General features: G+C 41.3%; 211 protein-coding genes, 5 tRNA genes and 4 pseudogenes (2 of these 220 only partly in view). 134 read left to right on the top strand and 86 right to left on the bottom strand.

The genetic code is table 11. The features are described from left to right. From KVY11_RS02250 to pyrC, 8 genes are all read right to left on the bottom strand, one after another. Positions 1-785: the 5' portion of an alpha/beta hydrolase gene (locus tag KVY11_RS02250; protein WP_218287967.1), read on the bottom strand. Its footprint begins 121 nt before the window's first position; 785 of the gene's 906 nt are visible here — the first part of the coding sequence; it begins with the start codon at positions 783-785; the stop codon falls past the left edge of the window. 80 nt (positions 786-865) lie between these two features. Then, the gene (locus KVY11_RS02245; RefSeq protein ID WP_218287966.1) at positions 866-2,278 is read right to left on the bottom strand and encodes an amino acid permease; all 1,413 of its coding nucleotides are present in this window, start codon (positions 2,276-2,278) and stop codon (positions 866-868) included. A 109-nt stretch (positions 2,279-2,387) separates the two neighbouring features. Further along, positions 2,388-2,463 (bottom strand) — tRNA-Glu (locus KVY11_RS02240). Between the two features lie 174 nt (positions 2,464-2,637). Further along, a complete protein-coding gene (locus tag KVY11_RS02235; protein WP_218287965.1) occupies positions 2,638-4,068 on the bottom strand; it encodes an amino acid permease in 1,431 nt (476 codons plus the stop codon). A gap of 125 nt (positions 4,069-4,193) precedes the next feature. Next, a complete protein-coding gene (locus KVY11_RS02230) occupies positions 4,194-4,355 on the bottom strand; it encodes a hypothetical protein (protein WP_218287964.1) in 162 nt (53 codons plus the stop codon). 122 nt (positions 4,356-4,477) lie between these two features. Then, positions 4,478-4,553 (bottom strand) — tRNA-Glu (locus tag KVY11_RS02225). 20 nt (positions 4,554-4,573) lie between these two features. Then, positions 4,574-5,233: a ribonuclease T gene (rnt, locus tag KVY11_RS02220; protein ID WP_010326367.1), complete on the bottom strand. Its 660-nt coding sequence runs from the start codon at positions 5,231-5,233 to the stop codon at positions 4,574-4,576. Next, complete coding sequence (pyrC, locus tag KVY11_RS02215; protein WP_010326368.1) at positions 5,218-6,252, bottom strand: dihydroorotase; 1,035 nt, start codon at positions 6,250-6,252, stop codon at positions 5,218-5,220. The genes rnt and pyrC overlap by 16 nt, the downstream gene beginning before the upstream one ends. 151 nt (positions 6,253-6,403) lie before the next feature. Between pyrC and KVY11_RS02210 the strand changes: the two genes are divergently transcribed. Next, positions 6,404-7,666, top strand: coding sequence for a GGDEF domain-containing protein (locus KVY11_RS02210; protein ID WP_218287963.1), 1,263 nt, complete (start codon positions 6,404-6,406; stop codon positions 7,664-7,666). A 55-nt stretch (positions 7,667-7,721) separates the two neighbouring features. Here KVY11_RS02210 and argG read toward each other — a convergent pair whose 3' ends face one another. Beyond that, positions 7,722-9,065 (bottom strand): argininosuccinate synthase, encoded by a 1,344-nt coding sequence (argG, locus tag KVY11_RS02205; protein ID WP_004694013.1) that lies wholly within the window; start codon positions 9,063-9,065, stop codon positions 7,722-7,724. A 626-nt stretch (positions 9,066-9,691) separates the two neighbouring features. Here argG and lldP point away from each other — a divergent pair. The 14 genes and pseudogenes from lldP to KVY11_RS02135 all read left to right on the top strand — a co-directional run bounded on the left by lldP (position 9,692) and on the right by KVY11_RS02135 (position 28,667). Continuing rightward, complete coding sequence (gene lldP / locus KVY11_RS02200) at positions 9,692-11,359, top strand: L-lactate permease (protein WP_171054209.1); 1,668 nt, start codon at positions 9,692-9,694, stop codon at positions 11,357-11,359. A 32-nt stretch (positions 11,360-11,391) separates the two neighbouring features. Further along, positions 11,392-12,135: a transcriptional regulator LldR gene (lldR, locus tag KVY11_RS02195; protein WP_010326372.1), complete on the top strand. Its 744-nt coding sequence runs from the start codon at positions 11,392-11,394 to the stop codon at positions 12,133-12,135. A gap of 2 nt (positions 12,136-12,137) precedes the next feature. Continuing rightward, complete coding sequence (gene lldD / locus KVY11_RS02190; RefSeq protein WP_005399760.1) at positions 12,138-13,292, top strand: FMN-dependent L-lactate dehydrogenase LldD; 1,155 nt, start codon at positions 12,138-12,140, stop codon at positions 13,290-13,292. A 282-nt stretch (positions 13,293-13,574) separates the two neighbouring features. Then, positions 13,575-15,272, top strand: coding sequence for a D-lactate dehydrogenase (dld, locus tag KVY11_RS02185; RefSeq protein WP_218287962.1), 1,698 nt, complete (start codon positions 13,575-13,577; stop codon positions 15,270-15,272). Positions 15,273-15,461: 189 nt separating this feature from the next. Further along, on the top strand, positions 15,462-17,498 hold the full coding sequence (locus KVY11_RS02180) for an NADPH-dependent 2,4-dienoyl-CoA reductase (protein WP_218288203.1): 2,037 nt from the start codon (positions 15,462-15,464) through the stop codon (positions 17,496-17,498). An 87-nt stretch (positions 17,499-17,585) separates the two neighbouring features. After that, a tRNA-Ser gene (locus KVY11_RS02175) sits at positions 17,586-17,676 on the top strand. 435 nt (positions 17,677-18,111) lie between these two features. Beyond that, on the top strand, positions 18,112-19,038 hold the full coding sequence (locus KVY11_RS02170; RefSeq protein ID WP_218287961.1) for a LysR family transcriptional regulator: 927 nt from the start codon (positions 18,112-18,114) through the stop codon (positions 19,036-19,038). Positions 19,039-19,433: 395 nt separating this feature from the next. Further along, on the top strand, positions 19,434-20,189 hold the full coding sequence (locus KVY11_RS02165) for a TorF family putative porin (protein WP_218288202.1): 756 nt from the start codon (positions 19,434-19,436) through the stop codon (positions 20,187-20,189). Positions 20,190-20,789: 600 nt separating this feature from the next. Beyond that, on the top strand, positions 20,790-22,049 hold the full coding sequence (locus KVY11_RS02160) for a Zn-dependent hydrolase (protein ID WP_218287960.1): 1,260 nt from the start codon (positions 20,790-20,792) through the stop codon (positions 22,047-22,049). A gap of 78 nt (positions 22,050-22,127) precedes the next feature. Beyond that, positions 22,128-23,528 (top strand): aminotransferase, encoded by a 1,401-nt coding sequence (locus KVY11_RS02155; RefSeq protein ID WP_218287959.1) that lies wholly within the window; start codon positions 22,128-22,130, stop codon positions 23,526-23,528. Between the two features lie 191 nt (positions 23,529-23,719). Next, positions 23,720-25,135, top strand: coding sequence for an aldehyde dehydrogenase (locus KVY11_RS02150; RefSeq protein ID WP_218287958.1), 1,416 nt, complete (start codon positions 23,720-23,722; stop codon positions 25,133-25,135). A 115-nt stretch (positions 25,136-25,250) separates the two neighbouring features. Then, positions 25,251-26,579, top strand: coding sequence for an APC family permease (locus KVY11_RS02145; protein ID WP_218287957.1), 1,329 nt, complete (start codon positions 25,251-25,253; stop codon positions 26,577-26,579). A 72-nt stretch (positions 26,580-26,651) separates the two neighbouring features. Next, positions 26,652-27,755 (top strand): annotated as a pseudogene (gene aguA / locus KVY11_RS02140) (agmatine deiminase). Positions 27,756-28,199: 444 nt separating this feature from the next. After that, entirely contained in the window at positions 28,200-28,667 is a 468-nt protein-coding gene (locus KVY11_RS02135; RefSeq protein ID WP_218287956.1) for a surface-adhesin E family protein, read from the top strand. 18 nt (positions 28,668-28,685) lie between these two features. Here KVY11_RS02135 and KVY11_RS02130 read toward each other — a convergent pair whose 3' ends face one another. Next, positions 28,686-29,567 carry a LysR family transcriptional regulator gene (locus tag KVY11_RS02130; protein WP_087010719.1) on the bottom strand — a complete coding sequence of 294 codons (882 nt, stop codon included), beginning with the start codon at positions 29,565-29,567 and terminating at the stop codon, positions 28,686-28,688. A gap of 169 nt (positions 29,568-29,736) precedes the next feature. On the opposite strand from KVY11_RS02130, the gene KVY11_RS02125 reads away from it, so the two are divergent. The 10 genes from KVY11_RS02125 (at position 29,737) to KVY11_RS02080 (ending at position 40,193) form a co-directional block, all read left to right on the top strand. Continuing rightward, positions 29,737-31,254 (top strand): CoA-acylating methylmalonate-semialdehyde dehydrogenase, encoded by a 1,518-nt coding sequence (locus KVY11_RS02125; protein WP_218287955.1) that lies wholly within the window; start codon positions 29,737-29,739, stop codon positions 31,252-31,254. A gap of 11 nt (positions 31,255-31,265) precedes the next feature. Then, positions 31,266-32,156 (top strand): 3-hydroxyisobutyrate dehydrogenase, encoded by an 891-nt coding sequence (gene mmsB / locus KVY11_RS02120; protein ID WP_218287954.1) that lies wholly within the window; start codon positions 31,266-31,268, stop codon positions 32,154-32,156. Between the two features lie 85 nt (positions 32,157-32,241). Then, a complete protein-coding gene (locus KVY11_RS02115; RefSeq protein WP_218287953.1) occupies positions 32,242-33,897 on the top strand; it encodes an AMP-binding protein in 1,656 nt (551 codons plus the stop codon). Between the two features lie 126 nt (positions 33,898-34,023). Further along, positions 34,024-35,148: an acyl-CoA dehydrogenase family protein gene (locus KVY11_RS02110; RefSeq protein ID WP_218288201.1), complete on the top strand. Its 1,125-nt coding sequence runs from the start codon at positions 34,024-34,026 to the stop codon at positions 35,146-35,148. 93 nt (positions 35,149-35,241) lie between these two features. After that, positions 35,242-36,045, top strand: a complete 804-nt coding sequence (locus KVY11_RS02105) for an enoyl-CoA hydratase (protein ID WP_218287952.1) — start codon at positions 35,242-35,244, stop codon at positions 36,043-36,045. Between the two features lie 7 nt (positions 36,046-36,052). Then, entirely contained in the window at positions 36,053-37,117 is a 1,065-nt protein-coding gene (locus tag KVY11_RS02100) for an enoyl-CoA hydratase/isomerase family protein (RefSeq protein ID WP_256350612.1), read from the top strand. Positions 37,118-37,749: 632 nt separating this feature from the next. After that, a complete protein-coding gene (locus KVY11_RS02095) occupies positions 37,750-38,295 on the top strand; it encodes an ATP/GTP-binding protein (RefSeq protein WP_218287950.1) in 546 nt (181 codons plus the stop codon). A 9-nt stretch (positions 38,296-38,304) separates the two neighbouring features. Next, entirely contained in the window at positions 38,305-38,721 is a 417-nt protein-coding gene (locus KVY11_RS02090; protein WP_218287949.1) for a roadblock/LC7 domain-containing protein, read from the top strand. 83 nt (positions 38,722-38,804) lie between these two features. Beyond that, positions 38,805-39,797 carry a hypothetical protein gene (locus KVY11_RS02085; protein WP_256350547.1) on the top strand — a complete coding sequence of 331 codons (993 nt, stop codon included), beginning with the start codon at positions 38,805-38,807 and terminating at the stop codon, positions 39,795-39,797. Positions 39,798-39,836: 39 nt separating this feature from the next. After that, positions 39,837-40,193: a hypothetical protein gene (locus tag KVY11_RS02080; protein WP_087526884.1), complete on the top strand. Its 357-nt coding sequence runs from the start codon at positions 39,837-39,839 to the stop codon at positions 40,191-40,193. Positions 40,194-40,243: 50 nt separating this feature from the next. Here the strand turns inward: KVY11_RS02080 and KVY11_RS02075 are convergent, their stop codons facing one another. The 3 genes from KVY11_RS02075 to KVY11_RS02065 all read right to left on the bottom strand — a co-directional run bounded on the left by KVY11_RS02075 (position 40,244) and on the right by KVY11_RS02065 (position 43,291). Then, positions 40,244-41,116 carry a histone deacetylase gene (locus tag KVY11_RS02075; RefSeq protein WP_218287948.1) on the bottom strand — a complete coding sequence of 291 codons (873 nt, stop codon included), beginning with the start codon at positions 41,114-41,116 and terminating at the stop codon, positions 40,244-40,246. A 4-nt stretch (positions 41,117-41,120) separates the two neighbouring features. Then, the gene (locus tag KVY11_RS02070; RefSeq protein ID WP_218287947.1) at positions 41,121-42,083 is read right to left on the bottom strand and encodes a hypothetical protein; all 963 of its coding nucleotides are present in this window, start codon (positions 42,081-42,083) and stop codon (positions 41,121-41,123) included. A gap of 173 nt (positions 42,084-42,256) precedes the next feature. Next, on the bottom strand, positions 42,257-43,291 hold the full coding sequence (locus KVY11_RS02065; RefSeq protein ID WP_218287946.1) for an AraC family transcriptional regulator: 1,035 nt from the start codon (positions 43,289-43,291) through the stop codon (positions 42,257-42,259). Positions 43,292-43,405: 114 nt separating this feature from the next. Between KVY11_RS02065 and KVY11_RS02060 the strand changes: the two genes are divergently transcribed. The 6 genes and pseudogenes from KVY11_RS02060 to epmA all read left to right on the top strand — a co-directional run bounded on the left by KVY11_RS02060 (position 43,406) and on the right by epmA (position 50,638). Next, positions 43,406-44,617: an alkane 1-monooxygenase gene (locus KVY11_RS02060; RefSeq protein WP_218287945.1), complete on the top strand. Its 1,212-nt coding sequence runs from the start codon at positions 43,406-43,408 to the stop codon at positions 44,615-44,617. Between the two features lie 2 nt (positions 44,618-44,619). Next, positions 44,620-44,784 (top strand): annotated as a pseudogene (locus tag KVY11_RS02055) (rubredoxin). Positions 44,785-45,361: 577 nt separating this feature from the next. Beyond that, positions 45,362-46,996: an arylsulfatase gene (locus tag KVY11_RS02050; RefSeq protein ID WP_218287944.1), complete on the top strand. Its 1,635-nt coding sequence runs from the start codon at positions 45,362-45,364 to the stop codon at positions 46,994-46,996. A gap of 118 nt (positions 46,997-47,114) precedes the next feature. Then, positions 47,115-48,287, top strand: a complete 1,173-nt coding sequence (locus tag KVY11_RS02045) for an OmpP1/FadL family transporter (protein ID WP_218287943.1) — start codon at positions 47,115-47,117, stop codon at positions 48,285-48,287. A 303-nt stretch (positions 48,288-48,590) separates the two neighbouring features. After that, positions 48,591-49,658 carry a 4-phosphoerythronate dehydrogenase gene (locus tag KVY11_RS02040; RefSeq protein ID WP_218287942.1) on the top strand — a complete coding sequence of 356 codons (1,068 nt, stop codon included), beginning with the start codon at positions 48,591-48,593 and terminating at the stop codon, positions 49,656-49,658. Further along, positions 49,655-50,638 (top strand): EF-P lysine aminoacylase EpmA, encoded by a 984-nt coding sequence (gene epmA / locus KVY11_RS02035; protein WP_218287941.1) that lies wholly within the window; start codon positions 49,655-49,657, stop codon positions 50,636-50,638. The genes KVY11_RS02040 and epmA overlap by 4 nt, the downstream gene beginning before the upstream one ends. A gap of 52 nt (positions 50,639-50,690) precedes the next feature. On the opposite strand, the gene KVY11_RS02030 is transcribed toward epmA, so the two are convergent. The 6 genes from KVY11_RS02030 to ahcY form a co-directional block, all read right to left on the bottom strand. Then, positions 50,691-51,914 carry a multifunctional CCA addition/repair protein gene (locus KVY11_RS02030; protein ID WP_010326378.1) on the bottom strand — a complete coding sequence of 408 codons (1,224 nt, stop codon included), beginning with the start codon at positions 51,912-51,914 and terminating at the stop codon, positions 50,691-50,693. Between the two features lie 83 nt (positions 51,915-51,997). After that, entirely contained in the window at positions 51,998-54,277 is a 2,280-nt protein-coding gene (locus tag KVY11_RS02025) for an NADP-dependent malic enzyme (protein WP_168159180.1), read from the bottom strand. A gap of 140 nt (positions 54,278-54,417) precedes the next feature. Then, entirely contained in the window at positions 54,418-57,294 is a 2,877-nt protein-coding gene (locus KVY11_RS02020; protein WP_218287940.1) for an EAL domain-containing protein, read from the bottom strand. Positions 57,295-57,475: 181 nt separating this feature from the next. Next, the gene (locus KVY11_RS02015; protein WP_010326381.1) at positions 57,476-58,192 is read right to left on the bottom strand and encodes a 16S rRNA (uracil(1498)-N(3))-methyltransferase; all 717 of its coding nucleotides are present in this window, start codon (positions 58,190-58,192) and stop codon (positions 57,476-57,478) included. A gap of 40 nt (positions 58,193-58,232) precedes the next feature. After that, on the bottom strand, positions 58,233-59,069 hold the full coding sequence (gene metF, locus KVY11_RS02010) for a methylenetetrahydrofolate reductase [NAD(P)H] (protein WP_151835897.1): 837 nt from the start codon (positions 59,067-59,069) through the stop codon (positions 58,233-58,235). Positions 59,070-59,274: 205 nt separating this feature from the next. After that, positions 59,275-60,657, bottom strand: coding sequence for an adenosylhomocysteinase (ahcY, locus tag KVY11_RS02005; protein WP_130234983.1), 1,383 nt, complete (start codon positions 60,655-60,657; stop codon positions 59,275-59,277). Between the two features lie 221 nt (positions 60,658-60,878). Here ahcY and KVY11_RS02000 point away from each other — a divergent pair, with 221 nt between their 5' ends. Both KVY11_RS02000 and KVY11_RS01995 read left to right on the top strand, forming a co-directional pair. Next, the gene (locus KVY11_RS02000; RefSeq protein WP_218287939.1) at positions 60,879-61,412 is read left to right on the top strand and encodes a cysteine peptidase family C39 domain-containing protein; all 534 of its coding nucleotides are present in this window, start codon (positions 60,879-60,881) and stop codon (positions 61,410-61,412) included. 20 nt (positions 61,413-61,432) lie between these two features. Further along, complete coding sequence (locus KVY11_RS01995) at positions 61,433-62,383, top strand: DUF4424 family protein (RefSeq protein WP_218287938.1); 951 nt, start codon at positions 61,433-61,435, stop codon at positions 62,381-62,383. Positions 62,384-62,659: 276 nt separating this feature from the next. Here KVY11_RS01995 and KVY11_RS01990 read toward each other — a convergent pair whose 3' ends face one another. From KVY11_RS01990 to KVY11_RS01975, 4 genes are all read right to left on the bottom strand, one after another. Then, a complete protein-coding gene (locus tag KVY11_RS01990; protein ID WP_168159079.1) occupies positions 62,660-63,178 on the bottom strand; it encodes a tetratricopeptide repeat protein in 519 nt (172 codons plus the stop codon). 79 nt (positions 63,179-63,257) lie between these two features. Beyond that, positions 63,258-63,596 (bottom strand): DUF3325 domain-containing protein, encoded by a 339-nt coding sequence (locus tag KVY11_RS01985; protein ID WP_168159078.1) that lies wholly within the window; start codon positions 63,594-63,596, stop codon positions 63,258-63,260. Continuing rightward, on the bottom strand, positions 63,593-65,305 hold the full coding sequence (locus KVY11_RS01980) for a PepSY domain-containing protein (RefSeq protein ID WP_218287937.1): 1,713 nt from the start codon (positions 65,303-65,305) through the stop codon (positions 63,593-63,595). The genes KVY11_RS01985 and KVY11_RS01980 overlap by 4 nt, the downstream gene beginning before the upstream one ends. A gap of 7 nt (positions 65,306-65,312) precedes the next feature. After that, on the bottom strand, positions 65,313-65,663 hold the full coding sequence (locus KVY11_RS01975; RefSeq protein WP_218287936.1) for a hypothetical protein: 351 nt from the start codon (positions 65,661-65,663) through the stop codon (positions 65,313-65,315). Between the two features lie 273 nt (positions 65,664-65,936). On the opposite strand from KVY11_RS01975, the gene KVY11_RS01970 reads away from it, so the two are divergent. Beyond that, on the top strand, positions 65,937-66,197 hold the full coding sequence (locus KVY11_RS01970) for a hypothetical protein (protein ID WP_010326389.1): 261 nt from the start codon (positions 65,937-65,939) through the stop codon (positions 66,195-66,197). A 97-nt stretch (positions 66,198-66,294) separates the two neighbouring features. Here KVY11_RS01970 and KVY11_RS01965 read toward each other — a convergent pair whose 3' ends face one another. Continuing rightward, positions 66,295-68,769 carry an acyl-CoA dehydrogenase gene (locus KVY11_RS01965; RefSeq protein WP_218287935.1) on the bottom strand — a complete coding sequence of 825 codons (2,475 nt, stop codon included), beginning with the start codon at positions 68,767-68,769 and terminating at the stop codon, positions 66,295-66,297. A 291-nt stretch (positions 68,770-69,060) separates the two neighbouring features. Beyond that, on the bottom strand, positions 69,061-70,074 hold the full coding sequence (gene lipA, locus KVY11_RS01960) for a lipoyl synthase (RefSeq protein ID WP_004693928.1): 1,014 nt from the start codon (positions 70,072-70,074) through the stop codon (positions 69,061-69,063). A gap of 208 nt (positions 70,075-70,282) precedes the next feature. Between lipA and sthA the strand changes: the two genes are divergently transcribed. Continuing rightward, complete coding sequence (gene sthA, locus KVY11_RS01955; protein ID WP_004693926.1) at positions 70,283-71,698, top strand: Si-specific NAD(P)(+) transhydrogenase; 1,416 nt, start codon at positions 70,283-70,285, stop codon at positions 71,696-71,698. Between the two features lie 312 nt (positions 71,699-72,010). On the opposite strand, the gene KVY11_RS01950 is transcribed toward sthA, so the two are convergent. Beyond that, positions 72,011-72,151, bottom strand: a complete 141-nt coding sequence (locus KVY11_RS01950; protein WP_004693924.1) for a hypothetical protein — start codon at positions 72,149-72,151, stop codon at positions 72,011-72,013. 420 nt (positions 72,152-72,571) lie between these two features. Continuing rightward, positions 72,572-73,504 (bottom strand): hypothetical protein, encoded by a 933-nt coding sequence (locus KVY11_RS01945; protein ID WP_183175290.1) that lies wholly within the window; start codon positions 73,502-73,504, stop codon positions 72,572-72,574. Between the two features lie 265 nt (positions 73,505-73,769). On the opposite strand from KVY11_RS01945, the gene KVY11_RS01940 reads away from it, so the two are divergent. Together KVY11_RS01940 and KVY11_RS01935 are read left to right on the top strand one after the other, a co-directional pair. Next, positions 73,770-74,240, top strand: a complete 471-nt coding sequence (locus KVY11_RS01940) for a YaiI/YqxD family protein (RefSeq protein WP_004693920.1) — start codon at positions 73,770-73,772, stop codon at positions 74,238-74,240. Positions 74,241-74,253: 13 nt separating this feature from the next. Then, complete coding sequence (locus KVY11_RS01935; protein ID WP_183175291.1) at positions 74,254-75,165, top strand: DMT family transporter; 912 nt, start codon at positions 74,254-74,256, stop codon at positions 75,163-75,165. A 15-nt stretch (positions 75,166-75,180) separates the two neighbouring features. Here the strand turns inward: KVY11_RS01935 and KVY11_RS01930 are convergent, their stop codons facing one another. After that, positions 75,181-75,750: a PilZ domain-containing protein gene (locus KVY11_RS01930; RefSeq protein WP_176537472.1), complete on the bottom strand. Its 570-nt coding sequence runs from the start codon at positions 75,748-75,750 to the stop codon at positions 75,181-75,183. 24 nt (positions 75,751-75,774) lie between these two features. Here KVY11_RS01930 and KVY11_RS01925 point away from each other — a divergent pair, with 24 nt between their 5' ends. The 3 genes from KVY11_RS01925 to KVY11_RS01915 all read left to right on the top strand — a co-directional run bounded on the left by KVY11_RS01925 (position 75,775) and on the right by KVY11_RS01915 (position 80,260). After that, entirely contained in the window at positions 75,775-77,010 is a 1,236-nt protein-coding gene (locus tag KVY11_RS01925) for a lipoprotein-releasing ABC transporter permease subunit (RefSeq protein ID WP_004693914.1), read from the top strand. Then, positions 77,003-77,686, top strand: coding sequence for a lipoprotein-releasing ABC transporter ATP-binding protein LolD (gene lolD, locus KVY11_RS01920; RefSeq protein WP_218287934.1), 684 nt, complete (start codon positions 77,003-77,005; stop codon positions 77,684-77,686). Before KVY11_RS01925 ends, lolD begins: the two co-directional genes overlap by 8 nt. A 102-nt stretch (positions 77,687-77,788) precedes the next feature. After that, complete coding sequence (locus tag KVY11_RS01915) at positions 77,789-80,260, top strand: DNA internalization-related competence protein ComEC/Rec2 (RefSeq protein ID WP_218287933.1); 2,472 nt, start codon at positions 77,789-77,791, stop codon at positions 80,258-80,260. On the opposite strand, the gene KVY11_RS01910 is transcribed toward KVY11_RS01915, so the two are convergent. Next, entirely contained in the window at positions 80,160-81,149 is a 990-nt protein-coding gene (locus tag KVY11_RS01910; RefSeq protein WP_218287932.1) for a lysophospholipid acyltransferase family protein, read from the bottom strand. The genes KVY11_RS01915 and KVY11_RS01910 overlap by 101 nt on opposite strands. 127 nt (positions 81,150-81,276) lie before the next feature. Between KVY11_RS01910 and sppA the strand changes: the two genes are divergently transcribed. Next, positions 81,277-82,296, top strand: a complete 1,020-nt coding sequence (sppA, locus tag KVY11_RS01905) for a signal peptide peptidase SppA (protein WP_125273058.1) — start codon at positions 81,277-81,279, stop codon at positions 82,294-82,296. After that, entirely contained in the window at positions 82,293-83,093 is an 801-nt protein-coding gene (locus KVY11_RS01900; protein WP_218287931.1) for an alpha/beta fold hydrolase, read from the top strand. The genes sppA and KVY11_RS01900 overlap by 4 nt, the downstream gene beginning before the upstream one ends. A 52-nt stretch (positions 83,094-83,145) precedes the next feature. Here KVY11_RS01900 and purN read toward each other — a convergent pair whose 3' ends face one another. Next, positions 83,146-83,775: a phosphoribosylglycinamide formyltransferase gene (gene purN / locus KVY11_RS01895; protein ID WP_114837635.1), complete on the bottom strand. Its 630-nt coding sequence runs from the start codon at positions 83,773-83,775 to the stop codon at positions 83,146-83,148. A 5-nt stretch (positions 83,776-83,780) separates the two neighbouring features. Further along, on the bottom strand, positions 83,781-84,851 hold the full coding sequence (purM, locus tag KVY11_RS01890) for a phosphoribosylformylglycinamidine cyclo-ligase (RefSeq protein WP_058869323.1): 1,071 nt from the start codon (positions 84,849-84,851) through the stop codon (positions 83,781-83,783). 132 nt (positions 84,852-84,983) lie between these two features. Between purM and cxpE the strand changes: the two genes are divergently transcribed. The 4 genes from cxpE (at position 84,984) to KVY11_RS01870 (ending at position 91,289) form a co-directional block, all read left to right on the top strand. After that, positions 84,984-86,204: a chloramphenicol efflux transporter CxpE gene (cxpE, locus tag KVY11_RS01885; RefSeq protein ID WP_218287930.1), complete on the top strand. Its 1,221-nt coding sequence runs from the start codon at positions 84,984-84,986 to the stop codon at positions 86,202-86,204. A 15-nt stretch (positions 86,205-86,219) separates the two neighbouring features. Beyond that, entirely contained in the window at positions 86,220-86,924 is a 705-nt protein-coding gene (hda, locus tag KVY11_RS01880; RefSeq protein ID WP_058869325.1) for a DnaA regulatory inactivator Hda, read from the top strand. A 122-nt stretch (positions 86,925-87,046) separates the two neighbouring features. Then, complete coding sequence (gene rbtA, locus KVY11_RS01875) at positions 87,047-88,852, top strand: rhombotarget A (protein WP_218287929.1); 1,806 nt, start codon at positions 87,047-87,049, stop codon at positions 88,850-88,852. Positions 88,853-88,916: 64 nt separating this feature from the next. Then, positions 88,917-91,289, top strand: coding sequence for a CSLREA domain-containing protein (locus tag KVY11_RS01870; RefSeq protein ID WP_256350544.1), 2,373 nt, complete (start codon positions 88,917-88,919; stop codon positions 91,287-91,289). Positions 91,290-91,367: 78 nt separating this feature from the next. On the opposite strand, the gene KVY11_RS01865 is transcribed toward KVY11_RS01870, so the two are convergent. The 5 genes from KVY11_RS01865 to KVY11_RS01845 form a co-directional block, all read right to left on the bottom strand. Beyond that, positions 91,368-91,772, bottom strand: a complete 405-nt coding sequence (locus KVY11_RS01865) for a DUF3106 domain-containing protein (protein WP_058869328.1) — start codon at positions 91,770-91,772, stop codon at positions 91,368-91,370. Further along, on the bottom strand, positions 91,762-92,079 hold the full coding sequence (locus KVY11_RS01860; protein WP_010326405.1) for a hypothetical protein: 318 nt from the start codon (positions 92,077-92,079) through the stop codon (positions 91,762-91,764). Before KVY11_RS01860 ends, KVY11_RS01865 begins: the two co-directional genes overlap by 11 nt. After that, on the bottom strand, positions 92,076-92,690 hold the full coding sequence (locus tag KVY11_RS01855) for an RNA polymerase sigma factor (protein WP_010326406.1): 615 nt from the start codon (positions 92,688-92,690) through the stop codon (positions 92,076-92,078). Before KVY11_RS01855 ends, KVY11_RS01860 begins: the two co-directional genes overlap by 4 nt. Positions 92,691-92,842: 152 nt before the next feature. Beyond that, a complete protein-coding gene (locus KVY11_RS01850) occupies positions 92,843-93,628 on the bottom strand; it encodes an RNA methyltransferase (protein WP_218287927.1) in 786 nt (261 codons plus the stop codon). Positions 93,629-93,681: 53 nt separating this feature from the next. Continuing rightward, positions 93,682-94,656, bottom strand: a complete 975-nt coding sequence (locus KVY11_RS01845) for a class 1 fructose-bisphosphatase (RefSeq protein ID WP_058952079.1) — start codon at positions 94,654-94,656, stop codon at positions 93,682-93,684. Positions 94,657-94,837: 181 nt separating this feature from the next. On the opposite strand from KVY11_RS01845, the gene KVY11_RS01840 reads away from it, so the two are divergent. Then, positions 94,838-95,038 (top strand): NF038105 family protein, encoded by a 201-nt coding sequence (locus KVY11_RS01840; RefSeq protein ID WP_004980614.1) that lies wholly within the window; start codon positions 94,838-94,840, stop codon positions 95,036-95,038. A 59-nt stretch (positions 95,039-95,097) separates the two neighbouring features. On the opposite strand, the gene pal is transcribed toward KVY11_RS01840, so the two are convergent. The 6 genes from pal to ybgC form a co-directional block, all read right to left on the bottom strand. Continuing rightward, positions 95,098-95,667, bottom strand: coding sequence for a peptidoglycan-associated lipoprotein Pal (gene pal / locus KVY11_RS01835; RefSeq protein WP_168159064.1), 570 nt, complete (start codon positions 95,665-95,667; stop codon positions 95,098-95,100). 51 nt (positions 95,668-95,718) lie between these two features. Then, positions 95,719-97,002: a Tol-Pal system beta propeller repeat protein TolB gene (gene tolB / locus KVY11_RS01830; RefSeq protein WP_171522876.1), complete on the bottom strand. Its 1,284-nt coding sequence runs from the start codon at positions 97,000-97,002 to the stop codon at positions 95,719-95,721. Positions 97,003-97,362: 360 nt separating this feature from the next. Next, positions 97,363-98,622, bottom strand: a complete 1,260-nt coding sequence (gene tolA / locus KVY11_RS01825) for a cell envelope integrity protein TolA (protein WP_218287926.1) — start codon at positions 98,620-98,622, stop codon at positions 97,363-97,365. Between the two features lie 3 nt (positions 98,623-98,625). Beyond that, positions 98,626-99,078 carry a protein TolR gene (gene tolR, locus KVY11_RS01820; protein ID WP_004693872.1) on the bottom strand — a complete coding sequence of 151 codons (453 nt, stop codon included), beginning with the start codon at positions 99,076-99,078 and terminating at the stop codon, positions 98,626-98,628. Continuing rightward, a complete protein-coding gene (gene tolQ, locus KVY11_RS01815) occupies positions 99,078-99,776 on the bottom strand; it encodes a protein TolQ (RefSeq protein WP_004693871.1) in 699 nt (232 codons plus the stop codon). The genes tolR and tolQ overlap by 1 nt, the downstream gene beginning before the upstream one ends. Positions 99,777-99,802: 26 nt before the next feature. Beyond that, on the bottom strand, positions 99,803-100,210 hold the full coding sequence (ybgC, locus tag KVY11_RS01810) for a tol-pal system-associated acyl-CoA thioesterase (RefSeq protein WP_004693869.1): 408 nt from the start codon (positions 100,208-100,210) through the stop codon (positions 99,803-99,805). A gap of 221 nt (positions 100,211-100,431) precedes the next feature. Here ybgC and KVY11_RS01805 point away from each other — a divergent pair, with 221 nt between their 5' ends. Beyond that, positions 100,432-101,013, top strand: coding sequence for a hypothetical protein (locus tag KVY11_RS01805; RefSeq protein ID WP_218287925.1), 582 nt, complete (start codon positions 100,432-100,434; stop codon positions 101,011-101,013). 217 nt (positions 101,014-101,230) lie between these two features. Further along, positions 101,231-102,463 carry an acetamidase/formamidase family protein gene (locus tag KVY11_RS01800; protein WP_094148599.1) on the top strand — a complete coding sequence of 411 codons (1,233 nt, stop codon included), beginning with the start codon at positions 101,231-101,233 and terminating at the stop codon, positions 102,461-102,463. Positions 102,464-102,517: 54 nt separating this feature from the next. Here the strand turns inward: KVY11_RS01800 and ruvB are convergent, their stop codons facing one another. The 3 genes from ruvB to KVY11_RS01785 form a co-directional block, all read right to left on the bottom strand. Then, positions 102,518-103,528 carry a Holliday junction branch migration DNA helicase RuvB gene (gene ruvB, locus KVY11_RS01795; protein ID WP_005399718.1) on the bottom strand — a complete coding sequence of 337 codons (1,011 nt, stop codon included), beginning with the start codon at positions 103,526-103,528 and terminating at the stop codon, positions 102,518-102,520. A gap of 286 nt (positions 103,529-103,814) precedes the next feature. Continuing rightward, positions 103,815-104,417 carry a Holliday junction branch migration protein RuvA gene (gene ruvA / locus KVY11_RS01790; protein WP_218287924.1) on the bottom strand — a complete coding sequence of 201 codons (603 nt, stop codon included), beginning with the start codon at positions 104,415-104,417 and terminating at the stop codon, positions 103,815-103,817. Between the two features lie 126 nt (positions 104,418-104,543). Next, on the bottom strand, positions 104,544-105,884 hold the full coding sequence (locus KVY11_RS01785; protein WP_218287923.1) for a deoxyguanosinetriphosphate triphosphohydrolase: 1,341 nt from the start codon (positions 105,882-105,884) through the stop codon (positions 104,544-104,546). A 534-nt stretch (positions 105,885-106,418) separates the two neighbouring features. On the opposite strand from KVY11_RS01785, the gene KVY11_RS01780 reads away from it, so the two are divergent. The 3 genes from KVY11_RS01780 to KVY11_RS16560 all read left to right on the top strand — a co-directional run bounded on the left by KVY11_RS01780 (position 106,419) and on the right by KVY11_RS16560 (position 111,517). Further along, complete coding sequence (locus KVY11_RS01780; protein WP_183175303.1) at positions 106,419-107,144, top strand: hypothetical protein; 726 nt, start codon at positions 106,419-106,421, stop codon at positions 107,142-107,144. A gap of 185 nt (positions 107,145-107,329) precedes the next feature. Next, positions 107,330-111,166, top strand: coding sequence for a phosphoribosylformylglycinamidine synthase (purL, locus tag KVY11_RS01775; protein ID WP_218287922.1), 3,837 nt, complete (start codon positions 107,330-107,332; stop codon positions 111,164-111,166). Positions 111,167-111,388: 222 nt separating this feature from the next. Beyond that, positions 111,389-111,517 carry a KGW motif small protein gene (locus tag KVY11_RS16560; RefSeq protein WP_004693854.1) on the top strand — a complete coding sequence of 43 codons (129 nt, stop codon included), beginning with the start codon at positions 111,389-111,391 and terminating at the stop codon, positions 111,515-111,517. Between the two features lie 42 nt (positions 111,518-111,559). Here the strand turns inward: KVY11_RS16560 and KVY11_RS01770 are convergent, their stop codons facing one another. Next, positions 111,560-112,270 carry a hypothetical protein gene (locus KVY11_RS01770; RefSeq protein WP_218287921.1) on the bottom strand — a complete coding sequence of 237 codons (711 nt, stop codon included), beginning with the start codon at positions 112,268-112,270 and terminating at the stop codon, positions 111,560-111,562. 83 nt (positions 112,271-112,353) lie between these two features. Between KVY11_RS01770 and KVY11_RS01765 the strand changes: the two genes are divergently transcribed. Then, the gene (locus KVY11_RS01765; RefSeq protein WP_218287920.1) at positions 112,354-112,668 is read left to right on the top strand and encodes an NGG1p interacting factor NIF3; all 315 of its coding nucleotides are present in this window, start codon (positions 112,354-112,356) and stop codon (positions 112,666-112,668) included. 232 nt (positions 112,669-112,900) lie between these two features. Here KVY11_RS01765 and KVY11_RS01760 read toward each other — a convergent pair whose 3' ends face one another. Beyond that, the gene (locus KVY11_RS01760) at positions 112,901-113,656 is read right to left on the bottom strand and encodes a nitroreductase family protein (protein ID WP_205666834.1); all 756 of its coding nucleotides are present in this window, start codon (positions 113,654-113,656) and stop codon (positions 112,901-112,903) included. A 103-nt stretch (positions 113,657-113,759) separates the two neighbouring features. Then, a complete protein-coding gene (locus KVY11_RS01755) occupies positions 113,760-114,560 on the bottom strand; it encodes an enoyl-CoA hydratase-related protein (protein ID WP_004693847.1) in 801 nt (266 codons plus the stop codon). A 104-nt stretch (positions 114,561-114,664) separates the two neighbouring features. Here KVY11_RS01755 and KVY11_RS01750 point away from each other — a divergent pair, with 104 nt between their 5' ends. After that, entirely contained in the window at positions 114,665-115,234 is a 570-nt protein-coding gene (locus KVY11_RS01750) for a nicotinate-nicotinamide nucleotide adenylyltransferase (protein WP_218287919.1), read from the top strand. 43 nt (positions 115,235-115,277) lie between these two features. Further along, positions 115,278-115,874: pseudogene (locus KVY11_RS01745) on the top strand (YceI family protein). 38 nt (positions 115,875-115,912) lie between these two features. Here the strand turns inward: KVY11_RS01745 and KVY11_RS01740 are convergent. Then, positions 115,913-116,803, bottom strand: coding sequence for a LysR family transcriptional regulator ArgP (locus KVY11_RS01740; RefSeq protein ID WP_218287918.1), 891 nt, complete (start codon positions 116,801-116,803; stop codon positions 115,913-115,915). Between the two features lie 118 nt (positions 116,804-116,921). Between KVY11_RS01740 and KVY11_RS01735 the strand changes: the two genes are divergently transcribed. Then, the gene (locus KVY11_RS01735; RefSeq protein ID WP_218287917.1) at positions 116,922-117,521 is read left to right on the top strand and encodes a LysE/ArgO family amino acid transporter; all 600 of its coding nucleotides are present in this window, start codon (positions 116,922-116,924) and stop codon (positions 117,519-117,521) included. A 73-nt stretch (positions 117,522-117,594) separates the two neighbouring features. Here the strand turns inward: KVY11_RS01735 and KVY11_RS01730 are convergent, their stop codons facing one another. The 6 genes from KVY11_RS01730 to dapD form a co-directional block, all read right to left on the bottom strand. Then, the gene (locus KVY11_RS01730; protein WP_004693838.1) at positions 117,595-118,053 is read right to left on the bottom strand and encodes a peroxiredoxin; all 459 of its coding nucleotides are present in this window, start codon (positions 118,051-118,053) and stop codon (positions 117,595-117,597) included. Between the two features lie 9 nt (positions 118,054-118,062). Continuing rightward, on the bottom strand, positions 118,063-118,755 hold the full coding sequence (locus KVY11_RS01725) for a diphthine--ammonia ligase (RefSeq protein WP_218287916.1): 693 nt from the start codon (positions 118,753-118,755) through the stop codon (positions 118,063-118,065). A gap of 72 nt (positions 118,756-118,827) precedes the next feature. Beyond that, positions 118,828-119,235, bottom strand: a complete 408-nt coding sequence (locus KVY11_RS01720; protein ID WP_218287915.1) for a hypothetical protein — start codon at positions 119,233-119,235, stop codon at positions 118,828-118,830. A gap of 16 nt (positions 119,236-119,251) precedes the next feature. Continuing rightward, the gene (gene queC / locus KVY11_RS01715; protein WP_005399706.1) at positions 119,252-119,920 is read right to left on the bottom strand and encodes a 7-cyano-7-deazaguanine synthase QueC; all 669 of its coding nucleotides are present in this window, start codon (positions 119,918-119,920) and stop codon (positions 119,252-119,254) included. A 43-nt stretch (positions 119,921-119,963) separates the two neighbouring features. Beyond that, positions 119,964-120,674, bottom strand: a complete 711-nt coding sequence (gene queE, locus KVY11_RS01710) for a 7-carboxy-7-deazaguanine synthase QueE (RefSeq protein ID WP_004980577.1) — start codon at positions 120,672-120,674, stop codon at positions 119,964-119,966. Positions 120,675-120,769: 95 nt separating this feature from the next. Continuing rightward, a complete protein-coding gene (gene dapD, locus KVY11_RS01705; protein WP_004693827.1) occupies positions 120,770-121,591 on the bottom strand; it encodes a 2,3,4,5-tetrahydropyridine-2,6-dicarboxylate N-succinyltransferase in 822 nt (273 codons plus the stop codon). 302 nt (positions 121,592-121,893) lie between these two features. Here dapD and carO point away from each other — a divergent pair, with 302 nt between their 5' ends. Beyond that, the gene (gene carO, locus KVY11_RS01700; protein ID WP_168159051.1) at positions 121,894-122,643 is read left to right on the top strand and encodes an ornithine uptake porin CarO; all 750 of its coding nucleotides are present in this window, start codon (positions 121,894-121,896) and stop codon (positions 122,641-122,643) included. Between the two features lie 59 nt (positions 122,644-122,702). Here carO and KVY11_RS01695 read toward each other — a convergent pair whose 3' ends face one another. The 7 genes from KVY11_RS01695 to KVY11_RS01665 form a co-directional block, all read right to left on the bottom strand. Then, positions 122,703-123,911, bottom strand: a complete 1,209-nt coding sequence (locus KVY11_RS01695; protein WP_218287914.1) for an outer membrane protein transport protein — start codon at positions 123,909-123,911, stop codon at positions 122,703-122,705. A 119-nt stretch (positions 123,912-124,030) separates the two neighbouring features. Further along, entirely contained in the window at positions 124,031-124,954 is a 924-nt protein-coding gene (locus tag KVY11_RS01690; RefSeq protein WP_114837097.1) for a CysB family HTH-type transcriptional regulator, read from the bottom strand. A gap of 57 nt (positions 124,955-125,011) precedes the next feature. Next, the gene (locus KVY11_RS01685; RefSeq protein WP_004693820.1) at positions 125,012-126,073 is read right to left on the bottom strand and encodes a sulfate/molybdate ABC transporter ATP-binding protein; all 1,062 of its coding nucleotides are present in this window, start codon (positions 126,071-126,073) and stop codon (positions 125,012-125,014) included. 12 nt (positions 126,074-126,085) lie between these two features. Next, positions 126,086-126,967: a sulfate ABC transporter permease subunit CysW gene (gene cysW / locus KVY11_RS01680; protein WP_004980565.1), complete on the bottom strand. Its 882-nt coding sequence runs from the start codon at positions 126,965-126,967 to the stop codon at positions 126,086-126,088. Beyond that, complete coding sequence (cysT, locus tag KVY11_RS01675; RefSeq protein ID WP_004693816.1) at positions 126,964-127,797, bottom strand: sulfate ABC transporter permease subunit CysT; 834 nt, start codon at positions 127,795-127,797, stop codon at positions 126,964-126,966. The genes cysW and cysT overlap by 4 nt, the downstream gene beginning before the upstream one ends. A gap of 85 nt (positions 127,798-127,882) precedes the next feature. Continuing rightward, positions 127,883-128,488: an alpha/beta hydrolase gene (locus tag KVY11_RS01670; protein WP_218287913.1), complete on the bottom strand. Its 606-nt coding sequence runs from the start codon at positions 128,486-128,488 to the stop codon at positions 127,883-127,885. Between the two features lie 37 nt (positions 128,489-128,525). Further along, positions 128,526-129,536 carry a sulfate ABC transporter substrate-binding protein gene (locus tag KVY11_RS01665; protein WP_168159050.1) on the bottom strand — a complete coding sequence of 337 codons (1,011 nt, stop codon included), beginning with the start codon at positions 129,534-129,536 and terminating at the stop codon, positions 128,526-128,528. Between the two features lie 164 nt (positions 129,537-129,700). On the opposite strand from KVY11_RS01665, the gene pabC reads away from it, so the two are divergent. The 4 genes and pseudogenes from pabC (at position 129,701) to KVY11_RS01645 (ending at position 132,673) form a co-directional block, all read left to right on the top strand. Beyond that, positions 129,701-130,513: an aminodeoxychorismate lyase gene (gene pabC, locus KVY11_RS01660; RefSeq protein ID WP_218287912.1), complete on the top strand. Its 813-nt coding sequence runs from the start codon at positions 129,701-129,703 to the stop codon at positions 130,511-130,513. Positions 130,514-130,568: 55 nt separating this feature from the next. Continuing rightward, complete coding sequence (mltG, locus tag KVY11_RS01655) at positions 130,569-131,570, top strand: endolytic transglycosylase MltG (protein ID WP_371315922.1); 1,002 nt, start codon at positions 130,569-130,571, stop codon at positions 131,568-131,570. Beyond that, positions 131,571-132,169: pseudogene (gene tmk / locus KVY11_RS01650) on the top strand (dTMP kinase). It abuts the gene before it with no gap. Positions 132,170-132,256: 87 nt separating this feature from the next. Beyond that, positions 132,257-132,673, top strand: a complete 417-nt coding sequence (locus KVY11_RS01645) for a PaaI family thioesterase (protein WP_125280454.1) — start codon at positions 132,257-132,259, stop codon at positions 132,671-132,673. A 44-nt stretch (positions 132,674-132,717) separates the two neighbouring features. Here KVY11_RS01645 and nadB read toward each other — a convergent pair whose 3' ends face one another. Further along, complete coding sequence (gene nadB / locus KVY11_RS01640; protein WP_218287910.1) at positions 132,718-134,352, bottom strand: L-aspartate oxidase; 1,635 nt, start codon at positions 134,350-134,352, stop codon at positions 132,718-132,720. A 229-nt stretch (positions 134,353-134,581) separates the two neighbouring features. Between nadB and KVY11_RS01635 the strand changes: the two genes are divergently transcribed. From KVY11_RS01635 to KVY11_RS01585, 11 genes are all read left to right on the top strand, one after another. Then, positions 134,582-135,961: a Do family serine endopeptidase gene (locus tag KVY11_RS01635; RefSeq protein WP_218287909.1), complete on the top strand. Its 1,380-nt coding sequence runs from the start codon at positions 134,582-134,584 to the stop codon at positions 135,959-135,961. A 112-nt stretch (positions 135,962-136,073) separates the two neighbouring features. Then, on the top strand, positions 136,074-136,550 hold the full coding sequence (locus tag KVY11_RS01630; protein WP_218287908.1) for a thioesterase family protein: 477 nt from the start codon (positions 136,074-136,076) through the stop codon (positions 136,548-136,550). A gap of 145 nt (positions 136,551-136,695) precedes the next feature. Beyond that, positions 136,696-138,513, top strand: coding sequence for a translation elongation factor 4 (gene lepA, locus KVY11_RS01625; protein WP_218287907.1), 1,818 nt, complete (start codon positions 136,696-136,698; stop codon positions 138,511-138,513). Positions 138,514-138,533: 20 nt separating this feature from the next. After that, positions 138,534-139,361, top strand: a complete 828-nt coding sequence (gene lepB / locus KVY11_RS01620; protein WP_218287906.1) for a signal peptidase I — start codon at positions 138,534-138,536, stop codon at positions 139,359-139,361. A 21-nt stretch (positions 139,362-139,382) separates the two neighbouring features. Next, positions 139,383-139,757 carry a DUF4845 domain-containing protein gene (locus KVY11_RS01615; RefSeq protein WP_183176184.1) on the top strand — a complete coding sequence of 125 codons (375 nt, stop codon included), beginning with the start codon at positions 139,383-139,385 and terminating at the stop codon, positions 139,755-139,757. Then, positions 139,729-140,421 (top strand): ribonuclease III, encoded by a 693-nt coding sequence (gene rnc, locus KVY11_RS01610; RefSeq protein WP_183176185.1) that lies wholly within the window; start codon positions 139,729-139,731, stop codon positions 140,419-140,421. The genes KVY11_RS01615 and rnc overlap by 29 nt, the downstream gene beginning before the upstream one ends. A gap of 6 nt (positions 140,422-140,427) precedes the next feature. Next, the gene (era, locus tag KVY11_RS01605) at positions 140,428-141,456 is read left to right on the top strand and encodes a GTPase Era (protein WP_168159045.1); all 1,029 of its coding nucleotides are present in this window, start codon (positions 140,428-140,430) and stop codon (positions 141,454-141,456) included. Positions 141,457-141,491: 35 nt separating this feature from the next. After that, positions 141,492-141,689 (top strand): NF038104 family lipoprotein, encoded by a 198-nt coding sequence (locus KVY11_RS01600; protein ID WP_004693662.1) that lies wholly within the window; start codon positions 141,492-141,494, stop codon positions 141,687-141,689. 10 nt (positions 141,690-141,699) lie between these two features. Next, positions 141,700-142,410, top strand: coding sequence for a DNA repair protein RecO (gene recO / locus KVY11_RS01595; protein WP_004980401.1), 711 nt, complete (start codon positions 141,700-141,702; stop codon positions 142,408-142,410). A 13-nt stretch (positions 142,411-142,423) separates the two neighbouring features. Then, positions 142,424-143,149: a pyridoxine 5'-phosphate synthase gene (pdxJ, locus tag KVY11_RS01590; RefSeq protein ID WP_062032398.1), complete on the top strand. Its 726-nt coding sequence runs from the start codon at positions 142,424-142,426 to the stop codon at positions 143,147-143,149. A 24-nt stretch (positions 143,150-143,173) separates the two neighbouring features. After that, a complete protein-coding gene (locus tag KVY11_RS01585; RefSeq protein ID WP_062032402.1) occupies positions 143,174-143,827 on the top strand; it encodes a tRNA-(ms[2]io[6]A)-hydroxylase in 654 nt (217 codons plus the stop codon). Positions 143,828-144,238: 411 nt separating this feature from the next. On the opposite strand, the gene KVY11_RS01580 is transcribed toward KVY11_RS01585, so the two are convergent. Then, positions 144,239-144,400, bottom strand: a complete 162-nt coding sequence (locus tag KVY11_RS01580; RefSeq protein WP_216491007.1) for a hypothetical protein — start codon at positions 144,398-144,400, stop codon at positions 144,239-144,241. Positions 144,401-144,573: 173 nt separating this feature from the next. Beyond that, positions 144,574-144,649, bottom strand: a tRNA-Asn gene (locus tag KVY11_RS01575). Positions 144,650-144,901: 252 nt separating this feature from the next. On the opposite strand from KVY11_RS01575, the gene KVY11_RS01570 reads away from it, so the two are divergent. Beyond that, positions 144,902-145,360, top strand: coding sequence for a hypothetical protein (locus KVY11_RS01570; RefSeq protein WP_218287905.1), 459 nt, complete (start codon positions 144,902-144,904; stop codon positions 145,358-145,360). 69 nt (positions 145,361-145,429) lie between these two features. Here KVY11_RS01570 and KVY11_RS01565 read toward each other — a convergent pair whose 3' ends face one another. Next, positions 145,430-145,864 (bottom strand): PaaI family thioesterase, encoded by a 435-nt coding sequence (locus tag KVY11_RS01565; protein ID WP_218287904.1) that lies wholly within the window; start codon positions 145,862-145,864, stop codon positions 145,430-145,432. Between the two features lie 341 nt (positions 145,865-146,205). Here KVY11_RS01565 and KVY11_RS01560 point away from each other — a divergent pair, with 341 nt between their 5' ends. Together KVY11_RS01560 and KVY11_RS01555 are read left to right on the top strand one after the other, a co-directional pair. Further along, complete coding sequence (locus KVY11_RS01560; protein WP_148826274.1) at positions 146,206-146,625, top strand: GFA family protein; 420 nt, start codon at positions 146,206-146,208, stop codon at positions 146,623-146,625. A gap of 131 nt (positions 146,626-146,756) precedes the next feature. After that, a complete protein-coding gene (locus KVY11_RS01555; protein WP_218287903.1) occupies positions 146,757-147,626 on the top strand; it encodes a DMT family transporter in 870 nt (289 codons plus the stop codon). 102 nt (positions 147,627-147,728) lie between these two features. On the opposite strand, the gene KVY11_RS01550 is transcribed toward KVY11_RS01555, so the two are convergent. Then, positions 147,729-148,955: a pyridoxal phosphate-dependent aminotransferase gene (locus KVY11_RS01550; RefSeq protein WP_005399684.1), complete on the bottom strand. Its 1,227-nt coding sequence runs from the start codon at positions 148,953-148,955 to the stop codon at positions 147,729-147,731. A 217-nt stretch (positions 148,956-149,172) separates the two neighbouring features. Here KVY11_RS01550 and KVY11_RS01545 point away from each other — a divergent pair, with 217 nt between their 5' ends. Next, a complete protein-coding gene (locus tag KVY11_RS01545) occupies positions 149,173-149,352 on the top strand; it encodes a hypothetical protein (protein ID WP_004693646.1) in 180 nt (59 codons plus the stop codon). Positions 149,353-149,395: 43 nt separating this feature from the next. On the opposite strand, the gene KVY11_RS01540 is transcribed toward KVY11_RS01545, so the two are convergent. From KVY11_RS01540 to KVY11_RS01530, 3 genes are all read right to left on the bottom strand, one after another. Next, positions 149,396-150,862 (bottom strand): sensor domain-containing diguanylate cyclase, encoded by a 1,467-nt coding sequence (locus KVY11_RS01540; protein ID WP_218287902.1) that lies wholly within the window; start codon positions 150,860-150,862, stop codon positions 149,396-149,398. Between the two features lie 208 nt (positions 150,863-151,070). Beyond that, on the bottom strand, positions 151,071-151,778 hold the full coding sequence (locus KVY11_RS01535) for a hypothetical protein (RefSeq protein WP_195728892.1): 708 nt from the start codon (positions 151,776-151,778) through the stop codon (positions 151,071-151,073). A gap of 257 nt (positions 151,779-152,035) precedes the next feature. Beyond that, entirely contained in the window at positions 152,036-152,827 is a 792-nt protein-coding gene (locus KVY11_RS01530; protein ID WP_058869426.1) for a hypothetical protein, read from the bottom strand. Positions 152,828-153,002: 175 nt separating this feature from the next. On the opposite strand from KVY11_RS01530, the gene uvrB reads away from it, so the two are divergent. The 6 genes from uvrB to KVY11_RS01500 all read left to right on the top strand — a co-directional run bounded on the left by uvrB (position 153,003) and on the right by KVY11_RS01500 (position 160,272). Further along, a complete protein-coding gene (uvrB, locus tag KVY11_RS01525; RefSeq protein WP_218287901.1) occupies positions 153,003-155,024 on the top strand; it encodes an excinuclease ABC subunit UvrB in 2,022 nt (673 codons plus the stop codon). A gap of 103 nt (positions 155,025-155,127) precedes the next feature. After that, positions 155,128-155,712 carry a lipocalin family protein gene (locus tag KVY11_RS01520; protein ID WP_004693638.1) on the top strand — a complete coding sequence of 195 codons (585 nt, stop codon included), beginning with the start codon at positions 155,128-155,130 and terminating at the stop codon, positions 155,710-155,712. Between the two features lie 147 nt (positions 155,713-155,859). Continuing rightward, complete coding sequence (gene rarD / locus KVY11_RS01515) at positions 155,860-156,795, top strand: EamA family transporter RarD (protein WP_218287900.1); 936 nt, start codon at positions 155,860-155,862, stop codon at positions 156,793-156,795. 322 nt (positions 156,796-157,117) lie between these two features. Further along, positions 157,118-158,575 (top strand): glyceraldehyde-3-phosphate dehydrogenase, encoded by a 1,458-nt coding sequence (locus KVY11_RS01510; RefSeq protein WP_004980374.1) that lies wholly within the window; start codon positions 157,118-157,120, stop codon positions 158,573-158,575. A 289-nt stretch (positions 158,576-158,864) separates the two neighbouring features. Beyond that, the gene (locus KVY11_RS01505; protein WP_183175925.1) at positions 158,865-159,581 is read left to right on the top strand and encodes an MFS transporter; all 717 of its coding nucleotides are present in this window, start codon (positions 158,865-158,867) and stop codon (positions 159,579-159,581) included. Positions 159,582-159,591: 10 nt separating this feature from the next. Beyond that, positions 159,592-160,272: a hypothetical protein gene (locus KVY11_RS01500; protein WP_218287899.1), complete on the top strand. Its 681-nt coding sequence runs from the start codon at positions 159,592-159,594 to the stop codon at positions 160,270-160,272. 52 nt (positions 160,273-160,324) lie between these two features. Here the strand turns inward: KVY11_RS01500 and KVY11_RS01495 are convergent, their stop codons facing one another. Next, positions 160,325-161,176, bottom strand: a complete 852-nt coding sequence (locus KVY11_RS01495; protein ID WP_218287898.1) for an SDR family oxidoreductase — start codon at positions 161,174-161,176, stop codon at positions 160,325-160,327. A gap of 112 nt (positions 161,177-161,288) precedes the next feature. Here KVY11_RS01495 and KVY11_RS01490 point away from each other — a divergent pair, with 112 nt between their 5' ends. From KVY11_RS01490 to proB, 3 genes are all read left to right on the top strand, one after another. Then, complete coding sequence (locus KVY11_RS01490) at positions 161,289-161,669, top strand: helix-turn-helix domain-containing protein (protein ID WP_004980366.1); 381 nt, start codon at positions 161,289-161,291, stop codon at positions 161,667-161,669. Positions 161,670-162,071: 402 nt separating this feature from the next. Continuing rightward, a complete protein-coding gene (gene cgtA / locus KVY11_RS01485) occupies positions 162,072-163,286 on the top strand; it encodes an Obg family GTPase CgtA (RefSeq protein ID WP_168159028.1) in 1,215 nt (404 codons plus the stop codon). 26 nt (positions 163,287-163,312) lie between these two features. Continuing rightward, entirely contained in the window at positions 163,313-164,446 is a 1,134-nt protein-coding gene (gene proB, locus KVY11_RS01480) for a glutamate 5-kinase (protein WP_062034593.1), read from the top strand. A gap of 59 nt (positions 164,447-164,505) precedes the next feature. On the opposite strand, the gene KVY11_RS01475 is transcribed toward proB, so the two are convergent. From KVY11_RS01475 to KVY11_RS01465, 3 genes are all read right to left on the bottom strand, one after another. Next, positions 164,506-165,102, bottom strand: coding sequence for a phosphatase PAP2 family protein (locus KVY11_RS01475; protein WP_218287897.1), 597 nt, complete (start codon positions 165,100-165,102; stop codon positions 164,506-164,508). 128 nt (positions 165,103-165,230) lie between these two features. Further along, entirely contained in the window at positions 165,231-167,444 is a 2,214-nt protein-coding gene (locus KVY11_RS01470) for a TonB-dependent siderophore receptor (RefSeq protein WP_218287896.1), read from the bottom strand. A gap of 192 nt (positions 167,445-167,636) precedes the next feature. Continuing rightward, positions 167,637-168,338 carry an SIMPL domain-containing protein gene (locus KVY11_RS01465; RefSeq protein ID WP_004693610.1) on the bottom strand — a complete coding sequence of 234 codons (702 nt, stop codon included), beginning with the start codon at positions 168,336-168,338 and terminating at the stop codon, positions 167,637-167,639. A 474-nt stretch (positions 168,339-168,812) separates the two neighbouring features. On the opposite strand from KVY11_RS01465, the gene KVY11_RS01460 reads away from it, so the two are divergent. Together KVY11_RS01460 and KVY11_RS01455 are read left to right on the top strand one after the other, a co-directional pair. After that, positions 168,813-170,186: a diaminobutyrate--2-oxoglutarate transaminase gene (locus tag KVY11_RS01460; RefSeq protein WP_004693606.1), complete on the top strand. Its 1,374-nt coding sequence runs from the start codon at positions 168,813-168,815 to the stop codon at positions 170,184-170,186. A 2-nt stretch (positions 170,187-170,188) separates the two neighbouring features. Beyond that, positions 170,189-171,721: an aspartate aminotransferase family protein gene (locus KVY11_RS01455; RefSeq protein ID WP_125273101.1), complete on the top strand. Its 1,533-nt coding sequence runs from the start codon at positions 170,189-170,191 to the stop codon at positions 171,719-171,721. Between the two features lie 694 nt (positions 171,722-172,415). Here the strand turns inward: KVY11_RS01455 and KVY11_RS01450 are convergent. Continuing rightward, positions 172,416-173,357: a transporter gene (locus tag KVY11_RS01450; RefSeq protein WP_168159025.1), complete on the bottom strand. Its 942-nt coding sequence runs from the start codon at positions 173,355-173,357 to the stop codon at positions 172,416-172,418. 469 nt (positions 173,358-173,826) lie between these two features. On the opposite strand from KVY11_RS01450, the gene KVY11_RS01445 reads away from it, so the two are divergent. The 5 genes from KVY11_RS01445 to sohB all read left to right on the top strand — a co-directional run bounded on the left by KVY11_RS01445 (position 173,827) and on the right by sohB (position 179,905). Then, positions 173,827-174,852, top strand: coding sequence for a substrate-binding domain-containing protein (locus KVY11_RS01445; protein ID WP_004693599.1), 1,026 nt, complete (start codon positions 173,827-173,829; stop codon positions 174,850-174,852). A 104-nt stretch (positions 174,853-174,956) separates the two neighbouring features. Further along, a complete protein-coding gene (pstC, locus tag KVY11_RS01440) occupies positions 174,957-176,336 on the top strand; it encodes a phosphate ABC transporter permease subunit PstC (protein ID WP_218287895.1) in 1,380 nt (459 codons plus the stop codon). Further along, positions 176,336-177,724, top strand: a complete 1,389-nt coding sequence (pstA, locus tag KVY11_RS01435) for a phosphate ABC transporter permease PstA (RefSeq protein WP_218287894.1) — start codon at positions 176,336-176,338, stop codon at positions 177,722-177,724. The genes pstC and pstA overlap by 1 nt, the downstream gene beginning before the upstream one ends. A 13-nt stretch (positions 177,725-177,737) precedes the next feature. Next, positions 177,738-178,652, top strand: coding sequence for a phosphate ABC transporter ATP-binding protein PstB (gene pstB, locus KVY11_RS01430; protein WP_004693593.1), 915 nt, complete (start codon positions 177,738-177,740; stop codon positions 178,650-178,652). A gap of 281 nt (positions 178,653-178,933) precedes the next feature. Further along, complete coding sequence (sohB, locus tag KVY11_RS01425; protein WP_371315920.1) at positions 178,934-179,905, top strand: protease SohB; 972 nt, start codon at positions 178,934-178,936, stop codon at positions 179,903-179,905. 78 nt (positions 179,906-179,983) lie between these two features. On the opposite strand, the gene KVY11_RS01420 is transcribed toward sohB, so the two are convergent. Next, on the bottom strand, positions 179,984-181,195 hold the full coding sequence (locus KVY11_RS01420; RefSeq protein ID WP_218287892.1) for an aspartate aminotransferase family protein: 1,212 nt from the start codon (positions 181,193-181,195) through the stop codon (positions 179,984-179,986). Between the two features lie 162 nt (positions 181,196-181,357). On the opposite strand from KVY11_RS01420, the gene grxD reads away from it, so the two are divergent. Then, a complete protein-coding gene (gene grxD / locus KVY11_RS01415) occupies positions 181,358-181,699 on the top strand; it encodes a Grx4 family monothiol glutaredoxin (RefSeq protein WP_004693588.1) in 342 nt (113 codons plus the stop codon). Positions 181,700-181,753: 54 nt separating this feature from the next. On the opposite strand, the gene KVY11_RS01410 is transcribed toward grxD, so the two are convergent. Further along, positions 181,754-184,387 (bottom strand): ATP-binding protein, encoded by a 2,634-nt coding sequence (locus tag KVY11_RS01410; protein ID WP_218287891.1) that lies wholly within the window; start codon positions 184,385-184,387, stop codon positions 181,754-181,756. A 181-nt stretch (positions 184,388-184,568) separates the two neighbouring features. Between KVY11_RS01410 and KVY11_RS01405 the strand changes: the two genes are divergently transcribed. From KVY11_RS01405 to rpmE, 4 genes are all read left to right on the top strand, one after another. Further along, the gene (locus tag KVY11_RS01405) at positions 184,569-186,710 is read left to right on the top strand and encodes an MFS transporter (protein WP_218287890.1); all 2,142 of its coding nucleotides are present in this window, start codon (positions 184,569-184,571) and stop codon (positions 186,708-186,710) included. 123 nt (positions 186,711-186,833) lie between these two features. Then, the gene (gloA, locus tag KVY11_RS01400) at positions 186,834-187,235 is read left to right on the top strand and encodes a lactoylglutathione lyase (protein ID WP_058869446.1); all 402 of its coding nucleotides are present in this window, start codon (positions 186,834-186,836) and stop codon (positions 187,233-187,235) included. 167 nt (positions 187,236-187,402) lie between these two features. Continuing rightward, positions 187,403-188,383 (top strand): bile acid:sodium symporter family protein, encoded by a 981-nt coding sequence (locus tag KVY11_RS01395; RefSeq protein WP_004693581.1) that lies wholly within the window; start codon positions 187,403-187,405, stop codon positions 188,381-188,383. A gap of 197 nt (positions 188,384-188,580) precedes the next feature. Further along, on the top strand, positions 188,581-188,808 hold the full coding sequence (rpmE, locus tag KVY11_RS01390) for a 50S ribosomal protein L31 (RefSeq protein ID WP_004693579.1): 228 nt from the start codon (positions 188,581-188,583) through the stop codon (positions 188,806-188,808). A 146-nt stretch (positions 188,809-188,954) separates the two neighbouring features. Here the strand turns inward: rpmE and KVY11_RS01385 are convergent, their stop codons facing one another. Genes KVY11_RS01385 through epmB form a run of 3 tightly spaced genes read right to left on the bottom strand, consistent with a single transcriptional unit; the run spans position 188,955 to position 193,842 of the window. Further along, positions 188,955-191,081 carry an EAL domain-containing protein gene (locus KVY11_RS01385; RefSeq protein ID WP_218287889.1) on the bottom strand — a complete coding sequence of 709 codons (2,127 nt, stop codon included), beginning with the start codon at positions 191,079-191,081 and terminating at the stop codon, positions 188,955-188,957. After that, positions 191,063-192,808 (bottom strand): GTPase, encoded by a 1,746-nt coding sequence (locus KVY11_RS01380; RefSeq protein ID WP_218288199.1) that lies wholly within the window; start codon positions 192,806-192,808, stop codon positions 191,063-191,065. Before KVY11_RS01380 ends, KVY11_RS01385 begins: the two co-directional genes overlap by 19 nt. Before the next feature lie 17 nt (positions 192,809-192,825). After that, a complete protein-coding gene (epmB, locus tag KVY11_RS01375; protein ID WP_218287888.1) occupies positions 192,826-193,842 on the bottom strand; it encodes an EF-P beta-lysylation protein EpmB in 1,017 nt (338 codons plus the stop codon). A 309-nt stretch (positions 193,843-194,151) separates the two neighbouring features. Between epmB and efp the strand changes: the two genes are divergently transcribed. From efp to KVY11_RS01330, 9 genes are all read left to right on the top strand, one after another. Next, positions 194,152-194,721, top strand: a complete 570-nt coding sequence (efp, locus tag KVY11_RS01370; protein ID WP_004693574.1) for an elongation factor P — start codon at positions 194,152-194,154, stop codon at positions 194,719-194,721. Between the two features lie 168 nt (positions 194,722-194,889). Next, positions 194,890-196,992, top strand: coding sequence for a carbon starvation CstA family protein (locus KVY11_RS01365; protein WP_218287887.1), 2,103 nt, complete (start codon positions 194,890-194,892; stop codon positions 196,990-196,992). Between the two features lie 10 nt (positions 196,993-197,002). Next, positions 197,003-197,305: a YbdD/YjiX family protein gene (locus KVY11_RS01360; protein WP_004693572.1), complete on the top strand. Its 303-nt coding sequence runs from the start codon at positions 197,003-197,005 to the stop codon at positions 197,303-197,305. 240 nt (positions 197,306-197,545) lie between these two features. Continuing rightward, positions 197,546-198,565, top strand: a complete 1,020-nt coding sequence (locus KVY11_RS01355; RefSeq protein ID WP_218287886.1) for a 2-dehydropantoate 2-reductase — start codon at positions 197,546-197,548, stop codon at positions 198,563-198,565. A gap of 120 nt (positions 198,566-198,685) precedes the next feature. Next, positions 198,686-199,642, top strand: coding sequence for a MoxR family ATPase (locus tag KVY11_RS01350; RefSeq protein WP_218287885.1), 957 nt, complete (start codon positions 198,686-198,688; stop codon positions 199,640-199,642). Between the two features lie 16 nt (positions 199,643-199,658). Beyond that, positions 199,659-200,558: a DUF58 domain-containing protein gene (locus KVY11_RS01345; protein ID WP_218287884.1), complete on the top strand. Its 900-nt coding sequence runs from the start codon at positions 199,659-199,661 to the stop codon at positions 200,556-200,558. A 10-nt stretch (positions 200,559-200,568) separates the two neighbouring features. Then, entirely contained in the window at positions 200,569-202,560 is a 1,992-nt protein-coding gene (locus KVY11_RS01340) for a DUF3488 and transglutaminase-like domain-containing protein (protein WP_218287882.1), read from the top strand. A 43-nt stretch (positions 202,561-202,603) separates the two neighbouring features. Further along, positions 202,604-202,680, top strand: a tRNA-Val gene (locus tag KVY11_RS01335). Positions 202,681-202,824: 144 nt separating this feature from the next. Further along, the gene (locus KVY11_RS01330) at positions 202,825-203,865 is read left to right on the top strand and encodes a site-specific integrase (protein WP_086209607.1); all 1,041 of its coding nucleotides are present in this window, start codon (positions 202,825-202,827) and stop codon (positions 203,863-203,865) included. Positions 203,866-203,877: 12 nt separating this feature from the next. Here the strand turns inward: KVY11_RS01330 and KVY11_RS01325 are convergent, their stop codons facing one another. The 6 genes from KVY11_RS01325 to KVY11_RS01300 all read right to left on the bottom strand — a co-directional run bounded on the left by KVY11_RS01325 (position 203,878) and on the right by KVY11_RS01300 (position 206,655). Next, on the bottom strand, positions 203,878-204,159 hold the full coding sequence (locus KVY11_RS01325; RefSeq protein ID WP_218287873.1) for a DNA-binding protein: 282 nt from the start codon (positions 204,157-204,159) through the stop codon (positions 203,878-203,880). Positions 204,160-204,286: 127 nt separating this feature from the next. Beyond that, positions 204,287-204,727 (bottom strand): hypothetical protein, encoded by a 441-nt coding sequence (locus tag KVY11_RS01320; protein WP_218287871.1) that lies wholly within the window; start codon positions 204,725-204,727, stop codon positions 204,287-204,289. Beyond that, positions 204,711-204,917, bottom strand: a complete 207-nt coding sequence (locus KVY11_RS01315) for a hypothetical protein (RefSeq protein ID WP_218287869.1) — start codon at positions 204,915-204,917, stop codon at positions 204,711-204,713. Before KVY11_RS01315 ends, KVY11_RS01320 begins: the two co-directional genes overlap by 17 nt. Before the next feature lie 168 nt (positions 204,918-205,085). Beyond that, positions 205,086-205,532, bottom strand: a complete 447-nt coding sequence (locus tag KVY11_RS01310) for a hypothetical protein (RefSeq protein WP_218287867.1) — start codon at positions 205,530-205,532, stop codon at positions 205,086-205,088. Continuing rightward, positions 205,529-205,849, bottom strand: coding sequence for a hypothetical protein (locus KVY11_RS01305; RefSeq protein WP_218287865.1), 321 nt, complete (start codon positions 205,847-205,849; stop codon positions 205,529-205,531). The genes KVY11_RS01310 and KVY11_RS01305 overlap by 4 nt, the downstream gene beginning before the upstream one ends. A 152-nt stretch (positions 205,850-206,001) precedes the next feature. After that, positions 206,002-206,655 carry a LexA family transcriptional regulator gene (locus KVY11_RS01300; RefSeq protein WP_178904450.1) on the bottom strand — a complete coding sequence of 218 codons (654 nt, stop codon included), beginning with the start codon at positions 206,653-206,655 and terminating at the stop codon, positions 206,002-206,004. 96 nt (positions 206,656-206,751) lie between these two features. Between KVY11_RS01300 and KVY11_RS01295 the strand changes: the two genes are divergently transcribed. The 28 genes from KVY11_RS01295 to KVY11_RS01160 all read left to right on the top strand — a co-directional run. Beyond that, complete coding sequence (locus KVY11_RS01295) at positions 206,752-206,952, top strand: Cro/CI family transcriptional regulator (RefSeq protein WP_094148300.1); 201 nt, start codon at positions 206,752-206,754, stop codon at positions 206,950-206,952. A gap of 29 nt (positions 206,953-206,981) precedes the next feature. Continuing rightward, positions 206,982-207,479, top strand: coding sequence for a phage regulatory CII family protein (locus KVY11_RS01290; RefSeq protein WP_218287863.1), 498 nt, complete (start codon positions 206,982-206,984; stop codon positions 207,477-207,479). Next, complete coding sequence (locus KVY11_RS01285) at positions 207,479-208,447, top strand: primase-helicase zinc-binding domain-containing protein (RefSeq protein WP_218287861.1); 969 nt, start codon at positions 207,479-207,481, stop codon at positions 208,445-208,447. Before KVY11_RS01290 ends, KVY11_RS01285 begins: the two co-directional genes overlap by 1 nt. Beyond that, positions 208,444-210,210 (top strand): DUF5906 domain-containing protein, encoded by a 1,767-nt coding sequence (locus KVY11_RS01280; RefSeq protein ID WP_218287850.1) that lies wholly within the window; start codon positions 208,444-208,446, stop codon positions 210,208-210,210. Before KVY11_RS01285 ends, KVY11_RS01280 begins: the two co-directional genes overlap by 4 nt. Before the next feature lie 347 nt (positions 210,211-210,557). Further along, positions 210,558-211,028 carry a hypothetical protein gene (locus tag KVY11_RS01275; RefSeq protein WP_218287849.1) on the top strand — a complete coding sequence of 157 codons (471 nt, stop codon included), beginning with the start codon at positions 210,558-210,560 and terminating at the stop codon, positions 211,026-211,028. A gap of 165 nt (positions 211,029-211,193) precedes the next feature. Further along, positions 211,194-211,373, top strand: a complete 180-nt coding sequence (locus KVY11_RS01270; RefSeq protein WP_218287847.1) for a hypothetical protein — start codon at positions 211,194-211,196, stop codon at positions 211,371-211,373. Positions 211,374-211,386: 13 nt separating this feature from the next. Further along, positions 211,387-211,935 (top strand): HNH endonuclease, encoded by a 549-nt coding sequence (locus tag KVY11_RS01265; protein WP_371315908.1) that lies wholly within the window; start codon positions 211,387-211,389, stop codon positions 211,933-211,935. Continuing rightward, entirely contained in the window at positions 211,932-212,195 is a 264-nt protein-coding gene (locus KVY11_RS01260) for a phosphohistidine phosphatase (RefSeq protein ID WP_218287843.1), read from the top strand. Before KVY11_RS01265 ends, KVY11_RS01260 begins: the two co-directional genes overlap by 4 nt. Before the next feature lie 94 nt (positions 212,196-212,289). After that, positions 212,290-212,811, top strand: coding sequence for a P27 family phage terminase small subunit (locus tag KVY11_RS01255; protein WP_218287841.1), 522 nt, complete (start codon positions 212,290-212,292; stop codon positions 212,809-212,811). A gap of 14 nt (positions 212,812-212,825) precedes the next feature. Further along, positions 212,826-214,664, top strand: a complete 1,839-nt coding sequence (locus KVY11_RS01250) for a terminase large subunit (RefSeq protein ID WP_218287839.1) — start codon at positions 212,826-212,828, stop codon at positions 214,662-214,664. 74 nt (positions 214,665-214,738) lie between these two features. Beyond that, positions 214,739-215,929, top strand: a complete 1,191-nt coding sequence (locus tag KVY11_RS01245; RefSeq protein WP_256350528.1) for a phage portal protein — start codon at positions 214,739-214,741, stop codon at positions 215,927-215,929. Continuing rightward, positions 215,904-216,629: an HK97 family phage prohead protease gene (locus KVY11_RS01240; RefSeq protein WP_218287828.1), complete on the top strand. Its 726-nt coding sequence runs from the start codon at positions 215,904-215,906 to the stop codon at positions 216,627-216,629. The genes KVY11_RS01245 and KVY11_RS01240 overlap by 26 nt, the downstream gene beginning before the upstream one ends. A gap of 68 nt (positions 216,630-216,697) precedes the next feature. Beyond that, positions 216,698-218,212, top strand: coding sequence for a phage major capsid protein (locus KVY11_RS01235; RefSeq protein WP_218287826.1), 1,515 nt, complete (start codon positions 216,698-216,700; stop codon positions 218,210-218,212). A gap of 74 nt (positions 218,213-218,286) precedes the next feature. Next, positions 218,287-218,583 carry a head-tail connector protein gene (locus tag KVY11_RS01230; protein WP_218287825.1) on the top strand — a complete coding sequence of 99 codons (297 nt, stop codon included), beginning with the start codon at positions 218,287-218,289 and terminating at the stop codon, positions 218,581-218,583. 1 nt (position 218,584) lies between these two features. Continuing rightward, the gene (locus tag KVY11_RS01225; RefSeq protein WP_218287823.1) at positions 218,585-218,791 is read left to right on the top strand and encodes a hypothetical protein; all 207 of its coding nucleotides are present in this window, start codon (positions 218,585-218,587) and stop codon (positions 218,789-218,791) included. Between the two features lie 2 nt (positions 218,792-218,793). Next, complete coding sequence (locus KVY11_RS01220; protein WP_218287821.1) at positions 218,794-219,153, top strand: head-tail adaptor protein; 360 nt, start codon at positions 218,794-218,796, stop codon at positions 219,151-219,153. Further along, positions 219,135-219,623, top strand: coding sequence for an HK97-gp10 family putative phage morphogenesis protein (locus tag KVY11_RS01215; RefSeq protein WP_218287820.1), 489 nt, complete (start codon positions 219,135-219,137; stop codon positions 219,621-219,623). The genes KVY11_RS01220 and KVY11_RS01215 overlap by 19 nt, the downstream gene beginning before the upstream one ends. After that, positions 219,623-219,991, top strand: coding sequence for a DUF3168 domain-containing protein (locus tag KVY11_RS01210; RefSeq protein WP_218287818.1), 369 nt, complete (start codon positions 219,623-219,625; stop codon positions 219,989-219,991). Before KVY11_RS01215 ends, KVY11_RS01210 begins: the two co-directional genes overlap by 1 nt. Positions 219,992-220,036: 45 nt before the next feature. Continuing rightward, positions 220,037-220,549: a phage tail tube protein gene (locus tag KVY11_RS01205; protein ID WP_218287816.1), complete on the top strand. Its 513-nt coding sequence runs from the start codon at positions 220,037-220,039 to the stop codon at positions 220,547-220,549. 40 nt (positions 220,550-220,589) lie between these two features. After that, positions 220,590-221,075, top strand: a complete 486-nt coding sequence (locus KVY11_RS01200) for a phage tail assembly chaperone family protein, TAC (RefSeq protein ID WP_218287815.1) — start codon at positions 220,590-220,592, stop codon at positions 221,073-221,075. Between the two features lie 205 nt (positions 221,076-221,280). After that, complete coding sequence (locus KVY11_RS01195; protein WP_218287813.1) at positions 221,281-221,601, top strand: hypothetical protein; 321 nt, start codon at positions 221,281-221,283, stop codon at positions 221,599-221,601. Between the two features lie 54 nt (positions 221,602-221,655). Beyond that, positions 221,656-224,667: a gp58-like family protein gene (locus KVY11_RS01190; protein WP_218287811.1), complete on the top strand. Its 3,012-nt coding sequence runs from the start codon at positions 221,656-221,658 to the stop codon at positions 224,665-224,667. Then, positions 224,668-225,813, top strand: coding sequence for a hypothetical protein (locus KVY11_RS01185; RefSeq protein WP_218287809.1), 1,146 nt, complete (start codon positions 224,668-224,670; stop codon positions 225,811-225,813). Next, entirely contained in the window at positions 225,810-226,868 is a 1,059-nt protein-coding gene (locus tag KVY11_RS01180; RefSeq protein WP_218287807.1) for a phage BR0599 family protein, read from the top strand. The genes KVY11_RS01185 and KVY11_RS01180 overlap by 4 nt, the downstream gene beginning before the upstream one ends. Before the next feature lies 1 nt (position 226,869). Further along, on the top strand, positions 226,870-227,088 hold the full coding sequence (locus tag KVY11_RS01175) for a hypothetical protein (protein ID WP_094148325.1): 219 nt from the start codon (positions 226,870-226,872) through the stop codon (positions 227,086-227,088). Further along, positions 227,085-227,306, top strand: coding sequence for a hypothetical protein (locus KVY11_RS01170; protein WP_218287738.1), 222 nt, complete (start codon positions 227,085-227,087; stop codon positions 227,304-227,306). Before KVY11_RS01175 ends, KVY11_RS01170 begins: the two co-directional genes overlap by 4 nt. Further along, complete coding sequence (locus KVY11_RS01165) at positions 227,272-230,046, top strand: phage tail protein (protein ID WP_218287806.1); 2,775 nt, start codon at positions 227,272-227,274, stop codon at positions 230,044-230,046. The genes KVY11_RS01170 and KVY11_RS01165 overlap by 35 nt, the downstream gene beginning before the upstream one ends. Continuing rightward, positions 230,039-230,686, top strand: partial view of a LamG domain-containing protein gene (locus KVY11_RS01160; protein WP_218287805.1) — the 5' portion only. Its footprint extends 249 nt past the window's final position; the window shows 648 of its 897 coding nt (coding positions 1-648); its start codon is at positions 230,039-230,041; its stop codon lies off the right edge, out of view. The genes KVY11_RS01165 and KVY11_RS01160 overlap by 8 nt, the downstream gene beginning before the upstream one ends.

Here is a 230,686-nt window from a genome sequence, read left to right as displayed (position 1 = left end):
GTAAAAGCAAACGGTTTTTGGTTCAGTGGAAAAGCACTCAGAAAATCGGCATCTGAATAAAAATTGATCCAATCGCCACATAAAGCTGCAGGCCGTTGAATAGGTTGCTGTAAATGGCACTGGATAACGCGAAAAGCAAGTGGTGAACCGAGGGTAATTAGTGCTTGAATCTTAAGTTCAGGGTGTCGAATTAAATAATTATAGGCAATCACGCTGCCTAAAGAGTGGGCAATCACAATATTGGGTTTCGTACCGTGTAAGTGCTCATGCAGACGCGTATGCACGGTGTGGATGAAGTGTGGATTGGATAAATATAGATACGCTTCCATCAAAAAACGATGAATAAAGCTACTATGCAGCTCTGGGAAGTGGTTGATTAAACTAGCTAAGTCGCGTAAGGCCAGATCTTTGCCGAGGAGGCTGATGTATTTAATTTTATTATTGAATGAGAGTTCATCTGAAATGGTGAGCTGGGGGTTTTTAGAAATTTCAGCTTGATGTTCGATATTGGGTGCAGCGGTGTGCGTCAGGTGAATAGGATGTAAAAAAGAAAAAGGAGACCAATGTTGTGGCATGAGGGTGCTGGCATTGAGGGTGTTTTCTAAATGCTGACGTGTTAGAAGATCTCCATAAAAGGCCAGCCGACTGTGCCGCTGAAGATAGGGAAGGTCATCTGCGCGGCCAAGTTCGCTCAGTACCTGTTGTAAGATCACAAGCCAATGTTGAAGCAGGGTACGTGCAGTCTTGTGCTGCTGATTCATCCCATGAATCCATACAATATTCATCGTGTATGCACCGATGATGTACTTGATAAAAACAGTATAAAAAAAAGAGCGACCGAAGTCGCTCTTTTTAACAATACGGATTAAGATTTCTTGTGATAAAAGGTGTAATAACTGGCATAACATACTGCAATAAACAGTAAACAACCAAAGAAGCTAATACGCATACTTGGATCAAACACCATACTGACGCAGGTGATAAAGCAGAAGATAAAGCCAAGGATTGGCACAATAGGAAACAGGGGTGCTGCAAAACCTAATTCTTCTTTTTTACGTCCTTGTTTATACCATTGGCGACGGAAGTTAAATTGGCTTAAGCAAATACTCATCCAAACGACGACCATGGTAAACGCTGCAATACCTAAAAGGTTTGTAAAAATGGCTTCAGGTGCAAACTGTTCAGACAGTAAACCCGGCATACCGCCAATCATGGTCACGATGACTGCCACGTAAGGGACACCACGTGCATTGATTTTTGAGAAGACTGTTGGCAACTGTTTTTGGTAAGACAACGACCACATCATACGCGAAGCGGCAAATAGTCCTGAGTTCGCAGCAGATAGCAACGCAGTGATAATCACAAAACGAATGATATCTTCAGCATAAGGAATGCCAATGTGCTGGAATACGGTTACAAATGGACTGCTACTCACGCCTTCAGCTGCTAAACCTGCCTCTTGATGCGGAAGGAGTGAAGTCACGACCAAGATGGTACCCACAAAGAAAATCAATAAGCGGAAAATCGCAGTATTGATAGCTTTGGGTACATTCTTAGCAGGATCTTTGGTTTCACCCGCAGCAACACCAATCAGCTCTGTACCAGAAAATGCAAAGTTCACGATCAACATGGTGGTAAAGATAGGGAACAAGCCTTCTGGGAACCAACCCTGAGCCGTTAAGTTGCTAAATAAAGGCGCAGCTTCATAGCCTCTGTAGCCAATCACGCCAAAAATAGCGAGTAGACCCAATAAAATAAAAATAACAACGGTGATAACTTTGACTAAAGCCAACCAAAACTCAGATTCTGCGAACCATTTGGTCGAAATCATATTTAAACTAAATACAAATGCACCAAAAATTAGAGTCCACATCCACATTGAACTATCTGGAAACCACTCCTGCATGAGAAGTGCAGCAGCTGTAAACTCGGTTCCTAGCGTGACGGACCACGTTAGCCAGTACAGCCATGTGATGGTATAACCTGTACCTGGTCCGATGTAGCGTTTGGCATAGGCGCCAAATGAGCCAGACTCAGGCATATGAACAGCAAGTTCCCCTAAACACAGCATGACCATATATGCAATGATCCCGCCGAGGAAATAAGAAATAATGGCACCTACAGGCCCCGTTTGTGCAATGACTTCACCCGATCCTAAAAATAGGCCAGTCCCGATTGCGCCACCAAGCGAAATCATAACCAGATGTCGAGTACTCATAGCGCGTTTTAAAGGCGCAGAATTGCCCTGATGCGAAGCATCATTCGGAGATGAGTGCATAAGCGTTAATAAGTTCAGGAATGAAGCGGGCTATTGTAGTGAAAAACTGCAAATCTGCAATGAAATAATAGTAATTATGAATAAGTGTTGATCGGATAAGATCAAGAGATGGCGTCCCTACGGGGATTCGAACCCCGGTTACCGCCGTGAAAGGGCGATGTCCTAGGCCTCTAGACGATAGGGACGTTGCGAGGTGATGCGTATATTAAGGATTAAAGGCCTATTTGTCAAAAGGGTTTTTGCTCTGTGATGGTTGAAAGTTCAAACATTAGGCAAAACAAGTAATTAAATTGAATGAATTTTTATTGTTGCAAAAGTGAGCTCAAAAAATAAGCTTGAGCTCACTTTGCTGAAGGTACTTAATTTTTATTATGATAGAGCCAATAGTAACTAGCATAGCAAGCGGCCATAAAGAGCAAGCAGCCAATAAAACCTGAAAGCATTTCAGGGTCAGCCGCCATACTTAAGCCTGTTGCTGTACAGCAGATAAAGCCTAGGATCGGAACCAACGGATACCAAGGGGTACGGAATTTTAGCTCCGATAAAGTATGGCCTTGCTTTAACCATTGGCGACGAAAGTTAAACTGACTCCAGCAAATACTCATCCAGACAATCACCATAGTGAATGCTGCAACACCCATTAAGTTCTTAAAAATGACATCTGCACCAAACTGCTCAGAGAGTAAACCCGGCAAGCCACCAATCATGGTGACCCAAATGGCAATATAAGGCACCCCAGATTTACTCACTTTAGCAAAAAGCTTGGGTAATTGGTTTTGTGAGGACAGGGCCCACATCATGCGTGATGCAGCATATAAGCCTGAGTTCGCGGTTGATAATAATGCCGTGATAATCACAAAACGGATAAAGTCTTCGGCATAGGGAATGCCCATTTGGGTGAATACAGTCACAAATGGACTGCTGCTTAAGCCGCCATGTCCACCTACTTGCAAACCTGTGTTGGTGTAGCTAAGTAGCGAACTGATGACAATGATAGTACCAACAAAGAAAATAATGAGGCGCCAAACCGCGGCATGAATGGCTTTGGGCACATTTTTTTCTGGGTTTTCAGTTTCACCTGCGGCAATGCCAATCATTTCTGTGCCATTAAAAGCGAAATTCACAATTAATAAGGTGGTAAACAAAGGAATAAGGCCATTTGGTAGCCAGCCTTGTGCGGTTAAGTTGTTAAATAAGGGTGCAGACTCATACCCCTGAAAGGGGATGATACCGAAAATACAGGCAAAGCCTAAAAGAATGAAAATGAGTACAGTTGCGACTTTAATCATGGAGAGCCAAAACTCAGACTCTGCAAAAGCTCGGGTTGAACTGAGGTTTGAAATCAGTACACCACTGGCAAAGATTAACGTCCATAACCAGATCGACGTTTGTGGGAACCATTCCTGTACCAAAATGGCTGCTGCGGTAAATTCGGTACCGAGTGTTGCTGACCAGCCGAGCCAATACATCCACGACACCATATAACCTGTGCCAGGGCCAATATAACGTGTTGCAAAGGCACCAAATGAACCAGAAACAGGCAAATGTACTGCAAGCTCCCCGAGGCAAAGCATGACCATATATGCGATCAAACCCCCAATAATATAAGCCAGCACAGCACCGAGAGGGCCTGCCTGAGAGATCACTTCGCCTGAGCCCATGAACAGGCCTGTACCAATGGCACCACCAAGCGATAACATGATCAGGTGGCGTGTGCTCATGGCACGTTTTAATGAGGTATTTTGCAGTGAATCAGTTGAAGACTGCGAAGGCGGCGTTGCAGATTGCATAGAAAATCAAAGAATGGGCTTAAAGTTATATTCTAGTTTTTAATAAGATGAAAAATCACGTGAATTGAAATTATCTGATGAACTATCGGTATCAATTTAAAAAACAAATGCTTAAAGACTATTTTTTAGTGGTCAGGTGTTGGGTAAGAAGGGCTGTTTTCAACACTTGAGAGGATTTCTTGTGCGACAGGGTCTTGTTTAATGTTATTGGTTCCTTGTTGGACAAACCATAGATAAAAAATAGAAGGCGATAGAATTAATAAAAAGATTAGAATTTTCTTAAGCATAACAATCAACCTTGAAAAACACAGACCATAGTATAGCGAGCGTATGGTTAAAACTGAAATGAAACATCGGTGGTCAATAGCCGATTAAATGAAAAGTGATGTGTTCTAGAAATAGAATAAGATGGCGTCCCTACGGGGATTCGAACCCCGGTTACCGCCGTGAAAGGGCGATGTCCTAGGCCTCTAGACGATAGGGACGTTGCGAGGATGGCGGTATCTTATTGATCCGCCATCAGAGTGTCAAGTAGGTGTGGTGCGAGTTTGTTCAAAATATAACAGAACAGTTCGGCGGTCTTTTGAGTATCGTATAAAGCCGAGTGGGCCTCTTTACCATCGAACTCAATCCCAGCTTGAATACATGACTTCGCAAGAACAGTCTGACCAAACATCACAGCACTTAGGGTGACGGTGTCAAATACTGAAAAACTGTGAAATGGGTTTTGATTTTTGGTTCCTGTACGTGCAATCGCTGCTTGTACAAAACCTAAATCAAAGTGAGCGTTATGACCAACCAAGACCGCATGTGTACAGTTCTGTTGGCGACGAACTTCATTGACGGCTTTAAAAATACGTTTTAATGCTGTTTTTTCGTCTTCGGCCATGGCCATACGCATGGGATTAAAGGGATCAATACCAATAAAGTCCAATGAGCGACGGTCTAGATTTGCACCTTCGAATGGGTTGATATGCGCATGATGTGCAGGACCCGGTACAAATTGACCTTCTTCATTATAAATAATCGGAATTGCGGCAATTTCCAATAAGGCATCGGTCTGTGCATTAAAACCTGCTGTTTCGACATCGACAACAACAGGTAGAAAACCACGGAAACGCTGACCAATTATTGGCAATGTTTCATTTGTCACACTTTTCTCCATTGAATGGTTTTACCCGCATACAGCGGAATAATTTGTTCACCATCCAAATAGTCTAAACTCTCAGGGATGACTTGGTCTTCTTTTACCAGTGTAATTGTTGAAGTATTGCGCGGTAGACCGTAGAAGTCTGCACCAAAGTGGCTGGCAAAACCTTCAAGGCGTTCAAGCTTACCCACTTGATCGAATGCTTGAGCATAAAGTTCAATTGCCGTTGGCGCGCTGTAGCAGCCTGCACATCCACATGCATTTTCTTTGGCATTTTTAGAGTGCGGTGCACTGTCTGTACCTAAGAAAAACTTAGGGTTGGCACTGGTCGCAACTTCGAGCAAAGTTTGCTGATGGGTTTGACGTTTTAAAATGGGTAAGCAATAGAAGTGCGGTTTAATGCCACCAACCAACATATCATTACGGTTAAACAGTAAATGCTGTGGAGTAATGGTTGCAGCCACATTGCGGTCTTGTTCTAAAACAAAGTTGGCCGCTTCACTAGTCGTAATGTGTTCTAAAACCAATTTCAGTTTTGGAAATTGTTTCAGCAACGGAGAAAGAACTTCGTCTAAGAAGCGCTTTTCACGGTCAAAAATATCGACATGATTGTGTGTAACTTCACCATGCAACAGTAATGGAACCTGATGCTCTTCAAGTTGCTCAATGACAGCATAGACTTTACGAATGTCGCTTACACCATTGTCTGAGTTGGTGGTCGCACCAGCAGGGTAGAGTTTAATCGCGTTTACAAACTCAGAATTTTTAATTTTCTTGACTTCTTCAGGCGAAGTTGTGTCAGTAAAATACAACACCATGCGTGGGTCGAAGGCATTGCCTTCTGGTACATGCGCCATGATGCGTTCTCGGTACGCATTCGCTTCCTCAACCGTTTTAACGGGAGGTACGGTATTTGGCATACAAATAGCTCGTGAAAACTGTTGGGCTAAATCGGGAACAGTACGTTGTAATGCAAGACCATCACGAAGGTGAGCGTGCCAGTCATCTGGCTGGAGAATCGTAATCGTATTCAAGGCGATTTCTGTCAAAGAAATAAAACAGATGATAATGCATATACAGCAAAAATGGTAATGACAAATAAAGGCATCTTGTCTGATTATTATGATTTATCTTTGTAAATTTGTGTTATTTTTAAGCAACTACAAGAATTAAATCTGGTCTGGTATGGAATATAAATACAACCTCGCCAAACTTCAGTACGATAAAGAAAAAATGGAAGAGCTGATTACACGACACAATCGTCGTATTGGTCAGGTTTTTCCTCAGAAATTAGAGCAAGAGTTTTGGCGACTAAACTTAGAGCGCGCGCGTCGCAATATTAATGACTTTCTTTGGTCTGGTGTTTTGGCTTATTTTGTTTTTGCCATTTTAATGATTCCGGGGGATTACTGGATTATTGAACATTCTCACTTTAAACAAGATTTTATTCATTGTTTACTGGGGCTGCTAAATGGTGCTGTTTGTCTTTTATTCCTTTATGTTTTTTCACATTTTACCAAACTAAAGCCTTTTTTTGCCTATGCAGCCATGTTTGCTGTGTTTTGGGCTGTGGTCTCGACGACTTGGTTGACCATGTCGGTACATACCGAAGCTTTGCGCCATCAAGCAATGATGATTATCTGCATGATTTATGTATTGGGGTTTTTACTGACTGGGGTAAAACCAGGATATGTTTTTATCACAGGCATAGTAGCTGCTGGGGTTTCATTTTTAGTGCTCATTTCGACTTTAGTTAAGTTTGATGCGATCGTGATGGGGCGTGTGATGTTTGGTAGCTGTTTACTGGGGTTTATCATTAGTCGTATGATTTATGCTCGCGAGCGCATCATTTTTTTAAATATTCGCCGTGCTAAAATTAGTGAAAAAATACATCGAATACATACTTCAGAATTGCTGCATTTGAGTCAGAATGATGAGCTGACGAAGATATCAAATCGGCGTAATTTTGACGAAATGATGGATACTTATTATGAGCAATCACGTCAGGATGAAACACCCTTGTCGATTTTGTTTATTGATGTTGATTTCTTTAAAAAATATAACGACTGTTATGGTCACCAAAAGGGCGATGATGTGATTTCATCGATTGCAAAATCTATTAAAAATGCGATTCGGCATATGGATTTTGTGGCGCGTTATGGTGGCGAAGAATTCGTAGTTTTATTGCCAGAAACCGATGCACATGGCGCTTATGCGGTTGCTTCGAATATTTACCGAGCGATTGAGCGGTTGGAAATTCCGCATGAAATGTCTGAAGTATCGCCATTTGTCACCATTAGTTTAGGGATTACAGTCTTTAAAGGCGAGGTTGATTTGAGCAAAGTCGAGTTGCTAGGGATCGCAGATCAGGCTTTATACCGCGCCAAGCAATTGGGGCGTAATCAGATTTATTATCAGCCTTTAACCACATCGACGTGTATAGAATGAATCGCTAAAATAAAAAAACCGCTCATAAGAGCGGTTTTTTTGACATTCAACAAACTTACTTGTTTTTGTCTTTTAACTGTGGAACAGCAGAACCTGTACCGACTGCAAGCAAACCAGTATTGGTATAAATACCAAGTTTCGCGCGAGTATCTGTGATGTCTAAGTTACGCATAGTTAACTGACCAATACGGTCCATTGGCGTAAACATTGAATCACCTTTTTCCATTGTCAAACGCTCAGCTTCATAAGTGAGGTTTTCAGACTCAGTGTTCATGATGGTGTAGTCATTACCACGACGAAGTTCTAAAGTCACAGTACCAGTGATAGCTTTCGCAACCCAACGTTGTGCGGTTTCACGTAGCATTAATGCTTGAGAATCGAACCAACGACCTTGGTAAAGCAAACGACCTAAACGTAGACCGTTAATACGGTATTGTTCAATCGTGTCTTCGTTATGAATACCAGTTACAAGACGCTCATAAGCAATATGAAGTAGAGCCATACCAGGAGCTTCATAAATACCGCGAGATTTTGCTTCAATAATACGGTTTTCGATTTGGTCAGACATACCTAGACCATGACGACCACCAATACGGTTGGCTTCAAGAATGAACTCAACAGGGTCTTCGATACGTTGACCATTGATTGCAACAGGGAAGCCTTCTTCAAAAGTAATCGATACTTCTTCAGCTTTAACTTCTACGTCGTCTTTCCAGAATGCAACGCCCATGATTGGGTCAACAATTTTGATCCCTGCATTGAGGTATTCAAGATCTTTTGCTTCGTGGGTCGCACCCAACATGTTTGAATCAGTTGAATACGCTTTTTCTTTTGACATTTTGTAGTCAAAGCCGTTGTCGATCAAGAATTGCGACATTTCAGCACGGCCACCTAATTCATCAATAAACGTTTGGTCTAACCAAGGTTTATAGATTTTAAGTGCAGGGTTGGTCAACAAACCATAACGATAGAAACGTTCAATATCGTTTCCTTTATATGTTGAACCATCACCCCAGATGTTGACATCATCTTCTTTCATTGCGGTAACAAGCATAGTCCCTGTTACTGCACGACCCAATGGCGTCGTGTTGAAATACGGTACACCACCAGTTGAAATGTGGAACGCACCACATTGAATCGCAGCAATACCTTCAAGTGCAAGCTGTAAACGGCAGTCAACTAAGCGAGCTTTTACTGCGCCATACGCTTCCGCTTTTTTTGGAATCGCATCGTAGTCGTCTTCATCAGGCTGACCTAAGTTTGCTGTATAAGCATAAGGTTCTGCGCCTTTTTGTTTCATCCACAAAAGTGCAGCTGAAGTATCTAGACCACCAGAGAAGGCAATACCAACTTTTTTGCCAACTGGGACATTCTGCAAGATAGTTGCATTATCAGTCATTGTTAATCCTAACGATATAAATATAGGCACCGAGAATGGGTGGCCTGAAAGAATACATATGTCCGCGATTGTAGCACTTTTCCAAATGGTTTTTCTAAAAAATCATAGGGCTTTAAAAATATTAAAGCTTATGTGCATATCGATACTGTTGAAAAATTTCTGGATAAAATCGGTTTCTATATTGTGTGCTCAATTTTTGTCTTTTTAGAAGATGTTTAGGCTGTAAATTAATCAGAAAAGTGGTGAAGTTTGTTTGGTTTTAAATTGGTATTACCAATATTGTGTGATTTTTCCATTTTTTGAGTATTAAGCTGGATTTAAGTTCGGTGATTATTTTTTATATTATTAGACTAAAGTCTAAAATTGGCATTATTTTCATAAAAATATCAGTAAAAACAATGGTATTAATTTGATTGAAATATGATCTAGTTTATAAAGGTAGTTAATATTGGTCATACCAATATTAACTTTTAATTGAAGTTTTACTTCATTTTAAATCAAAATAAGCCAAGTATAAGTCATTATTGGTTTGTTTCTCTTTACAGTTGCTTATATTGGTCTGTCCAATATTGGCAAAAGTGCCAATAATATGCTCAAAATTAAATCTTAGTAAGCATTTCAAGGAGATGACAATGCTTCAATGGCAGCAAATGTATGACCCGATGGGGAATATTTGGATTTCCAGTCTAATTGCACTGATTCCGATTATATTCTTCTTTTTGGCGCTCGCGGTATTTCGTTTAAAAGGCAGTGTGGCAGGTACGATCACTGTTGTACTTGCACTTCTTGTCTCTTTATTTGCCTATAAGATGCCGGTGCTGATGGCATTCGCATCGATGGCTTATGGTTTCCTCTACGGTTTATGGCCAATTGCATGGATCATTATTGGTGCTGTATTCCTGTATAAAATTTCAGTGAAGACAGGCCAGTTTGACATCATTCGTTCTTCTATTCTCTCAATTACTGAAGACCAGCGTTTACAAATGCTGTTGGTGGGTTTTGCTTTCGGTACTTTCTTAGAGGGTGCTGCAGGCTTTGGTGCTCCTGTGGCGATTACCGCAGCATTATTAGTCGGTTTAGGCTTTAAACCGTTATATGCAGCAGGTCTGTGTCTAATCGTAAACACAGCACCTGTGGCTTTTGGTGCAATGGGTATTCCAATTATTGTTGCTGGACAAGTCTCTGGTGTTGATACGATGGAAATCAGCCAAATGGTGGGCCGTCAGCTACCATTTATGGTGCCAATCGTGTTGTTCTGGATTATGGCAATTATGGACGGCTGGCGCGGTGTTAAAGAAACATGGCCTGCAGTTGTGGTGGGTGCAAGTAGCTTTGCAATTGCACAATACCTAACTTCTAACTTTGTCGGTCCAGAATTACCCGATATTACGGCTGCAATTGCATCCTTGGTTTCTTTAACGATTTTGTTTAAATACTGGCAGCCGAAGCACATTTTCCGTTTTGCAGATCAAGATGCAACGATGAGTGAAGATGTGGCTGCACAAAAACAGCAAAAATACACTGTAGGACAAATTGCAAAAGCATGGTCTCCATTCGCGATTTTAACTGTGATGGTGACGATCTGGAGTGTGAAACCGTTTAAGGATTTATTTGCCAAAGACGGTGCATTGCATGATCTCGTGATTTCAATCAAAGTACCATTTTTGCATCAAATGATTCAAAAAATGCCGCCTGTGGTTGCTGAAATTAAAGACTATGACGCGATTTACAAGTTTGATTGGATCTCGGCGACAGGAACTGCGATCTTTATTGCAGCATTGATCACCATTGCCTATTTGAAGATGAAACCGAAAGATGCTGTGGTAACTTTTGGTGAAACTCTGAATGAGTTGAAAGTTCCCATTTATTCAATTGGTATGGTGTTGTCTTTTGCTTTTATCGCAAACTATTCGGGTATGTCTTCGACCTTGGCCTTGGCCCTTGCACATACAGGTTCGGCATTTACGTTCTTCTCGCCTTTCTTGGGTTGGTTGGGTGTATTCCTCACGGGTTCAGATACCTCTGCCAATGCATTGTTTTCAGCGCTTCAAGCCACCACAGCTCAGCAAATTGGTGTGCCAGAAGTTTTACTGGTGGCAGCAAATACCAGCGGTGGTGTGACCGGTAAGATGATTTCACCTCAATCGATTGCGATTGCGTGTGCGGCGGTAGGACTGGTTGGTAAAGAGTCTGATTTATTCCGTTTTACCTTAAAACACAGTATAACGTTCACAATTATGATGGGTATTATGATTACCCTACAAGCCTATGTGTTCCCTTGGATGATTCCATAACACAAATTGTGTATCAACGTTAAGGAAAGCAGATGAAAGTCTCCGATAAAGCTGTACAAAGCCTGCGTGTATTGATTGAACAAAGCAATATGCAAGTTGGAGACCGTCTGCCTGCTGAAAGAAAACTGTGTGAACAGCTTCAAGTCTCTCGCTCTTCTTTAAGAGAGGCCATTTCGCAGTTGACCAGCATGGGTATGTTGGTCAGCAAAGTAGGGGCGGGGACTTTTTTAAAACAATTACCAGCAACTTGGTCCAGTTATCAAATCGTACAACCGATTAGTAATTTGATAAGTGAAGATCCTGCCTACAGATTTGATGTGCAAGAGGCGCGCATTATTTTAGAAGGTGGAACAACTTGGTATGCAGCACAACGCGCAACCCAAGAAGATCTGGTGAACATCAGACATCATTATGATCAGATTAACCATTTTCAGGCTTTGGGAAATGATGACGAGGCGGCTCGTGCAGATGCGAAATTTCATTTAGCGATTGCTGAAGCATCTCATAATTTGGTTTTGATTCAGATGATGCGTGGTCTGTTCGATTTGTTGCAGTTCAACGTCGCTTTAGGACGTCGAAAAGTCTATAGCGAAGCACACCGTTTTGATCAATTGCATGATCAGCACTTTCAAGTCATGAATGCAATTGAACGTCGTGATCCAGAAGCTGCACGTAAAGCAGTCTGTGGACACATTGAGTTTGTAGTACAACAGGTGCGAATGATTGATGAAGAAGAAGCTCGTCGTCAGCGCGCCAGTCGATTAAACAGGATATAAGCATGATTATTTCTTCTGCCAATGACTACCGTGAAGCGGCACGACGTCGTTTACCGCCATTTTTATTCCATTACATCGATGGTGGTGCGTATGCAGAATATACCCTGAAGCGCAATGTAGAAGATTTATCAAAAATTGCTTTGCGCCAGCGTGTACTGAACGACATGTCACAGTTAAGTTTAGAGACCAAACTGTTTGATGAAACTTTGTCGATGCCTGTTGCATTATCTCCTGTGGGTTTAACAGGCATGTATGCACGCCGCGGCGAAGTTCAGGCTGCGGTCGCTGCAGATAAAAAGGGTATTCCGTTTACGCTTTCTACCGTTTCAGTATGTCCAATTGAAGAAGTGGCACCTGCGATTCAACGTCCAATGTGGTTCCAGCTCTATGTACTACGTGACCGTGGTTTCATGAAAAATGCTTTGGAGCGTGCTAAAGCGGCCGGCTGTTCAACCTTGGTGTTTACTGTGGATATGCCTGTTCCTGGGGCGCGCTATCGTGATGCCCACTCGGGTATGAGTGGTCCAAATGCAGCAATGCGCCGTTATATGCAGTCGTGTTTCCACCCACACTGGGCGTGGAATGTCGGCATGATGGGACGTCCGCATGACTTGGGCAATATTTCTAAATATTTAGGCAAACCTACAGGTCTAGAAGATTATATTGGTTGGTTAGGTTCTAACTTCGATCCGTCTATTTCGTGGAAAGACCTTGAGTGGATTCGTGAGTTTTGGGATGGGCCAATGGTCATTAAAGGAATTTTGGATCCTGAAGATGCTAAAGATGCAGTGCGTTTCGGTGCAGATGGGATTGTGGTTTCAAACCACGGTGGTCGTCAGCTGGATGGCGTTTTATCTTCTGCACGTGCGCTTCCACCAATTGCAGATGCAGTGAAGGGTGATATTAAAATCCTCGCGGATTCGGGTATTCGTAATGGTTTAGACGTGGTACGTATGCTGGCGTTGGGTGCGGACACGTGTATGCTCGGTCGTGCCTTTGTTTATGCTTTAGGTGCGGCAGGCGGTGAGGGTGTTTCAAATCTGCTTGATTTAATTGATAAAGAAATGCGTGTGGCAATGACTTTAACAGGTGCAAAAACCATTGCTGATATTACGTCTGACTGTTTAGTGAAGTTAGAACGAGAGTTGGCTGAGTAAAACTCTCTAATAAAAGCGAATGAATATAAAGAAGCATCCTTTGCCTCATTTTGAATTAAAAAATTTAAGTTCAATTGCGTAGGCGATACCTTACTTTTCAAAGATGAAAAGTAACAAAAATCTTTTGTTGGGCGAGGGGTACGTCCTGTACCCCGCCCAACGCCGGCATCCATGCCGCCACACGACATCGAATACCGTGATTAATACGCTTAAAAAATGAATGTGTTATTTCATAATCTAGCTTTATTGAAAAGCTCAAAAAATTAATGGGCAGGATATAAAATGCAATCCAATTTAGACGCACCGCAAACTATTCAAAAGCTCATCACTATTGTGGGTAAACAACACGTTTTAACTGACGATAAAGACACACGTTTATACCGCCAAGGTCGTCGTTACGGTGCAGGGAAAGTACTCGCTGTTGTTGCACCAGGGTCATTACTGGAACAGTGGCAAGTACTGCAAGCGGCTGTTGATGCAGATTGTATTGTGATTATGCAAGCAGCCAATACAGGTTTGACTGGTGGTTCAACACCTTTTGGCGATGACTATGACCGTCCTGTGGTTCTGATCAGCACGCGTCGTTTGGTTGGCATTCAGGTCATTAATGACGGTCAGCAAGTGATTTGTCTACCTGGTGCAACATTAGATCGACTTGAAAAAGAATTGGTGCCATTTAATCGGGAGCCACACTCGGTGATTGGTTCATCGTGTATTGGAGCTTCAGTTTTAGGTGGCGTCTGTAATAACTCAGGCGGTGCTTTGGTGCGCCGTGGTCCTGCTTATACTGAGCTGGCATTGTATGCCCGTGTTAATGATGATGGTCAGTTAGAGTTGGTGAATCATCTAGGGGTAAATCTCGGAGAAACACCTGAAGAAATTCTAAGCAAGCTTGAAACGAAAAATTATCAAATCGGCGATATTATCAATAACTCAGGCTGCTGCGCATCGGACCATCGTTATGGACATGATGTTAAACAAGTTGATGAAAATACACCTGCACGTTTTAATGCCGATCCGTCTCGTTTATATGAAGCATCGGGTTCGGCAGGTAAAGTGTGTGTTTTTGCCGTACGTTTGGATACCTTTGAAAAAATTCCAAGTCAAGTATTCTACGTCGGTACAAACTCACATGATGATTTGACTGAAATCCGCCGTTTTTTACTGAAAGATTTGCCGCGATTGCCGATTGCAGGGGAATATATCCACCGCGTGGCTTATGACATTGGGGCGGAGTACGGTAAAGACACCTTCATGTTCATTGAAAAACTCGGTACAGCCAAAGTACCTGCTGCATTTGCAATGAAAGATAAGGTCGATGCGTACTTAGAAAAATTTGGTATGAAAGGTCTGTCAGATAAAGTTTTACAGCTGGTGACCAAATTCATGCCCAATCATTTACCGAAACGAATGAATGCTTTTCGTGACCTGTATGAACACCATTTGGTTATTCGGATTGAAAATCAAGATGTCGAGCAAGTTGAAAGCTTTTTAAGACATTATTTCCAAGATAAAAGCTCAGGTGATTTTTTCCACTGTAGCGAGGAAGAAGGACGTAAAGCATTTTTACATCGTTTTGCTGTTGCAGGTGCAGCAATTCGCTATCGGGATACGCATCGTTCAGAAGTTGAAGATATTGTGGCTCTGGATATTGCATTACGTCGTAATGATCGAGAGTGGGTGGAAACTTTACCCAAAGAGATGGATGATCTGATTGTTCATAAACTCTATTATGGTCACTTTTTATGTCATGTGTTTCATCAGGACTATATTGTGAAAAAGGGCGTGGATCCTTTGGCGATGGAACACCAAATGTGGCATTTACTGGATGCACGTGGGGCGGAATACCCAGCTGAGCATAATGTCGGACATTTATATGTAGCAAAACCTGCACTACGAACGCATTATGAAAAGCTCGATCCAACCAATAGTTTTAATGTGGGCATTGGTCAAACCAGTAAGCTGAAGCATTGGCAGTAAAGGGCTTTGGTCTAAAAAACTAAACCAGTGAGGGCAACGTCACTGGTTTTTTTATTGTCGTATGTTTTTGAGCGCTCAGTTGAATTGACCGTAGATGCCAAGAATTTTTTATAAATTGTCATCCCAATATTTTAAAAAACAGCTAAAGTAGTATGCAACAAGTTGCAAAGCCAGAGATAAGGATTCATGATGACAACCAATAGCTATGCACATATTTTAAAACCCTTACATTTGGGTTTTACCACCATTAAAAACCGTGTGGTGATGGGCTCCATGCATACGGGCTTGGAAGATCGTTTTTATAATTATCCAAAATTGGCAGCATACTTCGGTGAGCGTGCTAAAGGCGGTGTTGGCCTGATCATTACAGGCGGGATTTCTCCAAACCGTCAAGGTTGGCTCCTTCCTGCGGGTGGAACGATGAATACGCTGGGGGATATTGCTCCACATCGTTTGGTAACCCATGCCGTACATAAACATGGCGCAAAAATTTTAATGCAAATTTTGCATGCTGGACGTTATGGCTACCAACCTTTTGTTGTTTCTGCCAGCCCAATTAAATCGCCGATTTCGCCTTTTAAACCGCGTCAAATGTCTGAAAAGCAAATTTTGAATACCATTGATGATTACGTCAACTGTGCCAGTCTTGCAAAAAAGGCAGGCTATGACGGTGTAGAAATTATGGGTTCAGAAGGCTATTTACTGAATCAATTCTTAAGCCGTCATGTGAACCAACGTGAAGACCGTTGGGGGGGGGCGATTGAAAACCGTATGCGTTTTGCGGTCGAAATCGTTAAAGGAATACGTGCACAAGTCGGCGAAAAATTTATTATTTGCTTCCGTTTGTCATTGCTCGATTTGGTGCATGATGGCAATACCATGAAAGAAGTGGTTACGATTGCGCAAGCACTAGAAAAAGCAGGCATTACCTTATTGAATACAGGGATTGGTTGGCATGAAGCGCGGATTCCAACTATTGTGACTTCGGTACCACGTGCTGCTTTTGTTGACTATACTGCGGAAGTGAAAAAGCACGTGGCTGTGCCAGTGATTGCCTCAAACCGTATTAACATGCCAGATACCGCGGAAGAGATTTTGGCATCGGGCAAAGCGGATATGGTGCAAATGGCACGTCCGTTATTGGCCGATGCTTTTTGGGTGAATAAAACAGCGACCAATCGTGTTGATGAGATCAATACGTGTATCGCTTGTAACCAAGCATGCTTAGATCATACTTTTAAAAACCAACGTGCAACCTGTTTGGTCAACCCGCGTGCAGCGTTTGAAACAGAGTTGGTTTATTTGAAAACTAAACAACCGAAACGAGTTGCGGTAGTGGGTGGTGGTGTCGCAGGGATGTCAGCCGCGACGGTTGCAGCCAGTCGTGGACACCAAGTGACATTGTTTGAAGCAAGTCATGAGGTGGGTGGTCAGTTCAACTTGGCAAAAGTTGTACCGGGTAAAGAAGAGTTTCATGAAACCATTCGTTATTTCAAAGTACAGATTGAAAAAACTGGCGTCGACTTACGTTTAAACACCAAGGTGAATCGTGAGCAGCTTGAGCGTGAAGGCTTTGAGGAAATTATCATTGCAACAGGTGTTGTGCCACGTGCATTACGTATCGAAGGGAGTGACTTACCGCAAGTTTTGTCTTATGCAGAAGTGTTACGCGGCGCACCTGTCGGTCGAAAAGTTGCGGTGATTGGTGCTGGGGGGATTGGTTTTGATGTGTCTGAGTATTTATTGAAACCAGAGCATCAACCTCAGCCACAACCACTTGCAGATTGGCAACGTGAATGGGGCGTAGATCCAAACCCGAATTATGTTTCTGAAGGAGGCACGCAGGTCGCAGAAGTTCATCCGCCTGTTCGTGAGATTTATTTATTACAACGTAAAACCTCAGCACTTGGAGCAGGTTTAGGTAAAACTTCGGGTTGGGTACACCGTGCACAGTTGAAAAAGCATGCAGTACGTATGTTGCGTGGAGTTCAGTACAAAGCTGTGACTAATGAAGGGCTTTGGGTGGGTATGGCAGGACAAGATCAATTGCTACGTGTTGATACTATCGTTGTATGTGCAGGGCAGGAGTCTGTAAAGGATCTGATGCCAAGTGCTGAGCAAAATACACTCGCGAATTATCACATTATTGGTGGTGCTAAACTGGCGGCTGAGTTAGATGCGAAGCGTGCGATTCGCGAAGGTGCAGAAATCGCTTCGAAATTATAAGTTTTTGATGAAACAATATGCAGTTGGTTGCTTTGACGGTAAGTTTTACTTGTCATCAAAACAAAAGCTCCGTATGATGGCGCACATGGAAGCGTGGCAGAGCGGTTTAATGCACCGGTCTTGAAAACCGACGAGGGCTTATACCCCTCCGTGAGTTCGAATCTCACCGCTTCCGCCAAATTTAAAAAGCCCTCTGTAGTTACAGGGGGCTTTTTTTTATATTTTTCTCACAAATTAATCCATATTACTGATAAAAAAATAGCCGTGTGATTGAAAGTCTCAACTTTTAGGAGTAAGGGGCATCCTCGATGATTAATATTAATTGGCTCTGAGTATTTAGATCCAAATGGCTCTCGTCTATGGGCATCAAAAAGGACAAATTTTACATAGTCCTATATTCTAATCCATGAAACTTTTCTTCAAAGTGAATGAATTTTTCAACGTCATTTTAAGAGTAATTGTGAAAATGATGGAGTTTTGGAGTCTTGTGGAAACGTACATATGTAATGGTGTCGGAAGTACTCAGATGTCAGTGCAGGGTAAAAATTAGGTTTTTATATTTTTGATATGATCATAATAATGTTTATGAGATCGCAGAGGATGAGGTGTAGCTATGAGATCAAATGTATTACTCGATAAATGTAATTGGTCTTTGCTGCGTATTTTTCGTGTGATTGTACAAGAAGGGAGTTTGAATAAAGCGGCTATTAAATTATTTTTGACTCAGTCGGCCATCAGTCAAAGTTTAAAAAGACTGGAAGAACAGATTGGTGAAACGCTAATTGTACGGACGGGAGGAAAGTTTTATTTAACAGCCACAGGTGAGATTGTATTTGAAGCCAGTATGATGATTTACAGTCAGTTGATGGATTATGAGGAAAAATTAAATACTGAAAAAAATAGTTTATCTGGAACAATTAAACTTTTAGTACTCAGTCGGATTGAGTCGATGCGGTACGACAAATTATTACATGATTTTCATCAGAAATATCCGCAGGTAGATTTTCAAGTTGATGTGCTTAAAAGTAAAGAAATTCAACAATTACTATTACAAAAAATTCCAGCACTAGGGATTGGGATAAATCAAATTCAGCATTCCAAATTAAACTATCAGACCTTAATTAATCAAAAATATGCTTTATTTTGTAGTGATCAACATGTGTTGTATTCAGAAAATATCGAGACCATAGATCAAGTTAAAGGGCATGGCTTCATTTCTTTTCAAAGTGAACAATTAAATGATCCTTTGTCACCGCTAAGTGAAGTTCGTGAAAAAATTTTGAAAAATAACCGATTGCTTGTCACCACAAATAATATGGATGAAGTGATTCGTTTTATTAAAAATGGAATTGGAATTGGTTTACTACCCAAAAATATCATTGAAAAAAGTAGCAGCTATCATTTATTTAAGCAACTTCCGCCATTTCCTTATGTATCAATTATTCCCATTTCATTAGCATGGCACAAAGATCGCGAATTATCTTTGGTTGAGCAATATTTTATTAATGATTTAAGAAGTGTCTTTAATATGAATCATTAGCAGAATGTATAAAGTTCGATATCTTCAAGTGTTAATTCAATTTAAACTCTGTGTTTGAAAAATATGAAGATGAAGTTGAGTTCAATGGTGGGGTTGATAAGCATTTAAATGTCGATCAGATCCATGTAATTGATGTCAATCTAATCCCTCTTTTTTTAAGAGGCTTCATTTTTCTATTTGGACACTATTTCAGGCTTTTCTTTGTATCATTTTACTATTACTTGTTACTCAAGTTGCAGTATTTTATTGATTATTAGTTATAAAACCATGAAAAACAAAATAATTATTTATGCTAAATGGTTCCTGTTGAATTGTTGGAATTGGTTCTATGCTTTCTTAAAAAATGAATGACAATAAAAAAACCAAATAAAAATCATGGAATTGATGGAACATTAATGATGAGCAATAAGTTAGTTTGTAGTGTATTGGCAATAATAGCAATTTCAAGTGTACATGCAGAAACAGCTGCAGAATCAACTTGGTTAAAGGGATTTTCGACCAGTGGTACAGTTTCATTTTTAACTGATTATTATTCGCGTGGCTATTCACAAACTGAAGGTGATCCAGCAGTACAAGGCTTTTTACGCCTTGACCATGATTCAGGCTTATATGCGCAACTGTTTGCATCGAATCAAGAACTTGGTATTGGCAGTAGCATTGAGCTTGATTATTACTTGGGTTATGACTATCAGGTAAATAATCGTTTTAAACTGAATGTTCAATACGCGGACATTAATTATCCAGGTGCTGATAAATCTTTACCAGATCCTAATTATGAAGAATACTCTGTTGGTGCAATGGGGACAGGATTGTTAGGTGCTGAAGATACCTTGAATTTTACCTTCTATTATTCTCCTGAATATTACTTCAATACGGGCAAGATGCTTCGCTATGAAAGCACTTATAATTACCCAATTGCTGAAAATTGGAGTGCTTACGCCCAAGTCGGTTATAACCAGTTTTCAAGTCATGAAGCCTACGATGTTTTGTGGGCGACGGATCAAGAAGACGCTTACTATGATTATAAAGTAGGCGGAAATTATAGCTACAACGACTTTACTTTTGATTTGTATTACGTCGATTCAAATATCAATAAAGAATTAGAGTACGCCGATGATTCGGTAGTTTTTAGTATCACTAAGGCATTCTAAGACTAGTCATACTCTGATTGAGTCGATTCAATATACAGGAGGGTTATTCTGAAATCTTAGAATAATCCTTTGTATTTCATCGCTGTTCATTTTTTTAATGGTTGAGTTTATAAAAGTTATTACTAAACCTGTGTGCATTTAGGTGATGCGGTGATTACATGGTATTGGTACGTATATTTTTAATTGATCTTCGAGCATGATTATTTCTAGATCAAATTATTGTGTGTTAAACAATCAAAATACAGATTTAAAAAATGCGGTATAGGTAATCATTGAATTAAAAGTGTATTTTAAATAATCAATATTTGTTTTTTTACGTGTGTAATCCATAATTTAATTTTTGTAAATCTGATTAATATCAATGCACTAATCATTTTTGAATGCTGCGTCTTATTTTTTAATTTAGGTTTGTTTTGCAAGCGATTTATGATGGTGCTGGCAATAAACTTGGTATGAAATAAGAGGGTATAAGTTTTACTAATACTTCGGTTAAAAATATATAACTTGTTGCCATGCAGTTTTTTTTCTAGAGTGAATTTATGAAATTTGGTGTTCTGTAAAAACACAAAAAAATATTTTATAAAATGGATGTTTCTAGTAATGAAAGCGAATGCGGAACGTTTGTGGCACATGCTGATGGAAATGGCAAAAATTGGCGCAACGGATAAAGGCGGGAATACACGTTTAGCATTATCGGATGAAGATGTTGCGGGACGTTCTTTACTGATCGATTGGGCTAAAAAAATCAACCTTTCAATAGATTATGATGAAATTGGCAATTTAATTTTAAGACGTGCAGGTCTTTCTACAACAGCTTTACCCATTGTTATGGGCAGCCACTTAGATACGCAACCGAAAGGCGGTCGTTTTGACGGTATCTATGGTGTGCTGTCTGGTTTGGAAGTACTACAGCGCTTGGCTGAAGAGGATATCACGACCTATCATCCTTTAGAAGTTGTGGTTTGGACCAATGAGGAAGGTGCACGTTTTACCCCAGCCATGATGGGTTCGGCTGCATTTACGGGCTTACTAGCCAAGCAAAAAGTGTATGACAGTACCGACAAGCAAGGTGTATCGGTTTATTCGGAATTGCTCCGTACCGGTCAGTTGGGTCAAACACCTTTAGCACGTCCATTCAAAGCGTATTATGAAGCGCATATTGAACAAGGGCCAGTTTTAGAACAAAACCAAATTTCTATTGGTGTCGTGACCGGTGGTCAAGCAATTTTGTGGCTCGATGTCGAAACCACAGGTAAAGCAGCGCATGCAGGCACAACGCCAATGTATATGCGTAAAGATACTATGGTGGGTACAGCGGCGATGATTGCGGAGTTAGAGCGTAATATTCGTAAACGCTTCCCAGAGGGATTAGTCACTTTTGGTGAAATGCAAGTGGCGAATTCTTCACGCAATACCATTCCAGGGCAAATTCAATGGACCATCGATTTGCGTAATCCAAACGATGCTGTGTTGAAGGAAATGGAAGAAGAAACCCGTAAAATTTTGCAAACATTGGCGGAACACCACGACTTAGAGATTAGTATCTCTCAGCATTGGTTAAGCCCAGCGACTTATTTCGATGCGGAATGTGTCGAAACGGTACAAAAAGCGGTGGATACACTGGGTTATTCCAACCAGACCATTGTCAGTGGTGCGGGTCATGATGCAATTAATATTGCCAAGCACTGCCCAACCACCATGATTTTCATTCCGTGTATTGATGGTCTAAGCCACAACGAGGCTGAAGATGTTTATGCACTAGATGCGGCACAGGGTGCAGATGTATTGCTGAATGCCATTTTAAATTATGACGCTATGCAAGCGAGTGCAGTGCAACCGCATTGTGCAGAAGCTGTTTAAACCGATGATTTCATAAATATATAGTTAAAATGCAGCCATCAGGATTGATGTGCTGCGAAGCGTTAGGAAGGACAAAGTATGAACTCTAAATTACCTGTAGAAGTTGATATTCAAGATATTTGGCAAAAAGACAAAGATCATGTAATTCATCCATGGACAGATTTCACCACATTTAAAGAAGAAGGTTCTTTAATTATGGCGAAAGGTGAAAATGTTTTTGTTTATGATGCACATGGCAATAAATACTTAGATGGTATTGGTGGATTGTGGTGCGTGAATGTGGGTTATGGCCGTCAAGAAATTGCCGATGCCGTATCCGCACAAATTATGGAGCTGCCATACTTTTCACCATTCGGTCATCAAACCACAGCACCAGCGGCAAAATTAGCGGCAAAATTGGCTGAACATGCACCAAAAGGCTTAAATCATGTGTTTTTTGGTTGTGGTGGTTCTGTCGCAAATGACACGGCAGTACGTTTAATTCACCATTATTTCCATCAAATTGGTCAGCCGTCAAAGAAAAAATTGATTGCACGTAAAGATGCGTATCACGGCAGTACTTATATCAGTATGAGTCTAACCGGCATTGAAGCAGATCACATTGGTTTTGAAATTCACAATCAATTGGTGCATCACGTTTCATGTCCGAACCCATACCGTAAGCCTGAGTCGCAATCGATGGAAGATTTCTGTAATGAAAAAGTGCAGGAACTGGAAGATACGATTTTGGAATTGGGTCCAGACAATGTGGCAGCCTTCTTTGCTGAGCCAATTATGGGTGCAGGTGGTGTGATTGTGCCACCAGAAGGCTACCATGCGAAAACGTTAGCAGTGTGTAAGAAATACAACGTGTTGTATGTGTCGGATGAAGTGGTCACGGCATTTGGTCGTTTAGGTCATATGTTTGCTTCTGAAGAAGTGTTTGGCATTGTTCCAGACATCATCACCTGTGCTAAAGGTTTGTCTTCAGGTTATTTACCTTTGGGTGCAACCATTATTTCTGATGAAATTTATGACGCGATCAGCAAACCGCATCACAAGGGTGGCTTATTGACACACGGCTTTACCTATTCAGGTCATCCTGTGAGCTGTGTTGCGGCACTAAAAAATATTGAAATCATTGAACGTGAAAATATTTGTGAACACGTGCAAGACGTTGGCGTGTATTTTGAAGAGCAGTTAAAAACCTTAGCTGACTTGGAAATTGTCGGTCAGGTACGCGGCAAGAAGTTCATGATGTGTATCGAAAACTTGCGCAATAAAGACACCAAAGAGTTGTTTGATGGTTCAGTCGGTGTGGGTAAGCGTATCGCCAATCATTGCCAAAAACTCGGCTTGATAGTACGTCCAGTTGGACACATGAACGTGTTGTCCCCACCGTTAATTTTAACGCGTGAACAAGTTGATTTTACGGTTAAAACCTTGCGTCATGCGATTCAAAATACCATTCAAGAGTTAAAAGCTGAAGGTCATTTATAAGTTTTACGGTCATTCATTTAAGAACAACCTGATTCACCAGAATCAGGTTGCTCAGAAGTTGTCAGCCTGCGAAACGGGCTGGGATAAAAAAGATTAAAAATAGTCAAAAGCAAAATGGAATTATAGTTGTGCTGTGCTGAAGAGACTCAATCAGTCTTGGAGAGTGCCATCATGCTAAGGCGAGTAAAAAGATGAAAAATTATATCAATGGACAATGGGCTGCAACGACAGGCTCTACCGAGATTGCGGTGATCAATCCGCGTAGTGAACAAGCACTCGCGTATTTCATTGCAGCGTCACCCCATGATGTAGATGCTGCGGTTGAAGCAGCAAACCAAGCTTTGGCAAGCTGGAGCAATACCAGTGCAGCAGAACGTGCAGCATGGCTGAATAAAATCGCAGATGCGATTGAACAGTCTAAAGACAAACTGGTTGAACTATCCCATCACAACAATGGCAAGTCCATCAGTCAAGCCAAAGTCGATGTCGATAACAGCATTAAATGCTACCGCTACTATTCCGATTTAGTGCAAAAATTTGCTTTCAGCAAAACCAGTCAGACTGATCACGGTACTGAACTTACCCATCAGCAAAACCCAGTGGGCGTGGTGGCATTAATTACCCCATGGAATTTCCCTTTAATTACCAGTGCATGGAAAATCGCGCCCGCTTTAGCAGCAGGCTGTACTTTGGTATTTAAACCTTCGGAATTGGTACCTTTACCAGAACTCGAATTTATTAAATTACTCAATCAAATTGATTTTCCACAAGGCGTATTTAATTTGGTCTTGGGCGATGCAGTAGCCGCTGAACATTTGGTGCGCCATCCAGACGTACAAAAAGTGTCTTTTACGGGCAGTACCGAAATTGGTATTCAAGTGATGCAAGCTGCAGCAAACTCAGTTAAACGCGTGACACTTGAGCTCGGTGGTAAGTCTGCATTTTTAGTGTTAGATGATGCCGATATTGATGATGCCGTGGCAAAAGCCGTAGGTGGAATGTTCTATAACGCGGGACAAATGTGCTCTGCCATGTCGCGTGTATTGGTGCATGAATCCATTGCTGCACTATTTTACCAAAAGCTGAAGCAAGCCACAGAAGCCATTTTGTTAGGACAAGAAGCGGAAGGGCAGTTCAGTATGGGTCCCATGACCACGCAAAAGCAATTTAATAAAGTAAATGAATATTTAGCACTTGCAGAACAAGAGCAACTGCAAGCCTTGGTGGAGCCTGAAAATATTCAATGTCCTGCGCAAGGTTTCTATATTCGTCCACAAATCTTTATTGATGTACCGACCAATAGTCGCCTGTGGAAAGAAGAAATTTTTGGTCCAGTCATGTGCTGCCGTACTTTTAAAACAGAAGATGAAGCCGTTCAAGTGGCAAATGATTCGGAGTTTGGCTTGGCTGCAACCATTATGACGGGCTCAGTCGATCATGGTAAATCACTTGCTAAGCGGCTGCGTGCTGGACATATCTGGATTAACTCTTTCCAAATGATTCATCCGAGTTCTTTGTGGGGGGGGGTTAAAAAGAGTGGAACTGGCCGTGAGTTGGGTGAGTCTGGCATGCAAAGTTATTTAGAAGAAAATGTGATAACAATTTAAATGTAGTTTTAGGGAGTATTGGGAAGGAAAAGGATGTCCTTCTCAATATAGGTGTTGTTAGTTGAAACAACTAATGCACGGAAGAAAGAGCTTGCATTGCTACAGGAGTAAAAGCATGGAAGGCGATAATAAACACAGGAGTCTCTCCCTTTGGCAAGTGGTTGTCATTGGGGTTGCCTATATGGCGCCAGCGACGGTATTTGATACTTTTGGGATTATTTCAAGAGTGACCAATGGGCAAGTGCCTTTGGCTTATTTACTAGCGTTGGTTGCCATGCTGTTAACCGCAGTAAGTTATGCACGTTTTAGTCGACTCTCACCCAAGGAAGGTTCTGCTTATACCTACACTAGTGAAACTTGTGGCAAAACCATGGGCTTTTTTGTGGGGTGGTGTTCGTTATTAGATTACATGCTGTTGCCGCTGATTAATGCGTTGTTGGCAGGATTTTATCTGAATTCACTCTTTCCTGATGTGTCCTACACTGTTTGGGTGCTTATCATGGTTACCCTGATTAATAGCTTTCGCATTAATATTCTTGCCAATTTCAGCTTTGTTTTTGTGATTGCGACTTTGATCATGATGCTGGTATTTATCTATCTGGTGGTGACAGGAATTGGAAGTTCACAAGGTTATAGCCACGTTGTAACCATGAAACCAATGTTTAGTGGTCAGCCAGAACTGGGTACACTGGTTGCGGGAGTGTCATTGGTGTGTTTTTCGTATTTAGGTTTTGATGCAGTTTCGACACTCGCACATGAAACGAAAAATCCAACTAAAACCATTCCAAAGGCAATTATTTGGACCACGTTATTGGGGGGCGCAATTTTTATTACGGTGTCGTGGTTTGTTACATTGCAATTCCCAACCTTGGCTCAATTTAAGAACCCTGACGAAGCTTTGCCTGAAATTGCCTTGATTGTGGGTGGTGCAGCATTTCAAACGGCATTATTAAGCGTGCAAATTATGAATGCCTTCGCTTCAGGTTTAGCAACCCATGCCAGCGCTTCACGTTTAATGTACATTATGGGGCGTGATGGAGTATTCAATAAAAGAGTGTTTGGATCGGTCAGCACAAAACTCGGTACGCCACTTTATTCAATCTTCTTTGTCGGTTTAATTTCGTTATTGGCAATTTATGTCGACCTTGCAACGGTGGTGAGTTTTGTCAGTTTTGGTGCCTTAATTGCCTTTACCATGGTGAATTTCTCGGTCTTTATGAAATTCTTTGTAATTGCTAAAGCGCGATCAGGCTTTAAAAATCTGTTTATGAACCTATTTTTACCTTTGGCATCTGTATTTTCATTGTTAGGTTTATGGATCAACTTGGAAAAATCAGCCCTCGAATTTGGTGGGGTTTGGTTATGCGTAGGCATTGGTTTAGTGGTGTATAAGAAAATTAAAAAGCAGCCAATCTCTTTGGGAACGCCAATTGAGGAAGCTTAAAACAGTGTGCGTGAACGACTTTAATTCACTAAAGCAAAAATTTGGAAATGTTAAAATTCAAGAGAGTTTAAAATGGAACTTGTAGTTGAAAAGCAAAAAACAATCAAAACCCCAAAGCAACAGGGTTTTAGTATGCCGGGTGAATGGGCAGTGCAAGAAGCAGTATGGATGATTTGGCCGTATCGTACTGATAACTGACGTGACAATGCACAGCCAGCACAACAGGCTTTTGCCCAAGTTGCAGCGGCTATTTTAAAAAAGACGCCTGTATTTATGGCTGTTCCTGTTTCAGAAATGGAAAAAGCACGCAAAACTATGCCTGCAGAAGTGACATTATATGAAATGGAAAGTGACGATGCGTGGACGCGTGATACTGGACCTTCGATTGTTAAAAATGCACAAGGTGAACGTATCGGTATTGACTGGGTATTCAATGCTTGGGGCGGAGAAGATGGCGGCTTGTATTTCCCATGGGATCAAGACCAGCTCATTGCCAAGCAAATTTCTGCGATGCATGAGCTGGAAAGTTTTTCTACACCCTTAGTGCTAGAGGGTGGCTCCATCCATGTGGATGGTGAAGGTACACTCTTAACCACGGCAGAATGCCTGCTCAACCCAAATCGTAATCCAGATTTAACACAAGACGACATTGAAGAAATTTTACAAGAGTGTTTAGGCGTCACGACTTTCATTTGGTTACCAGATGGGGTCTATAACGATGAAACAGATGGGCATGTAGATAATATGTGCTGTTTCGTTCGCCCGGGTGAAGTGGCATTGCACTGGACCGATGATGAAACTGATCCTCAATATGCACGTTCTATGGCGGCATTGAAGGTTTTGGAAAATACAGTGGATGCACAAGGTCGTCGTTTAAAAGTCTGGAAACTACCAGCACCAGGCCCACTGTATGCGCGTGAAAATGAAACCAACGATGTGCAAAAAGGCAATGCGATTGAGCGTGTTGAAGGCAATCGCTTGGCAGGTTCGTATGTGAATTACCTGATTAGTAACCAGCAGATCATTTTCCCATTATTCGATGAAAACACGGATCAACAAGCACAGCGCTTATTTCAGCAAATGTACCCTGACTATTTAATTACAGGTGTACCAGCGCGTGAAATTTTGTTGGGCGGTGGTAATATTCACTGTATTACGCAACAAATTCCAGCTTAAAGCTATAAAACGAGTTAGTTCAATCCCTTCAAGTAAAGCCATGCACATGCATGGCTTTAATTTTTGTCGTCGATTTTGCAAAGTTAAACATATTCATAGTGCTACTAAAATAAATGGAAGGACTGTGGCTATTGATCTTTTTATGGCTTTAATTTGGCTTCCAAGATCACCACGCTAAAAATCAATAATGGTAGCTATTTGAAAATATCAAGAGGATTACACTGCGTGTTAGTAAACAAAATAGGCTATTCGCCGTATGCAAAACAAACCACATAGTCTATCTAGAGTGATAACCAGTTATAACTAAGTAGAGAAATATGTGCTGAAACTTTCTAATTTATAGCTATTTAAATAGATATATTTCAGTATGTTAGTTTGATTTTTCATGTGCTTTATATAAGGGAGTTGCTATAATCTTGCCCGTCTATCTTGGGGGATAGTGATGTGTTAAGTCGTATTTTATTGGGTTTTCTTTGTGTATTATGGGGAGGATCTGCGTTTGCCGAATGGACGTTTGTGAATGCAAATTATGATCGCTCACAATATGTTTATGTCGATTTTGATCGAGTGAAAATGCTTGATACGAGTCGTAATGAAGTTGAATATTGGGTCAAATATCTCATTAAGAGTGACAAAGAAAAAGACGGCTTGGAGTTAGGGGATTACTCACTCGCGCTATACAGAGTTGGCTGTGACAATGAAGTCTATAGCATTCGTTCATCTGCCAATTTTAAAAAAAATGGCTCGTTACTCAGTAGTCAAGACTATGTAACAAGTCAGACTCGACCGCTGATTCCCAATACAGCTGTGGATTATACCGCCGAGATGGTCTGCCATGTTTTACCGCAACGACAAAAAGTCGATCGTTTGGAACAACTGGCTCGACGTATTGCGACGGGGGAATATAAATAAGAACCTGCTGTGTATGATTTAATCCATCAACATGCCTTGTTTTAAGTCGGCTTGTTTCCGCAAATAATCCCAGACCAATTTAATCCGTGGCTCGTGTTGCAGGTCGACAAAAGTCAGCATCCAAAAGGTATGTGTGAAGCGTACCTGCTCGGGCAGCACTTGTTCTAAGTCGGGTTGGTCATGGGCTAGAAATTGCGGCAAAATGGCCAATCCAGCTCCTGCATTGACCGCTATTTGCTGGGCCAAAATACTGCTACTACGAAAATTTGCCGTCAGAGGAATGGGTAGCCGTTCCAAGCAATACAGCTCCGAACTATAAATCAGATCATCAATATAATTGACAAAGCGATGGGTCGCTAAATCTTCCATCCGCTGTATAGGCGGATGCTGTGCCAGATAGCGCTTGCTGCCATAAATTTTTAAACAGTAATCGGTCAGTCGGGTAATGATGTAGGGACCTGATTTTGGACGGTCAATTGAAATCACAATATCCGCTTCACGATGTGACAGCTTCATCATCTTCGGTACAGGAATCAGGTCGATCGTGAGTAGTGGAAATTGCAATGACAGTTCGGCCAATAACTGGGTTAAAAATGCCGTACCGAAACCCTCAGGTGCGCCAATGCGTACACGACCTTCAAGTGGCTGTTGCGGTTTCTGAATTTGCAAAAAGGCCTGTTCCATTTGCTCTACGCGCGGAACCAGAGCCATGCCATCGACGGTGAGTTCATAGCCTGTGGCTTCACGTTTAAACAGCGGTGTACCTAAAGCGATTTCTAAAGACTGTACCCGCCGTGCCACAGTACTGTGTTCGACTCCAATAATCCGTGCTGCATTGGTCAGGGTTTTAGCGCGTGCCAAGACCAAAAAAAACTGCAGATGATCCCAATCTACTTTCATTTTTTATTTTCCACATCCTGTGCAAAATTGCACAACCATCGTGCACCAATCTGCATTGGTGGTCAAAGTTTTCTTTGCTAGTCTGAGTTGAAACGCAGAAATTGAATATACGGTTTAAGTCGTATATTTCAACAATGACACAATAAAAATGAATGCCTATGGAGAGGTTATGAATACGGTTTCTAAAATCCAAATTACCACAGCTAAACTTTTGATTAACGGTGAGTTTATCGAGTCTAAAACTCAACAATGGCAAGACATTATCAATCCAGCAACCCAAGAAGTGATTGGTTTAGTCCCTTTTGCAACACCTGAGGAAATACAAGCCGCGATTAGCTCAGCAAAATCTGCTTTTGCGAGTTGGAGAGAAACCCCGATTCAAGCGCGTATGCGCATTATGCTGAAACTACAGCAACTGATTCGTGACAATGCCAAGAAAATTGCACAGGTACTCACAGCCGAACAAGGCAAAACCTTGGCGGATGCGGAAGGTGATATTCAGCGTGGTTTAGAGGTGGTGGAACATGCATGTTCAATTGGCACCTTGCAAATGGGTGAATATACCGAAGGTGTGGCACGTGGCGTAGATACCTATACCTTGCAACAACCTTTGGGCGTCTGTGCGGGCATTACTCCATTTAACTTCCCTGCGATGATTCCTTTGTGGATGTTCCCAATGGCAATCGTCTGCGGCAATACCTTTGTTTTGAAGCCATCTGAACAAGATCCGCTCTCCACCATGATGTTGGTCGAGTTGGCAATCGAAGCAGGTATTCCCGCAGGCGTACTGAATGTAGTGCATGGTGGCAAAGACGTGGTCGATGCCCTGTGTACGCATCAAGACATTAAAGCCATTTCTTTTGTGGGTTCAACTGCTGTCGGTACGCATGTCTATAACTTGGCAGGTCAACATGGCAAGCGCGTGCAATCGATGATGGGCGCGAAAAACCATGTGGTCGTAATGCCTGATGCCAATAAAGAACAAACCTTAAATGCCATGGTCGGAGCAGCGTTTGGTGCGGCAGGGCAACGTTGCATGGCGCTTTCAGTTGCAGTCATGGTCGGTGACAGTAAACACTGGATCAATGAGTTGGTTGCAAAAGCGAAGACCTTGAGTGTGAATGCAGGACATGAGCCGAATACGGACATTGGCCCTGTGATTTCACCGCGTGCCAAAGCCCGTGTGATTGATCTGATTAACAGTGGTGTAGAACAAGGCGCCGAACTGCTGCTGGATGGTCGTGATATTCAAGTCAAGGGCTATGAAAATGGCAACTTTGTCGGGGCAACGGTGTTTAACCAAGTCACGACGGATATGCGCATTTATAAAGAAGAAATCTTTGGTCCAGTTCTGACGATTCTCTGTGTGGATACGTTGGATGAGGCGATTGAACTGGTGAATGCCAACCCATTTGGTAATGGTGTGGGCTTATTTACCCAAAGCGGCGCCGTCGCACGGACTTTCCAAAACCGTATTGATATTGGTCAAGTGGGTATCAATATTCCAATTCCAGTCCCTGTGCCATTCTTTAGCTTCACAGGTTCACGTGGCTCGAAATTGGGTGATTTAGGTCCTTATGGCAAACAAGCGGTACAGTTCTATACGCAAACTAAAACTATTACCAGTCGTTGGTTTGAAGACAGCCAAGAAGCGGGGGAAGTCAATACCACCATCAGTTTACGCTAAGGAGTAGCGAGATGAAGATAGCATTCATTGGTTTAGGCAATATGGGCGGTTCGATGGCGCAGAACCTGCTCAAAGCGGGGCAAACGGTTCTGGGTTATGACCTGAGTGAAAAAGCCTTGCAGCAGTTTGCCGAAAGTGGCGGGATTGTCTGTGACAGCCCGCAGGCGGCTGCTGAGCAAGCAGATGTGGTGATTAGCATGTTACCCGCAGCCAAGCATGTACGTGAAGTGTATTTGGGGGAAACTGGGATTTTGGCAGTCATGCGGGCAGGCAGCTTATGTATCGATTCCAGTACCATTGATCCGCAAACCATTAAAGATGTGGCGGCTGAAGGCTTAAAGCATCAGATTCAGGTCTGCGATGCACCTGTTTCTGGGGGCACTATTGGTGCCAAAGCAGGTACCTTGACTTTTATGGTCGGTGCCGATGATGCGACTTATGAGCAAGTGAAGCCCATTCTTGGTTTGATGGGGAAAAACACCGTGCATTGTGGTGCGGTCGGTGCAGGGCAAATTGCTAAAATTTGCAATAATATGATTCTGGGCATTTCGATGGCAGCGGTGGCAGAAGGCATGGCACTGGGCAGCCGATTGGGGATTGATACACATGCGCTGGCAGGGGTGATCAATAGTTCAAGTGGTCGTTGCTGGAGTTCTGAAATATGTAATCCTTGGCCAGACATTAGCCCGAATGCACCCGCAGGACGTGGTTATACCGACGGTTTTGCCTCGCAACTCATGCTCAAAGATTTAGGTTTGGCCATTGAAGCGGCAGGCCAAGTCAAGCAACCTGTATTACTCGGTGGTTTAGCACAGCAGCTTTATCAACAACTGTGTTTACAAGGCAATGCGCATTTAGATTTTTCTAGCATTATCCAGCAATACTTACCCCGAGAAAATTGATTTAAAAGAAATGAAAGGGTGCAATGAGTGCACCCGATAAAAAACCCTTGTCGTGAATAACAAAAAATGTGACTGAGGTGAAAGGATGACTTCAAATTATCAACAAGCGCAGCAAAGCTTTGATTTACAGCAGGCTGCGCAACGGTTTCTATCAGGTTCAGTCGATGCGCTGAATGCGTGTTATGAGTGCTGTGATCGGCATGCTTTGCCGGGGCAGATTGCCTTGTTTTGGCAGGGTAAAGATGGTCGTAAAGAGCAATATACCTTTCGAGAGTTACAACAACGTGCCAGCCAATTTGCTAACTTTTTAAAGTCGCAAGGGGTTAGCAAAGGTGACCGTGTTTCGGGTTTATTGCCACGCACGCCTGAGCTGATTATTACCATTTTAGCGGCATGGCGAATTGGTGCAGTCTATCAACCTTTATTTACTGCATTTGGACCGAAAGCCATTGAGCATCGTTTACAGTTGGCTCAAAGTAAATTGGTGGTCACCGATGTCGGTAATCGCGACAAATTGCATGAAGTAGACGGTTGCCCTGCCATTGTGACGGTCACGGGAGCCAAAGGTACAGGGCTGTATCAAGGAGATTATAGTTTTTGGGCAGAGGTCGATCGCCAATCTGATCAGTGCGAATTGGAGATGATGAACATCCAAGATCCGTTCTTGTTGATGTTCACTTCGGGTACGACAGGCCCTGCTAAACCCTTGCAAGTGCCACTCAAAGCGCTGATTGCATTTGGTGCCTATATGCAAGATGCGATTGGTTTAAGAGCTGAAGATTCGTTTTGGAATATTGCCGATCCAGGTTGGGCCTATGGGTTGTATTACGGCATTACAGGCCCGCTCTTATTGGGTCATCCAACCATTTTTTATGAAGGCGCATTTACCGCCGACAGTCTATGCCAGATCGTTGATGACTATGGCGTGAATAACTTGGCAGGTGCACCCACAGCTTACCGCATGATGATGGCGGCCGATCCAAAGCAAATGGCGAAACTCCGTGGCAAATTCAGTGTCGTCAGCAGTGCAGGTGAGCCCTTGAATCCTGAAGTGTTTCGCTGGTTCAAACAAGTGTTAGATGCCCCGATCTTTGACCACTATGGTCAAACTGAAGTCGGGATGGTGGTGTGTAATCATCATGCATTGGAACACGAGGTTCGAGCAGGATCGGCCGGTTTTGCCAGTCCCGGCTATCGTGTTGTGGCACTAGATGAACAGGGCAATGAACTCGGTGCAGATAGTCCGGGAATTTTAGCGGTGGATATTAGCCAATCTCCGATGATGTGGTTTGGCGGTTATCAAGAAAGTCGTAAATCACCCTTTATTGGACATTATTATTTAACCGGTGATACCGCTGAAATACATACTGATGGCAGCATGAGTTTTGTCGGACGCAGTGATGATGTGATTACCACTTCAGGCTATCGCGTAGGTCCCTTTGATGTCGAAAGTGCCTTGCTAGAGCATGATGCAGTGATTGAAGCAGCCGTGATTGGTGTGCCTGATCCTGAGCGTACAGAAGTCATAAAAGCTTTTGTGATTTTATCGGGTGAAAGTGCAGCCAGTACTGAACTCGAAAATGAACTGAGCCAATTTGTGAAAAAACGCTTATCTGCCCATGCCTATCCGCGTTTGATTGAGTTTGTGACTGAACTTCCAAAAACACCAAGTGGGAAGATTCAACGCTTTTTACTGCGCAATCAGGAAATTGCTAAACAACAAACTGCGGCTACTGTTTAAATTGAAGAGATTGTAAGGAAAGGATTTATGCAATTCACTGAGAAACACGTCCTGAGTCAGGACAAGGCGAAAAGTTTTGCCCAAGAACAGATGAAACCGAATACCAGTGAGTGGGATCGACAAGGTATGTTTTTTGAAGAACAAGTCCTGATTCAGGACATGGCAAAAAGCTTTGCCCAAGAACAAATTAAACCCTATGCCAGTGAGTGGGATAGACAGGGAACTTTTCCTGCGCAAGCCTTACAGCAAATGGGGCAATTGGGTTTTATGGGCATGTTGGTGCCTGAAGAATGGGGTGGATCGGCAACAGGCAACTTGGCCTATGTACTGGCGTTAGAAGAAATTGCCGCTGCGGATGGTGCAACTTCAGCCATTATGAGTGTGCATAATTCAGTGGGTTGCGTGCCGATTTTGAAATTTGGTACTGAGGAGCAAAAGCAGCAATTCCTCGTGCCTTTAGCCAAAGGGGAAATGATTGGCGCTTTTGCACTGACCGAACCACACACAGGTTCCGATGCCGCAGCCATTAAAACCCGCGCCGTGAAAGATGGTGACCATTACATTATCAATGGTGCCAAGCAATTTATTACTTCAGGACACAATGCAGGCGTGATTATTGTGTTTGCCGTGACCGATCCGAGCGCAGGAAAAAAAGGTATGAGTGCCTTTTTAGTCCCGCGTAATACGCCGGGTTATGAAGTGATTCGGGTCGAAGAAAAATTGGGTTTACATGCCTCTGACACCTGCCAAATTGCCTTGACTGATGTACGTGTGCACAAAAGCATGTTGTTGGGTAAAGAGGGTGAAGGTTTAAAAATTGCCTTGTCGAATCTGGAAGGTGGGCGTATTGGCATTGCCGCGCAGGCTGTTGGATTGGCGCGTGCTGCTTTGGAGGAAGCCACCCGTTATGCTAAAGAGCGTGTAGCTTTTGGGAAGCCAATTTTTGAGCAGCAAGCGGTGTCGTTCCGACTGGCCAGTATGGCAACAGAAATTGCCGCGGCACGTCAGTTGATGCATCAGGCGGCGCGTTTAAAAGAAGCGGGTCAGCCGTGTTTAACTGAAGCTTCGATGGCGAAATTATTTGCCTCTGAAATGACCGAGCGGGTTTGTTCAAATGCCTTACAAATCTTTGGGGGTTATGGCTATCTGAAAGATTTCCCGATTGAGCGAATTTATCGGGATGCCCGAATTTGTCAGATTTACGAAGGCACCAGTGATATCCAACGCCTCGTAATTGCCCGTAGTTTATAAAGCCAATATCGAAAAAACTGACCCTTGCACATGTGAGTGATCACGAGATTTTAACGTTACATGTGCACTGGTTTATAGAAGAAGGATCGCAACATGCAGTGGGAAAAAACATTCATCGAAGATTTACAGTGGGACACGATTTTAGTTGAAAAGCGTAAAGGCGTCGGGGTGATTACCTTGAACCGTCCTAAAGCGTTGAATGCCTTGAATAGTCAACTGATTGCTGAAATTAACCAAGCCTTAGACCAATTTGAACGCGATGCTGAAATTGGCTGTATGGTGTTGGCGGGTTCGGAAAAAGCCTTTGCCGCTGGTGCCGATATTAAAGAAATGGCAGAGCTGAATTTCCCGAATATCTATTTTGATGATTTTTTCCATTTAGCAGATCGAATTGCGCTGCGTCGTAAACCTTTGATTGCTGCGGTGAGTGGTTATGCACTGGGTGGCGGCTGTGAGTTGGCCCTGATGTGCGATTTTATCTATTGTGCGGATAATGCCAAATTTGGTTTGCCTGAAGTAACACTCGGTGTGATTCCTGGTATTGGTGGAACGCAGCGTTTAACGTTGGCATTGGGTAAAGCCAAAGCCATGGAAATGTGTTTAACCGCAAGGCAAATGGGCGCGGTTGAGGCAGAGCAAAGTGGTTTAGTGGCGCGTGTGCTACCGAAAGAAGAATTATTGGCTTATACCCTAGAAGCTGCGGAAAAAATTGCGGAAAGATCCCTCACTGCCACCATGATGATAAAAGAAAGCATTAATCGTGCTTTTGAAGTGAGTTTAAGTGAAGGATTACGCTTTGAGCGTCGTACTTTTCATTCCATCTTTGCGACGTCTGACCAGAAAGAAGGCATGAAAGCCTTTGTGGAAAAGCGTCCAGCACAATTTAAAAATCAATAAAAGGAGTCTGCGCATGGAAAATAATTTACAGATCAGCCTCCAAGGGCATTTAGGCGTGATTACGCTAGATCGCGCGAGTCATCTGAATGCACTGTCCTTAAGTATGATTCATGGCATTAGCCAGCAGCTAGAACTGTGGCGCGAGGACGAACAAGTTCAAGCGATCTTGATTAACTCCAATAGCCCGAAAGCCTTTTGTGCAGGTGGGGATATTCGCTTCCTCTATGATAGTTATCAAAATGGAACTGCCAATTATCAGCGCTATTTTGCCGATGAATATCACATGCTAAAAAGCCTGCGCCAATATGCGAAACCTGTATTGGTGTTTTTAGATGGCTATGTTTTGGGTGGTGGTTTTGGTTTGGCACAAGCTTGCCAGATTATTGTTAGCAGTGAAAAATCACGTTTTGCCATGCCAGAAACCGCGATCGGTTTTTTTCCCGATGTCGGTGCAACCCATTTTCTGTCTCGTTTAGACGATATCGGTGTGTATATGGCAGTGACGGGTGAACAGATTAGTAGTAGTGATGCTTTGCACTTAGATTTAATTGATTACTTGGTGCCGAGTGAACACTTAGAGCAGTTACAAACAGAACTGGGACATGCCGCGCAATTAACCCAACAATCTATTGAACAGACTATTGCGCGTTATTTAAGAGAACCTGCGCCTAGTGAATTAAAACAGTATGAAGATGCGATTCGCCAGCATTTTTCTCATGCTGAATTGGCCCAAATTGAAGACAGCCTTGCCAATACATTAGATAGTGATTATATGGATTGGGCTGAAAAGATCTTAGCAAATTTACAACAGCGTTCTTTGCTAGCCAAGCAAATCAGCCTAAAACTTCAGCATGTAGGGCGCGGGCTATCGTTAGAACAGTGCATGCAATTGGAGCGTGATTTACAAGATATTTGGTTTGAGCAGGGTGACATGCTTGAAGGTGTCCGTGCCTTGTTGATTGATAAAGACAAGCAGCCGAAATGGCAAACTGAGAACTCTGAACTGATGCAAATGTTCGAAGAACTTTTGCCAGCGTCACGACAGCAACGTCAAGTGAGTGTGCAAGTATAAGCTTACTTTCAATCTGTACCGAAAATCCTCCAATACTTTGGAGGATTTTTTTATGATGAGAACGTTAGTGAGATAAATGCATCGAATAACTGAAGCCTCTTCAAAGTTCATCGTGATTACAGCTCTGATGAGCCTTACCAGTTTCATTCTGTAATGAAAATAAACCACTAGAAAAAAACTTATCCCTTCTTTGAATAAGCCAAAGAGTACAGTTCAAGCCCGAATAAAGAATCAAAATCGACGTGTGAGATTTTGTTTAAATATAGAAATTAAGCGAAGAGTCCATCGACTAAGTATAAGAAAAACGTGAAGTTTCTTGTTTTATTGATTGAAAAAAATATTTCAAATATATTTTTTGATCTGAGTTATAGATTGAATTTTGTCTGGTAAAAAAAGCCAATCACTACTTAACTGAGTATGATTCTTATTATTTAATTTAAATAATAAGAAAAGACAAATACTTAAGTTAATTTAAATGATATACGTGTGTATAAAAAAGCTTAAAAGGTATACAAAAAGTAGGGGAATGTGTAAGTGAGTTTTACTGAATGGTTTAAAATTTGATGTTTTTTGTCAATAAAATTAAATATAATGTGACTTATTAGGCATTTTGTTGTTCTTGGGGCTTCTTGATGATACTACAGCAGTACAAAATTGTTTTCGGAGGAACCATGGGGGCAGGAAAATCTGCGGCCATTCAAGCATTGTCTGATATTCCTGTCGTGACGACAGAAGCAGTAAACACTGATACCGAAGCACATCATAAATTTTTGACGACTGTGGGTATTGATTACGGTGAAATTAGCCTTGATGACGGTACGCAGATAGGCCTGTACGGTACTCCAGGCCAAGATCGTTTTGATTTTATGTGGTCTATTGTCTGTAAGGGTGCAATAGGAATCGTGATCTTGATTGATCATAGCCAAGCAGATCGTTTAAAAGATTTAGAGTTTTATTTAAAAGCATTTGAGCAGTATGGATCAAATGTGGTGGTTGGTATTACACATTTAGATCAAGAAGATGAACATAAGCTCAAAATTTACCGTGATTGGATGCAGATCCATCAAAAACAATTTCCGCTGTTTGCCGTTGATGCGCGTGAACAAGATGATGTTTTACTGATGATTGAAACACTAATTACAACAATAGAAATGCAAGCAGAATCTGCAGTTGCATAGGTAGAATAAATGAATAGTTCACGTGAAATTCCGCAAGCACTGATTGAATCTGCTCACATCGAGTTACAACATTTTTTAAATACCGTTACAGGCATCGACTTTGTGATGTTGTGCTCATCGGATGGTTTTGAGCTTGCTTTGGCCTCAAAGAAAAATATCGACAATACAGGAAAAATTGCAGCAGTCAGCAGCTCTATCTTGGCTATGGTAAATGCATTTATTACAGAAATTCAATTGATGGGGTGCCAAACCATTACCCTTGATGCGGACAATGGCAAAGTCTTTTTAACGGCTGTCAACCATCCATTGCATCCTATGGTCATGGTGGCTGTCACGCACACAGATATTCTGATGGGGCAGATGCTGTATTACTACAAAGAGTTAAGTGCGCGATTAAGCAATGCACCGCTCAGCATTGCATCATAAGAAATTCTATATTTATTAATTTTTAATTATATCAATCGGCGTGATGCAGTGATTTGAAGGGTGAGGTTGTTGTGGGTTTGGGCATGAAAAACGTAATAAATATTGCAGTATTTGGTTTAAGTTTAAACTCGTTAGAGCAACTAAAAGAACAAATTTTACTGTCTTTACCTGAAAATTTGAATGTGAGATGGGTCAATCTTGCTGAGCAAAAAATCGATTTATTGCTGGTCAATGATGTTTTTTTTAATTCACCTGGCATTCAAAAGTTGCTGACTATTCAAAATATTGTGTATTTGCGTCTGGTCAAAAAGGTTGAAAATGCAGGGCACATTGTCGGAGATCAATTGTTCTATCCATTTTCAAACATAGAGCATTTGCATGATTGGTTATCTAGAAAGGTAGTATCACAACATGAACTTACCGCGTCTGTGAAGTCAACGCTTGAAGTCATTATGCCTATTCAATCTGTTATGCCTACAGTGCTGAACCCAGTAATGACCACGGAACAGGTTTTTAGCGAAATTTTTACACCACGTAATGGCTATATTCAGTTGTTCGATGCCCATGGTTTTCTCGCTTTGGTCGATACACGGACCGAACGTGTTTGGGTCGAGCCGAATAAAGAGATTCAGTTTAATGAGACCTTGAACCAAACGTATGCAACTGCGCAGTTGGTCCAAGATACGATTAAAGATAAAGACGTTTATGACTTAAGAGTTTGGCTATGGAAAGTGGTGAATGCTTCACCTGCGATTCAGTTACCGCAGATCAGTTTGAATCAGAACTTTAAACTTGAAATATGGCCTCAGTTTGAAAAAAATTTACAACGTCGTGACTTTTTAAAGATGGCAACGTCCTTCTCACAAGGCGCACAAATTGATCAAGTAAAACAATCCTTAACTTTAAGTAATGAAAGGGTATTGAATTTTGTAGCATGTGCTGTTCTACTGCAATTAGGTCGGTTTATTGATCAAAATGAAGTGAAGTATCAGGTAGATACACAACAAGTAGAAACAGGACAAATGAATAAATTACGCGGTTTTATTGGAAAGTTGCGTAAGAAACTAGGTCTTTAAATTTTTTGGGGTAACCCTATAACTAGAGGTAAGAATAAGATGGCACGTGTTAGTTTAGATGCGTTAACAGGGATTGATGGTTTTGTTGCTGCTGCGCTGGTCGACAGTGACAGTGGCTTAGCACTCGCGACTCAGGGGAGTGGTGTGGACTTAGAATTAGCAGCTGCAGGTAATACTGAAGTTGTACGTTCTAAGCGCAAGGTTGCGAAAGCATTACAATTAAACGATAACATTGAAGATATTTTGATTACTTTGGGTAAGCAATATCATTTGATTCGTCCGCTTGATAGCAATGAAACATTGTTTTTATATTTGGTACTTGACCGTACCAAGTCTAACTTAGCGATGGCGCGTTATGAGTTAAAAGGTTTTGAGAAAGAGCTTGATTTTTCTTAATTAAATAGCCGAACTATCCATGCCAGTGTATGTCAATATGCTGGCATTTTTTATTCAGCATAGTAAGTTTGATAAGCAGTTTGAAACGTTCCCACATGAAGCTTGACCAGTTCTGGTAGTGCTTGATAACCGCCAGCTAAAACAAACATCAAAGGCAGTTGATGCTTTTTGGCCAAGCGAAACACAATTTCATCTCGTTTTTCAATCAGTTCTGTGCTGAACCATGATGAGCCGCAAGGATCATTTTGATGGCAGTCCATTCCCGCCTGAAAGATAATTAAATCAGCGTTCCAGTCTAGGGCACGTTGAAAAGCTTGATGGATTGCTAAAATGTATTGGCTGAAGTTTCCTTGATGTTTGTGTACATGATAGGTTTCTGAACGTTCGTAGGTCGGACAGCCAAAAGCCAACCCATAGATACTATAATTAAAAAAGTTGTCAAAACGGCGGGTAAATTCTGCCGTGCCATTACCGCCATGCTGATCACAGTCCAGCACGAAAATACGTTTATCTGGAAATTGTTGCGCGACCAAAGCCAGCCCGTTAAAGGTACAAAAAGACCCACCGTGTTCGTAAACCGCATGATGAAAGCCTTGTGCAATATTGGCCGAAATTTGATGTTTGAATGCCAATTCTGCTGCGAGGAGTTGCCCTGCATTAATCTGGTACACCGCATCACGCAGTTGAGTATTCCAAGGCTTAAAACCTTGGAACGTGGCTAACTTTTCAGGGAAGCCTGTATCAAAAGCATCGACATATTTTGGATCATGCAGTTGTTTTAAAATATCTATGGAGAGCTTTTCAGGGCGGTGGAACTGCGCGATACCAAGCAAATCTAAAGCATCGGCCACAGCGCTCAGTTTTTCCATACTGTTGGTATGGGTCTGAGCATAATAATCTGGTGAGTAGCAAACCTGTAGCATGCGTTTAGTTCCGTATTTGCGCTGTCGCGACATCAACCAATTGTTGTAGGCGTGTAGTTCCCGGACTAAATAAACCATTTTCAACTTGCTGCTGATAATGTGTTGTAAAAGCACGTGCACGATTTTCAGGAGAAATGGCTAAGGTCGTGAGTCTTAAAAACCAAAAGCCGTTGATCTCAGAATAGGGAATTACATAACCTTTGTATTGCTGGTTTTGAGTTTTGTTTTGAATGGCTGTGCGATCATAGTTGACTGAGAACAATGAACCCGCAGGCAAACACACCCCATTCATCAGGATCGGTTTGAGGCTAATACAAGAATGATCATCTCCCATATTGAGTTTTTCCAGCAATAAGGGCTGCTGTTGTTCATCGACAAATATATTGAGTTCACCCTGTCTTAAGACGCGGCCATGGGCAATTTTAAGAAAGAAATTTTCAGCCATGGGGCAAGAACCGACTTTCGGTTTTTCATCCAAGGCTTTGAGCTCAACCAAACCTGTTTTCGCTGTGTTTTGCGGGAGAATAATATCGGCAATCAGTTGGCACAAAATTTGAGTTTCTTCCAGTTGCGCTTGTGCGGTGATACTGCGTAATTGTAGTTGTAACTGCCGCTGACGTTGCACTTGCTGAGCAAATTCAGAGCTGTTTTCGGTTGTGAGCAGCGGTTGAATTTTCTCATTCAAATCTAAATTATGCCAATCTGAAATCATGTACTGCGATTGCTCAAGCAATACTTTTAAGGTCTTGGTTTCGTATTGGTCAAACAGTTTTAAGTCGGCAAAATCTTGGCTGAGTCTGGGGCTGTTAATATAGTCCGCTAAAACACGTGTCGCCTGCGTATAGCCGCAACCACGACGTTCTGTTTGGTGGGAGAAATGTTCATTTAACATTTCGGTGAGTTTGCTTGAAAGCGGGTGAACGTGTTGTTTAAAAAGTTGAATAATTTCGTGATCAGTTTCGCGCATCCTTGCCCCAAAAAATAAATTTAAAATCTGTTTTATTATACAGTTATATATCAAATTACTATTGATATTGAAATAAAAACTAGCAGGCATTTCGACATTTATTTTGGCAGGATAATCATTGTTTCATTCGTTATGAACTCTTTTTAAAGCATCCTTTATTGAGGCTAAAAAGTTCAGCTTATCTTCGGCGTGGAATTTAGCCGATACATCTGTGGTGTGGTAGCTAATTCAGCTTTAAATGTCCTACAAAAATTCGCTGCCGTGGAGTAGCCCAGCTCAAAACTAATTTCGGTGATGCTTTTGTTGGTGTGCATCAGCAGATGCTCAGCACGGCTTAAAATGACCTGCTTACGAATGGTATTAAAATTGGCACCCTGCTTTTTTAAGTAGCGCTGCAGGGTTTTACTTGAGACATTCAACATTTGTGCACAGTCTTCAAAACTTGGCGGAGGAGATGCTTCGCGGAGCATCATGCTGATCCAGTCAATAATCTCTCCATCTAAACTGATTTGTTTCAGTTGTTCGCGGCACTGTTGTTCCAAAATGTTCAATGAAAATGCATCTGCTTTGGGGAGCTTCGTGTCTAAATTATCCGCTTGAATAAAGATTTTAATGCTAGGACGAATGAGTGTACCAAAGTGAAATTGAGCGGGCTTGAGTTGCTGTAAAGCTTGTACATAAGTCGGTTGAAACACCGATAAATGAATGTCATAGGGTTTAACTTGGTGATTGAGTAATTCTGCAAAACTGCTGCAAAAACCTACTGCAATGGCTTCTAAATGAAAATTCAATGTGAGCGTGCTCATGGCTTGCAGCGGGTGAATGTCTAAAACCACGACGTTTGTTAACTCAGTCACTTTTAGTCGAAAGTTCGGCATGATTAAGCTGAAATATTGCGACATCACGCCTAAGGCCTGCATGACATTTTCACAGCTGAGTAAGGCATAGCCCACCAAATGATGGGCACTCAATTTTAAGGAGCGACCGAGCTCAAATGCCAAATCACGGTTTTCTGGAAATTTAAGTAAATAGCTGACCAAGGTTTCAATTTGTGCCAGAGAAAGCTTGGCATCCTCCTGTTGTACATAGCTGCTCAAATCCGTTCCTAACAGCTGAAAAAGCTCAGTCAAATCCATCTCGCGTTGCAGCAATAAAGGCAGCAAACGCAAATAATATCGGGCTGGAATAGATGGAATGTGAGGATTCATATTTTTAAAGTGATGTCTTGTTTTGAATATACTATGTCTGAAAATGAATAATTATCACAACTGATTTTACCAATAATGAGCAAGCGTTCTATCTAAAATAAAAAGGAGTACCGCATGAATGCACTGACCTTGCTTGAGCAGCAGCACAGTGAACATCAGTTTAAGGATAAAAAACGGCATTTATGGTTATTTGGTTTGGCTTACCCGTGTATTGCTATGGGTGCTTTGGCAGGCTATCAGTTTGGCCCCAAAAAACTACGTTCGGTGTTTGCCTCGACAGGCCCGATTTTTATGCACGTGCTCATGCCAGCTTTGGACAAATTGATTGGTGAAGACAGTGAAAACCCACCTGATGCTGCAATTGCAGCCTTAGAGGCCGATCCCTACTATGCCCGTATTGTGAAGTTATTTATTCCGCTGCAATACAGTGCCAACTTTTATGCCTTGTACCTCGCCAGTCGTGATAGCACCCCAACACATGATCGTGTGCTTATTGGCACGTTATTGGGGGTGCTGAATGGTGTTGCGATTAATACTGCGCATGAACTGAGTCATAAACCGAATAAATTAGAACAAATGTTATCGCATTTGGCGTTGGCACCGACGGCGTATAATCATTTTCGAATTGAGCATCCTTATGGGCACCATCGCCGTGTGGCGACACCTGAGGACCCCGCTTCTTCGCAAATGGGCGAGTCTTTTTGGCAGTTTTGGCCAAGAACAGTGGTGGGTAGTTTTAAGTCGGCAGTTGAAATTGAAACTCGACGTTTAGAGCGTCAAGGGCATGGATTCTGGTCACTCAAGAATGAGTTGTTGCAAGGCTGGGCGATGTCAGGGCTTTATCATGCGGCGATGTTAAAATGTTTTGGTAAAAATATTGCGGTTACCCAAGCCACTCAAGCTTTGTACGGTATTACGTTATTTGAAGTCGTAAATTATATTGAGCATTACGGTTTAAAGCGGGAGCAGCTTGAAAATGGCCAATATGCACGCACCCAGCCAGAACATAGTTGGAACAATAACAACTTGGTGACGAATCTATTCTTGTATCAGTTGCAGCGTCACTCTGACCATCACGCTTATCCAACGCGAAGTTTCCAAACTCTGAGAAACTATGAAGACGTACCCCAGCTTCCAGCAGGTTATGGGGCCATGATTCTACCAGCACTAATTCCAAAGTGGTGGTTTAAATTGATGGATCAACGGGTGGTGGAGCATTATGCCGGTGATTTCAGTAAAATGAATATTTACCCTAAAGCCAAACAGAAAATTCAGCAGAAGTTTACGGGATTGTTTTGTCAGTCATCCCTTATACACGAGGACTAAACATGAAGCGCTACCAATGTTTGGTTTGTGGATGGATTTATGATGAGCAACTCGGATAGCCACAGGAGGGAATTGCTGCGGGTACGCCATGGCAAGATGTTCCTGAAAACTGGACCTGTCCTGATTGTGGGGTTTGTAAAGTTGACTTCGATATGGTGGAAATTTAAACAATAAATTTAAACACATTCTGTATAGGGTGCTGCTACAGGCTGTGGTCGCACCAAAAACCTTTCTATTTGATGATTTATTCTTCTAAACCATTCTAGAACCATTCTTTCGGATGGTTGTTCTACGCTTTAAGACTGCTAATCTTCTGAAGCAGATTAAATACTCCGGCTCGGAGTGAAAAATCGTAAGTCATGTTTTAAAGAAACCCACTATTAGGGATGATTGTGGGTTTCTTTAAAATCTAAAGCATATTTAAAAAATATCGATGTGAAATCGAATACGAATAGAACCAAGTAACCGAATTCGAAGATAACAAACATATAGCTCTTATGTAGGGTATGCATAAGAGTTGTGCTCAAAAAAGGATGTAGGATCTAGATGACTAACCAATATATTAAACACAGAACATATTTCTTTTTATATCAAGCTTATTTTGTGTGTCTACTGAGATTTCTAGCAACAAAAATCTAGATTTCTCGAATCATTTGTAACACCTAACACATTACTTATAAAAATTTAAATGCGAGCAAAAGCTGGTAGGGATACCTGTAACTAAAAACGGTCAATGAGGATATCATGCATATCAAAAAGTCTAAATTGTGTTTGTCTATTGGGGCTACTTTATTATCTACGATTTTTGCTACAACACAGGCTGCACCTCAGCAAAGTTATCAAAAAGGTAAAACGATTGCTGATGATCCATTTTTAAAGGCGGTGGTTACTTCTGAAAACATGGAGCCTGCGATCATTCATCCAGCGCAAAGTGCGGCAGCCCAGAAAAAACTGAATGCATACAAACAAAAAACAGGTCGTACTCCAAATATTCTAATTTTCATTGTAGATGATATGGGGTGGGGAGATATTGGTGCCAATGGTGGTGGTACAACAGTTGGTGCACCAACGCCAAATATCGACAAATTGGCTCGAGAGGGATTGCTCTTTACTTCTTTCTACGCACAACCGCTGAGTACACCTTCACGTGCGGCCATGATGACAGGACGTTTACCAGTTCGAACAGGTTTGGTTCGACCGATTCTGACAGGAGAAAAACTTAAAGCAAATCCATGGGATGGTGAAGTGACTGCCGCTGGATTGTTACAAAAAGCGGGTTACCACACAGGCATGATCGGGAAATGGCATTTGGGTGAAATCGAAGGTGCTTATCCACAACAAAATGGTTATGACGAATATTTCGGCTTTTTACAAGTGGTGTCTAATTTAAGCGAAATGACAGATGAGCGTTTATACCCAAATTTGATTCATGACCCTGAGCGTTTGGAAGCAATGCGTTCAATTCAACCGCCTGAAATTACCAGTGGTGTCAAAGGTCGGCCATTAAAGGTCGAGCAGTCGATTAAAACGATTGATGATATTAGTCGGATGGATCAAAAGTTTGCAGATTATTCTGATGAGTTTATTCGTCGTGCAGGCAAGAAAAATGAACCTTTCTATCTCGTTCATTCTTTTTCACGGGTACATAATGACAATTATCCAGCACCAGGATATGCAGGAAAAAGCCCTGCAAAATACCCTTATAAAGATGGTGTAGTTGAAGTCGATGACATCGTTGGTCGCCTGATGAAGACTTTAAAAGATACGGGGCAACTTGAAAATACAGTGGTGTTCTTCACTTCTGATAATGGTGCTAATGAGGATGTATGGCCAGATTCAGGCTTTCATCCTTGGAAAGGTGGCAAAGGCACGACATGGGAAGGGGGAATCCGTGTACCCGGTATTGCATACTGGCCAGGTATGATTAAAGCAGGTCGTGTCAGCGACGGTATTTTTGACATTCTTGACTTATTTAATACTTCCGTTGCATTGGGCGGACAAAGCAACCAAATCCCAAAAGACCGTTATTTCGATGGTATTGATCAAACGAGTTTCTTGCTTGCAGATGATGGCGAATCAAACCGTGAAACCTCATTTTTCTATTCAGGGAATCAGTTCGCTGCATTACGTTGGAATGAGTTTAAAGTGCATTTCAGAGTCATGGAAACTACATCACCACGCAAGAATATTGATAGCACAGTCATGTCTGCTGCCAATCCTGCGCCTTGGGCCTACAACTTATATATCGATCCGAAAGAACAAATTCCAAGCCATCATGGTTTTGAGTGGGGCTATCCACGTGCTTTGAATCTAGTGCGTTACCACATGAGTACTTTTAAGAAATACCCAGTTAAAGACATTGGACTCAATGTCCCTTAATACGCCATTAGGCAATTCATTGAATTAAATAAAGATTATTTAATTCAACAAGATGAATACTTTTCTACGGAATGAATGACAAGTATTCACTTTTTAAAACGTAACTAAAGGAATAGAAATGAAATTGAATCAGAAGCATCTCATTGGGGCGATACTGTCCGTATGTGCAGGCCAGATTTATGCCGCTGGTCTTGAACGTTCGCCACAACAAATAGATGCTTTATTTGAATCTGGCACTTATGCTGAAGTCGGTTATACCTATATTTCACCTGATATCACAGGTACAGACAGCAGTGGAAACAAAGTTTCAGATATGGCTGAAGACTTCCAAATGCTTAATTATGCAGTAAAAACTGACATAAATCCGAAGTTACGCCTTGCAGTGATTTATGACGAACCTTTTGGTGCTAAAGTAAAGTTTGAGGGTGATAATAATTTCATTGCAACAGACCGTCCAGCAGGAGATGCCAATACACGTGTAGATGTGAAATCGAAAAACATCACAACACTTTTAGGCTATAACCTAAATAAAAATGTCATGATTTATGGTGGTCCAGTACTTCAGCAGCTTCAAGCTGATGTTCATTTACGTGGTTTAACTTATGGAGCAAATAGTGGTTATAACAATCATTTTGATGACATCGCGGTAGGGTGGGTTGCAGGTCTAAGCTATGCCAAACCTGAAATGGGGATTTTGGCTTCATTAACCTATCGCTCGGAAGTTGAGCATAAAACAACGATTAATGAAGATGTGCCATTAGCAGACATGGTATTCACAGAGGATTATTCCCACAGTAATTCAGGGACTATTACGACACCTGAATCTGTGAATTTAAATCTGCAAACAGGCCTCAATGCAACGACTGCTGTATATACAAAAGTTCGTTATGTACCATGGAGTGATTTTGCCTACTATCCACCAGTACTGAAAGCAGCAACGACAGAAGCTTTAGGTAAAGGTTTACCTTTAGTTGATTATTCTGAAGATCAATTGGCAGTCGAAATTGGATTAGGCAAACAATTGTCGCCAAATTTAGCAATTGCAGTCTCTGGTTTATGGGACTCAGGTGCAGGTGACCCCGCACCAACTTTAGGTCCTGTGAAGGGTTATTGGGGTGCGGGTTTGGCTGCTAAATACAATATTAGTCAAAAAATGGCTTTCAGCGTAGGTGGTCGCTATATGTGGTTTGGTGATGCGGAAGGTGAAACTTCGGATCGTCGTATTGTTGGCGAGTTTGAGGACAATACAGGCTATATCGTGGGGATGAAACTCTCTTATAAATCTAAATAATTCATCTCGCTTATTACTTGCTTGAGGTTTTGCCTTCTCTCTGAAATGTTGGGAGAAGGTTTTTTTTAGCAGTTCTGAATTATCTGTCTAATGGTTTGTATTGTCATAAGACGTACTGAGTTGACTGCATGTTTTTTAGTCTTTTGAATGAAGTCAATCTAGATAAAGCCAGTCTTTAAAGTATTCGGTTTTTCACCATGAAGATGAAACATCGTGACTGTTTATTCAGATGTATTGCAGAGCAACATAGTGTTGCGCTTGTGCAACGGTTATCATAGAGCCAACAAAGCGTTGGAAGACATTATGAAAATCGTGGCAGATGAAAATCTCGCATTTACCGATTATTTTTTTGCCGAATTTGGTGAAATTGAGCACAAAGCAGGGCGTACTTTAACGCATGCCGATGTTGTAGATGCCAAAGCACTGTTGGTGCGTTCTGTGACGCAAGTCAATCCAGCATTAATCAATAACACCACACTTCAATATGTAGGTAGTGCCACGATTGGTACAGACCATTTAGATATTGAAGCTATTGAGAAACAGAATATTCAATGGGCGAATGCCGCAGGTTGTAATGCGCAGGCGGTGGCTGAATATGTGATTACAGCTTTACTTCATTTGAATCCAGCATTGCTGAACGCTGAAGAAAGTTTTACTTTGGGCATTATTGGCCTAGGAAATGTCGGTTCTCGCTTAGCTTATATGGCTAAACTCTTGGGTTGGAATGTGATTGGTCATGACCCTTTTGTACAGCAAGATGCGATTCAGCAGGTCGATTTAAATACGTTGTTGCGTACTGCCGATGCAATTTCATTGCATGTGCCTTTAACCCAAACAGGATCACATCCAACCTACCATTTGTTCAACGCCGAAGCTTTCGCTGCGATGAAAACGACAGCAATATTGATTAATTCTGCGCGTGGACCTGTGATTGAAGAGCAAGCTTTATTGGCCGACATCGAAAAAACGCAGCGCAAAGTGGTACTAGATGTCTTTGAGCATGAGCCTGTGATTTCTGAACAAGTGTTGAAAGCCGTAAGTGTGGTGACACCACATATCGCAGGCTATAGTTTAGAAGGCAAGGCGCGTGGTACACAAATGATCTACGAGGCTTTCTGTAAAACTTTCCAATTTGAAGCCCATAAAAGCTTCGAGTCGCAGTTGCCTGTGTGCGCGCAATATTTTGAAGGGCAAGATTTGAAATCTGCACTTCAACAGCATTTAAATGAAATCTACCCAATTTTACGAGATGATCACGCTTTACGTGCTTGCTTAAAAGAGGGGATGATCGATCAAAAAGCCTTTGATCATTTAAGAAAGACTTATCCATTACGCCGTGAATGGGCTGCACACGGAGGACCAAAGGCATGAGTCAGGACGTGATCCATTATCAGCCAACCTGTGACTTAAAAGCCATGCGAGCGCGTGCGCAAATGTATAGCCAAATTCGTCAGTTTTTTGCTGAACGTGAAGTGCTTGAGGTTGAAACCCCGGTTTTATCTCAAGCTGGTGTGACCGATGTGCATTTGGCTTCGGTTCAAGCGCAGCGCCATGTACAAGGTAAGCAACAAACGCATTATTTGCAGACATCACCTGAGTTTGCCATGAAGCGCTTATTGGCCAGCGGTAGTGGGCCAATTTATCAAATCTGTAAAGTCTTCCGTGATGATGAACATGGTCGTAAACACAATAGTGAATTTACCATGCTGGAATGGTATAGACCGAATTTCAGCTTGAAGGATTTGATGTTTGAAGTGACAGATTTATTGAATGTCACATTAAAGCAGCGTTTTGGTGAGGTTCGCCCTACCATTTTGAGCTATAAGCATGCGTTTATGGATCGTTTGGATCTGAACCCACTGCAAGCCAGTTTGAAAGAGTTAAAAGACTGCTGTAATCGTGTAGGTTTAAATTTGGACTTGGGCGATGACCGACTGGGCTATATCGATTTACTTTTTTCACATTTTGTAGAGCCAAGTCTAGGTTTTGATACGCCTGTATTTCTGACCGATTTTCCGCCAGAGTTGGCCTCGCTTGCCAAAACTAAAACGGATGAAGACGGTGAATGGGTTGCGGCACGTTTTGAACTGTATATCGAAGGTTTAGAACTCGCCAATGCATATGATGAGTTGATTGATGCGGAGGTGTTGCGGTCGCGTTTTGAAGCCGATAATACTGAACGTGAAAAGTTAGGCTTACATGTGATGCCGATCGATGAGTTTTTATTGGCTGCTTTGCCTCAAATGACGGCATGTGCAGGTATTGCTTTAGGTGTGGATCGTTTGTTAATGATTGCAACAGAACACATGCAGTTGGAAAAGGTGATTACCTTTCCCGCATCCATTTCTTAAGTGAAATTAAATAAAGCGCCGATTGTGGCGCTTTATTTGAGTCGATCAAGTTTTAACTGTACTGAGCCTTTAGCTCTCCAATCGCGTGTATTCGACGTTCTATCAGCATTTCACCGATATCCGGGCCTTTAATATCCGCAGGTAGGTCTTGCGCTTTGATATTTCGCACAACATCCATCACCTTTAAAATATATGCAGATTGTGGGTATTCACGGTCTTCAAGCCCTAAACGACCACGTGAGTCGCATTCACAGGCCTGCACAAAGGCTTCAACCCGTTCTGGACGACGTAGTACATCTAAGCGTTGCAGTAAGCGCCATAAAGTGCCTGGTTTTAAGGTTAGAGCTTGATGACATTTCAAATGTTCTTTACAGACCGTAATTGCGAGCTGTTTCATCTGCGTTGGAACTTTTAGACGCTCACACACTTCTGTCACAGGTTTGACCCCACGTTCTTCATGCATGATATGACGCGGTAGCTCGTCCACAGGTGTCAAAGCTTTGCCTAAGTCATGTACTAAAACAGCAAAACGAACATCCAGTGCGTAGTTGGCACGACATGCTTGCTGTAATGACATCATGGTATGAATACCGCAGTCAATTTCAGGGTGATACTCAGGGCGCTGTGGAATACCGTAAAGTGCCGCGATTTCTGGAAAAAGTACTTTTAAAGCACCACAGCGACGTAGCACTTCAAAGTATTCATCGGCATGATCTTCCATCAGAGCACGAGAGGTTTCTTTCCAAATGCGTTCAGGAGTTAGTGCCTCCAGTTCACCCGAGTCTGCGAGTTGCTGCATCAGTGCCAACGTTTCTTCGGCTACCGTAAATCCTAGGGTTTTATAACGTGCAGCAAATCGTGCAACACGGAGGACGCGTAGAGGGTCTTCTACGAAAGCATCAGAAACATGCCTTAAAACACGCAGCTCTAAGTCGCGCTGGCCACCATAGGGGTCATACAGTGTGCCTTCATCATCCATGGCAATGGCATTGATGGTAAGATCACGTCGAATTAAATCTTGTTCTAGGGTAACGGTACTGTCGGTATAAAACTCAAAGCCATGATAACCATGCCCTGACTTACGTTCGGTGCGGGCCAGCGCATATTCATCTTTGGTTTCAGGATGTAAAAAAACAGGAAAATCTTTACCTACAGGTTGGAAACCTTGGGCAAGCAGTTGTTCAGGCATTGCACCGACAACTACATAATCTTTTTCGTGATAGGGGTGACCCAGAAGCTGATCTCGGACCGCACCGCCTACTAAATAAACTTGCATGAAAAAACCTCTATTCTTACAGCCATCATGCTACAGAATAGAGGTTTTCTCAAGTCACAAGATGCGAGTACAACGACAAACAATTATTCGCCGTTTTTCTCCGCTTCTTGAATTTCAGCTACAGTTAGTGCAGTCATATTCACTAAACGACGTGTTGTTGTTGTCGGTGTCAAAATATGAACTGGCTTTGCTGCACCCAGTAGGATAGGGCCAATGGTGACATTATTACCTGACGTTGATTTCAACAGGTTAAATGAAATGTTGGCTGCATCCAAGTTCGGCATGATCAATAGGTTCGCAGAACCTTTGAAGCGTGAGTTTGAGTATGCAAAGCTACGAATGTTTTCATCCAATGCTGCATCCGCATGCATTTCACCTTCAACTTCAAGTTCTGGCGCGATTTGCGACAAAATCTCAAACACTTTACGCATTTTTTGTGCGCTTGGGTCGGTCTGGTCTGAACCGAAGCTTGAGTGAGATAGTAGCGCAACACGTGGTGTCATACCAAAACGACGCACTTCTTCAGCGGCTAAAATAGTCATTTCAGCCAGTTGTTCAGCCGTTGGATTACGGTTGATGTAAGTGTCAGCAATGAACAGGTTGCGGTCTTCAAGCATTAAAGCATTCAATGTAAAGAAAGAGTTGTGACCTTCTTTTTTACCAATGATGTTTTTAACGAAGTCTAAGTGGATATCGTAGCTTGAATACGTACCACATAGCATCCCGTCTGCTTTACCATGTTTCACTAACATCGACGCGATCAAGGTCGAACGACGACGTGCTTCACGTTGCGCATATTCAGGTGTTACACCTTTACGTTGCATGAGCGTGTAGTAGTCATCTGCAAACAGTTCGTAGTCAGGATTTTTTTCTTGATCGACAATCGTGATATTCACACCATGTTCAAGACGTAAGCCTAACTTTTTAATGTTCGCTTCAATAACCGCAGTTCGACCGACTAAAATTGGTTTTGCAAGATCTTCATCGACCGCAATTTGTACTGCACGAAGTACGCGTAGGTCTTCACCTTCAGCATAGGCAATACGTTTTGGGTCGGATTTTGCTTGAGCAAAAATAGGCTTCATCATAAATGCAGAGTTGTAGACAAACTCAGACAGACGCTGACGATAAGCAGAGAAGTCTTGAATTGGTCGATCAGCTACACCAGAGTCCATTGCTGCTTGTGCGACAGCAGGTGCAATTTCTAAAATCAGACGTTGATCGAGTGGACGTGGAATAAGGTAGTCACGACCAAAAGATGCTGATTTTTCACCATAAGATGCTGCATCTGCTTCAATGTGTGCCATACGCGCAATTGCATAGACACATGCGATTTTCATCTCTTCATTGATCGTTGTTGCGCCTACATCAAGAGCACCACGGAAAATGTAAGGGAAGCAAAGTGCGTTGTTCACTTGGTTTGGATAGTCTGAACGACCTGTCGCCATGATCACGTCATCACGAACTTCATGTGCATGTTCAGGAAGAATTTCAGGATCTGGGTTTGCAAGTGCAAAGATAATCGGATCTTTCGCCATGACCTTAACCATTTCTTTGGTTAAGATACCCGCAGCAGATAAGCCAAGGAACATGTCTGCGCCTGCAATCACGTCAGCCAGTTGAGTGCCTTCGATATCTTGTACATAACGTTTTTTAGACTCATCTAGACCTTCACGTTTCGTGGTAAGCAGACCGCGAGAGTCAGCCACAACGATATTTTCTTTCTTCGCACCAATTGCACAAAGAAGATCTAAACAAGATAATGCTGCTGCACCTGCACCTGAAGCAACAATCTTGATTTCCTCAATTTTTTTGCCATTTAACTGCAAAGCGTTTAGCAAAGCAGAACCGACAATAATAGAAGTACCATGTTGGTCGTCGTGGAACACAGGAATGTTCATGCGTTCACGTAGTTTTTGCTCGATATAGAAACACTCTGGTGCCTTGATGTCTTCAAGGTTGATACCACCAAAAGTCGGTTCTAATGCAGCAACAATGTCCACGATTTTGTCAGGATCATTTTCTGCAATTTCGATGTCAAAAACGTCAACACCAGCGAATTTTTTAAACAGTACGCCTTTACCTTCCATAACAGGTTTAGACGCTAAAGGACCAATGTTACCAAGGCCAAGTACGGCTGTACCGTTACTGACCACAGCAACTAAGTTACCACGCGCTGTGTAAAGCGCCGCAGTAGACGGGTCGCGTTCAATCTCTAAACATGGTGCAGCAACACCTGGTGAATAAGCTAAAGCTAAGTCACGTTGGTTGACCAGCTGCTTGCTTGGTGTAACGCTGATTTTCCCTGGAGTTGGAAATTCGTGATAATACAAAGCTTGCTGTTTTAATGATTGATCGTCCATCTGAATCTCTTTGTAGCGTGGGTTAGCCAGCGGAGCTGGTGGTTTTTTAGTAGACAAGACCGAATATACCATTAGTTGCTGGTATATCCCAGTGATAGCTGGTGCTTTTTAAGGCAAACTTAGAGCTAAAACAGTCTGATTTATATTAAGTATGTATAAGAGGGCGTATCGAGATGATCTCTTAAGTATTGGGTAGCATCGAGCTGTGGAAGAGGTTTTGAAAATAAATAACCTTGCGCGATATCACATTCTAAGTTTTGCAGGTAACTCAGTTGTTGTTCGGTCTCAATTCCTTCCGCCACCACGGTCATACCCATGGCTTTCCCCATGGCAATCATGGCACTCACAATAGCTTCTTGTTTGCAGTGCCCAATTTTTGAAATGAAGCTTCGATCAATTTTTAAAGTATCGATTGGGAAGTCAGTGAGGTAAGACAGCGAGGAATAACCTGTGCCAAAGTCGTCTAAAGAAATATGAATGCCACGTGATTTGATGGTTTCAAGGAGATTTTTTACCGTTTCCGAGTTTTCAACCAAAGTGGATTCTGTAATTTCTAATTCGAGGCTGCTGCCACTAATTTTGTATCGATCAAGGGCTTCATCTAGGTCCTTTAAAAGCTGTCCGCGTTGTAGTTGTTGGGCAACCACATTGACCGAGACACAGATATTATCAAAACCCAATTTATTCCATTCTTTGATTTGCTTCGCGGTTTGTAAAATCACAATGCGACCGATGTCTGAAATCAAGCTGGTTTTTTCTGCCATAGGAATAAACAGACCTGGCGGTACGATGCCCTTGGTTGGATGATTCCAGCGTACTAGTGCCTCAAAACCATAAATTTTCTGATTGTGAAAGTTGATTTTGGGCTGGTAATAAACCACTAACTCATTGTTTTGTATCGCCAGTCTTAAATCGCGCTCTAAATAAATCCCTTCTTCCAATGCAACGGTATTGCTCAGGCTGTAGAACTTTGTGGCATTTCCACCTAAACGTTTTGCTTCACTCAGCGCTTGTTCAGCACAGTTGTTTAAGTAGTCCAGTTGACGACCATGTTCAGGGTACTGCGAAATCCCCATTGAAAGCGTAATAATATGTTCTTGACCAAAAATATCAAAAGGCAGACTAAAGGCTTTATTAATGCGATCGATATGTTCCTGAACTGAGGGCCGAATATGAGAGACCTCATATACAATTGCAAAATCATCACCATTCAAGTGAGCCACCATCAGGGCTTCAGCATTGGTCAAACGAAGGCGCTGGGCAACTTGGCGCAGCAGCTCATCGCCTCCATTATTGCTTAAGAATTCATTCAATGGACGGAAACGGTCAATATTGAGCCGAATAATCGCCAGTTGTTTAATGCTATCTTGTTGAGAAACCAAATATTGATGAAGCTGATAGTTATAGTAAAAACGGTTGGGTAAGTCAGTCAGCGTATCGTAGTTTTCTAAATAAGAAAGACGCTGTTCTTGTAGTTTACGTTCGGTTAAATCGGACACGATACCAATATAATGCGTGACACGATCTTGCTCATCGGTAACGGCATTCAGATGCATCCAAATACACAACTCTTTGCCCGACAGAAACTTTTCATTCAGTTCACCGTCGTATTCGCCTTTTTTAAGGAGTTGGCCAATGATTTGGTTATGTGTGGTGCGTTGAAGCGACTTATAGTTCGCAACAATATCAAACAAATGTTTGCCATTGATTTGTGCAGCTTCAAAGCCAGCCAAACGTTCAAAGAAGGGATTTACGTCGATATAACGCAGGTCTTCATCTAAGATGAAAATCCCTTGTTCAGCTTGTTCAAGTACGCTCGCTGCTAGTCGCAGACGTTCTTGGTTGCTTTTTTCATGTTGAATGTCACGTCGAATACCGACCATTTGTAACGGTTTTTGATTGATTGGATCGCGAGCAATGACACGCCCAGTGTCATGTACCCAGTACCATTTCCCGTTATTGTGTTGCACACGGTAAGTGGCTTCATAGCGGTCTGAATGACCCCGTAAATGACTTTTCATTGCAGATTTAAACGGGGCAATATCATTTGGATGAATCAGGTACTGAAGCTGAAGTTGATGCTCTGTGGAATTTTTAAGTACTTTTTCTTGTTTGTGATTGGTCAATGAAATGAGCCTATCTTTAATATTCCAATCCCAAGGACGGATACCTGAAATTTCATGGGCAAGCGATAGGTTTTCTTGTTTGTTCTTTAAGTCTTTGTTGATTTGATTTACATCAAAGGTTCGTTCACGTACTTTTTGTTCAAGCAATTGATTATTCAGTTGTAACTGTTGTTCAATTTCTTTGGATTTATTCACTTCATTTTGTAGTTGTTTGCATAAATCATCGGTCCAAGCGACTTGTTTTTCAGCTTCTTTTTTCAACTCTCGATTTTTAATTGAGAGGCGGGATAAGTGCTGATTAATACGGTTAGTGGCGTTGGCACAAAGCAAAATCACAATCAGAATAAAGTTTACAGTGAGGTGAAAAAGAGTGTGATTGGCATCGAAGTTGATAAATTGCGAGAGGACATAAGGGGTGATAGACGGAATAAAAACCAAACAAAAATAACTGATGCGTTGCGTTAAATAGGTAAGGCAAACGGTCTGTGTGACGATCACTAAAAGTGCAGACAAGAGTAGGGCATTTGTATAGTTAAAATTGCCAGATAGGCTGGGTAAATAGTAATAGATACAGACGACGCCTGCTGCAACCAAAAGACCAATACTTAAACAGATGCCTTGAATCCAGTGGTGCGCATGTTTGGCAGAGTGATTTTTCGGGTTGAAATACACGGTGTTCACGAGCCAAAAAATGCTGAGAATAAACTCAGAAACAAAAAACCACAGGTTAAAATAAAAAGAATCTTGAGAAAAATTATAGTGATATGCACAGAAAATATAAAAAATAAGAATCAGTAAGCTACTGATGAGGAAACGAAGATGGCTAATGGAATGCGATATTTGCGCAGTCTGCAAGTGCCGATCAAGATTTTCTGTAGAAATATCTGGCATGAATCGCGAAACCTTATTTTTTTTATGACCCAATGGCGTTGTGTTGTGTCTTTTTTCAAATTTAAATACATTGTGTAAAACACAATCAATTTATATTTTGATATAAGTCAAGGGTAATATTGTTGTACATAATAATCAATATATTAACAGAACAAAAGGGTGACTCGGCTGTTTATGTGATTTAAATCACTAAATTGTAGTTGAGGATTGACAAAGCTACGACTGGTGCTGTCTCTGTACGCAATACACGCTCACCAATACACCAGTTAATAAAACCGTTCTCATTGGCTGTTGTAATTTCAGCCTCACTTAAACCACCTTCAGGCCCAATGAGTAGTGCAATGTTTGGTGTCGCATGTGCCAAAACATCGATTTTTTCTTTATTCGGGGCGAGTACAAGTCGAGTTGCAGGTAATTCGGATGCGAGCCATTTCTCTAAACTGAGTGGTGCAAGGATTTTTGGAACAATATTCATGCCGCATTGTTCACAAGCTGCGATGGCGATGCCTTGCCAGTGATCAATTTTCTTTTGATCGCGGTCATATTTCAAACGCATTTCACAGCGTTCAGACGTTAATAGTTGAATCTCCGAAACGCCTAATTCAACTGCCTTTTGAATGACATAATCCATACGGTCACCTTTACTCATGACTTGACCGAGTAAAGTTTTAAACGCAGGCGTACGATTGGTTGGGTTAAAAGCAGTGACCTGAACTAATGCTGACTTTTTAGCAACGTCACTTAAGGTCACTTCATATTCGCCGCCTTGTCCATTAAACAAAGTAGCCGTTTCACCGACTTGAGCACGCAAAACTTTTACCCAGTGGTGAAACACAGTTTCAGTCAGTTCGACAGTGTGATCAACATTGAGTTCTGCTTCCATAAAAAAACGAGGCATTCGGTTTTACTCTCAAATAGGGTGAATCTAGTTTAAATGCTTATGCTAAACCGAGGTCTAGTACAAGCTGGCGGGTAGGGTCAGTCGTGTTCATGGTGTAGAAGTGCAGACTTGGCGCGCCGCCGGCAAGTAAACGTTCACAAAGCTTCACAATCACTTCATGACCGAAGGCTTTAATACTTGCGGTATCGTCACCATATGTTGCCAGTTGCTTACGAATCCAACGCGGGATTTCAGCGCCAGTACCGTCTGCAAAGCGGATCAAGTTGCTGGCATTGGTAATTGGCATGATGCCTGGTGCAATTGGAATATTCACACCTTCTTTTTGAATGCGATCTACAAAATAGAAGTAGGCATCTGGATTAAAGAAGAACTGAGTTAAACCAGCATTGGCACCAGCATTGGCTTTGTCGCAGAAACGCTGAATGTCTAAGTCAAAGCTTTCAGCTTGTGGATGCATTTCAGGATAGGCAGCAACTTCAATATGGAAGTGATCGCCTGAATGCTCACGGATAAAGCGCACGAGGTCTGTTGCGTATGGCAACTCGCCTAAACCGACTTGTCCAGAAGGTAAATCGCCACGTAAAGCGACAATACGGTCAATGCCTTGATCTTTGTAGATGTCGAGTAATTCAGCAATACGTGCTTTGTCATCGCCAATACAAGATAAGTGCGGTGCAACAGGCGTACCTTTACCATTGAATTCAGCAATGGCAGCAAGGGTACGTTCACGGGTAGAACCACCAGCACCGTAAGTAATTGAGAAGAACTCTGGGTTTAATAACTGAAGTTCTTGGTGTACGACTTTAAGTTTTTCTGCACCAGCATCGGTTTTGGTTGGGAAAAACTCAAAAGAAATTGGAACTTTTTTGCTCATCATCAAATCCTTTTTTATAAATGCTATTTTTTGTGTTTGCTCTCATCCCATCCTTCTCCCAGAGGGAGAAGGGGATTCATTACATTGAATAGAGATAACAAGATTTCACTGCTAACATCATTCGGTAATGAAAGTCCCTCTCCTGAGCAGACTTTAAGCACTGCTTTAAAGTTCAGCGCAAGAGAGGTTAGGAGAGGTTTGCAACTTAGTATTTATAAGCGTCAGATTTGAACGGACCTTCAACAGCTACACCTAAGTAATCTGCTTGTTCTTGAGTCAATTGAGTCAAGACACCACCAAAACCAGCAACCATTGCCGCAGCAACTTCTTCATCTAATTTCTTAGGAAGAAGTTCTACACGAATCGCCGCTTGTTTTTGATCTTCTGGAAGATCAGCAAATTTCTCAGCGAATAAGTGCATTTGACCCAAGACTTGGTTGGCAAATGAACCATCCATAATACGTGATGGGTGACCTGTTGCATTACCTAGGTTAACTAAGCGACCTTCAGAAAGAAGGATCAAGTAGTTGTTTTCATCTTCTGAACGATAAACTTGGTGAACTTGAGGTTTCACTTCAACCCACTTGTAACCACGTAAGTAGTTGGTGTCGATTTCAGTGTCGAAGTGACCGATGTTACACACCACTGCACCTGCTTTTAATGAATCAAGCATTGCAGCGTCACATACGTGGTAGTTACCTGTTGTCGTTACGATCAGGTCAGTGTTTTCAAGAAGGTCAACATTGATGTCTTCTTTTTTACCAGTCTGTACGCCATTTTTGTATGGAGATACAACTTCGTAACCGTCCATGCATGCTTGCATTGCACAGATAGGGTCAACTTCAGTTACACGTACAATCATGCCTTCTTGACGAAGTGATTGAGCAGAACCTTTACCTACATCACCATAACCAATCACAAGCGCACGACGACCAGATAAAAGCATATCTGTACCGCGTTTGATTGCATCATTCAGTGAGTGGCGGCAACCATATTTGTTGTCATTTTTAGACTTAGTTACAGAGTCATTCACGTTGATTGCAGGAACTTTCAAAGTACCGTCACGAAGCATTTCATACAGACGTTGAACACCTGTCGTCGTTTCTTCAGTTACGCCGTGGATTTTTGCAATCACTTCAGGATATTTTTCATGAACAAGTAGGGTTAAATCACCGCCATCATCCAAAATCATGTTGGCATCCCAAGGGGTACCATTCACATTGATTTGTTGTTCTAAACACCACATGTATTCTTCTTCTGTTTCGCCTTTCCAAGCAAATACAGGTACACCAGAAGCCGCAATTGCCGCAGCAGCATGGTCTTGAGTAGAGAAGATGTTACAAGAGGTCCAACGAACTTCTGCGCCTAATTCAACTAATGTCTCAATGAGAACAGCAGTTTGAATGGTCATGTGGATACAACCAAGGATTTTTGCGCCAGCAAGTGGTTTTGCAGCAGCATAGCGCTTACGTAGGCCCATAAGTGCCGGCATTTCTGCTTCAGCAAGTTTGATTTCTTTACGGCCGTAGTCAGCGAGTGAAATATCAGCAACTTTGTAATCTGTAAATGAAGCAGTAACCGCGTTCATCACGATCTCCTAATATAAAAAATTGATCATTCAGTTCGCGGATGCCGTTGTTGATTCAAAAAGGATTTGAACCGGATCGTCGAGCCTAGCGATTTCACATTTATGTACCTGTGAAAAAGTCGCAGCATCCCTCGACTAGCGAAGTATTGTACTTGGAAATTGATTTAGTTCCAACGATGTTTTGTTTATTATCAACACAATCATCTTTTTTGAATTGTGTTATGGCCTTGAATATCCCTGAATCCTTAATGAACCTTGAAGCTAATGGCGGTATTTATGCGGTATGGATGCTACTCCAGCATTTATATATCGATGCGGATATTGAACAGTTGATAGAGGTCTGTGGTTATGATGCAGAAAACGGAACGACAACCATTGGCTTGGCAGTTGGATTAAAGAAATTTGGCTTTGATGTTCAATTTTATACTGATGAAGACACAGAGCTTCAAGCACAAGAAAAATTGAGTTATGCAGAAGCTGAGCAACTAAAGCTGCCAGTTTTAGCGGCCATCAATTACCAACAAATTCAACAGGCATTTGAGCAAAATAAATTTATCATTGTCTATTACGATACTTTAGAAGGCGTCGGAAACCATTCACTGGTTTATTCTATAGATGAGCAGGAAATCTGTTTCTTTGACAGTTTTGATGCGATGCCTGTATCTGTATTTGAACAGCAACGTCAAGTCGAGGGCATCTGCCGACAAGTGATCGTGCTTGATCATTCAAGCGCTCGCATGGAAACAGCACAATAAACATGAAAAGAAGACGTTAAATGAAAAAGATCCTCGGACTATGCGTGTTCATCTCTATGCAGATCAGTGCGAATGACAGTACGGGTTTTGTGGCAACAGGAGGTGTGCGATATCTTAAAAATCCAAAGATTAGTATGCAAAGTGAAGATTTGTTTATCAGTAAAAACATCATTCGGGTGAATTACCAATTTAAAAATCTTACCGCTCAAGATATTACGGAAACTGTTTTATTTCCCTTGCCGCGTGTGGGCAGTTCGCGTGAAAGTGATTTTGCGCATACAGAACAATTGATTCAAAGCTTTAAAGTACAAGCCAATGCACAAAAGCTTCAGCCAGAAACGCATGTGCGTGCATTTTTACCCGCTTTAACAGCTAGTGGAGACTTCAATTCCAATGGTGACGTCGTCGATGTGACTGCAGGTTTGAAAAAATGTGGTTTTTCAGATCGAGATTTGATGTATCCGTGGTTATTACAACAAGACTCTACGCTTAATCAGCGTTTGTATCGTTGTCAGGACAAAACAGTGCAGCAGCTTTTAAAGCCCTATCAGGCGGATGATGAAATTTATTGGGAATCGCAAATCATTTATAGTTGGCAGCAGAAGTTTAAGGCCAATGCGTTGACCCATGTACAACATGAATACATGCCATTGGTCGGTGGTTCGGTCTCTTTATATCCTGAAGAAGATGAGAAGATCTATTGTATGGATCAAAACTTCAAAGCGGGTTTGAAAAAGGCCAAGTCGCAATATCCACCTTATCAAGCCTTGGGCTATATCTTAAAAACGGGTGCAAATTGGGCGAAACCTATTCAAAGTTTTAAACTGACCATTGAGCGTGACCCGAATGAGCTGGTTTCATTTTGTTGGAAGGGTCAGGTGAAAAAGATCAGTTCGACACAATTTCAAATGACAGAAAAGAATTTTGTGCCGAAGCAGGATTTAGAGATTATTTTTGTGCGTAAGTTTTAGTTTTAAGTCCAATTTTTTGGGCGTTCTTTTGTTTCGGCAAAAGAACCAAAAACATTTGTCTTCCGAAAAATCTGTTTACTTTCTGAATGCAGAGCGCCTTTTGTTGCAAAAAACAATTCATTTTAAAGGCGACTACTTCGTCTTACGCTGCAAATAAAAGCATTGCTTTTAATCTTGCTGAGGTTGCGGATGACCTTATGGCGTATCGAATGAAATTTAAAAAATGCCAGTCAGTTTATTCACTAACTGGCATGACATCAAAGGATGGGCTTTTACTTATTCTTGCTCTGCGGCATCTGCCTTGTCGTGCCAGTATTTGGCTTTTGCTTCATCTGTATCGACACCTAGCGCATTTTCATAAATGAATGCCAAATCACGCATGGCTTGAGCCTCACCCAGTTCCGCTGCTTGTTGTACCAGTTCAATTGACTTAGCGACATCTTTTTCAACCACATCACCACGACGGTAAAAACCAGCCAACTCTAATATTGCAGTAGGGTGTTTCAGTTCAGCGGCTTGTTTTAACCAGTGATGTGCATGTCCAAAGTAGGTTTCAGCTTCGCTTGGATCTTCTTCTCGAAGTTCTTTGGCATAAAAAGCATAACCTTCACCCAGCCAATACATGGCTTCTACATGACCCAATGCTGCTGCTTTGAGCGCCCATTCTTCTGCAAGCGTAATGTCATCTTCATTTTCACTTTGCATATATAGTTCAGCGAGTTCAAATTGAGCGTCACTATTGCCTGTTGTTGCAAGGTTGACCAATTCAGCAGGAATTTTAGGAGATTTAGGCATACAAATAACCAAAGATTTAAACTGTGGATAGCCTAATGCTTTCAAGTGAAAAAGCCAATCCGAAGATTGGCTTTTAGGTTCAGATCAGGTGCAAAGTTAGGCTGAATATAAATAAGAGTAAAACTGAAACAGCGATATTCTTAATTTTTTGTTCAAAATAACTTAAGCAAAGTCCAACAAACAGTGCAGCGAAGCTAATTACGCCGACCCAATAACTGATTTCGATGCTCCAATGTCCTTGTGTTAAGCAAATGAGCAAAGAAACAATTAACAGGAACCAACCCACAGTGGTTGCTAAGCGTGTTTGCTGAAGTGTCAGTTCTTTAGCAAAGATTTGTTTTTGGTGCTTAGACATACTGCTAGCAAGAGCAAAAAAACCTAAGGTTGCTAAAGTCCAAATAATCAGAAACCAAATCATGCTTCGGCCTCCTGAACAGGTACTTTCACTTTTTTATTCGGCAAACCTTGATGTTTTTTAACTTTGTCATAAGCGAAATAGAAAATCACTGCCATTACCCACATGGCTAAATCAACCGATGCAATCATCCACTGGCCTTGCGCGATGCTGTTCCACAAAGCTTGACCGCCTGTCATCAAGTTGACCACTGGCAGCAGGGCGAAAGCGAGTGTTGCCAATAAAAGTAAGTCTAACCATGCTTGGCGGTGGGTACGGAAAATGGCATAAATTAGCGTGAGTAACCATACGGTAAAGAAGCTACGAATTTCCCAGTTCAGGCGCATTTCTACATCTGCAGGAATGAAACGGTTGGCATAAAAATATGCCGCGCAGGCCAAAGGCAAACCAATAATGGCTGCAATATTCAGGACTTCAACCAGTCGGAAACCAAATGATTTATAGCCTTGTTTCTGCTGTTGGGGAGCACGTTTTACACACCAAAGGATCAGACCCGTAGCCACCATGAGCGTGCCTAAAATACCTGAGCAGAATAATAACCAACGCAGCGCTAAGTCGAGGCCACGCGCTTCGTGTAAGACGGTGACCACGTTATATATGCCACTTGGAATCGATGGATTTTTGATTCGTATATTTTTATCCGTTTCATCTTGACCCGTGACCCCATTGTAGTTGAGTGTTGCATACACATTGCGATGCGCGACGCTTTCAGCACGCAAGGCACGCAACTCAATTTTGGCTTGGTCTGTATTGGGTGAAATAATGTTAATTGAAGCAATTGGGTTGTCTTTCCACTGTTGTTGTACTGCTACCATAATTGGGGCTAAGTCTGTCAGTGGGGCAGGGCGGAGTTCGGGTTGTGGTGGGCGTTCCTTACCACGACCTTGAGCATGTTCACCGCGTTGCTGTCCACGTTCTCCACGAGCCGCTCTTTCGCCTTCGCGTGGCACATCTTCAGCCTTTTGGGGCTGCTCAAGCATGCTGGCCTGTTGGTCACGTAAAAACTGTTGTCGATTTTCATAAGCTTGGTTAATTCCCCAAGGCATGAACATAAACATGAGCAGTAGTAGGCCACTAAAGGTAATCATTAGATGAAAAGGCAATGCAAAAACAGCGGTTGCATTGTGTGCATCTAGCCACGAACGCTGACCTTTGCCAGAGCGAAAGGTAAAGAAATCTTTAAAGATTTTTTTATGGGTAATGATGCCACTGACAATTGCGACCAACATGAACATGGTGGCAATCCCGACTAACCAACGCGTCCACAGGCGGGGTAAACCGTACAACTCAAAATGGAAACGATATAGGAATCCACCACCACGCGTATCCCGTGGTTCAATCACTTCACCAGTCGCACTGTCTAAGGTGATGCGTGTTCCACCACGACGTGCTTTCGGGTCTTCACCAACGGCACGAATAGTCACTTCAGTTGTGGTTTGGCGTGAGTTGGGTAGTTGAATATTCCAACTGCCTGCATCTGGGTGGTTTTTCTGTAAATAGTTGAGCGCGATCTGCATCTGTTGCACTTGAGACTGCGCAGGGATAGATTGATGTGTTTCGGGTTTCATCCAAGTAGAAATTTCATTTTGGAAAAAACTCAGGGTTCCAGTCACAAAAATTGCATACAGCAGCCACCCTAAAATGAGACTGGCCCATGTATGCAACCATGACATGGATTGGCGCGGTCCTTCCGCTTTTTGATCAACACGCATTGAAAAACTATCCTAAAAATTTGAGTAGGGCATACAGTGCAATACATGGCACAGCAATGCCGAGCGTTGCTTTTAAGGTTTTTTGAACCATAAAGACCCAAATAAAGGCAGCACAGTTAAGACAAAATGCAACGAGTGTGGCGCTCATGGCCGCATTCACAGGATTTGCAATAAAGAGTTTGGCAATGGTTAATGCAGAGAGTGCAGCAAGGAGATAACCTCCGAGCAATGCAAGTGCAAATCGATACAACACCATCAGACGGTAGCTAAGTGGTGTGTCGACTTTCTTCTTTTTGGCAGGCTTCGGATGGACTTTTTCCGAATGAACCAAGGCATCAATTTGAGTGGTGCTATTCATGGAAGAGAGTTGGTGTATTAGTAAATAATATTGCAAATGATAACAATTATTATTTAAATAAAATAGATGGTAACTTTATTTATTTTTTCTGTAACGGTAAGTGAGTTTGGTGAACAGAAAAATTTGGATTGTAGTCGCTGCCTTTTTAAATCGATTTGATTCTTATTGTTATTTCTCTAAGGAATAGCTACACAGTGTTACCAAATCACGTTATACGCTGTTTTGATCTGCGTTAGTTTCATAGTCAATACTTGGGCGAATTTGGAGGAAAAGATGGCTGCTTTTATTAATGCTGAACAGGCAAAAATTATGTCCAACCAAGCGTATTTAGATATTGAAGTCTATAAATTACGTTTAGCTTCACTCATTGAGGAGAGTGCGAAACAGGGAAATACTGCGGTATTTACAGTTCTGCCAAAACATTTACCCCTAGAAGATATTCGTCATTTTTCAGCAGAACTTACCCAACTGGGATATCAAGTTCGTTTGGAAGTGGAAGAGTTCTATTATCGTTTAAACGTGTATTGGATTTAAAACTTCGCTTTGATGTCTTGGGTTATATTGTGTGGATAAAATAAAAGCCCGTAAACGGACTTTTATCTTTTAGGAGTTTCGAAAACCGATGAGAGGGTTATGGTTGAATATCGGAACCCTTTGTATGATAAGGATTCTTTAAATCTAGTGTCTGTTCAAGCTCATGATCGAAAATGTCGGTGAGCATACTATCGAAGCGTTGAGCATTGTAATGAATCAACTGATCTGCTTCTTCAGGACTGATGAATCCTGATTCAAGTGCATGTTGGATATGTGATTCAAAATCTAAGCCTTTAAATTGCCCTTTAGACTCCGCTTTTTTAAACTTCATCCACAGTGGATCAATTTTTAATGCTGCTTGGAACGCATTTTCCATACGCCCAAAGACGTCATTGGGATCGGTATTGTAAAAAACATGCTGCTTCAGTTGTTCACGGAAAGGATTATTTTCCATGATCGAAAGTCCTAATTGCGTTTTTAGCTGATCACTTGGTTGCTGGGCAACACGACCAAAAGGGAAACAGATGAACTTGACTAAGCAAGCTGCGGCTCGCATAGGAAAGTTTGTAAACAGACCATCGAATGCATCCTGAATTTGGACAAAGGCTTTTTCTAAAGCCAGTTGAGCATGTTGTTGTTCAGCCTCACTACGTTGTCCTTTTTCATAAAACTTCAAAATAGCGGTCGCGATAAATAGATGGGCATGAATGTCGGCTAAACGTCCTGAAAGCATTTCTTTGCGTTTAATATCGCCTGCAAGTAAGCCTAAACACAGGTCTGCGGTTAAAGCGAAGTTGGCACTGAAACGGTTAATGATTTTGTAAAAAGGACGTGAGAAAGCATCTGTCTGTGCGGAAGCATCTGAAGGGCCACCGAATATGCCATAACTGAATGAACGGGCTGTTCGGTTAAAGGTATAAGCCAAATGTTTAAAAAGTAGCGTATCGAAAGGCGCTAAAGTTGCCTTTGTATCTTTTGCTTGAAGGAGTTGAAGTTCTTCATATAAATAAGGATGACAGCGCATTGAGCCTTGACCAAAAATCATTAAAGAACGGCTTAAAATATTGGCCCCTTCAACGGTAATCGAAATTGGGATGGCCTGATAATTCAGTGCTAAAAAATTGCGCGGGCCCATTTGTACCGCCCGTCCACCAACGATATCCATCCCGTGATTGACAATTTTACGCATGGTTTCGGTGGCATAGTATTTGGCCATAGCTGTCATAACAGCAGGTTTTCCACCTTCATTTAAACCACAGGTCACCATATAGCGAAAAGCTTCTAACATATATGCACCGCTGGCAATATCACTGGTGGCTTCTTGCACGCCTTCAAAATGTCCCACAGAAATTTTAAATTGTTGGCGAACTTTGGCAAAAGCACCGACACTTAAATAGGCCATTTCAGCTGAAGCAGTGGAGAGGGCTGGCAAAGAAATCCCACGACCTACGGCTAAGCATTCCATCAGCATGCGCCAACCTTTACCTGCATTTTCCACCCCACCAATAATCCAATCGAGTGGAATAAAAACATCTTGTCCATCGACCGTGCCATTCATAAAGGGTGAACCAGGATTATGTCGTGCACCAACTTGGACACCATCATGGCTGGCAGGTAATAAGGCGCAGGTGATGCCGTATTCAGTTTTGCTTGCATCGCCTAATAGTCCATCAGGATCATACAGTTTAAAAGCGAGACCAATCACAGTCGCAATAGGTGCCAGTGTAATCCAGCGTTTTGAAAAATTCATACGTAAACCGAGTACTTCTTGGCCTTCAAACACACCATAGCAGACCACGCCTGTGTCCGGTATTGCACCCGCGTCTGAACCCGCCTCAGGACTGGTTAAACCAAAGCAGGGGATTTCTTCACCTTTGGCTAGACCTGGTAGGTAGCGTTGTTTTTGTTCCTCAGTTCCATAATGTAAAAGCAATTCACCTGGGCCTAGAGAGTTGGGCACCATACAACTGACGGCAGTGGTCAGTGAACGTGAAGAAATTTTGCTCATGATGCGACTTTGGGCAAAGGAGCTAAACGCACGACCGCCGTATTCTTTGGGAATAATTAAACCTAAAAAGCCTTGTTCTTTGATGTATTGCCATGCTTCAACAGGAAGATCTTTTAAGTGATGATGAATTTCCCATTCATTGAGTAAACCACAAAGGTGTTCAACTTCATGATCTAAGAAGGATTGCTCTTCAGCAGACAGAGTTGGGTAGACATAACCATCAAATTTTTTCCAGTCAGGCGCACCCATAAATAATTCTTTTTCCCACCAACTGGTGCCTGCATCCAATGCTTCACGCTCGGTACTGCTCATACTCGGCATGGCTTTGGCTAAAGCTTTATAGGCAGGTTGCGTGATTAAGGACTTTCGTAATGGATCAATAACCACAATCAGGCTGAGAATAATTAAGGGCAGACCTAGAAGTAATGACCACGGACTGATAAAAATAGCAGCGAAGAGGGATGCAAAAATAATCATTGCAGTTGCCATTAAGCGACTGAGTTCAAAATAAAAAATAGCCCAGAGGATACAGATTAAAAACAGAATGGCGAAAATGAAACCCATTGAAACCTCCCGTTGTTTACACCGTGAGGTGAGTCATACGTTTTATAGAATTCCACGGAAAATAAGGCAAAACGTAGACTAAAAAGGTGTAATAAAATGAATTTGATGTGATGTGTAGCATCACGATTATTTTAGACTTTGAATTAGATTAGGATGTTTATTGAACAATGATTGTGTTAGAAATGTATGAATACGTAATTGAAAAATATAAAGAACGAAGATCGTAATAAAAAAAGCCCTCATATGAGGGCTTTTAATTTTTGCGTTTTAACTGTTTAACACCACAGCAAATTAAGCTTCAATCGTTTGAACAGCAATCTTTTTCGCAGGATCTGCTTTGCGACGTACTGCTGGTACAGGTTCACCATAGTATTGACGGTCAGCGAAGTAGCTTGAACGAACCATCGGCGCTGCCCAAATATTTCTAAAGCCCAGCTTTTGACCATGTGCAGTGTAGCGTTCAAATTCTTCTGGTGTAACGAAGCGATCAATCGGTGCATGCTCTTTTGAAGGCTGTAAATACTGACCAATCGTTACATAGTCAACGCCGTGTGCATGTAAGTCATCTAAAAGTGAAATGACTTCTTCTTCAGTTTCACCAATACCGACCATCAAACCACATTTGGTTGGAACGTCAGGGCAATATTCTTTAAACATTTTCAACAGATTTAAAGAGTGTTGGTAGTCTGAGCCTGGACGCATTGCTTTGTATAAACGCGGCACCGTTTCAATGTTGTGGTTAAACACATCAGGTGGACACTCAGTCATAATGCGAAGAGCAATGTCCATACGACCACGGAAGTCAGGTACCAAAATCTCAAGTAAAGTATTCGGGCTTAATGCACGTGCTTCTTTAATACAGTCAACAAAGTGCTGTGCACCACCGTCAAGTAAGTCATCTCGGTCTACAGAGGTGATCACGGCATATTTTAAACCTAAGTTTGAAATTGTTTCAGCCATGTGACGTGGTTCGTCTGCGTCTAGTGCATTTGGACGGCCATGTGCCACGTCGCAGAAAGGACAACGACGTGTACAAATGTCACCCATAATCATAAAGGTTGCCGTACCGCCACCAAAACATTCGGGGAGGTTTGGACATGCAGCTTCTTCACAAACGGTATGCAGTTTTTGTTCACGTAGGGTTGATTTAATGCGTTGCACTTCTTCGGGTGCTGCCATTTTTACGCGAATCCAATCCGGCTTGCGTGGCGTTTCAACCGTAGGAATAACTTTTACAGGTATACGCGCGACCTTTTCTGCGCCACGAAGTTTGATACCCTGCTCAGGTTTACGGTTTTCAGACATATTCAACTATTCCACTGTTTTTGACGGGGGAGATGCTAAAAATAGCAGTATTAGTATAGCGGAAATGCGAATTGATTGGGCGGAAATACTATTCATTTACTAAATGTGGTTATCACTTAATATATGTAAGCTAAATACAGCAAATTGCCTGCAATTACGTCATAATATGCCCAAGATAAGTAATAAGTTTTTGAAGAAGGAGCGTTGAATGCCACGTAAAAAAGAGGTCGTTGGTGGAACTTTCGTTAAGTACGATGCGGTCGTTCTAGGTTCAGGCCCTGCGGGTGAAGGCGCGGCAATGAAACTTGCCAAATCTGGAAAGCGTGTTGCGATTGTGGATGTACGTGAGCAGCTCGGTGGTAACTGTACCCACGTGGGGACCATTCCAAGTAAAGCTTTACGTCAAACGGTATCGAGTATTATCCGTTATCGCCGCGACCCAATGTTTAAAAAAATGGGTGACTGGCGTCAGTTTACAATGAAGCAAGTGCTTCAAAATGCACATAAAGTGATTCAACAACAGGTTGATACCCACTCACGTTTTTATGACCGCAATAAAATTGATATTTACCATGGTCGTGCCTATGTTCAAGACCAAAATACGGTTTTAGTGTTTAGCCCTGAAGGCATCAAAGAAACGATCATGTGCAAACAAATCGTGATTGCAACGGGTAGCCGTCCATATCGTCCTGCGGCGCTTGATTTTAATCATCCGCGTGTATTCGATTCGGACAAAATTTTAGACCTTGATTATTCGATCCAAAAAATCATCATTTATGGTGCGGGTGTCATTGGCTGTGAATATGCGTCTATTTTCATTGGACTCGATCATAAAGTTGACTTGATTAATACACAGCACAAATTGTTGAGTTATCTAGACGATGAAATTTCTGATGCTTTGTCTTATCACTTACGTCAACAAGGTGTTTTGATTCGCCATAATGAGCAGATTGATCATCTTGAAACCTATGATGATCACGTGGTGCTACATTTACAAAGCGGTAAGAAAATTAAAGCAGATGCTATTTTGTGGTGTAATGGTCGCTCAGGAAATACGGATGGCTTAGGCTTAGAAAATGTGGGTATTACGCCAAACAGCCGTGGTCAAATTACAGTCAATGATCAATACCAAACCGAAGTGGAAAATATTTATGCTGCGGGTGATGTGATTGGTTGGCCTTCACTGGCTTCTGCTGCATATGACCAAGGTCGCTGCGCAGGTGCAAACATGAGCGGTGAAGTGGGTGTAGAACCTGTGGTTGATATTCCGACAGGCATTTATACCATTCCAGAAATTTCTTCGATTGGTAAAACTGAACAAGAGTTAACTGAAGAAAAAATTCCGTATGAAGTGGGTCAAGCTTCTTTCCGTCATTTGGCGCGTGCGCAAATTACAGGTGACACAGTGGGTGAGTTGAAAATTTTATTCCACCGTGAAACTTTGGAAGTGCTGGGTGTACATTGCTTCGGTAATAACGCTTCGGAAATTATTCACATTGGTCAAGCGGTGATGAATAGTCCAAACAATACCATCAATTATTTCGTAGAAACGACGTTTAACTATCCAACGATGGCTGAAGCGTATCGTGTAGCGACCCTAAATGGTATGAACCGTTTGTTCTAATTTTTATAGTATTTTCAGAGACCTGTAAGTTTAGACTTGCAGGTTTTTTTATATCTAAAATTGCTATTTTTTATTGTAGGTATGTCTCAATGTCTAAAACTTTTCACCAATTTGTGCGGTGGTAGGTGAGTGCGACAAGTAAGGGGGGAGGGAGTAACTTTGCTTATGAGATACAAGTAATTTTGTGGGTACCATGTTTCTTAGCGTAGAACATGGAAAGAATAATCCAGTGATATGGCGTAGCAGATATTATTAGACATAAAAAAACCAACAAAGTTGGCTTTTTTGAATTGGGCTGCGACGTGAAATCAGTTACAGGATGAACTGATGTAAGAAGTAGGCAGAAATCATCATGCCTAACACAAAAAACATGCACGAATAAGCGTCAAGCTGATAACGCTTTTCTAATTGATGTTCAACATGCTGTATATTTTCTTCTTGCATAATTTTCATGGAAGTTTTTATTCCGATTTAATTATCGTTAAAATCCTATTGCATGTTTGTATTTTTAACATAAAAAAATGCTTAAATAAAGTACTAATTAAAAATAATCAGATCTCTACTATACATAATCACTTAAATATTCAAGTTTATGCTGTGTTAATCCAGAAGCCAGTAGCTACCAATAACTAACTATCTGAAAGTCATAGAACTTAGGATTTTATTATTCATCGTTAAAATAAGATAATTGAATTTAAAACTGTGGATAAAAGTTCTTTTAAATGAATTTAAAATAGCAAGAGATAATAAAATATGTGGATAAGTTTTATACAAATGAATTCAAATTAAAATAAATCGTACTGATATAAATAAAAAAGCCAACGCAGACTATACATCGATCTTGCATAGTTTACGTTGGCTTGTTTTTATAAATTATTGATTTAATGCATAAATGTTGGCTTGAATCCAAATATTGCCGCGAATGTATTGTCCAATATTAAAGTTGGCGTACTCTGGATTTTTAGTGGCAATACGAATCAGTGTTGCAGGTTGGTTGTCTTCGTGAATCAAGGCAACATCAAGCAGAGTGTAGTCTTGTTCCATAAATTGCATGCTGGTTTTGCCAACAATATTCCCTTGGAACCATGCTTCATCTTCCTGACCGATCTTTTCGCCATACAAATAAGCGACCATTTTTGAAAAATCGACAGTCACAGGTTCTTTGTCATCATCCGACTTTGGTTCCCATGCATCAATCTGTTCTTGCAGGTTTGCAGGAGCAATGCCGTTGTTTGCTGCCAAAATATCGTTCAAGGCACGATGATGTTTAATCGATGCAGGGTCATCAACCACCAGTTGCTCGTGTTCTGCGACCGCTTCTAGTTCATATGCCCATGCATTGAGATGTGCAATATAGGTTTGGTCTTTTTGGTATTGAGCATGATTGACACTATATAAGCTGTCATAAGCGTAGACGATGCTGTTATTGCCTAAGTTTAAACGTAAAACGGCTTGTGTGTTGGATTCACCGCGAATGATGCGTTCAACCACAGCAGACACTTTATAGGGGCTATTAAAACTTGGAAATGCAGTTTTAACAGCCTTGGGTTTATTGTCTTCAACCGCGATGACTTGAGTCAGCTGAACAGCCGCTTGACTTGGACCTTGAATGAGCCAACAACCCGCATCCATATCTTGTTCAGTCTGGCATAAACCCATCGGCATGATTGGTGCATTTAAAGCTAAACCTAACCATTTAGGGACATCTTGTGCAGGGTTATCTGTGAGTAAATTCCAATGCTCGACGTGGCTACCAAAGTTTTGGTCATCAATGGTGATTATTTCTGGACTATTTTGATTGTTCATATGCACGATTGAATGAGGTTATATATCCCTATTAAATCGAGGGTTATTTCTATATTTCAAGTCCTATATTCTATTTTTACTAGAAAATCATCAAAAAAGACTAAAGCCTTACTTTATTTGATAGACAAAAGAACAAAGTATTTTCATCTGATACTTAAAAAGTATGAAGCGAGCTTTGTATAGGTGATTTTGAGCGATTTTATCTATTATGCTCAAGCACTGAGTTTGTTAGACTAAGGTAGTTTCTTTTGTTTATGGATGTGCAGTGCTGCCATTTAAACTCTGGGTCGATGCAGATGCATTGCCTAAAATTTTACGTGAAGTGATTTTACGTGCTTCAGATCGTTATCAGCTTGAAGTGACCTTTGTGGCCAATCAAAATGTCGGGATTACGCCTTCCGTTCGTATAAATTCAATTCAAGTGATGAGCGGGGCCGATGCCGCGGATAAAGAAATCATCGAACGCATGAAAGAGAATGATATTGTGATGACACAAGACATTCCGCTGGCAGCACAGGTGATTGAAAAGGGTGGAATCGCAATTCACCCACGTGGTGAAATCTATACTACCGCTAATGTCAAAGCCCGCCTACATTTACGTGATTTTATGGATTCATTACGTGGAGCAGGTGTAAACACGGGTGGGCCACCACCTATTTCTGAGCGTGATAAACGCGAATTTTCTAGTTCTTTAGACCAAACCATTCAAAAGCAAAAACGCAAAACTGCCATTTAGCATTGAGCTGATTATGTCTTCTAAAGCCAATCTGATGGCAACCTATGGATTATTGGTTTTTATTTGGTCCACAACGCCTTTAGCGATTGTGTGGAGTGTGACCGATTTACATATGCTGTGGGCGTTGGTATTACGTTTTTTCATTGCGCTGCCTTTGGCTATTTGTTTGTTATTGGTTTTAAAGCGACATTTCCCTACCGATAAAGTTGCTTGGCATAGTTATTTGGCTGGTTCTTTTAGCTTGATTGGCTCGCAGTTTTTTACCTATGTGGCGACCAACTATATTAGTTCAGGCATGATTGCATTGATGTTTGGCTTAGCACCGATTATGGCAGGGTTGATCGGGCGTTTTTACTTTAAGACTTATTTGAGTGCGATGCAGTGGCTTGGAATGTGTATTGCACTGCTGGGACTTGCGATAATTTGCCTTGCAGGTACAGCACAGCATGTCCATCCGTTTGGGATTGGACTGATGTTACTTAGTGTATTTTCTTATGCAGCCTCTATTTTCTGGGTGAAAAAAGTCAATGCGAATATTGAACCCGTTGCACAAGCGACAGGTTCAATTTTGGTGTCGACATTGGCGGCTATATGTATTGTGCCTTTTATTTGGCAGCATGCACCGCAGCAAATGCCCGATTTGAAAACTTGCTTGGCGCTGCTATATACGGTCGTCATGGCGTCATTGATTGCGATGTTCTGTTATTTTAAATTGGTACAGAAAATTCAACCTACGACTTTATCGCTGACTACCGTTATGACACCGATGATTGCTTTATTTATAGGTGCTGTGCTGAATCAAGAAAAACTCTCGATGATGGTGATTTTGGGTGCAGTGGTTTTACTGTCAGGTTTGTTTGTTTACTTTTATAAAGATCTTCAGGCAAGTCGGACACTTGCCCAAAAGTTAAAAAGCCAAAACTAGTCCAAGGTTCTGGCTTTAATGATCTTCGACAGCCAAAGAAATACAGTCGGCCAATTTGACACGATCTTGCGGGTGCAAGGTAATAAAGTATGCTCCAGTACGGCACTTGCCATTTTCCTCTTCATTGCTGTACACCACTTGTGCAATCGCGGCAATATGGAAGAAGTTTTCAGGGTGGCTCAAGGTTAAGTGGATATAGGTACCATCTTGAATTTGTTTTTCGCTATAGAAACTCAAACCACTTTCAGAAAAATTCACATGTTCAGGCGTAGGTAACATGGTTTGTACAATTGTGTCGTATAAAGACCCCGTGATCAGGTTTAATTTCTGGTTAAATAGGGATAAGATTCGAGCAATTTGTTGATCTTTTTCAGATAATTGTTCTAATTCGTAGTTTAGTGCATGATCAAATTGATCTAATTCTGCGAGTAGTAGAAAATAGCGCGGTAAAACAAAATTAGGATCGTAAGGGTCATTCAGGGCAACATCATCAGAAATGATCTGATAGTTAATTCTCAAGGCCGCATCGATTCGTGACATCACACGACGTTCTGGTTGAACGTTTTGATGCTGTAAATTTTCCATAATTATGACCTCGGACTAGATGGTATGTTTAAACCAATCTCGCTGTATATAGGGTTGAGATATACTCGCGCACGGCGTAGCAACCACTTTATTTCTTTTATTGCACTGGTTTCGATGATCGGTCTAACACTGGGTGTGGCTGTACTTATTACAGTCTTATCTGTAATGAATGGTTTCGACCGAGAGTTGAAAACACGTGTACTTGGAATGATACCTCAAGCCACTGTTTCTTCAACACAAATTTTAACAGATTGGCCTGAACTTGCAAAAAAAATTGAGACAAAGGAACACGTCACAGGCGTAGCACCGTTTACTCAATTGCAGGGGATGCTTACGGCACAAGGCCAAGTGGCTGGAATTATGGTCACGGGGATCGAACCTCAATATGAAAAAAAGGTTTCGATTATCCAAGACCACATGGTTGAAGGTGGTATTGATAACTTAAAAAAAGGTGAGTTTGGTATTGTTTTAGGCAAACAAATGACCGATGCCTTAGGTTTAGGTTTAAATGATAGTGTGACTTTGGTTTTACCGGAGGCAACACCATCACCAGCGGGTGTGGTACCGCGTTTTAAACGTTTCAAAATTGTGGGCATTTTCAGCATTGGTGCTGAGGTCGATTCGATGATGGGCTACATTGCCTTGAATGATGCATCAACGTTGTTACGCTTACCGGATGGCGCGCAAGGCATTCGCTTGAAATTGGATGATATTTTTGCAGCACCTAAAGTAGCTGATGAAATTGTGATGGATCTGCCAAGTGGTTTTTATGCCTCGAATTGGACCTATACTCACGGCAATTTGTTTAGTGCGATCCAAATGGAAAAGGCTATGGTGAGCTTATTACTCTTCCTGATTGTCTTGGTGGCTGCATTTAATATTGTGTCGTCCTTGGTAATGGTCGTGACCGATAAAAAATCGGATATTGCCATTTTACGTACGCTTGGTGCCTCACCTGCAACTATTACCCGTATTTTTATGGTTCAGGGCACGATTATTGGTGTAATTGGTACGGTATCGGGCGCGATTCTCGGCATTGTTTTCGCCTCTGGAATTAGTGGTTTTGTAGGTTGGTTAAACAATGTGATGGGACTTCATCTGTTTGATGCCTACTTTATCAATTACTTACCATCGTATTTAAGATGGCAAGATGTATTAACCATTGTGTCCCTGTCTTTAATTTTAAGTTTCCTTGCAACAATTTATCCTGCAATGCGTGCTGCAAAAATCCAACCAGCGGAGGCATTACGCTATGAGTAAAATTGTTTTAGAAGCGCAAAATATTGAAAAGCATTTTACTGATGGTAAGTCGACTGTTGAGGTGATTAAAGGTCTATCTTTACAAGTCAAAGCAGGTGAATTTGTCTCGATTGTGGGGTCGAGTGGTTCGGGTAAAAGTACTTTGTTACATGTCTTGGGTGGTTTAGACCGTCCGAGTTCGGGCCAAGTGTTTTTGCAGGGCAGTCGTTTTGACAGTTTAAATGAAGCTGAGCGTGGTTATTTACGTAACGAACACTTAGGTTTTGTTTACCAGTTTCATCATCTGTTGCCTGAATTTACTGCTTTGGAAAATGTGGCAATGCCATTGATGTTACGTCAAGGCACCAACTTTAAGGATGTACAAAAGCAAGCCGAATATTTACTCGAGCGTGTAGGATTGACGCATCGTTTAACCCATAAACCAGGTGAGCTTTCAGGTGGGGAACGGCAACGTGTTGCATTAGCGCGTGCATTGGTGGCCAAGCCTGCGTTGATGATGGCAGATGAACCGACAGGCAACCTAGATCGTAAAACAGCAAGCATAATTTTTGAGCTGCTGATGGATTTACGTCAGGAGTTCAATATGGCGATGTTGATCGTGACACATGATGAACAACTGGCTCAGTCCGCCGATTCTATTTTGCATATGCAAGATGGTCTTTGGGTCAATGATTAGGCTAAGTGTTGATAAAAATATGAGATAAAGCCACTATCTATTGAAGCCCACTTTGGTGGGCTTTATTATGGCGCCAATAAAAAAAAATAACTGAATAAATAAATGAAGCTTTTATATGCTGCTGCTTGGATTGTAGGAATTGCATTGATGGGGCAGACCGTTCCCATTCTAAATCACCTTTTTTATCCAGTGCTGATTTTAGTCATCGTACTTTTGCCGTTACAGTTTTTTTTCTTTAAGTACAAACACGCCCTTATTTTGCAGCTTATAAGTGGGCTGATTTATTCCATGTTGTTTTTAACTGCGGGATATCATTATGCACAATCGGCTTTGCAGCAGCGTCTAGCTTATAAAGAAACAAAAGTTGAAGATGCTGAAATTATTGTTTATATCGCAAAAATTAACCAACTGGGTGCTGAGACCATTCAGCAAGAAATACAGGTCTTGAACCGACATGTGCAACCAGTGCAGTGGTTGGGTTTTCAAAAAAGGATCTCAGATCAACAAGAGGTCTTGGAACTTGGGAAATACTACCGATTGACAGGAGAAATTCGTCCTGCACATAGTTATGCGGTGCAAGGTGTATTCGATGTTGAGCAGTGGTATCTGCAACGTAATCTCATGTCGGGTTTTAAACTCAAGCAAATACAACCCTTGTCTGAGTCAGAAATTTATGCGTTAGGCTATACCCATTATTTAAGAAAACAGCAGGGCGCACTCAATAAAATTCAACTGGGTATAGAACATCAGCGGTTAAACATTCGTCATTTTATTTATACTCAGCCTTTAAGCCATAAGGGCTTAATTCTAGCGCTCCTGACTGGGGATGAAAGTTTCTTAGATAAGGAGACGACAGTATTTTTTCAACGTTTTGGTATTAGCCATTTATTAGCGATTTCTGGGCCACATGTGCTGATCTTTGCCGTGATGCTGTGTTGGCTGTTACAAAAGGTGCTGAATCGTTATTGGTCACAGATTTTTTTAAAAATCCCACGACCTTATCTATTGTTACTGCCATTTTGTTGCTGCGTATTGCTGTATTGTGCCTTTGTAGGTTTTGAGATTCCTGCACTTCGTACTTTACTCAGTTGTTTCTGTTTAAGTGTGTTGATTTGGCTCAGGCAGAAAATTTCAGCTTTGACGTTACTCTTATTGAGTGCATCACTCCTTTTACTGTTTGATCCTTTTTCAATTCTATCAGCTGCCTTTTGGCTGTCCTATGTTGCATGCTTTGTGCTTTTACGCATTTATCAAACCACTATTCGGCTGGATTTGACTCGCCCGCAGTCTTGGCAGAAAAAACTTGTTTTTAGCTTAAAACTTTTGGTTGAGTCGCAGTGGAAAATATTTGTGGCTCTGATGCCTTTGGTGATTATTTTCTTCAAGCAAGTCTCATGGGTGAGTCCAATCAGTAACCTTGTCGCTATTCCATTGATCAGTTTGTTGGTTGTGCCACTGGAGGTTTTGGCAGCATTTACTTTTTATTTTTTTGAACCGCTAAGCAGCTTTTTGTTTCAGATGGCGGACTGGGTGCTGGTATTTTTATTGGGCATACTCAATGTACTGGATGCGCTACTACCGATTAAGTTATACCCGATTGCTCTCAATACTTGGCAAGTCATTTTACTGATTGTGCTTTTAATCATTGTTTTTATGCCCAAACCGAGCCTACCAAAATCATGGCTGGTACTAGGTTTGATTCCTTTGTTGGGGTTTAGCAGCCAAAACCGTCCTTTTGAGTTAATCGTACTTGATGTCGGTCAGGGACAAGCGGTGTATATGCAGCATGGTCACCAGCATGCCATGATTGATGTTGGTGGCTCCTATGATGAATCGAAGTTTAGCATTGCTAAGCAGATTATTCAGCCATTTTTATCGCAGCAAGGTGTGAGCCAATTAGATCAGCTGATACTTACACATTTGGATCAAGATCATAGTGGAAGTTATGCCACATTAAAAAATGAGTTGTCGATCAATCAAGTTTACTCTAATCAGCAATTGGATGTGGCAACGACGTCAAACTTTAACTATTGCCAACAAGGTCAGATCTGGCGCTGGTCTGAACAAGTAGAAATCAAAATTTTGTCGCCGAAAGCCAATCAATTGGCACAAGTGCCGTATCAGCAAAATGAGTTATCTTGTGTGGTCTATATACAGGTGAAGCATGTACAGCCTTATCAATATTTTCTGCTTATGGGAGATGCAGGCTGGCAAACCGAGTTTCAATTATTACAGGATTATCCAAACTTAAAAGTTGATGTATTGATCTTGGGTCATCATGGCAGTCGACATAGTTCAGCCTATGCGTTCTTAAAACATTATCAACCGAAATTAGCAATTGCCTCAGCAGGGTTCAATAACCGTTATGGACATCCAAGTACAGTAACGCAAACTCGTTTGAAAGCTTTAAATATCCCACTCTTAACAACAGTAGAGCAAGGTAGTATCGGTTTTATTGTGCAGCCTACAGGGATTATTGAACTGACGACACAACGTCAGACTCGACAGTGGTTGCAGTCGACTGAATCTGTTGTTCCATACGCAGTTGCTCTAAACGCGTCACAGCCTCATTAAAGGGAAGGTTATACAGTGCTCGAAGTTTGGGATTGGCTTTAAAGCGCTTATAGGTCCAATGATAATGCTCTGGGTGACGACGAATCAGGTCTTCAATGGCTTGGTGAATGACGAAGGTGCCATCATTGGCTGTACCTTGATAAATACTTTCACTGATTTCTTCAATGTACATATCAAAGCCATCGTCATTACGAATAGCATAGAGCAGTAAAGCCTTGGCTTTGGTTTTTTGAATCAGTTTGGCGCTCAGGTTACTTGAAGCCAAAGGAAAGCCAAAATAAGGAATCATTTCCCCGCCTTGTTTTGGGGTATGATCGGGTAGAATTACGGTCGTCCCCCCTTGTTTGAGTGCCTTAAAAATTTGGCGCACCCCTGATTCATCGGTCGGGACAAGATGAGCGCCTTCACGGCTGCGTGCCTCACGAACAAATAAGTCAGCGCCAGGATCCTTAACTGGCTTGTACATAATGGTCATTTCAGTAAATTGGGCGACATAACTATTCATAATTTCCCAAGTCCCAAAATGAGGTACGATTAAGACTAAACCTTTTTTAGCAGCAAGCGCCTCATGTAGTAAATGTTCGCCATGTATTTTTTGGACGCGTTCAATATTTTTCTGATTGCTTGAACCCCAAATACTAAAAAACTCAAAATAGGTGGTCAGTTCATTACGTACTGCTTGCTTCGCAATCACTTCGCGTCGCTCATCACTCAGCTCAGGCAGCGCAATTTTTAAGTTGAGTCTGAGAGCATCATTGTTTTTACTGATTTTTAAAAGATTGACTAAGCCTGCTAAACCTTTAGCAAAAAAACGTGCAAATTTAATAGGTTGTTTGCTTACAAAACGCAGTAAACGATAAGTCGAGTTTTGCTCTTGTGCTTTAGTCATTCTTTAGAGTCAATGGTACATGTGGATAAAAACATAAAATATTATAGGCTAAAATAAACGGTTTCGACAGTTTTCTACAAATCAGTGTATATAATGAGGGCAATTTTATTCAAGTTTGGATTGTTATATGTCCGATTGGCCACCAAAACCAGAAAATGAAACGCCGAAACAACTGCCTGTACATGAACAGCCGACAGGAAACGAATGGAAACTTTTAGAGAAAGCAGTTTTAGCTTCAGTTGAAGAACAACGTCGTGCACGTCGCTGGGGTATCTTTTTCAAATGTCTAACTTTTGCCTACCTTTTGTTTATTCTGATAGCCATGACCAAGAGCTGTTCGACCAGTGGTACTGATGCAACTGCATCTAAACATATTGCTGTAGTTGATATTGTTGGTACCATTGCCGCTGATGAGCAAAGCGTAAACAGTGATGACACGATTAAGTCATTAAAGAAAGCTTTTGAAAATAAACAAAGCCAAGCGGTGGTGCTCAATATTAATTCACCGGGCGGTTCTCCGGTTCAGTCGGATGAAATCTGGCAAGAAATTCAATATTTGAAAAAAGCGCATAGCGATAAAAAATTGTATGCGGTGATTGGTGATACAGGTGCATCAGGTGCTTATTATATCGCATCTGCTGCGGACGAAATCTTGGTAAATCCTTCGAGTTTAGTGGGTTCAATCGGTGTGATTATGCCGAACTATGGGGTGAATGGTCTCATGCAAAAACTGGGTGTTGAAGACCGCACCATGACCTCTGGTCAAAACAAAGCTTTATTGTCAATGACACAACCCGTTAACCCTGCGCAGCGTGCACATGTTCAAGGTGTACTTGATAATGTACATGAGCATTTTATTAATGCTGTGAAACAAGGTCGTGGCAAAAAGTTAAAGTCGAACGATCCTGCACTCTTCTCAGGTCTTTTCTGGACAGGTGATCAGGCGGTCAAACTGGGTATTGCTGATCGTATTGGTAATTTACATACTTTAAAACGTGAACTAAATACCGATAAAGCAATGGATTATACGGTGGTACATAGCCCACTAGATGCTGTATTAGGCCGTTTAGGTGCATCTATGGGAGCTGGTTTTGCATCTTCACTTTCAAATCAAATGCAATCTGAACAGACCACGAAACTCCAATGAAACCTTTAATTCATTTTGCGCACGCCAATGGCGTGCCTTCTAAGGTCTATCAGAAATTATTTGATTTATTGTCAGATCAGTATGATGTGATCTATGTCCCTTTACTAGGACCAGATAAAAACTACCCGATTGATAACCATTGGAAAAGCTTAACTCAGCAAGTGATTGACAGTATTGTTCGTCAGGCACAGGGTCGTAAAGTGATTGGTTTGGGACATTCATTAGGATCAGTGTTGACGTTTCAGGCGGCGTTACAGCGTCCTGAGCTATTTCAACAAGTCATCATGATGGACCCGCCTTTGATCATGGGCAAAGCCTCATTTGCATTACACTTTGCGAAAATGTTGAAGTTAAAAATGGTTGATACCATGTCACCAGCAGCGCTATCTTTACGGCGTCGTGACCATTGGGAAAGCCGTGAGCAAGCAGCTGAACTTTTACGTCCAAAAGGTTTTTATAAAGACTTTGATTCAGACTGTTTTCAAGCTTATATTGACTATGCTTTAACGGAAGATCGTGTCCGTGGTGGTGTTGAACTTACGATTGCAAAAATGGATGAAGTTCATATCTTCAGAACCAATCCCTCTTTATGGTGGCTGCCTCAGTGCAAACCACAAGTGCCGATGCATTTAATGATTGCTAAAAAAGGTCCTTTTATTGGTCCAGGTTTTCCACAAATAGTGAAAAAGAAATTTGGCATTCCTTATCAAATCGTTGAGGGAAGCCATATGTTTCCTTTGGAGCGACCAGAGGAAACGGTTGCTCTGATTAAGACGCTGATTCAAGAAAATGTTTAATAGTACTTTTCAGTAGCCATAAAAAACGCCCCCTTGGAGGCGTTTTTTATTTTTAAAATTTGCAAAACTGAATTGGCTCGTGCATCAGTGTATTGCGGTAGAGAACACCTTGGTCTGTATGCTGAATCGTTTGTGTACAAATCCACTCTACCACTTGCGGGTAGATGATATGCTCAAGCGTATGTACACGCTGGGCCAAACTATTCACACAATCATGTGAACCAACTTTCAGTACACCTTGTGCCAAAGCTTGACCTGCATCAAGTTCAGCCGTCACATAGTGCACGGTACAGCCATGCAGTTGATCGCCAGTATTCAGGACGCGCTGATGAGTATGCATACCTTTGTAATGCGGTAGAAGAGAAGGGTGAATGTTGATCATTTTCCCTTCCCAAGCACTGACAAATTTCTCACTTAAAATACGCATAAAGCCAGCAAGAACCACCAAGTCCACATCCCAATCGAGCAATTGTTGATGCATGACATCATCAAAAGCTTCACGATGAGGATACTGTTTGTGCTCAATGACTGCTGTTGCAATACCTGCATTTTCAGCACGCTGTAGCGCATAGGCTTCAGGTTTGTTGGAAATCACACCCACAATTTGGCCTGATAGATTGGCATCAATCAAGGCTTGAAGGTTTGATCCACTTCCTGAAACCAGAACAGCAATTTTAATCATATGGCTTAAGCGAATATCACGCGGATTTTTTCGTCTGCGCCTTCAACTGACTCAGCATTGTCAGCGATATGTCCCATAGTGAAAGCTTTTTCACCAAGGCTATTGAGTCGTTCAACTGTTTTATCCGCATCAGCAGCATCAACAACTAAGACCATGCCTACGCCACAGTTGAATGTGCGATACATTTCAAACTGTTCAACACCACCTTCACGTTGAAGAAGTTTAAACAATTCTGGCCATTCCCAAGATGCTTCATTCACAACAGCTTGAGCTCCATTCGGCAATACGCGTGGTAAGTTACCTGGTAAACCACCACCAGTAATGTGCGCCATTGCGTGTACATCAACTTCTTTTAAAAGTTGAAGAATAGGCTTCACGTAAATACGTGTTGGTTCCATTGCAACATCAGCAAGTGGGCGACCATCAACGATTTGCGTCAAGTCAACGTTTTTCACATCTAAAATTTTACGAAGTAGAGAGTAACCGTTTGAGTGAGCACCACTTGATGCAACACCAATTAAAACGTCACCCGCTTTGACTTTAGAGCCATCAATAATTTTGCTTTGCTCAACTACGCCTACACAGAAACCTGCCAAGTCGTAATCTTCGCCTTCATACATGCCAGGCATTTCGGCAGTTTCACCACCAACCAATGCGCAACCTGCAAGTTCACAGCCTGTACCGATACCAGTAACTACGTTTGCAGCCACATCTACATTAAGATGGCCAGTTGCATAGTAGTCAAGGAAGAATAATGGCTCAGCGCCACATACAAGAAGATCGTTTACACACATTGCAACCAAGTCTTGACCAATCGTGTCATGACGGTTCAAATTCAATGCTAAACGTAATTTTGTACCAACACCGTCTGTGCCAGATACGAGAACAGGTTCTTCATAACCTTTAGGGATTTTACAAAGTGCACCGAAGCCACCTAATCCGCCCATTACTTCAGGACGAGTAGTACGCTTCGCGACAGATTTGATACGATCGACTAACGCGTCGCCCGCTTCAATGTCGACACCTGCATCTTTGTAGCTTAAACCAGTGTTTGGGGTAGAAGTTGAGTTGCTCATAATGAAGTCTCCGCATTCGCGGGGCGATTATACCTGAATATACGAAACACATATGTTATTTCTGCGCTAAAATGTTATCTTTACTAAAATATTTTTCTCAATAACGATTAAATCTGACAAAGGCGAGATTGCATGCAAGATCGTACACTTAAACGTATTTTTATTTTGGCAGGAATCGCGCTCATACTCTGGGTGCTGTATCTACTTAAGCCTGTTGTTTTACCTTTTATTGGTGCATTTTTAGTCGCATATCTATTTAGTCCACTGGTCGATAGACTGCATAAAATTGGCTTACCACGTTGGTTATCTATTAGTGCTGTTTTTATCGGTATTGGCGTTGTCATTACATTGGCATTTTGGTATTTGGTTCCACTGGTGTGGGAACAGTTGATGTATGCAAAGAACAGCATTCCTTCAGGTATACATTGGGCAAATTATAAATTCCTGCCTTGGTTATCTGACAGTTTTAATCTGGTCCCAATGGAATTGGATGTTGATCAGATTTCAGCTGCGATTATGGAATATGTACAGACCAACTATAGTGCTGACAGTATTCAGGCTATGATTGCCAAATTGGCTCAGTCTGGACTGAACTTCATTCAGATTGGTGGTACTGTTGTGCTGATCCCAATTATTGCATTCTATTTCTTATTGGACTGGGATCGCATGCTGGACAGTTTCCGTCGTCTTATTCCACGGCGATATGAAGAACAGACCTTAGTGATTGTTAAAGAATGCCATAGCGTACTTGGTGCTTTTGTCAAAGGTCAGTTTTTGGTCATGGTGCTCTTGGGTGTGGTCTATGCAATGGGCTTACAGTTGATTGGACTTGAAGTGGGCTTGATTATTGGAATGGTGGCTGGGCTGTGCAGTATCATTCCTTACTTAGGTTTTGCTGTTGGGATTATTGCTGCAGTGATTGCAAGTTTATTCCAGTTTGGTATTGATTGGATGCAATTACTCTTGGTTGGCGTAGTCTTTATGATTGGTCAGGCGGTAGAAGGCTATATTCTACAGCCGTTCTTGTTAGGTGATAAAATTGGTTTGTCTCCAGTTGCTGTAGTATTTGCAGTACTGGCTGGTGCTCAATTGGGTGGTATTTTAGGAATGTTAATTGCATTGCCTGTCGCTGCTGTGATTGTGGTCTTATTAAGACATGCACGTGAGTTTTATGAAAACAGCCCAATGTATAGTACATCTACTTATGTTGTGCAAGATTCATCAGCGGGTTCAATTACGATTGAAACCGATCAAGTCGATGTTGATATTGAACTAAAAAATCAAACGGTAAAAGCTCAGCAAGCATCTGAAAATTCAAGTAAGATTGATCAGATAGACCATAAAGAAATTTAGGATACACAAACCAGCATGCGTCAATTGCAACTAGATATTGAACCCCAACTCGATGCCCGAATCAGTGATTTTTCTGGGCCGGGATGGGGGCATGTTATCGATGCGATTCGTCAGTTACATGCGGGTTTAATGAATCGTTTTTATGTGTATGGTGGTGCAGGTTCTGGGAAAAGTCATTTACTTTCAGCAATTTGTGATTCTTATTTGGATGTGGGTAAAACAGCGATTCAAGTTTCACTACTTGAACTGTTGGATGCTCCAACAGAAGCAATTACTTCTTTAGAGCGTTTTGACCTTGTCGCTTTAGATGACATCGAAGCCATAAGCGGTGTGCCGCATTGGCAGAAAGCGGTTTTTCACTTGATCAACTACAATAATGAAGAAGGCGGCCAATTGGTGTTCTCTTCTCGTGTTGCACCGATTGAATTAAAACTTGAACTACCTGATTTACAATCTCGCCTGACGCAAGCTGTAAGTGTGAAAGTACCAAACGGAAGTTTGTATGCCGATCGTTCTACATTAGTGATGTCGGTTTTATCGCGTCGTGGGATTCATATCGATCAACAGATTATTGATTATTTACTTGCGCATGGGCCGCATCAAACCTCGGTATTATTGCAAAGTTTAGAACAACTAATTCAACTGCTAAAAGGTGAGAAAACCAAACTGAGTAATGCAAATCTCAGACAAATTTATGCGCTAATTGACGAATATCGGTAAATCATAATATTACTTGAGAAATTGTCCGAGCTGTGACAGAGTACGAAAAATTGTTAGATATTGCAGGGATTTTGCAATCTAAGAATAAAAAGAAAAGATAAAATAAAAGCAAGGAGATCGTTATGCTCAAGAAGAGCATAGGTGTAGCTACGCTATTGGTGGCGAGTCATGCCTATTCGGACAATATTAAAGTGACCATCACTGACGATATTGTCAAAAATGACACGGAATGTTCACTTCGCGAAGCTATCGACTATATTAATCAGGGTATGCCTGAGGCGGGTTATTATGGCTGCGGGGGCAAAGATGCGATTTCCACCGTCATGCTTGAGAAAAATAAAACCTATTTGCTAAATACCCATCTTGCGATCAAAAAAGATTTAACACTCAGAACAAGTTATGACAGTTCTGTGGGGGAAGAAACTGTTCAGGGTTTAAGTAATGCCATCTTAAAAATGAATGGTTCTGACAACTTATTAAGGGTTGATAATGCTGAGAATGCTTTAATTCGTGTGTTAGTAAAAGAGGTTACTCTACAGGGCTGTGCGAAAGACTGCGGTGTGAATCAAGGTGGTTTAATTTATAACAATGAATATTTAGGTCTTGAATACGTCAAATTAACAGGTGGTTTTGCAGGGCAAGGGGGTGCGATTTACAATGTCGCAACCTTGCTCGAAGATGGTACCAGTCGTAGTCTAGTTGAAATTCGCTCTACTCTGGTTGAGCAAAACCAAGCGGCACAAGGTGCTATTTTGTATGGGGACGCGCCTTCTTTTCGGATTTATAATTCAGTTTTCAAAGAAAATAAAACAACAGATGCAAGCAGTGCCAATATTTACTCTGTCAATAATGCAGCTGTTAAAGAAGATACAACCTTATCCAGTTTAGCATCACGTCTGGTCAGTAGTACCTTTGTGAAAAATACAGGTTATGTCGTTAATGTTCGAGATGGCATGGCTTTGAATAACTTAACGGTGGTGGGAAACAGTAAAGGGATTTATTTCAATCCATCTACAAACTTGGCTTATCTGGCCAATAGTATTGTTTTAGGGAATGCCGAAAATACCATCACACAAAACTGTGCTGGGGATTTAAGTAAAGCAGTTCTTCAGAACAACTTAGTCACAGAAAGTGACTGTGGCAGTGGTGCGAGCTATTATCCGAATGAGTTTTGGTCTGGTGCTTTGATTGCAGGCAGTGATGTGGTGGGTGAGTGTAAAACCATGTCTGCAGATGCTGACAGTTTATTGTGTCCTTATATTGTTCCCAACCAAAAATTTTTAGGCTATATCCGTCCACGCATTTTAATGAGTCAGACACATTGGTTAGATTCTCCAATTGTGAACAAGGGTAAAGTCGTTGTAAACACAACGGATTCTTTAATTGGCTGTGAAAATTCAGATCAACGCGGTGTGAATCGAAATACGAATAATACCTTTTGTGACCGTGGTGCAATCGAGATTGAGGTCCCAACGACTATTAGCTTAATTGGTGAAGATCTGATTGCGGGGCAAGTAGCTAAACTTTCAGTTGCAGATCTGCTTGGAGATAGTGATCTACTGTCCAAAACCGAATGTGCAAGCTTGTTCAAATCGGCTAAAGCGCCAAATGGTGAAGAGTGGCAACCCGGTTGTATGCGGGTGCAGCAGACTCAAACGGTATCGAAAGGTAAAGTGGTGATTGATGAACTAGGAAATATTACTTACACGCCAAATGGAGCATGGCATGGTGCTGATATTTTCAGGTTACAGCTGGTCACAACCACGACACGTTTTGATGAACATATTCCGTTCATTGAAGTGAATGTACAAATTGTACAGGAACCGCAAAATCATATGGAAAGTGACAAAATTAAAACCTCTGGAGGAAGCACAGGTATTCTGAGCTTACTGGGGTTATTTGCTTTAATTTTGCTGCGTCGAAAATAAAAAGAAAAGGGCAAACATGAAACACTTTAAAAAAGGACTATTGGGTGTCATAGTGGTAGCTGCTATGACATTAATGGCTGCAGAAGATAGAACAATTCATGTCAACACATTTGAGGATGAAGATAATGTAAACATGAATCAATGTTCACTCCGTGAGGCAATCAAAACAGCCAGCTTAAATAAGGCTTATGGTGGCTGTAGTGCGGGGAATACGGGTTCAGGTCAAACCGATTATATTCAGTTAGCAGCGGGGACGTATAAACTGAGTAAGGAAATTGTTCCCGAGTCTAAAGTGGTGGTTTTTGGGAAAAGCCCTTATTTAGATCGTGAGAAAAATCCCATCACTTTTAAGTATCCAGCCCTAGGTGAGTTGACTTCACGGATTGATGCAGGTGGAAAGTCACGTTTATTCAATACCATTACCAAGACCAGTTTGACGCTAGAGAATGTCATTTTAGAAAATGGTTATTCGGCAGATGAAGGCGGTGCTTTATTGGTCGGTGGAGCATTAACCTTAAATAATGCACAAATTCTAAACTCAAAGTCCGATAAAAAAGGTGGGGCACTCTATCTCGTTGGTCCTGGTGAGCATCAGGTGACTGTAAATAATAGTGTATTACAAGGCAATCAAGCGCCTGTGGGTAGTGTTCTTGCAATGCAATGTTATGCAGGGCTCTTGGATGTAAAAACCAATATAGAATTTAGAGCGAATAGTATTATTTCGAATGGTCAGATATCGAATCTGAATACATTTGATTTTTGTGGTAATCCAAAAGTTGCTATGGCGAATAATACGATTGCAAAAAATACAGCAAATTCGACAAATGGAAGCATTATTTATGCCGTCAATACCCGAGAACATAATCTGAGTCTTGAGAGTAATTTCTTATTGTCAAATAACACTATTGTAGAAAACAGTGCAGCAACTGTTTTGGATTATGACGATTTCGGTATGAAGTCGTTGTATTACAATGTGCTTGCATATAATGGAAACACATCATGCCGCTATGTCGGTTCTCAGACACTATCCGATAAATATGATGCAGGTGTGACGGCTGGTTACAATGCGTTTGATACGGCGACCAGTCAGTGTGAACTGGCAGCAAGTGCACGAATACTCGATGGTACGACAGATACTAATATTGATGTGAAAAATGTGGCTATTGGAAGTCTACTCAGTTCTTTAACTTCGCCATCGAAATATAATTTATTCCGCCCCATGTATTTCCCGAAAGTGAATAGTGGTGGAGTTGATTTACTCGATACCAACAGTAAATTGAGCTGTAATGACAGTGATCAGCGCGGTCTAGATCGTATTGTCGACGGAACATTGATGTTAGCACCTGCGGAAGCCAACAGTTGCGATATTGGGTCGGTTGAGCTACGTCGTTTAGCGGCAGCGGATATTGCTGATTTGAAAAATAGCTCGCAGGCAGAACGTCTTCAGGCGTATGAGAATAATATTAAGGAATTGGAAGAATTAATCGCCAATAAAAACACCAATCCAGACTTTTTGATCGAGTTTAATGAGGAGTTAAAGCGTTATAAAGAGCTTTTAGCGGCAACCAAACTACATCAAAAGTACCGAGCGATTTATGTCGATCCTTTCCAGTTTGTCTTGCAAGATGAGACTGTGGTCAACACTGCTGATGGAACGTCGGCTTTAAAAGAAATGAACACTGAGAATTATACCATTACTGAAACTCAGGTATTAGGTGTAGGTGTGCTCAGCGCCAAAGATGGTGTGTTGGATACCTCAAAACTCAGAGCGGATCCAACTTTACGCTGTGAGTGGAAGGATGATTTAAAACAAATCATGATTTACCGCACCGACGGTAAGCCTACAACCAGCACAGAATATGTCTATTGCCAATATAGTGTGAAGAGTAAGGCTACGCAGGCAACATCTTCGGGTATTTTAAAAGCGGAGTTTAGCAATATACAACCGATTGCCAAAACGGATGAATACACCCTGAATTATGGTGGAACTTTAAAACTCAATGTAAATCCACTGGCAAATGATAGTGATGATGGTGATGGGCCAATTAGTACAGTCGCGGCAGAACATCAGCGTCCAGCATTTCACCGTGATGCGAATGGAAAGGGCCTTGCTATTCGTATAGTACGTCAGGATGCAGGCATTAATATTAAGCCAGAACGTACAGGTTCTTGTCCGGGAGAATATGAAAAATATGTATGTTATGGCGGCAATATTGAAGTTGAAGTCCGCAATAATTTCAGTCCATTCCCTTATGAAATTGAATATGTGATCTATGATGCAGAGGCTGAAGAGTCTAAATCTGCGATGATGTATTTTACGAACACTGCTAAAAATACCAATACGGAAGCGAGTGGCGGTGGTGGTGGCTCAATGGGTAGTCTTGGGGTGCTTGGATTGTTGTCATTAGCGTGGTTTAGACAACGACGAAAAATATAAATGTAAGCATAAAAAAATGCCTCACATGAGGCATTTTTTTATGAGCGTTTCTATAGTATTTATATTCGGCTAGGCATCTTAATGTGTAGCAGTGTTGTTATGGATATATTTATTGATATATTCATTACGAATATTCACGCGTTCATCTGCATCTGCTTTTTGCATGCGTACACGTAAATCACGTCGTTCTTGGGTGCTCATCTGTTGCCAAGTGTCACGCATTTTTTGCTTTTCTTGCTCAGGTAACTGAGTAAACCAGTCCATACGTTGTTGCAGGGCTGCACTTTGCGCATCGGGCAGTTCTTTTAGTGACTGGTAACGTTGAATCAACGCACGCTGTTCTTCTTCAGACAACGACTCCCATGTTTCAGACACTTGGGTATCTGCATCTTTAGAAAAAATCCAAAAACGATCAAAACCTGCAAAACTGGTTTGTAAAAAACCTAGCGTGCAAAGTGCGAAAGCGACACGTTTAGCTGCCATGTGGAACAGTGTCCTCACCTAAAACCAATAACATTTCTAAATCTTCAACCATTTGAGGTGAAAGTTTAGGAGTTGAAACCACTTGGTTATGTGGCTTTTCATCAAGGGTTATAGAGTTCGGAAGTACGACAAAGCCAGCAATAGCCGCAGCTAAAGCAAAACCAGACATTTTCCAAAGGCCATAACGTGAGGACTTTTGATCTTGAATGTCATCAAGAACATGTTGCATCACCACGGGTTTGTTTTTGTGGTGTTGCGCGAGCCCATCAAGTTTGGAGGTTACTTGCTTTAAGAAATCATCTTTCATTCGGATGATCCTCCTAGATGTGGATTCAAATGTGCGAGAGCATTGCGTAAGCCTTGAATCGCACGGTGGTAATGAGTTTTAACGCTGCCTTCAGAGCAATTCATGATTTGCGCAGTGGTTGCAGTATCAAAACCTTCCCATGCACGTAACATAAATGCTTGCTGCTGACGAACCGGAAGACCAGCAATGGCTTCTTGAATTTCATCCGCAGTGACAGCTTGACTTAAGAAGTCTGAAGGATTCAGCGCTCTTTCATCGACCACCTCATTGACTTCAAAATCGTCATCATCAAGACTGACTTTTTTGAAGAAAGAAAACGGTTGTGCTCGACGTGCTTCTTTACGACGCCAATCCTGTAATTTATTGGTTAAAATGGTATAGAACAGGGGATACCATTCTTCCGTAGATCGATCTGAATAAGATTTGTGTAATGAAATAAAAGCTTCTTGCACCAAATCCATGGCGATACCCTGCTGGTTTTGGGTGGCAGTTTCCATCATTACTAACGCACGACCAGTCACTTCTTGCATGAAGTTTTTTAGGCGAGACTCGGCGGTACTCTTTAGAGTACTAGAATCCTGCGTTTTAGACTGTTTGGGTGCTAAATCCATAGAGATGGAAAATCCTGTCATCGGATACCCACCATTATTTCCTCGATCATGTGCCTATAACGTTGGAAATAATGGTTTGGTTGACAACACAAGTAATTATTTTTTCTAGTGTAATCTATTTTTTCTGCTGAGCCGACTTTAGTTAATATAACTTAACGATTTTCAAGTCGTTGACGCACCATTTCAAAAAAGCAGATTGAACCCGCAATAGCGACATTGAGAGATTCTTGGCCACCAGGCTGTGGGATGCTTAGTGCTTGAGCATGTGCTAAAGCAAAGTCAGAAACTCCTTGGCCTTCATTGCCTAAGATCCAGACACAAGCTTGTGTTAAATCTTTTTGATATAAACTTTCAGCCTGATGTGAGCTGGTCACATACACTGGAATTTCAAAGCGTTCGAGTACATCTTCGATGGCAACGTTTTCATAGGTGTTGAGTGAGAAGTGTGCACCCATGCCTGCGCGTAATACACGTGGTGACCAGAGTGCAGCAGAACCTTTGGTACAAATAACTTGCTTAATACCTGCTGCTGCTGCAGAACGGAGTAGTGTGCCTACATTGCCTGGATCTTGAATGTTTTCCAAAATCAAGGTATCCAAGCTAAAGTCTACACTTTGGCTTGAGCTTGGTAAGTCTACAACTGCCAAGAAGGGCAAAGTGGTCCCCAATGTGCTTAAGTCTCGATATAGGCTTTCAGCAATGACAAAAACAGCACCTTCATATTCATCTAAAATATCGCAAATATCAGGGTGTTCGAGTGCATTTTCAGTGGTGAAAATAGAATTGAGTTTCTTCTTTTTTTCAACCCAAGCTAAGCCTAAGTGTGTCCCTTCAAGCACAGTTTGACCTTGCTTTTTACGGTAGCTACTTTGCTCTATTAAACCGCGCAGATGTTTAATCTTTGGGTTGTCTTTTGATTCAAGAAAAACGATTGACATGGGAGAGACTCATGCGCATAACGCTTCAGATGGCTATGCGCATTTAAAAAAAATTAGTTGTGGTAGCCGGTCACTAAATCGACTTCGTTTTTAGAACCAATAATCACAGGGACACGTTGGTGTAGGTCAGTTGGTTCGATGTCTAAAATACGAACGCGACCCGTTGTTGATGCACCGCCAGCTTGTTCAATTAGCATACTCATAGGGTTTGCTTCATACATTAAACGCAGGCGACCTGCTTTTTTCGGATCTTTGAGGTCGTATGGATACATGAAAATCCCGCTACGGCAAAGAATACGGTGAATGTCGCCCACCATACAAGCCACCCAACGCATATTGAAGTCTTTCTCACGTGGACCTGTTTTACCTGCAAGAAGTTCTTCAATATAACGTTTTACTGGGTTTTCCCAGTGGCGTTGGTTTGATGAGTTAATGGCATATTCTTTGGTATCTGCTGCCACTTGAATATTTTCAGAGGTGAGCAAGAATTGTTGAGTTTCTGGGTCAAAGGTAAAGAACACCGTACCTGCGCCGACTGTTAGTGCCAACATGGTTGATGGGCCATAAAGTACATAACCCGCAGCAACTTGTTGGTTGCCTGCTTGCATAAAGTCTTCAGCTTGTGTCACTGCATTTTTTGCAGGCAAGATTGAGAAAATAGTACCCACACACATATTGATGTCGATGTTGCTTGAACCATCAAGTGGGTCAAATAAAACTAAATATTTGCCATTTTCTTGAGCTGGCGTGAATTCATCCAATTCTTCAGACGCTAAACCACCAACTTGTGGGTGGATTTTTAGAGCATCAATCAAATAATCATTTGAAATTACATCCAGTTTTTTCTGTTCTTCACCTTGCACGTTTTCATGCTGCGCGCTACCTAAGACACCAGCTAAAGCACCTTTTTGTAAAGCTTGATCGATGGTTTGGCAAGTAGCAGCAATGGTGCTAATCACTTGTGCCAATTCAGGCGTAAGATTTCCCGTTTGTTGTTCTAAAAATTGGGACAGATTGAGATATGACATAAGGGGGAGGACTCCACTAAAACTTGAATACGTAACAAAATCAACATTGCGCTATATTTTAGTCGAGAACGAGACAAAAGAACAATTAAACTCGACTATTTGCTTCGATTTTACCCTTGCAAGTCTTGTGGAAAGTGCTATGTTGATGGAAGGAATATCAGGTAAAAATAGGAGCACAACAATGACAACGCAAAAATTTGATGCGACTCCAACGCCGAGCGAAGGGATTAACTTAGATGATATTTCAGACGATAGCGTGAAAAAAGCGTGGCAAGACTACGAAGCGAAAGCTGAGTATAAAAAGTTCAATAAACATGACATGATTGAATCTATGCAACATGCTGAAGAGTCTGATGAAAATCCCAAGCCTGAACAAGTTTAAGTCATAAAAAAGCGCTCATCGAAAGGAGCGCTTTTTTTATTTCAGTTGTGATACCAGCATTATTTTAAAAGTGGTGGTACTGCTTCGTAGTTAATTTCTACGCGACGGTTTTCTTTCCATGCATTTTCGTCATGGCCTGCATTGATTGGCATTTCTTTACCGTAACTAACAGCTTCAAGTTGGTTTGGACTCACACCTGTGGTGATTAAGAAACTTTCAACCGCTTTGGCACGACGTTCACCCAATGCCATATTGTATTCACGTGTACCGCGCTCATCGGTATGACCTGTTAACGCTACACGCGAATTTGCATTTGCCATTAAGAACTGTGCATGGGCTTGTAGCGTTTGGTAATCATCATTGCTGAGGTCGCTACTGTCATAGTCAAAATGTACAACGCGTTTTGCTAAAAATGCTTTGTTGGCTTCAGTCACGCCTTTTGCTGATGCACCTGCAAGATTTTGTGCATTTAAAGCAGCATCTTCACTTAGACCTTGAGTATTGACTGTGGTTGAGCCATTTGGGTTTTGGCCTGCTTCAATTGTTGCAGCAGGTTTGCGGCTCGCACAACCTGTAGCCACAAGAGCAGTCGCTAAGATTGGAAGGGCTAAAAGTTTGATCGATTTCATTCTTCATCTCCATGAAAATTGATGATTATTAAATGACTAGTCATTAAAAAGTTATTTGGGTGCCCAAGCAGGTTCACGGACTTCACCTTGTTCACTTGGTAAATTCATACGGAAACGGCCATCCAGTGACATGATCGACAACAAACCACGTGAACCTTCACGCGTTGCATAGACCACCATCTGCCCATTTGGTGAGAAACTTGGTGATTCATCCAAACTGGTTGGCGTTAAAATATTGGTGACACTTGAGTTTAAATCTTGAATAGCGACTTTATAGTTACTGCCGCTTGGACGGTGGACCAGTGCTAGTTTTTTGCCATCGGCACTGAGCGTACCACGTGCATTGAATGCGCCACGGAAGGTCAGACGGTTATAGCTGCTATTTGCCAAGTCATAACGGTAAATTTGTGCAGAACCGCCACGGTCAGAAGTAAAGATAAATGACTTACCATCTGGTGCATAACGTGCTTCAGTATCAATGGCACTGTCATTGGTCATACGTTGCAGTTGACGGGTTTCCAAGTTCATTTGGTAAATTTCTGGGTTGCCATGCATAGAAGCGGTGAACAACATACTTTTCCCATCTGGTGAGAAGCTTGGCGCACCATTTAGACCACGGAAGCTAGCAAGCTTTTCACGCGCACCTGTGGAAAGGTCTTGGACATAAATTGCAGGGCGTTTGGTTTCAAATGAAACATAAGCAATTTTCTTGGCATCTGGTGTCCAAGCAGGCGATAGAATGGGGTCGCGTGAGGTTAAAATTGTACGTGGTTGCTCACCATCAGTATCCGCGATTTGTAGTGTATAGCGTTGTTCCGGTGTAGCTGGATTGCGTAGCACATAAGCAATACGACCGCTAAAGTCCCCAGGAATACCAGTTAAGGCTTGATAAATGGCATCACTAATCATGTGTGCAGCAGAACGAACGCGTGATGCTGGAACGGTTAATAATTCATTTAAAAGATATTGTTGTTTTTGGACATCATACAGTTGGTAATGAACCTCGTAGCTACCATTTTCAGTGGTTTTTACTGTTCCTGTAACGACATATGGAACACCAGCTGCTTGCCAGTTGGCTGCGTTCGGATTATTCATGCTGGCTGTTGCAGGTAAATTTTTTGAAGCGCTGGTAAATTTCCCTGAGCGGTTTAAATCTGTTTCAATAATAGGATAGAGGCTACTGTCATTGCTAAAAGGTACGATTGCAATTTTAGGCGCTTCTTCAGGTGCTTTTGCAATTTCTAAATGAAGCTGAGCATGCACTTGAGTCACTAAGACTGGGCTGAAAGCAGTTAAAATGGCTAGGCTAAGAAGGTGTTTACGCGTCATTTCCATCATTCGTTATTTACTCAAACAAACGGCTTTTATTGTGGGTTTAATTGTTCTACATAATGGCATGATTTTCTAATATTAAAAGCATGAAATTATGACTGATCTGTTATAACACTGTGAAAAATGAGTAAGAATTAAGTCGTTGAAGCGTAAATGCTAAAACGGGTAGGTAGATATGTGTGATAACGGGGGAGTGGCGATTTGCTTGTATTGAGTGAAATATCGACTGAAATTAAAAATGTTGTAATGGTTGTTATTGAAAGCTAAAACAGATTAAACGTATTTAAAATAAGTCATTTGAGTACTTAAAAATACTGTGAATATGGCTGGAAAAATCCCCCTGGCTGTTCAGAGGGATTTGAGTTATTTCGCAGTAAAGGATGAGGTAAAGCTTTGTGCTTGCCGGCGTGCTTCTGGATCTGAAGGCATTGGATAGGGTGCCGCAGAACGAACAGCTGCTTCAACGCTGGCTTTCATGTCAGGGTCACTGGAGCTAACGATCACAGAGCGTACAGCGCCACTATCTGAAAGCGTGACACGTGCAGTCGCGGTTTTACCCGTTGAACCTGCTGGGGTATCCCATGCACGCTTAATTTTATTTTCAAAGTCGCGCTTAGCTGTTGAAGCAATTTGCTTTGCTTCAGCTTTCTTTTGCGCGGCTTCTTCGGCAGCTTGTTTTGCAGATGAAGCACGTGCTTCTTCAGCCGCACGCTCTTTCGCTTCAGCATCAGCTTTACGTTTTGCATCAGCTGCAGCCTTGGCTTTTTCGGAATCAGCTTTGGCTTTTGCATCAGCATTTGCCTTAGCTTTATCAGCATCAGCTTTACGTTTCGCATCAGCGTCAGCTTTGATCTTCGCAGCATCTGCTTTAGCTTTAGCATCGGCATTTGCCTTGGCTTTCGCATCAGCGGCGGCTTTCGCTTTGTCCGCATCAGCTTTACGTTTTGCATCAGCTGCAGCCTTGGCTTTTTCGGAATCAGCTTTGGCTTTTGCGTCAGTAATTTGTTGCTGCTTTTTAGCGAGATCTGCTTTCTTTTGTGCGTCAAGCTTCGCTTTTTGTACTGCCTCTGCTTTTTTCAATGCTTCTAAGTTTGCTCGGCGTTTGGCGTCTGCTTCGGCTTTCGCCGCTGCATCTGCTTTGGCTTTCTCAGCATTTTTAGCTTGCTCCGCTGCACGGGCAGCAGCACGTTCTTGCTGAGCTTGTAGTTTTTCAGCTTCTGCCTTTGCACGTGCCTGAATCTGCTGCTGTAATTCAGCTTTACGCGCTGCCGTTTCAGCAGCTTTGGCATCCGCTGCTGCTTTTTGAGCGTCGACCTTTGGTACAACGGGTGTTATAGGTGGCGCTGTTGGGATAACAGGTGCAGGCTCTACAGCGGGCGGAGCAGTTTGTCTGATTTCTTTGGCGACATTTTCATGTGCTGTTTCCGTAAACTCTGTTTCTTCAAGCGTAACAGGCTTTAAGTCCTCAGGTTTGATGAGCACAGTTCTAATTTGCTTCGGTGGCTCTGGTGGTTTACTCATACCAAGATAAAGTAAGCCAACAACAGCAATCACATGGATACCAAAGGTAAATCCAAGCGCGATGGCTTTTTGTTTAAAAGGTGGCTTTTTAAAATCTTTCATAAATTACTTTAATGGCTCTGTGAGTAATCCAACTTGGCTGAGACCCGCTTCTTGTAGACTGTTCATGAGCGACATGACTTCGCCATAAGAGCGCGACTGTTCACCTTCCACAACAACGGTTAAAGTTTTATTTTCAGCCTGAGCTTGTTGCTGTGCTTCACTTAAAATAGACGTCAATTCAGATAAAGCCAAAGGTTCAGCTGAACTGTGTGTTTTATATTTAAGGAAATAGCGACCTTCTTTATCTAAGCTGACCATTGCAGGTGCATCTTTTGATTCAATGGGGTTGCCATTGGCCTGAGGAAGATCGACATTGATGCCGCTGGTAATCATGGGTGCGGTGACCATAAAAATCACTAATAATACGAGCATGACGTCAATATATGGGACGACGTTCATCTCACTTTTTAGTGGTTTTTTAATGCGCTCGAAGCGCCCTGAACGTTGAATTGCCATTAGTCATGTTCCTTAGTTTCACCCAAAGACTGACGTTGTAATAACGCAACCATTTCTTCTGCAAATAAAGCACGATCGGAGTAAACCGTTTCGCCTTTTCCGGTGTAATGGTTAAATGCCAATACTGCCGGAATCGCTGCAAATAAACCAATCGCTGTAGCAATGAGGGCTTCAGCAATACCGGGTGCAACCGTTGCAAGGGTGACTTGATCTACGTCTGCTAAACCGATGAATGCATTCATGATGCCCCAAACGGTACCAAATAAGCCGACATACGGGGCAACAGAACCAATGCTGGCCAAAGCACCTAAGCCTTGTTCAAGTTGGCTTTGGTCACGACTTAGACCGACGCGTAAAATACGTTCTGTGCCTTCAATGGTTTGTGCTGGGGCAGCATTGCGTTTTTTGAGTTTTAAAAACTCGCCTAAACCTTGATAAAAAATATCCTCAAGGCCGACACGTTTGGAATTAAGTTGCGCATTGTTATACAGCGTATTCAGTTCAGCACCCGACCAAAAAATTTTTTGGAAATGGTCATCGTCTGCCTGTGCTTTTTTATAACTCATGTGTAACTTGGCAATCAGATACCAGCTAAACAGCGAGGCCAAAAGTAAAGCCAGCATTACCAGTTGTACGACTGGGCTTGCTTGTAATATTAGATCTGAAACTTGAAGAGATGATTCGAGTTGAGTTGCCATAGTTACTACATGTGCCAATAATTTTTTTAGTCTTGTCCTAATTCTTTTAGAATCAGTTCGCGGATTTCATCGGGAAGTCGACGTGGTTTCATTTCTGAACTGATACATGCCAATTCGACCTCACCAGATGCAAGCATGATTTCACCACGATAAATATTTTGTTGCAACACAAATGACGTAGCCTTACACGAAACAACACTTGCTGTAACAGTAATTAAATCATCCATTAAAATTGGACGTGAATATTTCACATTAATTTTGTGTACAACGAAGTTATAGTCTTTTTGATGCCAGTAATGATCTACACCAGAAGCTCGTAACCACTCTGTACGGGTACGCTCCATAAAGCGAATATGATTGGCGTGGTAAACAATGCCACCTGCATCAGTATCTTCAATATAGACACGAATGTTGAATTCAAATTTATTCGCCATGAGAGTATTCCGTTTTTCCAGTTGTACGAGTCGATTTAGATTGACTTGGCGCTTTTATATTTAAGGACAGGGTCTTAAAATTGGTGCACGTCAAAGTACTAATGCGTCGCAGTTTAGCATTATGAGATTTCACTCCAATGGCACAAGATGTCAAATATTGTGATTCATGACTGTTGGGGGAGTTGAACGCTGTATGGCTATAAAAATATAAGGATAAAGGAATGAATGGTTATTTTAAGCTGCTGCTTATTTTGGCTGTGGCATTTGCGCTGTGGACATATTGGCTTAAACCTGAGCAAGGAAGCGGAAGTTTAGAGTTATATTCGCCGACTGAAAATGTACAGCAGGTTGAAGGCTACACGATTACTTCCTTAGAGCCATATGCGGGAGAGTTTCGTGTGTTGGCGCGTGAAAACTATAGGATGGGTCGTGAAGCAGAGCTAAGTCCTGTGGATTTTGCTTTGGGTTGGAACGAGATGGCGAAGCCTGAAGTCTACAAGCAACTATCTATTACACAAAGTAATCGTTGGTATTATTGGCGTTATGAGAACAATCCACCCATTCCTCTAAATGACATTGCGTCGAGTAGTGCCAATACGCATTTGATCCCAGCCAATAAAGTTGTTGCACAAAAACTTGCAGATATTGATGTAGACGACATGGTTTATTTAAAAGGGCAACTGGTTGAAGTTAAATCGGCTGATGGTTGGACGTGGCGCAGTTCACTGAGTCGGACAGACACAGGGAATGGGGCGTGTGAGTTAATGCTGGTCGAAGAGGTGAGAGAAATTTCCTCTTTATAAATTGTCGAGAGGGGATGTATAGCCAAGGCTTGTGATGGATTCTCGTTTAAAAAAAAGATAATGTTATTTAAATATTTTATAAATGCATACCCAGTATTGTATTAAGAAGCTGACTAATAGAGCGACTAGGTATAACTTTATTAAAACGTGAATAATAACTTAAAATGGCATTAAATTTGCTTTTAGCGTTATGTAATTAAATTAGGGAAATTTACATATGTCAACGCGTTTAGCATTATCTATAGCTGTCACATCTGGTCTTTTAGCACTTTCATCTTTCACTTTTGCTGATGACTTTCAGGTTTTAAAACAACTAGAAAATAAGCCAATGTTATTAAAAAAAGGTGAATATCAAGGGAATTATTATGTTCCAAGTACATTAAAAACAATTACATGGGGCTATTTACCAAATAAGAATGCTAAACCTGTATTAACAGTTCCATCGGAAAGTACAGTGACCTTTGATACTGTTTCACATGAAGGATTGCTTGAAGATCAGGGGAGAGATGCTGAAAAGTATTTTTCATCGCATGGGGTTGAATCTGAAAATGTTCTAGATGAAGCAAAATTAATTACGCGCTCCAATTTAAAGCATGATTTTCATAAAGATGGTCCACACATCATCACAGGTCCAATTGCAATTGATGGTGCAATGCCTGGGGATATTTTAAAAGTTGAAATCTTAAAAGTTGAACCACGAGTTCCTTATGGTGTGATTTCAAATAGACATGGAAAGGGTACATTACCTGAGTTTCCAAAGCGTAAAAAGATGGATGGAGCTTCAGCAAATAATCCAGATGCATACGGTAATGTTTCTATCTTTACGCCAATTGAAAAAAATAAAAATGGAGTTTGGGAAGGTGTTTTAAAAACTGATACAGGCCCATCAATCCGCTTTCCTTTAAACCCATTTATGGGAACTATGGGGGTGGCTGCAAATACAAGCGAACCTGTGCATTCAGTACCCCCATCATTTTATGGAGGAAATATTGATATTAATGAGTTAAGTGCTGGGGCAACGGTGTACTATCCTGTACAAGTGCCAGGTGCACTGTTCTATACAGGTGATAGTCATTTTGTTCAAGGAGATGGTGAAGTTTCCTTGACTGCTCTTGAGGGATCAGCACGGGCAACGTTTAAAATTACATTGTTAAAAGCGGGCAAGGATAAAGTACCTGGTAAAACCATTAGACAACCTCTAGCAGAGAATGCGGAGTTTTGGATTACGCCTGGTTTAGACGAAGATTTGGACGAAGCAATGCGTAAATCAACACGTGAAGCGATTCGCTTTTTGGTTGATGAATATGGTATTTCAGAAGAAATTGCATATGCTTATTTAAGTGCCGCTACAGACTTTGAGGTATCCCAAGTGGTTGATCGTACCAAAGGTATTCATGCCATGATCCGTAAAGCAGACTTTAATGAGTTTAAAGAAACAAAGAATAGATAGTGAACCAAAAAGAAGGCGGCATTAAGCCTCCTTCTTTTGCATTAAACAGGCGTTTTAGGGTTTATCCTTCGGTTCAGGCGGTGTCATACCAAACTGCAAATACGCCATATTGGTGGCAATACGGCCACGGGCTGTCCGCATGACATAACCTTGTTGAATTAAATACGGTTCAATCACGTCCTCTAATGTACCTGAGTCTTCAGCCATCGCTGCTGCCAAAGCTTCTACACCACCAGGGCCGCCATCAAAACGTTCAAGTAACATACTCAAATAACGACGGTCTAAAGTGTCTAAACCATCTTTATCGACATTGAGCATATCGAGGGCACGCTGAGCCATATCTTGTGTCACTTCACCAGTACCTTTGACTTGCGCATAGTCACGAACTCGACGTAGTAAACGGTTGGCAATACGCGGCGTACCACGTGAACGACGTGCAATTTCTGCTGAACCTTCACGCGTAATAGGCACATCCATCAAATTGGCTGAACGAGTCACAATATGCGTTAAGTCAGTGACTGAATAGAATTCGAGGCGTTGCACAATACCAAAACGGTCACGTAAAGGAGAGGTGAGGAGTCCAGCACGTGTGGTTGCGGCAACTAAAGTAAAAGGTGGTAAGTCGAGCTTAATTGAACGCGCCGCAGGACCTTCACCAATCATAATATCGAGTTGGTAGTCTTCCATGGCTGGGTAAAGAATTTCTTCAATCACGGGGGAAAGACGGTGGATTTCGTCGATGAACAGCACATCACCTTCTTCAAGGTTGGTCAGCATGGCTGCCAAATCCCCAGCCCGTTCTAGTACGGGGCCTGAAGTCGACTTGAGGTTTCCACCCATTTCACGGGCAATAATATTGGCAAGTGTGGTTTTACCTAGTCCCGGTGGACCAAAAATTAAGGTGTGATCAAGGGCTTCACCACGACCACGTGCTGCGCCAATAAAAATTTCCATTTGTTCACGAACCACGGGCTGACCGATGTAGTCATCGAGTGAGGTCGGGCGGATAGCGCGGTCGATATGATCTTCGGGTTTTTCGGAACCACCGATGAGACGGTCTTGCATATATTATTTAAACTTTAGGTGAATATGCTTTGTAGCAAAATGTCAGAAAAGAAAGTATATACCTTGGCGGAGTCTTTCCATTTTCAAGCGAAACTCAGGAATAACCTGCGGTTCGCCTTACTTTTTTTTTTGGCAAAAGTAAGCAAAACCACCGTCATTCGCAAAACTCATCGAATGAAAGTTCGTATCGACTATATCGCAGAAACATTGATGTGCAAATGTCTCCTGACTCGAACAGTTGCGAATGACACTTACGTGTATCAAATGTCGTGTTGATTGAAGCGCTTTATTTATTCATCGATTTGAGTGCAGCACGGATGATGTCGCTCGCTTCAGTAAAATCACCTTTTGCAGCATTGACCAATTTCTGTGCTTCTAAAGGTTTGTACCCTAAAGACTGTAATGCAGCTTCGGCTTCTGCAACGGCAGAGTTGCCTGAGAACTGGATTTGTTCAACGGTTGAATTGCTTGGCACTGTACCTGAAGACATCGCTTTAAAGCGATCACGTAACTCAATCATCAAACGTTCAGCAGTTTTTTTACCCACGCCCGGTACTTTAACCAGTGTATTTATATCTTCATGTTCAACGGTATGAATCAGCATATCGACGCTGAGCGTGGATAAGATACCTAAAGCCATTTTAGGGCCGACACCGTTGACCTTTAATAGGGTGCGAAAAATGATTTTTTCTTGTTGATGTAGAAAACCATAGAGCAGTTGAGCATCTTCACGCACGGCAAGGTGCGTCCATAAGGTAATGTTCTGGCCTTTTTGTAGTTGGCAGAAGGTCGTCAGTGGTGTATCAATTTCATAACCGACACCATTTACATTTAAAAGTACGGTGGGTGCTTCTAGTGCGAAGACTTCACCAATAAGACATCCGATCATGTTGTGTGATTCACTTTTTTATCAATGGTTGCATAGTAGTGAGCATTGCGCAGAAAGGCAAAAGACTCATGGAAAATTGAGTTCGGATTGATGGCTTTATCATCAAACTGGATGTTGATGACTTATTTAAATCAATCCTGCCTTATTGCCTTGTAACTCTTGAGACAAGTTGTACGCTTGGTGGTCTGAAAATTTAGAAATAATATCTAAGACCTGCATGATATTTTCATAGTGGTTGCTACCAAAGTGCGCACCAGAACGACATAAAATAGCCATTAAGCGTTGTTCTTTAAAGCTCAATGTTTTATGCGGTGTAGTGAGCGGAATAAAGGCATCTAAAATGTTTTGTAAACTTTGATGGGCAATAATTTCTAAACCCGCTTTTTGTGGGTGTTCAAATATTTTATCGCGTGCTAAATCCTTTGCACGGTTAATGCCTAACTCAATATCAACAGCGCAGTATTGCAGTAAGCTACCCGCCAGTTGTCCGCTTAAAATTTCAAAATGATGCTTAGCAAAAGCCGATGTGACTTCTTCAACCAGACGTTTCATAACTCGTCCGCGTAGGGCTGCAATTTTTTGCTGCCAAGTCGTATCTGGCATCGACAGTTCAGTTGGTGCGCTGTATTCACCCAGCAAGCTTAAAAAAATCGGTTCAACTTCTTCATAAGACAACATGTTTAAAATAATGCCATCTTCAAGGTCAATCAGGGCGTAGCAAATATCATCTGCAGCTTCAAGTAAATAAGTCAGTGGATGACGGCAATAATGATATTCACCCAGTTGAATCAGTCCAAGTTGCTCTGCAATTTGTTGCAGGATTTCTTTTTCTGCCTGATAGCAACCAAATTTGGCACGTTTACTGGCAGGAGTATTGCCTTGTGACTCGATGGTTTTAGACAACCATGGATATTTTAAGTAAGCCCCCAGTGTTGCATAGGTCAGACGCATGCCACCATCATTAGGGTGATAGTCAATTTTAGTCAGTAAGCGTAGACCTTGGGCATTACCTTCAAATTGACGCACATCGGCTTGTTCTTCTGGGGAAAGTTTCTCTAAAAAGTTTCCATGTGATGCATCGTCGAACCATTCACGAATAGCATATTCACCCGCATGACCAAACGGTGGGTTCCCAATATCATGTGCTAAACAAGCCGCTTGAATAATGGCTCCAACATCGGCAGGGGAAATCCACATTGGTAGTTCATCTTTGATTTTTTCCGCTGCCAGCATGCCAAGAGAGCGGCCAATACAGGAGACTTCAAGCGAATGCGTTAAACGGGTGTGAATGCCATCGTGTTGAGTCAGAGGATGGACTTGGGTTTTTCGGTTCAGTTGGCGAAAACTTTGAGAAAAAATAATTCGGTCATAATCTTTGTGAAATGGGCTACGTGCCAATTCGGTATTTTGTTTTTTACTTCCAATACGAACTGTTGAGAGCAGTTCCAACCAACGCATTTGCATCATTTATCGTTATTCAGTAAGTCATTGGCTTCATCATGCCAAAAAAGTGTGACGAGCTCTAGAGGGCTGCGACATAAGTTGTCTTTTAATTTATGACTTTTGGTTTTCCCTATACTTTTCACCATTATTTTGAAAAAAAATGGATGATGAAATCATATAAATTCATTTCAATCATCTGCCATTTATTTCGTGCTGAAAGGGGGGAAACAATCATGATTGTTCTAAATTCCACTCTGTTTTGATCAAGTATGACTAATTAGACCTAACTATATTGATTTTTTAAATAAACTAACTACGGGCGGTATGCCAAAACTCCTGTGTAAGTGTAATACGATTATTTCTTTAGGGGAAATACCTTGCCTACACGAATAATCTTATATTTCAGATCAAAACTATGATCAATATTCAGCACAAATTGATGCGGAAGAATTATATAAAGATTTGAAATCAGTTATTTTATATCTTGAGTGTAAACGACTATTGATTTTCCACAATGGATGGGATCCAGAACCTATTTATTATGAGCCTGAGAAAAATATGAATAAAAGCTTATTATTAGCTATCAGTATCTTATTATCCGCTTGCAGCCAACCTAATCAAAATAAACAGATGACTGCATCTGAAAAAGTTGAATCAAAAGTTTCTCAAGTTAAACCAAACTTATCGGTTGAAAATAAAGTGATCCAAGATTTACCTATCGCTACTTTTGCCTTTCAACAAGAGGGCGATCAGTTCATTGCTAAAAATTGTATTTGGACAGATGCCCCACGCGCAGAGGGGAAAAATTATTGGGCGATTTTGCTCAGTAATGAAATAAATGGTAAATCTAAATTTACCAAAGAAGAGCTTCAATCCGAAAAAGTTAAAATTGGAAAACCAATTAAAAACTGTAATGGTGGCTCAGAGGATGAAAATCAAAAATATTCCTATGAAATTGATAGAGAAGGTGATTTAGTTAATTTTGTATCATTGAAAAATGATCGAATAGTACAAAATTCTGATCACACCTTTAGCATTGACCTGAATAAAAACGGTACACCTGAGCAAATCTATGTTTGTTATAACATGGAAAGTTTAGATGCATTTTTTATCGAACCAGCTTTTGATCATCCTTATTTAAAGCGAGTGAATGTGCAACTTTCTTATGCAATAGATGGTGAAATTGATGAAGAGCTTCAATGTGGGAATATGTTTTATAAAAAGAACGGCATCATTGCTAAAGAAGATCCGAAAACAGGCGAGTACATATATTCAGTCAAGTAAATCAATTGTTACTAATCATGTTTAGCAGCGAAAGTCAAAGAAATTCGGACATTTAAAACCACGATTTCAGCATATTTTAAGTCTGATATGACTAGCTCAAAACTTGCATTCACAGTAGAATATGCGCTCTCTTCAAGTCACATTGAGGTAGGTTGTCTAGACCTGCCCGTGGAGCCAAAAACAGCATGTTTATCGTTGCCGGTGCACCTGCACACTCTTCTTTTAAGCAAACACAACTTTTAACACGTCTATCGTCTATTAGTTCTGTTCAATCAATAGAAAGCCAATGGGTTTACCTTTTCGACCAAGCGCTCGACGAGCAACAACAGCAATCTGCTTTGCAGCTATTAAATGATGGTGCAACCTTCCAAGTTCGCGAAGCGACAAGTGATGAAGTTCAAGTCCTTGTGACACCACGTGTAGGCACAATCTCGCCGTGGTCATCAAAGGCAACGGATATTTTTGCCAACTGTAATACCCCGATACACCGCTTAGAACGCGGTGTTTTGTTTACTTTAAAAGGTATTTCTGAAGTATCGGATGCAGTAAAACAAGTTTTACATGACCGTATGACTGAAAGTGTGTTCAATCAAATTGAAGACGCTGCTGCATTGTTCTCTGAAACTGCACCAAAGCCTTTAAATGCAATCGACATTTTAGGTCAGGGTAAAGATGCTTTAGTAAAAGCGAACTCTGAGTTTGGTTTTGCACTCTCTGATGAAGAAATTGATTATTTAGTTGCTGCTTTTAACAAGCTCGGTCGTAATCCGCACGATATTGAACTGATGATGTTTGCTCAGGCAAACTCAGAGCACTGTCGTCATAAAATTTTTGGTTCTGAATGGACAATTGACGGTGAAAAACAGCCATTGTCATTGTTCCAAATGATTAAAAATACTTATAAAGAATCACCGACAGATGTATTGTCAGCATATAAAGACAATGCTTCGGTGATTGTTGGTTTTGATACTCAGCGTTTCTATCCGAAGAAAGATGAAGCGACTGGTCACCACGTTTATAAATACAAGAGCCAAGCCGCTCACATCCTGATGAAAGTGGAAACGCATAACCACCCAACAGCGATTGCGCCATTTGCGGGTGCTGCGACTGGTTCGGGCGGTGAAATCCGTGATGAAGGCGCAACAGGTCGTGGTGGTAAACCAAAAGCAGGTTTAACTGGCTTTACGGTGTCTAACTTGAACATTCCGGGCTTTGAACAGCCTTGGGAAGAAAACTACGGTAAACCATCTCGTATGGCATCTCCGCTTCAAATTATGATTGAAGGCCCATTGGGTGGTGCTGCGTTTAACAACGAATTTGGTCGTCCTGCTTTAAATGGTTACTTCCGCACTTTTGAACAAAATGTGAATGGCGATGTGAAAGGTTTCCATAAGCCAATCATGATTGCTGGTGGTTACGGTAACATCCGTCCAGACCATGTGGAAAAAGATGCAATTCAACCAGGTGATTTGCTGATCGTTCTTGGTGGGCCTGCAATGCTGATCGGCCTTGGTGGCGGTGCTGCATCTTCTGTAGACAGCGGTAAACTCGGTGAAAACCTAGACTTCGCTTCTGTACAACGTGAAAACCCTGAAATGGAACGCCGTTGCCAAGAAGTGATTGATGCATGCTGGCGTATGGAAGACTTCAACCCAATCGTGTCTGTGCATGACGTGGGTGCAGGTGGTGTTTCGAACGCAATGCCTGAATTGGTGAATGACCACGAACTGGGTGCGATTCTTGATTTGCGTAAGATTCCTTCGCTTGAGCCAGGTATGTCTCCAATGGAGATCTGGTCAAACGAAGCGCAAGAACGTTATGTATTGGCGATTCGTCCAAGTTCTTTAGAATTATTTGAATCATTATGTGCACGTGAACGTTGTCCGTTTGCCGTTTTAGGTGAAGCAACAGAAGCGCGTCAATTGACAGTGAACGATCCATTGTTTGATAACAAAGCCGTGGATATGCCAATGCAAGTCATGCTAGGTGGAACACCTCGTATGAGCCGTTCGTATGAAACGATTGAACGTCAAGGCGACGACTTTGATGCATCTAAAGTCATAGATTTGAAAGATGCAATTTACCGCGTTCTTAAAAACCCAACTGTTGCATCTAAATCATTTTTGATCACCATTGGTGACCGTTCAATTACAGGTATGGTTGCACGTGATCAGTTTGTAGGTCGTTGGCAGGTTCCTGTTGCAGATGCAGCAGTAACCACAACAAGCTTACAAGGCTATACAGGTGAAGCCATGGCGATGGGTGAACGTCCACCTGTTGCCTTGTTAAATCCTGCGGCATCTGCACGTTTATCGGTTGCAGAGTCGATTTCAAATATTATGTCTGCAAAAATCGACCAGATCAGTGACATTAAATTGTCTGCAAACTGGATGGCGGCGGCAGGGCAAAAAGGTGAAGACCAAGCTTTATTTGAAGGTGTAAAAGCCATCGGTATGGAAATGTGTCCTGCACTCGGTATTGCAATTCCAGTGGGTAAAGACTCATTGTCAATGCGTACGACTTGGAATGATGAAGGCGAAGACAAATCGGTGACTTCACCGATGTCAGGTGTAATCACAGCCTTTGCTCCTGTGACTGATGTACGTAAAACCTTAACGCCTGAATTGAAAAATGAAGAATCAGTACTTGTCCGTATTGATCTTTCTAAAGGTCAGTTCCGCCTAGGTGGTTCGATCCTTGCTCAGGTCTATAAAGCGATTGGTTCAGTGACACCTGATGTAGATAGTTTTGATGACTTCAAAGCATTTTTTGCCTTGGTTCAAGACTGGAATAACCGCGGCTTAATTAAGGCTTACCACGACATCGGTGATGGTGGTTTGCTTGCAACTGTTGCGGAAATGATGTTTGCAGCACGTCTTGGTGTGGCTTTAGAAGATCAATCAACTGAAAGTCTATTTGCAGAAGAAATTGGTGCAGTGCTTCAAATCAGCGCGTCTGATTGGGCAACACTTGCAGACGAAGTTGCGGCATCTACATTACGCGATGCAATTGCGGTCATTGGTACGGTAAACAACACCGATCAATTGACTGTAAATGGCTTAGTGCTTGAACGTGCAGACTTGCAAGTGGCGTGGACTGAAGTGTCACATCAGATTCAATGTCTACGTGATAACGTGGAAACAGCGGATCAAGAATTTGCATTAATCACGGACAAATCACATGCAGGTATTATTGCAAAACCTACATTTGATTTGAATGAGCCAATCGAAGCGCCGTACATCAACGAACGTCGTCCAAACATGGTGATCTTACGTGAACAAGGCGTAAATGGTCATGTTGAAATGGCTGCGGCATTCGACAAAGTTGGTTTCAACACTGTAGACGTGCACATGAGCGACTTACTTGCAGGTCGTATCAGCCTAGATGACTTTGAAGGTCTTGTGGCATGTGGTGGTTTCTCTTACGGTGACGTCATGGGTGCGGGTGGTGGCTGGGCGAAATCAGTTTTGTTCAACCCAAAACTTCGTGACCAATTTGAAAAATTCTTCAACCGTGACGAAACGTTCTCTCTTGGTATTTGCAACGGCTGTCAAATGTTGTCGCAATTGGCTCCACTGATTCCGGGTGCTGAAGCTTGGCCGCGTTTCCACCGCAACACTTCTGAGATGTTTGAAGCGCGTGCAGTTAACGTTCGTGTTGAAAAATCGAACTCTGTATTGCTAGAAGGTATGGAAGGTTCAATCCTGCCTATCGCAGTTGCACATGGTGAAGGTCGTGTTGTGACAAGTGCGGATAACTTGGCTGCATTAAATGCAGGTAATCAAGTGATCTTGCGTTATGTTGATAGTCAAGGTAACCCAACTCAACACTATCCAATGAACCCGAATGGTTCGCCAGAAGCGATTTCAGGTGTTACATCGAAAGATGGTCGTGCAACGATTATGATGCCACACCCTGAACGTAACTTCCGTGCTGTACAGCATTCTTGGAAGCCTGAAGAGTGGACTGAAGACGGTGCATGGTTACGTATGTTCCGTAATGCACGTAAGTTCATTGGTTAATCTGAAGTCTGTGTTTTGAAAGCCACCTTCGGGTGGCTTTTTTATTGAATTGTCTTTTTGTTTTTTTAATTTTTATTTCTCCCGTTGAAGTTGGTTTAGATTTTGCTTTTATATTTGTGTGAAAGTGATATTGTGTAATAAATGCACAAATATCATGCAAAATAGAAGAAAGATGGATCACTAAACAATTTCAGTATCAACACTCATGTATGAGGTGATGACATGATTAAAACAGTTACATACGAAGCAGTCGATAAGTCTGCGTTGCGTAAAAAAGGATGGAAGTTGTTTGCTGTGATTTTGAGCTTGCAATTGATCTTTTTGATTTTGGGTTATGCATTGCAGATGTGATTTTGAGAATTAAAAAACCGCCGTGAGGCGGTTTCTTATGTATTATTTGTTGAAAAAATAGTTCAAAATTATATAAATGAAAATAATAGCTGGAAGAATATAAAGTGGTTGAGATGTTCGATTTTTAATAAAAGTAGGAGAGTCATTAATTAATTTAGATTGTTCTAATGTGCTAATTTTTTCTTGAGCATTTAATTCAAAAACATCTAGAAGTTCAAATTCATCTAGTAGCCTATTAGATAATTCATTCTCTAAATTATTATTAATTTTTCTTTTGTGATAATTTGATGATGTTCTGATTGGGGTGCTTGCATCAATTTCAGATTGTAATGAAAATAGAAAGTTGCGACCTAGGGATCTATAATTTTGAATTTCTACAGCCGTTAAAATTATTGAAAAGTCACTATAAAGATATGGTCTGGAACTTTGGATGCAAAAATAAAACTCTTTATTTTTTTCTAAAAGTGCCCAATTTTCTGAATAATCTATCAGTTTCATAGTATTTGGATCATCAGTTGAAATTTTATCAATGTGATACAAAAAATTTAAACAAGTAATGTATTCACTTAAATAAAATTCCTGACTAATAATTTCACCTCTTTCATATGTATTTAGTTCCCATTTTTCATCTGATATATTTTTAATAGAAATAGCTAGATCAGATGAGTACCCAAAATAGAAATAGTCTTTTCTTACAGTTTGTAAGCATTTTGATATAGGATATAGAATACGTTGAAGGTCAATAATGTTCATGTTTTTATGGGTGTTTTTTAGCCCAATAGGTGATGTGAAGTTATTCTACTATATAACTTAGAATTTGATAGGTTATTTATAAAATGCTCAAACTGATCTACTATGTCCCCGAATCTCATCTTGAAACCACTAAACTTGCGATTTTTGAAGCAGGGGCTGGTGGCATAGGAAACTATGAACACTGTGCTTGGCAAGTTTTAGGCACAGGCCAATTTAAACCTGTAAAAGACGCAAATCCATTTATAGGTGAGTTGGATGCTTTGGAGCGAATTCCAGAGTGGCGGGTGGAAACCATTGTTCCAGAGGGAAAGGCTTCTGCTGTGGCAAAGGCTTTAACATTAAGCCATCCATATGAAGAACCCGCTTTTGAGTTTATTCAGATGGTCGATGTTCTTTAATGGTGAATCTAAAAATATATTTGAGACACGTTAACGGCATTCGCAACGGTTTGAGGCAGGACTTAATTTATCAGATAAAGTTTCTGCGACTAAATAGATAAACGGCGGAATAGAACGAGTTTTGCGAATGACAATGGTTTTGCCTACTTTTCCCGAAAGAAAAGTAGGCAAAACCGAAGGTTAATCCTGAAATTAAAACTTTAATGAAAGGATTCCATTGAGAAAACTAATATTAAACCTTCTGAATAAATAACTCACGATCAAAACGGTACTGCGGGAAAAATACACCGTCTTCTGCACGCTCACCTGCACCAATCACCATCACAGGGTATTGCTGATCATTTAGATTTAACAGTTTACGCACTAAAGGCTCATCAAAACCTTCCATCATACAACTATCGAAACCATAAGCCCGTAAAGCTAGCACTAGGTTCTCACAAGCTAAAGCTGTGGTTTTACTTGCCCAAAGCTTAGCATCGGCTTGATTAAATGCAGTTACAGGCAGTTGTTTGTCTAAGCTACGTGCAATTTTGAAAGCTACTTTCTTAAAGTTACCAAGTGCATTTAAGTAACCTGTCTTATAGTTATAAGGAATGAACTTATAATATTTCTGTACAGCCGCAGGCGCTTCAGGAAAAGGGAACTCGGTAATGTTGCGTTTTGCCATTTCATCATTACGGTCTGTACGCGCGACACACACGATCAGTTCGGACGCAGTTTTTGCCGCAAGCTGATTTAGGCAAGCTTTGACCAGTTGTTTTTTCTTAGTTGGGTTCTGCACCACATAAAAAGTCCAAGGCTGTAGATTTGATGAGTTGGGCGCAAGCAGTGCCAAATCTAAACAGTCATCAAGCACATCAGCTGGTATTTCTTTCTTGGTAAATTTGCGAACCGAACGGCGGCTTTGGATGACTTTTTTAAAATTTTCGACATCGATGTCTTGTGGAGCAGGCTCAAAATAACGCTTTTTTTCTGTAGTGTTTGACATAAGAAGTTTTCCGAATGGGTTTTTAAATATGTTGGGACGGAAAATAAAAAAACCACTGTGTAATATGCAACACAGTGGTTTTTAGTCATTCAACGATCAAGGATTAGTTGAACTGGGTGAAATCAGGTTTACGCTTTTGCATAAATGCTGATACGGCTTCCATCATTTCTGGAGAGCCGACACGATCCATGAAAATTTCAGCTTCATGATCAATCCAAGCCACAATTTCATTTACATTGTGCTTCATCAATGCCTTAGACTGCACTAAAGAGGCTAACGGTAAAGCAGATAATTGTGCCGCTTTTTTAGCTGCTGCAGCATACACATCATCTTCAATACTGTTCACAAGGTTTGCAGCAACTGCAGTTGCACTGTCAAACTTCTGAGCGGTCAGCAGTAATTCAGCAGCTTTGTGATAACCTGCTTGTTCTACCAATAATTTGCTTGAAGCACCTTCTGGAGATAAACCAAGGCTAACAAATGGAATCTGGAATAGAGCAGTGTTGTCGCTATAAACCAAGTCACAATGTAACAGGATCGTTACCCCAATACCAATCGCCACACCACGTACAGCCGCAATCAACGGTTTAGAAAATTTTGCCGCAGATTTAAGTAAAATAAATGGAGGGCCTTCAGCCGCAGGTGCTTGACCTTTTTGCGCTGCAGATTTCATAAAATCTTGCATATCGTTGCCTGCAGTAAAGTCCGCGTCTTCACCACGTAGAATGACAGCACGAACGCTATTGTCTAGATCTGCTTCATCTAAAGCTTTTGCGATCCATAAATAAAGTTCGCCATACAACGCATTCTTTGCTTCAGGACGGTGAATGGCTAATGTCAGTACGCCATTGTCTAATTTTGCATTCAAATGTTGATGAGGTTGTTGAATACAGCTCAGTGTCATCGTACTATCCTTGCTAGAAAGTTTGGTTTAATTTTATGGGCTCATTATGTCGCATAATTTTATGATCGACACAACTGACCAGTTCATAAAAAAGTAAAAGATTTATGCCATATACATTTGATTATCTCGTATTCATTGGTCGCTTCCAGCCATTTCACTTGGCACATATGCAAACCATCAAGATTGCTTTAGAGCAAAGTCAAAATGTCATTTTAGCTTTAGGCTCTGCGCAAAATGAACGAAATACCAAAAATCCATTTTTAGCATCTGAACGTGAAGAAATGATTTTATCGAACTTTTCAGAAGCACATCAAAAACGGATTCACTTTGTACATGTAATTGATGTTTATAATGATGTTAAATGGGTGCAATTGGTAAAAAAATTAGTGAATCATGTAGTCACACCTGAGGCGAAGGTTGGACTGATTGGCCATTTTAAAGATGATTCCTCGTATTATTTACAGCTTTTTCCTGAGTGGCAAATGGTTGAACTCGATAGCCTACAAGATGCGATGTCTGCAACACCCGTTCGTGAGGCTTATTATCGAGGCGATATTTTAGAGCAGGCGTTTCCATTGGGGACCAGTGAGTTTTTACATAAATTCCAACAAAGTGAAATATATAAACAGTTACAACACAAATTTTTAACTCAGGACCTATCCAATTTAGACTAATGTTCTCAGTCGAATAAAAATATTTCGACGAGGATCGAGTTCCATGGATAGAAAACAACAGACGAAACAGATTGCACGTTATGCGGTCATTAAAAATGCTTTGCTGATTGCAGGTGTTACATTTGCATTCAGCACTCAAGTGCAGGCCCAGTCATGGACATTGACGCCTCAGAGTAATGTAGGCTTTGAAATTAAATCCTTGGGTGTAACCGTTGTAAGAGCTAAGTTTAATCGAGTGCAATCTAGTATGTAGTTTGATGCCAAAGCACCACAGCATGCTTCGACGAATTTTGTCATGGATGTAAATAGCCTAAGCTTGAGTAAACCTCCATTGAAAAAAATGATTTTGGGTGAAGATTTGTTTTATGCATCCAAGTACAAAACCGCTAATTTTAAAAGCACCAGTTTTAAAGACTTGGGTGATGGTCAATATAATATTGTCGGAAACTTAACACTTCGCGGCATTACCAAGCCAGTTAGCTTTAGCACGACCTTAAAACCAAGTGCCAATAATGCTAATCTGCTGGATGTCCAGTCCTCTGCCGTGATTAACCGAAGTGACTTTGGCATGAAAAAAGCCATTGCTGGTGTAGGCGAAAAAGTGAATATTCAACTGTCAGGGCAGTGGAAAGTGCAATAGAGGTTCCATGATCTCAAAGACCTATATTCAGGTCTTGTTTAATTCATCGCTGTGTGAGCCTGTTCAATCAAGAGATCTGTTAGCAGATTTAACTGCATCGACTGCTGTTTCCAATGATGCCAATACAAAGGCAAATCGATATTGAGTTGAGGATCTACCTCAACCAATGAGCCATCCTGCAAACGCGGTTTGGCTTGATAATAGGGTAACCAACCATAGCCGAGTCCCATCGTAACCGCATCAAAAAATGCACTGGAAGACGGAATAAAGTGATGTGGATATTGAGTTGGATTGAGGCCAAACTTTTGTTGGATATACGCGGTGTGGAGTTGATCTTTTGCGTTAAAGATCAGTGCAGGAGCTGCACGTAGAGACTCTCGGTTAACGCCTTGTTTAAACCATTGCTGTGCAAAAGTAGGCGTGGCAACAAAACGATAGTTCATATCGCCAATGTATTCCGCTACGCAGCCTTTCATGGCTTGTGATTCATCTGTCACGCAGGCATTCACCAAACCAGCTTCAAGTAAGTGATGGGTTTGTGATTGGTCATCGACCTGAAAATGCACCACGATCTTTTTTTCAATTAATGTTGACTGTAGCAACGGCAACAGCCATGTCGCTAAGGAGTCGGCATTGGTTGCAATGTTGATTTGATAAAAAGCAGAGGTGTTCATATGACCCGTGAGGTTCTGAATGAAACTTTGCTCTAACAGTCGGCTATGTTGCAAATAATGTAGCAGCGATTGACCTGCTTGTGTCGGGCGGCAAGGTCTTTCCCGCACAATTAATAAATGTCCCAAACTTTTTTCTAGGCTTTGTACGCGTAAAGTGACGGCTGAAGCAGTAATGCATAGCTGTTCAGCAGCAAGGTCAAAACTTCCTGTTTCTGCTACAGCTAAAAATGCGTCGCACTGTTTATGATTCAGCATATCGGGACTCACTTTAAACTAAAAATATTTTAGTTATATTGATATTTTCTAAATAATACTTAATTTAATTAAAAATGAAAGATAATCCTGACATCATCAATTAAGTTGAAAAGTCAAAATGTTAAGTACATATGTACAAGGGCTTGCAGTCGGGATGAGCCTCATTATTGCTATTGGGGCTCAAAATGCATTCGTGCTAAAACAGGGGCTCAAAAAGCAGTTTGTTTTTTGGGTATGTTTTGTCTGTGCACTGTCGGATTCGATTTTAATTGTCTTAGGCGTTTCAGGTTTTTCAAAAGTGCTTCAGCACTATCCTGAAATTATTCAGTTTGCTAAATGGGCGGGGGCACTTTTCCTGTTTTGTTATGGATTCCAACATGCACTGCGGGCATTCAAATCACAGCAGGGCTTGGAGGCAAGTCCCATTGAAAAGCATCATCTAGTGAATATTATTTTGCTGTGTTTGGCGCTGACTTGGCTTAATCCGCATGTGTATTTAGATACGGTTATTTTACTGGGTTCTATTTCAACACAGTTTGAGCAACCTGCGTACTTTGCTCTAGGGGCTGTGTGTGCATCTTGGTTGTTTTTCTTTGCTTTGGGCTATGGTGCTCGTGTACTTATCCCCATTTTTGCAAATCCTAAAGCGTGGAATGTGCTAGATGCGATCATCGCGCTGGTGATGTGGGGAATCGCCATTTCACTGCTTGTGAAATAAAAGCTTGTGTAATAAAAAACTATAAATTAAAAAATCACAAAAAACAAAGCCCGCATTTGCGGGCTGATGTACATTAAGCTTGTAATGCTTTTAAGTCTTCTAAAACTTGTTCAGCATGTCCAGCAGCTTTTACCTTACGATACTCTTTAACCAGCTTACCGTTATGGAAAATAAAAGTTGAGCGCTCAATACCCATCACTTTTTTACCATACATATTTTTTTCTTTAATCACATCAAAGTGTTTACACAGCACTTCTTCTTTGTCGCTAATTAAATTAATGGTTAAAGCCTGCTTTTCTGTAAAATTCTGGTGCGCTTTAACTGAGTCACGTGAAACACCAATGATCGTGGTTTGTAGGGCATCGAACTGATCTTTTAAACATGAAAAACCAACAGCTTGAGTTGTGCAACCAGGCGTTGAATCTTTCGGGTAAAAATACACAATCAGCCACTCAGTCGGCACTTCAGTTAAGTTCACTTCACCCGTTGTGGCTGGAAAGTTCTGATTTGGAAGTTGGATGGTATCAGTCATGTTCTATCCTTAAATGTCACGGTGTTCTAATTCAAGTGGTAAAAAGGCATAATTTTCGTGATACAGAATATCACCTTTAACGACCGAAAGTGGATGTTTGAAAATCGGGCCATCAATCACCGTAGTGTGGAATTCACCCGCTTCGCCGCATGGATCAATACCTCTTGCAACCAGTTGATCGACATATTCAAGGCTAAGCACTTGACCTAAGTCTTCAACTGTCATGCCTAAGTTTAAGTTGACCGTAACGATGATGCTTTGAAAACCAAGCTGAATAAACTCATGCACAATGTCTGAACGTGGATGTTGCCACAGGGGCATACATAAGCTGAGCTCACTTTTATCGCAAACGGATTGATTCCATTCAGCATGTGCCATTAAATCAATATCGCCTGTGACTAAGGTTTCTGCTCCAAGAGCTTGAGCTTTTTGCAACAGTTGAATGAACTGGCTTTCATAGTCTTGCCACGTTGCGGAGGCACTGTAGATGGGAAGCCCAATTGCTTTTGCCTGTGCATGAATAATATCGAGAGACATTCCATGTGAGCGTGACTTCAGACCTTGCTCTTCTAACATGACAATTAATGCAACAGGTTCACCCATTTGCATCGCTTGGTATAAAGCAAGGCTGCTGTCTTTTCCACCACTATATGACGCAACAAATTTACGATTTTGGGCGCGTGTGTTCCATTCGGTGAGCATATTTTCAAGTTCTATCTATTTTGAACATATAAAAAAGCCTGCATATAGCAGGCTTCATTCACATTCAGTGAATTATTTTTTCGGAGCAGCTTTCATGGCTTCTTCAGTTAAAGATTTTAATTTACCTGTTAACTGTGGACCGAAACATGTTTGTAAGTCGTTATTTTGCTTTTGTACAAAAGCTAAAGTAGACGGGCTTTTCTTTTGGTTGATCGCACTTTGGATTTCCCATTTTTGTGCATTGGTCAACTTACCATCAGCTTCAACTGCACAAGTACAGTATTTGCTTACTTCTGCTGCGCTAAGCTTTTTGCTTTTTGCGGTTTCTTCTTTACAAACATTAATTAATGCCGATTTTACATTGCTGCTTTTATATGCTTCTTGTAATTTGTTCGATTCAGCAGCATTTGAAGTTGTAGCGAACAATGCAGCTGCAGACACCAATGTAGAAAGCAAAATGTTTGATTTTAAATTTTTCATAAACTGTACCTTGTCGTTACGGTATATAACGCGTTGGGTCTGCTACGCCAGCATCTGCAAAACCTTCTTTACGAAGACGGCAGCTGTCGCATTTCCCACAAGCACGTCCTTGGTCATCTGCTTGGTAGCAAGACACCGTTTGACTATAGTCTACGCCATGTTCTATACCTAAGCGAATAATATTTGCTTTGGATAAATGTAACAGAGGTGTTTCAAATTTAAGAGGTTTTCCTTCAACGCCAACCTTGGTGGCAAGGCGAGCCATGTTGGCAAATGCCTCAATAAATTCAGGACGACAGTCAGGATATCCTGAATAATCAACAGCATTAATACCAATCACAATGGCTTCGGCATCTAAAACTTCTGCTGCTGCTAGGGCATAAGATAAGAAAATCGTGTTACGTGCTGGAACATAAGTTACAGGAATACCGACTTGTTCATGATCTGGAACATCAATGCTATGGTCTGTTAACGCAGAACCGCCCAAATTACCTAAGTCGATATTAATGACACGATGTTCTACGCCTGCCTTTTTTGTCAGTTCGCGTGCGGCATCGAGTTCAGTGGTTGAGCGTTGACCATACATAAAGCTGAGCGCTGTACAGTCATACTGTGCTTGCGCCCATGCTAAACAAGTTGTTGAGTCTAAACCGCCAGATAACAAAACTATGGCACGAGGGCGCATACAAATTTCTCCAAATATAAATTAAAGATGAATAGGCAATGTATTAACGACCAGTTTCGTCATTCCAAAGCAACTTGTGGAGTTGGAGTTGGAAGCAAACAGGGAGATGGTCTTCTAATATCCATTGCGCTAAGTCACGCGCAAGTTGAGGTAAACGAGCGGCACCTTTCTCAACGGCAAAAGCAGGAGAGAACCATACTGTGCTGACTTTTTCATTGAGTTTATAGTCTTCAACTTGCTGTTTTGACCACTCATAATCCTCACGGTTACAAATTACAAATTTGATTTGGTCGTGCTGGGTTAAATGGTCGAGATTCGAAAGCAAATTTCGTGCAACTTCACCTGAAGTTGGGGTTTTCAAATCTAATACTTTTGAAACACGTGGGTCAACCTTAGACACATCTAAAGCACCACTGGTTTCTAAAGATACTGCACAGCCAAGGTCAGCAAGACGTTGCATTAAAGGCAACGCATTGGGCTGTGCAAGAGGTTCACCACCTGTCACGCAGACATAAGGGGTTTTAAAATCAAGTGTGGTTTGAATAATCTGATCTAAAGATTGGCGTTCGCCACCTTCAAAGGAGTAGGTCGTATCGCAGTAAGTACAACGTAGTGGACAACCCGTTAAACGAATAAAAACTGTTGGCAGTCCTGAGGTGTTGGCTTCTCCTTGCAAAGAATAAAAGATCTCCGTGATACGTAGACCCGCAGAAGGATCAGAAACAGGGATAGCAGAAGATCGAAGCGTATTCATAGCAAAATTAAACCACAGGTTAGAAAAACAAAAATCTCTACGGCTAGTCTTAACCGTAGAGATGAGGAACTTTAGTTCCGTACGACAACGAAAAATTATTCGTCGCGTAGTAAATCGTTCAAGCTCGTTTTAGAACGTGTTTGTGCATCTACTTTTTTCACGATGATTGCAGCATACAGGCTGTAAGTACCGCATTTAGAAGGTAAGCTACCTGCAACTACAACAGAACCTGCTGGTACACGGCCGTAGTGAATTTCGCCAGTTGCACGGTCAAAAATCTTAGTTGATTGACCAATGAACACGCCCATCGAAATCACAGAACCTTCTTCTACGATCACGCCTTCTACGATTTCAGAACGTGCACCGATGAAGCAGTTGTCTTCAATAATCGTTGGGTTTGCTTGAAGTGGCTCAAGAACACCACCAATCCCTACACCACCAGATAGGTGAACGTTTTTACCAATTTGAGCACATGAACCCACAGTTGCCCATGTGTCAACCATGGTACCTTCGTCAACATATGCACCAATGTTCACATAAGAAGGCATTAACACCACGTTTTTCGCTTGGAAAGAACCTTTACGGGCAACTGCAGGAGGAACAACACGTACGCCAGCCGCTTTAAACTGTTCCTCAGTCCAACCTGTAAATTTAGTATCTACTTTGTCGTAGAATTGAAGGTCACATGACTCAATTGGTTTGTTGTCATTTAGTTTGAATGATAAAAGTACAGCTTTTTTCACCCATTGATGAACAACCCACTCACCATCAATTTTTTCAGCAACACGTAATGTCCCGTTATCTAAACCAGCAATGACTTCTTCAACTGCTGCACGAACTTCAGCAGGACAGTCCGCTGCTGTAAAATTCGCACGGTCTTCAAACGCTTGTTCAATAATTGTTGAAAGCTGAGACATGATCTTCCTTCCAGAAAAAAAATTTTCCTGATTTTACACTAAATTGTGCAGAGAATAGATGAAAAAACAGCATAGGATCGGAAATAATAATGAATGATTGGAAATAAGTCTTTTAGAGCTGTTTGAATAGAAGCGTTAAGTAAAGAATTATCATTTAAAACAACAAGAAAGTATAAAATGTATCAAAAAATAACAAAAACAGCCTAAATCTAGAATAAAAAATAGTCAGGGGGTGTTTTAAGATGGGCTCATCAAAAAATGGTAAATGATGTAAAAAAATCTTTAATTGGAGGAGAAAAAACATGAAATCATTACGTTTAGTTGCATTCGCAGCAGCAATGTCAGCAGTCGCAGGTACAGCTTTTGCTGATGATGCAGTCGTAAAAGATGGTTATGCTTTTGACCAAAATAAATTAATTCCTACTGGTGTTCGTGCTGAAGTCGGTACAACAGGTTATGGAGGTGCTTTGTTGTGGACAGCGAATCCATATGTGGGTTTAGCTTTAGGTTACAACGGCGGTGATATTTCATGGTCTGATGATTTATCTATCAATGGCTCAAAGTATGATATGGATATGGACAACAGCGTTGGTTATTTAAATGCTGAAATTCGTCCTTGGGGTGCAAGTACAAATCCATGGGCACAGGGTCTTTATGTTGCAGCTGGTATTGGTTATATTGATAATGAATATGAGCTAGATCGTCGTGTAAAAGCAGGTGAAGGTTTCTCTGTAAACCATACAGATTTTGTTGCTGGAGCGAACGGTGCACATATTAATGGTAAAATGAACTATAAAAATGATTTCGCTCCATACGTGGGTTTAGGTTGGGCTCCAAAGATTAACCAAAACTGGGGAGTGTTTGGTGAAGTGGGTGCATACTATACAGGTAATCCTGATGCTAACTTAACATTAGTTAGCGGTGGTGCAGAACCTAACCCAACGCGTGGTTCACTTGAAGATAACATTGCGGCTGATGAGGAAAAAATCCGTACAGATGATAAACATGAATGGATGCCAGTTGCAAAATTAGGTGTAAGTTATCACTGGTAATCAAAACATAAAAAACGAGCTTCGGCTCGTTTTTTTTTATCTGATTTTAGCTAAAGCCTTTAAAAGTGATGCGCAAATTTGAGTCCAAAGATCCATGCATCATTATCATTCAGCGCTGAAAGTCCTGTAATGTTTGCCAGTGGGTTTGAGTCAGAAGATGTTTTAGACTTCTTAAAACGCAAATAATATAGACCAGCCGCGATATCAAACTCAGTGTTGTATGTGTACATGCTGCCTAGACCAATACCTTGATAACCATCACTTGGATTAAGCGTAGATGCAGGATTATTAATCCCAGAGTCCCAGAGCAGTTCCATAGTACTCAACCACTTTTTGTTCCATACGTGTGCTAGGCCAAGTTTTGCAGACCATTGATCTTCATTGTACTGAATAAGTTTGACGTCTTTGGCTTCAGGGTAAAATATCGCAACATAATCGATCACAGCTTTAAATTTGGGTGGTTGAATGACAAAGTCATGCCAATTTACCCAGCGTAGCGTCCCGTACAAGATATTTTGATAAGGAAGTCCTGTCATGAAATCAAGATTTACCGATTGTGGTGTTTTCACCTCCATCACATTGGGGGTATCTACGCCGACTTCGATAGACTCTGTTGTGGTGATTTCATGTTTAATCGCTGAGCGATAAGTCAAAGACGTTCTAAAATAATATTCAGGGATTTGATAACTAATACCTGCTAACCAGCCCAAGCTTTCATCTTGTTTAAACTCGGCATCATAGCCATCAAACACAGAATAGGCCTGACCTTTCGCTTTTAAAGAGCCTGTAAAGCTTTGATAGCTTAAACCGCCATAGATTTCCCATTGTGGGTTGAATTGGTAGCCTAAAAGCGAACTGAGATTATGACTTTCAAAGTCGATATCGGCAGATTCAACCTCATAACTTTCACCGTAAATTTTTGGGCGATAGTGATAATCGATGTCTACAGCAAAAGGCTGGTCATAAATGACAGCAAAGTTGAATTGAGGATTTAGTTGGAGTTTTAATGCAGCTCCCAGCATTACTTGTTTATTGCTTAAATTGCCTGTTGAAAAGTCAGTGATGCCAAACTGTTGCAGTATCTCTGTATGTTGAACTTGGCCAGAAACATCTGGATTAATATAAGCCAGAGAAATTTCTGCATAATTTCCACGTTCAAAAAAGGGTTGTATTGTTTGACCTGACAGTTCAAAAGCAGCAGCAAAACTTGATCCCGACGAATAGAAACATAAACAAAGTAATGGAGAGCCCAACAGATTTTTACTCACTGTTATTGCTCACTATTGTTTTTATCAGTTGATCAAATAATACACTATACCCATTTAAAGTATATGGTTTTAAAAATAAAAAAAGAGACTCTGAGGTCCCTTTTTAGAATAAAAGCGTTTTAGTCTTCAGGATAAGCTACTCTTTTCAGTGCTTTAATATCTGCATCTGGTGAGCACAGCGAGATAAATTCATAGCCATAGCCACGTAGGAGGTGACCTTTACGCACTGCAATCCATGTGGTATTGAGACCAAAAATATCGGTTGGAATTTGTTTTAAGCGATAGTCACGTTCAACGTCATAGGCCACATTATTGACAATACCAACACCCATATTAAGCTCAACATAGGTTTTAATCACATCGGCATCTAAAGCAGACATTACGATGTCAACATCCACACCTGCATCTTCAAAAGCTTTGTCAATTTTTGAACGGCCTGTGAAACCGCCGTGATAGGTAATCAGTGGATATTCCGCCAAGTCTGCAATACTAATATTTTGTTTGCTTGCCAGTGGGTGATTTTGTGGGGTAATAATACTGTGCTGCCAATTATAGAACGGCACGCTAGCCAGATTATCTTCTGTGGTCAGTGATTCAGTTGCAATACCAATATCAGCTTCGCCTTGTAGAAGCATTTCGGTAATTTCAACAGGGCTGGCTTGTTGCAAAATAAGATGAACTTTTGGAAACTCTTTTTTGAATTGATTGACAATCGGCGGTAGCACATAACGCGCTTGCGTATGTGTAGTTGCAATCGTCAAAGTGCCTTCATCGACACGGTTAAAATCATCTGCAAGACGTTTAATATTGTCTGCGTCGACCAACATGCGTTCAACAATGCCCAGTAGTGCTTGACCTGGTTCAGTTAAACCCAGTAAGCGTTTCCCTTTACGAATAAAAAGCTGTACGCCTAATTCATCTTCTAGGTCTTTGATGTGCTTGCTGACGCCTGATTGAGAGGTATACAGTGCAGCAGAGGCTTCGGTGAGGTTGAAGTTTTGTCTCACCGTTTCTCGAATAATTCTGAGTTGTTGAAAGTTCATAGTTTTGGATCTCTTTTATGATGAATGAGGCATTCAACATGCCCCATTCAATTGGTCTTAAGCCGCAGGTTTTGCAAATAAATGCAAGTTTGATGGGCTTAACCATACCGTTTGATTAGGTCTAAATTGGTGTAATTTTGCTTCTTCAGAAGTCAGTGAGATTTCAATCAGTTTGCCTTGGCGATCATGGAGCTCTGCAACCACTTTGCCTGCGATCCATAATTCTCGAACGAATGTTGCTTGGATGGCATTGTCTTGCGGCTGTGCATGGATCCTTAATTCATCTGGACGGGCAAAGGCAATTACGTCACCCGAAGGCGCATTGCGTAAAGAGTCTAATTGAATGCGGTCTTCACCAATTTGGATCGTACCTGCGTTATTTTGACCTTCGAAACGGTTTGCTTGACCTAAGAAGTCGAACACAAACGGCGTTGCTGGCTTTTCATACACTTCGCGGGGTGATCCAATTTGCTCGACGTTCCCTTTATTCATCACAATGATTTGATCCGCGACTTCTAAAGCTTCTTCTTGGTCATGCGTTACAAAGATTGAGGTGATATGAAGTTCATCATGCAAAGTACGTAACCAACGACGGAGCTCTTTACGTACTTTTGCATCCAAAGCACCAAAAGGTTCATCCAGTAACAGTACGCGTGGTTCAACTGCCAAAGCACGTGCCAGTGCAATACGTTGACGCTGGCCGCCTGAGAGTTGTGCTGGGTAACGATCTGCCAAGAACCCCAATTGGACTAAGTCCAGCAAACGCGTGACACGTTTTTTAATTTCAGCTTCAGATGGGCGTGTTGCACGTGGGCGAACGCGGAGACCAAAAGCGATATTGTCAAATACGGTCATATGGCGGAACAAGGCATAGTGCTGAAATACAAAGCCAACTTCGCGCTCACGTACGTGTACATTAGTTGCATCTTCACCTTCTAAGATGACTTGACCGCCATCTGCGGACTCAAGTCCCGCAATAATACGAAGCAGGGTGGTTTTACCACAGCCTGATGGGCCGAGTAATGCAACCAATTGACCATCAGGAAAATCGAGAGAAATGTTATTCAGTGCATGGAATGCACCAAAGTGTTTTTCAATATTTTTAACTTGAATACTCATGAGGTCATTCCTTTAAACTGTTGAATCATTATGTTTGTTTTGCTTTTCTTGGCGAAGCTCAACCCATGTTTTTAAAACAAGAGTCACAATCGCCAAAAGCGCCAAGAGTGAAGACACAGCAAAAGCCGCACTGAAGGTATATTCGTTATAGAGAATTTCGACATGCAGAGGCAAGGTATTGGTTTCACCACGAATATGACCTGAAACGACCGATACGGCACCAAATTCACCCATTGCACGTGCATTACACAGAATGACGCCGTAAATTAAACCCCATTTAATGTTGGGTAGGGTTACTTTCCAGAAGGTTTGCCAGCCTGATGCACCCAGCACAATAGCAGCTTCTTCTTCTTCCGTACCTTGAGCTTCCATGAGAGGAATAAGTTCACGTGCAACAAAAGGAACGGTGATAAAGATTGTTGCTAATACAATGGCAGGAACGGCATACAGAATTTTGATGTCGTTATCCATAAGCCAACTACCGAACCAACCTTGCGTACCAAAAATCAGTACCAGCATTAAGCCCGCGATAACAGGAGATACTGAAAATGGCATATCAATAATCGTGGTTAAGATGGATTTACCACGGAAGTTAAATTTGGCCACACACCAAGCGGCTGCAACACCAAATACCACATTCAGTGGGACTGCAATCACCGCGGTTAATAAAGTGAGTTTGACTGCGGAGAGCGTGTCTGGATGAACCAAGGCTTGTGCATAGACGCCGACTCCTTGTTTAAAGGCCTCAACGAACACCAAAATCAGTGGTAAGATCAAACAGCTCAAAAAGAACAGCAGAGCAATCGTAATCAGGGTGTAGCGAACCCAAGTTGGCTCACGTGTCGCATCACGCGATTGTAGCTTTTCGGCAAGCGCATTACTGTTGATATTCATCGTGCTGTTCTCCCTGTACGACGGCTTGCCCATGCTTGTAACAAGTTAATCAGGAATAAAATGGCAAAAGACAGCACCAACATGACGACTGCAATCGTGGTTGCACCTGCATAGTCATATTCTTCTAAGCGCGAAATAATCATGAGTGGCGCAATTTCTGTTTTAAACGGCTGGTTTCCAGCAATAAAGATCACTGAACCGTATTCACCGACGCCACGTGCAAAGGCAAGTGCAAAACCGGTGATGAGTGCTGGAAATAAAATCGGCAAAATCACTTTGGTCACAATCTGTAAACGGTTAGCACCTAATGCTGATGCTGCTTCTTCTAACTCTGTTTCCAAGTCGCTGAGGACTGGTTGCACAGTTCGTACCACAAACGGAATACCAATAAAAATCAGTGCCAATGTAATACCAATTGGGGTATAGGCCACTTGAATCCCTAAAGGCTCAAGATACTGACCGATCCAACCTGTAGGCGCATAAAGCGAGGTGAGTGCAATACCTGCAACAGCTGTGGGTAGGGCAAACGGCAAGTCAACCAAGGCATCTACAATGCGTTTACCCGGAAAACGATAACGAACCAAACACCATGCTAGAAGGAGACCAAAAACCACATTAATAAACGCGGCGATCAGGGCTGTACTAAAACTGAGCTGCAAAGATTTTAAAATACGTTCTGAACTTAAAATTTCCCATAACCCATCCCAACCAATGCCTAAAGATTTAATAAAAACAGCGGACAATGGAATAAGAACGATTAATGACAAATATGCTAGGGTAAAGCCTAGAGAAAGACCAAATCCTGGCAGCACTCGGGATCGCTGCGACATGATTACTCCTCAAAGAGAGAAAGCTGACCTAAAAAGAGTCAGCTCAAATAAAACTGAATTTCGGCACAAGTATCATTTGCAGCGTTTAAATTGCAAATTTAAATAAATACTTGCTTTCATTGTAAAAACTAATGTTTTTTAGCACATTTTCTGAAATCAAAAAATCATAAATTTCAGGGAATGGCCCAAAACCTGACGCAACATTAATATGTCCGACTTGGCCTAAGTTCTTAGGCCTAATTTTCCATGCTTTTGCCAGTTGCAGCGCATCTTGAAAATTGAGCCAAGGATCATTTTCACTGATGATCATTTGGGTAGGAACTTGTAGCTTGAGTTGGTGGAAATACTGTTGATAGTCATTTTGGCTATCACGAGCAAAACCAGCATCACCAAAGCGAGCAGGGTTGGCCGGTGCAACCAAAACTAAATTTTTGATTTTTTGATTTAGCTCAGGATGCTGTGCTAAAGCAGCGACTGTCGTTAAACAGCCAAAGCTATGCGCCACAATTTGAATAGGTTCCTGAATGGCTTGAACCGTTTTGATAAATTGTCCAATCCACTCATGGAGTACGGGTTTATTCCAATCCTGCTGCTGTACACGAGAGCACGACTTGAGCTGACGTTGTAACCACGATTGCCAGTGGTCATGTTCACTTCCACCCACGCCCGGTACAATTACAGTATGAATCATGTCGATGCTCCCTTACAGCTATTTACTGGACTTGGTTTTATTTCGTCGTATTGGCTTTCACAATTTGGTCAAATACACCACCATTTTCAAAGTGCTGTTTTTGTACCTTGGTCCAACCGCCAAATTCTTTATCAATGGTCACTAACTTCAACGGTTTGAATGTGGTTGCATATTTTTTCAAGACAGTTGCATTACGTGGGCGATAGAAGTTTTTTGCCGCAATTTCCTGTCCAGCAGGTGAATACAAATAGTTGAGATACGCTTTAGCCAAATTCAGATTGCCGTCTTTTTCCGCATTCTTTTCCACAATGGCAACAGGTGGTTCCGCCAAAATAGACAGCGAAGGCGTCACGATTTCAAACTTACCTGGTTGTTCACGAATTGCTAAATGTGCTTCGTTTTCCCATGCTAAGAGAACATCACCGATACCGCGTTCAGCGAAGGTTGTGGTTGCACCACGTGCACCTGAATCCAGCACTTTGGTATTTTTATAAATTTTACGCACGAATTCTTGTGCTTTGGCATCGTTACCCGCAGGTTGATGTTTCGCCCAAGCCCAAGCGGCTAAGTAGTTCCAGCGTGCACCACCTGAGGTTTTTGGATTTGGTGTAATAATGCCAACACCCGGCTTCACGAGGTCACCCCAGTCTTTAATGCCTTGTGGGTTGCCTTTACGGACGAGGAACACGATAGTCGAAGTATATGGTGTTGAGTTATTGGGTAATTTCTTTTGCCAGTTGGTCGGTAAAAGTTTTGCTTTTTCAGCAATTACATCGATATCTGCTGCAAGAGCAAGGGTCACCACATCGGCACCTAAACCATCAATCACTGAACGAGCTTGTTTGCCCGAGCCGCCGTGAGACTGTTTGAAGTTAATGTCTTGTCCTGTGCGTTGTTTCCAATAAGCGCCAAACTGTTTGTTGACATCTTCATACAGTTCGCGTGTTGGATCATACGACACGTTAAGGAAATCTTTTGCTGCAACACCAAAAGAAGTGACTGAAACTAGCGCTGCTAGTACCCCAATTTTTAACTTAGATAAGCTCATGTGAGACCTCAAATTTTAAACGTTCTTAAACATTAGGCAAGAATACTGTGAGTCTTATTGCTAAAAAAATAATAAAAAATGAATTTTATATGAATAAAAAAGAAAAAGAGTTCAGCTTAGAATTCATTAAACTAAAGCAGAAAATTGTTTCAGGGTAGATTGGCATGTATTGCTATAAAAATGCACAAGAAATCAAACAAATAGAATTATTAGATCGTGCATTTCACTATGGAGATGGTTGTTTTAGTACAGCGCGTATCCGTGAGGGTGTGATTGAGCTAGAGTCTCTACATATAGCACGCTTGAAATTGGCCTGTGAAAGACTGTTGTTGTCAGCAGATTTAGCCTTTATTCAGCACAGCATCGTGCAATTAAAACAAACCAATGCACACTTAAACGGAACGCTGAAAATTATTATTAGTCGGGGTGAAGGGCAGCGCGGTTATAGTTTGCCAACACATTCTGCTGACATTTGGGTTTTTTTCTATCCGCAAGCATCAGAGGCTTTGACATACAGCGAAATTGATTCAGGGGTACTGCAATATGCGATGGGGTTAAGTATGCCGCAAATGGTGGGTGTGAAAAGCTTAAACCGTTTAGAGCAAGTCTTACTCAAGCATGAAGCAGAACAACACGGTTGGTTGGAAGCTTTGGTCACAGATGTGCAAGGTTCTGTCGTTGAAGGTGTGAGCAGTAATTGTTTCATTCTGCTAAATGATCGATGGATTAGTCCCGAACTTCGTTATAATGGCGTGCATGGTGTCATGCGTGCCGAAATATTGGCACGGATGCAGCAACAAGGAATGAGCTGTGAGCTGAGAATGATTGATATGGAAGAAATTCCACGCTTTCAAAGTTTATTTTTCTGCAATGCCTTGAGTCCTATGAAAATAGCCAAAAGTCTGAATCATCAGTATTTAGATGTTCAGCCGTGTATAGATTTGTTCCATCGTCTTCAACTTAATCAGATGCAGTAGTATGTCCGCAGCCAAAACCAAATCGAAAAAGAAAACGCAACCACCCAAACGAAAAATGAAAGGGTTGTTATTGATTGCTGTGAGCATCATTGTTTTATTGATGATTGTACTGTGGTCGAGTTTGTTTAAATCTTATCCTGTCGAGGGTAAAAAACAGTTATTGGCAATTAACTCTGGCGATACCTATTCCGGTTTTATTGACCGCTTAGCCAAAGAAGACATGGCTAGTTTTCCCATTATTTTAAAGCTTTATCAAAAAATATTTATTCATGACACGTTGAAAGCCGGTGTTTATGAAGTGCGTGAAGGTATGAGTATTCGCCAAGTTTTGGATATGATTTCCAATGTTGATAATGCCGAGATGAATCGTATATTGGTGATTGAAGGGACGACCTTTAAACAGCTGATCGAGGCATTGAAAAAGGATGCATTGGTTAAAAAGGAAGTCTCCAATTTACCCATGGATCAGCTTTTAAAAGCATTAGATATTCCGTATACGCATGCTGAAGGACTTTTTGCCCCCGATACTTACTTCTTCGCCAAAGGGGAGTCAGACAAAAAAATCTTAACGGATTTATACAAACGCCAAATGAAAGCTTTAGATGAAGCGTGGGTAAACCGTGCGGCAAATTTGCCGTATAAAGACAAATACGAAGCCTTGATCATGGCCTCTATCATTGAAAAAGAAACCAATGTTGACCGTGAACTGGAGCAAGTTTCGGGTGTGTTTGCGCGTCGCCTTCAACTTGGCATGCGTTTGCAAACGGACCCAACGGTGATCTATGGTATGGGCGATAAATACACAGGCAACATTACCCGTCAAGACTTGCGGACCCCAACAGCCTATAATACTTATACCATCAATGGTTTACCTCCTACACCAATTGCTTTGCCAAGTAAAAAAGCCATTGAAGCCACTATGCATCCAGACAGCAGTAAAAACATCTACTTTGTTGCAACGGGCAATGGTGGGCACACATTTAGTGAGACTTTAGAGCAGCACAACCAAGCTGTAAAAGAATATCTCAGCGTTTTAAAAACCAAGAAGGATGAATAGATGTTTATTAGTTTTGAGGGCACAGAAGGTGTCGGTAAAACCACACTGATTCGCAAAATTTATGAGCATCTAGAACAACAAGGTCAGCAGGTTGTTTTAACGCGTGAGCCAGGTGGTACACCAATGCTGAGCAAATTCGCTCGCTATTATTGTCAGTCAATCATGAAGAGTCGATGTCGAATGATACTGAACTGCTGCTGATGTACGCGGCTCGTGCACAGCACTTAGAACAAGTGATCGTGCCTGCTTTAACGAAACATAAAACCGTATTGTGTGACCGTTTTACCGATGCCAGCTTTGCTTACCAATGTGCAGGACGTGGTTTAAGCCAGTCGAAGCTGCAACTGCTGAATGAGAACTTTGTCAGCCATATGCCTGATATTACATTTTGGCTCGATGCCCCGATTGAGACAGGCATGTCTCGTGCGCGTGAACGGGGGGCTTTAGATCGTTTTGAACAAGAAAAAGTCACTTTTTTTGAAAAAGTCAGAGCGGGTTATCAGCAGTTATGGGAGCAGTATCCTGAGCGAGTCAAACGCTTGGATGCAACACAGTCACCCGAGCAGGTTTTTGCACAAGCGTTGCAATACTTAAACTAAAAATAAGCCTGAAAAGTTATTTCAGACTGTAGTGAAATGCATTTTTCTTTTATAGTCAGTGACAAAGGACTGTATGTTGAAGGAAAAATGAAAAGTAATGTAACTGAGATTGTGGCTTTTTTAGAAAAGGAATTTCCGCAAAGTTTAGAAAAATGTCGTATCGAATCTGTCACTGAGCGTGCCGCAACAGTGGTGTATCAGGTCGATGAGCGCGATTTGCGACCGGGTGGGACGGTTTCAGGCCCAACCATGATGACTCTTGCAGACTATGCATTGTATATTGCTATTTTAGGGGAAATTGGGCTGGTCGGTTTAACTGTGACCACCAATTTATCGGTCAACTTTCTAAGTAAACCCGCAGCTTCAACAAATATCCGCGGTGAATGTAAGTTAATGAAAGTTGGCAAAGCATTGGTGGTTGGGGATGTGTGGTTGTATTCAGTGGGTAAGGATGAACCGATTGCACATGTGGTGGGAACTTATTCTATTCCACCCAAATCCTAAAAAATGACTGAATAAAAAAGCCTGACGAATCAGGCTTTTTCAATTTAGTTATTCACTAAAGGGGTTTCAACTTTAAAATTTAAAGGGGTGAGTACGGTTTTACGCAGTTCATTCGACAGTTCAGGGTAATCTAAAGTGTAGTGTAAACCACGCGATTCTTTACGCTCCATAGCACAGCGCACGATCATTTCAGAGACTAAAACCAAATTGCGCAGTTCAATTAGATTTTTGCTGACTTGGTAATCTTGGTAATACTCGGTAATTTCCCGCTTCAACATTTCAATGCGGTGTAGCGCACGTTCAAGACGTTTCGTAGTACGCACAATGCCGACGTAGTTCCACATGGTTTGACGGAGTTCATCCCAGTTTTGCAAAATCACCACATCTTCATCAGGATTCATCACTTGTGAGTCATCCCAAGACGGAGCAGTTGGGGATTGGTAACTTGAATCAAAACTTTTTTCGATGTGCTCTGCTGCACTCATGCCATACACAAAACACTCTAACAGTGAGTTACTGGCCATACGGTTAGCGCCATGCAAACCTGTGTACGAGGTTTCCCCAATCGCATAGAGACCTGCAATGTCAGTTTGACTGTGTTCATCAACCACCACACCGCCACAGGTATAGTGCGCAGCAGGAACAACAGGAATCATTTCCTTGGTAATATCGATGCCGAGTTCAAGTAAGCGTGCGTATAAGGTTGGGAAATGTTCTTTAATGAAACTTTCGGGCTTATGGCTAATGTCGAGCCAAACGTGACGAATACCTAAGCGTTTGATTTCATAGTCAATCGCTCGCGCCACAATGTCACGTGGAGCGAGTTCTGCACGTTCATCAAAGCGCAACATAAAGCGTTCACCATCAGGTAAACGTAAATAAGCACCTTCACCACGCATTGCTTCAGTAATGAGGAAAGAACGCGCTTGTGGGTGGTATAAACAGGTTGGGTGAAATTGGTTAAATTCCATATTGGCCACGCGGCAACCTGCACGAAATGCCATGGCAATACCATCGCCCGTTGCAATGTCTGGGTTCGAGGTATACAGATAGGCTTTCATGGCACCGCCACACGCCAGCGCGGTGAAAGGGGCTAAAAAGGTATGTACTTTTTCAGTCTTTTCATCGAGTGTATACAGGCCTAAGGCACGATTTTGTTCTTCCAAGCCCAGTTTTTGAGAGGTAATTAAATCGATAGCGATGTAATTTTCAAAAATGGTGATGTTGTCTTTTTCAATCGCACGTTCAACTAAAGTGGTGGAAATGGCACGACCTGTAGCATCTGCGGCATGAATAATACGGCGTTGAGAATGTCCACCTTCACGCGTTAAATGCAATTGCTCTTGATCATCAAGGGTAAACTGCACGCCGTGTTTCAGTAGAAAATCAACAGAAGGTTTACCGCCTTCAACGGTTTGCTTTACGGCCTCGGTCTCACACAAGTGAGCGCCCGCAATCATGGTGTCATCAATGTGCTGTTCGATGGAATCCGTTTCATCTAAAACAGCGGCAACGCCACCTTGTGCATAGAAGGTACTTGCATCGGTCAGGTTTGATTTTGCAAGAACAGCAATATTGAAATGTTGAGGCAACGATAAGGCTAAGCTCAGGCCTGCACCGCCACTTCCCACAATAATCACATCAAAATGATGTGTTGTGTTTAAATTAGACATGTCCATCAGCTAATTTGGAAAAAGTTCGCTAATGACAGCGCTTTTTTCACGAAAAGGCAAGGGTAAAATCTCTACAATTGATGGGAAATATAAATAAAGAACGTATTTTTTAAGCAAATTTTAAGCTCTTGTTTATACAAACATAATAGAACATATTATTACCCAAGATAGACAAAGATTATGCTAAAAACGCTAATACATAAATTGATAACAAACATATAGGTCAATACTTGATATGAAAAGTCGCGCGATACAAACTGGTTTTTTTGCTGTTGCATGCACAATGGCTACGGTGCAAACACAAGCAGCACCTGTTGATTTCTCAAACTTGGTTGAGCAAGTCAGCCCTGCGGTAGTGAGTGTAAATGTGGTTAAAAAGATGACTCAAGAAGAGTTATTGCAGCAGCAAATACCTGAGATTTTGAAGCGTTTTTTTGGTAATCAAGTCATTATTCCGCAGCAGCAAGCGCCGCAAGAAAAAACGGCTTATGGCAGCGCATTTTTTATTAGTAAAGATGGGTATTTACTGACAAACCACCACGTCGTAGAAGATGCATCGAAAGTCACGATTATGTTTAATGACCGTCGTGAACTGGATGCGACTGTGGTAGGTAGTGATGAACGAACTGATGTGGCCTTGCTTAAGGTGAATGGTACAAATTTTCCATCACTCCGCGCAGGCAATGTTGATCAACTACGTGTAGGCGAACCTGTGCTTGCGATCGGTTCACCGTTTGGTTTCGACTATTCGGCTTCAGCGGGAATCGTGAGTGCGAAAATGCGTAATATGATGGGGGAGACATCGGTACCTTTCATTCAAACCGATGTGGCTCTCAACCCTGGAAATTCAGGCGGTCCGTTATTCAACCAACAGGGCGAAGTGGTTGGAGTGAACTCGCGTATCTTCAGTGGTACGGGCGGTTATATGGGGCTGTCTTTCTCGATTCCCATTGATGTCGCAATGGATATTGCTGACCAACTTAAGAAAACAGGTAAAGTTACGCGCTCTTATTTAGGCTTCAATCTACAAGATCTAGACCGCAATTTAGCAGAGTCTTATAATTTGCCGAAACCTGAAGGTTCATTGATTACCAATGTTCAGCCAAATTCACCTGCGCAGAAAGCGGGACTAAAAGCAGGCGATATTATTTTAAAATTCAATGGAACGGCGATTTCACGTACCTCTGAGTTATTGAACTATTTAAATCGTACCATGCCAAATCAAACGGTACAGCTTGAAGTATTGCGTGATGATAAAAAGCGTAATATATCGGCAACATTAACCACTGCACCGGATGACACACCTGCAAAATCCGATGCAGCTACACAAAGTAAAGGGCCCGTGTTAGGTATTGCTATCCGAAATTTAGCACCTGCTGAATTGTCACAACTCAATGTGAAAGGTGGTGTGTTGATTCAAGAAGTGAAACGTGGCGGTGCAGCAGCACAGTCAGGTATGGCGGCTGGTGATGTGGTCACTCACATTAATAGTAAAGTCGTAAACGACACCAATGATTTTGTCCAAGCGGCATCTGAGTTGAAAAAAGGTCAGGTTGCCCGCGTTGGAATCATCCGACAAGGCACACCAGCCATTTTAGGGATGCGCATCCAATAAGCGAAAAAAAACCACTCTTCGGAGTGGTTTTTTATTTTTTGCAATTTGATGATGCCTGTTATTTGCGTACACTGCCATCTTCATAAGGATATTTAGATTCAGTAGAGTGTTTATGAGTAGTATTTTTGACTTAAGACTTCAGGTACAAGCAGAACATATCGACCAGTTAGGCCATGTGAATAACGTGGTTTATATGCATTGGATGCAGGATGTTGCAACAGCACATATTGATGCACTGGGTTTAGGCTTAAAAGAATATATCGAGTTAAAACATGCCATGGTTGCGGTTGAGCATCATGTGCAGTACCGAAAAGCTGCATTTAAAGAGGATGAAATAATCTTACGCACATGGTTTGACGATATAAACGCATTATATTCATCACGCCAATATGTGTTTTATAGACCCAAAGACAATAGCATTTTATTTGTTGCTCAAACCAAGTGGGCTTGTGTAGAGATTGAAACAGGACGCGCGAAACGTATGTCACCCAGTTTTACCCAAGCTTACCAACCGCTTGCAAAAGATGTGAATGCCCTAGATTTTTCAATGGATTATTCAAAAAACCCAGTGAAAAGCGAAAACACGTAAAAAAGCGTCAGAGTTGTGAAAAGGAAGCGTATTAATATGGATACTTTAAAAAAACCATCTGTTATAATCCTTCGCAATTTCTATTCGGCTTTTGTTGTGCATCGAAATTTGTCTGCATAACGCTTTATTTTGTTCAAGGTAGCCCATGGCGCAAGCTAAAAAATCTGTTGATATTAAAAATATCCGTAATTTCAGTATTATTGCTCACATTGACCACGGGAAGTCAACGCTCGCTGACCGCTTTATTCAAACCTGTGGTGGTTTGCAAGATCGTGAAATGCAAGCACAAGTACTTGACTCCATGGAACTTGAACGTGAGCGTGGTATTACCATTAAAGCTGCGTCGGTTACTTTGTATTACACCCATCCAAATGGCCAAGAGTATCAATTGAACTTTATTGATACACCAGGGCACGTCGACTTTTCATATGAAGTGTCACGCTCATTGGCGGCTTGTGAAGGTGCATTGTTGGTTGTAGATGCAGCACAAGGCGTGGAAGCACAGTCAGTTGCGAACTGTTACACCGCAATTGAGCAAGGTCTCGAAGTCCTTCCTGTATTGAATAAAATTGATTTACCACAGGCTGAACCTGAACGTGTGATTCAAGAAATTGAAGACATTATTGGTATTGAAGCAACTGAAGCGCCAACCTGTTCGGCAAAAACAGGTCTTGGGATTGATAGCGTTTTAGAAACCCTTGTTAATGTCATTCCTGCACCTACTGGTGATCGTAATGCGCCATTACAAGCTTTAATTATCGACTCTTGGTTTGATAACTACTTAGGCGTGGTTTCTTTGGTACGTGTGAAAGAAGGTCGTGTGCGTAAGGGCGACAAGATGTTGATGAAATCAACAGGCCAAACGCACATTATTACTTCTGTGGGTATTTTCAATCCTAAACATACTGAGACAGACATCCTTGAAGCGGGTGAAGTTGGTTTCGTAATTGCAGGGATTAAAGACATTTTTGGTGCGCCAGTCGGTGATACGATTACCCTTGCCAACACACCAGAAGTCAAAACCTTACCAGGCTTTAAAAAAGTGAAGCCACAGGTGTATGCAGGTTTGTTCCCAATTGATTCAAGTGAATTTGAGCCGTTCCGTGAAGCTTTGCATAAACTTCAGATCAATGACTCGGCGTTATTCTTTGAACCTGAAAGTTCAGATGCTTTAGGTTTTGGCTTCCGTTGTGGCTTCTTAGGCATGCTGCACATGGAAATCGTACAAGAGCGTTTAGAGCGTGAGTATGATTTAGACCTCATTTCATCTGCACCGACCGTGATTTATGAAGCGGTGATGAAGAATGGTCAAACGATTTATATCGATAGCCCATCTAAAATGCCAGATGGTTCAACAGTCGAAGACTTACGTGAGCCGATTGCTGAGTGCCATATCCTTGTACCGCAAGAGTATTTGGGGAATGTCATGACTTTGTGTGTGGAACGCCGTGGTGTTCAAAAAGACATGAAGTTTATGGCGAACCAAGTTTCAATTACCTTTGAAATTCCAATGGCGGAAGTGGTGATGGACTTCTTTGATAAATTGAAGTCGTGTTCACGTGGTTTTGCATCGTTAGATTATAACTTTGTACGCTTTGAAAGTTCATCATTGGTAAAAGTCGATGTTCTAATCAATGGCGATAAAGTGGACGCCTTGGCAATGATTTGTCACCGTCAAGATGCGCGTCACCGTGGTATTGCATTGGTTGAAAAAATGAAAGATTTGATTCCACGTCAAATGTTTGATGTGGCAATTCAAGCGGCCATTGGCGCACAAATTATTGCTCGTTCAACCGTAAAGGCAATGCGTAAAAACGTATTGGCGAAATGTTATGGTGGTGACGTTTCTCGTAAGAAGAAACTGCTATCGAAGCAAAAAGAAGGTAAGAAACGCATGAAGCAAGTGGGAAGTGTGGAAATCCCACAAGAAGCGTTCTTGGCTGTGTTGAAAGTAGAAAGATAAAAAGGTAGGAATATAAGCCCATGGATTTTGATTTTAATTTGATACTTGTTCCTGTCACACTGATTTTCTTTTTGGTGTGGTTGCTCGATAAATTTATATTTAAACAACGAGCGACGAAAGGCAAGGGAAATGAAAATTTTGTCATTACGTGGGCTTATGATTTCTGGCCAGTCCTTGCGATTGTTCTATGCTTACGTTCATTCTTTTATGAACCTTTTAATATTCCTTCGGATTCGATGGTCCCGACTTTAGAAACTGGTGACTTCATCTTGGTCAACAAGTTTGACTATGGTGTACGCCTGCCGATCGTGAATAAAAAAGTGATTGATGTGGGTGAGCCTGAGCGTGGCGATGTGATAGTCTTCCGTTATCCACCGCAACCGACGATCAGCTATATCAAACGTGTAGTTGGTATTCCTGGCGATCACATTGTTTTTGATCATGGCCAATTAACCATTAATGGTCAAAAAATTGCTAAAGTGTCTGTAGAGTTTAGCCGTGAAAAAGACAGTTTAGATACGCCTACTTCGATATATCATAAAGAAACCATTGGCAAGCATACCTTTACCATGCGTGAGTTAGAAGGTGTTAATGTTGCACGCCAAGCACCGTACATTAACTTTGTAGAAAATGGTAAATACTCTGCTGAAAATGGTTTATATTGGGAAGTGAAAGTAAAAGAAGGTGAGTACTTTGCGATGGGGGATAATCGCGATCAAAGTGCTGACAGTCGTTTCTGGGGAATGGTTCCTGAACAGAACCTAACAGGTCGTGCATTTTATATTTGGATGCATAAAGAACCTGGCTTTAAGTTGCCGTCATTTAACCGTAACGGTAGCATTGACTAATATCGATTCGGAAAATAAAAAATGCGCAAGAATCAACAAGGGGCATCTTATATCGCCATTTTATTTGCAATCATGGGGTTTGCATTTATGGCGAAAGTGGCAATTGCAGTTTGGGCTCCCTATTTTGATGATCGGATGATCAATAGCCAAATTGAGGAAGTGTTTCAAAGCAGCCCGAAAAATATTCAGCCCGCGGAGTTTGAAAAGCAACTTTCAAAACGTCTGGAAATGAATGGTATTCGCGATGTGAAGATTAAAGAAATTATGCAAGTCACCAATACCGAAGGGTTGCAGGTGAAAAAGGAGTATGAGGTAAGAAAACCCTTCTTGCTGAATATAGATTTAGTATTAAAGTTCGAGAAAAGTTTTGATCAAAGCTCAGTCCAAGCTAAGTGAAGCCCGCTTAGCGAGCCGTATCGGTTATCAGTTTAAACAACCTGAGTTACTTCAGCTTGCACTGACCCACCGATCGGTGAGCCACAAATACAACTATGAGCGCCTAGAGTTTCTAGGCGATTCTTTGTTAGGGATGATTATTGCAAATTATCTCTATAAAGCTTATCCAACTGAGAACGAAGGCCGTTTGACGCGTATGCGTGCAACCTTGGTTCGTCAGGAAGCTTTAGGTAAAATTGCAAATGATTTAAAACTGAGCCAGTCACTCATTTTAAGTACAGGCGAGTTAAAATCAGGTGGACATCATCGCGAGTCCATTCTTGCGGATACAGTTGAATCGATTATTGGTGCAATCTATATGGATTGTAGTGATTTAACGGTGTTGGAGCCGATTGTGTTAAAATGGTACGAGCCATATTTAGACCATATCGAGCCAACCGATCAACTTAAAGATCCTAAATCTCGTTTACAAGAATATCTTCAGGCACGAAAAAAAGCGCTCCCTGTTTATGATGTAGTGGATATTCAAGGCGATGCACCCAATCAGCATTTCAAAGTGGAATGTAAAGTGGATGGATTGTCTGTTGTAATGGGTGAGGGCACCAGCCGTCGTTTTGCTGAACAAGCTGCCGCGGCGGACATTTTAAAACTTTTGGAGCAGTAATCTGCCATGTCAAATTCTTCCGATCACATCGATGCTGATCACGAGTCGCAAAGCGACAGTAATGATTTAATTAGCCAGTTTTTTAGCGAACAAGGCACAGAAATTCCAACGGATTTTCGTAGCGGCTTTGTAGCAATTGTCGGTCGTCCAAATGTAGGTAAGTCTACGTTGATGAACCATTTATTGGGTCAAAAATTATCGATTACTTCACGTAAGCCGCAAACTACACGCCATAAGATTGTGGGAATTGATTCACGTGAAAAATCTCAAGCGGTATTTGTTGATACGCCAGGGATGCATAAAAAAGAAGTACGCGCCATCAATAAAATGATGAACCGTGCTGCGTCTTCTGCATTGCGTGATGTCAACTTGGTATTGTTTGTTCTGGATGCAGACAAATGGACTCAAAACGATGAGCTCGTTTTGGAAAAACTCAAAAATGCTGAGATGCCAGTGATTCTTGTGATCAATAAAATTGATACACTTGAAAATAAAAATCATGCATTACCGTTAATTCAAGAACGTGCAAAATTAATGAATTTTGCTGAGATTGTTCCTGTTTCTGCACTCCGTGGTGCAAACTTAGACCATCTGCGCGATACCATCGAAAAATATTTACCTTTCCAACCACCGATGTATTCATTGGATCAACTGACAGATCGTTCTGAGCGTTTCTTGGCATCAGAAATTATCCGTGAAAAGATTATGCGTCAGTTGGGTGAAGAACTACCTTATGATTTAACCGTGCAAATTGAGTCGTTTAAGACTGAAGAAGCAACGGTGAATGAAAAAACAGGTCGTCCAAAACCAGCGTGTACATACATTGATGCAACGATTTTTGTAGACCGTCCAGGCCAGAAAGCGATTGTGATTGGTGAAAAAGGCGCCAAGCTTAAAAAAATTGGTATGGATGCCCGTATCGATATGGAAAAAATGTTTGAACAAAAGATCATGCTGACGCTTTGGGTTAAAGTGAAAGGTGGCTGGTCTGATGATGAGCGTGCATTGAAAAGCTTAGGTTATAGCGATATCTAAGTTTTAATAAAACAAATTTTTATAGGGATGGTGTTATGGTCAAAGTGTTCGCAGTAATGGCTTGTATGTTGTTTTTGCAAGGTTGTATACACAAGATCGTCACTGTTCCTGTAAAGATTGCGTATAAAACCACAAAAGGCGTGGTGAAAGGAACCGCAGCAGTGGTTGGTGCTGTTATCCCAGATGGGGATGATGAAGACAGCGAACAGAATGATAAAGATAAAAAAGATTAGTTAATTTCTCATGCGCAATGAAGTACTGCATGGTTATTTAATTCACCATAGAAAATACCGTGAACGTAGTCATATTGTGCATTTATTTACCCAAGAGCATGGGCGAGTTGATGGTATTTTAAGACAAACCCCGCCGCCACAATATCAGCCGATTTGTTTACAAGCTTCGGGTAAATCTGAACTCAAAAATTTTACAAAACTTGAAATTGTCAATCAGCCGATTTTTTTCTTCGGGGATGCTTTTTTTTCAGGTTTTTATCTCAATGAGATCCTGCTCAGGCTGTGTCCGCTCGAAGTACAAATGGAGCAAAGTTTTGCTCAATATGCACATACGCTAACGCAATTACAGCAACTGGCGCAGCAAGCCGATCCTAATCAATTTTTAAAACAAATTCTAAGACAGTTTGAGCATGAACTGCTGGAAGATTTGGGCTATGCCTTAGATTTTTCGACCGATGCCAATCAACTTGAAATTCAGGCATCACTCAACTATATATTCCAGCTGAATGAAGGCTTTATTCCTACTGCACAAGCTTCGCGAGCGACCTTAAACGGACAGCAAATTTTAAGCATGTGCCAATATGAAAAGGGTAGGGATTTTGGTTTGGAACAGTTACAATTACTGACCAAGTTGTATCGACAAATGATCAGTTCATTGTTGGGCGATCGCCCCTTAAAAAGTCGTCAGTTGTGGATTCAGAACACTCAAACTCAATCGTAATTAGGAAATGAATATGGCTGCATTACTTGGTGTAAATATTGACCACGTGGCAACTTTACGACAAGCGCGTGGGACTTCTTATCCAGATCCAGTCAATGCAGCACTGATCTGTGAGCAAGCGGGTGCAGAAGGTATTACTTTGCATTTACGTGAAGACCGTCGTCATATTCAGGACGATGATGTGCGTCGTATGCGTCCAGTGCTTAAAACACGTATGAATTTAGAGTTGGCAGTTACAGATGAAATGATTGCGTTTGCCAAAGAAATTAAACCGCATCATGTGTGTTTCGTTCCTGAAAAGCGCCAAGAAGTGACGACTGAAGGTGGTTTGGATGTGGTTGGACATTTTGACGATGTCAAAGCGGCGACTCAAGCCTTGTCTGAGATTGGCTGTGATGTGTCCTTGTTTATTGATGCTGACTTTGCACAAATTGATGCAGCGGTTGCTTGTGGTGCACCAACCATTGAAATTCATACAGGCGCTTATGCTGATGCAGAAACACCTGAAGCTCAGCAACATGAGCTTGAACGTATTGTCAAAGGTGCTGAATATGCGGCATCTAAGGGTTTAGTCGTCAATGCTGGGCATGGACTCAACCTTGAAAATGTAACGCCAATTGCGCAAATTCCACAGATCCACGAATTAAATATCGGTCATTCACTGATTGCCGATGCTATTTTTGTGGGTTTGGAACAAGCCGTGCGTGAAATGAAAGCAGTGATTAAAGCTGCACGTTAATTTTAAAGTTTCTAAGATTTGAATATGTCGAATATCAATTATGATGAACTCATGAAGCCCGTCATGGACTTCTTGGGCTGTGAAACACCAAAAACTTGGTTGGCTGAAGCACTGAATAATCTTGATGTGCTGATGCAAGACCACGCGAATTGTGAGAAGAAAGCTGCAGGCACAGCGATGAACCTGATGTTTCGCTATAGCTTTTTTACAGATTTGCAAGTCAAGCTTGCACAACTGGTTCGTGAAGAAATGTTGCATTATGAGCAAGTGCTTGAATTTATGAAAAAGCGCGGGCTAGAGTGGAGCAATCTGAGCGCTGGTCGTTATGCGGGTGGTTTACGTAAAGAAGTGCGGACTTATGAGCCTGAGGCTTTAATTGATATTTTAATCATTGGTGCCTTTGTAGAAGCACGTTCATGTGAGCGTTTCTACGCGTTAGCACCTTTGGTGGATGATGAATTAGGTCGTTACTATCGCTACCTTTTGAAGTCTGAATCACGCCATTTTGAAGACTATTTGGCTTTGGCTTTAGAGGTTGCGCAAACGGGTAAATTGAAGAACCCGAAAGAAGATATTCAAGCGCGTATTGATCATATCCGTAACGTCGAAAAAGAGCTAATTAGTACACCTGATGATGTGTTTCGTTTCCATAGTGGTGTGCCTGCGGAAGCGGCTTAGGAATATACGGGTGAATGCTATAGTTTGTAGACTGTTCGAAGTTGTAGATCCTCAGTGTAGATAACCCTGACTCATTAAAAGCCCAATCTTTATCGATTGGGCTTTTTAATTAGAGATGGGTAGATATGATGTATTGAGAGCTGTAATTCCTTTCCACAAAATCGCGAAATATGAGTCAGTGGAATGAGTTATTTGAGTAGGTGTGCTTAGAATTTTGACGATGATTTCTTGTACTTTTTTATATCTTTCACGTTCCACCATTGCACATCATGAAAAATGGTTACATCAGAAAGAGTATTTCGCAAAGTCTCAGGGACATGACTTAATTGGGTGGAAAAATCTATTTTCTTAAAAAATATTTTTAATGATTGGCTGTGGTGGGTGAATAAAAATTAAAAATAAGTTGTCATTTTACTCATAATGATTACATCCAGTAGAAATATCTTTATAAGCAGGATCACTAAAACTAAGCTGGTATTCCCAATCTTTTTGCCCTTTCCATTTTTTCATTTCAGTTGTTGTGATCGGGAAGTGATCTGGACGAACATCCACATGTGTTTTAAATGTGCTCATGATTTTTCTTGTGAATCATTTTTTAGTGTTTTTAAGATAAGTTATTTTTCGAGAATAGTTTAGTTCTGGCTTTCTGTTGAACTTAGCTGGAGGATTTACACCTTAAGCGGTAAAACATTTAATGTGTAGAAAAGAAGAAAGCCCACGACTTATAGTGTGGGCTTTCTTGAATTTGGCTCTCCAACCTGGGCTCGAACCAGGGACCTGCGGATTAACAGTCCGTCGCTCTACCGACTGAGCTATTGGAGAATCTGCATGCGATTATAAGGACATTTCATAGTGGGTCAAGTCTAAAATGTCATGTTGCTGTTATTTTTATATTGGATGCTTTTTATTTGAACAAAAAAATCATTTTCAAAAAAAAATCGTATTGAAGTGCTTGCAATGTGGAAACGTCATTGATAGTCTGATTTCAACAACAGAGCGTTTAAGTGAAAACTTAAACAGTGTGGATTTATAACCAACTTGCCAGCACTAAAATGGCTAAACAGGAGAAAGCGAATGAATACGCTTACTATTTCCGATATTTTTGCAAACCTAGCTGATTATCAAAATCAGTATCTTTCTATTATTTCAAACCCTGAACAATACTATACCCCTGTAGAGTCTGCCTATATTGATGTTTGGCCAGTCGGTTGTACAGACTTGTATTTGGGTGATTTATTACAACTTTGGTTTAGTGAGCGTTGGCTGGTCAATAGTCCTTGTCAGTTGCTTTCAACACAGTCGACGACTACTCTTAAAAGGACTGTGCAGCGAGAACATGATCTGTATTTGTATCAGTTGTCAGGCAGTGCTTTATTAGGTAATAATCGTTCAAAAGTCTGGTCTGCTGCTGAAGGTAAAAGTTTAGACGTGAGTTTAGACAGCGCATTTAAATACTATTGTATTTATAAAGGAGTTGAGCGTCCTGATGCCTCAAAATTGCAGACGCTGAAGACCTTTAAAACCGCAATTTGATCTGTCATGCTGAAGTAAAGTTTACTTTGGAGTAAAAAAGGCACTGAAATTTATCAGTGTCTTTCGTTTTTAGGGACGAATAATCATACAGGTGGCTGTGGCATGGGCATAGAGCTTACCGTCTTCATCTACAATTTTACCTTCAGAAATGCCTAAGTTCTTACTGATGTTGATCACGCTGCCGACGGCGAGTAGTTCTTTGTCTTTTGGAATTGGTCTACACATTTTAATATTCAGATCAATGGTGCCATAGCCAACACCTGCTTCAAGCATAGTATGTACGGCACACCCCGTCACTGAGTCGAGTACTGTTGCTGCAAAGCCACCATGCACGCCACCAAGCGGGTTTAAATGGCGATGATCCGCTTTTGCTTTAAAGCTAATTTTTCCTTCTGAAACTTCAAAAGGCTGCATGGGAATGGTTTCACTGATACTTGCGGGTGGAATTTTTCCTGTACACATGGCTTCTAAGAGTTGTAGTCCTGTCATTTCTTTCGGATTCATCTTGTTCATTCCTATATTTATCTATGAGTTCCTTTTTGGAACTTGTTATCTAATTAAGCAAAATTCACTCTTTTCGTCAATATTGAGCATTGGATTGATCAGTACAAAATCAACGGAATCGTAATCATGGATTGAGCTCATGCTATGAACATATTGTAGGGAAAAGATTTAGGATGATTCATTTTGATAATTTGAGTGTTGATAGAACGGAGCGGCCTAGACGTGAGCATTGTTTTAAAATGGTGCACAAAATTTATACACTCTTTTGTTTTTTATTTATATATAAGATAAACAAGGTTTTAGTCATTTTACACAGTCTTCACATGAAGAAGGAACTCACAATGAACGTGTCCTGTTTATGCGGTAAAACTAAGTTCCAAGCCGCACTTAAAAATCATGATGTGCATGCTTGTCATTGTTCTATGTGCCGCCAGCAGTCGAGCGGGGTGCTCATGAGTATTGATGTCGAACCTAGTAGTTTAAAGTTTGACAATCAAGAATATTTAAAATTATTTAAGTCGTCGGATTGGGGGGAACGTGGTTTTTGTAGCGAATGTGGCACGTCGCTTTTTTGGCGAACTCAGGACGGCAGCTATTGCAATATCAATGTATTTGCGATGGAAGAACAGCCAAAAGATTTAAAACTTACAACAGAAATTTATATTGATAATAAGCCTGATTTTTACCAATTCAAGTATTCTACAGAGCAGCTCACTGAAGCGGATGTAATTGCTTTATTTTCACCAGATGATGCTAAATAATAAGGTATTCAGGTTGAATCATCTGAGTTGCACATTGATATTGCTGATAAATTTCATGAGAAAAACTCTCTAGATTTAATAAGATATATTCGATATATCTAAAGCAGGCTGTTGAATAAGGACGCTCAAACATGCTGCTTAAAATTTCCATTGCAATGTTGGCCTTTGCAGCCAATTCGGTGCTATGTCGTTTAGCGTTGGCTGAGCAGCAGATTGATCCGATGAGTTTTAGCTTGCTTCGGGTCTGTAGCGGTGCAATGGTGTTATTTCTACTGTATATGCTCTCTACTCATAAGGCCAAAATAGAGTGGAGTATAAAAAATGGATTTTTTCTTGCCTTATATATTGTGGCTTTTTCACTGGCCTATTTGCATATCGATGCGGGTGTAGGTGCATTACTACTGTTTGGGACAGTGCAGTTAAGTATGGTCAGTTATGGACTGTGTCATGGTGAAAAAATCAATTTGCGACGCGGTTTGGGATTGTCGATTGCTATTTTAGGTCTTTTGATTTTATTGCTCCCAGGAGCTTCGGCACCTCCTTTGGGTTATGCTGCATTGATGGTGCTTTCAGGCATAGGTTGGGCGATGTATAGTATCGCAGGTAAAAAGATGCATAATCCTCTGGCCAGTAGCTTGGCAAATTTTGTAGTGGCGATTCCTTTTGTTGTCTTGGTCTATTTATTTTTTTACACACAGAGTTTTATCCAGCCAAAAGGTATGCTGTTGGCACTCTTATCTGGTGGTTTGGCATCAAGTGGGGCATATGTACTTTGGTATGCCATAGTGAAGAAAATTGATCGGGTCACGGCTAGTAGCGTGCAATTGTCCGTGCCATGTTTGGCGATTCTGGGTGGGGCATTGTTTATTGGTGAAGCGTTGAGCTTCCGAATCATTATTTCTGCGACGATTATTCTGGCAGGCATTGCCTTGGTGATTTCGGCGTCATCTAGCAACAAAGACGTAGATACAATAGATTCTGCTGGTACTACACGGCTCTAAAATTATTTAAATGGGCTTAAGAGCAAATTTTTCAGATTTTGTTTAAAAATAAAAAACCCGCGAAGTTCGCGGGTTTTTCTAATCTAACTTTAAAGGGTTAAATTATTTTTCAGCAGCAATTGAAGCAATCGCAGCATCTACGCCTTCGATTGAATCAGCCGCTTTCTTGATACGTGCAAGCGCATCTACAAGTACTTCATCAGCAGTTGCATAAGAAATACGCATGAAACCGCCTAAGCCGAATGCATCACCAGGAACTACGGCAACGCCAGTTTCTTCCAATAACCATTCAGAGAATTCTGTGCAAGATTTTAAGCCTTTCGCACGAATTAATGGACGGATGTTTGCATATGCATAGAATGCGCCATCAGCAGGTAAGCAAGAAATACCGTTGATGTCGTTCAAACCGCTAACAACTAAGTCATGACGGCGTTTGAATGCTTCAATCATTGGCTCAAGAACGTCTTGAGGGCCATTCAACGCAGCTTCAGCAGCAACTTGTGAAATAGAAGTTGGGTTTGAAGTTGATTGTGATTGGATTTTTTTCATTGCGCCAATAAGCTTAGCAGGGCCCGCTGCATAGCCAATACGCCAGCCAGTCATTGCATACGCTTTAGACACACCGTTTAACACGATTGTGCGGTCATAAAGGTCTGGTGCAACTGTTGCGATGTTGTAGAATTCGTCATCCCAACGGATTGGTTCGTACATATCGTCAGAAGCGATGTAAACTTCAGGGTATTTACGAAGAACGTCAGCCAAAGCTTCTAATTCAGCTTTAGTGTAGATCATACCTGTTGGGTTTGATGGGCTGTTTAAAACCACTAAACGAGTTTTGTCTGTGATCGCAGCTTCAAGTTGAGCAGGTGTGATTTTGAAACGTTGTTCTTCACCACATTTTACAATAACAGGAACACCTTCAGCGATAATCACCATGTCTGGGTAACTTACCCAAAATGGTGCAGGGATGATCACTTCATCACCTTTGTTTAACAAAGCTAATGCTAAGTTAAAGAATGACTGCTTGCCGCCGCAAGAAACCAAAATTTGGTTTGCAGCATAATCAAGGTTATTGTCACGCTTGAATTTTGCAATAATCGCTTTTTTAAGGCCAGGCGTACCATCTACAGCGGTGTACTTTGTGAAACCGTTGTTAATCGCTGCAATTGCTGCATCTTTGATGTGTTGTGGGGTGTCGAAGTCAGGTTCACCTGCGCCCAAGCCAATAACGTTCTTGCCAGCCGCTTTTAATTCAGCAGCTTTGTTGGTAACAGCAAGAGTTGGGGACGGTTTGATGGCATTCACACGATCAGAGAGACGTACGTCCACGGCAGTATTCCTTCTTATAGGGTTTAAAAAATAAAAAGCACACTATCTTAGCTTAAAAAACTCAAGCAAGGCGTTTAAAAACACAGATTTTCTGCAAAAAACATAAAAAAAATTCAATTTTGAATTAATGATTTCAAAAATGTACAGAATTAGGAAGTTTCTCGCATCTTTATGAAAAAAACTTTAAAATAAGCGCAATTTGATGAGAGTGATGGTCATGAGTAAGCAACAGCCTACTTCAAAAAAACCTTTGGTGAATCTCCCATTCCCAATGCCAAATGCAGAACAAAGTGCTGACGATGTTGCACATAATCAGGTTCGTCCAAAACCTGAACAGTATGCAGATCGTACTTGGATGCCACCACGTGGCACCCGTCGTTCAATGGGTAAGCGTTGATTCGCCATTGAGATAAAAAAAGCGCCCTGTTTAGGGCGCTTTTTTATTGATCATTCGCTGGGTTATAATTGGTAACCCGTCGATCATTTTCTGCATAGTAGGTTTTTTTGTGCTCATACATCGCAGTGTCGGCACGTTTAAGCATATCTTCAACCCGTTCATTTGGCTGGCTGGTGGCAGTGCCAATCGACACACTAATAGGTTGATGATTATTAAATTGGTTATCTACCATTAAAAGCTCATGCAAACTTTCAATACAATGGTTCAATGCGGCTTCATCGGCGGCAGGTAATAGCACCACAAATTCATCACCACCGATCCTTGAAGCAGAGTATTGCGTGTTTTCAATTAACTGATTCAGGGTATTCCCCATACGGCGTAATAAGCTATCGCCTTGATCATGGCCGAGATTGTCATTGATGGCTTTCAAGCCATTCATGTCTAGGAAAATACAAGACACAGGGCGCAGGTTGTTGCGCTCAAGTCGGTTGATTTCAGTGCTGTAGAAAGAGCGGTTATAAAGTTTGGTTAAGACATCATGTTTGCCCAAGTACTCAAGATAATTTTCGGCTTTTTTGCGCGCGGTAATATCGGTGAGTGCCAGTTGTACCATACCCCAATCGTCTTCGAAGCCCGGAAACACGGCAAAATGTAACAGCACATGGCGAATACTTCCATCGAGTGCATAATTGACCGCTTCGCAGTTATGTTGAATATTGCCATCCCATAGTTCGAGCAACTGATGTCGAAAGGTCTGTTGGGTTTCGTTTTGAAAGACTTTATGCAAATTTTTAAGTAAATGGTCTTTGTCACGTGCAGCAAACAAATCGAGTGTGGCTTGGTTTACATCTGTAACCATGATGTCTCTGAGGCATTCATTAATAAAGTCATTGTGGACATCAAGGAAGGTTTTAAAGTCACTGATCCCCAAACGACGTAAATGATCTAAACGTGCTTTGACTCGGCTAAAGTCCTCAACCCAAAGCGAAGTAGGCGAGTATTGAAAACGTGCCTCAGCAATTAAACGACTTTTTTCTTCTAAACGTTGTGCATTGGCATAGGGCGTGATGTCTTCCGTAGTGATCAAAACCAATGAAAGATCGTGTTCATGACCAGGAAGTACTGTCCCGCGCAGTCGAATGTCAAGGCGATGGCCTGTAAGCGTATAGTTTACAGCAGTATTTTCAAATAAGGTCTCACCATTCCAAAGTGCGACCAGCTCATTTAAATGAGTGCTTGACATATCTGCTTTAAAAATTTGCGCAAGGTTCGCAGTTAAATCTTCAAAACTTTCGGCTTCAAATTGTTTTAAGGTTTGCGGGTTGACATGCAGGACTTTAATTTTATGCGCACAACTTAAAATACGTGATTTGTCTTCCAACAGAAAAGACGCAATATCTTCAACACCTTCACTCCGCCAAAGATCGAATTGTTTTTGTACTTCACTAAAGTCTTCTAACCACATGGCAATGGGAGATAATTCAAAAATAGGAGAGTCCAATAATTGCATTTATATCTCGTTTTTATGTTGGAATTTAAAGCAGTATAAGCGCTAAAAAAACTTTTTAAAATAATGTGATAAAAAAAGTTATTTTTAAAATTAATGTGAGTTTATGGAGGGATTCAGTCAAAAAATGCATATTTATTGCTTATGGAAAGTGCATAAGCTCCAATGGTTTTGGAGCTGAAAAGAGTGTGTATGCTGATATTGATAAGCGCTAAATGCTTTGAGGTCGATAGCGAAAAGTTTGTGATTGTTGATATTGATGGTCGCGCCAAAATAAATTGATCACCAACAGGTTTGGAATTAATACCATGAAGAATAAATACATCAAAAAATTGCTTCGTTGTTGATGATAGATCTGCATGAAGTCTTGGCTACTGATGGTTGTGTTGTCTGTTGTGACCGATAACACTAAAACTTCTGGGTAGATAAACTGACGGCTGTCTGTGTAATAACTAATACTGACTTTTTGTTGTTGAAAGTTTTCTAAGAGTGGGCAGCTTTTAAAGCGATCCATAAAATTACAGACCAGTCTTAGTGGTTGCTGTTGAGAGGGTTCATTTAACACAACATCTTCATAATGTGATTTATTGCGCCCAGAGCCCACAGTGTAGCTATTTAAGAGAATTTGGCCCTCGACGTGTTGTGGGTTGGGTATGTGGTTTGCAATACGCACAGCTGAATAGTCGGTAAATTTGCTGAGACTGGAAAGTGCAAAAACATTAATGATGAAGAAGGGCGCCGTCATGAATAAAATATTTAAAAGGAGGTTGTTCTTTTTCGGTTGTTCGCTCTTTGTCTTTTTGAGGAAGGATAAGCATACAATGAAGATAAAGTAGACTGGGGATAGATTTATAAAATTAAAATCCTGAAACTGAGGCAGTTGATAAAATGCAATCAGCATGACAACGGCAATAGCCATACTGAAAAGTGCATGCTTGTTTCTTTGGGATTTTAAAGCTTCAAGCTGTCTATTTGTTCTCATGATTTATTTAAATTTTTGAAAAGTATGATTATGATTCAGAGTGTAAGTGAACTTTTAAAAGTTAAAAAGGGAAAAGTAGGAACAATACCGTCACATTTTTTGTCGTAGTTGGCGATTGGGAAGATTCAAATAACTCTATTATTTTTAACTAAAAAAGCCAATCTGATGGATTGGCTTTTTTGAGAAGACTGGATTTAACGTGAGGCTTTTCGCGCACGATGTTCAGGCTTCGGTGGTGCGATTTCTCGTGTGCCTTGCCAAACCTCAATGAAGTCTTGTTCATTGATATTATAAAGTTCCAACAGCGCTAGAATGGCACCACCAAAAAGCATGCGTCCCTCAGCGTTGGTCTCAAAATCAAATATTTTCCCAGACAGCGCATGTAAAATATCTTCAATTTCAAAAACACGATCACGACCATTACTGTCGGTTGGATACATGCGTGTGTTGAGAATAATTTTGGCTAAACTTTTTTCATTATCGGTTAAGGCCAAATGCTGAATCAGCATGTCATCATTTTGAGTGCTGAAAATCACAGCATCGTTAAAAATAGTATGCAAAAATTTTTTACTTAGGCGTGGCAGAGTTCTTTCCACAAATGGGCGAAATGATGCGGGGAAAATAACATTATGAGAAATGCCTTTAAACATAGGAGCAATTTCTTCAACTTTATAACCCGCAATACCACAGCCGATAGAGGTTAGAAAGTAAGTCATTTTAGGGTGATTTTTAGTATAGATTTTAAAGTCATCAATATAGTGTTGAATTTGCGAGAGCGGCATTTGCTGTAAGTGTTCGTTCATGGTGGGAATGGCATAACTTTGCCCTGACCATCCACGTCCGACGCCTTTGATTGCGCCAAAGTGCTCAAGTGCAGTTCGGGCAGCGCCATCCGCATGTTGACCTGCCATGTTACTACCAAACACAAATACGGTATGTTCATCTAGGTTTTTGACGATGCTTTCGTCATGATATTGGTATGTCATAGGCTCTGATTTTTCGCTCTTCTTCACTTCATGTTGCCCTTGAAATACGGGGGGGTCAAGTGAAAAATCTTTGTAATATTTTCAGTAAATTACATTAAAAATCTAAAAGCAAGAATTGCTCTGGATTGAATCTGTTAAAATAGACGGTTGAAGAAGCAAATCTTGGGATATGTCTGTGAGTGAGAAACAACCTTTTGATTTAGTCACCAATTACCAACCCGCAGGTGATCAGCCGCAAGCCATCGAAAAGCTTGTTGCTGGAATAGAAAAGGGCTATCACGACCAGTTGTTACTTGGGGTTACCGGTTCTGGTAAAACCTATACCATGGCCAACGTGATTGCACGGACGCAACGTCCGACCATTGTCATGGCACATAATAAAACCTTAGCTGCACAGCTTTATGGTGAGTTCAAATCTTTCTTTCCGAACAATGCCGTCGAATATTTTGTCAGTTATTATGACTATTACCAACCTGAAGCCTATGTCCCATCTTCAGACACATTCATTGAAAAAGATTCTGCGATCAATGACCACATTGACCAAATGCGTTTATCTGCAACACGTTCTCTCTTAGAACGTCGCGATGCAATTATTGTTGCTTCAGTTTCTGCTATTTATGGTTTGGGTGACCCTAATGCCTATATGAGCATGTTGCTACATATTGTACAGGGCGATCGTATCGCACGTGATGACGTCATTCGTCGTTTGGTGGAAATGCAATATAGCCGTAATGAGCTTGAGTTTTTACGCGGTACCTATCGTATCCGCGGTGAAATTATCGATATTTTCCCTGCCGAATCGGATCAGCATGCGATTCGAATCGAGTTGTTTGATGATGAAGTAGATTCGATTCGTTGGTTCGATCCACTGACAGGCAAACTTGTCCGTAAAGTTCCGCGCGTGACAATTTACCCAAAAAGTCACTATGTAACACCGAAAGATAATTTAGAGCGCGCCATCGGCACGATTCGTGAAGAGTTAAAAGAGCGTTTAGGTTTCTTTCGTGCACATGACAAATTGCTTGAAGCTCAGCGAATTGAGCAACGTACCCGTTATGATTTAGAAATGATGCAGCAGTTGGGCTATACCAACGGTATTGAAAACTATTCACGTCATTTGTCAGGTCGTCCCGCGGGCGAAGCACCACCGACCTTATTTGATTATGTTCCTGACGATGCCTTACTGATTATTGATGAGTCACACGTGACTGTGCCGCAAATTGGCGCGATGTATAAAGGTGACCGTTCGCGTAAAGAAAACTTGGTGAATTATGGTTTCCGTCTCCCTAGTGCTCTAGATAACCGTCCAATGCAGTTTGAAGAGTGGGAGCGGATTACCCCAGCTACAATTTATGTCAGTGCAACCCCAGCCAAATACGAGCTTGAAAAAGCCGAGCAAATAGCTGAGCAGGTGGTTCGTCCTACAGGGTTGATTGACCCTGAAATTGAAGTACGTCCGGTATTGACTCAAGTTGATGATGTCTTGTCTGAGATCAATATCCGCAAAGATCTAGATGAGCGTGTCTTGGTTACCACCTTAACTAAACGTATGGCAGAGGATTTAAGCTCGTATTTGAAAGAGTATGGGGTCAAAGTTGCTTATCTGCATTCAGATATTGACACTGTTGAACGGGTGAAAATTATTCATGATTTACGTTCAGGTGTCTACGATGTTCTCGTCGGGATCAACTTACTACGTGAAGGCTTGGACATGCCTGAAGTGTCTTTGGTGGCGATCTTGGATGCGGACAAAGAGGGTTTCTTACGTTCTGAGCGCTCTTTGATTCAAACCATTGGTCGTGCAGCACGTAATGTAAAAGGCAAAGCGATTTTATATGGTGATCGGATTACCGATTCGATGCAAAAAGCCATCGATGAAACAGCCCGTCGCCGTGAAAAACAAATGGCCTTTAATGAGCTGCATGGCATTATTCCGCGTAGCACCATCAGACAAAATAAAAAGGATATTGATACAGGCGAAGTGCTGACAGATGATCAAGTTGAAAGTGGTATCATAGATCAACACCAAACCCTCAGTGCAGATGAACAGCACTTGCTGTCCGATCCGAAACTTCTTGCCAAGTACTTAACTAAGCTGGAAAAAGAAATGTTAAAAGCTTCTAAAGAGCTACAGTTTGAGCAAGCTGCACGTCTACGAGATGAAATTTTGCGCTTAAAGGCGCAACTTCTAACCTAAGTTGCATTTACATAACGCTACAGTAATTTGGGCAAAAAGCATTATTTTTTAAAGAGATGTTTATTTTTAGATCATAAATTCTGAAATATTAAAGGTACAGTTTATGTCTGCAAATCTTCCAAAGGCGGGGTTTACGCTTGCCAAAATTGCTGTAGGTGGTGCTGTTTTAGTCGGGTTAGGCATGGCAACCATGGCTTACGCCCAAAGCAAACCCTTAGCCGTGGTGGATAAGGTTGAATTAGACCGTTATTTGGGTGTTTGGTACGAAATTGCACGTAAGCCCATGTACTTTCAAAATAAATGTGGAAGTAATGTCTCGGCTACCTATACCCTGAATGAAAATGGCAATGTGACAGTAGATAACCGATGTTATGCTCAAGATGGTAAGCTGATGCAGTCCATAGGTGAAGCATTTGTACAAAACCCACCTTTTAACAGTAAGTTGAAAGTGAGTTTTTTACCTGAGGCGGTGCGTTGGTTACCTGTGGCACGGGGGGATTATTGGATTTTAAAAATTGATGATGACTATCAAACGGTTTTAGTGGGTGAGCCACGCCGTAAATATATGTGGGTGCTTTCTCGCTCGCCACAACCAGACCAAAAAGTTATTAATGAATACTTAGAATATGCAAAGTCAGTGGGTTATGATTTGAATGATCTGATTCATACCAAACAATTGCAAAAGTAAAATTTATTAAGCCTTGAAAGCCATGCTGAAGCATGGCTTTTTTAGTTTCATATACGTATTTTAAAACTTGAATAATAAAGCTTTATCCAGTCGAACGCTTTATAATCGGCGCTTATTAAAATCGTGTAAATCAATGTGGAGTGAAGGATGTATAAAGGTGTTGCACTATCGGTTTTAGCATCCGTCACTTTTGGTATTTTGTATTTTTATACCTTTTTTTTAAAGCCCTTAGATAGTGAGCAAACTTTTGCTTGGCGTATGCTTTCGACCTTACCCTTTTTAACCGCATTCATGTGGTGGAGTGGCGATTTAAAACTCATTTCGGAGTTGTTTAAGCGTATCTTTAAACAACCTTGGATGTTTGCTTGGTTATTGTTCAGTTCGGTTTTATGTACCACGCAGTTGTGGCTATTCTTATGGGGACCCATGAATGGTCGTGGTCTACAAGTATCGCTTGGCTATTTTTTACTGCCTTTGGTCATGGTGTTGGTTGGTTGCATCCTTTACAAGGAAAAACTATCCCGTTGGCAAATGGCCGCGGTAGCCTTTGCTGTGCTTGGGGTAGGACATGAAATTTGGCGTATTGGTAGCATGGCATGGGAAACGGTTTATATCGCTTTGGCTTATCCTTTGTATTTCTTCCTGCGCCGTGTTTGTAAAACGGATCATTTGGGTGGCTTCTGGTGGGATCTGTTTTTAATTTTACCTGTCGCGTTTTATTTGGGCTTTGTGCATAGCGATAGTTTGGCTTTGATACAAGAGTTTCCACATCTGATTTTGGCGGTCATCGGACTGGGTTTCTTAAGTGCAATGGGACTCGGAAGTTATATACTCGCGAGTCGTTATTTACCTTTTGTGATCTTTGGTTTGCTGAGTTATTTGGAGCCTGTTTTATTAGCAGGAGCATCAGTTGCCATGGGAGAGCGTATAGAGCCAGGTGAGTGGTTTACCTATATTCCAATTTGGTTCGCAGTCTTATTGCTTATTATTGAAGGTGTGTTGCATTTATATAAACAGCAACAAAATAAAAAACAGCTCGAACGAAATATTGAGCATTTTGAAAAAAAGCAACATTCAGACTAATTTGATGATGTTCGGAGCTGTCATTGCGCTGGAATTTGGGCGATAAGCAAGTTCCTGATTTGTTTATTGCCCTTTAAGAATAGTTGACTGTTTGATAAAACATCATTTGTGTAACTGTTTATTTTTTATCTAAAAAATATTTTTTTAATTTTTATACTGCAAAATCATAAGACTAAATGCAATCATTTCTTAAATTAATAATGAATATACGACAAAAAACATCATGCATTTACAGCTTTCGATTCAAACTTGGCGCTAAATCCTTTACAATTGTTGGGTTTTAAAATTTATGCTTAGATTAAATTAATTAGAGGACGTATCTGTGAGCAAAGAGACTATCATCGCCCTACACGCAGAACACCAAGGTCGCTGGAAAAACCGTGAAGAAATCGCGGAACAAATGATCGCTTTGATCGGTCAGCTTTACCGTGAAAAAAATATTGTGGTTTCAGTGTTTGGACGTTCTTTAGTTAACCGTTCAGTTATCCAAATTTTAAAAGCGCACCGTTTCACTCGTATGATGGACGTTGAGCTTTCAGTTGTACACACGTTCCCAATTCTTGAAGCGTTGGCTAAAATTGAAAATATCGGTACTGCTGAAATTGATCTAGGCAAATTAGCCGTTGCATTTAAAGAGCAAGGTGGCGATGTTGATGCATTTGTTGCAGCCGCTGTTAAATCTGTAGAAGGTCGTGCGACTTCAGTAGAAGGTCGTGACGTTGTCCTTTACGGTTTTGGTCGTATCGGTCGTATTCTTGCACGTTTAATGATTGGTCAGTCTGGTCTTGGTCGTGGTTTGAACCTAAAAGCGATTGTGGTTCGTAAGTCATCTGATGGTGATTTGGAAAAACGAGCGTCTTTATTACGCCGTGACTCAATCCATGGTCCATTCTCTGGTACGATTTCTGTTGATGAAGAAAACGAAGCAATCATTGCCAACGGTCAATTCATCAAAGTGATTTATGCGTCGAACCCAACTGAAGTTGATTATACCGATTATGGTATTAGCAATGCGTTAGTGATCGACAACACAGGTAAATGGCGTGATGCTGAAGGTCTTGCTCAACACCTTAAGTGCCCAGGTGCTGCACGTGTGATCTTGACTGCACCAGGTAAAGGCGACATGAAGAACGTTGTATTTGGTGTGAACCAAGCAGATATTCTTGATGAAGATACCATTATCTCTGCTGCAAGCTGTACAACCAACGCAATTACACCAACACTTAAAGTGTTGCATGACAAATACACAGTGTTGAATGGTCATGTTGAAACAGTTCACTCGTTTACAAACGACCAGAACTTAATCGACAACTACCATAAAGCAGACCGTCGTGGTCGTGCTGCAACGTTAAATATGGTAATTACTGAAACTGGTGCAGCTAAAGCAGTTGCGAAAGCACTTCCAGCACTTCAAGGTAAACTGACAGGTAACTCTGTACGTGTTCCAACACCAAACGTTTCACTTGCGATTTTGAACTTAACTTTAGATAAAGAAGTTGATCGTGATGAAGTGAACGAATACATTCGTAAAATTTCAATCAGCTCTAGCCTTCAAGGTCAGATCGGTTATACCAACTCGACTGAAGTTGTATCATCTGACTTTATCGGTTCACGTACAGCAGGTGTATTTGATGCGCAAGCAACAATCACTTCGGGTAACCGTTTAACTGCTTATGTTTGGTACGATAACGAAGTTGGTTATAGCTGCCAAGTGTTACGTATTGCAGAGCAAATGGGCGGCGTAAGCTATCCAAAAATTCCAGCTGAAACAAATGCATAATTTGTAATAGCGACTAAAAAGAGCCTCAATTGAGGCTCTTTTTTTTGCGCTGTTGTTGTGGATGAGGCCAATCAGGTGCGTTGGGGGTGACATAAGTATTGGCTTGAGTGCTAAGAGTTGCCAATGTTTAATCCCTACTAATTTACTTAGAATAATTAGAATACTGTGTAGAATAGGGTGATAAAAAATTATAGAGTCTGGTTGGTATACCGCCCTCAATGACTTTCTAGGCTGACAAAAGGATGATATTTGTCAGATAAAAAGAAAATAAAACAAAAGGAATTTGAATTTGCAAGTGAAGCATGTGCTAAGTGGATTGGCATTCATTGTGTTGGCATCTGTATGCGGTGTACTTATCGCTATTTGGACGTTTAAACACTTTAATATTTATATTCCCTTAGAAAATCAAAAAGTCAGTATTGATCTGCAAGAGCCTTTACAAGCCGAGGTTAAAATTCATGATGCCTTAGATGTGGATGTCACAGGGCGTGTCAATGCAGAAATTCCGATTCGTGAAAACCTGAATATTCCCCTGACCCAAACGCTGACTCCACGGGTGTATTTTGATAATCAGGTTCCGATTAAAACCACCATTCCAGTGCGTGAAACCTTGAAAATTAATCAGAATATGCCTGTAGATACCAAGGTACAGGTGAAAGTCATGGGACGAGATGTGACTTTACCTTTAAAAGGAAATATTCCCATTCAGTTGGATGTGCCGATTCATATCGATGTGCCACTTGAACAGCAAGTACACCTCAAATTTGATGCGCCTGTGAAAACAGTACTGAAAGAAAATCTACATATTCCAGTAAATACAGTGGTTAAGACCAATATTCCAATACAGGGGCATTTAAAGGTTCCCATTAAAACGGCATTGAAAGCGTCGGTGGATGTACAGAATACATTGCCAATTGAAATTAAGCAGGGGGAGTTGAAAATTCCACTCAATAGCTTGCAATTACTGCGTGAAAAACCTCAACCTCAAGAACACGTGAAGCCATAGGGGGGGGAGTATGCGGATATTCCAGTCTGTGAAGCAGCTTGTATTGAGTTTTGTGTGCATTGTAATTTTGGTGGCTGTGCTGTTTTGGTTGTACCTGAATATTCAAGCCAATATGCAAGTGTCTGCGAGTGAAGCCCAAATTCAACTATCAGACTCCTTACCGACAAAAATCCAAGTGGGTAATTATTTAGAAACCCAATCCGTTGGGACTTTAGATACGCAACTGAAAATCGATCAGAAAATCAACCTACCTTTGACTGGGAAATATTTGGCAAATTTAGAGTTTGAAGTAGAAGTACCCGTTTCAGTATCTGTTGATTATCAAACCGAGGTACTCATTGATCAAAACATGCCGTTGGAGACAACTACAGATCTAATTTATCAAAATAAACTATTGCCTAAGTTCCCACTCACTTTAGATATTCCGATTAAGCTGGCTGTACCATTTCATTTAAAGCAGGACTATCAGATCCCAATCAAAATTATGTTTAATGGCTTGGTCTATTTTGAGTTCAATGAGCAAGTACGACTGCATGTGTTGCATCAGTTTGCGCCACAGTTAAATTTGAATGACCCAATGACTATGCGCAAAATAGCAAGCTTCAATGCCACCATGTACAACATAGGGCGAAGTACGACTGCGAATTTGGAGATGAATATGACACTACCCCTGAAGAACATTCATCCATGAAAAACACCACCAATCATTGGTGGTGTTTGAATGTGAAGATTAAATGATTGGCTTAAAGTGCGGCTTTAATCGAATCTTGAATACTGGTGGTCTTATGTCCAATCAATTGTTCTAGGTCTTTACTGTTGCTGTACATCGCGCCTTTGGCGGTCTGCACATCAGCATCCACAATCACATCAATCAAGTATGATGGGAGGTTGGCTTGAATTAAGCCTTGACGCAGGTCATCGGCAGACAAATTTTGATAGATAACTGGCTTATGAGTTGCCTGACTGATGAATTGAGCCAAATCAGCTTTAGTAAAACTTTCAGAACCTGCCAATTCATAGGTTTTATTCTCATGACCTGTTGAAGTTAAGACTTTGGCTGCAGCTTCAGCATAATCTATACGCGATGCTGAGCTAATTCGACCGTCTTGAGCTGCGCCAAAAAGCGTCCCAATTTCAATGGTATGAGCAACACCTGCAAGGTAGTTTTCGCTATACCAATTATTTCTTAAGAAGGTATAAGTGATTCCACTGTCTTGAATAAGTCTTTCGGTTTCACGGTGTTCTTGAGCTAAGCCGAGTGGAGAGGTATCTGCACGAAGTAGGCTGGTATAAGCAAGATAAGGCACGCCGGCCACTTTCGCAGCATCAATCACTGCTTGGTGTTGAGGCGTACGACGACCAATTTCATTGGCTGAAATGAGTAATAACTTATCTATTCCTAATAGAGCAGGAACTAATGTTTCAGGGCGGTCATAATCAAACTCACGCAGCTCAATACCTTGCGCTTTGAAATGTTCAGCTCTATCAATGTTACGAACCAGCACAACAATATTCTGGGCAGCGGTCAGCTGCAAAAGTTGCTCTATAACGAGGTTGCCAAGTTGTCCTGTTGCGCCTGTGATTGCAATTTTCATAATTCACCTATGTTGGTTGTTTTCTATACTTGATGGTTGTATCTTAATCTGTTAACTTACTAAATGTAAGTACGTACCAAAAAGTAAGTAATAAACTAAATGGAGAGAAATGATGCACACCTATGCGACAAGCAAATTGTTAGGTCAAGTTTTATCCACGGAGTGTCCATCTCGTGAAATTTTGGAGCATCTTACGAGTAAATGGTCGGTACTGGTGTTGCGCTGTTTAAGTGATGGCGTACATCGTTTTAGTGAGCTCAAGCAGCGTATAGAAGGAGTGAGTGAGAAAATGCTTTCTCAGACACTCAAAACGCTTGAGCATGATGGCTTTATTCTACGGACGGTCTATCCTGTGGTGCCGCCCAAAGTAGAGTACCAATTGACGATCTTGGGTTCTCAAGCCGCTGAGAAAACCATGTATTTGATTGGTTGGATTGAAAAAAGTTTGCCTGAAATTCTAGAAAGCAAGGAGCGAGTAGCGGCTTTAAAATAAAAGATGACAAGTAATGTGGATTGGTTGTGTGAATCCTTAATTACACTTTAATAGTGAATCCCTCAGGAGTGCGGAAGTGGATTAGAGCTGGTTCAAATTTCAGGCTGTGAAAAGGGCTTGTTATTAAACAATCTCCTCTTTTGGTGCGCTATTTTGATGAGAAAATCCTTCTTGGAGTAAAAGTTGAGTAGGATTGAATAAAATGAGTCAAAGAGTGATCTAACGACTAAATGGTCAGCATATTTAAATTAAAAAATGAAGAAAATCAGGTGAAAAGTGTCAAAAATTTAGATTTTGGTATTTTTGTGACTAAATTTCATGTTTCGCTGAATAATTCTATTCGAGAAATTTTGTAAAATATGGCAGAATATGCGGTTTTAAAGTATTTAGAGGATTGGCAGCATGCGCTTTGTTGATGAAGCAGTCATTACCGTAGAGGCTGGCGACGGTGGCAATGGCGTAGCCAGTTTTCGCCGTGAAAAATTCGTACCTTTTGGTGGTCCAGACGGTGGTGATGGTGGTCGTGGTGGTAGCGTATTTATCGAAGCTGATGATAATACCAGTACCCTCGTAGACTTCCGTTATACTCGCCGCTTCCGTGCGGAACGAGCTAAAAATGGCCGTGGCGCGAACTGCGCAGGCCGTGGTGGTGAAGACACTGTATTAAAGGTTCCTGTAGGTACAACTATTGTTGACACTGACTCGGGTGACATTATTGGCGACTTGGTTGAAAGTGGTCAGCGTGTGCTTGTTGCAGCGGGTGGTGATGGTGGTTTGGGTAATACTCACTTTAAATCATCGACGAACCGTTCGCCACGTAAGTGTACCCACGGTTTTAAAGGCGAATTCCGTGAAATTCGTTTAGAGCTAAAAGTATTGGCAGATGTCGGTTTGCTGGGTATGCCAAATGCGGGTAAATCGACGTTTATTCGTGCCGTATCAGCAGCAAAACCTAAGGTTGCAGACTATCCGTTTACCACGATGATTCCAAACCTTGGTGTAGTCGATGCAGACAGTCACCGTTCATTTGTTATGGCGGACATTCCAGGCTTGATTGAAGGGGCTTCTGAGGGGGCAGGTCTTGGTATTCGTTTCTTAAAGCACTTGGCGCGTACGCGTATTTTGCTTCACATTGTGGATGTTCAGCCGATTGATGGTTCAGATCCTGCATACAATGCAAAAGCAATCTTGGCTGAGTTAGAGAAATTCTCTCCGACTCTTTCAAAGTTACCTATCGTTCTAGTGTTAAACAAAGTTGACCAACTTGCAGACGATACGCGTGATGAATGGTGTCAGCATATCTTAGATGAAATGCAGTGGGATGGCCCTGTATTCAAAACTTCAGGTTTGATGTCTGAAGGGACAAAACCAGTTGTGTATTACCTGATGGATCAAATTGAGCAACAACGTGAACGTGAGCTTGAAGATCCTGACTATGCAGCTGAAGTAAAAGCATTCCGTGAGCAGCTTGAAGCTGAAACACGCGAACAAACTATTGCCGCTAAAGAAGCATATCGTGAAATGCGTCGCCAACAACGCCTTGCAGGCCTGTTGGCTGATGATGATGAAGATGATGATGAAGATGACGGCGAAGTGGAAGTGTTTTACGTACGTTAAGCTCGTAATGAGTAACTGAGGACAAGATGATAGAAGTGGTAGATGGGCAACGTAAGCTCGAAGCTTGTAAACGAATCGTTGTTAAAATCGGATCATCTTTACTCACAGCAAATGGGCAAGGTTTAGATATAGATGCAATTTCGCATTGGGCGAAACAAATTGCAGATCTACACAATGCAGGACATGAGATTATTCTGGTGTCGTCAGGAGCTGTGGCTGAAGGTATGGTTCGTATGAAGCTAGACAGCCGACCCACCGATCTACCCAGTCTTCAGGCGTGTGCTGCCATTGGTCAAATGGGCCTTATACATACGTGGTCAAGTGTGCTTGAAAAACACCACATTCAGACTGCTCAAGTGTTATTAACCCATGATGACTTGGCAGACCGTCGTCGTTATTTGAACTCATGTGATGCTTTACAGAACTTGATTGAATGGCATGTCATTCCTGTAATCAACGAGAATGACACGGTTTCGACTGATGAAATTCGCTTTGGTGACAATGATACGCTGGCCGCAATGGTTGCAGGTCAAGTCCATGCTGATTTGTTAATTATTTTGACTGATCAGCAAGGTATGTTCGACTCAGACCCACGTTCAAATCCAGATGCAAAACTGTTCCATACTGTGCGTGCTCTAGATGAGAGTTTATTTGATATGGCTGGCGGTGGCGGTAAGTTTGGTCGTGGTGGTATGTTGACCAAAGTCCGTGCTGCACGCTTAGCTGCAAAGTCTGGCTGTCCAACGCTGATTGCCAGTGGTGAAAGCGACAATGTGCTTGAACGTTTGATGGATGGTGAAATGCTTGGGACATTGTTTATTACTGACAATGACCGTATTACTGCTCATCAACAGTGGCTAGCAGCTCACTTACAAACTGCGGGTCGTTTGGTGTTGGATGATGGTGCTGTCAAAGCCATTAAAGACAATCATCGTAGTTTACTTCCTGTTGGCGTGAAAGCTGTGGAAGGGCATTTTGAACGCGGTGACGTGGTTGAATGTGTTGATATCCAAGGTGGCCGTGTTGCGGTCGGACGTGTCAACTTTAGTTCGCGTTCTGCGGAGCTGGTAAAGGGCTTGGCGTCAGATAAAGTTCACCAAGTTCTAGGTGAAGCACGTTCACTTGAGATGATTCATCGCAACCACATGGCGATCTACTGATTTAAACGCATTAAAAAAATCCCGCTTTCGAGCGGGATTTTTTTGTTTTAAAGCAAAAGTTATTTGATATAGCCTTTTTGAATGAGGGGCTTAAATAAGTAAAAGTGAATGGTGAGTGCCCATTGCATGATTTTCTCTTTATAGAGATTCCAAAGCTTTAATCCAAAGAAGTTTAAGGCAAAAGCCAATAGAAAAGCGCCGAGCATATCTAAAGGGAAGTGAACACCAAGATAGACACGTGACCATGCAACAAGCCAAGCCATGATCAAGAGAAAAATTCCTAGTTTACGCTGTGCAGAGAAGATATAAGAAAAGGCGATACTGCTAAAAATTAGCATATGGTCACTTGGGAAAGAGCCATTGGGTGCATGGTAAATGAGAGTGCGTCCGACCTCCATGACGAAAGGACGTGGGTGATAATACACATGAGAAATACATTGGCTGATCAAAATGGCGATACTGGTAAAAATAAATGCCTTCAATATCTGTTTTTTAGTGTCGTAGTTACCACGTAGCCAAAACCAAGCAAACAGTAAAATCATGCAATAGAGCAGGTCATTGGCGATGAATATGGCAAAATGAATGCTGGCATTACTGGCTTCAGGAGAAGCATTAATCCATGAAAAAAGCGATAAATTAAGTTCTGAAAGAGTCATGAAAGTGGATGATGTTTATAAAGTATGGAAGAGAGTCATAATTTTGTCATATTGTTAAAATAAAAAAGACCACAAAAATGTAGTCTTTTTTAACAGTTCAATGTAGTTGAACTAATTGGCTTTCAGTTTTAGAAATCAAATGACGTTTGAAGGTAGAAGGTACGTGGTTGCCCTACATATTTTCCGCCTGTTGAGTCAGTAGAACGTGTGAAATATTGTTTATCAAACACGTTTTTAACGCCACCCGCGATTTTTAAACCGTGGAATTGCTCACCAAAGTCATAGGCTGTACGCACCGCAAAGGTAGAGTAACCTGGGATGTCTCCATATTTACCATCGACCGTTTCTTCTGTCTGGTAATATCCTGCAGGTAGTGAGGTATCTGGATTATTTGGAGAGTGTTGTTTAGATTGCGCAAACATATCTGCATTGACACTCCACTGATTCACTTTATAGCCTAAGCCAACATTTGCTGTGTGGCGTGAGTAGAACGGAAGATCTTTACCTTCAAATTCTCCAGCTTCAGCCACGGCTTTGGTGAAGGTATAGTTGCTATAGAGTTTTAAGCCCTCTAGTGCATCGCTTAGATAGCTAAAGTCATATGCTAGACCAAGTTCTACACCTTTATGACTAGTTGCTCCAAGATCCGTCCAAATATTACTATTTTGAGCACTAGGTACTAAGCTGAGTTCTTTGTCGAAATCTAAATAAAACGCGGTTAATTCTGCATTTAGACCATTGCCTAAATACTTCGTCCCAATTTCATAGTTATTGGACTTTTCAGGATGTAAGCCATCAGTTGTGCTTTGTGCAACCCCACCTTCTAAACGTGCCAATTGGTTGTATTGCTGTGGGCCGAATGAAACGCCCGCATTGGCAAAAATGTTCCAATTGTCTGTCGCTTTATACATAACCGATAGGCTGGGTAAAAACTCATCTGAATCAATTTTGGGTGAAACGGTATTAACTGCTACGCCTTGGTTATAGGCAGTAAAATTGTTATGCGTTTCAATTGATTCAAAACGTAGTCCTGGTGTGATGACCCAGTTCCCTAAATCGAAGCGGTTATCTGCATAAATTGCATGTGCTTTAGTGCCACCTTCACTCGTGGTACGTGCTTTAATTTCGGTCACAGGTGCATTCAATGCATATGTAGATGAGCGACCTGAGAACTCAGAACTATCTTCATCTAAATAACGATAGCCGATAGTGAATTCGCTATTTGAGTTGCCTAATTGGTATGCACGAGACCAGCGCGGTTCAATGGCAAATACTTTGTAGTCGCGTGGAGATGTGTCCATACGCGAAGTCGTTGCACTAACATCTGTCTCTAAGTCGCTCGTGCGAAATGAGTCAATATAATAGGTCAGCAATTCAAAGTTATTTTTTTCATCTTGATGTGTATAGCGGAAAGACACATCTGAGCGGCGGCCAGAGAAATAATTACGTGACTTATTTGACTGATAAGGGTTTTGTGCATATTTTTCGGCAGTTAAGCCTTCAGGCATTTCTCCATAACCTTCATAGTGATGTAGGTTTAAGGCAATCGCATCAGCATCTGTAATTTGATAGGCCGTTTTTAACATGACATCGTCAATGTCAGTTTTATTATTGGCTTCACGGTAGCCACCACCTTTTGTACCCGAATATAGCAGAGCAAGGCCTAAACCATTATCTAAGGTTCCGCCTACAAATAGATTCGGGCTATATTTAACTTGATCTGTACCCGAAGCATATTCGGTCGTTAGGCTGACATTACCTGCAAACTCTTGAGGAATCGCGCGAGTTGTAAAGTTAATGATACCGCCAACGTTCTGCGGACCAAAACGTACAGAACCTGCTCCACGAACCACATCTACAGATTCAATATTGCCTAATGATACTGGTGCTAGAGAAAGCTGAGGTTGTCCATAAGGCGCAAATGATAGCGGGACACCATCAAGCAGTACTGTAGAACGAGGAGATAAACGTGAGGCTAAACCACGGACCCCAATATTGAGTGAAACATCACTGCCACCAGTACCATTATTTTCTTGGACTTGAACACCAGGCACTTGCTTCAGGGCATCTTTAATTGAAGTCGCAGCAACTTCATCTAAGCGATTGCGAGTAATAATCGTACGAGCGCCTGCATGCTTTTGCACTTTCTCTGCATTGGCATCTTCTAACCAGTTGCCTTGTGCTTCAAGTTTGATGGTCGGAAGTACATTGTTGCTCGTTGCTTCAGTGAGTTCTTCTGCTTGTGCATAGGTCAAGCAGCTCATAGAAAGCCCAATCGCAATGCTGAGTTGTTTGGCTTTGAATAATCTGCGATCCTGCAGATGAAGACGTGATGAAATCATTCTTTTGTGCGCAATCCATAATAAAGAGCGCGGCTATCATATGCTGAACTTTGTTGAAATCAAATAATAACTATTATCACTTATTGCAATTAAAACACTAGAATTAATAGGCGAATTAAAATTTTCTTGATGGACACACAATAAAAAAGCCACGATAAACGTGGCTTTTGAGATGAATTTGAATGAAATCTGTTATTTAAGTTGAACAGTACCATTTGCATTCACAGTAATTTTGGATTCGCCGCCTGCAACATCTTGCATTGGTGCATCAGCTGCTGCAAATTTTGCACTTTCTGCACGCATCATGACTGGGCGAGGGTAGTAGTTGCTGGTATTAATGTTTAAGTTAACCAAGTTATAACCTGACTTACTCCATGCTTGTGCTAATGATTGCGCACGCTGTTGAAAGTTTTTCGATGCTTCAACAATCAGCTCATTTTCCACTTTCTTACGTTGTGTGTCGGACACACTAAAGCCGATTGACTGCGTTTGGAAGTTTTGCTGTAGCTCACCAATCAGCTGGCTCGCTGCTTTAAAATCGGTACTTTCTAAATTAATTTCAGCACGACCACGCCATTCTTTTAACTTTTGGTTGTCATCGTTGTAAATTGGGTAGGTGGTTTGAGAACCTGTTTCGACTTTAACGCTTGGATATTTACGAGCTAAAGCTGTGGCTTGATTCATGAGCTGCGTAATTTGTGTAGCGAGTTCGGCAGGTTGTTTGTTACTCCGTTCAATGTAAAGCGTTGCATTCATTAAATCATTAGATACTTGGCGTGTTGCCTCGGCCTGAACATTGACAATATTGTAGTTTAATTGGTTCTCAGACTGAGCAAAAACTGCTGAGCTAAATAAAGCACTAAGCGCGATTGCTGGGATGAAGAATTGACGCATTTTTATTCCTTTTTTATTTAGGAGGAGTTTTGCAACATTTGTAAAAAGCTTAAAGCCAATTTGTGGTGAATTTGCGAAAATATTGTGGTTCGATTGTAAAAAAAAGGTATAAAATATTTTTCAGAAAAACCTAGATAAAGCTAGTTATTTCAAAAACTTATTTTTCAATCAAGGTGGGTATTTTGAATTTTTGTGGCGAAGTTGAAAAATAAATAAATTCATCGGCTTTTCTTTACGTTGTCACACTATAAGAGGATAATTTAAGCTATGGTTTGGCATGATATATTTTTTTAGTAAATTTCTGGCAGATAATGTCCAAAAGCTGTTTATTTTATTGAAAATTTCTGTATCATCCGCCTCCTAGTTATGAAGTATCCAAACGCTATCTAACTAGAATTTATAAAGCGCCGAGTCAAAGGACCAAAAGTCACCCGACTTATTTCTTTCAACCCATATCAGAGATGGTAATTCGATATGAGCGTTTCTTCTGTAAACCCTGCCACTAATACTACTAACGAATACTATTTGACTCGCCAAAGTCAGATGGAATCCAATGTTCGTAGCTATCCACGGAAATTGCCGTTAGCGATAGCCAAAGCATTAGGCTGCTGGGTTACTGATGTTGAAGGTACAGAGTACCTCGATTGTTTAGCTGGGGCAGGAACATTGGCTTTGGGCCATAATCATCCTGCGGTAATTCAAAGTATTCAAGATACACTTGCAAGTGGTCTTCCTTTACATACTTTGGATTTAACGACACCTTTAAAAGATGCATTTACTGAAGCATTACTTGAACAATTACCAGGCGGTAAGGAAGAGTATTGTTTACAGTTCTGTGGTCCATCTGGTGCAGATGGTACGGAAGCAGCAATTAAATTAGCGAAGACGTATACCGGTCGTAGCACAGTGATTAGTTTCTCTGGTGGTTACCATGGTATGACGCACGGCGCTCTTGCAATGACAGGTAATCTGTCTGCGAAAAATGCTGTAAATGGTTTAATGCCAGGCGTTCAATTTATGCCGTATCCGCATGAATACCGTTGCCCACTTGGTTTAGGTGGTGAAGCGGGTGTGGATGCTTTGACATATTTCTTTGAAAACTTCATTGAAGATGTTGAAAGTGGTGTAACCAAGCCAGCTGCTGTCATTCTTGAAGCAATTCAAGGTGAAGGCGGTGTGGTAACAGCGCCAACCAAATGGTTGAAAAAAATCCGCGAAGTGACTGAAAAACACAACATTGTGTTGATTCTTGACGAAGTTCAAGCAGGCTTTGCACGTTCAGGCAAAATGTTCGCATTTGAACATGCGGGTATTGAACCTGACGTAGTGGTAATGTCTAAAGCCGTTGGTGGTAGCTTACCACTTGCTGTATTGGGTATTAAACGTAAGTTTGATGCTTGGCAGCCAGCAGGTCACACGGGTACTTTCCGTGGTAACCAGTTGGCAATGGGTACTGGTCTTGCAACGATCAAAACCATCAAAGAACAAAACCTTGCGCAAAATGCACAAGAACGTGGTGATTTTTTACAAGCTGAATTTAAAAAGCTTGCTCAAGAGTTCCCATGTATCGGTAACGTGCGTGGTCGTGGTTTGATGATTGGTGTTGAAATTGTTGATGAGCGTAAACCAGCGGACCATATGGGGTCTTTACCTGCAGATGGTCAATTGGCAGCAGCGATTCAAGCGGCATGCTTTAACAACAAATTGTTGTTAGAAAAAGGCGGCCGTAACGGCACAGTTATTCGTTTACTTTGCCCATTGATCATCACTCATGATGAATGTGTTGAAGCGGTTTCTCGCTTCAAGAAAGCAATTGCTGAAGCACTTGTTGCAACTCGAGGCGCGTAATCATGGTTGATTTTGCAGAACACCGTAAGGCGTTACTCTGCAATGATGCTGCATCTATTGCTGACTACTCGTCAGCAATGGACCAAGCGACTAAAGCAGTTGCAGCATGGTTGCAAAACGACAAAATGTACACAGGCGGTAGCATTAAAGAGCTACGCAGTGCGATTGCATTTAATCCTTCTAAAGAAGGTTTGGGTGTACAAAAGTCACTTGAACGTATGGTTGAGCTTTTCTTAAACAAAAGCTTAAAAGTCCATCATCCGCACTCGCTCGCGCATTTGCACTGCCCAACTATGGTGACCAGTCAAATTGCTGAAGTGCTGATTAATGCAACGAATCAATCGATGGATTCGTGGGACCAAAGTCCTGCAGGTTCATTGATGGAAGTTCAGTTGATTGATTGGCTTCGTCAAAAAGTGGGTTATGGTGCAGGTCAAGCTGGTGTGTTCACTTCTGGTGGTACACAGTCAAACTTGATGGGTGTATTGCTTGCACGTGATGCATGTATTGCAAAAAACTGGAAAGACGAAAACGGTAATCCGTGGTCTGTACAGCGTGATGGCGTGCCGGGCGATGCGATGCGTAACGTCAAAGTCATTTGTTCTGAAAATGCACACTTTTCTGTGCAAAAGAACATGGCGATGATGGGCATGGGTTTCCAATCAGTTGTGACCGTTCCTGTGAACGAGAACGCGCAGATGGATGTGGATGCACTTGAAAAAACCATGGCTCACCTTCAAGCTGAAGGTAAGATTGTGGCGTGTGTAGTTGCAACTGCAGGTACGACCGATGCAGGTGCAATTGATCCACTGAAGCAAATTCGTGAAATCACCAACAAATATGGCGCGTGGATGCACATCGATGCGGCGTGGGGTGGTGCTTTAATCCTATCGAACAATCATCGCGATATGTTGGATGGTATTGAGCTTTCTGACTCCATTACGCTGGATTTCCATAAGCATTACTTCCAAACCATCTCTTGTGGTGCATTCTTGCTCAAAGACGAAGCGAATTATCGTTTCATGCACTATGAAGCTGAGTATTTAAACTCTGCTTATGACGAAGAGCATGGTGTGCCTAACCTGGTGTCTAAGTCACTTCAAACAACACGTCGTTTCGATGCTTTGAAGCTTTGGATGACCGTTGAAGCATTAGGTGAAGAGCTCTATGGTTCTATGATTGACCACGGCGTTACTTTAACTCGTGACGTTGCTGATTATATCAATGCAACTGCCGGTTTAGAGATGTTGGTTGATCCACAATTTGCATCTGTATTGTTCCGTGTGGTTCCAGAAGGCTATCCAGTAGAATTGCTTGATACCTTAAACCAAAACGTTGCAGATGAATTGTTTGCACGTGGTGAAGCGAATATTGGCGTAACTAAAGTAGGTCAAAATCAATCTTTGAAAATGACGACTTTAAGTCCAGTTGCGACTTTAGATAACGTGAAGAACCTGCTTGGTCTTGTCCTTGCAGAAGCGGATCGCATCAAAGGTTCAATCGCAGATGGAACCTATACACCTGCAATTGCTTAATCGATTGTTTGTGTCAAAAAAGGAGCTGATATCAGCTCCTTTTTTATGTGTTCTAAATATTAAGGAACATAACATCACTGGCTAAGTTTCTAATTTTAATTATGTTGGAGATGCTTTATTTTTCTATGAAGTAGTTTTCGATATCTGCTTGAACTACGATTTTCAGGAAAATGAACTTCAATAGTTAAGACTAATGCTAAATATTAGGGCTTTTGATTTTCAACAGGCAAATAATTTTCATTAATGGTTTTAAGATCAAAATAACCTTAAGTATAAGCAAATCTTTCTCATCATTGATGATGTATGTGAATCTTTTGAAACAATTAACTCATGACATGGTTTGCTTAATAACCAAATGCATTTCTAACAATAAGAGCAGAAAGAGAAGGGCTTACTATAATTCTGCACTCAGTAATAATCAGATATCAATAGTCTACTGAAAGATTCAATCATATTTTTAAAATCTTACATAGGTGAGAAGATTTGGGTCAAAAGATGCGATCTGTTTACACTTTGGTTTCTTAAACTGCTAGAAAATATAAGGTAAAGCCGTTTGCTTGGAAACTTCAATTATTCGGCGTGATTTTCTAAAGAATATAGAGAGAAGGCCTTTATGAACTTTCTCCCTCGTGGAATTGGATGCTCAGATCATAATAGATCACAGCTTGATTGATTTGAGGTGATAGTCGCTTGGTTAGAACTGATAATTTACAGTAAGTTGGTATGCTTCACCTTCAGGGCGGTTTTTAACATCAAACTCGTAAACGCCACGAAACGATGCAGAAAGTGCGGTGGTTTCACTTAATTTCTTCTCATAAGTAAGGATAGGACCAATACCAAGGGCTTTACCTTTAAAACCGTCAAAACGGTCGCCTAAGTTACTTTTGTCATCCGTAGTCTGTTGAATCCATCCAAAAACTGCTCCAGCGCCTAATCCATCACTACCTACGTCACCAAAACGTTTTAGACCGAGAATGTCCATTCGGAAAAGATCACCATTTTCATAGTCTGTGGCATCGTTTTTAGTATAAATCTCGTAGGCAATGTTGGTGCTGATTTCAGCATTTCCAGTTGGGAAAATTTTAGTAAATGCAACATTAGGGACAAAGGTCCATGTATTTTGTCCTGCGTTGCTCACGATATTTTTGTCATAACTTCCAGTAGGCGCGTAGATAGAAACTCCAAATAAACCATGCATTACTGGGCTGAAGTGGTAGTTGAAGGAAACTGGGGAAAAGACCGCATCTCCAATTTTGGTGGTTGACTGTTCCGCATCTAAATTATTGATTGAGCCACGGATATCGGTATATTGGACGGGAATTCCAACAGTGGTAGCGACAGACCATTTATCTGTACTGTTCCATACGAAGATACCATTAAGCAAGTTATAAGAAACCTTGTAGTCTAAACCCGCACTAAGTTGACCAATAATCGGGACCTCTTTAGATTTTGAAATTCCCCCATCATAATAAATACTAGAGAGAGTGAGTACACCGCCATTTTCAGTGGGAAGGATGGCATTGTAAGGCTGAACTTGCATGCCTGTAATGGGGCGCCCAATACCACCCTCAACGGCGAGGGCATTTTGGACCATGCTAGTGGTTAAGAGTAGAGCAAAAGATAATCTATAAATCATGATGAACCCTCTAATTGTAATAATGAAAATGATGGTGTTGTACGGTATTTTTTTGTATCTGTATAATATATATACACACTGTCTGGTTTGTCAGCAACGCCTTTTGATCGATTTTTATATGAAATTAAAAATTAAAATCAGTAAAATGAGAATATTCAGGTCTTATTTCTTGATGTTTGATTTTAAACAGTTTTTTTGGTTTTTTAAGTGGTGTTGTAATAAAGTAGTCTTTAAAAAAATGAATTATTAAATCATGTGCTGTAGTGTGATATTTACCAGTATGTTTATAGAAAATGTCACACAACAAAGTGTAACGAATCATGGACAAATAAAAATAAACATCATGAAAGTGTCACAATGCTGTAACTTGCTTGTCATATTCTGAAATCAAAATGCAGTTATCCAAAAAAGTACAAGACTGAATAAAAAGTGGCGTACTCCAAAATGTTTAATATGTGAGATAACAAATATGCGCTTAAACCATATCGCACTTGCAGTAGTAGTTTCTGGGGCAGCTGTAGCAACTACAGCAAATGCAGCTCGTGACACCATTCAAATTGCGGGTTCTTCAACAGTTTTACCGTATGCAAGTATTGTTGCTGAAGAGTTTGGCAATACTTTCCCACAATTTAAAGCACCAGTTGTTGGTTCTGGCGGTTCTTCAGGTGGCTTGAAACAGTTCTGTAATGGTGTGGGCGACAACACCATCGATATCGCGAACGCATCTCGTAAAATTAAAGATACAGAATTAGCTGCTTGTAAGAAAGCTGGTGTCAACCAAGTGATCGAAATCAAAATTGGTTATGACGGTATTGTGTTCGCTTCAAATGCAAGCAAAGCAGCATACAAATTACGTCCACAGCACGTCTATGCAGCTTTAGCAGCGCAGTTACCATCTAACGGTAAAATGGTTGCAAACCCATATACACGTTGGAACCAAATTGACAAAAGCCTTCCAAACGAACCAATCACTTTAGTGATTCCAGCATCAAACCACGGTACACGTGAAGTGTTCCAAGAAAAAATGGTTGATGCAGGCTGCGAAACTTATGCAGCAATCAAAGCAATGGATAAAGATGCACAAAAGAAAGCATGTTCAACTTTCCGTAAAGACGGCAAAGTGATTGAGATTGCGGGTGACTACACTGAAACTTTAGCGCGCTTAAAAACCTCGCCTAGCGCAGTGGGTGTGTTTGGTTTAGGTTTCTACGACCAAAACCGAGACAAGTTACGCGTAGCTACAGTGAACAATGTTGCACCATCTGAAAAGACAATTTTGAATGGTTCATACCCAGTTTCTCGCCCACTATTCTTCTACGTGAAGGGTGAGCATTTGAAATCAATCAAAGGCTTAAAAGAATACACGGAATACTTCATCAGCAAGAAAGTATCAGGTAAAGGTTCTAAGCTTGAGCGTGCTGGTTTGATCTCAATGTCAGACAAAGAGCGTGCAGCAGTTCTTGCGAACTTCAAAGCAGGCAAAGCGGTTAAGTAATTAAGCGTAGAAACAGTCAACGGTAGGCAAGTCCTACCTTTGACGTTTTTTACTAGGATTAAGTTTTTTCAAATAATGAAAATTGAAAGAACCGTGGAGAATACATGAATCTGCTACTTATAGGTGTGTTATTGGCACTGATCGCCATAGCCTATCAAATAGGCTTAAGTCAGAGCCGTAACTTAGCAGGTAAGGGAAATAATTCTGCAAAATTACACTCACGTCCGGGGTATTACGGTGCGTTAGTGGCTTTGTGGTGTGGTATCCCTGCTTTTTTAATTTTGATTGTTTGGAATATTGTTGAACCAAATGTTTTGAATCATGTGGTGTTAAATCACGTGCCAGCACAAGTCGCTGCAACCTTAGATGCTGCTAGTACGGATGTGTTGATCAACCGTGTAGAAGCGATTGCCTCAGGTTTTGGTGTAACAGATACACCAGCCGCGTATGAGCTTGCTGCTGCGGAGCAACTGGCGAAGTTTCAAAGCATTGGTACATTTGCAAAAATTGCAGTGGTGATTTGTGCTGCACTGGCAGGTTTAGTCGCTGCGAAAAAGCGTATTGCAACTCAGTTCCGCGCTCGTAACCAAGTTGAAAAAACCATTAATGTTGCACTTGCACTCTGTTCTGGTGTCGCGATTCTAACCACGATTGGTATCGTGATGTCGATGTTCAGCGAAGCGATGCGATTCTTCCACTTCGTGAGTCCACTCGACTTTTTCTTCGGTACAGAATGGAACCCAGGTTTTAGTACCTCTGGTAATGCAGAAGGAAGCTACGGCTTACTGCCATTACTTTGGGGCACCTTAATGGTCAGTGGTATTGCACTCTTGGTTGCAGTCCCTGTGGGATTAATGATTGCGATCTATCTTGCTGAATATGCATCTTCTGGGTTCCGCTCATGGGCAAAACCAACTATTGAAGTGCTCGCAGGGATTCCAACCATTGTTTACGGTGTATTTGCACTGATGATCATTGGCCCATTCTTTAAAATGCTTGGCGAATCCGTTGGTTTACACATCAACGCAACCAGCGCACTCACTGCTGGTTTCGTCATGGGGATCATGATTATTCCTTTCGTTTCATCGCTGTCTGATGACATTATCACGCAGGTGCCACGTGCATTACGTGATGGCTCATTAGGTTTGGGTGCGACAAAGTCTGAAACCATTCGTCAGGTGGTGATACCTGCAGCACTTCCGGGCATTATCGGCGCGTTCTTGCTTGCAGCGTCACGTGCCATCGGTGAGACCATGATTGTGGTGCTTGCAGCAGGGAACAGTCCTTTATTGCATGCCAATCCACTTGAAGCCATTTCAACTGTGACCATTACCATCGTAAACCAATTGACAGGTGATACTGACTTTGCAAGCCCGCAAGCTTTGGTGGCATTTGCACTAGGTCTGACCCTCTTTGTAATTACGCTTGGTTTGAACATTGTTGCACTGTACATCGTGCGTAAATATCGTGAGCAATACGACTAATGACGACTTCTAATAGCACAGCAGATCAAGTATTTGATCCACAACATGCAGCAGAATTACGAGAAAAGCGTAAGCAAACGATCAGTAATTCATTGGCAAAACGTCACCGTAAAGAAAAAACCTTTCGTTTCTTTGGTTTCTCGGCAGTGATTGCAGGTTTATTCTTTGTCGCGTTACTTTTTGGCAGTATTTTATCGAAAGGCTTACCTGCTTTTTGGCAAAGTAGCATGAGTTTACCCGTTTACTTTGACCCTGCCATTATTACGACAGGTGCAAAACCTGTACAGCGTTCAGGCGAATCTCCAGCACAGTTTGAGGAACGTTTTATTGCTTGGCAAACTGAAATGGGCATGGTGGATTGGGATGCTTTAATCGTGAATGCCATGATTGCAAAAGACCCAGCACTTGCTTCTAAACGCGATGATTTGGCTTCTTTGTACACCAGTTCTGAAGCGTATCGCTTACGTGATATGGTGATGAAAGATCCATCATTGGTCGGTAAGAAAGAAGACATTAAAGTACTTGCCGATGCAAACGTTGATGTGTGGCTCGCAGGAAATATTGACCGTAGTTTGCCTGATGAACAGCAACAGTTGAGCCCAGAAGTTCGTCAACTTGCCGATGAAATGAAAGCTTCAGGGGTCATGGAAAATACTTTCAATACCAACATCTTCGTCAGTCCAGACTCGCGCAGTTCTCCTGCAACTTCAGGTTTAGCAGGGGCATTCATGGGGTCGCTGTTCATGATGCTGATCGTGATCATTATTTCGATTCCAATTGGTGTGGCATCTGCGATTTATCTTGAAGAATTTGCACCTAAAAACTGGATCACTGACGTCATTGAAGTCAACATTAACAATCTTGCGGCTGTACCATCAATTGTCTTTGGTTTGCTCGGTGCTGCGATCTTTATTGGCTGGATGCATTTACCGCTTTCTGCGCCATTGGTCGGTGGTTTGGTACTGAGCTTAATGACTTTACCAACGGTGATTATTACGACACGTGCATCGTTGAAAGCTGTACCACCATCAATTCGTCAGGCAGCTTTAGGGTTAGGTGCTTCACGTGTACAAACTGTATTTCACCACGTTTTACCACTTGCACTACCGGGGATTCTAACGGGTGCAATCATTGGTGTAGCACAAGCATTAGGTGAGACTGCACCGCTGTTATTAATAGGTATGAGTGCATTTGTTGCAAGTGTACCTGCGACCCCATTTGATCAATCAAGTGCTTTACCTGTACAGATTTTCTTGTGGCAAGGTAATGAGCTGCGTAACTTCTTCGAAGGACGTACAGCGGCTGCGATTATTGTTCTGCTTGCAATGATGATTGGACTCAACAGTATTGCAATTTGGTTACGTAAGAAATTTGAAGTCCGTTGGTAAGTGAGGGCAAAATATGAATACCGTTGTTAAAAATTCCTTAGATCAGGATCAAACAGTGAATCAAGAACACACTCAATTTACAAACCCGAATACGACCTCAGGTCAGCAGGGTACTTCTTTTGTGTCGCAGTTCGATACACAGACTTCTGCTAAGAAAGATCAGGCACAAGGACAAGTCAAACTCAGCACTTCAGATGTACATGTTTACTATGGCGAAGCTGAAGCGATTAAAGGGATTGATCTAAATATCTACGAAAATGAAGTGATTGCATTTATTGGGCCATCGGGCTGTGGTAAATCGACCTTCTTACGTACTTTGAACCGTATGAACGACACCATTGATAGCTGTCGTGTGACGGGTAAAGTGATGTTGGATAATCAAGATATTTATGACCCAAACCTAGATGTGGTATTGCTTCGCGCTCAAGTAGGTATGGTATTCCAAAAACCAAACCCATTCCCAAAGTCAATTTTTGATAACGTGGCTTATGGTCCTAAACTGCATGGTTTAGCACGTGATAAGTATGACTTAGAAGAAATTGTAGAAAACAGCTTACGTAAAGCGGGTCTTTGGGATGAAGTCAAAGACCGTTTAAACCAACCGGGCACAGGCTTGTCGGGCGGTCAGCAGCAGCGTTTATGTATTGCGCGTACCATTGCGGTAAGCCCAGAAGTGATTCTGATGGATGAGCCATGTTCAGCGCTTGACCCGATTGCAACAGCGAAAGTGGAAGAGCTTATTTCTGAGCTTTCAACGCAGTATACGATTGCAATTGTGACGCACTCAATGCAGCAGGCTGCACGTGTATCAGATCGTACCGCTTACTTCCATTTAGGTGACTTGATTGAAGTGAACTCAACCGAGAAAGTCTTCACTCAGCCAGATCATCAGTTAACTGAAGCCTATATTACAGGTCGTTTCGGTTAATACACACAACTTGAAATATTTGAAAAAACAGAGCCTAAGCGCTCTGTTTTTTTATGCGCGAGCATTTGGTTTGGTGATGAAATAGCCATGATGATGGACATTGCGTATTAGCGTCACATTGGACAAAAGATGCGAAGGTGTGCTGTCTGAGTGATTGACTCATCTTGTAAATGATTAAATGTGAAAGATAACGCATTACAGAATAAAACAAAAAATGGCTATTGAAAAAAAATGCCATTGACCTAATCTAGGTCATATACCGACGTATTATTTTAGAGAATATAATTTCTATGTTATTTCATTTACCGAAACTTCCCGCTGAAATTCGAATTACACATTTAAATGCGCGTATCAATGAACAACGTAAAAAAATTGCGCAAACTACAGCCTCTAAATTGGAGTTATTGCAGCTGACTCAGCAGTTAGCGAAAGAGTCACGTCATCGTAAAAAAGCCAATCAAAAAATTTATATTCTAGATTTTAAAGGTGATACTGCGGCAACAGCGGTAGAAAGCTTACGTGAAGAAATTACCTTGATTTTAGCGACAGCCAAAGCAGGGCGTGATCGTGTTGTGGTGCGTTTAGAAAGCCCAGGTGGTATGGTGCATGGTTATGGTTTGGCTGCTGCACAATTGGTACGTTTACGTGATGCAGGTTTCAATCTCACTATCTGTGTCGATAAAGTTGCAGCGAGTGGCGGTTATATGATGGCATGTATCGCCAATCAGATTATTGCTGCACCTTTTGCGGTTGTCGGTTCAATTGGTGTGGTCGCGCAAGTCCCGAACTTTAATCGTCTGCTAAAAGAACACAATATCGATTTTGAGCTGTACACAGCAGGCCAATATAAACGTACAGTAACGATGTTTGGTGAAAATACAGCAGAAGGTAAGGCGAAGTTTGAAGAAGAGCTACAACAGACGCATGTGCTGTTTAAACACTTTGTTGAAAAATACCGTCCACAACTCAATGTTGAGAAAGTGGCGACAGGTGAGCACTGGTATGGGCAAGATGCTTTAGATTTGAATTTGGTCGATCAGTTACAAACTTCAGATGCTTATTTACTTAATTTGCTGACCGATCATGATGTTTATGTCATCTCAACGCGTAAGAAACCGACTTTAGGTGAGAAGTTAGGCTTACAAGCTGCGCAAATGGCAGATGCTTTGGTACCAGCAGTCATGAATAAAGTGATGGAAACCTTAACTAAAACCAATGCAAGTTTGGTGCAAATGCGTGATCCAAAACTTTAATATTTAGTTGGCCGATTCAACTTAAAAGTCTGGTTCCGAAATATGCAAAAAGCAATTTTAGAACCAGACTTTTTTGTCTTAAGCTAAGTACGCTTTAATCATTTTTACCAGACGTTCAATCAGTTGATTCGCCTGTTCTTTGGTAATATTCAAGGTCGGCAGTAAACGCACCACAGAACCTGCAGTAACGTTAATAATAGTGTGGTATTCATCACGAGCGATGTTGACCAAGTCACCACATGCTTTTGGTAGCTCCACACCAATCATCAAACCAAAGCCACGTACAATCACATTTTGATCGGCAAGTTGCTTACGCAGTTGTTCTACGATGTAAGCGCCTTGTTCAGCCGCATTTTGAACGATGTTTTCTTTTTGCATAATGTCGATGATGGTATACACCACACGCGAACCCAATGCTGAACCACTATACGTAGAACCGTGGTTACCCGCGGTCAATACGCCTACACCACGACCTTGAGTCATCACTGCACCAATGGGGAAACCATTACCTAAACCTTTGGCTGTGGTGAGTACATCAGGAATGATGTTGGTGTGTTGGTAGGCAAAGTATTCACCTGTACGGCCATTACCTGTTTGAACTTCATCCAGCATCATCAGCCAGTTGTGTTGATTACAGATTTGACGAATATCTTCCAAATAGCTAAAGCCTTGCGGAGCAGTGTTGACCCCACCTTCGCCCTGAATTGGTTCGACAAAGATTGCGACAATGTCTGGATGGTGAATTGCGGCTTCTTCAATGGCTTCAATGTCGCCGAATGGGACACGAATAAAACCTTCAACCAATGGGCCAAAGCCTTCTTGGACTTTTTTGTTGCCTGTTGCCGATAAAGTTGCCATGGTACGCCCATGGAAAGAGTGCTCTGCAACAATGATTTTTGGATTGGCAATGCCTTGCATATAGCCAAATTTACGGGCAATTTTGATTGCGCCCTCATTGGATTCTGCACCACTGTTTGAAAAGAATACTTCTTCCATGCCAGCAACTTCCGCAAGTTTTTGTGCTGCAGCTGTTTGCCAAGGCACTTCAAACAAGTTACTGGTATGAATGAGCGTTGCCGCTTGTTCTGCAATCGCTTCTGCAATGACAGGATGAGCATGGCCTAAACCACAGACTGCAATGCCGGTTAGGGCATCGAAGTATTCAGTACCATCTTCAGTGTACAGATAAGAGCCTCGACCTCGGACAAAGCTGATCGGCTGACGGCCAAATACTGGCATCAAATGAGAGGGTTGATCAGTTTGTACAGGAGCAAGGGTAATGTTATTCATGACTAACTCTTATCTGTTAGAGGGTAAGTGAAATCCAATATTAAGCAATTATGCTTGTAGTTTTAAAGCCTAAATCTAAATAAAAGTCGAAATATTGCTTTAGGCATACTGTTTTTCTACGTTTTGGGTATAATGCGGGTTAGATTAGTTGAGGATTGATCAATGACTGAACAAGCACGCGATACCGAAGCGTTAATTCGTGACCAAATTGCAAAACACGCTGTACTTCTTTATATGAAAGGCACCCCACAGTTTCCACAATGTGGTTTTTCTGCACGTGCTGTAGAAGCGCTTAGTCAAATTGGTCGTCCGTTTGCTTATGTGAATATTCTTGAAAATCCAGATATTCGTGCTTTGTTACCACAAATTGCAAACTGGCCTACATTCCCACAGTTATGGATCAACGGTGAGTTGATTGGTGGTAGTGACATTATTCTAGACATGTTCCAAAAAGGTGAATTACAACCTTTAGTTGAACAGCATAGTCCAGCACCTGAAGCTTAATCTTCAGTTGAAAAAAAGCGCCATTGAGGCGCTTTTTTTGTTTGAGGGGAAGGGTTAATCCGCTGTAGTTACAGTGCTTACAGCTTCAGAAGTGTGTTCCGCTGCATTTTCAGTTGCAACGGTCTTTTTTTCAGCTTTTGCCTTTTTTTTGTCCTTCTTCTTTTTTTTCTTTTTCTTCGGCTCTTCTTCAAACTCAGCACCATCTTCAATGGCTTGCCAATAATCTAGCTGATCCATCACTGCCGCATAAATGGACTTCTTGGTATAGCGTCCTTTTTTGTCTAAAGTGCCGACTGGTCGAGCCATAAGTAGTTCAAGCGCTTGATCAATCGTATCTATAGCATGAATGTGGAACTGGCCATTTGAAACCGCTTCAATCACGTCTTTACGTAACATTAAATGTTGCATGTTTTGACGTGGAATAATCACACCTTGCTTACCAGTTAAACCTTGAAGTTTACATGCATCAAAGAAACCTTCAATTTTCGCATTGACACCACCAATCGGTTGAACTTGACCCAATTGGTTCATTGAGCCAGTAATCGCCCAAGACTGATCAATCGGTAGCTGACTAATTGCAGAGATTAAAGCGGAGAGTTCAGCAACTGTGGCGCTATCACCATCGACTTGACCATAGCTTTGTTCAAAGGCAAGCGCAGCAGAGAAGTGTAGGGTTTGCTCACGACCGAAATGTGCTTTTAAGAATGAGGACATCAGAAGCACACCTTTCGCATGCAGAGAGCCACCGAGCTCGACACTACGCTCAATATCTAGAATATCGCCGCCGCCTTGATACACAGAGGCTGTTAAACGTGACGGCAAGCCAAATTCAACATCTGCATAGTGAATGACCGAAAGCGCATTAATTTGACCGAGGCGGTGTCCACGCGTTTCGATGAGCTGCGTACCACGTGACAAATCCTGCCAATAGAGCTCACGTAAATAGCCTAAGCGATATTTACGATGATCTAATGCCATATTAATGTGTTGATCCGAGACCATCTTATCGCCTGATTGGAAGGCATGATGATGCGCCTCACGAATCAAATCACCCAAAGTGAGGGCATGTAGAGATAAGGAGCTTTGGTCTTCGGCTTGACGGCTAGAGTCGGTCAAAAGTGCAGAAAGTGCAGATCGATCAAAAGGAAGTAGTTTATCGGTCTGTACATAGTCTGCAATCAGTTGCATATAGGCTTGTTCATTTACTTCATTACGCTGCAACGTATCAGTAAAGTCGGCACGGATTTTAAAGACACTGCCAAGCTCAGGTTCTACTTCAAGTATTTCATAATAAATTTCAGGCTCAGCCAGTAAAACCACTTTCAAATTCAGCGGGATTGCCTCAGGTTCAATTGAGATACTTCCTGTCAGTGTCAACATATGCTCAAGTGAAGAAAGTTTTAACTGGCCTGATTTTAAAGCACGTTTTAGACCTTGCCATGCATAAGGCTGTTCAAGCAGTTGTTCTGCTTCTAACATTAAAAAACCACCATTGGCTTTATGCAATGTCCCTGGGCGGATTAAAGTAAAATCTGTAGTAATGGTGCCATGTTGAGTCAGTTGCTCTACGTGGCCAAGTAAGTTGTAATGTGTGGGGAAATCTTCAAAAATAACCGGTGCGCCAGCATTGGGTTTATGCGACACAATCACATTGGCTTGGTAGCGCGAAGGGATACGACTAAACAGGCCTGGGGTAAAGTCATCTTCTTCTTGTTCGAGCACAACCTCGACATTGTTAATAATGTCTTCAGCATAATATTTTAAATAGTCTTTTAAGCCTTCAACCTCAGTAAACTTAGTCAGTAACTGTTCGACTTTAGGTAATAAAACTTGCTTGGCAATATCGCGATTCAACACTTGAACTTTATCGCGGGCGTCTTCCTCCAAGTCGCCTAAATGCATGCCTAAACGCTCAAGTTTTTTGTCCATGTGGCGTATATTGGCATTAATTTCAGAACGTTCTTTAGAGCTTAACGCATTGATGTCGGCCTGTGTCATTTCCAATACTTTATCGTCTACATACTGGACAGGGATAAAGCAGTGCTCATCATTACGAGAGATCAGCTTGAGGTCGAGTTCTTCACCTTCTTGGGTCAATTCAATCAATGCTTGTTGCTGAACATCACCTGTTTGTTGGCGAATGGCTTCTATACGGTTGTGGTAGGTTTCAGCAGTAAAGCGACGCTCGAGCTGCTTTAAAGTGGTTTGCCATGTTTGATGTAACATGGTTTGAAATTTTACTGCCTGACCCGCAGGCAGCTCTAAAGCAATCGGTTGACGTGGGCTTTTAAAATTATAAACGTAAACCCAATCGTTTGGTGTCGGCATATTTTTGGCGTGTTGCTGGAGTAAACGCTTGACCATGGTGCGCTTGCCCAAGCCAGCTGTTCCTACGGCAAAGATGTTATAGCCAGAGTAAGGTAAGGAAATGCCTGCTTCAACTGAAGCACGTGCGCGGTCTTGCCCTAAAAAATTATTGAGCGGTTTAATACGACGCGTTGAAGCTGGAATCTTATCCAGAGCAGGTGTGTGCGTCAGTTGCTCTGCTTGAAGTTGTGTCTTTGCTAAGGTCGTTTGAATTTCGGGTTGGTCAAATGCTGAACTAAGGTTGTTTTCTGGATTTTCTTGACTATTTAATGCGGGCGGTACAGATAAAGAAGAGCTCATTTGATCGTGTTTTTGGGTCACTTTGAAATCCGAAACTAAAGATTGCGTTAGAAACTTAAAGGTATACAGGTTTAATGCAAAAGATCAAGCAAAGTCGCAGTGTTTGTCGACAAAAATAGAACATTGATTTTATAAATCAGGTTGAAACAAATTGTATTAAGGGTTTGAATAGCAACATTGGTTTTAAGACAACAAAAACGTAATGACAACACAATCTTCAGGATGGAAATCCGCCTTTACTGCATTTTTAGATCGCCGTGCGTTGATCATGCTGTTTTTGGGTTTCTCAGCAGGTATCCCAATCCTGTTAATTTTCTCGAGCTTATCTTTATGGCTAGGGGAAGCAGGTATTGATAAGAGCGCGGTGACTTTTTTTAGTTGGGCAGCGTTGGGTTATTCATTCAAATTTGTTTGGGCTCCTTTGGTCGATGAATTGCCTGTACCAGTGCTGACCAAATTATTGGGTCGTCGCCGTGCGTGGTTATTGATCGCACAACTCTTAATTATCTGTGCTATTTCTATCATGGCTTTTTCAGACCCGTCTCTTGGTCAGAGCTATCTTTACCAAATGGCTGCGGGTGCTGTGCTTTTAGGTTTTTCTGCCGCGACACAAGATATTGTGATTGATGCCTATCGTATTGAGCTTGCAGAAACACAAATGCAAACGGTTTTGGCATCAACCTATAACGCAGGCTACCGCATCGGCATGATCGTTGCAGGTGCGGGTGCGTTATTTTTAGCGGCTTATTTGGGTACAGCCAAGGGTAACTATATTTATGAGGCGTGGAAGTGGACGTATTTGGCAATGGCGGCGGTCATGTTGGTCGGGATCGCAACCACTTTATGCATACGTGAGCCACAAGTTGATCGGGTACGTAAAGAATATAAACGAGTAGATTATTATCGTTTAGTGGCAGTTTTCTTTGTATCTGTGGTGAGTTTTGTACTGAGCTATATTTACTCAGGCAAGTTAACTGAAATGCTGATCCAGCTCTGGTCGATCAAAGATAGTTTTGCACTATTTTGTTTTGAGGCTTTACGTTTTATTGGCTCTGGTGCGGTTGCATTTGTGGTGGGTTCAAGCCTTGTCAAAATGGGCGCTGTGAACAAGCAAATGGCCTATGAAACATGGGTGAATCCTGTTGCTGACTTTTTTAAGCGTTATGGCGTGAAATTGGCGTTGGTCTTGCTATTGTTGATTGGTTTTTACCGTATTTCCGACATCATTGCAGGTGTGATCTCCAATGTGTTCTATCAAGACTTAAACTTTACCAAAGAGCAGATTGCTGAAGCGGTGAAAGTTTATGGGGTGATTTTTAGTTTGGTTGGTGGTTTTTTAGGGGGGCTACTGGCGCAGCGTATGAACATCATGAAGTTGATGTTTGTCGGTGCAATTTTAGCTAGTTCAACTAATCTTATTTTTATTGGTTTGGTCAAATCAGGACAACCTTTAAATGATGTTGTGATCAATGTTGGTGAGCAAAGTTTCAAAGCTCAAGCGGATGAGACAGGTGCATGGACAATTAAGGTTCCTGTTGAGCAGCTTCGGGCAAATGAAAGTCTAACTGCAACCGCTAGTTTTCAGAATAGTACTTCACAGCCCGTCTCGGTCACATTGCCTTATATTAGTCAAACGGGTGCATCTAGGGCATTGCTGTTGCTTCCGATCACGGCTGATAATGTGATTGATCAACGAGAGTCTGAAGGAAGTATCGTAGTACGAGGTCAATACCTTGCTACACTGGCTGAAAACCAAAGTATTCAATTGAGCTTAGATGGTCAAAGCTTTGATGCAAAGTTAGACAAAGAAGGTGTGTTTAGCGCGGCAATTCCCGCGAAACAGCTCCTTGATTCAAATTCTAAAAAGCTGAATGCCGTATTGATGCAAAATGAGCGTGCGCAACAACACACTGCACTGAATTATCAGGTGAATCCTGCAGCTGAAAAATCTGCAACTTTAGATGTTGATCTTCAACCAATCAACTTGAATAAAGCGGTTGATGGACAGTTAGAAGTTAAAGGGAAGGTGATTAAGGAATATAGTTCAAACTGGCTGTATTTTGCGATTATTGTTGATAACTTGGCATCAGGTTTAGCTGGTGCTGCATTTATTGCATTTCTATCAAGTTTGACCAGTGTATCTTTTACTGCGGTTCAGTATGCAATTTTTAGTTCATTGATGACTTTAACACCCAAAATTCTAGGTGGTTACTCAGGGACAATTGTGTCCAATATTGGCTATCCAAATTTCTTCTTGCTGACCACACTCATTGGAATCCCCATTTTAATCCTAGTGGTCTGGGTAGCGAAACTTCTACGAGAGCATGCCGCTGAACAAAGTTAAAGCATCGACTTGTCTCGAATTAAAAAAGTAGCCCTTGTGGCTGCTTTTTTTATGGTTGAGGTTTGAAATATAGGACGGCTTTGCCTATATTGGGGGCTGAGAATAAATCATGAGGAAATTCCAATGCGCATGCTACATACCATGCTACGTGTAGGCAATTTAGAACAATCTTTGGCGTTCTATACTGAAGTGCTTGGTATGACTTTACTTCGTAAGCGTGATTATGAAGAAGGTCGTTTTACCTTGGCATTTGTGGGTTATGGTGATGAGGAAAATCATACGGTTTTAGAGCTGACACATAACTGGGATACGGACAGCTATGAATTAGGTAATGCTTACGGTCATATTGCCATTGCTGTAGATGATGCTTATAAAGCTTGTGAGGACATCAAAGCGCGCGGTGGTAATGTCGTGCGTGAAGCCGGACCAATGAAGGGTGGCGTAACGGTTATTGCCTTTGTAGAAGATCCAGATGGTTATAAAATTGAACTGATTCAACAAGATAATAATGCACGTAATAACTAAGCCGTCATTAGGTCATATGCAGCGTATATGCACAGTATTAATTAAAAAAATATTGAACATATCCTGTAAAAGCTAGCTTTATTTATATAGCTCAGTAAGATGAATTTACCCAAAGGTAAATTAGTCACTGGGCTTTTTCATTTTTAGAGGAATGACAGGATGTTGGTATGTTGAAATTATTGGCACTCGATCGGTTTACGTTATTGCTATTTGTTATGGTGCTCTTAGCCAGCTTTGTCCCTGTTTCAGGTCAAGCTGCCAGTGTATTTGGTGTACTGACAACGGTCGCGATCGCGATATTGTTCTTTTTGCATGGCGCTAAACTATCCCGTGAAGCCGTGATTCAGGGCATGATGCACTGGAAACTCCATGCTTTGGTTTTTGCATTTACCTTCATCCTTTTTCCCGTTTTAGGTTTGCTTGCAAAACCTGTATTGGTACCACTACTTGGGCAGGAGTTGTATTGGGGCTTTTTGTTTATGTGCTTTTTGCCATCGACAGTACAGTCTTCAATTGCGTTTACTTCGGTCGCACAAGGCAATGTGGCTGGGGCGGTATGTAGTGCGTCATTCTCAAATTTGATCGGGATGTTTATTACCCCTGTGATGGTGGCCTTTTTCATTTTGGGGCAATCAGAGCATGGTTTTGATCCAACCTCGTCTATACTTCAAATCACTTTATTGCTGCTGGTTCCGTTTGTCCTTGGACAGTTACTTCGACCATATGTCTTTCCGTATATGCAAAAAATGCCAAGCATCGTCAAAGCATTCGATCAGGGGTCGATATTGATGGTGGTGTACGGTGCTTTCAGCGGTGCTGTGGTAGCGGGTCTATGGCAAGAAGTGAGTGTCGGTACGTTAATCCTATTGATCATTGTATGTTCGGTCTTATTGACGATTATTATGTTACTTGGGTTGTTTTTACCACGTTGGTTGGGCTTTAACCGTGCCGATCAGAAAACCATTTTTTTCTGTGGTTCAAAAAAGACCTTAGCCAGTGGTGTTCCAATGGCACAGATTCTTTTTATTGGACAACCTTTGGGGATGATTGTTTTACCGATTATGATTTTTCATCAAATACAGCTGATGGTGTGTGGGATTATTGCTAACTATTGGGCCAAGCAATCTGAAATTGAAACGAAAGAATAATTGGCTATCTGATACTATATCTCGTATAATATTTGCCACTTGTTGTGCTTAGCTCTGACGGTATCCGTCTCGGTGGGCCAAAAGAATGGTCTGTTATGGTGTTGATCTGCTACTTAAAGTAGCCCTTTCCTCAATTTTGAGAGTGATCAATTGCGATGACAGCAAAACCTTCTTTAATTTTTATGGAGTAATCGACGATGCGCGCCGATATTCACCCAAAATACCAAACTTTAGTTGCTACATGTTCTTGCGGTAACGTAATCGAAACTCGTTCAGCACTTGGTAAAGAAACTGTTTACCTAGACGTATGTTCAGCTTGCCACCCATTCTACACTGGTAAGCAAAAGAACGTTGATACTGGCGGTCGTATCGACAAGTTCAAACAACGTTTTGCTGGCATGTCACGTTCTATCAAACGCGACTAATAGCAAAAGTAAGAAACGGGCATTTGCCCGTTTTTTTATGTCTATGATTTGGATACAGAATCATAGGCCCAATAGCTAGACAATATAATAAAAAGACCCCATATAGAGGTCTTGAAATTTAGAGGCTAGTATCCAAGATTTAACTTTTACTGATCCTGCACATCAATCAAATGATCAAGTTTCTTCTGGAAATAATCACCTTGAATAAAGCGGGCATCGACATTCCATGCATTGGCAAACGACGTCATATCATTCAGATCACGTAACATAATTTGAATGTTTTTCAATTGATGATATACCGCAACTTTTTCTTGCAACTCTTCCGTGTTGGCGTCGCTACTGAGCATGCGAGTTAAGTTTTCATGTAAGGTGAGATTGTTGATATCGAGTTGACGTAGGATAGATTCACTATAAATGCTATTACCAAAGTCACGAATTGAAACTTCAGCACCATATTGGCGAAGTTGGGTAATGTATTTTTGCGCTTCAGCAATGTTCTGGGTGATATCATCCTCAGAGAACTGAAGGGTAATTGGGTGGCTTAACTTACTGCGTACAATGGTAATCAGTTTGGCGATAAATTCAGGGAAAGAGCGGTCATTCAACAGTACGGCTTTGTTTAAGTTTACAATCAGTTTTGCTTCAGGATACTGAGTGATAAAATTGTGTAGCTGTTTACAGGACTCAACTAAAATCCAGCGGTCAAGTTTAATAGAAAGTTCGTGGTCTTCACTTAACTCTTTGAGGCTCGATATATCTTTCCACGTATTACCATAAATAAAGCCACTAGTAACTTCATAGGTGTATAAATTAGTGTCTTCTTTGTCGTAAAGCTGTTGATATTTAAGATGAATCTCGCCACGCTCTAATGCAAGATGTAAGGCTTTAAGCACCGTAGGTTCATTTGCTGTTTTTTGAGTGTCTAAAGTATCGCTGACTGTAGGATTAATCAACTCAATTACAGGCGTATCAATACTGGCTTTTTGCTCAATTTCGCAATCGTCTTGATTGGTCGGTAAAGCGGTTTTAAAGGCTGAGCACAATAAGTTTTCAAACTGGTCTTGATTTGAAATTTCACCTTTCAATAAAGTATAGCCAATGCGCAAATTTACGGGATAGCTATTGTTTTCTACGGTAATGAGTTGTGGTTTGGTGAGCGCATTTAAGGCAATCAGCTTAGATTCAAGTTTGGCCTGTGATTCTGCTTGGAATAAACCAACGATGGTTTGCCCACCCGCCTTAAACAGAGGAATATGAGTCTGTTCATTTAAAAAACTGTAAATATTGTTAAAATAATCACGCGTGGTTGCCCAGTTGGCTTTAAAAATTTCATCTGGACAAGAGCTGAGTGCAAAGCTAACCAAAGCATTCTGATCAGAAGGCTGTTTGGTCATAGCACGGTTAATTTGTTGATACGTATTAGGTTTTATTGCGTGTTTTTCAGTGTTGACCGATGGAGCAGCAGGTCGTTCAGATTCGACTTCAATCGTCAGTTGGAGCGCATCCTCTTCAGGTGCAGCTAAAAATTCAACCTTTAAAGGATTTTTAGCTTGGGCATTATTATTAAGAGTAGCAACTTCAAAAGCACCTAAATCAAACTGACCTTGTGAAATTTTCTTAAAACGTACTTTGAAATCGTTTACATCTTTCGGCTGGAGAATATCAAGCAGGGGTTGACCAATAATATCATCTTCAGAGCTTAAGCCGAACAGTTGTAAGTATTCAGCATTGGCTGAAACATGAATCCCTTCTTGAATTAAAGCGATGGCTTTATTGCTTTCTTCAACTAAAGCCTGTGCTTGGCTTTGCGCTGTTTCAAGCTCATTCATGAGTTGTTGTTGGCTTTGCAATAAACGACTTAATGACAGCGCACGCAGTAGACCTAAGTAAAAGTTATCCGCTTCTTCTAAGTCCAAAATATCATAGACCCCTTTACGAATAAAACTTGCGTATTGGGTTGATTGATATTCATCTGGCTTTAATAAAATCAGTGGTAAATTGACTTGGTTAGAGTTGCGAATCAAAGTCAGTGCTTGTTCATACTTTAAGTCATAGGCGCGACCAAAAATCACCACGTCCCAAGGCAGATGAAGCTGTTTTTCAAAGTTTTGCAAGTCATCCAGTAAGGTGGCATGGACTTGATGATCGCTAGAAGTTAAAAGGTCACGAATTTGGTTATAACGGATCTGATTATCATCAATAATGAGTAAACGTGTTTCCGTACGTTTTAACTTTTTAGATAATAATGGATTTCTCACTTCAATGCTTCCCATAAATCGTGATTCTTAATAGCATTCATTTGCTTTTGAATAAAACTTTGAACCAATGGCTCTTGTTGGTCATTCAATAATTCATAATCAAAACGAATAAAACTTTGTGTAATTAAATGTGCTTTTACTAAATAAATTTTAAGATCTTCATCACCTAAGCGTAAGTGTATAGTTTGTTTTTCTCGGTACATATTCGAACCCGGCACAATGAGACTGGTCTGTACTTCATCTAGCTGGGACGTTTGTACCAGTAACGCAGGCTGATAGTTCTGAGTGGTTCGGTCTGTTTTTACCATAACAGCACATGGGAAAAGATCTTGCGCTAAGATTTCTAAACCCAGTTCCAAGCTTTTTTCACTCGATTGTTTAATCCAGCGAATCACACCACCGCGCCATTGGCTATGCGCATTTTCTTGGACCAAAATAAACTCACCTGTTTTTAAATGTGCAGGTGTTGGTCCAGTCCAGCGGATACGGTAACCATTCACACTAATATCTAAAACTTCGGCAGGGTAGATTTGTTTCGATTCACGATCAATCATACGAGCAGAACTCGTCTCCACAGGAATATTACTGTTCATGGAGTTGATCACGTGACTTTCATTCTGAAAGTTGTAGTTGCCTTCTAGCTCTAAAGTTTCATTAAAGTTTTTGCCTTTAGACAAATAGAAATGTGCGACCGACAGGCCAAAACAAATTTGTAATTGAGCAGAGTATTCATAACGCTCATGCTTACGTTCAATATTATTCGTCAATAAGTTATGAATGTGAAAATGCAGAGCAGGGGTAAGGAAAATCTTCTCATCGCGAGACAGTGGCTCAGCACGTTTGGTTTGCATCTCTGAGAGATGATCAAGCAGGGCTTGTGTCGAGATAAAAATATTTGGCTGAATGTGACTGTTTTTTTGAGAATTATAAGTTGGTGGATAATCTTTTGAAGCATCGACAATATAGCGAGATAAGGTGGTTTCTTTAGGTAAAATTTGAATCAGTTTTGCCCAATCAAAACTACACAAAAATAGCCCTTGAATTTCACCTGGACGGATTTGATGGGTATTAAAAATATCTAATAGAATAAGCTGCGCATAGGCTTGGCTAATATTGTTGAGCTGATGCTGCGTGCCTTGTATTTGATTAATGTTGGTCAAATAGAAGTTATTTTGAATAGCAGAATCCAAGAGTTGATGAGCTGCTAGCCACTGACCCGGAATCGGAGAACTATAGAGCAAGTGTTGTTGGTACAACAACAGTGACAGTTGTTGTAAGGCATAATAACTCGATACGGTTCGAGCTGTTTGTAGATTCTTTTTTTGATTAAAAGCAAATAGAGAAAACTTATTTTGAGTGATTTGCTGAGAAACACGTTTTGCAATGTCGATATAGACTTTAGCAAAATGACTACGCATTAATAAGGCAAGCTCAATAATATGGTCATTTCGATCTGTGGTGATGAGGCCCTGATTAAAAAAATGTTTCTCTAAACTGATAAGCACATTTTCCAAATTTGGATGCAGTACTTGAACCAAATCAAAACGAAGTGTTTCGCTGACTTGAAGCTCGGAGACTTCAAGTAATGCTTGAAATAAGGAACGAGAAGAGTCACCCAACTGTAAAATGGATAAGTTTGCTAACCATTCTTGTAAGCCTTTGACTGTGCTTGGGCAGAAACTAAGCTTATCCAACTTTAATTCAGTTGGTTTTTGGAAAATATCTGAAGTACTCGTCGTCATCATCGTTATTATTTAACTCAAAAAGTTGAAACCCCGAAAAGTGGTGTCTTATTCTTTTCTCCCGCAATTTCCCTGACCAACTTGGGAACCAGATAGCCGGGTAGATTCGCCAATAATCCTTGATACAGCAAATCAATGTTTTGCGAGTTTAAATCAAAATGGTGAGCCCCTTTTACTTTATCTAAAACATGTAAATAGTATGGCAAAACACCTGCATCGAATAAACGGTAGCTCAAATCTGTCAAAATTTGAACGTGATCATTGACCCCTTTCAATAAAACCGCCTGATTGAAAACGGTGATTTTTTCTGCGACTAATTGCTGTAATTGACGGCAGGTAAAATCATCCAATTCCGATGCATGATTTGAGTGTACCACTAGAATAATGCGCAGCCTACTGTTTTTTAAGATGGAAATTAGCTCATCATCGACACGGTTAGGCATTACGATAGGAACTCGTGAGTGAATTCTCAAAAATTTAAGTTGGGGAATACTTTCTAAGCGTTCAATCCATAATTTTATTTTACGATTGGACAGCGTTAAGGGGTCTCCACCACTCAAAATGACTTCATTAATGTCAGGTTGCGACTGAATATAGTGTTGAATATTGATCCAATCTTCTGACTTTGGTAGGTTCTCTTGATAGGGGAAATGTCGACGAAAACAGTAACGACAATGAACGGCACATGCCCCAGTTAGTGTCAGTAAGAAACGAGTTTTATATTTGTGTAAAACACCGGGTTGTTGGTTGGCTTGTTCCTCACCCAAGGGGTCGGTCACGAAGTCGGGATGTTCTTCAAGCTCAAGATGATGGGGCAGGACTTGAAGGAGTAAAGGATCAAGCGGATTACCTTTTTGCATTCTTGTCACAAAAGCACGGGGAACACGGAGTTTAAATTGGATTGATGCAAGCAGTGCGCCTGACAGCAGTTGCTCAGGAGAAAGCTCTAGAATATTAAGTAATTCTAAAGGATCAGTAATTAAATCACTGAGTTGAGCTTGCCAATTTTGCTCTTGGTACAAATAATGAGTCATGCAATAAGGGGTCAAATACTAGGTCAAAAGAAAGTTAGGTCATCAAATCGGGTGATGTCGAAACGAGTTGTTCTGATGTGTGTGGTCTAAAAAGGCTTTTTCAATACACAAAAACACGCGGAACAGGGCTATTTTATCAAGATCTTCGGCTTATAGGCAGTGGATTTTCATTGCTTCATAACACCTTGCTCATTTACAATACGAGGCATCAAAAAAGATGCCCTATCTTTATGGCCCTGCTTTTCAAAGCTTTGGTGTCTAAGATAAAGACATAAATATTTAAGTTAGTTAGTTTGGAGTGCGCCAGTCATGGCCTATTATTCTACGAATGATTTCAAGTCAGGCCTTAAGGTTATGCTTGATGGTAACCCATGTTCAATCATGGAAAATGAATATGTAAAGCCAGGTAAAGGTCAAGCATTTAACCGCGTAAAACTACGTAATTTACGTTCTGGCAAAGTTTTAGAAAAAACATTTAAGTCTGGTGATTCTTTAGAAGCGGCTGACATTGTAGAAGTAGAAATGGAATACTTGTACAACGACGGCGAAATGTGGAACTTCATGGATCCTGTATCATTTGAACAGATCGCTGCTGACAAAACAGCAATGGGCGATGCTGCAAAATGGTTAAAAGATGATTCAAATGAAAAATGTACCATTATGTTGTTCAATGGCGTGCCGTTAACAGTAAACCCACCAAACTTCGTAGTTTTGAAAATTGTTGAAACTGATCCGGGTGTACGTGGTGATACTTCTGGCGGTGGTGGTAAACCTGCAAAATTGGAAACAGGTGCTGTAGTACGTGTTCCATTATTTGTACAGCAAGAGGAAAGCGTTCGTGTAGATACTCGTACTGGCGATTATTTAGAACGTGCATAATGGTTTAAAAATAGACTATTATCGGAAGGGATGATGAAAATCATCCCTTTTTTTATGCCAAAGTATTAGATCAAAACAAGGAGATGCAGAGTAAAGTCGCAAAGGAAAACAGCAGTACCTCGAATAATTAAAGACGCTGATTGAATGCAACAAATATGAGGGATTGAAATGGAATCTGTTCAGCCGAAGTCAACCCTGACTTCAAAAATCATCTGGCTACTGGTAGCCATCATCGGTGCAGTCTCGTTTGGGATATTGGCACTGAGTCGTGGTGAGCATGTCAATGCCATCTGGCTCGTACTTGCTGCGGGCTGTATTTATAGTATTGCTTATCGCTTCTATAGTTTATTTATTGCAAATAAAGTTTTTGAGCTTGATGAACGTCGCTTAACTCCCGCGCATCGTTTGAATGATGGTCTGGACTATGTTCCAACCAACAAAAGCGTTCTATTTGGACATCACTTTGCAGCGATTGCAGGTGCAGGTCCATTAGTAGGGCCTATTTTAGCAGCGCAAATGGGCTATTTACCTGGCACGATTTGGTTACTTGTCGGTGTAGTGCTTGCAGGTGCAGTACAAGACTTTTTGGTGTTGTTTATTTCTACCCGTCGTGATGGACGTTCACTCGGTGAAATGGCAAAGCAAGAGCTTGGAACTTTTGCAGGTATTGTGGTCATGCTTGGTGCATTAGGGGTAATGATTATTATCCTTGCAGTTTTGGCATTGGTCGTGGTCAAAGCACTTGCACACAGCCCATGGGGCGTATTTAGTATTGCGGCAACGATTCCAATTGCGCTCTTTATGGGGATTTACATGCGTTTTATCCGCCCAGGTAAAATTGCAGAAGTATCTATTATTGGTTTCGTTTTGATGATGCTTGGTATTGTCTACGGTGAAAATATTGCACAGCATCCATATTGGGGTGCGTTCTTTACACTGTCGGGCACTCAGTTGACTTGGGCGCTGATTATTTATGGTTTCGTGGCTTCAGCACTACCTGTGTGGTTATTGCTTGCGCCACGCGATTACTTATCAACCTTCCTAAAGATTGGTGTCATTGCAGGTTTGGCAGTCGGTATTATTTTCGCAATGCCAGAAATGAAGCTGCCAGCGTTCACGCAATTTATTGATGGTACTGGCCCTGTGTTTGCAGGTTCAATGTTCCCATTCTTATTTATTACCATTGCCTGTGGCGCAATTTCAGGTTTCCACGCTTTAGTGTCGTCAGGCACCACGCCGAAACTTGTGAACAATGAACGTGATATTCGAATGATTGGATATGGCGGTATGCTCATGGAGTCATTTGTTGCAATCATGGCTCTGATCTGTGCCGCAGTGCTTGATCCGGGTGTGTATTTTGCGATTAACTCACCAGCCGCTTTACTGGGTACAAGTGTAGACACCGCAGCTGAAGCTGTTCGTAACTTAGGTTTTGTTGTTACTCCAGAAACATTAACTTTACTGGCTCAAGAAGTGGGTGAAAGTACCATTCTTTCACGTACTGGCGGTGCGCCAACTTTTGCTATTGGTATGGCTCACATCATTACGGAAATTTTCAATAGCCGTGAAATGATGGCGTTTTGGTATCACTTTGCCATTTTATTCGAAGCACTTTTCATCTTAACAGCTGTTGATGCGGGTACGCGAGCATGTCGTTTCATGGTGCAAGACACAGTTGGGATTGTGATTCCTGCGGTGAAAAACTCACATAACTTTTTCGGAAACTTGTTGGGTACAGCAGTTGCGGTTTCAGGGTGGGGCTTCTTTGTTTACCAAGGTGTCGTCGATCCGCTCGGGGGAATCAATAGCTTATGGCCACTGTTTGGTGTGGGTAACCAAATGCTTGCGGCAATGGCATTGATCTTAGGTACGGTTATCCTCTTCAAAATGAAGAAAGAGAAATATGTATGGGTCACGATTATCCCGACCATATTCTTGTTGGTAACCTGTATGACAGCGGGCTGGCAGAAAATTTTCCACGAAAACCCAAAAATTGGTTTCTTGGCACAAGCTGAACGCTTTAACAATGCAATTGCAAACAATGAAATTTTAGCACCAGCAAAAACGGTTGCTGAAATGCAGACCGTTGCGATGTCGAATCAGATCAATGCTGCACTGTGTGGATTCTTTATGATTGTGGCGATTGTGATGCTGTTTGCTGCGATTAGAGTGATTCGTCGTGCATTGGCAAGCCCAGTTCCGACTGTGCATGAGGCAGAAGCCATTTATCGTGATCTTGAAGACATTCAGCCATCAAAAGCTGGACATTAAGGAGAGTCAGATGAATCTAAAATTTGCTAAAAGTGGAAAAACGATGATTTATAAAATCATTAAAATGACCGTGATGTCGCAGAAAGATTTGATTCTGAACCCTAAAAATTGGTCTCGAATTGCGACATTGTGGCAACGTTTGCAGCAAAGTTTTCGCTTGATGGTGGGGGTGCCTGATTATCCAAACTATTTGGAGCATATGAAAAAGCACCATCCTGATTTAGAAGCGATGGATGCTAAAACTTTTTATCGTCATTGTGTGGATGCACGTTATCCATCTGCAACGAATGGCATGAAAAAGTGCCCATGTTAATATAATTAATCAATTCAAAGACGGCACTTCGGTGCCGTTTTTTTGTGAAAATACTCAATTACATGCGGTTGCTCGTGTTAGATTCGACAGTGTACTTTTTGCATGAAGCAAGTTGTTACATCATGGATTCAATCACAACGCAACATGGAGTGTGAGGCATAAAAGGTTCATGTTGTATATTTGACAACTTTTGATTGTGATCGCTCTTAAAATACTGGAATGTTTGCAAAGGGAAATTGAATGAAAATATATATTTATGGTGCTGGAAGCATTGGGTGTTATTTAGGCGGAAGATTGGTTGCTGCAGGTAGTGATGTTACTTTTATCACGCGTCCACGTATTCATGCAGAGCTTTCCCAATTTGGCTTAGTCTTAACTGATTATTTAGGCAAAAAGATCAAACTTGCACCTCATCAACTCAAACTAACGACTGATCCTGCTCAGGTTGTGGATGCTGATGTTGTTTTTATTTGTGTGAAATCGGCAGCAACAGAACAAGTTGCGCATGAACTTAAAGAATATTTAGGAACTAAAATACCGCTGATCATTAGCTTTCAAAATGGTTTAAGCAATGTCCCTATTTTAAAAAGGGTTTTGCAAGAGCAAATGATTTTAGAGGGGATGGTTCCTTTTAACGTCGCCACGCAAGAAGCTGGGCATTATCATCAAGGTACCTCTGGTGCATTAAGTGTTAAGCAATATCCGAATCAAAATTTGCTTGAGAATGCATTTCAAAAAGCAGGTTTAGAGATTGTTTTTGAAAAAGACATGCTGGCTGTGCAGTGGGCCAAGCTTTTACTTAATTTAAATAATTCAATCAATGCATTGTCAAAAAAACCGTTAAAGGAACAATTGTCGATTCGTAAATATCGCCAATGTGTGGCAATGGCGCAGCAGGAAGCCTTAGCACTGCTTGATTATGCACAAATTAAACCTGCAAAGTTAACCGCAGTTCCGACCCATTTGATTCCAAAATTACTGAGTTTACCTAATCCATTATTTAAATTATTAAGTCGTAAAATGTTGGCAATCGATCCACTAGCTCGGTCGTCTATGCAAGATGATTTAATTGCAGGTCGCCCCACAGAGGTCGACTGGATTAATGGTGAGGTTTTAAAACTCGCAGAACAATGTGGTAGACAGGCGCCAATCAATGCACGACTCATAGCATTGATTAAGCAAGCAGAGAAATCATCTCCATCATTTTCAATGAGCGCAGATACTTTAAAAGATCAGTTGAAATCTGCAGTGAAACAATAGCTTGATGTGAGGGAAGTCATTCATACGCAAATCATTGAATATTTATAAGGATCGCCTTTGAGTATGGTTGAAAAACCTGTATGTTAAACCTTGATTTATATTTTGATTGGGGAGAATAAGGTGCTTTGGGGAAAAGAGAAAACGGTAGAAACGTTGCAATATGACATGCTCGATGAATCACAGTTAAGTATTTTTTATCCAAAAATCCAAGAATTTCTCAATCAAGTCAATCAAATCGTTTTAGATAAAAATCAACAAACCCAATTGGCTTTATGTAGCCTTTTAGCTGGTGGGCATATCTTATTTGAAGACTTGCCTGGTTTAGGCAAAACCACATTGGCCAGTAGCTTGGCCCATTTGGCCGGTCTTCAATTTAAACGGATTCAGTTTACCAATGACATGCTGGCAAGCGATGTGATTGGGGTGAATATGTTTAACCAAAAAGAACATCTGTTTGAGTTTAAGCAAGGGCCAATTTTTACTCAAATTTTACTCGCAGATGAAATTAACCGCTGTAGTCCGAAAACGCAGAGTGCGCTTTTAGAAGCGATGGAAGAGGGTGTGGTGACAATTGATGCAAGTCGTTATGTACTACCACAGCCTTTTTGGGTAATTGCAACGCAAAACCCACTTTTTCAAAGTGGAACTTATGCACTACCAGAGTCACAGCTCGACCGTTTTCTTATGCGTTTATCTTTGGGTTATCCATCCCGTCAGGCAGAAAAGGCTTTATTGCAGCAACAATCCCGTCATGACTTGATTCAGCAGTTGATGACAGTATTCTCTGAACAAGACATTCTGGCCTTACAAACTTTGGTGCCACAGATTTATTTGTCTGAGGAAGTCTTGGATTATATTCTAGATTTGGCGGCTGAGACCCGTAAAAGTCGACATGGTTTATCTACACGTGGTGTACTGGCTTTGAAGAAAGCAGCACAAGCCTATGCTTTGGTTAAAGCCCGTGCATTTGTTACACCCGATGATGTACAGGCTGTATTTGTCGCAGTGACCGCGCATCGAATAGGGCTGGGTGAAGCTGAAACTGAGCAACTTATGAAGCAAGTCAAAGTTCACTGATAGGATAAGCTGACACATGCTGTGGCAAAACTGGATAAATAAACGCTTTCAATTTAATGCTGAAAAACAACTGACCCAAAAAGATGTACTGGTGTTTATTTATCAGCAAGGATATGTGTATGTGGTGCTGATTTTAATCACCTTTATTGCAGGCGTGAATTATGCCAATAACTTAATTTTAGCGTTTTGTTTTTTAATCAGTGCCGTGCTGTGTATGAGTTTTTATTTGACCTTTAAACAGCTACATGGCTTAAGTATTGACCTTGTATTCCCTGAAATAGGGCAGGTTGAGAGTGCATTGCAATTACAAATGCATTTCAAACAACTGCATTCGCAGCCTCGATACCTCTGGATTACTTATGCTGATCATATAGAACAGTTGTTTATTCAAGATACCCATCAGGTAGTCGATTTAAATTTTTTTCCAAAAGCTCGCGGACAGTTTAGCTTTCCAGAGATTAAAATATATTCGACTTATCCATTTGGTCTTGTTCGCGCTTGGAGTTATTTTTTCATTCAGAAAACCCTGTGGATCGCGCCTAAAGCTAAGTCTTTAGCGACTGAAAATATACAGCAGCAACACAGTTTTGAACCGGACATGGATGAATTCCGAGAATTGCGAAATTTTAAAGAGGGTGATTCTTTACAGGCGGTATCATGGAAACAAGTGGCACAAGGACAAGGTTTATTTATTAAAGTCTTTGAACAACATCAGGATCAACACAGTTTAGACATTCACTATGCACATATGCCGAGTCCTTCACATGAAGAAAAATTGAGCTTGATGATGGGCTTGGTTGAACAATGTGAGCAGTTACAATACGCCTATGCCCTGTATTTACCTCATACTGAACTGGCCAAAGGGATAGGGCGAGAACAGTACCTTCAAGCCAAATTACTTTTGGCGCAGGCATAGCGAGCACAGTATGCATTCTTCTATTCGTATTGCCATTGTGCTGACACTGAGTTTGATTTGGATCACACAACTAAGTTTTAGTCCTGCGCTATTGAGTGTCATTTTCGCCATTTGTATCGGCTGTCTATGGTATTTCATGAAATCCACGGGCAACCATTTCCCGAAATGGGCAATTTACATTTTGACCCTTGCTGCTCTAGCAGTCACTTTTTGGAGCTATCAAAGCTTTTTAGGGGTAGAAGCGGGCGTAGCCGTTTTAAGCATCTTTCTCTTTGCGAAAGCCTTAGAAACAAAAACTCAGCGTGATGTGATCATTCTGTTTAACTTTGCTTTATTTGTTGCGGCGAGTATGTTTTTACATAGTCAGTCATTTATGACGGCAGTGATGGTTTTGCTGTGTTTATTGAGTTGTTTGTTGGGGCTGTATCGAGTGCAAACCCATTCTTTTGCATCTGAAAACTCGAATCGTATGGCATTAAGGCAAGATGCAAAACATGTCATTAAATTTGTAGGTCTTGCACTACCTTTTTTTGTACTGTTGTTTATCTTTTTCCCGCGCTTACCCCCACTTTGGCATATTCCAATTCCTGAAAATAAGGCGGTGACAGGAATGAGTGACAGTATGTCACCTGGAGATATTGCGCAATTATCCCAGTCCAGTCATTTGGCTTTTCGTATTATCGGTGATGTCACTCAGCTCCCAAATCGTTCAGAGCTTTATTGGCGCGCGCTGGTCTTAGATCAATATGATGGGCAAAAGTGGACCAGTAGTTTTATTAATCAACAAAGTATTTCGGATGATACCTTAACGCAAATTTCAGCATCCAAAAAATGGAACTATCAATATTTATCCGCTGATGTCGCGATTCCGTGGATTATGGCATTGGAATATTCACAACCCTTAGAGCGACGTTATCAGCTACGTCAGGATTGGAGTATTCAAGCTTATCGTCAAATCCAGCGTGTGGAACCTATTGCATTGCAATGGATGGGAAATGTTCAATTTTCCCAAAGTGAATTATCTAAGTTACAACGAAGCATAAACTTAAAAGTGCCTGAGCACATGGACTTGAAAGCGCAACAATTGGCACAGCAGCTGTTTAAGCAAAGTGACGAGAACCCGAAACGTTTTATCCAAAATATTTTGCAATGGTATCGCAACAACGGCTTTAGCTATACCTTGCAGCCAGGCTTGTTGGGGCAGCATCGTATTGATGAGTTTTTGTTTCAAACCAAACAAGGTTTTTGTGAACATTATGCTTCTAGCTTCGTGATGCTGATGCGTTATGCGGGAATTCCAGCGCGTATTGTGGTTGGGTATCAAGGTGGTCAGTCTTCACCAGATGAAAAAAGTTGGGAAGTTCGACAGTTAGATGCGCATGCATGGACGGAGGTCTTTGTGGATGGACGCTGGAACCGCTATGACCCAACAGCGATGATTGCACCACAGCGTATTGAACAGGGTATGCAAGATTTAATGAGCCAAGATGCCAGTGTTTGGGGTGAGAGTAGTCGATGGAATGTACAGCGCTATTCGGTATTAAACAAAATCCGCATTTGGAGTGACTATGCAAGTTACCAATGGCAAAGTAAGGTGGTTGGCTATAATGCAGAGGCTCAACGAGGTTGGTTGCAGAAGCTAGGACTCCAATCCACTTATTCATTGGTATTGCTGATTATTATTAGCATTGGTGGGTTAGTTTTACTGTACTGGTGGGTTATATTTTGCCGTAAACGTGCTCAAACTTCTGAATATGACATTGTCGTTCAGTCTTTTTCTCGAAGCCTAGTAGCAGAGCAGCGTAAACAAGATGCTGAAACGGTAAACAAATGGTTGTTGCGTTTAGCTCAAGACGTTAAACCTGAACAGCAAGTTTTATTTAAACAGGCGGGTGATTATTATCAGAAAATACGTTATTCCAATACATTGAATTCAAAAAATATTCAACAATTTAAACGAATGCTTAAAACTTGTGCATCTGCTTTAAAAAACAAAAAATAGCGCTTGTCATACTTTTTAAAAGTGAATATTATGCTTCTACTTCAGGTGTATAGCTCAGTTGGTTAGAGCGCTACGTTGACATCGTAGAGGTCTCCAGTTCGAGTCTGGATATACCTACCAATATATATCAAGGACTTATAAGCAAATCAGACGCTTATAGGTCCTTTTTTTTGGTGCATTGGGTGCATTCGAAGTTGGCAAACTTGGCAAAACTGGGGAAAAATGGCAATATTTACGTCAAATTTGCGACAAGTCTGCGACAAGATGAAAATACCAAAACCAAGAAAAAGAGGCGAGACTTACACAATAACCGTCTCATATCAGAATCAAAGATATTATTGCACACGTGATACCGCAGCAGAGTGTGAGCAGTGGGCAGCTCTTAAATTGGTTGAATTAAAAACTCAAACCCAAATTGAATCGGGTGAACTTAAGCCTAAATATCTATTCCGTGATTTAAACAATAAATACTTTGAAGATGTTGGCCAATGGAATAAATCAAAATCATCCTTGGCATGGATTAAGGGCCAGTATAAAAACTTTGAGATGAAATTTGGTGCTTTAGCACAGAAGTCTATTTATGACATCACACCAAAGGATCTAACTGGCTGGCGTAACAATCGACTTACTCAAGTTGGTGAAAACACTGTTTTGAAAGAAATATCTCATTACAGTGCTATGTTTACCTTTGCCCAAAAAGAATTATTTCTCCTGGAAGAAAATCCATGGATGCAAATGACGAAACCCAAAAAGCCCAAAGCACGTACACGTCGAATACATCCATCGGAAGTAGATCTGATGTTGAAAGTTTTGAATTATGAAATGGGTACAGTTCCGACACTTCCACAGCATTATGTTGCGTGGGGTTTTCTATTCGCGCTGGAAACAGCTATGCGTCGTGGTGAAATATTAGGTATTGAAAAGAAAGATATTTATGATGAATACGTTCACCTGCCAAAGACTAAAAATGGTGATCCAAGAAATGTTCCATTATCTGACGAAGCTTTAGCTTTGTTGGAGTTGATTCAGCATGATGGCCGTCGTGTTATTCCCCAGTCAGAGAATGCATTTCGATTAATGTGGGAAAAACGCAAGGCAGAAGTAGGATTGAATAATCTTCATTTCCACGATACGCGTCATGAAGCCATTACTCGTATGGTTCGCATTAGAAAGCTGCCAGTTGAAGTACTTGCAAAAATTACTGGCCATAAGAAAATTGATGTCCTGGTGAATACTTATTACAACCCGGATGCAAAAGATTTGGTTGATGCGTTCAAGTCTATAGAAAGAAATAAGCCCGCATAAAGCGGGCATTTATCAATTGATGCGTTTAGGTCCTCGTCGTCGCGTTTGCTTTTTCAGTAGAGCATCTGCCGCTTCGGGATCGTACATATGTTTGCCGTTGGTGCCTTGATTAATTACAGCAAGCTTATTGCGTATGGTTTCATCAGAAAAGCCGTATTTAGAAACAAGCTCTGCCACCGATACCAGTTTACGTTTTTCGAGCTTTAGCGCGGTTACGGTGCCTCCAAACAACTTTTGACCAAGTACGATTTGAGGAGCCGAATCTGCATCGATCGTTACAACGAATTCAGGCATTTTCAATTTCCTCTTTGAGCTTTAATATATTCTGCTTTAGCAGCTGCCCAGTTGACTGAATTATATGGATTTAAACCTTGGTCTTTGCACCATTTCGTGCACCAAAGAAATTGAGCGCTATCAAAATTCATTTATAAGCCTCTTTTTTTAACTGGTTTCTACGTTTACGACATTTGACACAGTGATGCTTTCCAGATTGATAGGCTTTGAACTCAGTAAGTCCATGTAAGTCACATTTGCCTTCAAAGGTACTTTCACCTTTAGCAAGGGCTTTCGTCTTAGCTTCAAAATTAAACTTGTGACGTTCTTGTTCTTTCGTTAATGGGCGATCAGTTGAACTTAAAACTGGTCTTTTTTTACTTACAGAATCAGCCATAGATTCACGCATAGATTGCTGGCCAGTTTTATATTCGGTGTCCTTTGGTTTCATACTCATTCGAGTTTGGCCAAAGGGAATTTGAGTCGGCTCTAATTTGCCCTGCGCCTTCAGCCAGTCGTCGACTTGGATGGCAAGGGCAATGGATTTGCCCTTATTAATAATTGCATTATGATCAATGTTCGATTGCATAATGTTCCCCTAATTCGCTCAAAACAAAATTAGCTGTCTTAGCTTCAACAGTTACTGGAATTGTGTGTGGCCCAAGCATATGCATAGTAAGCGTGACATTTTTTTCGTCAGACTTACGTACATGCACGTGCACCAAATTTTCTATATTAAAAACATGTTCAATTTTTTGGTTATCAGTGAATTTGAGCATGCTCGTTCTCCTGATCTTCAATAATTTTTTGAAGGTGATTGGCTTCAAGTTTTAAGTTCTTGGCGTGGGTAACAGCAGTGCATAAGCACCAAACCAATCCAGCTATGAAAGCTGTTGCTAGAAAAAAAACTAAAGCAAAGGGCAGTGTCTGAATAAGGATCATGATCATCACGGCACCTCATCAATTGAAATTAGTGCTGCGTTTAAATGCTTTTCCTCATCTGAGATCCAGTTGAGATATTCCTCATCAATTTCTTTAAGCATGCATTCGCAGCATTTTGATGGGTGATGTTCGCAGCCTTCTTGGTTGGTATCAGGCTTAACTGAGTAGCTGCCATTTGGATTAAGTATCAATACATCTTGGTCTTTTAAAACAACGCAACAGTAAACAGGGTGGAAGCGAAATGTTTTCCACATTCCCTCAGCTGGACCAGGTAAACAGTCCACCATTGGATAAGCATTTTTGCGTTCATAGAGCCAACGTTCAGCATCAAAAATAACTTCAACAGGTTCTTGTGCCTGGCATGCGTTTGAAGTTGTGCGAACCTTTGTAGGCCATGAATCAATCACTGATTGTTCAGGCACAATGCTTTCTTGGGTTTGGGTTAAATTCATGCAGACTCTCCAATCGTTTGAATACGAACGACGGCAGCCATTTCTTCCAGCCAAACAGCTTTTTCAGAAAGATCGATAAATTCATAATCTAAAGCAGCAGTGATAAATGCATCAGCTTGATTGAGCGCTTGAGTAAAATCATGTTGATTGGTTGCATTGCGCATGGCAGAGATTGCATTGCCAATTTGTGCAGCAGCACGAAGTTTGTAGAAAGCAAGGTCAGACAACTGAGGCTGCCCAAAGTCTTCAGAAAGAAGGCGATTGATAATGGTTTGATCGAATTGATCAGATTTACCATAAGAATTTGAAGTGTTCATAATAAAAACCAATTTAAGTTAATTTGTATTATTAAACTAACTTTGGTTAGATTTATTGTCAATAATTTTAGCTAATAAAAGTTAGTTTTATTTTTTTGTTATAAAAAAACTCAGATTAATCTGAGTTTTATAAAAAATGAAAAATTAGATTTTTATATGAATTTTTTACTTGGGGTGAATTTTCCAACATACTTCCCTTTGTACTCAGCATTTTCTTTCAAAGGAATAATGTTTGGCTGGAAGTTTTCATTTAGGGCTTTTAGGTAGATTTTGTTGAAATCTCTAACTAGAGCTTTAAAGGTTGCTTCATCATCTTGGCAAACTACAATCATTTCACCAGTCTGAACAGAATTAAAATCAACATCAGGATCTATACAAATAAATTCACCATCATTGAAATAAGGTGAGTTGCTAACCCCTTGTGTAATCAGGTAATAACCATTCTTTCCAGCCTCTGGCGGCCCTGGTAACCATTGTTCAATTTCATGAGGAGAGATAGAGCGGACATTTGTCATACTGCCACATTGTACGTGTGTTAACACGGGTAGCATTCTAGTAATAGGTCGATATTCTTTAACGTTCTCTTCACTTTCAGTTTTTCCATACATGATGTAATCAACTGTTGTGTTTAACGTAGGCGCAAGAATAGTAAGGTGCTCTAGTTTTGGGGTGTTTACATCTTTTTCCCAATGCACAATGGCTGCATCAGATACTCCTAAGATTTTAGCAACATCCTTTTGAGTTAGTTTTTTATCTTTTCTCAATTTGCGGATTCTCGACCCGATTGTGCTGTATGTATCTTCCATTGCTCAATCTCATTAATAACTAACTTATATTAGTTCTTGACTAGCTAAGTTAAATTCTATTTAATTAACTAACTAAAGTTAGTTTATGGATAAGTAATGACTAGAGACGAAGCTATCGAATTATTAGGTTGCAATCTTTCTGAGCTTGCAGATTCTCTGGGGATAACCACGGCCGCAGTTGCAAGATGGAATAAAGAGCAAATTCCACAGTTACGTGAGTATCAGATCAGAGATATTGCTGCGGATCGCCTAAAGTCACTTGAAACTCAGCAAAATGTAGCTCATGCAAATAACTAAAAAAATGAATGAATTGGGAAGTTTTAAACATGAAACTCACTAGCACACAGCGTATTGAACGCACAGTACTGTCATTAACTATGGCATTGAAAGCAGCAGTGTACCGTCAAAATGATGATTCACTCATGGCAGTTATTGCTGAAAAAAATGGATTCAATATCAATACGTTTCGTAGTTCTTTGAATCCAACAACACCAACTCATAAACCTAATATTTACCATTTGGAAGCAGTTTTATCTGAAACCCAAGATGGTCGAATTATGGACAGTATTTGTGCCATTCATGGCAATGCAGCTTGGTTTGAATTACCCAAACCTGAATACCTAAATACATCAGATTATGTTATGAAAATCGGAAAGTTAGCACGTGAACAAGGCGATTTATCACAATCAATTGCAACCGCAATTGGCGATAGGGTGATCAGTGAAGATGAATTGGCTGTAATCCAAAAGGATGTGATGGATCTGGTGCGAGTTGCATTAACGCTGTTGGCAATGGTTGAGCAGCAACATGAGCAGGTGATTTGATGGCTAAGAAGAAAATACAGGCTGAAGACATTAAATTTGCTGCCCGTGGACGTTGGGAAAATCTAATTTTTCCAAGTTTTGGCATAAAAGTGCAGTTTAAAAAGAAAACACCTTGCCCAGCATGTAATCCACCAGGAACTGATCGTTTTTGGTATGACGACAAGCATGAAAATGGCGATTACTTCTGTCAACAGCATGGGGCTGGAGATGGGCTAGATTTGATCCAGCGTGTAACAGATCGCTCATTCCCCGAGGTTATTCAAGAAGTTGCTCATATTTTGGGTTTGAGTGAAGAAAGTACTTTTACGGATGAAGACCGCGAAAGATTAAGATTTGAAGCGGAAGATCGTAAAAAGAAACAACTCGAAATAGAACGTAAACGCCAGGAACAAATTGCCCGAAAAGCTGAAGGTATGTTTCGCAATGTTCATCAAGGTGATGCAAGTCTTTACCTTGCAGATAAGCAAGTGGATAAAGATCCAAAAGTTAAAATTGATTGGCATGGCAATCTTTTAATTCCAGCTATCGACTTTATGGATGGAAAAATATGGAACTTGCAGACTATTGAGCCTGACGGCACCAAGTATTTCATCAAAGGAGATACAAATGATGCGGGTGAATGGCAAACAGGCGGTGGCCGAATGGGTGGTTTGGGCTTCATGATTGGTGAAGTTCAACCAGATCTATACGATAGTCATGTCATCTGCATTGCTGAAGGTTATGCGACAGGAATGTCTATTCATATGGCGACAGGGCATCCAGTAGCGATTTCATTTGTAGCAAATAATCTACCTAAAATTGGTGCTGTATTAAGACAGAAATACGCTAAAGCATCATTTGTGTATTGTGCAGATGATGACAGTGCCAAAGAAGATACAGGCTTGAAGTATGCACAAGAGGCACAGGCCATTACTGGTGGCATCATCATTCTGCCTGATTTTACGCAAATTAAGGAGTCTGTTGCATGAATTCTAAGGTCTACACAGACTTCAATGATTTGCATGTTGCTTGTGGATTGGAAGAGGTAGGAAATCAAATCCGATTGGCCATTTCTTCTATTGAGTTTTCCCCCGAACCCCCTAAAAGTGCAACCCACAATTTTGAGGGTCAAGACCCCGATTTTGAGCAAAATGTTGTTGTTGAGCCAAGCGGGGGCGCGGGTATTTCGACAGGAAATACTGTACAGCCTGAGCCTTCACCTGAAGAACAAATGGAAAAATGGATTGCTCGTTTCTGTTTAATTGAAGGTGAAACCAATGTGTGGGATGACTATGGCAAGAAGATTTGGAAAAAAGCTGCATTCCAAACCATGCTTGGCGGTAAAAAAGTATTTGATACTTGGAATTCTCATTCGAAACGTAAAACCATTTCTGCTGATGATGCAAATGGCCGCGCAACTGGTGAAAGTCACCAGAAAGCAAAGGAAATGATTGAGCGCTTTATTATGCTTGAGGGCAAAAAAGCATGTTGGGATACCTATCGACGTGAGTTGGTCGGAACGGATGTCATGAAAGAAAACTGGGCAGGAGCTTACGATATGTGGGCAAAGTCTAGGGAAAAACGCATGATTTGGCATGAAGACTTGGTATTTGTTCCTTCAATGTACATTACAGAAGGGCAAATCAATACTTATGATGGTATGGAAATATCACCAATTTTAGATGCAAAAAATCAGATTATTCCTCAAGGGGATGCGTTAGAGCTATGTAGCCCGATCATTAACTTGGTCAAATTCTTGTGTGGCAAGGAAACAGCCGCATATGAATGGCTAATGAAATGGCTGGCTTATCCACTTCAACATCCTGGTGCAAAATTGAATACATCCGTGTTGCTGTGCAGTGCGGTTCAAGGATCTGGTAAATCATTGTTCTTTGAGAAGATCATGACCCGAATCTATGGTGAATGTTATTCAGTTACGCTGGGTCAAAATGGCCTTGAATCTATTTATACCGACTGGGCAGAGCGTAAGCTTTACTGTCTTTTTGAAGAAATATTTAACAATAAGTCTAAGTTCGGCATGATGGGTTTGATCAAACACATGATCACTGGAGAGAAGATTCGTATTGAGAAAAAGTTCATGTCGGGCTATAGCCAAAATAACCACATTAACTGTGTCTTCTTATCCAATGAGGTGCAGCCGCTTGCTATTGAGGAGCGTGACCGTCGTTTCCTTGTACTTGAACCAAATCAGAAGTTAGGCAACGATCTTAAAGGGTTGATCGAAAACTGCCTTGAACCAAATAGCAGTGCGATTAACGCTTTTTACACTTACTTGCTGTCTGTCGATTTGACCGACTTTACACCTTACACAGAACCACCAATGACCAAGGCCAAACAGAAAATTATTCAATTTGGTTTGCCTGGTTGGAAACTGTTTCTGGATGATTGGCGGGCAGGGTTACTTGATAACCCATTTGTTTGCTGTCTTTCAGATGATCTGTATGTGGCTTATCGGCAGTGGTGTCATAAGAACGGTGAAAAGGCGATTCCTGCAAATAAGTTTTTAAGCTTAATAGCTTCAGAGCGTGTTGTGGCCAAAGGCCATGGTCGGATCTATGAAGATGTGATCACAGGCGCTGGCTATCAGGAAAAAAGAAAAGAAGTTCAAAGACGTATGATTTTTACTGGTTTGCCACCTGAAAATATAAAACAAGCAGAATGGCTATCTTCCCAAGTCAAACAGTTTCGTGATAAGTTAAAAGGAGATCATGATGTACCACCTGTATTATAAAAAAATAACTTCAATTGTTACGGGTGTTACGGGTCTGTTACGGGCTTTTTCGCCACCCCGTAACACTGTCAAAGCCTTACCCCACCTACATTACAGACACCCTGTTACGGCTGTTACGGGCTTATGCACGCGCGCGCACGGGAGAAAAATTTCTATTCGCTTATATTTATTCAATTCTATATCAATTGAATATTTCCCCGCGCGAGGTGATTTACCCCGTAACACTCGTAACATCCGTAACAATCATTGTTTTTATTAAGTTTTTTTATTGGTCTACCCGTAACAGACCCGTAACAAATAGACCTTTACCCGTAACAATGCTTAAAAATTCAACAAGGATAAAGATTTTGGAAAAATATATTCGTTTATTAAGCCCAAAGACGACTAACTTTGACTCGATTGGTGGTGGTAGCCATGGTGCGCTTACAGCACAGGATGTTTGTGTAGCAATGAGTTATGCCAAGCTAAGTCCATTACAGGATAATTTAGTGCGCATGAAGTGTTTAGGTGCAAATACTTCAACCAATGTTGAGTTACTAGGTAAACACCTAGTGCAGAAGTACCGTGATTTACTTTCAGCAAGAAACGTGTCTGATGAATATCATGAACCGGTGGTCCGTACTGCATTGATTGAATTTTGTATGGTCCCTGCAAGTTATACAAATACTGTACGCAATCGAGGTGTTTTAGCTGGTGTTCACTATTTGGTAGTTCATCGTTATTTGAATGCTTCAATCACGGCAGTTTTAGAAGACATAGAAAGAGAGTATTCAGTTGCAAATGAAAAGCTGTTTTTTCAGCTCAATAAAACTAATTAAAATTAGTATTTGACACTGAAACAGATTTAAGTTAGTTTTTACCACAATGAGAAACTGTATCAAAACGCTGTAGTTTCCTCTGAGAGAGCCGAAAGGCTCTTTTTTTTCGGCTGCATGTCTTCGGTCAATGTCGGGCATGCAGCCCTTTTTTATGGGGTTTCAGCCATGCATTCAAAACAGATTGTACAAATCCAAGTGAAGTTATCTAAACCAAAAATGATTTTGGCTTATGCATTGGGTTTTGTTGGTGTTGCAGCCGATGCAGTTTCTAAGAAATTAATTCGCAGTTCGATTAAAACAAAATTGGTTTCAGTTCATGACAAAGAAAGCACCACAGAAAGCTAAACGTCCATGCCTGGTGAACAGTTGCAAAGAGTACGCGACGAACCAAGGTTATTGCGATAACCATCAAGACAAGATCAAAAAGAAAGACCGAGAGCGCGGCACAGCTCATCAACGTGGCTATGATGCTCAATGGGCTAAAGCTCGTGATGCATTCCTTGATGAACATCCGCTATGCGTTGAGTGTCACAAGACTCGTTACATCAACCCAGCAACAGTCGTTGACCATATCATTCCACACAAGGGCGATAAGGTGCTGTTCTGGGATAAGAGCAATTGGCAGCCGTTATGTGAAACACACCACAACATCAAAACCGCTACTGAAGATCGGGGCAGTTGGTCGCCAGTTCAAATCAAGACCAAGGCAAACAAAGACAGCACGAACGATTTCAAAGTGAATGACCGCTTACTGGTTGTCACTGAGTATGCGCAAGAGTCTTTGATGTGCGACGACAAGGCAGTGTTCACTGTGATTGAAGTCCATGACAAGACAGTGTTTGTCCAAGACTATGAAGGGAACGGTGGTCGTTTGCATCACTCACATTTCAAGGCGGTGCCAGCATGAGCGAAGTAATACTGCTAGGTGATCCAGTCGTCTACCGTGATGACATCAAAGGTTTTGATCATGTCGGTGTTGTTGTTCAAACGGGTTCAAGTCTTCATGTCCTTTGGAATGATGAGACTCAACCTCAAGTAGAAATCTATGAACGTCTGCGACCTGCTCGACTTGATGAAGTGGCTGCCCAGTGTCGAGTTCATCGGAAAGACGGCAACAAATTCTCTCAGGGGGATATGGGGTCAAAAGTCGAAACCGACCTCTTATAAAAGACCGCCCCCCCGTGTAATTTTTGTGTGGTCAAAAGTCCATAGGGGGGTATACCTCTATTATTTAATAAGTTTTCAATTTTTAGAGGTTGATATGTCAAATATGGGACGACCTCCTAAGTCATTGCAGGAGAAAATGTTAAGCGGTTCGCGCATTCGAGATGACCGCGATGCAGATGCACAGGTTGCAAATGCTTCAGTAGATTTAGGGATGCCACCATGCCCGCGTTGGGTGAAAGGGGTAGCGCGAAAACATTGGGATACTTTGGGGCCAGCATTAGTTAATGCCGGCTTAATCAGTGTCGTTGATGGTGATGTTTTTGCTATGCATTGTGACAACGTCGCACGATATGCGGATGTGATGGAAAAATTAGAGGATATTGATAAATGGCTGGCAAAGACTCCAAATGGTTTTGAAGTTCAAGCTGGCTTTGTTCAGATCCGAAACAAACTGCAAGAACAAATTATTAAAACTGCACGTGAGTTTGGTTTAACACCAGCTGCGCGTTCAAGCGTCAAGGTGAATAAACAACAGCAGTTAGATTTACTTGGAGCTGATGCTGCAACAAAACCTGAGAATGATCCATACGAAAATTATAGTTTTCGATCTAGTTAATAAAGTGAGTCAATATGCGCGATTACTTTAAAATTGCGCTCCAGTACTGTGTCGATGTTCGTTCTGGTGCGCGCACGGCAGGGAAGCTGGAAAAATTAGCAGTCAAACGATTCGTAGATGATTTAAGCCGATCAGGTTTTGATGTTAATTGGGCTGGGCCTGAAACTCAGAAGCTTTTAAAAAAGCTGAAAGTAGGATCACTCGATCCAGATATAGAATTTGAGTTTAATTTTGATTTAGAGCGCGCACATCATGCGTGCTTTTTTATTGAAACGTGTCCGCATGTTGAAGGGGATCTTGCTCGACTAAAGCCTGATGGCACTCGCAATTTGTTGGTCATGTCGCCTTGGCAGGTATTTGTAACGGTCAATCTTTATGGATGGATAGATTATGCAAAATTGCGTCGTTTCACTTATGTGTATTTGGAAGTTGCTAAGAAAAATGGCAAAACGACTTGGCTGGCTGCCGTCGGGCTGTATATGTCCTTCATTGACGGTGAACCAGGTTCAAATGTTTATGCGGCAGCAACGACACGTGACCAAGCTAACATTTTGTTTGGATCGGCTAAAACAATGGTCCAGTACTCGCCAAAAATGCGAGAAAGATTTGGTATCGAATATCAAGAGCGCTCTATTTTTCAGCGGACGACTAATTCAACGATGCAGGCGCTGTCACAAGATCGGGATGGATCGAAAGATGGATTTAACGTTCATTGCGGCCTGATTGATGAACTGCATGCCCATAAAGATTCAGGCATGTATGACATTGTTGCCAATGGTATTGCGTCCCGTTCACAGCCGTTATTGTTTGCTATTACCACGGCAGGAAAAGATACAACTGGAATCTGCTATCGAGAGCGAAAAATCGTGGTAGCAATCCTTGAGGGTAAAGGGAAGCATGATCGATATTTTGGCATTATTTTTTGTTTAGACAAGGGTGATGATTGGAAGGACCCCAAAAATTGGGAGAAAGCCAATCCAAACTATGGAATTTCGGTCAAACCTGAGTATCTTCAGGGCGGTTTTGATAAATGCAAAATCTCCCCCGCATATGAAGCCATTTTTCGTCAGAAGCATTTAGATGAATGGGTGGGTGCTGTTGACGGCTGGATTGCTGAATCATCTTGGGCAAAAGCTGAATCGGAAATCCAGCAAGAGGAATTCAAAGGCATTGTCGGATTTGGCGGCTATGACTTGGCAAGTCGACTTGACTTAGCATCTTGGGTTGATTGGCGGCCACGTTTAGAAAATGATGTAATCCACTGGCATGTATTTGCAAAAAATTATCTAAATGAGCATGTTATTGAATCGCCAGAAGCTATTAATGGTGAATCTCGACCAGATGAATATCGGGTTTGGCGTGATGATGAATGGTTGATTGAAACACCAGGGAAATCTACAGATTTTAACCGTATTCAAGAGGATATTGAGCAGCATCATTTGGATTATCCATTTTATGAATGTGGCCATGACCCATATCACGCTTCGCAATTGACAGCTAATTTGCTTGATCAAGATATAAATGTGATTGAAGTTCCGCAGCGAGTGGAACATTTAAGTCCTGCGATGCGTTGGATTGAACAGTTGCTTGTTGAAGGTCGTCTGCATCATAACGGTGATCCAGTACTGAAATGGTGTGTTCTAAATGTTGTTGTAAAAGAAGACGGGAAGGAAAATATTTTCCCAAGAAAGATTTCAAGGGCAAAGAAAATTGATGCTGCTGTCGGCATGATTATTGGTGCGAGTCGCGCTATGTATTATGACAATGAGCAAGTATTCGATTTAATCCCTGGTGAGGATTCAGGAAGTATTGATGATTGGTTGAATGACATGATCAAGGTGAAAAAGCGATGAGTAAAAAGCGCGATAAAGTAAAAAGTCGTGATAAAAACAATCGCGATAGTCTGAAGGTTCGGGGAACGGGACCAATGCAAGACAAAACGGGGACGACCATTATTGATCGTCCCCGTTCTAGTTTTAGAACCGCCAAGCCTGTAACTTTTGACAGTGCCATGACACTGAGTGCTGTTTTTGCTTGTGTCAAAATTCTGACTGAATCTGTGGCGACCCTACCTTTGCAAATGTTTCAGTTAAAGTCTGATGGAACCCGTGCTCAAGTTAAAGATCATGATGTGATTCGGCTGCTTTATAACAAGCCGAACCGCTATCAAACCCGTGTTGAGTTTTTTGAACAGCTCATGCTGAATTTGGTCGCGGGGAATGCTTATGTCAAAAAGGATTTTATTGGTAAGAAGTTAGTCAGCTTGCAAGTCATTAACTCTGGTTCGGTAGATCCGAGCATCCGAGACGATGGTGCACCGCTTTATAAATGCAAGATTGGTAGCAAAACTGTCGAATATACCGATAAAGAAATTTGGCATATCAAACTTTTTGGCACTGGTTTTGTTGGAATGTCTCCCATTGCCTATGGAGCACAATCCATTGGCATCGGTTTGGCTGGCAGCGACAAAACTTCGCGTTTGATGTCGAATGGTGCAAAGCCAACAGGTGCAATTTTGACACCAAAATGGCTTAAAAAAGAGCAGCGTGACGAAATTCGTAATGAAATGGATATTCTCGTGAATGGCGATGATGGTGATATGCCAGTGCTCGAAGGTGATATGAAATTCGAGCAAATCAGCCTAACACCTGAAGATCTTGAATTGATTGAAATTCGCAAGATGGCGGTTGAAGAGGCATGCCGTTATTTCGGTGTGAATCCAATCCTGATTTTTAGTACTGATTCCAGCACGACATGGGGTAGTGGTATCGAACAGTTGGTCGATGGCTTTCATAAGTTCGGTTTGCGGCCATATTTGGAGCGAATAGAAGAAAGTGCACGTATTCACCTATTGCAACGACATGAATGGGATGAATATGAGTTCGAGTTTAAGACCAAGGACTTGTTACGTGCTTCCTACCTGGAGCGAGTTAAGTCTAACAAAGAACGCATTATGTCTGGTCAAGCTAGTCCATATCAGATCCAGATGGAGGAAGGCGATAACCCTGATCCTAATGCCAATTTCCTACTGGTTCCAGTGAACATGACAACAGCCGAACGTATGAAAAGCGGCAATTACGGAGCGAAAGCTGATGAATCAAAACCTGCTAGTGCGTAATAAAGCACTACCAAACTTGCCGAAAGTTCAATGCCGGCGCATGCCAATTGGGGCTGAAAATTTACGTTTCATTCAGGATGATAAAACTGGTGCGGTAAAGGTCAGTGGCTACGCTGTGAAATGGGATTCAATTAATTTTTACGGTGAAAAATTCATTCGTGGTGCATTTGCTGAAGTTTGTGCCGCATTTGTAGCAGGGACCAAAAAAGTCCATGCATATTATAACCATGGCTGGCGTATGTATTGGGTTGATTCGCTGATGGCATTGCGAATTGGTAAATATACAGCTTTAAAAGAAGACGATATTGGTCTTTATTTAGAGCTGGAATTTACACCTGGTTTGTATTGGGCGCAGCAAGTAGCAGCCATGGTCAAGCATGAAACCGTAGATGGTTTCTCGATTGCATTTTATCCTCCGAATCCAATGGATATAGAGGATAAAGGTACGCATATTGAAATCAAACGTGCTGATATTTATGAAATTAGTGTTGTTGATGAGCCAGCAGATAGTGCAGCCCGAATCATCAATGATGATGCGATTGATTCCATCAAAACAGAAGATGATGCCGAAGAGCTTATTCGTTCTATGGGCTTTCCTGGTGATTACGCTAAAAAATTGATGGCACGTTTGTCTGGAATGCAAAAACCGCATGAAGAACCAGTGTCAAAGAAAGATCCCCTTGCTTGGCTTGATGGCTGAGTAAATCACAATTTATTTATTACCCGCTTTAAGCGGGTTTTTCATTTTCTATGCATAGGAAAATTAGTATGAATGCTTTATCAAAAAACCAAGTCGCTTTAGCAATCGGATCAGCTGCTGCTGGAAATATCCATTCTCCATTTTTAGGCTTGCACACACGTGATACAGCTGCTGCAAAAGAATTTGAACAGCTTTGTGCTGATTTAAAAACACGTAAACAGCAGCTTGATGACTTAATCACACGCTATAAAGAAAAACTTGAAGGCAAAGTTGAATTACCACAAGAAGTTCGAGATGAGCTTGAAGCGCGTGCAAAAGAATTTAAACAGCTTTCGTCTGATCTTGAAGATGTCCAACAGAAACTGATCGATAATATTCATGATCGTAGCAAGCCAGAGCAAGATAGTGTGGCATCTATTTTGATTCGCAATAAAGATATTGCTGATCAAGCTGCTGCTATTGTTCGTTCACGCGGTAAATTTTCGATTGATGGTATCCAAGCACGTAATATTGTGACTTTGGATGGCTTGCCTTCAAATACCCAATTTGCTTCAGGGACAATTACTACAGCCACACGTGCATTAGCTTTACTGGATTTGATTAGCTTTACGCCTATCAGTGAAAAATTGATTCCGCTATTCCGTGAGTCGGCCTATGACATTATGGCTGATTTAGTAGAGGAGGCAGCAGATAAGCCTGAATCCGATATTGAATTTGGCGTGATTGATTTAGCTGTTGGTACGATTGCGCACTGGATTCGTGTGTCGAACCAGTTGCTGTCAGATATGCCAACCTTAGCATCATATATTGAAGGGCGTTTAGCGTATGGTGTACGTTTAAAGCTTGAATACAAATTGGTAAATGGTGATGGCAAATCGTCAGGTGCCCGTTCATTTATTGGCTTAATTGAAGCAGGTACTCATTTAACTGTTGCTGTAGGTGCCAACGATAGCGCTATTGATGTTTTAAGCCGTGCTAAATACCGTGCTGGTGCAGCAGGTGTTTTACCTGAATATATTTTATTGAATCCTGAATCTTGGGGTGCGATTGAACGTATTAAGGGTACAGATGGCCATTATGTATTTGGTGCACCAGGTGCAGCTGTTCAGCCAGTACTTTGGAATTTGCCTGTAATTTTAACTGCTGCAATGCCAGTGTTTAAGTATTGGGTTGGCAATATTTCAATGGGGACAGCTGGCTATGTGCGTGAAGAAGTCCATGTGGATGCATCAAGTGAAGATGGTAATAACTTTACAAAGAACCTTGTGACATTACGTGCGGAAATGCGTGCAGCCTTTGGTGTTGTATTGCCTGATGCTTGTGTTTCTGGTGATTTACCTGCGATTGAAGAACTTGATACACCTGTCGTAGCAACAAATACAACGGCAGAGCTTTCAGGTACAGCAGAGCCGAATAGCATTATCGTTCTACGCGAAAATAATATCGCAACGGCTTCAACTGTTGCAGATAACACTGGCGCATGGGAGTTCACACCAAATCCGCTTGCAGCTGGTGAACATGCTGTATTGTTTGCAGTCTTGGGTGGTGCAGTTTCTGAAGCTGTTGAAGTTGTTGGTACATAATCTAAAAATCTTAAAAAGCAGTCCTTCGGGGCTGCTTTTTTTACCTCTTTTTTCGTCTTAAAAAGGCTATTTTTATGAGTGATTACATTGACCTAGCCATTGTGAAGAAGCAGCTGCGAGTCCTGCATAACCGTGATGACGATTACATTCAATTACTCACAAAAGCAGCTTTAAAACACATTGAGAATTTTATCGATAAGCCCTTGGATGACGTGCTTATTAATGGTGAATTTCCAGAAGATTTAGCCCTTGCAACCTTGTTGATCATAACTGATATGTATGAGAACCGAGCGGCTCAAACTGAAGTCAATCTATACGTCAACCGTGCAGTGGAAAACTTCATGCTGCCTTATCGAAAAATGGGTGTTTAAAATGTCACGCTTAATTAGAAAAGCTGCATATCAAGCAGTTTTGCAGCAAGAAGAAGGCTTGAAAATACTAGATGAAATTTTCAAAACATTAGATCCTGCCCGCCCTCAAGATCGAATTTCAATTGAACAAGCTCGGGATCTAATCTCAAAAGCAGGAGAACAATTCAAAGATTCAATGGATTGGATGGCTGGAATATTTGAGGAGTAGACATGCAGACAGGAAAATTAAACCAATTTATTGAAGTTCAAAGAAAACAAGTTGTTATAAAAAATGATGGCAGTGGAGACCGTGAAACTGTTTGGATCACCATCTTTCCAATTTATGGTCGCATAACGGATGCCTCAATCCGTGATTTCATTGCTGCACGAAAAGATCAAAAAGTGATAGCAACCCGTATTGTGCTTCGTCAGGACGATATTGAACCAAATACTGATTGGTCGCTCTGTCGTTTGTTATGTGATGGGCTTTATTACCGCATTATTGCGCCCTTACGTGATAACAAAACAGGGCGTGAATATGTCACTTTGGCTTGTGAGTTGGGGGCATATGTATGGCAGGATTCGAAATAGAAGGTCTAAAAGAAGCCTTAAAAAAAATGGATGAACTGACCAAAAATGTGGCTAAAAAGCATGTAAAAAAGGCGCTTCGAGCAGCTGCAAAGCCTGTTTTACAGTCTGCCAAGGACAATGCTAAAAAGATTGATGACCCTAAAACCAGTGCAGATATTTCCAAAAATTTAGTTATACGCACAGGCAAAACTGGTGATAAAAACACCACAAAAGTCCGTGTAGGTGTTAAAGGTGGTGGTCAATTTTGGCGAAGCAACGAAAATGTGCAGCGTAAAGGCAAACCACGAGAGTCAAATCCGCATTACACCCCTGTAGAAAATGACACAAAACACTTTTGGTTGGTTGAGTTTGGTACATCAAAAAACAAAGCTCAGCCATTTATGCGCCCGGCATTAGAATCAAACATTCAAAATGCCACAGATGCTTTTGCTGAAAAGTTGAAAGCAGATTTGATGGGGGATATTAAATAATGTTGATTATCCCACTTTACGACCATTGTGCTGCAAATGCTGAATTATCAGCATTACTTTCCGATGGTGCAGGTTTAAGAGTCGGTGAGTTTGATGCCAGCAATACAGAAGGCACACCATATGTATGTTGGCAGATAATTAACGCAGATACGGAGCAATACTTATCTGGTGCATCTGACATGGATTCTTTGTATGTGCAAATTGATATATATGCAAAAACTAAAGGTGATGCTCGTACCATTGCAAAATTAGTGCGAAAAGTCATAGAAGATTACTGCGCAATTGAAGGCTTTACAGGATGTGAGCTTGAGCAAGAAACCAATTTATACCGTATTCGGATAGACAGCCGATGGTTAGAAGAACCTTAACTAAACGAAAGCCACCCTAGAGGTGGTTTTTTTATGGAGAAAATTATGGCACGACGTACACAAGGTACAGACATTTGGGGAGTTGCTGAATCAATCACAACACCAGGTGAATGGGAGCTGTTTAAAGTAGAGGGTGCATTAAACTTTAAACCGGGTACGGATTCTAAAGAGCGTATTGAAATTACCCCTTTGGATGAAGAGGAAAGTAAGCAGTACATGGAAGGAGGTGGCCTAAAAGATACGGGTCAATCTACATTTGACTTAAATGCTGATCCCAAGGTTCCATCACATGGACGATTATATGACCTAGAAGTTTCTGGTAAAGCACTCAAGTTTATTGTTGGCTGGGCTGGAAAGAATAAAGGTGAAGTAAAAAATATTGTCCCATCCATTGATGCTGCTACAGGTGAAGTAACCCTGCCACCAGGGCGCAGCTGGAATACCTTTACAGGCTATGTTGATTCTTTCCCAATGGATCTTGATGCCAATACTGTTGTTAAAACAACCTGTACAGTCCAACGTAGTACCAAAGTTGCTTGGATTCGTGAAACCGCTTAAACCCGAGCCCCGAAAGGGGCTAACTTTTTTGGATTAAACCATGAATAAAAAATTAAGTATTGCTGATATTAAGTCAGGCATTTTGGTTGATGTGCCTGAATTAATTACTGTTGAAGTTGTTGTAAAAGGTAAAGTGTGTAATTTTGAAACGTACATCAAAATTATGGATTATTCGACCGCAATTGCTCAAATGGAAGCGAATCGTAATAATAAAGAATCTTTAGCTAGTATTTTGGCTGACTGTATTGTCGATGAACAAGGCGAAGCAATATTTACCGAAGATGAAATTCGTTTGAAATTTAACAAACCATTTATTGAAGCGATTTGGGCAAAAATCCTAGAGAAGAATTTTTTGGGAAAGGTCACACCGACGACGAATTCGAGCAAGAAGAAATCTGGGCAGAACTCGTCCTCAACGGAATCGGTGGAAGAACAATTGCAGAAGCCAAACGAACCATTAGCCACAGAGAGTTTATCTTCTGGAGACAATACCGAACAATCAGAGGCAGTTTTAACTTCGGATTAAGACTTGATGAAGCCCTAGCTGATTTGAAATATATGTACGCCAAAGTGGAAGGTTTTCGGGTAGAAGATAAATATGACTTTTTACCACATCATGATGCACCAGATATTGGATTTGAAGAAGCTGCATCGATGTATGGTGGGGAATAGGGTGGCTTTTTTATGTACATATGATTATTGTGTCCTAAATTACAAAATTTGAGGGCTTAATGAAATACTTTTTATTTTTATTGGTTTTTACATCAAATCTAGTTCTTGCGGGACACGAAAGAACTTTAGATGAACGTTGTGCTGGTCATGCTGAATACGTTATGGAGCTATTAAAAAATAGGTATAACGGAGAATCTCTGACTGAACAAAATGAGTTGGTGGATGAATGGAGTGATCCAGTATATCGAGACGAAATTAAAAGGATTCTGTCTAGCCTCATATATACATTGCCAATTGAACACTTAGAGAGTGATATTAAATATCAAGCATTACATACCTATATTGCAGCTTATAGGAATTGCATTAGAAAATATTCGTGATTGAACTAAAAAAGAACCCCGTTTTACGGGGTTTTTTATTATCTGGAGAAAAGTATGGCTACAGCTTCATTGGGGCGTTTAACCCTAGATTTAGTGGCTCAAATTGGTCAATTTGTCGAGCCAATGGACAAAGCTGAACGTAAAGCCAAAGAATCTACCGATAAAATGGGCAAGGCTTTCTCCAATTTTAAAGAACAAATGAATCAAGCCCTTGGTGGTACACAGGTTGGGACATTTATTACAGATATCACAGGAAAGTTGGGAGTATTCGAGGGAGGTGTCCTTACTACTACAGCAGCTTTAGCTGGTATGGCAGTCGGTGGCTCAGTAGTTGCAATGGGTGGTCTTGCTGCAATGACTATAGAGGTAGCCAAAGCAGACACTCAAATGGCAATTCTAGCGAACCGCGCCAAAATTAGTACTACGAATTTTCAGATTTTGAGTTATGCATCTGATCAGCTCGGTATTTCACAGGATCAACTGGGGAGTATTTTTTCTGATGTTCAAGAAAAACTGGGTGAATTTAGTGCTTCCCAAGGTGGTGGTGCCGCTGATTTCTTTGATGCTTTGAAAAATAATACAAAGCTTACGGATGATCAAATCAAAGCATTCGGTAAAACACTTCAAGGTAAAGATGGTGTTGAGGCTGTCCAGCTAGTTAAAGATAAATTGGATGAATTAGGCGCGACTTCACAGGAGCAACGTTTTGTATTTGAAAGCCTTGGAAGCGATTTAGGCAATTTACTACCACTTTTTGCTGATGGTGGTAAATTACTTGATGAATATGGTTCAGCCTTAGAAGACGCAGGGGTTATTAAGACTGAGGAAGCAATTAAACAGTCTCAAATGTTAAATGCTCAAACGCAGGCTGTAAGTATTCAATTTCAAGGTTGGAAAAATCAGTTAGTTACAGGTTTTATGCCAGCCATGGTGGATGTCGCAAATGCCATATTTGGAACATCAAAAAATGGACAACAGTTGCAGGATGTCGGAGCCGGAATTGGTTCAGTATTGAAAGCTGTAACTAAAGTAGCCCTAGGTGTATCTGCTGCCTTTACTATCGCAGGCAAAGTTATTGGCGGTACCGCTGCTGCGATTGCTGCTCTAAAAGGGGATAAAATTGCCACAATTAATATGATGTTTGATGATATTGGCGATACCTTAGAGGATTATGGTAAACGTATTGATGCAGTAAGTATTACAAGTGATGCAGCAAGTACTTCGTCCAGTGCATTAGTCAATTCAATATATGCAGTGAATACTGCAGCAAATGAATCTGCAAGAGGACTTGCAATAGATACCAAAGCAGCTGAAGAAAATGCTAAAGCTGCTGAGAAACAGGCTTTAAGTAAAGCTAAGTTAAAGAAAGAACAAGCTGATTTAAATAAAATGGTGGGTGCATCTGCACTAAGTGGCTTACGTATAAAAAGTTCCGAATCTTTTGCTGGTGGTAATGTTCGTGCCTATACAGCTAATTTTGCACAGATGGCTCAGGACACTTTAGGCAGTTCTTTATCTCGATTTACTGCATTTAATGATACATACCATAAAGGAACAAACAGCAAGCATGCCACAGGTAATGCCTTTGATTTCACCATTGAAGATGCAAAACAGTCTGAACAGGCAGTAACTCAGCTTGAAGCATTAGCAAAGCGATATGGTTTTGTTGTTAAGGTCTTGGATGAATATAAAAATCCATCTAGCCGTGCCACAGGTGGGCATATTCATGTTTCAGTTTTAGGTTATAACGGTTCTTCTGGCGCTTTAAAAGAAGCAAATGCTGAATTAGATATAGTCAAAAAAACGAATGAGGAGGCCACCCGCATTCGGAATGAACAGGCCCGATTGCAGCTTAATGTTTCATCTCGTTATGCAACTGAAGAGCAGAAAATGGCAGATGATAATGCTCAAAAGATCAAAGATGTTAAGTTGGCATATGAGGGTGATCAATCGGCTATTGATAAATATCTGAAACTTCAGGCTGATGCATACCAGAAGGATGTTTATAATTTTCAAAAGGCACAAAAGGAAAAGTACGACAGCACCAAAAACGATTTATTGGGTCAAATGGCAAATGCAGAGGATGCAATTGCGTTATCTGGTGTTGCGTCTAAGTACGGGAAAAACTCTTACCAGTATCAAGTAGCTGGCTTGAATGCATCGTCTAAGCAGGCAAAGTCTGGTGAATTTGATGATTACACCAACAATGTAAATCGGATTAACAAGGACTATGACGCACCAGATGAGGCCCAAAAGCGCTATGAGCTTCTGGAGTTAGCAAAAGCGACCCACCTAGAGAAAATGAGAGCCTTAGATGCTGACTATAATGCAAGTTCAAAACAGCTTGTATTAGATCAGTATCAGCAGCAGATGGATATGTGGCAAGGTCTTCTGACTAATGGCCAGAATACATTTTCACAACTCACACAATCTGTTAAGGACAGTGCGGGGGAGCAATCTACTGCTTATAGAGTAATGCTTGCTGGTCAGCAGGCGTTTTCAATTGCATCTTCTATGGTTGCAGCTTGGACAGCCTATACGCAAGCATTTGCTGATCCTAGTGCTATGACACTTCCGCAGAAGTTTGCAGGTGCTGCATCAGTAATGGCTGCATTAGCTCCAGCTTTAGCAACGATTTCTTCGGTAACGATGAAAGGCTTTGCGACAGGTGGTCATATTACGGGTAAAGGTACAGGCACGAGTGATGATATTCCGATTTGGGCATCCAATGGTGAGTACATGATGAAGGCTGCTGCTGTTGCGAAACTTGGAATAGGCAATCTTGATTACATGAATGCTACAGGTAATTTACCTGGTAAGTTTGCTGATGGTGGATTGATACGTAATACCCCTGATTTAGGAAATCCTAATTTAGGCTCTACGCCTCAATTTTTAGGTCGAGAACAGCAATCTTCATCAAATGGTATGCAGGGTCTTACGATTATCAATCAAATTGAACAGGAGGATTTGGTTGGTGGTTATTTTAGAAAGCCTGCTGCTGGGCAGTTAATTTTAAACCTCATCAAGGCAAATCCTTCTGAGTTTAGGCGCGCAATGGGAGTGTAAATGAAAATCCAAACTACACTTTTTGGTGAATTGGTTTTACTGGACCAGTGCACGCTTGTGGGATCGTCTGAAAGTCTAGGTTTTCAAACTTACGTCAACAGTTCACATAATGGCACGGAGAAACGAAAAGCTTTACGTGAAACCGCATCTCAAGTTTTGAATATTGATTATGTGGTGGCACGTCCGGCTTTGGCGCAGAACTTCAATGTGTTGTGGGGTGGTTTACGTAAACTGTGGGCCATTCCTGTTGATGTAGAGTGGCAGCGTATTGGTGGTGTGGACGGTGATTTTATTGAATGTGAAACTTCAATTTATGATTTCCGAAACGATTCCCTGGCATTGCTTAAGCATAAAGATGGTCTAGCTGTCGTTGAAATCAAAGAGATACAAGCCAATGGTTTAAAGCTCTATGAGTCGATCACCTTGCAGAATTTCACTATACGCCCACTTCGAGTGGGCTTTATTTTGGGTGATGTATCGGCACCTATCAATGCAGTTTATGGACAACCCAGCCTTCAGTTTCAGGTGATGGATGCACCTTATCTTCAAGCACCTGTCCCCGCAGAGTTTCTTGGACATGACATTTACTTCAAGCGTCTATTGCTGGAAGGTAATGCGTTAAATGTCACCGTGCTGCAGCACCAGACTGTGGTGGATTTTGGATTAGGGCCGATTGATCAGCATAGCAACTGGCTACATGCCCGCTACGGCAAACCGATGCGAACTGTTATGAAAGGTCAGCAAGCCTTGTTTGAGTATCGACAGTTTCTATTTCGCCGACTGGGGCAATATCGCGCATTTTGGTTGCCAACATTTGAGCGCAATTTCTATGTCAAAAGTACAGGTGCGATTTCAACTGTGATTGACGTTGAGTTGAATCAGTACCAGGAATATGCCTCGAATCGAAAGCATATCGCTATTCAAGACAAGTCAGGCAATTGGACTGCACATAGCATTTCAAATGCAGTGCAAACCAGTAACACACTGAGACTCAGCATTACACCAGCACTCAATAAAGCTGCTGTGGATATTCGAATGATCAGCTATTTAGGTCTTCATCGGCTCAATAACGATTCAGTGGATATTCAATATAAAGGCGCTGGTATCACTGAGTCTTCAGTCGCCATTTTGGAAATTGAGCCATGATGAAATTTTTTACTCGATTGCTCGGTAATGGGCAATCAACCATTGCCAAGCGGGAACTGTATCTCTTTCAAACAGGCAATGTACAACGTGCCTATACCAATGGAGATGCCTTTATTGAGCATGCGGGTGTGGTGTATGAACCGCATGTGATTAAACGTGGTTCGCATAAGTCTGGACGAGACTTAGAGAAGCAAACCATGGAGATAGAATTTTCATTGCTTTCGGTATTCGCCCAGAACCTTTCCCGTTCTGAACTTGAAGAAATTACCACGGTTCAAATGTTCAGTTATGAAGGGGTTGAGTTTAGACAGTTTTGGTCAGGTCGATTGACCAAAGTCAAACCGCATGATGAAGGCATCAAACTTCAATTTGAGACGGAATACACCAAGGTGGGGCGTAATGCGGTGACTCGAAAGATTCAAGCCACATGCCCATATCGATTGTTCGATCAAGATTGTCGTTTGGCCAAGGCAAATTATGCGGTGAAGACCACCATCAAAAGCGTGGATAAGCTGAACATGGAGCTACGTGGCCTAGAAGCTTATGCAGACAATTACTTTCTGATTGGCATGATTGAAGATCCAAGCGGGGTATTGATTACCATCGATACTAGCAAGGGTAATCACCTTGTTTTAAAGCGGCGCTTTGATTCGTTTAGCAACATTGCACTGAGCGATGCTGAATACACGGCATTGATGGATGACATTGCCTTAAAGACTCAAGCATTGGCAGATGCCCAAGCTGCATTGGTGCTTAAACAAACGGCCTATAATCAAGCGCTTGAGGCATTGAATAATGCAGCTCCTGAAGATCCAAATTACCAGGACTTAGTGGATGCGCTTGCACTGGCTGAAACTGAAAAAAATGCAGCAGCTGATGTAATCCCGATTGCTGAAGCTGAACTTCGCTCCGCTGAAGAAGCCGTGCCTTATGTGACGCTTTATCCCGGGTGCTTAAAAACACCAGATGCATGTAAGGCCTATGCCAATCTGCCAAATTATGGCGGTTTTCCTTTTGTTCCGGGTGATAACCCATTGGTTCGACAGGTGGTGTGATATGTGGCCTCAGATTATTTTTGCTGTTGTGACCATGATTGTATCGGTCGCAGTGTCTTTGATGATGATCAAGAATCAGAAGACACGGACAGTGGCGGGTGAGGTTGAAGCACCCAGCGTTGAATATGGGACACCGATCAAGGTGGTACTCGGTTCACGCGATGTCGCACCAACCTATACCTATTTTGGCGATCAAAAGGCGGTGGCTCTGAAAAAATGAAAATTTACATTCGACATATTCGGGCTGCGAAGTATTGCAGAAAAGAGGGCGTTAAGCCCTTTTTTGATGCCCATCATTGGGACTGGTCAGATTTCTTGGCCAATGGGATTGATGCACAAAAGCTGATTGATACACAGGATGCTATGGCTTTAAAAGTCGTTGAGATTGCACAGGAAGAACACAATGAGCGGTGGAAAAAAACAGACATACGCACATAAATACTATGCAGGTTGGCAAGCCGTTCTTGCCCATGCAGGGTGCTTTCTTCGTCGCATTTGGGTAGAAGATAAAGAAGCATGGTATGGCGGGATGGGCAATGGCTCAAGCCGTATTGCGCAGCAAAATTTATTTGGCGGCCATGATGTAGGTGGTGGTGGCGGGGTAACGGGTAATTTTAATTATTACACGGGTTCTCCAAACCAAATGCCAGATCCTTATTTAGAAAAAAAGTTAGGTGTAGGTAATGTCCCTGCTTCACGCGGTGTTTGTTCATTTGTATGGAAGCAGGGATATTTCGGAACATCCAATTATATGAAGGATTGGAAATACCGACTTTCATATGTGAATGGTATTAAGCCGACCTTTATTGATGGCGTGACTAATATTGTGATCGCAATGGACAGCTCAAGATCGATGACTGAGGAAGATTTTTTATTCTTCACAACGTCTGGTGTTGCACGAATGATTGGGTTAATTGGGGATTTGGTGGCGGTATATGATGGATCAATAATTAATCTTCGATTAATGTTCTTTGATGCATCACTCCATATTAAAGATTATGTTGGGTTCACAGAAGATGATGTGCCGGATGCTATTGCTTGGATAAATGCTAAACGTCAAGTTAGCGGGGTGTCCATTTCCAGTATGATCAGTTCGGCTGAGAGTTTTTTAAATACACACCAAACAGAACATTGTCGTCGAATATTTATCCCTATGCATGATGGGTGGGATGTAACCCCTGCTGTTATTGAGCAGTTTCAATCCATGTTTCATGACACTTCTGTTTATCAAACCCATACATTTTCATCAGCAAGTGTTGATTTTGTTCCATTAAATGCCTTGCTTCTGCAGGGGGATAATACTCCAGAAGATAATACGGGGCTTGGAGCATTTGTGCCTCACTTTGCACCAGGTGATGCTGAAGCAGTTTTTAATATTGAAGCTTGGTTTGGGGTGCGTTCAGGTGAACCAGACATGAACCCAGCAGACATGCTGTGGACCTGCATCACCAACACAGCGTGGGGGATGGGGCAACTAGAAGAGATGCTGGATAAAGACAGCTTTTTAAATGCTTGGGCGGTGCTCAATCAAGAAGACATGTATATGTCGATCGTGTTTGATGATGAAGGTGAGATAGAGAAAATCATCGACTTGATTTGTGAGCACATTGATGCGGTGTGTACGGTAGACAGTCGCACCAATAAGTGGGTACTCACCCTGATTCGTGATGATTATGTTGCAGATGACCTACTGATTCTGGATGAATCGAATGTTGGCAAGATTTCAGATTATGAAATCCGTACTGCAGCAGAGCAAATCAATCAGATTACCGTGACCTATTGGGAGAAAGAAACAGGCAAAGATGCCACGGTGACAGCACAAGATCCTGCACGTATTGCCCAAAATGGCTTGGTGAATAAATCGGTGACTTATGATGGCTTTACCAATGCCAAGACTGCTTATATGGCAGCTGAGCGTGATTTAAAAGCACTTTCTAGTCCTTTAAAAATCGTCACACTCAACAATGTTGATCCTGACACTGCATTGCAGTTGAAAGAGGGTAATGCCTTTCAGTGGAATTGGGCAGCACATGGCGTGGATGGGGCGGTGATGCGCGTCAATTCGATTGACTATGGCGACGATCACAACTTTGGAGCAACGATTGAAGCTATTGAGGATGTGTTTAGTACCCCGATGAACTCTGTAGTGCCTTATGTACCACCGTATGAGAACCCAGCCAATCAAGCACCGCTTGATAACCCTTATGTCCGTGTACTTGAGCTTCAATACTATGATGCAGTGCAATTTGCCACTGAGTCAGAAGTGAATGCTGATCTTGCAGATGAGCCTACATTGTCACGCGTTGCTGTGGTGGCTCCACGTGGCCAACAAAATGCCATGTCGGCTGAGATTTATGTGGATTCAGGTTCAGGCTATGCCTCTAAAGCAACGTTGGATTATTGCCCAAGTGCAGAATTGGCGCAGGCCATTGGCAAAATGGAATCTACATTCGCTATTCGTAAAGTCGAGGATTTAGAAGAAATTGAGCTGGGTAAATGGATTTTGGTCAATGATGAGCATATGGCGGTGACCGCCATCAGTGAAACTGAGATTACGGTCAAACGTGGGGTGAACTATACCGTTCCGCAGGATCAAGCTGCAGGTTCAATGATCTTATTCTGTGATGATTACATTGCATTGGATGAGACGGATTACTTTGCGGGTGAATCGCTCAATGTGAAGTCACTCACCAAGACGGGATCGGCACAGCTTGCGCTTGGTTCCGCAACCGCGCATAGCATTGAGATGGTGGGATTGGCAAACCGACCTTATCCACCAGCGAATGTGAAAATCAATGGTGAGTATTGGCCTGAAGAAATTGAAACAGATCTGGTTTTGACTTGGGTTGACCGTAATCGCTTGCAACAAACTGGTGGTGATTTTCTCAGTTGGTTTGATGGTGGGGTGGCGACTGAGAGTGGCGTAACATATCAATTAATTTTGGTTGAGCACGATGAAAATAACATCGAATTACGCACCCAGAATTTAAGTCTCGGCTCACTTCATACCTACACCTTTGCAACATCAGCGATGAATGCCAATACACGTACGATTGAAATGACATTGAAATCTTTACGAGACGGATATGAATGTGCAGCGCCATTTGTGCATTCGGTTGAGTTGTCACAATTCTTCTCAGCACCTTATGATTTAACAGTTGAGTTTAAAAATGACTAATCGTTTAGAGCTAAATTGGAAAGTAGATGGGTTTGTGGATGAGCAGCGTTACTACTGTTCAGGAACGCCGATTGATCCTGAAAACTTACCTGCACCTAAAGCGATATTATCGGGAGATGTTAGATCTTATATAGATACTAATATTATTTCAGATCAAACTTATTTTATCCGTTTAAGTTCAATCAAGAACGGCACTGAAAAGTTAAGCACTGAAATAATAATAGTTACGCAGAAAGACCAATATATTCAATATGTTGTATCGCTCATTCATTTTCTTGGAGAAGATAACTCTACAACAATAATAGATATTAAAAATAAACATTGGTTGACTTATGGGAATGCAAAAATATCAAAAGATCAAAGTAAATTTGGAAATACTTCATTATTTTTGGATGGAAATGGTGATTATGTATCAACTCCGCATCATGCGGATTTCAATATGGGTGCAGAACAGTTTACGATCGAGTGCTGGGCAAGACTTAGTACATTAGGAACACCCTGTTTTTTTTCTAAATGGAGCGCAACATTAGATAGATCATGGGCACTTTTTATACCCTCTACAAACCAATTATGTTTTAGGTTTTGGGATGGTGCTCTTATACAAGATGTGATGGGAGCTTGGGTTCCTTCATTAAATACT

The sequence above is a fragment of the Acinetobacter sp. CWB-G5 genome (assembly GCF_019209785.1).
Taxonomy (GTDB): domain Bacteria; phylum Pseudomonadota; class Gammaproteobacteria; order Pseudomonadales; family Moraxellaceae; genus Acinetobacter; species Acinetobacter johnsonii.
This window is presented reverse-complemented; position numbering and strand designations above follow the sequence as displayed.

Excerpts from the sequence above, each read along its gene's own strand:
- lolD (WP_218287934.1), top strand. The coding sequence starts at position 77,003 with ATGAGTAAAATTGTTTTAGAAGCGCAAAATATTGAAAAGCATTTTACT.
- metF (WP_151835897.1), bottom strand. The coding sequence starts at position 59,069 with ATGAGCAAAAAAGTTCCAATTTCTTTTGAGTTTTTCCCAACCAAAACC.
- KVY11_RS01750 (WP_218287919.1), top strand. The coding sequence starts at position 114,665 with ATGCCATATACATTTGATTATCTCGTATTCATTGGTCGCTTCCAGCCA.
- KVY11_RS01445 (WP_004693599.1), top strand. The coding sequence starts at position 173,827 with ATGCGCTTAAACCATATCGCACTTGCAGTAGTAGTTTCTGGGGCAGCT.
- rpmE (WP_004693579.1), top strand. The coding sequence starts at position 188,581 with ATGCGCGCCGATATTCACCCAAAATACCAAACTTTAGTTGCTACATGT.
- rarD (WP_218287900.1), top strand. The coding sequence starts at position 155,860 with ATGTATAAAGGTGTTGCACTATCGGTTTTAGCATCCGTCACTTTTGGT.
- lepA (WP_218287907.1), top strand. The coding sequence starts at position 136,696 with ATGGCGCAAGCTAAAAAATCTGTTGATATTAAAAATATCCGTAATTTC.
- KVY11_RS01900 (WP_218287931.1), top strand. The coding sequence starts at position 82,293 with ATGAAACCTTTAATTCATTTTGCGCACGCCAATGGCGTGCCTTCTAAG.
- carO (WP_168159051.1), top strand. The coding sequence starts at position 121,894 with ATGAAATCATTACGTTTAGTTGCATTCGCAGCAGCAATGTCAGCAGTC.
- proB (WP_062034593.1), top strand. The coding sequence starts at position 163,313 with ATGATAGAAGTGGTAGATGGGCAACGTAAGCTCGAAGCTTGTAAACGA.
- KVY11_RS01195 (WP_218287813.1), top strand. The coding sequence starts at position 221,281 with ATGAAATACTTTTTATTTTTATTGGTTTTTACATCAAATCTAGTTCTT.
- mmsB (WP_218287954.1), top strand. The coding sequence starts at position 31,266 with ATGAAGATAGCATTCATTGGTTTAGGCAATATGGGCGGTTCGATGGCG.
- cysT (WP_004693816.1), bottom strand. The coding sequence starts at position 127,797 with ATGTCGCAGCGATCCCGAGTGCTGCCAGGATTTGGTCTTTCTCTAGGC.
- KVY11_RS02170 (WP_218287961.1), top strand. The coding sequence starts at position 18,112 with ATGAGATCAAATGTATTACTCGATAAATGTAATTGGTCTTTGCTGCGT.
- lldD (WP_005399760.1), top strand. The coding sequence starts at position 12,138 with ATGATTATTTCTTCTGCCAATGACTACCGTGAAGCGGCACGACGTCGT.
- KVY11_RS02040 (WP_218287942.1), top strand. The coding sequence starts at position 48,591 with ATGAAAATCGTGGCAGATGAAAATCTCGCATTTACCGATTATTTTTTT.
- KVY11_RS01380 (WP_218288199.1), bottom strand. The coding sequence starts at position 192,808 with ATGACGACGAGTACTTCAGATATTTTCCAAAAACCAACTGAATTAAAG.
- KVY11_RS02070 (WP_218287947.1), bottom strand. The coding sequence starts at position 42,083 with ATGCGCGAAACTGATCACGAAATTATTCAACTTTTTAAACAACACGTT.
- KVY11_RS01355 (WP_218287886.1), top strand. The coding sequence starts at position 197,546 with ATGAAAATATATATTTATGGTGCTGGAAGCATTGGGTGTTATTTAGGC.
- KVY11_RS01990 (WP_168159079.1), bottom strand. The coding sequence starts at position 63,178 with ATGCCTAAATCTCCTAAAATTCCTGCTGAATTGGTCAACCTTGCAACA.
- lepB (WP_218287906.1), top strand. The coding sequence starts at position 138,534 with ATGGATTTTGATTTTAATTTGATACTTGTTCCTGTCACACTGATTTTC.
- KVY11_RS02020 (WP_218287940.1), bottom strand. The coding sequence starts at position 57,294 with ATGCCAGATATTTCTACAGAAAATCTTGATCGGCACTTGCAGACTGCG.
- KVY11_RS01760 (WP_205666834.1), bottom strand. The coding sequence starts at position 113,656 with ATGTCAAACACTACAGAAAAAAAGCGTTATTTTGAGCCTGCTCCACAA.
- KVY11_RS01450 (WP_168159025.1), bottom strand. The coding sequence starts at position 173,357 with ATGATTTATAGATTATCTTTTGCTCTACTCTTAACCACTAGCATGGTC.
- KVY11_RS01530 (WP_058869426.1), bottom strand. The coding sequence starts at position 152,827 with ATGACATACCAATATCATGACGAAAGCATCGTCAAAAACCTAGATGAA.
- KVY11_RS01770 (WP_218287921.1), bottom strand. The coding sequence starts at position 112,270 with ATGAACATTATTGACCTTCAACGTATTCTATATCCTATATCAAAATGC.
- KVY11_RS01270 (WP_218287847.1), top strand. The coding sequence starts at position 211,194 with ATGCATTCAAAACAGATTGTACAAATCCAAGTGAAGTTATCTAAACCA.
- KVY11_RS02045 (WP_218287943.1), top strand. The coding sequence starts at position 47,115 with ATGAAATTGAATCAGAAGCATCTCATTGGGGCGATACTGTCCGTATGT.
- grxD (WP_004693588.1), top strand. The coding sequence starts at position 181,358 with ATGACTGAACAAGCACGCGATACCGAAGCGTTAATTCGTGACCAAATT.
- KVY11_RS01220 (WP_218287821.1), top strand. The coding sequence starts at position 218,794 with ATGCAGACAGGAAAATTAAACCAATTTATTGAAGTTCAAAGAAAACAA.
- KVY11_RS01730 (WP_004693838.1), bottom strand. The coding sequence starts at position 118,053 with ATGACTGATACCATCCAACTTCCAAATCAGAACTTTCCAGCCACAACG.
- KVY11_RS01545 (WP_004693646.1), top strand. The coding sequence starts at position 149,173 with ATGAGTAAGCAACAGCCTACTTCAAAAAAACCTTTGGTGAATCTCCCA.
- KVY11_RS01305 (WP_218287865.1), bottom strand. The coding sequence starts at position 205,849 with ATGAACACTTCAAATTCTTATGGTAAATCTGATCAATTCGATCAAACC.
- KVY11_RS01980 (WP_218287937.1), bottom strand. The coding sequence starts at position 65,305 with ATGCGTGTTGATCAAAAAGCGGAAGGACCGCGCCAATCCATGTCATGG.
- queC (WP_005399706.1), bottom strand. The coding sequence starts at position 119,920 with ATGCGCCCTCGTGCCATAGTTTTGTTATCTGGCGGTTTAGACTCAACA.
- KVY11_RS02145 (WP_218287957.1), top strand. The coding sequence starts at position 25,251 with ATGGAAGGCGATAATAAACACAGGAGTCTCTCCCTTTGGCAAGTGGTT.
- KVY11_RS01185 (WP_218287809.1), top strand. The coding sequence starts at position 224,668 with ATGAAAATCCAAACTACACTTTTTGGTGAATTGGTTTTACTGGACCAG.
- KVY11_RS01560 (WP_148826274.1), top strand. The coding sequence starts at position 146,206 with ATGAACGTGTCCTGTTTATGCGGTAAAACTAAGTTCCAAGCCGCACTT.
- KVY11_RS01205 (WP_218287816.1), top strand. The coding sequence starts at position 220,037 with ATGGCACGACGTACACAAGGTACAGACATTTGGGGAGTTGCTGAATCA.
- KVY11_RS01260 (WP_218287843.1), top strand. The coding sequence starts at position 211,932 with ATGAGCGAAGTAATACTGCTAGGTGATCCAGTCGTCTACCGTGATGAC.
- KVY11_RS01845 (WP_058952079.1), bottom strand. The coding sequence starts at position 94,656 with ATGTCATATCTCAATCTGTCCCAATTTTTAGAACAACAAACGGGAAAT.
- KVY11_RS01555 (WP_218287903.1), top strand. The coding sequence starts at position 146,757 with ATGCTGCTTAAAATTTCCATTGCAATGTTGGCCTTTGCAGCCAATTCG.
- KVY11_RS01785 (WP_218287923.1), bottom strand. The coding sequence starts at position 105,884 with ATGATGCAAATGCGTTGGTTGGAACTGCTCTCAACAGTTCGTATTGGA.
- pabC (WP_218287912.1), top strand. The coding sequence starts at position 129,701 with ATGTATTGCTATAAAAATGCACAAGAAATCAAACAAATAGAATTATTA.
- dld (WP_218287962.1), top strand. The coding sequence starts at position 13,575 with ATGCAATCCAATTTAGACGCACCGCAAACTATTCAAAAGCTCATCACT.
- KVY11_RS01725 (WP_218287916.1), bottom strand. The coding sequence starts at position 118,755 with ATGCTCACCGAATGGAACACACGCGCCCAAAATCGTAAATTTGTTGCG.
- KVY11_RS01925 (WP_004693914.1), top strand. The coding sequence starts at position 75,775 with ATGTTTAAACCAATCTCGCTGTATATAGGGTTGAGATATACTCGCGCA.
- KVY11_RS01985 (WP_168159078.1), bottom strand. The coding sequence starts at position 63,596 with ATGATTTGGTTTCTGATTATTTGGACTTTAGCAACCTTAGGTTTTTTT.
- hda (WP_058869325.1), top strand. The coding sequence starts at position 86,220 with ATGCGTCAATTGCAACTAGATATTGAACCCCAACTCGATGCCCGAATC.
- pdxJ (WP_062032398.1), top strand. The coding sequence starts at position 142,424 with ATGGCTGCATTACTTGGTGTAAATATTGACCACGTGGCAACTTTACGA.
- KVY11_RS01465 (WP_004693610.1), bottom strand. The coding sequence starts at position 168,338 with ATGCGTCAATTCTTCATCCCAGCAATCGCGCTTAGTGCTTTATTTAGC.
- KVY11_RS02050 (WP_218287944.1), top strand. The coding sequence starts at position 45,362 with ATGCATATCAAAAAGTCTAAATTGTGTTTGTCTATTGGGGCTACTTTA.
- KVY11_RS01755 (WP_004693847.1), bottom strand. The coding sequence starts at position 114,560 with ATGACACTGAGCTGTATTCAACAACCTCATCAACATTTGAATGCAAAA.
- KVY11_RS02025 (WP_168159180.1), bottom strand. The coding sequence starts at position 54,277 with ATGGACGATCAATCATTAAAACAGCAAGCTTTGTATTATCACGAATTT.
- KVY11_RS01360 (WP_004693572.1), top strand. The coding sequence starts at position 197,003 with ATGAATCTAAAATTTGCTAAAAGTGGAAAAACGATGATTTATAAAATC.
- KVY11_RS01965 (WP_218287935.1), bottom strand. The coding sequence starts at position 68,769 with ATGGGTTTCATTTTCGCCATTCTGTTTTTAATCTGTATCCTCTGGGCT.
- KVY11_RS01405 (WP_218287890.1), top strand. The coding sequence starts at position 184,569 with ATGACAACACAATCTTCAGGATGGAAATCCGCCTTTACTGCATTTTTA.
- epmB (WP_218287888.1), bottom strand. The coding sequence starts at position 193,842 with ATGACTCATTATTTGTACCAAGAGCAAAATTGGCAAGCTCAACTCAGT.
- KVY11_RS01915 (WP_218287933.1), top strand. The coding sequence starts at position 77,789 with ATGAAGCTTTTATATGCTGCTGCTTGGATTGTAGGAATTGCATTGATG.
- KVY11_RS02015 (WP_010326381.1), bottom strand. The coding sequence starts at position 58,192 with ATGCCTCGTTTTTTTATGGAAGCAGAACTCAATGTTGATCACACTGTC.
- KVY11_RS01310 (WP_218287867.1), bottom strand. The coding sequence starts at position 205,532 with ATGAATTTAACCCAAACCCAAGAAAGCATTGTGCCTGAACAATCAGTG.
- KVY11_RS01535 (WP_195728892.1), bottom strand. The coding sequence starts at position 151,778 with ATGGCTATTGCCGTTGTCATGCTGATTGCATTTTATCAACTGCCTCAG.
- KVY11_RS01215 (WP_218287820.1), top strand. The coding sequence starts at position 219,135 with ATGGCAGGATTCGAAATAGAAGGTCTAAAAGAAGCCTTAAAAAAAATG.
- lipA (WP_004693928.1), bottom strand. The coding sequence starts at position 70,074 with ATGTCTGAAAACCGTAAACCTGAGCAGGGTATCAAACTTCGTGGCGCA.
- sppA (WP_125273058.1), top strand. The coding sequence starts at position 81,277 with ATGTCCGATTGGCCACCAAAACCAGAAAATGAAACGCCGAAACAACTG.
- recO (WP_004980401.1), top strand. The coding sequence starts at position 141,700 with ATGCGCAATGAAGTACTGCATGGTTATTTAATTCACCATAGAAAATAC.
- KVY11_RS01690 (WP_114837097.1), bottom strand. The coding sequence starts at position 124,954 with ATGAACTTTCAACAACTCAGAATTATTCGAGAAACGGTGAGACAAAAC.
- KVY11_RS01290 (WP_218287863.1), top strand. The coding sequence starts at position 206,982 with ATGAAACTCACTAGCACACAGCGTATTGAACGCACAGTACTGTCATTA.
- KVY11_RS01500 (WP_218287899.1), top strand. The coding sequence starts at position 159,592 with ATGCGGATATTCCAGTCTGTGAAGCAGCTTGTATTGAGTTTTGTGTGC.
- KVY11_RS02160 (WP_218287960.1), top strand. The coding sequence starts at position 20,790 with ATGAAAGCGAATGCGGAACGTTTGTGGCACATGCTGATGGAAATGGCA.
- KVY11_RS01850 (WP_218287927.1), bottom strand. The coding sequence starts at position 93,628 with ATGTCAATCGTTTTTCTTGAATCAAAAGACAACCCAAAGATTAAACAT.
- cgtA (WP_168159028.1), top strand. The coding sequence starts at position 162,072 with ATGCGCTTTGTTGATGAAGCAGTCATTACCGTAGAGGCTGGCGACGGT.
- KVY11_RS01670 (WP_218287913.1), bottom strand. The coding sequence starts at position 128,488 with ATGATTCATACTGTAATTGTACCGGGCGTGGGTGGAAGTGAACATGAC.
- KVY11_RS01420 (WP_218287892.1), bottom strand. The coding sequence starts at position 181,195 with ATGAATAACATTACCCTTGCTCCTGTACAAACTGATCAACCCTCTCAT.
- KVY11_RS01225 (WP_218287823.1), top strand. The coding sequence starts at position 218,585 with ATGTCACGCTTAATTAGAAAAGCTGCATATCAAGCAGTTTTGCAGCAA.
- KVY11_RS02210 (WP_218287963.1), top strand. The coding sequence starts at position 6,404 with ATGGAATATAAATACAACCTCGCCAAACTTCAGTACGATAAAGAAAAA.
- KVY11_RS01635 (WP_218287909.1), top strand. The coding sequence starts at position 134,582 with ATGAAAAGTCGCGCGATACAAACTGGTTTTTTTGCTGTTGCATGCACA.
- KVY11_RS01740 (WP_218287918.1), bottom strand. The coding sequence starts at position 116,803 with ATGCTGAATCATAAACAGTGCGACGCATTTTTAGCTGTAGCAGAAACA.
- KVY11_RS02105 (WP_218287952.1), top strand. The coding sequence starts at position 35,242 with ATGCAGTGGGAAAAAACATTCATCGAAGATTTACAGTGGGACACGATT.
- KVY11_RS01325 (WP_218287873.1), bottom strand. The coding sequence starts at position 204,159 with ATGCCTGAATTCGTTGTAACGATCGATGCAGATTCGGCTCCTCAAATC.
- purN (WP_114837635.1), bottom strand. The coding sequence starts at position 83,775 with ATGATTAAAATTGCTGTTCTGGTTTCAGGAAGTGGATCAAACCTTCAA.
- gloA (WP_058869446.1), top strand. The coding sequence starts at position 186,834 with ATGCGCATGCTACATACCATGCTACGTGTAGGCAATTTAGAACAATCT.
- lldR (WP_010326372.1), top strand. The coding sequence starts at position 11,392 with ATGAAAGTCTCCGATAAAGCTGTACAAAGCCTGCGTGTATTGATTGAA.
- KVY11_RS01280 (WP_218287850.1), top strand. The coding sequence starts at position 208,444 with ATGAATTCTAAGGTCTACACAGACTTCAATGATTTGCATGTTGCTTGT.
- KVY11_RS01570 (WP_218287905.1), top strand. The coding sequence starts at position 144,902 with ATGAATACGCTTACTATTTCCGATATTTTTGCAAACCTAGCTGATTAT.
- pal (WP_168159064.1), bottom strand. The coding sequence starts at position 95,667 with ATGAAATCGATCAAACTTTTAGCCCTTCCAATCTTAGCGACTGCTCTT.
- KVY11_RS01630 (WP_218287908.1), top strand. The coding sequence starts at position 136,074 with ATGAGTAGTATTTTTGACTTAAGACTTCAGGTACAAGCAGAACATATC.
- era (WP_168159045.1), top strand. The coding sequence starts at position 140,428 with ATGTCAAATTCTTCCGATCACATCGATGCTGATCACGAGTCGCAAAGC.
- KVY11_RS01455 (WP_125273101.1), top strand. The coding sequence starts at position 170,189 with ATGGTTGATTTTGCAGAACACCGTAAGGCGTTACTCTGCAATGATGCT.
- KVY11_RS01230 (WP_218287825.1), top strand. The coding sequence starts at position 218,287 with ATGAGTGATTACATTGACCTAGCCATTGTGAAGAAGCAGCTGCGAGTC.
- KVY11_RS01295 (WP_094148300.1), top strand. The coding sequence starts at position 206,752 with ATGACTAGAGACGAAGCTATCGAATTATTAGGTTGCAATCTTTCTGAG.
- KVY11_RS01780 (WP_183175303.1), top strand. The coding sequence starts at position 106,419 with ATGAATAAAAGCTTATTATTAGCTATCAGTATCTTATTATCCGCTTGC.
- KVY11_RS01245 (WP_256350528.1), top strand. The coding sequence starts at position 214,739 with ATGCAAGACAAAACGGGGACGACCATTATTGATCGTCCCCGTTCTAGT.
- KVY11_RS01190 (WP_218287811.1), top strand. The coding sequence starts at position 221,656 with ATGGCTACAGCTTCATTGGGGCGTTTAACCCTAGATTTAGTGGCTCAA.
- KVY11_RS01235 (WP_218287826.1), top strand. The coding sequence starts at position 216,698 with ATGAATGCTTTATCAAAAAACCAAGTCGCTTTAGCAATCGGATCAGCT.
- KVY11_RS01735 (WP_218287917.1), top strand. The coding sequence starts at position 116,922 with ATGTTAAGTACATATGTACAAGGGCTTGCAGTCGGGATGAGCCTCATT.
- ahcY (WP_130234983.1), bottom strand. The coding sequence starts at position 60,657 with ATGAACGCGGTTACTGCTTCATTTACAGATTACAAAGTTGCTGATATT.
- KVY11_RS01995 (WP_218287938.1), top strand. The coding sequence starts at position 61,433 with ATGAAAAAGATCCTCGGACTATGCGTGTTCATCTCTATGCAGATCAGT.
- pstA (WP_218287894.1), top strand. The coding sequence starts at position 176,336 with ATGACGACTTCTAATAGCACAGCAGATCAAGTATTTGATCCACAACAT.
- argG (WP_004694013.1), bottom strand. The coding sequence starts at position 9,065 with ATGACTGATAATGCAACTATCTTGCAGAATGTCCCAGTTGGCAAAAAA.
- KVY11_RS01475 (WP_218287897.1), bottom strand. The coding sequence starts at position 165,102 with ATGACTCTTTCAGAACTTAATTTATCGCTTTTTTCATGGATTAATGCT.
- KVY11_RS02095 (WP_218287950.1), top strand. The coding sequence starts at position 37,750 with ATGATACTACAGCAGTACAAAATTGTTTTCGGAGGAACCATGGGGGCA.
- KVY11_RS01495 (WP_218287898.1), bottom strand. The coding sequence starts at position 161,176 with ATGAAAATTGCAATCACAGGCGCAACAGGACAACTTGGCAACCTCGTT.
- KVY11_RS01840 (WP_004980614.1), top strand. The coding sequence starts at position 94,838 with ATGACAACGCAAAAATTTGATGCGACTCCAACGCCGAGCGAAGGGATT.
- KVY11_RS01975 (WP_218287936.1), bottom strand. The coding sequence starts at position 65,663 with ATGAATAGCACCACTCAAATTGATGCCTTGGTTCATTCGGAAAAAGTC.
- KVY11_RS02180 (WP_218288203.1), top strand. The coding sequence starts at position 15,462 with ATGACAACCAATAGCTATGCACATATTTTAAAACCCTTACATTTGGGT.
- KVY11_RS02060 (WP_218287945.1), top strand. The coding sequence starts at position 43,406 with ATGAATGCACTGACCTTGCTTGAGCAGCAGCACAGTGAACATCAGTTT.
- KVY11_RS01180 (WP_218287807.1), top strand. The coding sequence starts at position 225,810 with ATGATGAAATTTTTTACTCGATTGCTCGGTAATGGGCAATCAACCATT.
- pstC (WP_218287895.1), top strand. The coding sequence starts at position 174,957 with ATGAATCTGCTACTTATAGGTGTGTTATTGGCACTGATCGCCATAGCC.
- KVY11_RS01210 (WP_218287818.1), top strand. The coding sequence starts at position 219,623 with ATGTTGATTATCCCACTTTACGACCATTGTGCTGCAAATGCTGAATTA.
- KVY11_RS01250 (WP_218287839.1), top strand. The coding sequence starts at position 212,826 with ATGCGCGATTACTTTAAAATTGCGCTCCAGTACTGTGTCGATGTTCGT.
- KVY11_RS02030 (WP_010326378.1), bottom strand. The coding sequence starts at position 51,914 with ATGCAAGTTTATTTAGTAGGCGGTGCGGTCCGAGATCAGCTTCTGGGT.
- KVY11_RS01615 (WP_183176184.1), top strand. The coding sequence starts at position 139,383 with ATGCGCAAGAATCAACAAGGGGCATCTTATATCGCCATTTTATTTGCA.
- tolA (WP_218287926.1), bottom strand. The coding sequence starts at position 98,622 with ATGAAAGATTTTAAAAAGCCACCTTTTAAACAAAAAGCCATCGCGCTT.
- KVY11_RS02115 (WP_218287953.1), top strand. The coding sequence starts at position 32,242 with ATGACTTCAAATTATCAACAAGCGCAGCAAAGCTTTGATTTACAGCAG.
- KVY11_RS01315 (WP_218287869.1), bottom strand. The coding sequence starts at position 204,917 with ATGCTCAAATTCACTGATAACCAAAAAATTGAACATGTTTTTAATATA.
- tolB (WP_171522876.1), bottom strand. The coding sequence starts at position 97,002 with ATGGAAATGACGCGTAAACACCTTCTTAGCCTAGCCATTTTAACTGCT.
- nadB (WP_218287910.1), bottom strand. The coding sequence starts at position 134,352 with ATGGACATGTCTAATTTAAACACAACACATCATTTTGATGTGATTATT.
- tolR (WP_004693872.1), bottom strand. The coding sequence starts at position 99,078 with ATGGCAATTCAACGTTCAGGGCGCTTCGAGCGCATTAAAAAACCACTA.
- KVY11_RS01490 (WP_004980366.1), top strand. The coding sequence starts at position 161,289 with ATGCACACCTATGCGACAAGCAAATTGTTAGGTCAAGTTTTATCCACG.
- KVY11_RS01340 (WP_218287882.1), top strand. The coding sequence starts at position 200,569 with ATGCATTCTTCTATTCGTATTGCCATTGTGCTGACACTGAGTTTGATT.
- KVY11_RS01175 (WP_094148325.1), top strand. The coding sequence starts at position 226,870 with ATGTGGCCTCAGATTATTTTTGCTGTTGTGACCATGATTGTATCGGTC.
- KVY11_RS02125 (WP_218287955.1), top strand. The coding sequence starts at position 29,737 with ATGAATACGGTTTCTAAAATCCAAATTACCACAGCTAAACTTTTGATT.
- KVY11_RS01300 (WP_178904450.1), bottom strand. The coding sequence starts at position 206,655 with ATGGAAGATACATACAGCACAATCGGGTCGAGAATCCGCAAATTGAGA.
- KVY11_RS01365 (WP_218287887.1), top strand. The coding sequence starts at position 194,890 with ATGGAATCTGTTCAGCCGAAGTCAACCCTGACTTCAAAAATCATCTGG.
- KVY11_RS01345 (WP_218287884.1), top strand. The coding sequence starts at position 199,659 with ATGCTGTGGCAAAACTGGATAAATAAACGCTTTCAATTTAATGCTGAA.
- KVY11_RS01665 (WP_168159050.1), bottom strand. The coding sequence starts at position 129,536 with ATGAGCTTATCTAAGTTAAAAATTGGGGTACTAGCAGCGCTAGTTTCA.
- KVY11_RS01910 (WP_218287932.1), bottom strand. The coding sequence starts at position 81,149 with ATGACTAAAGCACAAGAGCAAAACTCGACTTATCGTTTACTGCGTTTT.
- KVY11_RS02080 (WP_087526884.1), top strand. The coding sequence starts at position 39,837 with ATGGCACGTGTTAGTTTAGATGCGTTAACAGGGATTGATGGTTTTGTT.
- pstB (WP_004693593.1), top strand. The coding sequence starts at position 177,738 with ATGAATACCGTTGTTAAAAATTCCTTAGATCAGGATCAAACAGTGAAT.
- KVY11_RS01945 (WP_183175290.1), bottom strand. The coding sequence starts at position 73,504 with ATGAACAATCAAAATAGTCCAGAAATAATCACCATTGATGACCAAAAC.
- KVY11_RS01565 (WP_218287904.1), bottom strand. The coding sequence starts at position 145,864 with ATGAATCCGAAAGAAATGACAGGACTACAACTCTTAGAAGCCATGTGT.
- KVY11_RS01585 (WP_062032402.1), top strand. The coding sequence starts at position 143,174 with ATGTCGAATATCAATTATGATGAACTCATGAAGCCCGTCATGGACTTC.
- lldP (WP_171054209.1), top strand. The coding sequence starts at position 9,692 with ATGACAATGCTTCAATGGCAGCAAATGTATGACCCGATGGGGAATATT.
- KVY11_RS02075 (WP_218287948.1), bottom strand. The coding sequence starts at position 41,116 with ATGCTACAGGTTTGCTACTCACCAGATTATTATGCTCAGACCCATACC.
- dapD (WP_004693827.1), bottom strand. The coding sequence starts at position 121,591 with ATGTCTCAGCTTTCAACAATTATTGAACAAGCGTTTGAAGACCGTGCG.
- KVY11_RS01385 (WP_218287889.1), bottom strand. The coding sequence starts at position 191,081 with ATGGGAAGCATTGAAGTGAGAAATCCATTATTATCTAAAAAGTTAAAA.
- KVY11_RS01935 (WP_183175291.1), top strand. The coding sequence starts at position 74,254 with ATGTCTTCTAAAGCCAATCTGATGGCAACCTATGGATTATTGGTTTTT.
- KVY11_RS01460 (WP_004693606.1), top strand. The coding sequence starts at position 168,813 with ATGAGCGTTTCTTCTGTAAACCCTGCCACTAATACTACTAACGAATAC.
- KVY11_RS02085 (WP_256350547.1), top strand. The coding sequence starts at position 38,805 with ATGAAAAACGTAATAAATATTGCAGTATTTGGTTTAAGTTTAAACTCG.
- KVY11_RS02165 (WP_218288202.1), top strand. The coding sequence starts at position 19,434 with ATGATGAGCAATAAGTTAGTTTGTAGTGTATTGGCAATAATAGCAATT.
- ruvA (WP_218287924.1), bottom strand. The coding sequence starts at position 104,417 with ATGATCGGATGTCTTATTGGTGAAGTCTTCGCACTAGAAGCACCCACC.
- KVY11_RS02110 (WP_218288201.1), top strand. The coding sequence starts at position 34,024 with ATGTTTTTTGAAGAACAAGTCCTGATTCAGGACATGGCAAAAAGCTTT.
- efp (WP_004693574.1), top strand. The coding sequence starts at position 194,152 with ATGGCCTATTATTCTACGAATGATTTCAAGTCAGGCCTTAAGGTTATG.
- KVY11_RS01540 (WP_218287902.1), bottom strand. The coding sequence starts at position 150,862 with ATGCAATTATTGGACTCTCCTATTTTTGAATTATCTCCCATTGCCATG.
- ybgC (WP_004693869.1), bottom strand. The coding sequence starts at position 100,210 with ATGGCGAATAAATTTGAATTCAACATTCGTGTCTATATTGAAGATACT.
- KVY11_RS01600 (WP_004693662.1), top strand. The coding sequence starts at position 141,492 with ATGGTCAAAGTGTTCGCAGTAATGGCTTGTATGTTGTTTTTGCAAGGT.
- KVY11_RS01860 (WP_010326405.1), bottom strand. The coding sequence starts at position 92,079 with ATGAAAGATGATTTCTTAAAGCAAGTAACCTCCAAACTTGATGGGCTC.
- rbtA (WP_218287929.1), top strand. The coding sequence starts at position 87,047 with ATGCTCAAGAAGAGCATAGGTGTAGCTACGCTATTGGTGGCGAGTCAT.
- KVY11_RS01200 (WP_218287815.1), top strand. The coding sequence starts at position 220,590 with ATGAATAAAAAATTAAGTATTGCTGATATTAAGTCAGGCATTTTGGTT.
- KVY11_RS01805 (WP_218287925.1), top strand. The coding sequence starts at position 100,432 with ATGAATGGTTATTTTAAGCTGCTGCTTATTTTGGCTGTGGCATTTGCG.
- KVY11_RS01685 (WP_004693820.1), bottom strand. The coding sequence starts at position 126,073 with ATGAGTATTCAAGTTAAAAATATTGAAAAACACTTTGGTGCATTCCAT.
- KVY11_RS02150 (WP_218287958.1), top strand. The coding sequence starts at position 23,720 with ATGAAAAATTATATCAATGGACAATGGGCTGCAACGACAGGCTCTACC.
- cxpE (WP_218287930.1), top strand. The coding sequence starts at position 84,984 with ATGCAAGATCGTACACTTAAACGTATTTTTATTTTGGCAGGAATCGCG.
- KVY11_RS01165 (WP_218287806.1), top strand. The coding sequence starts at position 227,272 with ATGAGCGGTGGAAAAAAACAGACATACGCACATAAATACTATGCAGGT.
- KVY11_RS02065 (WP_218287946.1), bottom strand. The coding sequence starts at position 43,291 with ATGAATCCTCACATTCCATCTATTCCAGCCCGATATTATTTGCGTTTG.
- queE (WP_004980577.1), bottom strand. The coding sequence starts at position 120,674 with ATGAATACGCTTCGATCTTCTGCTATCCCTGTTTCTGATCCTTCTGCG.
- KVY11_RS02245 (WP_218287966.1), bottom strand. The coding sequence starts at position 2,278 with ATGCACTCATCTCCGAATGATGCTTCGCATCAGGGCAATTCTGCGCCT.
- KVY11_RS01395 (WP_004693581.1), top strand. The coding sequence starts at position 187,403 with ATGTTGAAATTATTGGCACTCGATCGGTTTACGTTATTGCTATTTGTT.
- KVY11_RS02130 (WP_087010719.1), bottom strand. The coding sequence starts at position 29,567 with ATGAAAGTAGATTGGGATCATCTGCAGTTTTTTTTGGTCTTGGCACGC.
- KVY11_RS01950 (WP_004693924.1), bottom strand. The coding sequence starts at position 72,151 with ATGAAAATTATGCAAGAAGAAAATATACAGCATGTTGAACATCAATTA.
- KVY11_RS01800 (WP_094148599.1), top strand. The coding sequence starts at position 101,231 with ATGTCAACGCGTTTAGCATTATCTATAGCTGTCACATCTGGTCTTTTA.
- KVY11_RS01330 (WP_086209607.1), top strand. The coding sequence starts at position 202,825 with ATGAAAATACCAAAACCAAGAAAAAGAGGCGAGACTTACACAATAACC.
- epmA (WP_218287941.1), top strand. The coding sequence starts at position 49,655 with ATGAGTCAGGACGTGATCCATTATCAGCCAACCTGTGACTTAAAAGCC.
- KVY11_RS16560 (WP_004693854.1), top strand. The coding sequence starts at position 111,389 with ATGATTAAAACAGTTACATACGAAGCAGTCGATAAGTCTGCGTTGCGT.
- KVY11_RS01470 (WP_218287896.1), bottom strand. The coding sequence starts at position 167,444 with ATGATTTCATCACGTCTTCATCTGCAGGATCGCAGATTATTCAAAGCC.
- KVY11_RS01855 (WP_010326406.1), bottom strand. The coding sequence starts at position 92,690 with ATGGATTTAGCACCCAAACAGTCTAAAACGCAGGATTCTAGTACTCTA.
- KVY11_RS01970 (WP_010326389.1), top strand. The coding sequence starts at position 65,937 with ATGGCTGCTTTTATTAATGCTGAACAGGCAAAAATTATGTCCAACCAA.
- KVY11_RS01580 (WP_216491007.1), bottom strand. The coding sequence starts at position 144,400 with ATGAGCACATTTAAAACACATGTGGATGTTCGTCCAGATCACTTCCCG.
- tolQ (WP_004693871.1), bottom strand. The coding sequence starts at position 99,776 with ATGGCAACTCAACTCGAATCATCTCTTCAAGTTTCAGATCTAATATTA.
- KVY11_RS02090 (WP_218287949.1), top strand. The coding sequence starts at position 38,305 with ATGAATAGTTCACGTGAAATTCCGCAAGCACTGATTGAATCTGCTCAC.
- KVY11_RS02230 (WP_218287964.1), bottom strand. The coding sequence starts at position 4,355 with ATGCTTAAGAAAATTCTAATCTTTTTATTAATTCTATCGCCTTCTATT.
- KVY11_RS01720 (WP_218287915.1), bottom strand. The coding sequence starts at position 119,235 with ATGAAAAATTTAAAATCAAACATTTTGCTTTCTACATTGGTGTCTGCA.
- sthA (WP_004693926.1), top strand. The coding sequence starts at position 70,283 with ATGCCACGTAAAAAAGAGGTCGTTGGTGGAACTTTCGTTAAGTACGAT.
- KVY11_RS01170 (WP_218287738.1), top strand. The coding sequence starts at position 227,085 with ATGAAAATTTACATTCGACATATTCGGGCTGCGAAGTATTGCAGAAAA.
- KVY11_RS02235 (WP_218287965.1), bottom strand. The coding sequence starts at position 4,068 with ATGCAATCTGCAACGCCGCCTTCGCAGTCTTCAACTGATTCACTGCAA.
- KVY11_RS01240 (WP_218287828.1), top strand. The coding sequence starts at position 215,904 with ATGAATCAAAACCTGCTAGTGCGTAATAAAGCACTACCAAACTTGCCG.
- ruvB (WP_005399718.1), bottom strand. The coding sequence starts at position 103,528 with ATGCAAGACCGTCTCATCGGTGGTTCCGAAAAACCCGAAGATCATATC.
- KVY11_RS02155 (WP_218287959.1), top strand. The coding sequence starts at position 22,128 with ATGAACTCTAAATTACCTGTAGAAGTTGATATTCAAGATATTTGGCAA.
- KVY11_RS01520 (WP_004693638.1), top strand. The coding sequence starts at position 155,128 with ATGTCTGCAAATCTTCCAAAGGCGGGGTTTACGCTTGCCAAAATTGCT.
- purL (WP_218287922.1), top strand. The coding sequence starts at position 107,330 with ATGTTTATCGTTGCCGGTGCACCTGCACACTCTTCTTTTAAGCAAACA.
- cysW (WP_004980565.1), bottom strand. The coding sequence starts at position 126,967 with ATGAATATCAACAGTAATGCGCTTGCCGAAAAGCTACAATCGCGTGAT.
- KVY11_RS01930 (WP_176537472.1), bottom strand. The coding sequence starts at position 75,750 with ATGGAAAATTTACAGCATCAAAACGTTCAACCAGAACGTCGTGTGATG.
- purM (WP_058869323.1), bottom strand. The coding sequence starts at position 84,851 with ATGAGCAACTCAACTTCTACCCCAAACACTGGTTTAAGCTACAAAGAT.
- KVY11_RS01255 (WP_218287841.1), top strand. The coding sequence starts at position 212,290 with ATGTCAAATATGGGACGACCTCCTAAGTCATTGCAGGAGAAAATGTTA.
- KVY11_RS01865 (WP_058869328.1), bottom strand. The coding sequence starts at position 91,772 with ATGGCAGCTAAACGTGTCGCTTTCGCACTTTGCACGCTAGGTTTTTTA.
- KVY11_RS02000 (WP_218287939.1), top strand. The coding sequence starts at position 60,879 with ATGGCCTTGAATATCCCTGAATCCTTAATGAACCTTGAAGCTAATGGC.
- KVY11_RS01285 (WP_218287861.1), top strand. The coding sequence starts at position 207,479 with ATGGCTAAGAAGAAAATACAGGCTGAAGACATTAAATTTGCTGCCCGT.
- KVY11_RS01765 (WP_218287920.1), top strand. The coding sequence starts at position 112,354 with ATGCTCAAACTGATCTACTATGTCCCCGAATCTCATCTTGAAACCACT.
- KVY11_RS01645 (WP_125280454.1), top strand. The coding sequence starts at position 132,257 with ATGAAAAGTAATGTAACTGAGATTGTGGCTTTTTTAGAAAAGGAATTT.
- rnt (WP_010326367.1), bottom strand. The coding sequence starts at position 5,233 with ATGGAGAAAAGTGTGACAAATGAAACATTGCCAATAATTGGTCAGCGT.
- KVY11_RS01320 (WP_218287871.1), bottom strand. The coding sequence starts at position 204,727 with ATGCAATCGAACATTGATCATAATGCAATTATTAATAAGGGCAAATCC.
- mltG (WP_371315922.1), top strand. The coding sequence starts at position 130,569 with ATGAAAGGGTTGTTATTGATTGCTGTGAGCATCATTGTTTTATTGATG.
- KVY11_RS01870 (WP_256350544.1), top strand. The coding sequence starts at position 88,917 with ATGACATTAATGGCTGCAGAAGATAGAACAATTCATGTCAACACATTT.